General features: G+C 49.3%; 209 protein-coding genes, 8 tRNA genes and 1 pseudogene (1 of these 218 cut by a window edge). 89 read left to right on the top strand and 129 right to left on the bottom strand.

The window, feature by feature from the left end:
- The 3 genes in view from lysX to HMPREF0044_RS05885 are tightly spaced (at most 49 nt apart) and all read left to right on the top strand, a layout consistent with a single transcriptional unit that may run on beyond the window.
- On the top strand, positions 1-2,924 hold the 3' portion of the coding sequence (lysX, locus tag HMPREF0044_RS05895) for a bifunctional lysylphosphatidylglycerol synthetase/lysine--tRNA ligase LysX (RefSeq protein ID WP_006547216.1). Its footprint begins 331 nt before the window's first position; the window shows 2,924 of its 3,255 coding nt (coding positions 332-3,255); the start codon falls outside the window, past its left edge; it ends in the stop codon at positions 2,922-2,924.
- Positions 2,925-2,973: 49 nt separating this feature from the next.
- Positions 2,974-3,663, top strand: coding sequence for a DUF998 domain-containing protein (locus HMPREF0044_RS07955; protein ID WP_158027172.1), 690 nt, complete (start codon positions 2,974-2,976; stop codon positions 3,661-3,663).
- Positions 3,664-3,667: 4 nt separating this feature from the next.
- Positions 3,668-4,504 carry an alpha/beta hydrolase gene (locus tag HMPREF0044_RS05885; RefSeq protein ID WP_040313058.1) on the top strand — a complete coding sequence of 279 codons (837 nt, stop codon included), beginning with the start codon at positions 3,668-3,670 and terminating at the stop codon, positions 4,502-4,504.
- 110 nt (positions 4,505-4,614) lie between these two features.
- Here the strand turns inward: HMPREF0044_RS05885 and HMPREF0044_RS05880 are convergent.
- From HMPREF0044_RS05880 to HMPREF0044_RS07950, 3 genes are all read right to left on the bottom strand, one after another.
- Positions 4,615-4,687, bottom strand: a tRNA-Thr gene (locus tag HMPREF0044_RS05880).
- An 82-nt stretch (positions 4,688-4,769) separates the two neighbouring features.
- Positions 4,770-5,549: a DsbA family protein gene (locus HMPREF0044_RS05875; RefSeq protein WP_006547213.1), complete on the bottom strand. Its 780-nt coding sequence runs from the start codon at positions 5,547-5,549 to the stop codon at positions 4,770-4,772.
- Positions 5,550-5,640: 91 nt separating this feature from the next.
- Positions 5,641-7,413 (bottom strand): serine/threonine-protein kinase, encoded by a 1,773-nt coding sequence (locus HMPREF0044_RS07950; RefSeq protein WP_006547212.1) that lies wholly within the window; start codon positions 7,411-7,413, stop codon positions 5,641-5,643.
- Between the two features lie 232 nt (positions 7,414-7,645).
- On the opposite strand from HMPREF0044_RS07950, the gene HMPREF0044_RS05865 reads away from it, so the two are divergent.
- On the top strand, positions 7,646-8,782 hold the full coding sequence (locus HMPREF0044_RS05865; RefSeq protein ID WP_006547210.1) for an ABC transporter ATP-binding protein: 1,137 nt from the start codon (positions 7,646-7,648) through the stop codon (positions 8,780-8,782).
- Between the two features lie 100 nt (positions 8,783-8,882).
- Here HMPREF0044_RS05865 and HMPREF0044_RS05860 read toward each other — a convergent pair whose 3' ends face one another.
- The 5 genes from HMPREF0044_RS05860 to HMPREF0044_RS05840 form a co-directional block, all read right to left on the bottom strand.
- Positions 8,883-9,671 (bottom strand): glycerophosphoryl diester phosphodiesterase, encoded by a 789-nt coding sequence (locus HMPREF0044_RS05860; RefSeq protein ID WP_006547209.1) that lies wholly within the window; start codon positions 9,669-9,671, stop codon positions 8,883-8,885.
- A 70-nt stretch (positions 9,672-9,741) separates the two neighbouring features.
- The gene (locus tag HMPREF0044_RS05855; RefSeq protein WP_040313149.1) at positions 9,742-10,986 is read right to left on the bottom strand and encodes a DUF4032 domain-containing protein; all 1,245 of its coding nucleotides are present in this window, start codon (positions 10,984-10,986) and stop codon (positions 9,742-9,744) included.
- Between the two features lie 261 nt (positions 10,987-11,247).
- Positions 11,248-13,872: a 5'-nucleotidase C-terminal domain-containing protein gene (locus HMPREF0044_RS05850; protein ID WP_006547207.1), complete on the bottom strand. Its 2,625-nt coding sequence runs from the start codon at positions 13,870-13,872 to the stop codon at positions 11,248-11,250.
- A gap of 119 nt (positions 13,873-13,991) precedes the next feature.
- Entirely contained in the window at positions 13,992-16,220 is a 2,229-nt protein-coding gene (gene gnpA / locus HMPREF0044_RS05845; RefSeq protein ID WP_006547206.1) for a 1,3-beta-galactosyl-N-acetylhexosamine phosphorylase, read from the bottom strand.
- On the bottom strand, positions 16,221-17,030 hold the full coding sequence (locus HMPREF0044_RS05840) for a DeoR/GlpR family DNA-binding transcription regulator (RefSeq protein ID WP_006547205.1): 810 nt from the start codon (positions 17,028-17,030) through the stop codon (positions 16,221-16,223).
- Between the two features lie 226 nt (positions 17,031-17,256).
- Here HMPREF0044_RS05840 and HMPREF0044_RS05835 point away from each other — a divergent pair, with 226 nt between their 5' ends.
- The 4 genes from HMPREF0044_RS05835 to HMPREF0044_RS05820 all read left to right on the top strand — a co-directional run bounded on the left by HMPREF0044_RS05835 (position 17,257) and on the right by HMPREF0044_RS05820 (position 21,044).
- A complete protein-coding gene (locus tag HMPREF0044_RS05835; protein WP_006547204.1) occupies positions 17,257-18,141 on the top strand; it encodes an SIS domain-containing protein in 885 nt (294 codons plus the stop codon).
- Between the two features lie 106 nt (positions 18,142-18,247).
- Entirely contained in the window at positions 18,248-19,240 is a 993-nt protein-coding gene (locus HMPREF0044_RS05830) for an ROK family protein (protein ID WP_006547203.1), read from the top strand.
- Entirely contained in the window at positions 19,240-20,205 is a 966-nt protein-coding gene (locus HMPREF0044_RS05825; RefSeq protein WP_006547202.1) for a 1-phosphofructokinase family hexose kinase, read from the top strand. Before HMPREF0044_RS05830 ends, HMPREF0044_RS05825 begins: the two co-directional genes overlap by 1 nt.
- A complete protein-coding gene (locus HMPREF0044_RS05820) occupies positions 20,205-21,044 on the top strand; it encodes a class II fructose-bisphosphate aldolase (RefSeq protein ID WP_006547201.1) in 840 nt (279 codons plus the stop codon). The genes HMPREF0044_RS05825 and HMPREF0044_RS05820 overlap by 1 nt, the downstream gene beginning before the upstream one ends.
- 629 nt (positions 21,045-21,673) lie before the next feature.
- Here the strand turns inward: HMPREF0044_RS05820 and HMPREF0044_RS05815 are convergent.
- The 5 genes from HMPREF0044_RS05815 to HMPREF0044_RS05795 all read right to left on the bottom strand — a co-directional run bounded on the left by HMPREF0044_RS05815 (position 21,674) and on the right by HMPREF0044_RS05795 (position 27,486).
- Positions 21,674-22,939 (bottom strand): anaerobic sulfatase maturase, encoded by a 1,266-nt coding sequence (locus HMPREF0044_RS05815; protein ID WP_006547199.1) that lies wholly within the window; start codon positions 22,937-22,939, stop codon positions 21,674-21,676.
- Positions 22,940-23,089: 150 nt separating this feature from the next.
- On the bottom strand, positions 23,090-24,343 hold the full coding sequence (locus HMPREF0044_RS07945) for a family 20 glycosylhydrolase (protein ID WP_006547198.1): 1,254 nt from the start codon (positions 24,341-24,343) through the stop codon (positions 23,090-23,092).
- Positions 24,343-25,173 carry a carbohydrate ABC transporter permease gene (locus tag HMPREF0044_RS05805; protein WP_006547197.1) on the bottom strand — a complete coding sequence of 277 codons (831 nt, stop codon included), beginning with the start codon at positions 25,171-25,173 and terminating at the stop codon, positions 24,343-24,345. Before HMPREF0044_RS05805 ends, HMPREF0044_RS07945 begins: the two co-directional genes overlap by 1 nt.
- On the bottom strand, positions 25,173-26,036 hold the full coding sequence (locus HMPREF0044_RS05800; RefSeq protein ID WP_006547196.1) for a carbohydrate ABC transporter permease: 864 nt from the start codon (positions 26,034-26,036) through the stop codon (positions 25,173-25,175). The genes HMPREF0044_RS05805 and HMPREF0044_RS05800 overlap by 1 nt, the downstream gene beginning before the upstream one ends.
- A gap of 163 nt (positions 26,037-26,199) precedes the next feature.
- Entirely contained in the window at positions 26,200-27,486 is a 1,287-nt protein-coding gene (locus tag HMPREF0044_RS05795) for an extracellular solute-binding protein (protein WP_006547195.1), read from the bottom strand.
- 191 nt (positions 27,487-27,677) lie between these two features.
- Between HMPREF0044_RS05795 and HMPREF0044_RS07940 the strand changes: the two genes are divergently transcribed.
- Positions 27,678-28,829: an ROK family transcriptional regulator gene (locus HMPREF0044_RS07940; protein ID WP_006547194.1), complete on the top strand. Its 1,152-nt coding sequence runs from the start codon at positions 27,678-27,680 to the stop codon at positions 28,827-28,829.
- 202 nt (positions 28,830-29,031) lie between these two features.
- Here HMPREF0044_RS07940 and HMPREF0044_RS05785 read toward each other — a convergent pair whose 3' ends face one another.
- The 4 genes from HMPREF0044_RS05785 to HMPREF0044_RS05770 all read right to left on the bottom strand — a co-directional run bounded on the left by HMPREF0044_RS05785 (position 29,032) and on the right by HMPREF0044_RS05770 (position 33,332).
- Positions 29,032-30,543, bottom strand: a complete 1,512-nt coding sequence (locus tag HMPREF0044_RS05785) for a sulfatase family protein (RefSeq protein WP_006547193.1) — start codon at positions 30,541-30,543, stop codon at positions 29,032-29,034.
- A gap of 101 nt (positions 30,544-30,644) precedes the next feature.
- A complete protein-coding gene (locus HMPREF0044_RS05780; RefSeq protein ID WP_006547192.1) occupies positions 30,645-31,664 on the bottom strand; it encodes an aliphatic sulfonate ABC transporter substrate-binding protein in 1,020 nt (339 codons plus the stop codon).
- Between the two features lie 34 nt (positions 31,665-31,698).
- On the bottom strand, positions 31,699-32,514 hold the full coding sequence (locus HMPREF0044_RS05775) for an ABC transporter ATP-binding protein (protein ID WP_006547191.1): 816 nt from the start codon (positions 32,512-32,514) through the stop codon (positions 31,699-31,701).
- A gap of 5 nt (positions 32,515-32,519) precedes the next feature.
- Positions 32,520-33,332: an ABC transporter permease gene (locus HMPREF0044_RS05770; RefSeq protein WP_006547190.1), complete on the bottom strand. Its 813-nt coding sequence runs from the start codon at positions 33,330-33,332 to the stop codon at positions 32,520-32,522.
- A gap of 276 nt (positions 33,333-33,608) precedes the next feature.
- Here HMPREF0044_RS05770 and HMPREF0044_RS05765 point away from each other — a divergent pair, with 276 nt between their 5' ends.
- Complete coding sequence (locus HMPREF0044_RS05765; protein WP_006547189.1) at positions 33,609-34,751, top strand: ROK family protein; 1,143 nt, start codon at positions 33,609-33,611, stop codon at positions 34,749-34,751.
- An 11-nt stretch (positions 34,752-34,762) separates the two neighbouring features.
- On the opposite strand, the gene HMPREF0044_RS05760 is transcribed toward HMPREF0044_RS05765, so the two are convergent.
- The 9 genes from HMPREF0044_RS05760 to HMPREF0044_RS05720 form a co-directional block, all read right to left on the bottom strand.
- Positions 34,763-35,560, bottom strand: coding sequence for a sulfite exporter TauE/SafE family protein (locus tag HMPREF0044_RS05760; RefSeq protein WP_006547188.1), 798 nt, complete (start codon positions 35,558-35,560; stop codon positions 34,763-34,765).
- Between the two features lie 295 nt (positions 35,561-35,855).
- Positions 35,856-36,881, bottom strand: a complete 1,026-nt coding sequence (gene fbaA, locus HMPREF0044_RS05755; RefSeq protein ID WP_040313056.1) for a class II fructose-bisphosphate aldolase — start codon at positions 36,879-36,881, stop codon at positions 35,856-35,858.
- A gap of 177 nt (positions 36,882-37,058) precedes the next feature.
- The gene (locus HMPREF0044_RS05750) at positions 37,059-37,691 is read right to left on the bottom strand and encodes a TrmH family RNA methyltransferase (RefSeq protein WP_006547186.1); all 633 of its coding nucleotides are present in this window, start codon (positions 37,689-37,691) and stop codon (positions 37,059-37,061) included.
- Positions 37,692-37,785: 94 nt separating this feature from the next.
- The gene (locus tag HMPREF0044_RS05745) at positions 37,786-38,112 is read right to left on the bottom strand and encodes a YbjQ family protein (protein WP_006547185.1); all 327 of its coding nucleotides are present in this window, start codon (positions 38,110-38,112) and stop codon (positions 37,786-37,788) included.
- A 134-nt stretch (positions 38,113-38,246) separates the two neighbouring features.
- Positions 38,247-38,504, bottom strand: a complete 258-nt coding sequence (locus HMPREF0044_RS05740) for an HPr family phosphocarrier protein (RefSeq protein ID WP_006547184.1) — start codon at positions 38,502-38,504, stop codon at positions 38,247-38,249.
- 24 nt (positions 38,505-38,528) lie between these two features.
- The gene (locus HMPREF0044_RS05735; RefSeq protein WP_006547183.1) at positions 38,529-38,981 is read right to left on the bottom strand and encodes a PTS sugar transporter subunit IIA; all 453 of its coding nucleotides are present in this window, start codon (positions 38,979-38,981) and stop codon (positions 38,529-38,531) included.
- 2 nt (positions 38,982-38,983) lie between these two features.
- The gene (locus HMPREF0044_RS05730) at positions 38,984-39,214 is read right to left on the bottom strand and encodes a PTS sugar transporter subunit IIB (RefSeq protein ID WP_006547182.1); all 231 of its coding nucleotides are present in this window, start codon (positions 39,212-39,214) and stop codon (positions 38,984-38,986) included.
- Positions 39,215-39,321: 107 nt separating this feature from the next.
- Positions 39,322-39,630, bottom strand: a complete 309-nt coding sequence (locus HMPREF0044_RS05725; RefSeq protein WP_280985072.1) for a PTS sugar transporter subunit IIB — start codon at positions 39,628-39,630, stop codon at positions 39,322-39,324.
- 12 nt (positions 39,631-39,642) lie between these two features.
- The gene (locus HMPREF0044_RS05720; RefSeq protein WP_040313052.1) at positions 39,643-40,362 is read right to left on the bottom strand and encodes a GntR family transcriptional regulator; all 720 of its coding nucleotides are present in this window, start codon (positions 40,360-40,362) and stop codon (positions 39,643-39,645) included.
- A 265-nt stretch (positions 40,363-40,627) separates the two neighbouring features.
- On the opposite strand from HMPREF0044_RS05720, the gene HMPREF0044_RS05715 reads away from it, so the two are divergent.
- The 3 genes from HMPREF0044_RS05715 (at position 40,628) to HMPREF0044_RS05705 (ending at position 44,876) form a co-directional block, all read left to right on the top strand.
- Positions 40,628-41,911 carry a PTS transporter subunit EIIC gene (locus tag HMPREF0044_RS05715; RefSeq protein ID WP_006547179.1) on the top strand — a complete coding sequence of 428 codons (1,284 nt, stop codon included), beginning with the start codon at positions 40,628-40,630 and terminating at the stop codon, positions 41,909-41,911.
- Positions 41,912-42,127: 216 nt separating this feature from the next.
- Positions 42,128-43,786 (top strand): phosphoenolpyruvate--protein phosphotransferase, encoded by a 1,659-nt coding sequence (gene ptsP / locus HMPREF0044_RS05710; RefSeq protein WP_006547177.1) that lies wholly within the window; start codon positions 42,128-42,130, stop codon positions 43,784-43,786.
- Between the two features lie 256 nt (positions 43,787-44,042).
- On the top strand, positions 44,043-44,876 hold the full coding sequence (locus tag HMPREF0044_RS05705; protein ID WP_006547176.1) for an HAD-IIA family hydrolase: 834 nt from the start codon (positions 44,043-44,045) through the stop codon (positions 44,874-44,876).
- Between the two features lie 153 nt (positions 44,877-45,029).
- Here the strand turns inward: HMPREF0044_RS05705 and pyrE are convergent, their stop codons facing one another.
- Both pyrE and HMPREF0044_RS05695 read right to left on the bottom strand, forming a co-directional pair.
- Complete coding sequence (gene pyrE / locus HMPREF0044_RS05700) at positions 45,030-45,596, bottom strand: orotate phosphoribosyltransferase (RefSeq protein ID WP_006547175.1); 567 nt, start codon at positions 45,594-45,596, stop codon at positions 45,030-45,032.
- A 208-nt stretch (positions 45,597-45,804) separates the two neighbouring features.
- Positions 45,805-46,566 (bottom strand): SDR family NAD(P)-dependent oxidoreductase, encoded by a 762-nt coding sequence (locus HMPREF0044_RS05695; protein WP_006547173.1) that lies wholly within the window; start codon positions 46,564-46,566, stop codon positions 45,805-45,807.
- A 130-nt stretch (positions 46,567-46,696) separates the two neighbouring features.
- Here HMPREF0044_RS05695 and HMPREF0044_RS05690 point away from each other — a divergent pair, with 130 nt between their 5' ends.
- The gene (locus tag HMPREF0044_RS05690) at positions 46,697-47,464 is read left to right on the top strand and encodes an exodeoxyribonuclease III (RefSeq protein WP_006547172.1); all 768 of its coding nucleotides are present in this window, start codon (positions 46,697-46,699) and stop codon (positions 47,462-47,464) included.
- 68 nt (positions 47,465-47,532) lie between these two features.
- Entirely contained in the window at positions 47,533-48,345 is an 813-nt protein-coding gene (locus HMPREF0044_RS05685) for a serine hydrolase domain-containing protein (protein WP_006547171.1), read from the top strand.
- Positions 48,346-48,432: 87 nt separating this feature from the next.
- Here the strand turns inward: HMPREF0044_RS05685 and HMPREF0044_RS05680 are convergent, their stop codons facing one another.
- Positions 48,433-51,090, bottom strand: a complete 2,658-nt coding sequence (locus HMPREF0044_RS05680) for an ATP-dependent Clp protease ATP-binding subunit (protein ID WP_006547170.1) — start codon at positions 51,088-51,090, stop codon at positions 48,433-48,435.
- 237 nt (positions 51,091-51,327) lie between these two features.
- Between HMPREF0044_RS05680 and HMPREF0044_RS05675 the strand changes: the two genes are divergently transcribed.
- Positions 51,328-51,864, top strand: coding sequence for a phosphoribosyltransferase (locus HMPREF0044_RS05675; protein WP_006547169.1), 537 nt, complete (start codon positions 51,328-51,330; stop codon positions 51,862-51,864).
- A 31-nt stretch (positions 51,865-51,895) separates the two neighbouring features.
- Here the strand turns inward: HMPREF0044_RS05675 and HMPREF0044_RS05670 are convergent, their stop codons facing one another.
- The 4 genes from HMPREF0044_RS05670 to nrdF form a co-directional block, all read right to left on the bottom strand.
- Complete coding sequence (locus HMPREF0044_RS05670) at positions 51,896-52,735, bottom strand: hypothetical protein (RefSeq protein WP_006547168.1); 840 nt, start codon at positions 52,733-52,735, stop codon at positions 51,896-51,898.
- 31 nt (positions 52,736-52,766) lie between these two features.
- Entirely contained in the window at positions 52,767-53,315 is a 549-nt protein-coding gene (locus HMPREF0044_RS05665; RefSeq protein WP_040313050.1) for a low molecular weight protein-tyrosine-phosphatase, read from the bottom strand.
- Between the two features lie 10 nt (positions 53,316-53,325).
- Positions 53,326-54,333: a polysaccharide biosynthesis protein gene (locus HMPREF0044_RS05660; protein ID WP_006547166.1), complete on the bottom strand. Its 1,008-nt coding sequence runs from the start codon at positions 54,331-54,333 to the stop codon at positions 53,326-53,328.
- A gap of 88 nt (positions 54,334-54,421) precedes the next feature.
- On the bottom strand, positions 54,422-55,390 hold the full coding sequence (nrdF, locus tag HMPREF0044_RS05655) for a class 1b ribonucleoside-diphosphate reductase subunit beta (RefSeq protein ID WP_006547165.1): 969 nt from the start codon (positions 55,388-55,390) through the stop codon (positions 54,422-54,424).
- Positions 55,391-55,641: 251 nt separating this feature from the next.
- Here nrdF and HMPREF0044_RS05650 point away from each other — a divergent pair, with 251 nt between their 5' ends.
- Genes HMPREF0044_RS05650 through HMPREF0044_RS05635 form a run of 4 tightly spaced genes read left to right on the top strand, consistent with a single transcriptional unit; the run spans position 55,642 to position 59,129 of the window.
- Positions 55,642-56,622: a hypothetical protein gene (locus HMPREF0044_RS05650; RefSeq protein ID WP_006547164.1), complete on the top strand. Its 981-nt coding sequence runs from the start codon at positions 55,642-55,644 to the stop codon at positions 56,620-56,622.
- Between the two features lie 21 nt (positions 56,623-56,643).
- Positions 56,644-58,632, top strand: coding sequence for an alpha/beta fold hydrolase (locus tag HMPREF0044_RS05640; protein ID WP_006547163.1), 1,989 nt, complete (start codon positions 56,644-56,646; stop codon positions 58,630-58,632).
- A gap of 10 nt (positions 58,633-58,642) precedes the next feature.
- The gene (locus HMPREF0044_RS08310; RefSeq protein WP_006547162.1) at positions 58,643-58,876 is read left to right on the top strand and encodes a GAF domain-containing protein; all 234 of its coding nucleotides are present in this window, start codon (positions 58,643-58,645) and stop codon (positions 58,874-58,876) included.
- Positions 58,851-59,129 (top strand): hypothetical protein, encoded by a 279-nt coding sequence (locus HMPREF0044_RS05635; protein ID WP_050754367.1) that lies wholly within the window; start codon positions 58,851-58,853, stop codon positions 59,127-59,129. Before HMPREF0044_RS08310 ends, HMPREF0044_RS05635 begins: the two co-directional genes overlap by 26 nt.
- An 89-nt stretch (positions 59,130-59,218) precedes the next feature.
- On the opposite strand, the gene HMPREF0044_RS05630 is transcribed toward HMPREF0044_RS05635, so the two are convergent.
- From HMPREF0044_RS05630 to purD, 8 genes and pseudogenes are all read right to left on the bottom strand, one after another.
- Positions 59,219-61,423, bottom strand: coding sequence for a S9 family peptidase (locus HMPREF0044_RS05630; protein WP_006547160.1), 2,205 nt, complete (start codon positions 61,421-61,423; stop codon positions 59,219-59,221).
- Positions 61,424-61,556: 133 nt separating this feature from the next.
- Positions 61,557-62,420 (bottom strand): hypothetical protein, encoded by an 864-nt coding sequence (locus HMPREF0044_RS05625; RefSeq protein WP_006547159.1) that lies wholly within the window; start codon positions 62,418-62,420, stop codon positions 61,557-61,559.
- A 187-nt stretch (positions 62,421-62,607) separates the two neighbouring features.
- Complete coding sequence (locus HMPREF0044_RS05620) at positions 62,608-63,066, bottom strand: heat shock protein transcriptional repressor HspR (protein ID WP_006547158.1); 459 nt, start codon at positions 63,064-63,066, stop codon at positions 62,608-62,610.
- A 38-nt stretch (positions 63,067-63,104) separates the two neighbouring features.
- Complete coding sequence (locus HMPREF0044_RS05615) at positions 63,105-64,157, bottom strand: DnaJ C-terminal domain-containing protein (protein WP_006547157.1); 1,053 nt, start codon at positions 64,155-64,157, stop codon at positions 63,105-63,107.
- Between the two features lie 26 nt (positions 64,158-64,183).
- Positions 64,184-64,789, bottom strand: a complete 606-nt coding sequence (locus HMPREF0044_RS05610; protein ID WP_006547156.1) for a nucleotide exchange factor GrpE — start codon at positions 64,787-64,789, stop codon at positions 64,184-64,186.
- 88 nt (positions 64,790-64,877) lie between these two features.
- Positions 64,878-66,737, bottom strand: coding sequence for a molecular chaperone DnaK (gene dnaK, locus HMPREF0044_RS05605; protein WP_006547155.1), 1,860 nt, complete (start codon positions 66,735-66,737; stop codon positions 64,878-64,880).
- Positions 66,738-67,069: 332 nt separating this feature from the next.
- The gene (locus tag HMPREF0044_RS08245) at positions 67,070-67,924 is read right to left on the bottom strand and encodes a phosphoribosylaminoimidazolesuccinocarboxamide synthase (protein ID WP_211205092.1); all 855 of its coding nucleotides are present in this window, start codon (positions 67,922-67,924) and stop codon (positions 67,070-67,072) included.
- A gap of 99 nt (positions 67,925-68,023) precedes the next feature.
- Positions 68,024-69,262: pseudogene (purD, locus tag HMPREF0044_RS08240) on the bottom strand (phosphoribosylamine--glycine ligase); the annotation flags it as partial.
- 273 nt (positions 69,263-69,535) lie between these two features.
- Here purD and HMPREF0044_RS05595 point away from each other — a divergent pair.
- Positions 69,536-70,219, top strand: coding sequence for a LysE family translocator (locus HMPREF0044_RS05595; protein WP_006547153.1), 684 nt, complete (start codon positions 69,536-69,538; stop codon positions 70,217-70,219).
- A gap of 95 nt (positions 70,220-70,314) precedes the next feature.
- Here HMPREF0044_RS05595 and HMPREF0044_RS05590 read toward each other — a convergent pair whose 3' ends face one another.
- Positions 70,315-72,816, bottom strand: a complete 2,502-nt coding sequence (locus HMPREF0044_RS05590; RefSeq protein WP_006547152.1) for an ATP-binding cassette domain-containing protein — start codon at positions 72,814-72,816, stop codon at positions 70,315-70,317.
- Positions 72,817-72,966: 150 nt separating this feature from the next.
- Between HMPREF0044_RS05590 and HMPREF0044_RS05585 the strand changes: the two genes are divergently transcribed.
- From HMPREF0044_RS05585 to HMPREF0044_RS05570, 4 genes are all read left to right on the top strand, one after another.
- Positions 72,967-73,395 carry a GNAT family N-acetyltransferase gene (locus HMPREF0044_RS05585; protein WP_006547150.1) on the top strand — a complete coding sequence of 143 codons (429 nt, stop codon included), beginning with the start codon at positions 72,967-72,969 and terminating at the stop codon, positions 73,393-73,395.
- Between the two features lie 140 nt (positions 73,396-73,535).
- Positions 73,536-74,879: a M18 family aminopeptidase gene (locus HMPREF0044_RS05580; RefSeq protein WP_006547149.1), complete on the top strand. Its 1,344-nt coding sequence runs from the start codon at positions 73,536-73,538 to the stop codon at positions 74,877-74,879.
- Positions 74,876-75,166 (top strand): ArsR/SmtB family transcription factor, encoded by a 291-nt coding sequence (locus tag HMPREF0044_RS05575; RefSeq protein WP_006547148.1) that lies wholly within the window; start codon positions 74,876-74,878, stop codon positions 75,164-75,166. The genes HMPREF0044_RS05580 and HMPREF0044_RS05575 overlap by 4 nt, the downstream gene beginning before the upstream one ends.
- Positions 75,167-75,332: 166 nt before the next feature.
- Complete coding sequence (locus tag HMPREF0044_RS05570) at positions 75,333-75,626, top strand: hypothetical protein (protein ID WP_006547147.1); 294 nt, start codon at positions 75,333-75,335, stop codon at positions 75,624-75,626.
- A 94-nt stretch (positions 75,627-75,720) separates the two neighbouring features.
- Here the strand turns inward: HMPREF0044_RS05570 and HMPREF0044_RS05565 are convergent, their stop codons facing one another.
- On the bottom strand, positions 75,721-77,292 hold the full coding sequence (locus HMPREF0044_RS05565; RefSeq protein ID WP_040313048.1) for an aspartate:alanine exchanger family transporter: 1,572 nt from the start codon (positions 77,290-77,292) through the stop codon (positions 75,721-75,723).
- A gap of 98 nt (positions 77,293-77,390) precedes the next feature.
- Here HMPREF0044_RS05565 and HMPREF0044_RS05560 point away from each other — a divergent pair, with 98 nt between their 5' ends.
- On the top strand, positions 77,391-77,780 hold the full coding sequence (locus HMPREF0044_RS05560; RefSeq protein WP_006547145.1) for an RNA-binding S4 domain-containing protein: 390 nt from the start codon (positions 77,391-77,393) through the stop codon (positions 77,778-77,780).
- 60 nt (positions 77,781-77,840) lie between these two features.
- Here the strand turns inward: HMPREF0044_RS05560 and HMPREF0044_RS05555 are convergent, their stop codons facing one another.
- On the bottom strand, positions 77,841-78,521 hold the full coding sequence (locus HMPREF0044_RS05555) for a hypothetical protein (RefSeq protein ID WP_006547144.1): 681 nt from the start codon (positions 78,519-78,521) through the stop codon (positions 77,841-77,843).
- Positions 78,522-78,637: 116 nt separating this feature from the next.
- Between HMPREF0044_RS05555 and HMPREF0044_RS05550 the strand changes: the two genes are divergently transcribed.
- From HMPREF0044_RS05550 to HMPREF0044_RS07930, 4 genes are all read left to right on the top strand, one after another.
- Entirely contained in the window at positions 78,638-79,471 is an 834-nt protein-coding gene (locus tag HMPREF0044_RS05550; protein WP_006547143.1) for an aldo/keto reductase, read from the top strand.
- A gap of 138 nt (positions 79,472-79,609) precedes the next feature.
- Positions 79,610-80,017: an ACT domain-containing protein gene (locus HMPREF0044_RS05545; protein WP_006547142.1), complete on the top strand. Its 408-nt coding sequence runs from the start codon at positions 79,610-79,612 to the stop codon at positions 80,015-80,017.
- Positions 80,018-80,147: 130 nt separating this feature from the next.
- The gene (locus tag HMPREF0044_RS05540; protein ID WP_006547141.1) at positions 80,148-81,461 is read left to right on the top strand and encodes a DUF4921 family protein; all 1,314 of its coding nucleotides are present in this window, start codon (positions 80,148-80,150) and stop codon (positions 81,459-81,461) included.
- Between the two features lie 5 nt (positions 81,462-81,466).
- Positions 81,467-82,126: a phosphatase PAP2 family protein gene (locus tag HMPREF0044_RS07930; protein WP_006547140.1), complete on the top strand. Its 660-nt coding sequence runs from the start codon at positions 81,467-81,469 to the stop codon at positions 82,124-82,126.
- Here the strand turns inward: HMPREF0044_RS07930 and HMPREF0044_RS05530 are convergent.
- Genes HMPREF0044_RS05530 through HMPREF0044_RS05520 form a run of 3 tightly spaced genes read right to left on the bottom strand, consistent with a single transcriptional unit; the run spans position 82,123 to position 84,744 of the window.
- Entirely contained in the window at positions 82,123-83,058 is a 936-nt protein-coding gene (locus HMPREF0044_RS05530; RefSeq protein WP_006547139.1) for a metal ABC transporter permease, read from the bottom strand. The two genes, HMPREF0044_RS07930 and HMPREF0044_RS05530, sit on opposite strands and share 4 nt — an antisense overlap.
- Positions 83,058-83,780 (bottom strand): metal ABC transporter ATP-binding protein, encoded by a 723-nt coding sequence (locus HMPREF0044_RS05525; RefSeq protein ID WP_040313046.1) that lies wholly within the window; start codon positions 83,778-83,780, stop codon positions 83,058-83,060. Before HMPREF0044_RS05525 ends, HMPREF0044_RS05530 begins: the two co-directional genes overlap by 1 nt.
- Positions 83,781-83,808: 28 nt before the next feature.
- Complete coding sequence (locus tag HMPREF0044_RS05520; RefSeq protein ID WP_006547137.1) at positions 83,809-84,744, bottom strand: metal ABC transporter substrate-binding protein; 936 nt, start codon at positions 84,742-84,744, stop codon at positions 83,809-83,811.
- A gap of 326 nt (positions 84,745-85,070) precedes the next feature.
- Between HMPREF0044_RS05520 and HMPREF0044_RS07925 the strand changes: the two genes are divergently transcribed.
- From HMPREF0044_RS07925 to HMPREF0044_RS08305, 3 genes are all read left to right on the top strand, one after another.
- A complete protein-coding gene (locus HMPREF0044_RS07925) occupies positions 85,071-87,803 on the top strand; it encodes a GDSL-type esterase/lipase family protein (protein WP_006547136.1) in 2,733 nt (910 codons plus the stop codon).
- 265 nt (positions 87,804-88,068) lie between these two features.
- Complete coding sequence (fucO, locus tag HMPREF0044_RS05510; protein ID WP_006547135.1) at positions 88,069-89,220, top strand: lactaldehyde reductase; 1,152 nt, start codon at positions 88,069-88,071, stop codon at positions 89,218-89,220.
- A 343-nt stretch (positions 89,221-89,563) separates the two neighbouring features.
- Positions 89,564-90,424, top strand: coding sequence for a tyrosine-type recombinase/integrase (locus tag HMPREF0044_RS08305; RefSeq protein WP_006547134.1), 861 nt, complete (start codon positions 89,564-89,566; stop codon positions 90,422-90,424).
- Between the two features lie 35 nt (positions 90,425-90,459).
- Here the strand turns inward: HMPREF0044_RS08305 and HMPREF0044_RS05500 are convergent, their stop codons facing one another.
- The 20 genes from HMPREF0044_RS05500 to HMPREF0044_RS08205 all read right to left on the bottom strand — a co-directional run bounded on the left by HMPREF0044_RS05500 (position 90,460) and on the right by HMPREF0044_RS08205 (position 104,679).
- Positions 90,460-90,762, bottom strand: coding sequence for a hypothetical protein (locus tag HMPREF0044_RS05500; protein ID WP_006547133.1), 303 nt, complete (start codon positions 90,760-90,762; stop codon positions 90,460-90,462).
- On the bottom strand, positions 90,759-90,986 hold the full coding sequence (locus HMPREF0044_RS05495; protein WP_006547132.1) for a phage holin: 228 nt from the start codon (positions 90,984-90,986) through the stop codon (positions 90,759-90,761). The genes HMPREF0044_RS05500 and HMPREF0044_RS05495 overlap by 4 nt, the downstream gene beginning before the upstream one ends.
- 1 nt (position 90,987) lies before the next feature.
- Complete coding sequence (locus HMPREF0044_RS07920) at positions 90,988-91,812, bottom strand: peptidoglycan recognition protein family protein (protein WP_006547131.1); 825 nt, start codon at positions 91,810-91,812, stop codon at positions 90,988-90,990.
- The gene (locus tag HMPREF0044_RS05485; RefSeq protein ID WP_006547130.1) at positions 91,809-92,216 is read right to left on the bottom strand and encodes a hypothetical protein; all 408 of its coding nucleotides are present in this window, start codon (positions 92,214-92,216) and stop codon (positions 91,809-91,811) included. The genes HMPREF0044_RS07920 and HMPREF0044_RS05485 overlap by 4 nt, the downstream gene beginning before the upstream one ends.
- A 13-nt stretch (positions 92,217-92,229) precedes the next feature.
- Positions 92,230-93,777, bottom strand: a complete 1,548-nt coding sequence (locus HMPREF0044_RS05480) for a hypothetical protein (protein WP_006547129.1) — start codon at positions 93,775-93,777, stop codon at positions 92,230-92,232.
- Positions 93,774-95,795, bottom strand: a complete 2,022-nt coding sequence (locus HMPREF0044_RS07915) for a phage tail protein (RefSeq protein ID WP_006547128.1) — start codon at positions 95,793-95,795, stop codon at positions 93,774-93,776. Before HMPREF0044_RS07915 ends, HMPREF0044_RS05480 begins: the two co-directional genes overlap by 4 nt.
- A gap of 119 nt (positions 95,796-95,914) precedes the next feature.
- On the bottom strand, positions 95,915-96,160 hold the full coding sequence (locus HMPREF0044_RS05470) for a hypothetical protein (protein WP_006547126.1): 246 nt from the start codon (positions 96,158-96,160) through the stop codon (positions 95,915-95,917).
- 1 nt (position 96,161) lies between these two features.
- A complete protein-coding gene (locus tag HMPREF0044_RS05465; RefSeq protein ID WP_006547125.1) occupies positions 96,162-96,557 on the bottom strand; it encodes an HK97 gp10 family phage protein in 396 nt (131 codons plus the stop codon).
- A 3-nt stretch (positions 96,558-96,560) separates the two neighbouring features.
- Complete coding sequence (locus HMPREF0044_RS05460; protein ID WP_006547124.1) at positions 96,561-97,031, bottom strand: hypothetical protein; 471 nt, start codon at positions 97,029-97,031, stop codon at positions 96,561-96,563.
- Positions 97,032-97,035: 4 nt separating this feature from the next.
- A complete protein-coding gene (locus HMPREF0044_RS05455) occupies positions 97,036-97,413 on the bottom strand; it encodes a hypothetical protein (RefSeq protein WP_006547123.1) in 378 nt (125 codons plus the stop codon).
- Positions 97,414-97,728: a hypothetical protein gene (locus HMPREF0044_RS07910; protein WP_006547122.1), complete on the bottom strand. Its 315-nt coding sequence runs from the start codon at positions 97,726-97,728 to the stop codon at positions 97,414-97,416.
- Positions 97,728-99,317 carry an HK97 family phage prohead protease gene (locus HMPREF0044_RS05445; protein ID WP_006547121.1) on the bottom strand — a complete coding sequence of 530 codons (1,590 nt, stop codon included), beginning with the start codon at positions 99,315-99,317 and terminating at the stop codon, positions 97,728-97,730. Before HMPREF0044_RS05445 ends, HMPREF0044_RS07910 begins: the two co-directional genes overlap by 1 nt.
- Positions 99,317-100,432 carry a phage portal protein gene (locus tag HMPREF0044_RS05440; RefSeq protein ID WP_006547120.1) on the bottom strand — a complete coding sequence of 372 codons (1,116 nt, stop codon included), beginning with the start codon at positions 100,430-100,432 and terminating at the stop codon, positions 99,317-99,319. The genes HMPREF0044_RS05445 and HMPREF0044_RS05440 overlap by 1 nt, the downstream gene beginning before the upstream one ends.
- A gap of 249 nt (positions 100,433-100,681) precedes the next feature.
- A complete protein-coding gene (locus HMPREF0044_RS05435; protein WP_006547119.1) occupies positions 100,682-102,088 on the bottom strand; it encodes a terminase large subunit in 1,407 nt (468 codons plus the stop codon).
- Positions 102,085-102,441: a hypothetical protein gene (locus HMPREF0044_RS05430; RefSeq protein ID WP_006547118.1), complete on the bottom strand. Its 357-nt coding sequence runs from the start codon at positions 102,439-102,441 to the stop codon at positions 102,085-102,087. Before HMPREF0044_RS05430 ends, HMPREF0044_RS05435 begins: the two co-directional genes overlap by 4 nt.
- A 99-nt stretch (positions 102,442-102,540) precedes the next feature.
- A complete protein-coding gene (locus HMPREF0044_RS08435) occupies positions 102,541-102,771 on the bottom strand; it encodes an HNH endonuclease (protein WP_211205088.1) in 231 nt (76 codons plus the stop codon).
- Positions 102,772-102,812: 41 nt separating this feature from the next.
- Complete coding sequence (locus HMPREF0044_RS05420) at positions 102,813-103,769, bottom strand: hypothetical protein (RefSeq protein ID WP_006547117.1); 957 nt, start codon at positions 103,767-103,769, stop codon at positions 102,813-102,815.
- Positions 103,770-103,933: 164 nt separating this feature from the next.
- Positions 103,934-104,197 (bottom strand): hypothetical protein, encoded by a 264-nt coding sequence (locus tag HMPREF0044_RS08215; protein ID WP_006547115.1) that lies wholly within the window; start codon positions 104,195-104,197, stop codon positions 103,934-103,936.
- Positions 104,194-104,367 (bottom strand): hypothetical protein, encoded by a 174-nt coding sequence (locus HMPREF0044_RS08210; RefSeq protein WP_158027170.1) that lies wholly within the window; start codon positions 104,365-104,367, stop codon positions 104,194-104,196. Before HMPREF0044_RS08210 ends, HMPREF0044_RS08215 begins: the two co-directional genes overlap by 4 nt.
- 87 nt (positions 104,368-104,454) lie before the next feature.
- Positions 104,455-104,679, bottom strand: coding sequence for a hypothetical protein (locus HMPREF0044_RS08205; protein ID WP_006547113.1), 225 nt, complete (start codon positions 104,677-104,679; stop codon positions 104,455-104,457).
- Between the two features lie 103 nt (positions 104,680-104,782).
- Here HMPREF0044_RS08205 and HMPREF0044_RS08430 point away from each other — a divergent pair, with 103 nt between their 5' ends.
- Positions 104,783-105,136, top strand: coding sequence for a helix-turn-helix domain-containing protein (locus HMPREF0044_RS08430; protein WP_084799344.1), 354 nt, complete (start codon positions 104,783-104,785; stop codon positions 105,134-105,136).
- Here the strand turns inward: HMPREF0044_RS08430 and HMPREF0044_RS05405 are convergent.
- The 6 genes from HMPREF0044_RS05405 to HMPREF0044_RS05380 form a co-directional block, all read right to left on the bottom strand.
- Positions 105,092-105,167, bottom strand: a tRNA-Arg gene (locus tag HMPREF0044_RS05405). The two genes, HMPREF0044_RS08430 and HMPREF0044_RS05405, sit on opposite strands and share 45 nt — an antisense overlap.
- A 150-nt stretch (positions 105,168-105,317) precedes the next feature.
- Positions 105,318-106,202 carry a metal ABC transporter permease gene (locus HMPREF0044_RS05400; protein ID WP_006547112.1) on the bottom strand — a complete coding sequence of 295 codons (885 nt, stop codon included), beginning with the start codon at positions 106,200-106,202 and terminating at the stop codon, positions 105,318-105,320.
- On the bottom strand, positions 106,202-107,254 hold the full coding sequence (locus HMPREF0044_RS05395) for a metal ABC transporter permease (protein WP_006547111.1): 1,053 nt from the start codon (positions 107,252-107,254) through the stop codon (positions 106,202-106,204). The genes HMPREF0044_RS05400 and HMPREF0044_RS05395 overlap by 1 nt, the downstream gene beginning before the upstream one ends.
- Positions 107,251-108,015, bottom strand: a complete 765-nt coding sequence (locus HMPREF0044_RS05390) for a metal ABC transporter ATP-binding protein (protein WP_006547110.1) — start codon at positions 108,013-108,015, stop codon at positions 107,251-107,253. Before HMPREF0044_RS05390 ends, HMPREF0044_RS05395 begins: the two co-directional genes overlap by 4 nt.
- Before the next feature lie 57 nt (positions 108,016-108,072).
- Positions 108,073-109,026 carry a metal ABC transporter substrate-binding protein gene (locus HMPREF0044_RS05385; RefSeq protein WP_006547109.1) on the bottom strand — a complete coding sequence of 318 codons (954 nt, stop codon included), beginning with the start codon at positions 109,024-109,026 and terminating at the stop codon, positions 108,073-108,075.
- A 247-nt stretch (positions 109,027-109,273) separates the two neighbouring features.
- Positions 109,274-109,360: transfer RNA gene (locus HMPREF0044_RS05380), tRNA-Ser, on the bottom strand.
- A 140-nt stretch (positions 109,361-109,500) separates the two neighbouring features.
- Here HMPREF0044_RS05380 and HMPREF0044_RS05375 point away from each other — a divergent pair.
- Positions 109,501-109,590: transfer RNA gene (locus HMPREF0044_RS05375), tRNA-Ser, on the top strand.
- An 88-nt stretch (positions 109,591-109,678) separates the two neighbouring features.
- On the opposite strand, the gene HMPREF0044_RS05370 is transcribed toward HMPREF0044_RS05375, so the two are convergent.
- From HMPREF0044_RS05370 to serS, 6 genes are all read right to left on the bottom strand, one after another.
- Positions 109,679-110,332 carry a GntR family transcriptional regulator gene (locus HMPREF0044_RS05370; protein ID WP_040313042.1) on the bottom strand — a complete coding sequence of 218 codons (654 nt, stop codon included), beginning with the start codon at positions 110,330-110,332 and terminating at the stop codon, positions 109,679-109,681.
- A gap of 84 nt (positions 110,333-110,416) precedes the next feature.
- A complete protein-coding gene (gene pflA / locus HMPREF0044_RS05365; protein WP_006547107.1) occupies positions 110,417-111,307 on the bottom strand; it encodes a pyruvate formate-lyase-activating protein in 891 nt (296 codons plus the stop codon).
- Between the two features lie 56 nt (positions 111,308-111,363).
- Positions 111,364-111,612 carry an autonomous glycyl radical cofactor GrcA2 gene (gene grcA2 / locus HMPREF0044_RS05360; RefSeq protein WP_040313041.1) on the bottom strand — a complete coding sequence of 83 codons (249 nt, stop codon included), beginning with the start codon at positions 111,610-111,612 and terminating at the stop codon, positions 111,364-111,366.
- Positions 111,613-111,703: 91 nt separating this feature from the next.
- A complete protein-coding gene (locus HMPREF0044_RS05355) occupies positions 111,704-113,806 on the bottom strand; it encodes a pyruvate formate lyase family protein (protein ID WP_006547105.1) in 2,103 nt (700 codons plus the stop codon).
- Between the two features lie 113 nt (positions 113,807-113,919).
- On the bottom strand, positions 113,920-114,822 hold the full coding sequence (locus HMPREF0044_RS05350; protein WP_006547104.1) for an HAD-IIB family hydrolase: 903 nt from the start codon (positions 114,820-114,822) through the stop codon (positions 113,920-113,922).
- Positions 114,819-116,081 (bottom strand): serine--tRNA ligase, encoded by a 1,263-nt coding sequence (serS, locus tag HMPREF0044_RS05345; RefSeq protein WP_006547103.1) that lies wholly within the window; start codon positions 116,079-116,081, stop codon positions 114,819-114,821. Before serS ends, HMPREF0044_RS05350 begins: the two co-directional genes overlap by 4 nt.
- A 110-nt stretch (positions 116,082-116,191) precedes the next feature.
- On the opposite strand from serS, the gene HMPREF0044_RS05340 reads away from it, so the two are divergent.
- The 8 genes from HMPREF0044_RS05340 to HMPREF0044_RS05305 all read left to right on the top strand — a co-directional run bounded on the left by HMPREF0044_RS05340 (position 116,192) and on the right by HMPREF0044_RS05305 (position 126,037).
- Positions 116,192-117,220: a diacylglycerol/lipid kinase family protein gene (locus tag HMPREF0044_RS05340; protein WP_006547102.1), complete on the top strand. Its 1,029-nt coding sequence runs from the start codon at positions 116,192-116,194 to the stop codon at positions 117,218-117,220.
- Between the two features lie 75 nt (positions 117,221-117,295).
- Positions 117,296-118,576: a DUF7847 domain-containing protein gene (locus HMPREF0044_RS05335; RefSeq protein ID WP_006547101.1), complete on the top strand. Its 1,281-nt coding sequence runs from the start codon at positions 117,296-117,298 to the stop codon at positions 118,574-118,576.
- A 12-nt stretch (positions 118,577-118,588) separates the two neighbouring features.
- Complete coding sequence (locus tag HMPREF0044_RS05330; protein WP_006547100.1) at positions 118,589-119,284, top strand: DUF4129 domain-containing protein; 696 nt, start codon at positions 118,589-118,591, stop codon at positions 119,282-119,284.
- Complete coding sequence (locus HMPREF0044_RS05325) at positions 119,281-120,516, top strand: DUF4350 domain-containing protein (RefSeq protein WP_006547099.1); 1,236 nt, start codon at positions 119,281-119,283, stop codon at positions 120,514-120,516. Before HMPREF0044_RS05330 ends, HMPREF0044_RS05325 begins: the two co-directional genes overlap by 4 nt.
- Positions 120,509-121,507 carry an AAA family ATPase gene (locus HMPREF0044_RS05320; RefSeq protein WP_006547098.1) on the top strand — a complete coding sequence of 333 codons (999 nt, stop codon included), beginning with the start codon at positions 120,509-120,511 and terminating at the stop codon, positions 121,505-121,507. The genes HMPREF0044_RS05325 and HMPREF0044_RS05320 overlap by 8 nt, the downstream gene beginning before the upstream one ends.
- Complete coding sequence (locus tag HMPREF0044_RS05315) at positions 121,504-122,817, top strand: DUF58 domain-containing protein (protein ID WP_006547097.1); 1,314 nt, start codon at positions 121,504-121,506, stop codon at positions 122,815-122,817. Before HMPREF0044_RS05320 ends, HMPREF0044_RS05315 begins: the two co-directional genes overlap by 4 nt.
- Positions 122,818-122,876: 59 nt before the next feature.
- Positions 122,877-123,680, top strand: coding sequence for an RDD family protein (locus HMPREF0044_RS05310; RefSeq protein WP_006547096.1), 804 nt, complete (start codon positions 122,877-122,879; stop codon positions 123,678-123,680).
- Between the two features lie 32 nt (positions 123,681-123,712).
- Complete coding sequence (locus tag HMPREF0044_RS05305) at positions 123,713-126,037, top strand: hypothetical protein (protein WP_006547095.1); 2,325 nt, start codon at positions 123,713-123,715, stop codon at positions 126,035-126,037.
- A 192-nt stretch (positions 126,038-126,229) separates the two neighbouring features.
- On the opposite strand, the gene HMPREF0044_RS05300 is transcribed toward HMPREF0044_RS05305, so the two are convergent.
- Positions 126,230-127,024, bottom strand: coding sequence for a glycosyltransferase family 2 protein (locus tag HMPREF0044_RS05300; RefSeq protein WP_006547094.1), 795 nt, complete (start codon positions 127,022-127,024; stop codon positions 126,230-126,232).
- A gap of 64 nt (positions 127,025-127,088) precedes the next feature.
- On the bottom strand, positions 127,089-127,973 hold the full coding sequence (locus HMPREF0044_RS05295; protein ID WP_006547093.1) for a DUF5926 family protein: 885 nt from the start codon (positions 127,971-127,973) through the stop codon (positions 127,089-127,091).
- A gap of 191 nt (positions 127,974-128,164) precedes the next feature.
- Between HMPREF0044_RS05295 and pgm the strand changes: the two genes are divergently transcribed.
- The 5 genes from pgm to HMPREF0044_RS05270 all read left to right on the top strand — a co-directional run bounded on the left by pgm (position 128,165) and on the right by HMPREF0044_RS05270 (position 134,192).
- On the top strand, positions 128,165-129,844 hold the full coding sequence (gene pgm / locus HMPREF0044_RS05290) for a phosphoglucomutase (alpha-D-glucose-1,6-bisphosphate-dependent) (protein WP_040313115.1): 1,680 nt from the start codon (positions 128,165-128,167) through the stop codon (positions 129,842-129,844).
- Positions 129,845-130,097: 253 nt separating this feature from the next.
- A complete protein-coding gene (locus tag HMPREF0044_RS05285) occupies positions 130,098-130,517 on the top strand; it encodes a hypothetical protein (RefSeq protein WP_050754365.1) in 420 nt (139 codons plus the stop codon).
- Positions 130,518-130,771: 254 nt separating this feature from the next.
- Positions 130,772-131,977, top strand: coding sequence for an MFS transporter (locus HMPREF0044_RS05280; protein WP_006547090.1), 1,206 nt, complete (start codon positions 130,772-130,774; stop codon positions 131,975-131,977).
- A 54-nt stretch (positions 131,978-132,031) separates the two neighbouring features.
- Positions 132,032-132,913, top strand: a complete 882-nt coding sequence (locus HMPREF0044_RS05275; protein ID WP_006547089.1) for a GRP family sugar transporter — start codon at positions 132,032-132,034, stop codon at positions 132,911-132,913.
- A 43-nt stretch (positions 132,914-132,956) separates the two neighbouring features.
- A complete protein-coding gene (locus HMPREF0044_RS05270; protein WP_006547088.1) occupies positions 132,957-134,192 on the top strand; it encodes an App1 family protein phosphatidate phosphatase in 1,236 nt (411 codons plus the stop codon).
- Here HMPREF0044_RS05270 and HMPREF0044_RS05265 read toward each other — a convergent pair.
- The 5 genes from HMPREF0044_RS05265 to HMPREF0044_RS05245 form a co-directional block, all read right to left on the bottom strand.
- A complete protein-coding gene (locus tag HMPREF0044_RS05265; RefSeq protein WP_006547087.1) occupies positions 134,154-134,519 on the bottom strand; it encodes a hypothetical protein in 366 nt (121 codons plus the stop codon). The genes HMPREF0044_RS05270 and HMPREF0044_RS05265 overlap by 39 nt on opposite strands.
- An 80-nt stretch (positions 134,520-134,599) precedes the next feature.
- A complete protein-coding gene (locus HMPREF0044_RS05260) occupies positions 134,600-135,316 on the bottom strand; it encodes an HNH endonuclease family protein (RefSeq protein ID WP_006547086.1) in 717 nt (238 codons plus the stop codon).
- 92 nt (positions 135,317-135,408) lie between these two features.
- Positions 135,409-136,101 (bottom strand): trimeric intracellular cation channel family protein, encoded by a 693-nt coding sequence (locus HMPREF0044_RS05255; protein WP_006547085.1) that lies wholly within the window; start codon positions 136,099-136,101, stop codon positions 135,409-135,411.
- Positions 136,102-136,232: 131 nt separating this feature from the next.
- Positions 136,233-137,363 (bottom strand): VIT1/CCC1 transporter family protein, encoded by a 1,131-nt coding sequence (locus HMPREF0044_RS05250; protein ID WP_006547084.1) that lies wholly within the window; start codon positions 137,361-137,363, stop codon positions 136,233-136,235.
- 194 nt (positions 137,364-137,557) lie between these two features.
- Positions 137,558-137,857 (bottom strand): YtxH domain-containing protein, encoded by a 300-nt coding sequence (locus HMPREF0044_RS05245; protein WP_006547083.1) that lies wholly within the window; start codon positions 137,855-137,857, stop codon positions 137,558-137,560.
- Positions 137,858-137,991: 134 nt separating this feature from the next.
- On the opposite strand from HMPREF0044_RS05245, the gene HMPREF0044_RS05240 reads away from it, so the two are divergent.
- Complete coding sequence (locus HMPREF0044_RS05240) at positions 137,992-138,759, top strand: alpha/beta hydrolase (protein ID WP_006547082.1); 768 nt, start codon at positions 137,992-137,994, stop codon at positions 138,757-138,759.
- Positions 138,760-138,774: 15 nt separating this feature from the next.
- Here the strand turns inward: HMPREF0044_RS05240 and HMPREF0044_RS07905 are convergent, their stop codons facing one another.
- Positions 138,775-139,248: a PfkB family carbohydrate kinase gene (locus tag HMPREF0044_RS07905; RefSeq protein WP_158027169.1), complete on the bottom strand. Its 474-nt coding sequence runs from the start codon at positions 139,246-139,248 to the stop codon at positions 138,775-138,777.
- Between the two features lie 63 nt (positions 139,249-139,311).
- Positions 139,312-139,803: a carbohydrate kinase family protein gene (locus tag HMPREF0044_RS07900; protein ID WP_006547080.1), complete on the bottom strand. Its 492-nt coding sequence runs from the start codon at positions 139,801-139,803 to the stop codon at positions 139,312-139,314.
- Between the two features lie 52 nt (positions 139,804-139,855).
- Between HMPREF0044_RS07900 and hrpA the strand changes: the two genes are divergently transcribed.
- The 6 genes from hrpA (at position 139,856) to HMPREF0044_RS05205 (ending at position 148,871) form a co-directional block, all read left to right on the top strand.
- Positions 139,856-144,589 carry an ATP-dependent RNA helicase HrpA gene (hrpA, locus tag HMPREF0044_RS05230; RefSeq protein WP_006547079.1) on the top strand — a complete coding sequence of 1,578 codons (4,734 nt, stop codon included), beginning with the start codon at positions 139,856-139,858 and terminating at the stop codon, positions 144,587-144,589.
- 89 nt (positions 144,590-144,678) lie between these two features.
- Positions 144,679-146,430, top strand: coding sequence for an ABC-ATPase domain-containing protein (locus tag HMPREF0044_RS05225; protein ID WP_006547078.1), 1,752 nt, complete (start codon positions 144,679-144,681; stop codon positions 146,428-146,430).
- 10 nt (positions 146,431-146,440) lie between these two features.
- Positions 146,441-146,872, top strand: a complete 432-nt coding sequence (locus HMPREF0044_RS05220) for a hypothetical protein (RefSeq protein ID WP_040313040.1) — start codon at positions 146,441-146,443, stop codon at positions 146,870-146,872.
- Positions 146,869-147,756 (top strand): AzlC family ABC transporter permease, encoded by an 888-nt coding sequence (locus tag HMPREF0044_RS05215; protein WP_006547076.1) that lies wholly within the window; start codon positions 146,869-146,871, stop codon positions 147,754-147,756. The genes HMPREF0044_RS05220 and HMPREF0044_RS05215 overlap by 4 nt, the downstream gene beginning before the upstream one ends.
- Entirely contained in the window at positions 147,756-148,058 is a 303-nt protein-coding gene (locus HMPREF0044_RS05210) for an AzlD domain-containing protein (RefSeq protein ID WP_006547075.1), read from the top strand. Before HMPREF0044_RS05215 ends, HMPREF0044_RS05210 begins: the two co-directional genes overlap by 1 nt.
- 9 nt (positions 148,059-148,067) lie before the next feature.
- Positions 148,068-148,871 carry a formate/nitrite transporter family protein gene (locus HMPREF0044_RS05205; RefSeq protein ID WP_006547074.1) on the top strand — a complete coding sequence of 268 codons (804 nt, stop codon included), beginning with the start codon at positions 148,068-148,070 and terminating at the stop codon, positions 148,869-148,871.
- A gap of 301 nt (positions 148,872-149,172) precedes the next feature.
- On the opposite strand, the gene HMPREF0044_RS05200 is transcribed toward HMPREF0044_RS05205, so the two are convergent.
- From HMPREF0044_RS05200 to HMPREF0044_RS05180, 5 genes are all read right to left on the bottom strand, one after another.
- On the bottom strand, positions 149,173-151,464 hold the full coding sequence (locus tag HMPREF0044_RS05200; RefSeq protein ID WP_006547072.1) for a fibronectin type III domain-containing protein: 2,292 nt from the start codon (positions 151,462-151,464) through the stop codon (positions 149,173-149,175).
- Between the two features lie 404 nt (positions 151,465-151,868).
- Positions 151,869-154,025, bottom strand: coding sequence for a class 1b ribonucleoside-diphosphate reductase subunit alpha (gene nrdE / locus HMPREF0044_RS05195; RefSeq protein WP_006547071.1), 2,157 nt, complete (start codon positions 154,023-154,025; stop codon positions 151,869-151,871).
- Entirely contained in the window at positions 154,010-154,411 is a 402-nt protein-coding gene (nrdI, locus tag HMPREF0044_RS05190; protein WP_006547070.1) for a class Ib ribonucleoside-diphosphate reductase assembly flavoprotein NrdI, read from the bottom strand. Before nrdI ends, nrdE begins: the two co-directional genes overlap by 16 nt.
- Before the next feature lie 93 nt (positions 154,412-154,504).
- Positions 154,505-154,753 carry a glutaredoxin-like protein NrdH gene (nrdH, locus tag HMPREF0044_RS05185; protein WP_040313039.1) on the bottom strand — a complete coding sequence of 83 codons (249 nt, stop codon included), beginning with the start codon at positions 154,751-154,753 and terminating at the stop codon, positions 154,505-154,507.
- A gap of 532 nt (positions 154,754-155,285) precedes the next feature.
- On the bottom strand, positions 155,286-156,899 hold the full coding sequence (locus HMPREF0044_RS05180; RefSeq protein ID WP_006547068.1) for an L-serine ammonia-lyase: 1,614 nt from the start codon (positions 156,897-156,899) through the stop codon (positions 155,286-155,288).
- Positions 156,900-156,979: 80 nt separating this feature from the next.
- On the opposite strand from HMPREF0044_RS05180, the gene mtnN reads away from it, so the two are divergent.
- Complete coding sequence (gene mtnN, locus HMPREF0044_RS05175) at positions 156,980-157,696, top strand: 5'-methylthioadenosine/S-adenosylhomocysteine nucleosidase (protein WP_006547067.1); 717 nt, start codon at positions 156,980-156,982, stop codon at positions 157,694-157,696.
- Here mtnN and HMPREF0044_RS05170 read toward each other — a convergent pair.
- From HMPREF0044_RS05170 to HMPREF0044_RS05155, 4 genes are all read right to left on the bottom strand, one after another.
- Positions 157,679-157,957 (bottom strand): hypothetical protein, encoded by a 279-nt coding sequence (locus HMPREF0044_RS05170; protein ID WP_006547066.1) that lies wholly within the window; start codon positions 157,955-157,957, stop codon positions 157,679-157,681. The genes mtnN and HMPREF0044_RS05170 overlap by 18 nt on opposite strands.
- Positions 157,958-158,013: 56 nt before the next feature.
- The gene (locus HMPREF0044_RS07895; protein ID WP_006547065.1) at positions 158,014-158,760 is read right to left on the bottom strand and encodes a type 1 glutamine amidotransferase; all 747 of its coding nucleotides are present in this window, start codon (positions 158,758-158,760) and stop codon (positions 158,014-158,016) included.
- Between the two features lie 8 nt (positions 158,761-158,768).
- The gene (locus tag HMPREF0044_RS05160; RefSeq protein ID WP_006547064.1) at positions 158,769-160,070 is read right to left on the bottom strand and encodes an MFS transporter; all 1,302 of its coding nucleotides are present in this window, start codon (positions 160,068-160,070) and stop codon (positions 158,769-158,771) included.
- A gap of 239 nt (positions 160,071-160,309) precedes the next feature.
- A tRNA-Leu gene (locus HMPREF0044_RS05155) sits at positions 160,310-160,393 on the bottom strand.
- A gap of 121 nt (positions 160,394-160,514) precedes the next feature.
- On the opposite strand from HMPREF0044_RS05155, the gene HMPREF0044_RS05150 reads away from it, so the two are divergent.
- The 7 genes from HMPREF0044_RS05150 to pknB are packed head-to-tail and all read left to right on the top strand — an operon-like array spanning position 160,515 to position 169,067.
- Complete coding sequence (locus tag HMPREF0044_RS05150) at positions 160,515-161,210, top strand: FHA domain-containing protein (protein ID WP_006547063.1); 696 nt, start codon at positions 160,515-160,517, stop codon at positions 161,208-161,210.
- A 53-nt stretch (positions 161,211-161,263) separates the two neighbouring features.
- Complete coding sequence (locus HMPREF0044_RS05145; RefSeq protein ID WP_006547062.1) at positions 161,264-161,752, top strand: FHA domain-containing protein FhaB/FipA; 489 nt, start codon at positions 161,264-161,266, stop codon at positions 161,750-161,752.
- Positions 161,749-163,041, top strand: a complete 1,293-nt coding sequence (locus tag HMPREF0044_RS05140) for a PP2C family protein-serine/threonine phosphatase (RefSeq protein WP_006547061.1) — start codon at positions 161,749-161,751, stop codon at positions 163,039-163,041. The genes HMPREF0044_RS05145 and HMPREF0044_RS05140 overlap by 4 nt, the downstream gene beginning before the upstream one ends.
- Entirely contained in the window at positions 163,041-164,444 is a 1,404-nt protein-coding gene (locus HMPREF0044_RS05135) for an FtsW/RodA/SpoVE family cell cycle protein (RefSeq protein ID WP_006547060.1), read from the top strand. Before HMPREF0044_RS05140 ends, HMPREF0044_RS05135 begins: the two co-directional genes overlap by 1 nt.
- Positions 164,441-165,904 (top strand): peptidoglycan D,D-transpeptidase FtsI family protein, encoded by a 1,464-nt coding sequence (locus HMPREF0044_RS05130; protein WP_006547059.1) that lies wholly within the window; start codon positions 164,441-164,443, stop codon positions 165,902-165,904. The genes HMPREF0044_RS05135 and HMPREF0044_RS05130 overlap by 4 nt, the downstream gene beginning before the upstream one ends.
- Positions 165,901-167,238, top strand: a complete 1,338-nt coding sequence (locus HMPREF0044_RS05125; protein WP_006547058.1) for a serine/threonine-protein kinase — start codon at positions 165,901-165,903, stop codon at positions 167,236-167,238. Before HMPREF0044_RS05130 ends, HMPREF0044_RS05125 begins: the two co-directional genes overlap by 4 nt.
- Positions 167,232-169,067, top strand: a complete 1,836-nt coding sequence (pknB, locus tag HMPREF0044_RS05120) for a Stk1 family PASTA domain-containing Ser/Thr kinase (protein ID WP_006547057.1) — start codon at positions 167,232-167,234, stop codon at positions 169,065-169,067. The genes HMPREF0044_RS05125 and pknB overlap by 7 nt, the downstream gene beginning before the upstream one ends.
- Positions 169,068-169,131: 64 nt before the next feature.
- On the opposite strand, the gene HMPREF0044_RS05115 is transcribed toward pknB, so the two are convergent.
- Positions 169,132-169,398, bottom strand: a complete 267-nt coding sequence (locus HMPREF0044_RS05115; RefSeq protein ID WP_006547056.1) for a cell division protein CrgA — start codon at positions 169,396-169,398, stop codon at positions 169,132-169,134.
- Between the two features lie 120 nt (positions 169,399-169,518).
- On the opposite strand from HMPREF0044_RS05115, the gene HMPREF0044_RS05110 reads away from it, so the two are divergent.
- From HMPREF0044_RS05110 to HMPREF0044_RS08230, 3 genes are read left to right on the top strand one after another with little or no spacing between them, the layout of a single operon-like run.
- Positions 169,519-170,247 (top strand): DUF881 domain-containing protein, encoded by a 729-nt coding sequence (locus HMPREF0044_RS05110; protein WP_050754363.1) that lies wholly within the window; start codon positions 169,519-169,521, stop codon positions 170,245-170,247.
- Positions 170,228-170,998, top strand: a complete 771-nt coding sequence (locus tag HMPREF0044_RS05105) for a class E sortase (RefSeq protein ID WP_006547054.1) — start codon at positions 170,228-170,230, stop codon at positions 170,996-170,998. The genes HMPREF0044_RS05110 and HMPREF0044_RS05105 overlap by 20 nt, the downstream gene beginning before the upstream one ends.
- A gap of 6 nt (positions 170,999-171,004) precedes the next feature.
- Positions 171,005-171,160, top strand: coding sequence for a hypothetical protein (locus HMPREF0044_RS08230; RefSeq protein ID WP_006547053.1), 156 nt, complete (start codon positions 171,005-171,007; stop codon positions 171,158-171,160).
- Positions 171,161-171,297: 137 nt separating this feature from the next.
- Here the strand turns inward: HMPREF0044_RS08230 and HMPREF0044_RS05095 are convergent, their stop codons facing one another.
- The 3 genes from HMPREF0044_RS05095 to HMPREF0044_RS05085 all read right to left on the bottom strand — a co-directional run bounded on the left by HMPREF0044_RS05095 (position 171,298) and on the right by HMPREF0044_RS05085 (position 174,135).
- Positions 171,298-172,287, bottom strand: coding sequence for a hypothetical protein (locus tag HMPREF0044_RS05095; protein WP_006547052.1), 990 nt, complete (start codon positions 172,285-172,287; stop codon positions 171,298-171,300).
- A gap of 393 nt (positions 172,288-172,680) precedes the next feature.
- A complete protein-coding gene (locus HMPREF0044_RS05090) occupies positions 172,681-173,610 on the bottom strand; it encodes a rhomboid family intramembrane serine protease (protein WP_006547051.1) in 930 nt (309 codons plus the stop codon).
- Between the two features lie 3 nt (positions 173,611-173,613).
- A complete protein-coding gene (locus tag HMPREF0044_RS05085) occupies positions 173,614-174,135 on the bottom strand; it encodes a peptidylprolyl isomerase (RefSeq protein WP_006547050.1) in 522 nt (173 codons plus the stop codon).
- A gap of 186 nt (positions 174,136-174,321) precedes the next feature.
- Here HMPREF0044_RS05085 and HMPREF0044_RS05080 point away from each other — a divergent pair, with 186 nt between their 5' ends.
- Both HMPREF0044_RS05080 and HMPREF0044_RS05075 read left to right on the top strand, forming a co-directional pair.
- The gene (locus HMPREF0044_RS05080; RefSeq protein WP_040313038.1) at positions 174,322-174,927 is read left to right on the top strand and encodes a hypothetical protein; all 606 of its coding nucleotides are present in this window, start codon (positions 174,322-174,324) and stop codon (positions 174,925-174,927) included.
- A gap of 73 nt (positions 174,928-175,000) precedes the next feature.
- Positions 175,001-176,620, top strand: coding sequence for a dienelactone hydrolase family protein (locus tag HMPREF0044_RS05075; RefSeq protein ID WP_040313037.1), 1,620 nt, complete (start codon positions 175,001-175,003; stop codon positions 176,618-176,620).
- 142 nt (positions 176,621-176,762) lie between these two features.
- Here the strand turns inward: HMPREF0044_RS05075 and HMPREF0044_RS05070 are convergent, their stop codons facing one another.
- From HMPREF0044_RS05070 to dnaA, 11 genes are all read right to left on the bottom strand, one after another.
- Positions 176,763-178,013, bottom strand: coding sequence for an FAD-dependent oxidoreductase (locus tag HMPREF0044_RS05070; protein WP_006547047.1), 1,251 nt, complete (start codon positions 178,011-178,013; stop codon positions 176,763-176,765).
- 58 nt (positions 178,014-178,071) lie between these two features.
- Positions 178,072-178,144 (bottom strand) — tRNA-Ala (locus HMPREF0044_RS05065).
- 44 nt (positions 178,145-178,188) lie between these two features.
- Positions 178,189-178,264, bottom strand: a tRNA-Ala gene (locus tag HMPREF0044_RS05060).
- 36 nt (positions 178,265-178,300) lie between these two features.
- A tRNA-Ile gene (locus tag HMPREF0044_RS05055) sits at positions 178,301-178,374 on the bottom strand.
- 105 nt (positions 178,375-178,479) lie between these two features.
- The gene (locus tag HMPREF0044_RS05050; RefSeq protein ID WP_006547046.1) at positions 178,480-178,887 is read right to left on the bottom strand and encodes a DUF3566 domain-containing protein; all 408 of its coding nucleotides are present in this window, start codon (positions 178,885-178,887) and stop codon (positions 178,480-178,482) included.
- On the bottom strand, positions 178,887-181,451 hold the full coding sequence (gene gyrA, locus HMPREF0044_RS05045; protein WP_050754381.1) for a DNA gyrase subunit A: 2,565 nt from the start codon (positions 181,449-181,451) through the stop codon (positions 178,887-178,889). The genes HMPREF0044_RS05050 and gyrA overlap by 1 nt, the downstream gene beginning before the upstream one ends.
- A gap of 100 nt (positions 181,452-181,551) precedes the next feature.
- On the bottom strand, positions 181,552-183,567 hold the full coding sequence (gyrB, locus tag HMPREF0044_RS05040; protein WP_006547044.1) for a DNA topoisomerase (ATP-hydrolyzing) subunit B: 2,016 nt from the start codon (positions 183,565-183,567) through the stop codon (positions 181,552-181,554).
- Between the two features lie 311 nt (positions 183,568-183,878).
- Positions 183,879-184,442, bottom strand: coding sequence for a DciA family protein (locus HMPREF0044_RS05035; RefSeq protein ID WP_006547043.1), 564 nt, complete (start codon positions 184,440-184,442; stop codon positions 183,879-183,881).
- Positions 184,439-185,638, bottom strand: a complete 1,200-nt coding sequence (gene recF, locus HMPREF0044_RS05030) for a DNA replication/repair protein RecF (protein ID WP_006547042.1) — start codon at positions 185,636-185,638, stop codon at positions 184,439-184,441. Before recF ends, HMPREF0044_RS05035 begins: the two co-directional genes overlap by 4 nt.
- A gap of 36 nt (positions 185,639-185,674) precedes the next feature.
- On the bottom strand, positions 185,675-186,808 hold the full coding sequence (dnaN, locus tag HMPREF0044_RS05025) for a DNA polymerase III subunit beta (protein WP_040313036.1): 1,134 nt from the start codon (positions 186,806-186,808) through the stop codon (positions 185,675-185,677).
- Between the two features lie 387 nt (positions 186,809-187,195).
- Positions 187,196-188,590 carry a chromosomal replication initiator protein DnaA gene (dnaA, locus tag HMPREF0044_RS05020; protein WP_006547040.1) on the bottom strand — a complete coding sequence of 465 codons (1,395 nt, stop codon included), beginning with the start codon at positions 188,588-188,590 and terminating at the stop codon, positions 187,196-187,198.
- A 448-nt stretch (positions 188,591-189,038) separates the two neighbouring features.
- Between dnaA and rpmH the strand changes: the two genes are divergently transcribed.
- The 10 genes from rpmH to HMPREF0044_RS04975 all read left to right on the top strand — a co-directional run bounded on the left by rpmH (position 189,039) and on the right by HMPREF0044_RS04975 (position 196,370).
- Positions 189,039-189,176 (top strand): 50S ribosomal protein L34, encoded by a 138-nt coding sequence (rpmH, locus tag HMPREF0044_RS05015; protein ID WP_006547039.1) that lies wholly within the window; start codon positions 189,039-189,041, stop codon positions 189,174-189,176.
- Entirely contained in the window at positions 189,177-189,566 is a 390-nt protein-coding gene (gene rnpA, locus HMPREF0044_RS05010) for a ribonuclease P protein component (protein WP_040313035.1), read from the top strand.
- A gap of 1 nt (position 189,567) precedes the next feature.
- Positions 189,568-189,861 (top strand): membrane protein insertion efficiency factor YidD, encoded by a 294-nt coding sequence (gene yidD, locus HMPREF0044_RS08085; protein ID WP_006547037.1) that lies wholly within the window; start codon positions 189,568-189,570, stop codon positions 189,859-189,861.
- Between the two features lie 11 nt (positions 189,862-189,872).
- Positions 189,873-191,174 (top strand): membrane protein insertase YidC, encoded by a 1,302-nt coding sequence (gene yidC / locus HMPREF0044_RS05005; protein ID WP_006547036.1) that lies wholly within the window; start codon positions 189,873-189,875, stop codon positions 191,172-191,174.
- 39 nt (positions 191,175-191,213) lie between these two features.
- On the top strand, positions 191,214-191,771 hold the full coding sequence (locus HMPREF0044_RS05000) for a Jag family protein (RefSeq protein ID WP_006547035.1): 558 nt from the start codon (positions 191,214-191,216) through the stop codon (positions 191,769-191,771).
- Between the two features lie 6 nt (positions 191,772-191,777).
- Positions 191,778-192,449: a 16S rRNA (guanine(527)-N(7))-methyltransferase RsmG gene (gene rsmG, locus HMPREF0044_RS04995; protein ID WP_006547034.1), complete on the top strand. Its 672-nt coding sequence runs from the start codon at positions 191,778-191,780 to the stop codon at positions 192,447-192,449.
- Positions 192,450-193,099: 650 nt separating this feature from the next.
- The gene (locus HMPREF0044_RS04990; RefSeq protein ID WP_040313034.1) at positions 193,100-193,984 is read left to right on the top strand and encodes a ParA family protein; all 885 of its coding nucleotides are present in this window, start codon (positions 193,100-193,102) and stop codon (positions 193,982-193,984) included.
- Between the two features lie 9 nt (positions 193,985-193,993).
- Positions 193,994-195,175, top strand: coding sequence for a ParB/RepB/Spo0J family partition protein (locus HMPREF0044_RS04985; RefSeq protein ID WP_006547032.1), 1,182 nt, complete (start codon positions 193,994-193,996; stop codon positions 195,173-195,175).
- A gap of 282 nt (positions 195,176-195,457) precedes the next feature.
- Positions 195,458-195,988 (top strand): hypothetical protein, encoded by a 531-nt coding sequence (locus tag HMPREF0044_RS04980; protein ID WP_040313033.1) that lies wholly within the window; start codon positions 195,458-195,460, stop codon positions 195,986-195,988.
- The gene (locus HMPREF0044_RS04975; protein WP_141553852.1) at positions 195,978-196,370 is read left to right on the top strand and encodes a hypothetical protein; all 393 of its coding nucleotides are present in this window, start codon (positions 195,978-195,980) and stop codon (positions 196,368-196,370) included. Before HMPREF0044_RS04980 ends, HMPREF0044_RS04975 begins: the two co-directional genes overlap by 11 nt.
- Before the next feature lie 128 nt (positions 196,371-196,498).
- Here the strand turns inward: HMPREF0044_RS04975 and HMPREF0044_RS04970 are convergent, their stop codons facing one another.
- The 7 genes from HMPREF0044_RS04970 to HMPREF0044_RS04940 form a co-directional block, all read right to left on the bottom strand.
- Positions 196,499-197,452, bottom strand: a complete 954-nt coding sequence (locus HMPREF0044_RS04970; RefSeq protein ID WP_006547029.1) for a D-alanine--D-alanine ligase family protein — start codon at positions 197,450-197,452, stop codon at positions 196,499-196,501.
- Positions 197,453-197,464: 12 nt separating this feature from the next.
- Positions 197,465-198,793 (bottom strand): aminotransferase-like domain-containing protein, encoded by a 1,329-nt coding sequence (locus HMPREF0044_RS04965; protein WP_006547028.1) that lies wholly within the window; start codon positions 198,791-198,793, stop codon positions 197,465-197,467.
- 160 nt (positions 198,794-198,953) lie between these two features.
- Positions 198,954-199,283, bottom strand: a complete 330-nt coding sequence (gene trxA, locus HMPREF0044_RS04960; protein ID WP_006547027.1) for a thioredoxin — start codon at positions 199,281-199,283, stop codon at positions 198,954-198,956.
- Positions 199,284-199,305: 22 nt separating this feature from the next.
- Positions 199,306-200,232, bottom strand: a complete 927-nt coding sequence (trxB, locus tag HMPREF0044_RS04955; protein ID WP_006547026.1) for a thioredoxin-disulfide reductase — start codon at positions 200,230-200,232, stop codon at positions 199,306-199,308.
- An 89-nt stretch (positions 200,233-200,321) separates the two neighbouring features.
- Positions 200,322-203,429, bottom strand: coding sequence for a murein biosynthesis integral membrane protein MurJ (gene murJ / locus HMPREF0044_RS07890; protein WP_006547025.1), 3,108 nt, complete (start codon positions 203,427-203,429; stop codon positions 200,322-200,324).
- Positions 203,422-205,455: a DUF6049 family protein gene (locus HMPREF0044_RS04945; protein WP_006547024.1), complete on the bottom strand. Its 2,034-nt coding sequence runs from the start codon at positions 205,453-205,455 to the stop codon at positions 203,422-203,424. The genes murJ and HMPREF0044_RS04945 overlap by 8 nt, the downstream gene beginning before the upstream one ends.
- The gene (locus HMPREF0044_RS04940; protein WP_006547023.1) at positions 205,452-206,021 is read right to left on the bottom strand and encodes an NUDIX hydrolase; all 570 of its coding nucleotides are present in this window, start codon (positions 206,019-206,021) and stop codon (positions 205,452-205,454) included. Before HMPREF0044_RS04940 ends, HMPREF0044_RS04945 begins: the two co-directional genes overlap by 4 nt.
- Positions 206,022-206,138: 117 nt before the next feature.
- On the opposite strand from HMPREF0044_RS04940, the gene HMPREF0044_RS04935 reads away from it, so the two are divergent.
- The 3 genes from HMPREF0044_RS04935 to HMPREF0044_RS04925 all read left to right on the top strand — a co-directional run bounded on the left by HMPREF0044_RS04935 (position 206,139) and on the right by HMPREF0044_RS04925 (position 211,593).
- On the top strand, positions 206,139-207,608 hold the full coding sequence (locus HMPREF0044_RS04935) for a CCA tRNA nucleotidyltransferase (RefSeq protein WP_006547022.1): 1,470 nt from the start codon (positions 206,139-206,141) through the stop codon (positions 207,606-207,608).
- Between the two features lie 76 nt (positions 207,609-207,684).
- Positions 207,685-209,139, top strand: a complete 1,455-nt coding sequence (gene gndA / locus HMPREF0044_RS04930) for an NADP-dependent phosphogluconate dehydrogenase (RefSeq protein ID WP_006547021.1) — start codon at positions 207,685-207,687, stop codon at positions 209,137-209,139.
- Entirely contained in the window at positions 209,140-211,593 is a 2,454-nt protein-coding gene (locus tag HMPREF0044_RS04925; protein WP_006547020.1) for a transglycosylase domain-containing protein, read from the top strand.
- A gap of 191 nt (positions 211,594-211,784) precedes the next feature.
- Here HMPREF0044_RS04925 and rplI read toward each other — a convergent pair whose 3' ends face one another.
- From rplI to HMPREF0044_RS04900, 5 genes are all read right to left on the bottom strand, one after another.
- Positions 211,785-212,234, bottom strand: coding sequence for a 50S ribosomal protein L9 (gene rplI / locus HMPREF0044_RS04920; RefSeq protein ID WP_006547019.1), 450 nt, complete (start codon positions 212,232-212,234; stop codon positions 211,785-211,787).
- Positions 212,235-212,255: 21 nt separating this feature from the next.
- Positions 212,256-212,495, bottom strand: a complete 240-nt coding sequence (gene rpsR / locus HMPREF0044_RS04915) for a 30S ribosomal protein S18 (RefSeq protein WP_006547018.1) — start codon at positions 212,493-212,495, stop codon at positions 212,256-212,258.
- A 48-nt stretch (positions 212,496-212,543) separates the two neighbouring features.
- Positions 212,544-213,152, bottom strand: a complete 609-nt coding sequence (locus HMPREF0044_RS04910) for a single-stranded DNA-binding protein (RefSeq protein ID WP_006547017.1) — start codon at positions 213,150-213,152, stop codon at positions 212,544-212,546.
- A 35-nt stretch (positions 213,153-213,187) separates the two neighbouring features.
- Positions 213,188-213,475, bottom strand: a complete 288-nt coding sequence (gene rpsF / locus HMPREF0044_RS04905) for a 30S ribosomal protein S6 (RefSeq protein ID WP_006547016.1) — start codon at positions 213,473-213,475, stop codon at positions 213,188-213,190.
- Positions 213,476-213,658: 183 nt separating this feature from the next.
- On the bottom strand, positions 213,659-214,996 hold the full coding sequence (locus tag HMPREF0044_RS04900) for an MATE family efflux transporter (RefSeq protein ID WP_006547015.1): 1,338 nt from the start codon (positions 214,994-214,996) through the stop codon (positions 213,659-213,661).
- A gap of 360 nt (positions 214,997-215,356) precedes the next feature.
- On the opposite strand from HMPREF0044_RS04900, the gene dnaB reads away from it, so the two are divergent.
- From dnaB to HMPREF0044_RS04885, 3 genes are all read left to right on the top strand, one after another.
- A complete protein-coding gene (gene dnaB, locus HMPREF0044_RS04895; RefSeq protein WP_006547014.1) occupies positions 215,357-216,691 on the top strand; it encodes a replicative DNA helicase in 1,335 nt (444 codons plus the stop codon).
- 47 nt (positions 216,692-216,738) lie between these two features.
- Complete coding sequence (thiD, locus tag HMPREF0044_RS04890; RefSeq protein WP_006547013.1) at positions 216,739-217,554, top strand: bifunctional hydroxymethylpyrimidine kinase/phosphomethylpyrimidine kinase; 816 nt, start codon at positions 216,739-216,741, stop codon at positions 217,552-217,554.
- Positions 217,555-217,860: 306 nt separating this feature from the next.
- On the top strand, positions 217,861-218,400 hold the full coding sequence (locus HMPREF0044_RS04885; RefSeq protein ID WP_006547012.1) for an NADPH-dependent FMN reductase: 540 nt from the start codon (positions 217,861-217,863) through the stop codon (positions 218,398-218,400).
- A 66-nt stretch (positions 218,401-218,466) separates the two neighbouring features.
- Here the strand turns inward: HMPREF0044_RS04885 and HMPREF0044_RS04880 are convergent, their stop codons facing one another.
- Positions 218,467-219,246 carry a DUF6994 family protein gene (locus tag HMPREF0044_RS04880; protein WP_006547011.1) on the bottom strand — a complete coding sequence of 260 codons (780 nt, stop codon included), beginning with the start codon at positions 219,244-219,246 and terminating at the stop codon, positions 218,467-218,469.
- Positions 219,247-219,477: 231 nt separating this feature from the next.
- On the opposite strand from HMPREF0044_RS04880, the gene HMPREF0044_RS04875 reads away from it, so the two are divergent.
- Positions 219,478-221,205: a glycerol-3-phosphate dehydrogenase/oxidase gene (locus HMPREF0044_RS04875; RefSeq protein ID WP_040313031.1), complete on the top strand. Its 1,728-nt coding sequence runs from the start codon at positions 219,478-219,480 to the stop codon at positions 221,203-221,205.
- Between the two features lie 141 nt (positions 221,206-221,346).
- Here HMPREF0044_RS04875 and HMPREF0044_RS04870 read toward each other — a convergent pair whose 3' ends face one another.
- Positions 221,347-222,090 carry a GntR family transcriptional regulator gene (locus HMPREF0044_RS04870; RefSeq protein ID WP_006547009.1) on the bottom strand — a complete coding sequence of 248 codons (744 nt, stop codon included), beginning with the start codon at positions 222,088-222,090 and terminating at the stop codon, positions 221,347-221,349.
- Between the two features lie 347 nt (positions 222,091-222,437).
- Here HMPREF0044_RS04870 and lipB point away from each other — a divergent pair, with 347 nt between their 5' ends.
- Complete coding sequence (gene lipB, locus HMPREF0044_RS04865; protein ID WP_006547008.1) at positions 222,438-223,139, top strand: lipoyl(octanoyl) transferase LipB; 702 nt, start codon at positions 222,438-222,440, stop codon at positions 223,137-223,139.
- On the top strand, positions 223,140-224,192 hold the full coding sequence (gene lipA / locus HMPREF0044_RS04860) for a lipoyl synthase (protein ID WP_006547007.1): 1,053 nt from the start codon (positions 223,140-223,142) through the stop codon (positions 224,190-224,192).
- A 108-nt stretch (positions 224,193-224,300) separates the two neighbouring features.
- Here lipA and HMPREF0044_RS04855 read toward each other — a convergent pair whose 3' ends face one another.
- Positions 224,301-225,956, bottom strand: coding sequence for a class I adenylate-forming enzyme family protein (locus HMPREF0044_RS04855; protein ID WP_006547006.1), 1,656 nt, complete (start codon positions 225,954-225,956; stop codon positions 224,301-224,303).
- A 113-nt stretch (positions 225,957-226,069) separates the two neighbouring features.
- Here HMPREF0044_RS04855 and HMPREF0044_RS04850 point away from each other — a divergent pair, with 113 nt between their 5' ends.
- Both HMPREF0044_RS04850 and HMPREF0044_RS04845 read left to right on the top strand, forming a co-directional pair.
- Positions 226,070-226,960 (top strand): hypothetical protein, encoded by an 891-nt coding sequence (locus tag HMPREF0044_RS04850; RefSeq protein ID WP_006547005.1) that lies wholly within the window; start codon positions 226,070-226,072, stop codon positions 226,958-226,960.
- Between the two features lie 150 nt (positions 226,961-227,110).
- Complete coding sequence (locus tag HMPREF0044_RS04845) at positions 227,111-227,860, top strand: CDP-alcohol phosphatidyltransferase family protein (RefSeq protein WP_006547004.1); 750 nt, start codon at positions 227,111-227,113, stop codon at positions 227,858-227,860.
- 82 nt (positions 227,861-227,942) lie between these two features.
- On the opposite strand, the gene HMPREF0044_RS04840 is transcribed toward HMPREF0044_RS04845, so the two are convergent.
- Together HMPREF0044_RS04840 and HMPREF0044_RS04835 are read right to left on the bottom strand one after the other, a co-directional pair.
- Positions 227,943-229,340 (bottom strand): multicopper oxidase domain-containing protein, encoded by a 1,398-nt coding sequence (locus HMPREF0044_RS04840; protein WP_006547003.1) that lies wholly within the window; start codon positions 229,338-229,340, stop codon positions 227,943-227,945.
- On the bottom strand, positions 229,337-230,614 hold the full coding sequence (locus HMPREF0044_RS04835) for a hypothetical protein (protein ID WP_006547002.1): 1,278 nt from the start codon (positions 230,612-230,614) through the stop codon (positions 229,337-229,339). Before HMPREF0044_RS04835 ends, HMPREF0044_RS04840 begins: the two co-directional genes overlap by 4 nt.
- Positions 230,615-230,686: the final 72 nt, after the last annotated feature.

Genomic DNA, 230,686 nt, shown 5'->3' with positions numbered 1-230,686 from the left:
CCGTGGAAACCGCCTATCTGTTACAAGCCATCACCAACTTCACGGTATCCCTCATTTTCTTCACCCTCCTGCTGGTAACTCGCCGCCAATACACCGCACCAATCCGCGGTAAGAGCATCGCCCAAGCAACCTTCATTTTCATTATCGGTATCGTCACGACCCTGCTAGGAAGCCTAATCATTGCCTCCACCATGCTGTACTACTCTGAACACAGCAACGGCGTTACCAGCTTCATCCAACAGTACGTTCTACGTGGCCGCAGCATCGACGAAAACGTTGAAATCGTCATGAACCTGGGTCTGGGCTTAAGCTTCCTCATTGCCTTCTTCTTCCTGGTTCGCACCGTCGTAGTTGACGAGCGGGTAGAACTCTCCCAGGAACTAAAACTGCGACGCCTACTCACTGCCCCAGATTCACACAGTGATTCCCTGGGTTATTTCGCTACTCGCCGTGACAAGGCGGTAGTTTTCAGCCCGAATGAAAAAGCAGCTGTAACTTACCGTCGTATCGGCGGCGTCTGTTTAGCGTCAGGCGACCCAGTTGGCCCCGTCGAACAATGGGATGGTGCTATCCGCGAATTCCTTAAAATCGCGTCTAAGCAGGGCTTAGCACCTGCAGTTGTGGGCGCCTCCGCTGCCGGTGGTAAAGCCTATTCAGCCCAGGGCCTGAAAGTACGCGCGATTGGTGACGAAGCCGTCCTGACCACGGCTCGTTTCAACCTGGATAACCCTAAGCTTCGCCAGGTACGTACTCTAGTTAATCGCCTCCAAAAAGACGGTTACGAAGTCCGTATTCGCCGTCACCAAAACATTTCCGAAGCAGAAATGCAGCGTCTCATTGGATTGGCAGATAAGTGGCGTCAAAATGGTGACGACCGTGGCTTCTCTATGGCGTTAAATCGTTTAAACGATCCTTTAGATGGTCGTTGTGTCTTCGTGGAAGCTTTAGATGCCGATGGGGAAACCCGTGGTTTACTGTCTTTCGTTCCTTGGGGTGCTCACGGTCTGTCACTAGACGTGATGCGTCGCGACACTGAGCACGCTGAAAACGGGGTTACTGAGTTCATGGTGGCATCCCTCATGACTAATGCCGCTGATATTGGGGTAACTGAAGTTTCCTTGAACTTCGCGGTTTTGCGTGAAGTTATTGAAGCTGGTGAAGACGTGGGCGCTACCATCATGGAACGCCTGAAGGTAGCTGTAATTAGCTTGCTTTCTAAGCGTTTCCAGATTGTGCAGCTGTATCGTTCTAACTTGAAGTATGATCCGAAGTGGGTGGGCCGTTACTTCTGCTGGCGTGACTCGGCTGACTTAGCAAATATTGGGGTTGCGGTTGGTTTAGCTGAGGGCCAGATTAGTTTACCTTTCGCTCCGCAGGTTCTTCCACAGCCACTTTATAATCCACGCGACCCAGAAATCGTTGAGTTCCTAGCGGAATCCGTGGCGATTTTGCCAGACCGTAAGGTTTCACAGCAGGTAGCACAGCGTATGACGAAGCGTGCGGATATGCTTACGGGTGGCGCACAGCCGTATCCAGCTTCGTTTACTCGCGACCAGCGGGTGGGCGAGGTTATTTCCGCGTCGCCGGGTACGTCCGTTCGCTGCGCAGGTCGCGTGGTGGCTCGCCGTGACCATGGTGGAGTGATTTTCTTAGACGTTCAGGATTGGACGGGCACTGTACAGCTTCTGGCTTCCGCCGCGCAGGTGGGTGCGGATACTATGCGGATTCTGCGTCGCGACCTGTCGATTGGTGACCACTTGGGATTCTGGGGTGCGGTTGGCACTTCTGCTAACGGTACGTTCTCAGTTTTGCTCGAGGGCGCTCAGATTACCTCTAAGGCACTGCAGCCAATCCCCGCGTTGTGGCAGGGTCTAACTGATGAGCAAATGAAGGTACGTCGTCGCTACCTGGATCTGATTGTGAACCCTGTTGCCCGCGAGCGCGTGCGCGTGCGTTCTCAGGTGATTCAGTCGATTCGTCAGACGCTGCTTGATGATACGTTCTTGGAAGTAGAAACCCCACTGTTGCAAACGATTCACGGTGGTGCGAATGCTCGCCCATTCCGCACTTACATTAACGCTTATAACCTGGATCTTTACCTGCGTATTGCGCCGGAACTGTATTTGAAGCGTCTGATGGTGGGTGGCGCGGACCGTGTGTTTGAAATCGGTCGTAACTTCCGTAATGAGGGCGCTGATGCTACGCATAATCCTGAGTTCACGATGCTAGAGGCCTACCAGGCTTACGGTGACTATAACTCTATGCGTGAGCTTACGCAGCGGATTATCGTTAACGCTGCAAAGACCGCCCTCGGAACCACGGTTATTCGCGGAATGGCATCGGATGGGCAGATTCATGAGGTGGATTTGGCTCAGCCTTGGCGGGTGATTACCGTACATCAGGGTATTGCCGAGGCGTGTGGTCGGGACGTGACTGTGGATACGCCGGTGTCTGAGCTGTTGGAGATTGCGGCGGAGCATGGCTTGGAGGTTGATCCGGGTATTAGCCGTGGTCAGCTGATTTTGGATTTGCATGAGGAATTGGCGGAGCAGCATACGATTGCGCCTACTTTCTACTGCGATTTCCCAACTGAGGTGTCTCCTTTGACTCGTCAGCATCGTGAGGATGAGCGGATTGCTGAGAAGTGGGATTTGATTTGTTTCGGCGCGGAAGTGGCGACGGCTTATTCTGAGCTGGTTGACCCGGTGGTGCAGCGCGAGCGTTTGTTGGCGCAGTCTCTGCTGGCAGCGAATGGTGATCCTGAGGCGATGGAAGTGGATGAGGACTTCTTATTGGCTTTAGAGTACGCGATGCCTCCGTCTGGTGGTATGGGTATGGGTGTAGATCGTCTGGTGATGATGCTGACGCAGACCAGTATTCGCGAGACGATTATTTTCCCTCTGGTTAAGCCTCAGAAGAACTGATTTTAGTTAGGTACGCGCTTTGTTTAAGACTGCTTTTCACCTTAGGTACGTGTTTGTACTTTTAGGCGGGTTTCTGTATATTTCCTGGCCTTTAGGGTGGTTTTGGTATCCGAGTTTTTTCAAAGCACGTACCTTTTATTTATCTGAGTTGGCGTCTCTTTCGCAGCCTACCAGCGGGGTTTTCCGGACTGTGGATTTCCTTTCTGGTTTGTTCGTCCTGCTAGGAGCGGTCCTGGTTTTTTTGAGTTTCCCGAGGGCGTCGCATCAAGGTACGTTCTTGGTGAAAATGCTCTGGGTTGGTGTGGGGCTTTTTGGGTTGGCGACTGTGTTTGACTCGTTTTTCCCAATGAGTTGTTCTCCTACAGCTGAGGCTACTTGTAATCAGGAGTTTTTGGACTTTGCACGGCCTTTCACTGATACGGCGCATGAGTTTAGTTCTAGTTTTGCTCAGCTGGGAATTATTACCGCTTTAGTTTCGGCATGTATTTTGTTTTTCGCGCGTGGGTACGTGCTTACTAATTCCACTGGGTACACGTTTACTCAATTACCTGTGTTTACAAGGGTTTATACGGTTTTCACGTTGGGTACGTCTTTGCTGTTAGCGGCAGCTCCGTTTGTGTCTTTTCTGCCGATTAACGTATTTCAGCCTCTTGGGGTGACTGCTTGGGCATTGTGGGTAGCTTTTTGTTCTCGGTTTTTCTTTCCGGCTGATAAGCACGTACCTGTCGCAGAGGTTTAGTTAAATGAGTAAGCACGTACCTTTAGTTTGTGTGGGTGGTTTGGCCGTTCATACTTGCGACTGGCAGCAGTTCCGGCGGGTTTTTGAAAGAACTCAACCGCAGCGGCCTTTTTTCGTGGTTGAACGTTCAATGTTTGATGATTGTGTATTTGAGGTTATTCCTGCATATATGTGGGAGGCGGAGCTAGCTCACTTATATGCGCATGTTTCGAAGATTGTGAGCGTACACGGTCCGGTTCAGCTTCTGGGCCATTCTATGGGTGGTTTATTGGCTGAGGGTTTCGCACGCCTCTACCCTGGTTTAGTTAAGCACCTGGTGCTTCTGGATACTGCATCACCTGAGCGTTTCCCCACCGTTAAGCATGAGCACGTACCTTTCAGGAAGGAAGTTTCCTGCCTGGGTACGTCCTTATTTTCGAGGGCGGTGATTCACAGCTTTCCCGTTGCAGTTTCTGCCTTAGCTTTAGCCCGGGGTAACTCGTTTACGCAGGCGAAGAATCTGCATAATCTTTACAGCACTGAGAATGCTGTGCGGTACTTCTTTGCTGAATTACAGCAGGAAAAAGTTTGGACTGCTCAGTTAGTTGAGGTTTCTAAAACGCATGCTTTACAAGTGCCGTGTTTAGTTTTAGCAGCTCCGGGAAATTTGAGTGCTTGGTTGCCGTCACAAAAATCGTGGGTACGTGCTCAACGTATTCTTGCTGAAAACTTAGCTTCTGAAACTAAGCACGTACCTGGGGTTGCAAACGGTGAACCCCGGGTTTTCAAGGTGATTGAGCGCGCTACGCATATGGTGATGCTTTCCCAGCCTGCTGCGTTGAATGCAAGCACGTACCTATGAGGCAAAACGAAGAGTTTTAAATAGCGCCCTCGAGAATCTCTAAAATGCAGGCACGTACGTTTAAAGCAAAATGAAGCGCCCCAACCTGATTGGCTGGGGCGCTTAAGCTGAGCCACCTGTCGGACTCGAACCGACGACCGTCCGCTTACAAGGCGGGAGCTCTACCAACTGAGCTAAGGTGGCACTTAAATAAGTGTGCCATTAAAAACTGCTCCTGTCACATACACGTGATGTGTGATAGGTGACAGGAGCAGTTTAAAAGAGGCTACTTAGCCAGTACATCCTTTTCGAAGTTGGCGTAAAGTTCTTCAACAGACTTGCCGTTCAACTTCACAACCTTATTGGAAACCTGGAATTCAGGGGTGCCCAGGCTTTCACGTCCTGCAGGCTTCTGCGCACCCCAGTCTGCGGAGTTAGCGGTAAGGTAGCTTAGGGCGCCCTTGGCGGAAATCTTCTCAACGGTTGCAGCTGGCAGTCCAGCTTCTGTAGCGAGCTTCTTAACTTGTTCTAAGGAGGCTGCTTCGTTTTGGATTACAGAAGCGTCGGAAGCGTCGAACTGCGTCTTGAAGTAAGCCAGCAGAGAGTGGTGTAGTTTAACGAAGTTTTCTGGGCTTTCCGTGTAAGCCAGGTAAGAGGCGTGAGCAGCTACACGGTGCCATGGCATATCTACTACAGTCACTGGGCTGAGAACCAGGTTGTATTTGCCTTCCATAGCGGCCTTAGTTACGGATTCGCCAATGTAGGAGTCTACGTCTGCACAGGCGTGGCAGGAGTAGTCGAAGTATTCGTGTACGGTAGGAAGCCCTGGAGTTTCTTTACCGATACCGTCTTTGGAAACTAGGAAGGAGGTTACTTGGCCTGGTGCGGCTACTTCAGCTTCTTTGTTTTTCGCGCTCCAAACAACCCAGACAGAAGCGATTACGGTGATTGCTACCAGGGCGGAAACAATCGCAATTAGAATATTGCGGGTTTTTGCGTTCTGTTTTGCTTGAGCGGCACGTAGCTGCTCTGCTTTAGCGCGAGTGGAATCCACTTTATTCGCCATTATCTTAGCCTTTCATTGAAAACGATTCTTCTAAAAGTATTCCTTACCGCTGGGGGTTGCGCAATATTACTGGTTGCGTACCACAGTTTGGTTATTGGATTGTGATGCCTGCAAAAATTACGAGTATCAGGTAGGCGATGGGGATTGTTATCGCTGTGATGATGATGAAGCGTAACCACGTCCATGGTATGAGTCCGGTGAGGATGGCGGCAGCGCCTTCACGGATTTCTTTCCCGGTGGGTCCAAGGAGACTGGCGATGACGCTGATTGCGCCTGATAGGTAGAGGGCACCAAGCACGAGGTTCAGGTCTGGTCCCCACCAGATTTCTGGGGTGAGGATGCGGTGTGTGGGGCGTAGCAGGGTTTGTTGGTAGTATTCCATGCCGGGCCAGCCGAGTTTTACGCTGCTTAGATACCAGCCGGCGATTACGGTTACTTGGGTTAAGCCGACGGTGAGGAGTAGCCCGAGGGCGCCTTGTACCAGGTGTAGTGGTAGGCGTAGCCAGGCCAAGGCCCGGTCACGGGTGCGGAGTTGCCCGAATTCGTTTTCTTTGCGGCGTAGCCAGGCGCGGTGTAGTCCAATGAGGGTGAAGAGGAGCAGTAGGCTGGCGGTGGTGATAATTCCGATGATTCCGAGGGCGAATGGTAGAGCTCCCAGAGTGAGGAAGAGCAGTGTCCCTGAGATTAACGGTACGTGTTTGCGTTTGTAGGTTGGTTCTGTTGGTTGTGCCAGTGGGGTTTGTGGTGGATTGCCCAGCATGTTTCCGAGTGGCATTTCTGGATAGTCACCTACATTTGCCTGTGGGTACGTGTTTGGGTTTTGAGGCACGTAATCAGGGTAGGTGTGGGAGTTTTCTAAGGACGTACCTTGGTAGTAGTTTTCTGTGATGGGTAGGATTTCGGTTTCTACCGGGGTTTCCACGGTTACTGGCAAGAGTTCTGTGGGTGCTGGCGTTGTCGGTGCTGGGGTGGGCAAAATCTGGGTTTGTGTTGTGGGAGTTGGTAGTACCTGGGTGTGTTGTTCAGGTGCTGCTAGCACTTGGGTTTGTGGCTCTAAGTTTACTTGGGTGAGTCCGTTTAGGATTTCGGTATAGCTGGGGCGGGGCCCACGTGAGTTTGGCGCAAGCCCAGCTAACAGCCATTCACTTACTGCGGGGTTTAGTCCTGCGGTATCAGCTTGGCCGATGGCTACGCGGGAGAGGATTGTCGGCCAGCTGCCTGTTCCGAAGGGGACGCGTCCGGTGAGCATGTAGAGGAGGGTGGCTGTCCACCCCCACCAGTCTGAGTCGGTGGAGGGGGCTTTACCGGTGATTACTTCTGGGCTGACCCAACCTGGGGTGCCTGAGACTAGCCCGGTGTGGGTGAAGCGGTCGTCGGTTTCTAACTGGGCGATGCCGAAGTCAATGAGGACTGGTCCGTCGGGTCCGAGCAGGATGTTTGAGGGTTTGAAGTCGCGGTGGACGACGTCTTCGGCGTGTACGGCTGTGAGGATTTGCGCTAGGCGCTGGGCGATTTCTAGGGCTTGTGTAAGGTTGTAGGCGCCGTTGCGTTCGATTTCTTCTTTTAGGCTGTGTCCGCGTATCAGTTCGGTAACTACGAACGGGTCGGTGCCGTCTACTTCGAGGTCGCAGACGTAGAGTACGCCAGGGTTGTTGATGCGCGCGAGGATTTGGGCTTCTCTGGCGAGGCGGAGGCGCGCGGTTTCGTCCATGGCGAGGTTGGGGTGCAGCAGTTTTAGCGCGAAGACGTACCCACCGGCGTCGCGGACTTCCCAGACTTGTCCGGTTCCGCCTGTGCCAAGTGGGCGAATTAGGGTGTAGCCGCCTAGTTCGTCGCCTGGCTGTAGTCTTTGTTCTGCGTGCATACTTCCACCCTACCGATTTTCAGGGGATTAGGTTGGGGTGCGCGCGGGTTCTGACGGAAAACGTTAGTGATTTTGTTATCGAATATTCATATTTTTCCGAGGGCGGCTGTGCTAAGATTTCTTTAGTTATTGTGCTTTCAATGATGGAAGCTAATGACTGTGTCAGTGAAGACACTTGACACCTCTCACTACGGATCGTTCGGCACGTACCTGCCGATGGAGGAAATTAAGTATGGCAACCGTAACCTTTGAAAACGCTACCCGTATTTACCCGGGTAACGACACCCCTTCAGTAGACAAGCTGAACCTGGAAATTGCTGACGGCGAATTCTTGGTTCTGGTTGGTCCTTCCGGCTGTGGTAAGTCCACTTCCTTGCGTATGCTGGCAGGTTTGGAAGATGTTAACTCTGGTCGTATTTTGATTGGTGACCGTGACGTTACCGACGTACAACCAAAGAACCGTGACATTGCGATGGTTTTCCAGAACTACGCTCTGTACCCACACATGTCTGTTCGCGACAACATGGGCTTCGCTCTGAAGATTGCTGGTGTTCCAAAGGAAGAAATCAACAAGCGTGTTGAGGAAGCTGCAGCTATCCTCGACTTGACTCAGTATTTGGATCGTAAGCCTAAGGCTCTGTCCGGTGGTCAGCGTCAGCGTGTAGCTATGGGTCGTGCAATCGTTCGTAAGCCACAGGTATTCTTGATGGACGAACCTTTGTCTAACCTGGATGCTAAGCTGCGTGTTCAGACTCGTACTCAGATTGCTGCTCTGCAGCGCGAACTGGGTGTTACCACTGTTTACGTTACCCACGACCAGACTGAAGCTCTGACCATGGGTGACCGTATTGCTGTTCTGAAGGACGGCATTCTGCAGCAGTGCGACAGCCCTCGCGTAATGTACGATCGCCCAGCAAACGAGTTCGTAGCAGGCTTCATTGGTTCCCCGGCTATGAACATGGGCACCTTCGAAGTTCACGAAGATGGCACTGCTACTTTGGGCAAGGCTAAGGTACGCGTTTCTGAAGCTGCTCGTGCTGCTATGGTTCCAGAAGATGGCGGCAAGATGGTCATCGGCTTCCGCCCAGAAGCACTGGAAGTTGTTGAAGCTTCTGAAGATGCTATCCCAGTTAAGCTGACCCTGGTTGAAGAACTGGGTTCTGACTCCTTCATGTACGGTCACCTGGTAGGTGGCGGTTCCCTGGGCTCCGGCACCGATGCTAACCCAGATGATTCTGCTTCTGACCTGATTATCATCCGCACTGCTCCACGTACCGCTCCACCAATCGGTGAGACCGTTTACGTACGCATTAAGGAAGGCGGCCAGCACAACTTCTCTAAGTCCACCGGTATGCGTCTGCCAGACTGAGCTGAGGCTTAGAAGTTAACAGTTCTGACTGTTTAATCTAATAGTTTGGGTGGGAACTTAAATCCTGAAAAGGATTGAGTTCCCACCCAAACTTTTTTATTCAGATTCCGCTAACTGCCCGGTCTGATTCAGGGAAGTCCTGCGCTTTATCGGTAAAGATAGCGTCCACGCCCCATTCAGCTAGTTCAGCTGCACGCGCTGGATCATTAACCGTCCAAACACGTACCTTATAGCCGGCGTCTTTCATCATTTTCACTGCTTCAGCAGTCAACCCCTCATTATCAACGTGCATGGCCTGCAGAGTAGCACCAGTTTCTGGGAACGTAGCTGCAATATCTAGCCACATCTGTACCTGTTCCAACAGCGGTTCATCATGGTTAGTTTCAGTAAGTGCTGCGAAGTTACGTTCGGGCATGGCTTTAGCAGCCATCCAGAGAAGTTCTGGATCGAAACTAGAGATCACTAAGCGACGTTGTGGGTCCAGTTCTCGCAAGGCTACGGCAATGTGCTGGATAAGTTTTTCACGCAGCACGTGACCACCCTGACAAGGCTTAATTTCCAGGTTTGCGTCCAGCTGGGACTTGTTCATTAGTTCAATGACCGACGCCAGTTCTGGGATACGTTCAAAAGTGTAGGTGTCTGAGAACCATTTACCGGCGTCTAACTTACGGATAGCCGAGTAATCCAGATTGTAATATCCACCTTTACCAGTGGTGGTGCGATCAAGACTGTCGTCGTGGATACAGATAAGAGAGCCATCACCGATGATATCCACATCAAATTCGAAGCTTTTCACACCGTAGTCAATGCAGGCTGCGAATGCGGCCATGGTGTTTTCTGGTGCCAGCGAGCTCATACCGCGGTGGGCAATAATGTGTGGGTACGTCATTATTATCCTTTACATGTTTCTTGCACTGTGTGTTTTCTGAACCGCCCTCGGGAGAATCAGGCGATTTAAATTAATCATCCAAAGAGAACGTGCCGGTTGGGTCTAGTTCCAGGTAGCGCGCTTCATCAGGACGCGACGGCAAGACGTTCTCTAGGTAAGATTGGGTGGCTTCGTTCAACGGCACGTCACGGGACTGCTGTTGCGCCAAGTACCAGCGGTGGTCGAGAATCTCATGGAAGATCTGTGCTGGTTCCAGTTTCGCGCGGAAGTGTGGTGGGACTGCACGAATGGTTGGTTCAAACACTTCTGCCAGCCAACGGTGTGCCACAATTTCATCAGCTTCGTGGTTGAGTCCATTAATAGCTCGGTAGGTTTTCAAATCGTTGAGCATCCGGCGGGCTTGGCGTTCTTCCACATCCAGGCCAGTCAAACGCATGATTTGACGATGATGGTGACCGGCGTCCACAACTTTTGGTTGAAGGACAATGCGAGTGCCATCCAGATCAGTGGACATGGTAAGTTCGCCAACGTCGAAGCCCAGTTCGTTAAGGCGTTTAATTTTTGCAGATACTCGCCAGCGTTCACCGTTGTAGAATGTTTCTTCAGCAGTGAGTTCTTCCCAAAGCTGGTGGTAGCGTTCTTCGATACGGTTGCCGATGGTGATTACGTCTACGTCTTCTTCTAGGAGCCCACCTGCTTGTAGGTCCATGAGTTCGCCGATGATGTTTACGCGAGCAACTTCAACGTCGTAGTTGCGTTGCCCTGGGGTTAAGGCTGAGTGAAGTTCACCAGTTTCTGCGTCTACGAGGTAGGCGGAGAAGGCATCCGCATCGCGTCGGAAAAGGGTATTTGAAAGTGAGACGTCGCCCCAGTAAAAACCGAGGAGGTGGAGCCGTACTAATAGCACTGCAAGGGAGTCTATGAGTCGGGTCGCGGTTTCAGGGCGCATTAGTTGGGAGAATACTGCTCGGTATGGGAGAGAGAATTTTAGGTGTTCAGTAACTAGGCAGGGGGTGAGTTCTTCTCCGTCAGGAGTGGTACGTCCGGTGATGACGGCGGTTGGTTGCACGCTGGGTGCGTTTAGTCGGTTCAAGTCACGGAGTAGCTGGTATTCGTGGTAGGCGACGGTTTCGCCGATTTCTTTGACGGCGATGACGCGACCGGATAGGTTCACGAATCGGACTACGTGACGGGAAATGCCACGTGGCAGGGCGGCGAGGACTTCATCTGGCCATTCTTCTAGTGGCGTTTCCCAGGGGAGGTCCAGCAGAGCTGGGTCTAGGGTAGCTGCGGTAATCTGCATCGATTGAGGCATAGTTTTATTTTCGCAAATTCTGCGCAATTTTTCGAGGGCGGTGCGCAATTGTTCCCGACTTTTCTGAAGGTTCATATATACAGCTAGGTACGTGGTTACAAATTTTCACATCGCTACGTGCTTTCGCAGGTGAGTTCATGCCCGATAAATCAAAAAACTCACATGGGAAAGTGTCTTCGCATGTGAGTTTTCAAAAAAGTGTGGGGTTTACGAAGTTTCCTTCGTAAACCCCACACTTAGTTTTATTTATGAGAACTGAACTTAGGCGCGCTTACGTGCTGCTACGAGTACGCCACCGAACAGTGCCAGGCTGAGTGCCAGCAGGCTGAGTGCACCAGAGGTTGCACCGGTGTTTGCTAGCTTCTTTGCCTTCATAGCTGCCTTTACTTCGATTTCAGCCTTTGCAACCTTGTTGGTGCCAACTTCGGTAAGTACGATGTGGTGCTTACCTGGGGTTACGTTTGCTGGAATCTTGAAGTTGAATGGTACCTTGCCGTCTGCAGTTGCTACTACGGTGCCCAGCAAGACCGGCTTGGAGTGGAGTTCTACCATTACCTTTGCGCCTGGGGTGAAGCCGGTGCCTTCACCGGTTACTACGCCACCGGCTACTACGGTGTTCCTCTTCAGTGCTACTGCTGCTGGAGCTGGTGCTTCACCACAGTCTACGGTTACCTTCTGTGCGTTACCTTCAGAAACTACCATGCCAAAGTCAGTGGATACGGTAACTGCTAGTTCCTGCATGCCGTGCATGCCTTCACAGATCATTGCTGCGTCGAGCATTGCGGTTGCGGTGCCGTAACCGTCAGTGGTTACCACGGAATTTTCGTTGTTTGCGTTTGGTTCCACCAGGTCATTGGTAACTGGCACGGTAACGGTTTGTGCACCCACGGTTACCTTTACGTTTTCAGTCTTGCCTGGGCCTTCAGAGAAGGATAGGCCACGCAGTGGCAGTTCGAACTTAGCGTCCTTTGCTACCTTTGCTGCTGGGAGGGTGAGACCAATGCCGCGCTTGAGGTTAGATGCCTTAAGAGCTGGGCCGGTTACTTTCTTCAGGTAGGTGTTGAAGCCATCGCGGTCTAGGACACCGAAGGTCTTTACCTTTAGACCCTTTGCGAAGTAGCCGTCGCCACCTGCCAGAACGAAGGTCATGGAACCTACGTTGTAGGTCTTATCCATTTCCAGTGGCTTGCCGTTGAGCAGTACGGAGGTGATGCGTTCGCCTGCTGGCTTAGTTGCATCATAGGTGTAGGTCAGGTTGGAAGAGGTTCCCAGTCGCAGCATTGGGCGGGAGTTCTGGGAGTTCAGGTCGGTCTTCCACTGATTTTCCAGTGCCATCTTGAACTCTGCACCGGTCATTGGAGCGTAACCGAGTTCGTTGGAGAATGGCAGGGATGCGAAGGTGTCAGCGTAGGTGAGGACACCATTGTTTGGTACCAGGTCAGCACGCAGACCACCTGCGTTTACTACACCAATGTCAACTGGGGTCTTACCGTCAACGGTTACCTGATCGAGGATAGAGTCTGCTACCAGGTTGCCCAGGGTGGATTCGATACCGCGGTTAGAACCTGCGCCTGGCTTTTCTTCGCCTGGCTTAACGAATACGCCACGCTTCCATTCGCCGGTTACGCCAGAAACGATTACTGCCTTACCTGCTTCCTTTGCAGATTCTACTGCCTTAGCAACTTCTGCGCCGGCAGTGGAGTTCATCAAGCAGTCTGCACTTGCGCCAGCAACTACGTCTGTGGCGGAGATGAGGATGGAGTCTGCGGATTCAACCTTCTTGGTGTCGAGGTTGTACTTAATCTTTACCAGACCCAGGTTGTCAGTGTAGGAACCGGAGGCGATACCTGCCAACTTAGGGTTAGCAGATTCCAGCATTTCCTTTGAGTTTTCCTTGTCAAATTCGTATGGGACGTGAGTGTCGCCACCCATGATGACGTCAACTTCAGCTGGCATCAGTGGGTAGTTGTTCTTTACGTCGTCATCGAGCATTGCAACAACCAGGTCAGCTTTACCTTCTGCCTTCAGCTTCTTTGCCAGTTCGCCAATCTTGGCGATTGGGTTGTTGAAAGTTAAGCCCTTAGTTGCGTCTGGGCTGAGCTTGAATGGTACGTCTTCTGCGATTGCACCAATGTAGGCAACCTTTACGCCACCGAGTTCTTTAACTACGTAGTCACCAAGGTATGGCAGGGTTTCGGATCCTGCGACGTAGGTACCCATGCCGTCAACGTTTGCACCCAGGTATGGGAAGCCCACCTTAACGAATTCTGCGGTGTTAGTGCCGTCGATACGCTGCTTGAAAACTTCCTGCCCCATGTCGAGTTCGTGGTTGCCAATAGTGGAGGCCAGAACTGGGAGCTTGTTTAGGGCTGCGATGGTTGGGTTGTCCTTCTGGGAACCGGAGGTGAATGGTGATGCACCAATGTTGTCGCCCAACAGGGTGAAAGAGAAGTTAGGGTTTTCAGCTTGTGCTTTATCCAGGTAGCACTGTACGGCTGCCAGGCCAGCTTCAGTTACTTTACCCTTCTTCTCTACCTTTTCGATGTGTCCGTGGATATCGGTCAGCTTGTAAAGGTCCAGGGTTACTACGTTTGCTGCAGCTGGAGCTGCTGGAGCAGGACTAGCTGGAGTAGTAGTTGCAGCTGGTGCGGCTTCAGTAGAGCCAGTTGTTGGAGCCGGTGCCGCAGCTTCATCTCCAGTAGTTGGCGCAGCAGTTTCCGGAGCACCGGTGGCTGGTGCGGTAGCTTCAGTTGAAGCTACCGGAGCAGCTGCGCTGGTGTCTGGTGCAGTTGGAGTTGCTTCTGTAGCAAAAGCTACGCCTGGGGCAACAACAACTGCTGCAGTTGCTGCAACACTAACTGCAGAGCGCATAAAGTTTTTCTTCATCGAATTTTCTCCCTGTAGGTGGAATACAAAAAGACACTATCAAGATTAGCAAAATGCGGAGAAGGAATATACCAAATTTATCCTTCTCCGCATTTCAAACTGCTAACGATTTAGCTGTTTTAGTGGTTAAACCAAATGCTTCCAAGTGGCTCTAGTTCAACGGTTTCAGTCTTACCAGCAACGTTGTATACCTCGGAAGTGACGGTTTCTAAGGAAGAGTTGTATACGAACACGGAACCGTTTTCATATACTGCTACGTCAATACGAGGATCCGCTGCGTGAGCAGATGCAGCATATACATCTTCAGAGCCAGCTGCCCAGTAGATAGCCTTCTGCAGCAGGCGAGCATTCTGCTGGTTGAATGGCAGTCCCGCGAAGTACACTGCACGCCCATCAGCATAGTCGTGAGCGGCTACTTCAACCGATACGCCGTTCATCTGCAACACCTGCACGTCTGGGGTAACTGGTACCCAGTAGCGAGCTCCGCCAGTAACATCAGCTTCCAGCGCTCCACGTACCTTACCGGCACCTGGACCGCTGATTTGACCGATTCCGGCGCCGCAGCCACAGCCAACTTCCGTGGAAGTAATGAAGTGGTTTGGCTCTAGGTTTGGATAGCGGTCAGTGGACAGTGACCAGGACTGTTCGCGGTCTACACCGAAAATGTCAGACAGCTGGCTGTATGCACCGTTTGCGGATAGTACGGCTGGTTCCCCAACGCCAATCAGACCTCCCCCGCGAGCGACGAAGTCGCGGATTACGGCTTGTAGCTGTGGGTCAGCCCAGTTGCGTCCACCAGAGAAAGCAGTTCCGGCTTCACCTACGTTGAGGACGACATCCACGTTCTCGAGGGCGCCATTCATAGCGTCCTCGAAAGAGAGGAACTGTACGTCGAATGGAAGGCCAGCCAAAGACTCCAAAACGCCTACGTATGGCTGGGTTTGTTCGTATGCCAGGGCGTGTGCCACCATGTGGGTTTGCCAGGTGCGTAGGGATCCCCAGGCGTTGAGGACTGCTACGCGCACTGGGGAGTTCTGCGGGGTCTTACCTTCAGCCGCTTCATAGATGTCGCGGAATTCTTGGCAGATTGCTTCAATGCGGTCTACGAATTCTGGGAATTTGATGGCTAGTGACAGGTAGCCTCCGTAGCCGATGCGGTCCAGTGGTTTACGTACGATTGCGCGTCGGGCTGCCATCCAAGAAACGTTGGCTTCACCTACTGGGTCGCCATTTTCGTTGAATACATCTGGGAAGAAGTATGGCAGGAAACGACCTTCGGTGTACTTTACGTGTGGGATGTCAGAGATCATACGGCAGGTAGCGGCGTTGCCGACGGAGCCTACTACTGCGTCAATGCCGGTGTCTTTGAAGTGTGGGCCGTATGGTTCGGTGCCAATCCAGTTGTCACCTAGGAACATCATGGCTTCTTTACCGGAGGCATGTACTTTGTCGGTAAGTTCGCGCACGCGAGAGGTGACGAAGCGGTGTTGGAAGAGTACCCAGTCTTTGAATGCCTTGGATGGGACGCGGAAGGAGCAGTTGTAGAAGCCTTCGTCAACGAAGTCTTCTGGGGTGATGGCGTAGCCGTATTCTGCTTCGAAAGCGAGGATGGCTTCTGGGGAAACCGAAGCGGTGTAGCCGAACCAGTCGACGAACTTTTCCTTACGCTTGTCGTTAAATACTAGGGTGAAGTGGTAGAAGAAAGTGGTGAAGCGAACTACGTCTACTTCAGTGTGTTCGGATAGCCAGCGGTCCAGTTCAGAGCGTACGCGATCCCAAACTTTGTCTTGACGGACGTTGTAGGGGCGTTCTTTGTGACGCTTTGGATCTTCATCCCAGTTGTTGGTGATGTAGTTGTACATCTGGGTGCCATCCCAGATTTGGCGGGCCAGGAAGTTTACGGTGTAAACGTGTCCGGCGACTGCATTGTTTACGCGTACCAATCCGCCCTCGGTAATTTCCCAGTCAGCAAAGTCTACGATTTCGCCGGTGGTGCGGTCGATTACTTGCCAGAAGCGAGCCAGATCAACTTCGGTGTCTGGTTGGATCTGCTCCCGCAGGTAGCCTTCCATGATGTCGATTTCTACGACGTTGCCGCGTGCTGGAGTGCGTGGGGACATGAGGTAGAGGTGGGTGCTGGTTTCTGGGTTGGCTACAGCCCATTCCTGGTCTCCGCGAGCTGGGAAGTAGGTGGAATATACTTTGGCTGCCAATTCGTCTACCAGGGCTGGTAGTTCAGTGCCGTCTGAGTTTCGGACTGCGTCCGCTCCGAGGCGCTGCATGAGGACTTTGACTTCCTCGTCAATACCAACTTCGATTGGCAGGGTCACGCGACCAGTTGTGGCCATTTAGTTCTCCTCTTTTTTCGGGCCATCTGCGAGGATGACTTCGATTCCTTGAGATTCCAGTTTTTCACGCTGGAGGGCGGGGATTCCGCTGTCCGTAATGAGGGTGGACATGACGGAGAGTGGAGCAATCCGCGCGAACGCGGTTGTTCCAAGTTTGGTGGAGTCGGCGAGTACCACTACTTTTTTCGCGGCTTTCACCAGGGCGGCGTTTACGTCTGCTTCACCTTCATGGTTAGCGTAGAGACCGCTGGTGTAGTCTAAGCCGTTTACGCCTAGGAAGAGGGTGTCTACGGAAATATTTGGAAGGATAAGGGATGAGAGGGGCCCGATGAGTTCGTAGGAGCGGGCACGCACTACCCCTCCGGTGACGACGACGCGCACTCGAGGGCGGACTATGAGGTCGTTGGCGATGTTAATGGAGTTGGTTACTAAGGTAATGCCATTGTCGGCGAAGCGCTCATCAGCGCTGACGTAGACGCCGATTTCGTAGGCGGCGAGGGTGGTGGTGGTTCCACCGTTGAAGCCGATTACTTCGCCGGGTTGGACGAGTTCTGCGGCTGCGCAGGCAATGGCAGCTTTTTGAGCGGTTTGGGTGACGGCGCGGTAGCGGAGCGGTAGTTCGCCGGTGGATGCGTTGGTGGTAGCACCGCCGCGGGTGCGTACGATCAGCTGTTGTTCGGCGAGGGCGTCCAGGTCGCGACGTACGGTAGCGGCGGATACTTCTAGTACTTCGATGGCGTCTTCTACTCGGATGGAGCCGCGTTCAATCACCAGGTCTACTAACTGCGAGAGTCGTTCCTGTCGGGTCATGTTGTCTCCTGCATAGTTACGTTTAGTGCGTAAACTTCTTTATTTACGCTCTTTTACGGCACTGTTTGGGGCTGTGTCTGCATTTTAGTATAAGTTCTTCCGAACTACTACCATCGATTTATTCTGATTGATATACTCTAAGTGTAATCAAAATTTGTCATTTGGTACAGCGGTTATCGAAGGTGTAACCCCCAGAAGACATTTTTCAGTAAATAAGGAAGAAAACATGAGCATTACCAGCGTTGAAATTGCTTCCCAGCCAGAAGTATGGGCACGCGTAGTAGAACTCGCAACTGGCGCAGAACCATTGGCACACGACGGCGAATCCGTAGCAGTAATCGGCTGTGGCACCTCTTGGTTCATCGCTCAGGCATACACTCGCCTGCGCGAAGTACAGGGCAAGGGAGTTTCCGATGCTTTCACCGCAACCGAATTCCCAATCGACCGCGAGTACGATCGTGTCATCTGCCTATCCCGTTCCGGCACCACTACCGAAATCATTGACATCATGAAGCACCTGCACGGTCTGGGTAAGCCAGCTACCCTGATCACCGCAGTGGCTCCTGGCCCAGCAACCGAGTACGCTGCTCGTGAAGTTGTATTGGACTTCGCAGATGAAGAATCCGTTGTGCAGACTCGTTTCGCAACCTCCGCACTGATTTACTTCCGCGCTTCCCTGGGTGAAGACCTCACTCAGGCAATCGCAGACGCTAAGACTGCTGTTGAAGTTGAAATCCCACAGCGTTGGGTTGATGCCACTCAGATTACTTTCCTGGGCACCGGCTGGACTATCGGTATCGCTAACGAAGCTGGCTTGAAGCTGCGTGAAGCAAGCCAATCTTGGACTGAAACCTACCCAGCAATGGAATACCGCCACGGCCCAATCTCCATCGCTGAACCAGGTCGCCTGACTTGGGCTTTCGGTGAGGTTCCAGTTGGTTTGCGTGAACAGACTGAAGCTACTGGCGCAGAATTCGTTCACTCTGACCTGGATCCTTTGGCAGACCTGATTGTGGCTCAACGTGTAGCTGTTGCTCGCGCAGAAGCTAAAGGTCTGAACCCAGACACCCCACGTAACCTGACTCGTTCCGTCATTTTGGACGAACACTGAGTTTCATTGAATCTTTTGGATTAATACGACAATGAGTTAGCGGGTGCGTAACCGGGTTTAGCTGGGTACGTACCCGCTTTCTCTTATTAGTTTTCAAGGAGAATACGTGGCATACGCGATTGGTATTGACGTTGGTGGCACCACTATTAAAGCAGCTATTATCAGCGATACCGGCGTCATTTGCGATACCGCGCAAGTAGATACTCCCCAAGGCACGGTAGAACTAATTTCCGCAGTTGCACAGCTGGTAGCTGATTTCCGAGGACGGGTTGTAGCCGGCTTAGTAAAGGACGGTGACACCACCGTAACTGAACTTATCGACACGGTTGGCTTTGACGTTCCCGGGATCGTAAATGAAACCACCGGTATTGCAGAGTTTTCAGCCAACCTGGGTTGGCGTAATTTCTACGCGAAAGAAATGCTTTCCAAGAAGCTAGGAACCCCAGTTGCTTTTGGTCACGACGTGCGTTCTGGTGCGTTAGCTGAATCTTTCTTGGGCGTGAAGCTTCCGCACTTCTTTTACATTGCGATTGGCACCGGCATTGCTGCCACGCTGATTGTTAATAACCGCATTATGGCTCCACACCCGTGGGCAGGCGAGATTGGGCAGACCCCAGTTTTCCCTCAGTTTCGTGGTGATGAAACAGTGTCGCGCGTAGAGCGTTTCACCTCTACCCTACCAGTTGAGCAGATTGCTTCGGCTTCTGCGATTACCCGTCAGGCGGTGGAGCTTGGTTTAGTTGCTGAATCTGGCGGTGCGGCTGCAGTTTACGCCCTCGCGGATAAACTAAATACGGAAACTGAACTTTCCCCGCAAGAGCTCCACGCTGCCAAGCAGGCTCGTGAAATTATTGATACGGCGGTAGCTACTTTGGCGCACACTACCGCGCATTTCCTGGCTGGTATTGGCCCAATCCCCGTTGTATTAGGTGGGGGTTTAGCAAACCGCGGGCAAGAATTGCTCGATCATTTCCGGGCTGAGCTTGAAACAGCCCTCGGAATCGTTCCGGTTCCTGAAGTCCACCGTGCACAGCTGGGCTCCTGGTCGCAGGTTCAGGGCGCAGCTTTGCGCGCTTTCATTGCGGAAGGACTAGTCTGATGAGCCGAATTTGGACACTTACCCCTAACCCTGCGTTGGATACGACCTACCGGATTCCGCAACTCACTATCGGCATTCCCCATCGCATTAATGATGTTACGGTACGTCCTGGCGGTAAGGGTTTAAATGTTTCTCGCGTGCTGGGACAGTTGGGAGTTGAAACTCACGCTACTGGTTTCGTAGGTGGTGCTAATGGTAGGCGTTTGCTGGAACTTTTAGCTGATTTACCTGTTTCCGATAAGGTACGTGCTTGTTTTATTGAAACTTCTGCGCAGACTCGCCTGTCTATCGCTGTTGTTGATGGTGATTCTGAAGCTACGGTTTTGAATGAGGCTGGGGAAACTCCTACTGATTCTGAGTGGGAAGCTTTGCTGACGTTCTTAGGTACGTCTTTGCAACCTGGTGACTTGTTGGCCAGCTGTGGTTCTTTCCCCGGTGTTTCTTCCCCAGAGTGGATGACACGCTTGGTTGAGACCGTGCATGGTGTGGGGGCTCGTATCCTGGTAGACGCTTCCGGCGCAGTTTTGCATGCAGCGTGCGCAGCGGGGGCGGATTTCGTGAAGCCAAATGATTTGGAGCTGCAAGAAACCACGGGGTGCGATTCAGTTCCCGAGGGCGCTGCCCAGTTACTTTCCGCGGGAGTGAAGGCTGTTATTACTTCCGAGGGCGCTAAGGGTATGAGTGTCCACACTCGCGATGGAGCTTTCCGCGCCAAACCAGCGCAGTTAGTTTCTGGTAACCCCACTGGCGCCGGTGATGCTTCAGTAGCAGCTTGGTGTCACCACTTGGTTGGTTTATTTGCAGGTAAACCAGCAGAGTGGATGCCTTCTGCACAGGATTTGGCTGAGGGCTTGCCTTTAGCAGTAGCTTTATCTGGAGCTGCTGTGGCTTGCCCAGTTGCCGGAGAAGTTAATTTAGATTTATTTGCCACCATGCAACCTAATGTGAAAGTAGAGGAATACTAATGCCACTGGTAGATATTCGTGAAATGGCTGCGCAGGCAGCCGCTGAAAAAGTTGGTTTGGGCGCTTTCAACGTCGTGCTGTTGGAGTTTGCGGCTGCGCAGGTTGATGCAGCAGAGCGCGTTAATCGTCCGATTATCCTGCAGCTATCTCAGAATGCTGTGAAGTACCACGGTGGTCGTCTGGCTCCCCTGGGTAAGGCTTTGCTGGCACTCGCTGAAGAAGCTACAGTTCCAGTTGCAGTTCACTTGGACCACGCGGAGGATGTGGACCTGTGCCGCGCTGCAGTTGATTTGGGCTTCAACTCTGTCATGTACGACGGTTCTCACCTGGATGACGACACTAACCGTGAAACCACCGCTAAGGTTGTGGAGTTCTGCCACGCCGCTGACGTAGCTGTGGAAGCTGAACTGGGTGAAGTGGGCGGTAAGAATGGTGTCCATGACCCATCAGCACGTACCAACCCAGAAGATGCTGCTAAGTTCGTAGCTGACACTGGCGTTGACTTACTAGCAGTGGCTGTGGGTTCTTCTCACGCAATGACTACTCGCGGTGCAGTATTGGACACTGATTTGATTTCCGCTATTCGTGACGCTGTGCCAGTGCCACTGGTTCTGCATGGTTCTTCCGGCGTTTCCGACGAAGGCATGGTAGCTGCAATTAAGGCGGGCATGACGAAGATTAATGTTTCTACTCACCTGAACGTGGGCTTCACTGGCGTAGTTCGTGAGGTTCTGGCAGCTGATGAGAAACTGGTTGATCCTCGAAAGTACATTGGTCCAGGTCGCACTCACGTTACCGACGAAGTAGCTCGCCTGCTGTCCCTGTACGCTTCTAAGTAATCTCTCCACCTGAAGGTACGTGTTTAGGTTTTAGTATTACCCTTTCGTCTTTAACCCTAGGTACGTCCTTATACTTTTGCCCACCAGCAAGCCTAAAACTGCTGGTGGGCAAAAGTAATTAAACCTAGTTCAGTTACCCCTTGAAAACTCTCTCCAACTACCCTCCAGAAACTTATAGTGCCACCTAAGGTTCCTGTAGAAGCGATTCCCCTTTACGGTGACAAGGATAATCCCGCCCTCGGGAATGGAAAATCATCAGATACTTACTATTCCGCGCCTATTTTCCCTGAAAAACTATAATGTTTCGAAGCAAACAAAGTACTGCTCAAAACATTCAGATAGCAAATAAATACTTAGCACCCACAAACATTTCGTAAATAAAAACTAAGTTCTGAACCTCATTAGTTCCGGCATTTCAAAAAGCAATAACATAAAGGCTCTATCTCTCTAATATGACCTTCAAAAATGCCGTGAGATTCTGCAACAAAGCCAAATCGTTACACTGCCTATGGTCCAAAACTCAGCCGGTTTACAATACTAAAGAAAATTAACAGAAATGCCGTAACACCCCTAGAATCCCAGAAACCTAATGCACGGTACTCTTTAATAGCAGAGTGCAAACAAAAACATTACTCCAGGTACCTTGCGCGAAATTCCGGATCTAAAAGTTCCTGCGGAGACCGCCCTCGAGAAAGCAAATTCCCCATCAACTGCACAGCCGGAGCCGCATGACTAAAGAACTCAAAATAACCCTCACACAAATAATTCTGCGGATGATCATCCGGCTGCGCCACAAACCGATCCTTCGGACACCCACCATGGCAGAAAACCCGCACCGGACAAGCCTGACATTTCCGGGACAAAGTCTGTAGTTTCGCCATGCCGAACTCCTGTTGGAAAGGAGACGTCAACATCTGCAAGAAACTATCCCCCTGCATCACGTTGCCAAGCACGTACCCTTCCTCAACATAATGGTCACAAGAGTACACGTCACCATTATGCTCAATCGCCAACGCTGCCCCACACACCGGAGAATGTACACAAACAGTAGGTACGTTCATGATATTTCCCAGCATAGTGTCAAAATGCTGTACGAAAACCCGGCCAATGTCATTTGGCAACCACTCGTCGAAAATATCCTTCATAAACTGACCGAAACCGCCCGGAGAAACCGACCGGTCAGTAACACAATCGCCCTCCTGGCGATACATAATCTGATGTTTACGATTCACCTGCCAACCAGCCTGTGCCAGAGGCAAATACTGTTCAGGTACTCGTTCAACAATCGGAATGAACTGCAGGTACGTGGCTTTTAATTCGTCCCGGAAAAACCTATAAACCTCCGCACCACGCTCTTCATTCGCCGCATGAACGGTACACAGAATATTACGTTCAACCCCATGTTTTTCCAGGTAACGCCAACCGCGCACTACCTGCTCAAAAGAACCGCGACCAGCCTTGTTTACACGAAATTCGTCATGAATATCCTTTGGGCCATCAATAGAAACCCCCAGTAGGAAGTTATTTTCCTTAAAGAAAGCTGCCCATTCATCATCAATAAGTGTTGCGTTAGTTTGCATGGCGTGGAAAACATTTTGTTCCGGACGAGCATGCTTCTTACCTAGCTCAACTGCCAGCCGGTAAAAATCCAGCCCCCGCAGTGTCGGTTCCCCACCCTGCCAAACTAATGTCACGTCACCATCTGCATGACTATTCAAGTAGTTCTTAATGTAGTCTTCTAAGGCTTGCGGGCTCATCATCTGCGAGCCGTGATCATAAAGAAGTTCCTTAGAGAGGAAGAAACAGTACGTGCAGTCTAGATTGCAGGCAGCGCCAGTTGGTTTTGCAACTACGTTAAAAGGCAGATTAGGCATATTCTGCGGTGTTTGTGGCATCTTCGCCTCCTATCTAACCAAACACGTACCTTCTAAAGTATATAAGGTACGTGTTTAGTTTTCCGCACGGCTTAGAACCTGCTTCCCACTAAACACGTACCTTAGTTCGTTTTCCCGAGGGCGCTATTTACTAACTTCCAGAAAGAATTCTCAGAACACGCTGCAAAGTGTCTTATACTCAGCTGCAATTCGCGCTGCAGTCTCCTCTAACTCACTACATTCTGCAGCTCGAGCCTGCAATTTTGGATTCCAAACCCTTTCTGCCACCGCTAGCATCCGGGGGAACAGGTGAGATAGAAGAGCATCCTCGTCAAGAATAAATTCAGACCAAGCTGAAACTTGTATCCCCACACAACGTTCCTCATAAAGCTCTTCCATAGGAGCAGTCAAAATATCTTTCACAGATATTTCTGGGACCATTCCGATTTGCTCAGGGACCTCCGGATCAGTTCGATTCAAATATAAAATCCGGCAATCAGCAAACACGTACTTTTGTGTTGTTTTTTGAATCCGGTTCAAACCATCTTCGCCTTCCCAAGCGAAAACTAATCCATCAAACTCTGGGTTTAGTTCACAGACTTCATCCCAAACGCCCACGGAACGCCCTCGGGAACGCACAATCTGCGTTGCAAAATCCATAAACCAATTCTGCAAGCCAGCCTCATCCGCTAATCCCAAAGCATCAAGATGCTGCCCCATTTCCGGATCAGTTTCCCACTGATGAAGCGCACATTCATCCCCACCGATATGAATGACATGCGAATAAGGGAATAAATCGATCACTCTATTAAGAACCGCAGTGAGGAATTCTAATGCTTCTTCATTTGGCCAGAGTAAGTCATTCGCACCTGGCAAACGCGCTTCCGGTGGCTGTAAATGTGGCCGCCCCCATTTCGGTAGAGGTAAGCCTGCCGGCCTGCCGATAGCTGGGTAGGATTCTATTGCTGCTTTCATATGCCCTGGCAGATCCAACTCAGGCATAATCTCAATATTCAACTGGTGCGCGGTTTCTACTACTTGTTTGATTTCCTCATCCGTATAAAAACCACAACTCCATTTTTCTTCCTGCTGGGCAATCCCCGTTTCAACACTTCCGGCTTTTAAAGAATGATAGTGCTGAAAAGTATTCCTTGGTAAAGTTGCCCCCACCGAAGTTAAAGCAGGGTATGTGGGCACAGAGAAACGCCAACCCGCATCATCAGTTAAATGCCAATGCAACCGATTGAATCCGTAACGATGCATTAAATGGAGTACTTTAACGATCGTGTCAGCTTTAAATACAGTGCGGGCAGAATCAATGAGTACTCCCCTCCATTCTTTTGGCTTCGCCAGCAGACTATTTTCAACTGTTGGACCTACCAGTGGTTCCGGTAGTTTACTCAGCTCGTTTAGAAAAGTTTCCATTATCCTTTAACCGCCCCTGCAACCATGCCTTGGGAAATCCTATTTTGAATCAAGACAAAGATAATGATTACCGGCAATGCAATCAAAGTCGCACCTGCCATCACAGCACCCCAGTCAGTAGCTTTTAGCCCCTGCTGAAAAGACTGAATCCAAATCGGCAAAGTAACTGAAGAATCCTTAGACAAGATAATCAGAGCTAAAGTGTACTCGTTCCAGGCAAACAGAAAACCGAATACGGAAGTAGCGACGATTCCAGGTAGTAAGAGAGGCAATGTAACTACTCTGAAAGCCTTGAATCTTGAACATCCGTCAACCATCGCTGCTTCTTCCAAATCAACTGGAATACCGTCAACGAAACCGCGCATCATCCAGGTAATGAACGGAATAATTGTGCCGATATAAAGGATTGAAAGCCCTGCTACTGAGTTCAATAGCCCCCAGCCGTCCAGCAAACGGTACTGGGAAATAAATAGGGCTTCTGCTGGAATCATCTGCACCACCAAAATAGCAATAATCATTCCAGTGCGACCTTTAAAACGAAATCGCGATAATGCAAGGGCTGCTAAGAGCGCGCAGAGTCCACCAACTAAAACAGTAACGATAGCTACTGTAAGGGAGGAACGTAAAGCGAACCAGAAGTTGTCATTCCCTAAGGCAGTTCGATAGTGATCTAGCGTGAAGTTATGTGGGATTAAATAAGGTGGCCAGGAGAGCAGTTCACGTTCATCTTCAAAAGAGGATTTCACCATCCAGTAAACGGGAACTAGCCAAATTAGAGCTAATACTAGAGCCAGAGAATTCCAACCCAAATTTTTTAATAAGCGTTTCATCAGGCAACATCCCCTTGTCTAAAGAGCAGTTGAAGATACTTTCCAGTTAGCCCCAGGGTAAGGATTAGGATAATCATTGCCAGCGCTGAAGCAACACCATAGTTTCCCTGCGAAATACCAGTTTGGTAAACGTAGGTTCCCAAAAGGTTGGTTTCTTCTTGAATGCCGCCAGCCTGCTGTAAAACGTAGATTTGTGTGAATACTCGTAAATCCCAAATCACTTGAAGTACACCAATAAGTGCGATTACCGGCGAAATCATTGGAAGCATGATTGAAAAGAGTTGTTGCTTTCTACTTGCACCATCGATTGCTGAGGCTTCAAGGATTTCAGGTGGAACTTGCACAAGCGCAGCGTAAACAGTGATAGTTACCAAAGGAATTGACGCCCAAATGATGATTAGGGACGCAATCAAATAGAAACTAATATAGTGGTTTGCTAGCCAGTTGAAGTTCTTGAAGTCTGTAAACCCTAATGAGGTGAGAAAGTAGTTCAATAGGCCTGCGCGGGGGTCAATTAGCCATTGCCAAACGGTTAGTGAGGCTAGTGCGGGCATTGCCCAAACAACGATTAACGTGGTGTTGAAAATCGTTCTTACCGCAGGGTGAATGCGAAGCATGAGAACGGCCATCCCTACTCCAAGGATCATAGTGATAGAAGCCGTCCAGATACAGAATAGAAGCGATTTTAAGAAAACGGTCCAAAAATAGGGGTCGGAAAGAATCTGCTGATAATTTGCAAATCCCACCCAGTCAGGCGCCGCCCCAAATTGTTGTTTTAAACCAAATTCCTGGAACGACATTAAAAATTGTCGGACCAGTGGGTAGCCTAGGGAAACCAGAACTGCAATGATTGCTGGTGCCATGAGTAGCCAAGGGCTTAACAGAGAACCCAACCGCTTTCGACTTAGTTTTACAGGCGCTACTTTTCTCATTTTTAATTTAAGCTTTCAGAATAAATATGCCTGGGAGCTATTGTTCCGCTAGCTCCCAGGCATACTAGAGCTGGTTTTCTGGACTAAGCCGGAACTACTTTGCGTTTAACGCGGTTTCCAGCTTTTCGTTGAAGGCTTTCGCTGTTGCTTCAACGTCTTCACCCTTTGCGATTCGGGTAAAGAAGTCGTTGATTTCTCCATCTCCAACTGCGACGCCCCACTGTGGTGTATTTGGAGTTAGCTTCGAGTTGTTTACAATATCTGCAGCAATTTCACCCAGCGGTCCAGCGATTTCAGATGAGTACTTGGTGTTGCCTGGTACCCAACCATCCTTTGCGAGGAAAGTCTGGAATCCTTCTGAGTAGATTACTTCCATTGCTTTCTTTGCTAGTTCTGGGTGCTGAGAGTTGGTTGCCAGAGCAACATTTGAGCCACCTGCGAAGGATGCGCCTGGTACGCCTTTTTCTGCAGATGGCAGTTTAAAGACTCCGACTTTATTTTCTTTCCAGAGTTTTTCATCTAGCTTGGCACCGATGTTGCCGGTACCAATCAAAATACCAGTCTGGTTTTCATTGAAGTATCGTTCAAATGACTTCTGTCCAGCTTGGGAGTCTAGTGCGAAGGTTGTACCGTTCTTAAATAGGTCTTGGACATCTTTAAGAGCTGCGATTGATTCAGGGGTGGTTACTTTTCCAACCCATTTGCCGTCTTCAAAAGCAGCATAGTCGAATCCGGATGCGAATAGGTAGGATTCAACGCCGTGGACGTCTACTGCTGCCAGGTATAAGCCACCGAAATCTACAACTTTATCTGGGTTAGCGGCCTGTAGTTTAATTGCAGCTTCCTTAAATTCAGCAATGGTTTCGGGAACTTTAATGCCTGCTTTTTCAAATAGGTCGGTGCGATAGAAGACGCCGCGCGCTCCCGCGTACAGTGGGTATGCGTAAATTTTGCCGTCCACTGTGGAGGCCTCTACGAAGGACGGGATTAGGTCTTTACCACCCAGGGTTTCTTTCAAATCAGTGACGTCTGCGAATGCGCCGACGGTAGCGAATGTAGCGGTTTGTGTGTTACCGATTTCTACGATGTCTGGGCTTTCATTCTTGGATGCTAGGGAAGTCTGCAGTTTTGATACGATACCGTCCCACTGCTGTACTTCTACTTTTAGTTCTGAGCCAGGATTCTGTTTTTCAAACTCAGTTTTTAGGTAATTCTGTGCATCTTCGGAAATAGAACCTTCCATAAACCATACGCGCACAGTTCCGGTTTCTCCGGTTTTTTCTGCGTCAGTCTTTTCTGCTGTTCCGTTAAAACCGCAGGCGGTAATGCTGAGGGCGCAGCCAAATGCTAAAAGACCAGTTAGGTAGTGTTTGGTTTTCATGATTTCTCCATCGAAGTCGTCCTACAGTTTCTTCTTTGAACCCTGAGGTGCTGTAGGTTATTTTCATTTAACTACCAACCGGAAAATCTGTCAATAAACTTTACACTTTTTATATTATTGTTACTTTTCCAAGTTTTCATATAAACTAACCAGTAAATATTTTTTACACAAGATCTCAAAGACGTGATTTTATGCCCCTCAGCAACAGTGAACAACGTTTTATTCAAACCCTAATTGAAAACGGCCCCACCTACCGGGCTGACCTCTCACGCATTCTAAACGTCTCAAGAACCACAATTACTAACCTCACACAAACCCTGGAAGCCGCAAATCTGGTAGGCGAAGACTCCACCGCCACACAAAATCTTAAAAAACCTCTAACTTTAACAACTGAACTCGGCATCATTGTTTCCCTTGCCTACCACTTCACAAAAGTTGAAACCACCGTAGGCACCCTTTGTGGAAATATCCTCTACCACCAACTTGAGTCTTACCCATTAGACTTAACCGCACAACAACGACTCTTGCTGGGCGCAACAAAAATTAAAGAAGCTCTTACACAGCTTGCTATTCCTCTCAGCAAACTCCTCGGAATCCATCTAGCAGTAGACACACAAAGCGATAAAACCACCGGTAAAGTTTATAGTTCCGCAGCCTCTAAAAAATGGCATGACGTAAACCCGAAGAAATTCTTCACCCACACGTTTAATGTCCCGGTCTACATCGAAAATACTGCCCGCCTACAAGGTTTAGCAGAAGCCACCTGGGGCGCCGGAACAGGATCAAATAACGTCTACTACGTACATCTATCACACGGCGTAACGGGAGCGCAGATTCTAAACGGTGCAATCATGGCCGGCACACGCGGTGGTGCTGGGGAGCTCGGACACACTGTCTACAGTTGGTCAGGCCCACTCTGTAGTTGCGGCAATCGCGGTTGCTTAATGCAATATGTTTCAATTCCCGCGATTGAAAGAGATGCTTCTTCCACCCTCGGAAAATCAATGAAGTATGCCGAATTTGCGCAGCATTTGAAGGACCGTCTGCCACTCGCCCTGGATATCATGGAACGCGCAATGCAGATTCTCAGCCAGTCCTTGGTAAACATCTGCCACTTACTCGACCCGGAAGTAATCATTCTGGGTGGAGAAATCGTTGAAATAGACTACCCCTTTGCCGAAAAAGTTGAGCTTTATCTGCGTCAACACGCTCTGCCGTTAAGTGGCACCCAAATTATCATTCGCGAACAGCAATTCCACGGTGAAGATGTTGCCTGCGGTAAAGCGGGTATTACTTCCTTACGTCAAACTGAGGAAATTATTCAGCTGGCCCTGAGTAAATAATCCGAAAGCATCCATTCACTGGGTTTGAAACCGAGCTCGTACCTGATTTTATTTTCCGAGGGCGGTCCTTCCAGTGTTTTCGAAAACCAACCACGTACCTAGTTGTAAAACTAAACAGGTACCTATCTGCAAAGTAATAAAAATGTCGCCTGAAGGAAACCTTTGCGGCTCCCTTCAGGCGATTAACTCTTTAGAAAACGGTTTATTCGTCTTCTAAGTCGTCATAGTCGTCGTGGCTGGTGTTACCCAAAGCTACGTCGAAATCAGTCATCGCAGCCATCCACTTTGCGAAAGTAGTATCGCCACGTTCTACCAGCTGTCGGTGCAGGTTCTTTGATAGTTCCGTGCGCACTTCGTGGTAGATAGGTGCGTCATATACGTTGTTCATTTCGTATGGGTCGTGACGCAGGTCGTAAAGCTCGTTCACGGATTCTGGGTTGATTACCAGCTTGTAGTCACGAGTTCGCAGACCACGTTGTTGCAGTGGGAAGTGGTGTCCGTGGAATTCCAAGACGATGTCTTCACGCCAGTCTGGCACTTCCTTACCGCGGGTGAGGTCTACCAGGGAACGTCCGTCTTGCACCTTAGATGCGTCCAGGCCAGCGAGGTCCATGATGGTTGCTGGGACGTCCAAGAGGGAGACGAAGGATTCGTTGGAGCCATGGTGGGAAATGCCTGGGATATGTACCAGCATTGGAATGTTGTAGATATCTTCGTACATTGCTGGACCTTTGTCGTTCATCCGGTGTGCACCGGTGAACTCACCGTGGTCTGCGGTGAAGAAAACGGCGGTTTCATCTGCCAGGCCAAGGCGTTCTACTTCAGCGCGGATCAGACCAATTTCGTGGTCTATCATAGCGACGTAACCCCAGTAGATGGCGATGAGTTTCTTCCATTCATCACTGGTGAATGATGCGGTAGACCAGTAGGTTGCGTAGTTCGACTGGATTGGTGGTTTGCCAACCAGGGTGTCACCGAAGGATGGTGGCAGGGTTACGGTTTCTGGATCAATCAGGTCGAAGTATTCGTCTGGAATCATGTATGGCAGGTGTGGACCATAGTAGTGGAGGTCCAGACAGAATGGTTTACCGTTTTCTTTGTAGTCGGCAGCGTACTGGCGTAGGCGTTCGATTGCGCGTTCGGTGAGGAAGCGTTCGAAGGTTGCTTCGACTGGCTGCTGTAGGCGTCCTGCCAGGGTATGTCCGGGGCGGTTACCTGGGAGAGTGCCGCGGATTGGATCTTTGATTTCTGGTGCTGGGTAGCCTTTTTCTTCCAGCCAAGCGCGGTAAACAGGGTTGTTTACTGGGTTTACGGCACCGATGAAGGAGTCGTCGTCCATGCCGAATTCGTCTGGTAGATGGGTTTCGCCTGCGTGGAACTTACCAACGATACCTACGTTGTAGTTGTTGTCGCGTAGTTCCTGGGTGTAGGTCCAGAAATCTGGGGTGATGTCTGAGGTGTAGACGATGTTCCATTCGTGGTTGGCAGCTACTTTGTGTTTGAAAGGTGCCAGACCGGTGAGCAGGGAGGCGCGAGCTGGGGTGCAGATCGCGGTTGGGGTGTATGCCTGGGTGAAGGCAAAGCCCTGCTGGGAGAGTGCATCAATGTTTGGGGTTTGAGCGTGTGGGTTTCCCAGGGCGCCGATGGTGTCAACGCGGTGCTGGTCGGTTACGATGACCAGGAAGTTTGGGATGCGTGGTGCTGATTCACTCATGGTTCTTCTTTCTTGGGATTAAAGAGTCCAGAGAAAAATTCCGAGGGCGGTCCGGCACGATCTTTTCGCTGGACCGCCCTCGAAGTTTATTTAACTTGGGCTTACTTGCCTGCTGCTTCCTTCAAGAGGTCGATCTTGAAGTAGGTGTTTGGTGCAAGCAGTTCAGATTCCTGTACCTTGCCGTTCTTTACGAAGAACTTGCCCAGGGTGTTGAGCCAGTTTTCAATGGTGCCGTCTTCCCACAGCTTCAACTGGTCTGCGGTGGAGAGGGTTGCGATGTACTTTGCTTCACCCTTGAGTGCTTCTGCGTCCTGGCCGGACAGTGCTGCTACGAGTTCAACAGTCTTGTCACCATTTTCTGCACGGAAGTCCAGTGCTTCGGTGAGTACCATCTGTACGCGCTTAGCGAGTTCTGGGTTTTCTTTGTCCAGGCCCTTACGCATTACGATTGCGGATGGGAATGCCAGCTGGTCTTCGAAGTCCTTGTCTTCTGCCAGTTCAACCAAGTCTGGTACCTGCTTCTTGATGGTGTCTACCATTGGGTACCACAGGCCTGCTGCGTCGATCTGACCAGCGGAGAATGCGGATACTACGGTACCTGGATCCATTGGGACACGTTCGATATCATCAATGGTCATGCCTGCCTTTTCCAGAGCCAGGGTGAGGATGGTGTCACCGGAGGTGCCTTCTGGAACGCCAACCTTCTTGCCCTTCAGGTCCTTAATGTCCTTGATGCCTGGCTGTGCGATAACGCGGTCTGCCTGGGAGGTAGCGATCAAGCAAGCCATGTCTGCCTTACCGGAAGCTGGCAACCAGAATGCACCGTTACCAATGTAGCCGTAGTCGAGGTCCTTGGTACCAAGAGCCTGAATCTGCAGTGGGCCGTTGGTGAAGGTCTTGAGGTTTACGTTCAGGCCGTGCTTTTCCCACAGTCCCTGGTCGTTTGCAATCGCGATGAGTGCAGTACCGTTGAGGTCTGGAATGTAACCGAAGTTTACATCCATTACTTCCATTGGCTTTTCAGCTGCTTTGTCTGCTGGCGCGTCGGTGCCACCACATGCTGCCATGCCCATGGATAGTGCTGCGACTGCAGCGAATGCGGAAAAACGACGTAGTTTCATGGTTTTATTCTCCTTTGAATGTTTTATTCTGTTTTTATCGCTGTGGACCAATTGGACCGTCGTAGGTCTGGTTTGGATCTTGATGGTAAACGGCCTTCCAGATTTTGTTTCGCAGCTCTGCGAATTCTGGGGAGAGGCGCATTTCATCAGTACGTGGGTAAGGCAGGTCGATTGGGATGATGTCGTAGATACGACCTGGCTTGGCTGCCATGACGATGACGCGGTTTGCCAAGAAGACTGCTTCGTCTACGTCGTGGGTAATGAACATTACGGTACGCTTGTCCTGGCTCCATGCATCCAGCAACTGTGACTGTAGCTGCACGCGAGTCAGTGCGTCAAGTGCGCCGAATGGTTCGTCCATCAGCAGGATGGATGGGTTTACTGCGTATGCGCGGGCAATTGCACAACGCTGTTTCATACCACCTGAGAGGGTTTTTGGTAGGGAGTCAGCGAACTGGGTCAGACCTACCATTTCAATGAAGTGTTCAGCAATTTTACGGCGTTCAGCCTTAGAGATGTCTTTGCGGGAACGCAGACCGAATTCTACGTTTTCGCGGACGGTCAGCCATGGGAATAGCGCGTATGCCTGGAAGATTACGCCACGTTCTGGGGATGGACCATCTACTTCTTTGCCATCTACGGTTACGATGCCTTCACTTGGGGTGATTAGTCCTGCTAAGAGGTTCATCATGGTGGACTTACCACAACCGGATGGGCCAACGACGGTGACGAACTCTGATTCGCCTACTTCTAGAGAAACGTTATCTAGGGCTTGGAAGTAGTCTTTGCCTAGGCGGAATACTTTAGAAACGTCTTTGATTACGATCTTTGGAGCTTTTGCTTCAGTCATTTAGATCAGATCCTTTCCTGCCAGCCGGTGAGCTTGTTTTCTGCGAACAGCAGGATGCGGTCCATGAACAAGCCAAATACGCCAATGGTAATCAGGGATACAAAGATGGTTGGCATATCGTAGTAAATCTGTGCGTTCTGCATACGGTAGCCGAGGCCGACGGATGCTGCAATCAGTTCTGCTGCCACCACGGTTGCCCAAGCGGAACCGAGACCGACGCGCATACCTACGAGGATGAATGGGGTGGAGGCGGGAACTACTACCTTTGCGAAAATGCGTCCGTCGCCGGCACCGAGTACGCGGGCTGCGTTGATGAGGGTTTTATCTACGTTAATAACACCCTGGAAGGTGGAGATAACACAGGAAAGGAAAGCTGCCAGGAAGATAACGAAGATTTTTGGCTGTTCACCGATACCCATCAGCACGATTGCCAGTGGGATGATTGCCAGTGGTGGAACCGTACGGAAGAACTGAATCCATGGTTCGAAGATACCGCGGGCTGGAACGTACCAGCCCATCAGGAAGCCAACTGGGATTGCAAGGGCGGTACCCATTGCGAAGCCGGTGAGCACGCGGGCGAGGGATGCCAGGGTATCGGTAATCCAGATGCCGTTTGCGATCATGCCATAGAAACGGTTTGCTACTTCGAGTGGTGTTGGGAGGTTAATGCCGATGGTGGCGAGGATCCACCAGATAGCGATACCTCCAACGACAGAAACAATATTCAGAGTGAGGAGGAGACGCTTCTTGCGAAGTTCTTCCTGCTTTGGATCACGTGCCTGTGAGTCTTTTGCCGATTTAGTAGCGGCTGCGCTCATGGTGATCTCCTTTCCACCAGTGGTGAAGCAAAATGTTGGTTCTTCATTGAATCCAAGCTCGTCTGCGTTGACGAACTAAGTTATGTACTTAGAATAAGAATAATTATTTTGAATTGCACAAAATACAAAAATAAGTTTAGTTGCCTTATTATAAAGCCCGTATTTACAAGAAAAATTCTCTAAATTCTCAAAAAATACATATTATGTATTTTAGAATAAACATAAATAAGGGTTTCTCAGCAGTCACCCAACATAAGTTTTCAGACAGGGTACGTCATGATCCCAAACACGCATACACTCACCTCCAACGACGCCGAATCCACCCTCCGCGAAACCGTCGTCGCCGCCCTACAATCCCATGGTTCTCTTACCCGCAGCGAACTCTGTGACATCACTGGTGAAACTAGAGCAACCATTTCCGCCCTCGTAAATAATCTGCTGAAAACCGACGCAATCCGCATCAGCGAAACCCAAAAAGCCAACGGCCGCGGACGCCCCACACAACGCCTCTCCCTAAATCGAGACTGCGCCCAATACCTGGGAATCGCCATGCAGAAACAACGCGCCTCCGCAACCGTGCACAATATCGTCCACGAACCCCTACTCAGCATCGAAGTACCAAACCCCAACGGCATTATCAGCATCGAAATCCTAGAACGTACCGTGCGTGAACTCTCCGCCAGCGCCCGCACTAACAGACTCAGCCTCCGCAACCTAAAAAGCATTGGCTGCGCATTCCCCGGGCTACTACCCAACCAGCGACTCAGCCTGCCAAGCGCAGACGCCCGCGAACTCGCCTACGCCATAGAAGCTTTCCTAGAAGACTGGTTCGGCTACAAACCCATTATTGAAGGCACCGCACGCACTGCCGCCCTCGCCGAACTCCGCCACCGCCCCGCTGTCACCGACTGCCTCTACTTCCGCGTCTCAGACGGCGTCGCCATGGTACAGGTATCAGCATCCAACCTTGTCACCGGAACCTATCGCCTAGCAGGAGAAATCGGGCATATCACCATCGACCCACACGGCTTCCAATGTTTCTGCGGAAAACGCGGCTGTTTAGAAACAATCATTTCCAACCCAGCGTTATGCCAGCTGGCAGGAACCCAATCAACCTTTGGACTAATGCAGCTATGGGCAGAAGGCAACCCAGAAGTCCGTCGCATGCTAGAAAACGCCATGCGTATCACTGGTGCCGCATTAGCCCACGCAGCGCTTATCACCGACCCTGGCTCAATCATAGTTTCCTGGGCGCTAACCCAGCAGATTCCGGAGCTTTTTGCGATTCTGGAAGAGTCCATTCGTAATGGTCTACTTCCAGCACTACGCCGCACTATTCAGATCGAACCAGCGATTTTGCCTGAAGTTACTGCTTGTTCTCGGGGCGCCGCCTACATGGGAGCATTAGGACAGCGATAATCCCGCAGGGCTTACGAAAGGGTTAGAGCAACTGCAGTCACTACCCCAACAGCCCCGAGCAGAGCGGCAAAAATTAGGGTTAGCATATGTGGCTTTGCCTTTTGGGAAAGCGGTCCCCCAATAAACGAGCCACTCATTGAGCCCGCCATAAACGCAAAGACTACCCACCAGTCAACCACTACTGGCTGCCCCCAGCGTGAAAGCAGACCCGAAGCAGCTGCCAAAATCATGATGAGCAGTGAAGTTCCTGCGGCTTCGCGGATATTAAAACCAAGTACCAGGGTCAGCATGGGAACGACGATGAATCCTCCACCGACACCAAAGAAACCGGTGAGGAATCCCGTAAATAATGCAGCTAGAGCAATAGCTGGTAGTCCGCGGCGGAAGAGTTTTTCTTCTGCTGCGGCGACCAGCCCGGCTTGGGTTTCCTTGTAGCGTTTAGCTTCAAGTAGCCCCTTGCGCAGCATGATGATGCCCATGATGGTAATCATTATGGCGAAGGCCGTTAGCAAAATATCACCAGAGACTTGCCCGGCAACTTTTGCTCCAAGGAAGGACCCAACCATTGAGACGAAGGCGAAAACCAAGCCATCTTTAAAGCGTACGTTGCCTTTACGAATTCGTCCGGGCAGAGCAGTGAGGGCGGTCGCTAATACGATTACGAGCGATCCGGTGGCGGCTCCGTGGGGTGATTGCCCGAGTAAGTAGATCAGAGCGGGGACTGCCAAAATGCCGCCGCCAGCTCCGAGGGCTCCAACAACTATGCCGACGCCAATGCCGACTAAAATCGCGATAATGATTGCTTCCACATTAAAAGTTCTACTCTTGTTAGCTTACTTTCGCAAACAGCCTTTTCTATTCACCTAGGTACGTGCTTCGTTTTCCACTGATTTTCACCTTAGGTACGTGCTGGGATTTTTCCTTGATTTTTCAGGTTTTTCTTAGATATTTCCGAGGGCGTTACAACAAGCATGTACCCAAGGATAAAAGCACGTACCTTGAGGAAACATAAAAATCCGGTCTTTACGCGCTGGAGAACCAGCGGGTAAAGACCGGATTTGAAGTTACGCTACCGAAGTAGGCTAACAGTTATGGCAGATTAAATCACTTAATCTTGGTGCCTGCGGAGCCCAGACGCTCACAAGCTTCAACAACGCGTGCTGCCATGCCCTTTTCTGCAGCTGCGCCCCATGCACGTGGGTCGTACTGCTTCTTGTTGCCAACTTCGCCGTCAATCTTCAGAACGCCTTCGTAGTTGGACAGCATCCAGTCAACAACTGGGCGGGTGAATGCGTACTGGGTGTCGGTGTCAACGTTCATCTTGATAACGCCGTTTGCAACTGCGGTTGCGATTTCTTCTGCGGTGGAGCCGGAGCCACCGTGCATTACCAAGTCGAATGGGCGGTCGCCAGCGCCGAACTTTGCGCCAACTTCTTCCTGAATGGTGCCCAGGAGTTCTGGACGCAGCTTAACAGCACCTGGCTTGTAAACGCCGTGTACGTTACCGAAGGTCAGTGCGGTCAGGTAACGGCCCTTTTCGCCCAGACCCAGAGCTTCAACGGTCTTGATGCCGTCTTCGGTGGAGGTGTAGAGCTTTTCGTTGATTTCAGCCTTTACGCCGTCTTCTTCGCCACCAACAACGCCAATTTCAACTTCCAGGATGGTGCGTGCACGGTGTGCCAGGTCCAGCATTTCCTGTGCGATAACCAGGTTTTCTTCCAATGGAACAGCGGAGCCGTCCCACATGTGGGACTGGAAGAATGGCAGACGACCTGCTTCAACTTCTTCGATTTCCAGAGCCAGCAGTGGCTTAATCCAGGAATCCAGGTTGCCCTTGGAGCAGTGGTCGGTGTGCAGTGCAACGGTTACGTCGTAGTTCTTAGCGATTTCACGAGCGTATGCAGCCATTGCCAAAGAACCAGCTACGCGGTCCTTTACAGTGGAGCCGGACCAGTATTCAGCGCCACCAACAGAAACCTGCAGGATACCGTCGGATTCTGCTTCTGCGAAGCCACGGATTGCTGCGGTCAGAGTCTGAGAAGAGGTAACGTTGATCGCTGGGTAAGCAAACTTGCCTTCCTTAGCGCGGTCGAGCATTTCGTTGTAGACCTCAGGGGTTGCGATTGGCACTTCCCTGCCTCCTTGATCAAATAGGTGATTTTTGACTCTTGAATTGTCCCATACTTGGGAAGGAATTTGGTAGGCAGAATGACCCGTTAATACAAAGTCCGCCATACTTGCACATTTTTTCAAACAAATTTAACGGATAATCAATGCAGCCTTAAGAATATGTAAGCGCTATTAGTACTACGCTCTATGTTGCAACACCCATGCCCACATGGAAATTGCTGCCGCATGCCCAACATTCATAGAACGCGTTGAACCGTACTGAGTGATATGCACAATTTCTTCTGAAATCGCGGCCATTTCAGGGCTTAAGCCAGTGGATTCCTCTCCCATAACCATCACGCAGTTAAGTGGCAGCACTGTTTCTTCTAACGGCACTGAGCGTTCAATATTATCCACCCCAACAATTCGCATGCCGGCTTCTTGCATTGCAGCTTGGAAGGATTCGACATCGGGGTGGTGATGCACCTGCATATAGCGGTCAGTTACCATTGCCCCACGTCGATTCCAGCGGCGCCGCCCAACGATATGCACGTGCCGCACTCCCATCGCGTTTGCGGTGCGTACGATAGAGCCAATATTAAAGTCGTGTCCCAGGTTTTCAATGGCCACTTCTAACCATTTGCCGCGTTCTTTCACAGCATTTAGTTCCGCAACGATTGCTTCCATTTTCCAATAGCGGAAGTGGTCTTCGACATTTCTACGATCCCCGTTTTCTAATAGTTCAAGATCGTAGTGTTCTGCGGTTGGCCAATTTTCGCGTCCCCCTGGCCAAGGGCCAACTCCAACGCCTGGTTCGGAAATAATCTGCATAGTTTCTGCGTCACTCACTCTCTGACAATACCACGGCTGCCCGCAATGAAAAACGCCCCGAAAGTTCAGTTCGAGGCATTTTTCAGAAGTTTTCTTAAGAGAGTGGGCTGAATCGTACTGCGGTGCCGGTTGCTGCCACCATCAGCATGTTGCCTTGCCCCATAGTTTGGAAAGAGTAGCTGAAGCCAACGATACCTTCTGCGCCAATCTGTTGCGCGCGAGCCACCATTTCCTGGTAGGCAGAGTTGCGGGCATTGACTAATTCTTCTTCGTAGCCTGCGGAACGACCACCGAATACGTTGCGAAAACCTGCGCCCAGGTCTTTCAGAGCATTGATGCCGGCGATGGTTTCACCGGTGACGATTCCCAGGTACTGGGTTACTGGGTAGCCTTCGACCTTGTGAGTGGTAGTTACGAGCATGATTCTCCTTAAAGCCTGGTTTCACTTGCGCCAGTTGCAGGTGAAGTTGTCTTAAGTATAGTTTCTGCAGTGATTTTTAGATATAGAAAAACGCCCTCGGGAATTTTTATTTTCCGAGGGCGGTTTCCTAAATGTTATTCAGATTCCAGCTGGGCTTTCAGTTCTGCCAGCAGTTCTTCTGCTCCTTCACCTTCACAAGACAGGGTGACTACGTCTCCTTGCATTGCGCCGAGGGTCATGAGCTGTAGGGTGGATGCGCCATTTACTGGTTCGCTTCCATCCTTGGAGACCAGCACTTCCTTGCCACTCTGGTTGCAAGCGCGAGCGAACATTGCTGCTGGGCGTGCATGTAGACCTTCTAGAGCCTTTACGGTGGCTTCGAGTGATGCCATGGTTAATACCTTTCGGTGTTTTACTCAGGCGTCGTAGTTTGCGACTGCCTGGTTAGCTACGACAGTTTCTCCGGCTGCGACGGTAGTTTCTACTGGATCGAATGTGTCGAGTACGATGACTGGGCAAATAATGGCAAGACCTTTTTCTGCAATGGCTTTGGTATCCCACTTAACCATTACCTGACCGGCTTCTACTTCACTTCCCTGTACTGCCAGTACTTCGAATCCTTCACCGTTGAGTTTCACGGTGTCGATACCGAGGTGAACCAGGACGGAGAGCTTATCTTTTACGACTACGAATGCGTGTGGGTGAACTTTAGCTACAGTACCGCTAATTGGGCTCACTACTTCTACTGCTTCACCTAATTCAGGCTCGACAGCAAAACCTGGACCAATGATGCCTTCTGCAAAGACTGGGTCAGGTACGTCAGCTAGAGTTCGCATCACGCCGTTTAGTGGAGCGGCGATCTGCGTCATAATCACATCAGATCTTTAATGTCTTCAGCGATGGTGTCAGCTTCTGGACCAACAACTACCTGAATAGCGTCGGATGCGCGGACTACGCCGAATGCGCCAGCTGCTTTTAGACCGGCTTCGTCGATTACGCTCTGGTCTGCAACTTCAACGCGCAGGCGGGTAATACATGCTTCCAGATCTTCAATATTGTCTGCGCCACCAAGGGCCTTCAGAATCTGCTCTGCTTGAGTCATGAGGTACTCCTAGGACTTGTTATCGTCACTGATACTTAATACTAGTTGATGGTCTAGACCATTCTAGATTTACTCATTGATAGAGTTTTGTCAATACCTTTTAACTATTAGCCCAGCTGTTCCACAAAGTCGTCTAACAGGATTTCTGCTTCCGGCCCAACAATCACCTGGACTGCTTTTCCAAGTACGGTTGCACCATAGCAAAGTGGCTGACGGAGTTTAGCTACATCCACTTTTGCTGGATCAATAATTTCAAAACGCAGGCGAGTAATACATGGCTCTACGGCTTCAATATTGTCGCTTCCACCCAAAGCTTCGATAAGTTGCTGCACTTGTTCTTTCTTCAACATTTCCTCTCCCTTACTTCTTTTCTTCTCAGGTACGTCTTTGTATTTTTGACTGTTATTCCGCGGTATATAGTTAGTAAGTTATGCTCGCGCGCCGCGATTAACTGTTGCAAATGGCTGGGCAATAGGCACCCACAGTTTGTAGCGGTCACCGCGATAGTAGGACTGCGTCAAACAGATTGGCGTATCTTGTGCGTAAGACCGGCGATTCACTAAAAGACCAGCTGCTCCGAGGGAAACTTCCAGTAACTTTGAGTGTTCCGAATCGAGTACGACGCTTTCAATAACGTCCTCGCCCCAGGAAGGAGAGAACCCGCGTTGATTTAGTTCTGAATAAATTCCTTCTGGCGGTTGTGGGGTAATAAAATCCGGAAGTAAATGGGCTGGTAGATGTGTAGTTTCTACACACATCGGGGTGTCATCAGCAAAACGCAGACGACGAATGTAATAGATGGTCTGATTTTCCTGCAACCCCAGCGAGGTCGCTACGGAAGCGGACGGCATGCGTTCTTCACAGCTAAGCACACGAGTAGCTGGAACCATGCCACGCATTCGCATTTCTTGGGAAAAAGAAGTAATTCGCAGCTGTAAATCAAGTTTTTCGTGGGCTACGAACGTACCTTTACCTTGAATTCGCTCAAGTTTTCCTTCAGCTACTAAATCACCAATAGCTTGGCGCACGGTCATGCGAGAGACGCCAAATTTTTCACAGAGCTCTCGTTCTGACGGAACCTTATCTCCAGGCCGCAGTTCAGTGGCGAAGCTAGTGACTAAGTAGTCGTAAATTGCTTGGTATTTCACGTTTTCTATCATATCTACAGAGGGTACGTGCTTGCGTGTTTTCAGGTATTTTCGGCGTTTTCTGCAAGGACGTACCTTAGGTGCAAGAAATAATCGTGAATATTCTTTCAGAGGTTATGCACGTTCGCTCAGAGCTTTTAATGTTACTTGACTATATTCTCCATCAATACAAAACTGGTTTAAGACTGGTCTAGACAACCATCAGATGAGCTAAGAAGCTCAAAACCAGAAGAAACTTTTCTCTCAAGGAAGTGAGAAACCTCCCATGACAACTACAGGTGCAAAGAAGAAGTCTTCAGCATTCGCACTGCTGCAGCGCTTTGGCCGTTCCCTGATGCTCCCAATCGCATCCCTGCCAGCAGCAGCACTGCTGCTCCGCATCGGCCAGCCAGATATGCTCGGCGCAGACGGCCTGGGCGCACACGCCTCCTGGCTGGTCCCAGTAGCATCCGTTCTCGCAGCAGCTGGTGGCGCACTATTCGAAAACCTCCCAATGCTGTTCGCACTGGGTGTAGCAGTAGGCTTCGCGCGTAAGTCCGACGGCTCCACCGGCCTGGCAGCAGTAATCGGCTACCTGGTAATGACCAACGTCTTCAAGGCACTGGCACCATACTTCGGCGCAGGCGCACCAGGTGAAGAAAAGATCAACTACGGCGTACTCGCAGGTATCGTAATCGGTCTGGTAGCAGCAAAGCTGTACGAAAAGTTCTACCGCGTAAAGCTCCCAACCTACCTGGCATTCTTCGGTGGTCGTCGCTTCGTACCAATCATCACCGCTGCCTCCGCAGTAGTAGTAGCAACCCTGATGTCTTTCTTCTACCCAGTATTCAACAAGGTAGTTAACGTCTGGATCGGTGGCTTCATCATTGACCACGGCTCCAACCCAATCACCGGTTTCATCTTCGGTACCATCAACCGTCTGCTCATCCCATTCGGCCTACACCACCTGCTGAACTCCCTCCCATGGTTCCAGCTGGGCACCTGCGCAAACGCAAACGGCGAAGAACTCCACGGCGACCTCACCTGCTTCCTCTCCGGTACTGCTGAAACCGCAGACTGGACCGGTGGCTTCATGACCGGCTTCTTCCCAATCATGATGTTCGCAATCCCAGCAATCGCACTAGCATTCTGGCGTACTGCAATGCCAGCACGTCGTAAGGCAATCTTCGGCGTAATGTTCTCCCTGGCACTGACCTCCTTCCTGACCGGTGTTACCGAACCAGTTGAATTCGCATTCGCATACGTAGCATTCCCACTGTACGTAGTACACGCACTGCTCACCGGTTCCGCACTGGCACTAACCAACGCACTGGGCATCAAGCACGGCTTCGGCTTCTCCGCAGGCGCATTCGACTACCTGCTGAACTTCACCAAGGCATCCACCCTTTCCGGTGGTGCAGGTCAGGTACTGCTGCTCCTCGGCATCGGCCTGGTTTACGGCGCAATCTACTACTTCATCTTCACTTGGGCAATCAACAAGTTCAACCTGGCAACCCCAGGCCGTGAAGAAGAAGGCGCTGAATCCGACGCAACCGCCGTATTCGAGTGATCCAACCAACCCAGCGAAAAGAGTAGCCCCTAGGTAGTTCCACAACTCCGACGGCAAGAAACAATCAACCGCCCTCGGAAAACCACCCCACGGGAAACTCACCCAGCTGAAGTTGGAAAATCCAAGTAATATGAGAATGCCGGTGGTATTCATCGCGAATATCACCGGCATTTTCTTTAACCAACCCCTGGTCAAAAACACAACTAAAGGACCAACATGACTGCATTCACCGGCACCCCCGTCGTACCAGGCAAAGCCTATGCGAAAGTCCTCTGGGCCAGCCCCCAAATCAACCTAGGTACGTGCTCAACCTTCCTCACCCCACAACAGCACGAAACCGAACTCAAAAACTTCCAAGATGCAGCAATGAAGGTCTCTGACCGACTCTTCGAACGCTCCGCAGAATCCGTCGGAACCCCCTCGGACATCCTCGCCATGGCCGCCACCCTAGCCATTGACCCAGGCCTCGAAGACCGCGTAAAAAACTTCATCTACAACGAAAACCTGCCAGCCACCTTCGCCGCCGACAAAGCCGCCGCCGAATTCGCTGACAGCCTCCGCCTAGCAGGTGGCTACCTCGCAGAACGAACCACCGACCTGCTAGACGTAAAAAACCGCATCATTGCAGCACTACAAGGAAAACCAGAACCCGGGATCCCACCACTACACGAACCAACCATCATCTTCGCAGACGACCTAGCACCAGCAGACACCGCCGGACTAAACCCAGAATTTGTCAAAGGCTTCGTAACCGTACTTGGTGGACCAACCTCACACACCTCCATCATCGCCCGCCAAATGGGAATCCCATGCATCGTCGCAGCCCGTGACCTGCACGAAATCAACGAAGGCACCAACGTACTCATCAATGGCGACACCGGCGACATCTACACTGACCCAGACCCAGAATACGCAGCACAAGAAGTAGCCCAAGACGCTGAACTAAAAGAACGCGCCCGCACCTGGACCGGACCAGCCACACTCAAAGACGGACACTCCGTACAACTCCTAGCAAACGTTCAAGACGGCGCATCCGCAGCAAAAGCAGCTACCCACCCAGTAGAAGGCATAGGTCTGCTCCGCAGCGAACTAGGCTTCCTCTCCACCGCCACCGAACCATCCTTCGAAACCCAAAGAGACTTCTACACCTCAGTATTCAACGAATTCCCAGAAAATAAAGTAGTCGTCCGCACCCTCGATGCAGGCTCAGACAAACCAATCGCCTGGGCTTCCCTCGATGATGAAGAAAACCCAGCACTCGGTGTCCGCGGCATCCGCGCAGACGGAGTACACCCACACATACTGCCAGTACAAATAGCCGCCGTAGCTGCCGCCGCTGAAGGACGCGAAAAAAACACCTGGATAATGGCCCCAATGGTATCCACCGTAGCTGAAGCCCGCTGGTTCGCATCCCTAGTACGCCCTTATGGACTAAAACCAGGTGTAATGATCGAAGTACCCTCCGCAGCGCTAATGATCAACGAAATCTTCGCTGAAGTAGACTTCGTATCAATCGGCACCAACGACCTCACCCAATACGTAATGGCAGCCGACCGCCTGAACTCACACCTAGCAACCTACACCAGCCCCTGGCAACCAGCAGTCCTACGCCTAATCGCACAGGTCACCGCAGCAGGTCGCGCAGCAGGCAAACCAGTAGGCGTCTGCGGTGAAATGGCAGCAGACCCACTACTCGCCTGCGTTCTAGTAGGCCTAGGCGTTGCTTCCCTCTCGGTTGCAGCCCCAACCGTAGGCTTCGTCGGCGTACAACTATCCGACGTAACCATGGAACAATGCGAAGCTGCAGCAGCCGTAGCATTAACCATCACCGACCCAAACGAGCTACGTGAAAAGGTACGCGAAATCCTCAGCTGAGCCAACACATAAAAACTACAACTAAGGTACGTGTTTGCAGAAACCCCTGTATTCTGCAAACACGTACCTTTATGCATTACCCGCGAAAATGCACAAAAGAGCGGCACTTCCCCTATCTAAAGCGCGTGTTCCCACAGAACGCAGAAAGCTCACGAACCTCTGCCATCTACAAACGCGTACGTTAGGATGAAAATAGAAAGTCTTGAAAACCGCCCTCGGGAAACCACCCTGGCAAAACCGGCTTTGAAAGGAAAAAATGAGCATCCCTAAAATTCGTTCCCTAGACGAGCTCCCCCCAGTAACCTCCTGGCTAACTGACATGGACGGCGTACTCGTCCACGAACAGCACCCAATCCCCGGAGCCCAAGAATTCCTAGACACCCTCCGTGAACTAAACCTCCCTTACCTAGTACTCACCAATAACTCAATCTTCACCGCCCGCGACCTCTCAGCCCGCCTAGAAAACTCCGGGCTAACCGTCCCCGAAGAAAACATCTGGACCTCCGCGCTAGCAACCGCAACATTCCTCTCCCAACAGTCCCCTAACTCAACCGCATTCGTAGTCGGCGAAGCAGGACTAATCACCGCCATGCACGAATGTGGGTACATCATGACTGAACACGACCCCGAATTCGTAGTCCTCGGCGAAACCCGCTCCTACGATTTCACTGCCATCACCCACGCCATCCGCCTCATCGAAAAAGGCGCGAAATTCATTGCTACCAACCCTGACGCTACCGGCCCATCACAAGAAGGCACCCTCCCCGCTACCGGCGCAATCGCCGCAATGATTACCGAAGCCACCGGGAAATCCCCATACTTCGTAGGAAAACCAAACTCCATCATGTTCCGCGCAGCACTGAATCGTTTAGACGTACACTCAGAAACCACTGCCATGGTTGGCGACCGCATGAACACTGACGTCCAAGCAGGTATTGAAGCCGGCCTGCGCACTCACCTGGTGCTCACAGGTTCCACTAAGCTTGAAGATATTCAACGCTACCCATACCGTGCCTACCAAGTCCACGACTCAATCGCCGACCTGGTGCCAGTAGTTCGTGAAAACGCGAAAGCCGCCGGACTAATCTAAATTCCGAACATAAGGTACGTGCTTAGTATTTGCACAACGGTACGTGCTCACATTTTTGTGAAGGAACATTCCTAACAACCAACATAAAAGGTACATGCTTACGATTTCAACACGTAAGCACGTACCTTTAGTTATAAAAGTTTTTGCTAAAAATCAGGCTAAACCAATATCGCTCAAACCCAGCGCAAACAAGTACTTATAGCCTGCCACCTCAATACGTTCCTTCGCGCCCGTATCGCGATCAACTACAACGGCTACAGCTTCAATGATTGCGCCAGCAGCTTCCAGCGCAGCCGCAGCTTCCAGCGGAGAACCACCGGTAGTAGAAGTATCTTCCAAAACGATTACGCGACGACCCTCAACAGAAGGACCTTCAATCTGACGCTTCATGCCGTGATCTTTAGCGGCCTTGCGAACAACGAAAGCGTCAGTGGACAGACCACGAGAAGCAGCCGCATGCAAGATTGCGGTAGCAACTGGGTCAGCACCCATAGTTAAACCACCTACCGCGTCGAAATCATCTGGCGCCAGACCATTGTCTTCCAGTAAGTCAAGCATTACGTGGCCAATGAGTGGTGCTGCTTCGTGGTGCAAAGTGGCGCGACGCATGTCGACATAGAAGTCAGATTCCAAACCGGAAGCCAAGGTTACTTTTTCGTGGATTACTGCTAGTTCTTTTACGAGTTCAGCCAAACGGGCTTTGCGTGGATCATTAGTCATAGCTCCAGTTTAGCTAAGGCTTTTACGTTAAGGTACGTGCTTGCGTGTTTTGGAATATTCCTATCCGGATTCGCACAGTTTTCCAAAATATTTATTTCGGATTCCGCTTTCCCGAGGGCGGAAAATAACACCCCACAAAATAAAGGTACGTGTTTGGGTTTTCCCTGATATTTCAAGGGAAAACCCAAACACGTACCCAAGTGTAAAATTAAACGTGCGGTAAACGAGAAGTAACTTCACGCACCAGCCAACGAGGAGCCAACTTCGTCGCCGCAGAAGAAACCTTGTACCGCAAAGATGGAGTAACCAATACGCGCCCTTCACGCACCGCCTGCAAAGCCTGCGACACCACAGTCTCAGCTTTAATCCACACAATAGAATTAACTGTGGAAGCATCAAAGCCAGAACGGTCATGGAAAGCCGTATTCACCATCCCCGGCATCACAGCGGTTGCAGTTACTCCGGTGCCTCGCAAATCCATTGCCAAACCTTCAGTAAATGCTTTAACCCAGGCTTTATGGGCTGAGTAAGTACCCATACCCGTATCTGAGGCCACAGATGAAACGTTTAAAATCGCTCCCCGCCCTCGAGAAACCATGGTTTTCGCAGCCGCATGAGACAGTTCCATCACTGCCGTAACCATCACATCCAACGCGGTCTTTTCAACGGACACCGGGGTTTCCAAGAAAGTCCGGTCCTTACCGTAACCAGCATTATTAACCAACAACCCAACCGGGTGTTCCTCATCAGTCAGACGCGTGCAAACTCGAGCACGGTCCTTAACTTTACCTAAATCAGCTACCAAAACTTCTACGTTAACACCCGTGTAATTGTGGATTTTTTCAGCCAATTGGTTAAGTACGTCTTCGCGACGTGCCACTACCACCAGGTTGTGTCCAGAAGCTGCTAGCTGCCAACAAAATTCTTCACCTAAACCAGAGCTTGCTCCGGTAACTAATGCAGTACCCATAGTTCAAGCCTAAACGCTTAAACTCAAAAGCGCGCGTTTTCACCCCTGTCCCCGCATAATCCATGCAATCTTCAAACAGCATGAAAACACTCATAGGTACGTCATCGTATTTTTAGGGTATTTTGGGACTATGAGACTTGTAACTTGGAATGTGAATTCAGTACGTACCCGCATCGACCGTGTCATTGAAGTCCTGAAGCGTTGGGATGTTGACGTCCTAGCTATGCAGGAGTTGAAGTGTAAGCCAGAACAATTCCCGTTTGAACGTTTTGAAGAAGCTGGCTATCAGGTAGAAATGGTTGGTTTAAACCAGTGGAACGGTGTGGCGATTGCTTCTCGCGTAGGTATTGAAAACGTCCAGGTAAGTTTCCCAGGTCAGCCTGAATATGATGGCGTTGTGGAAGCGCGCGCTCTGGGAGCAGTCTGTAGTGGGGTTGAAATTTGGAGCCTGTATGTTCCGAACGGTCGCGAACTAGACCACCCCCACTATGCTTATAAACTTGAGTGGCTGACGGCGTTGCGTGATTACATGGTTGAAACTATGCATGACCGTAAGGTGGCGTTAGTTGGCGACTGGAATGTGGCTCCATTTGACCATGATGTTTGGGATATTAAGGCATTCGAGGGCGCTACCCACGTGTCTGTGCCTGAGCGTGAGGCTTTCCGCGCGTTTGCTGAAATCGGTATGACTGAAGTGACCCGCGAGCGAGTTGATAACTATACTTACTGGGATTATCAGAAGCTACGTTTCCCTAAGAATGAGGGGATGCGTATTGACTTTGTGTACGCGTCTCCTGCGTTGACTGAGACTGTTACGGCTGCGCATATTGACCGTGATGAGCGGAAGGGTAAAGGCGCTTCTGACCATGTTCCAGTGATTGTGGATTTCGCCGACTAGTTTGTCCGTTAGGTACATGTTCGCATTTTCCGTTTAGGTACGTGTTTGTTTGTTGTGGTGGTGAAGTAATGATTCCAGCTGAACTGACTCCTGATTTTCCTTTTGCTGTAGCGTTTTTTGATGAGACGCAGGTGCGGTTTAGCGCGGGAGATTTGGTAGCTGTTTTCCCGTTTGCTTCAGTCACTAAGCTGTTTGCTTCACGGGCGATTTTGATGGCGGTGGAACGCGGCTTCATTGGGTTGGATGAGGTACGTGCTGTTGGTATTCCCGCTGAAGAGACTTCTCTGCGAGCTCTTTTGTCTCATGTTTCTGGGGTTTCTTTTAGCGGTCCCGAGCGGGTTTCTGTGGTTGGACAAAAACGTACCTACACGAATTATGCGATTGAGGTTGCTGGTGATTGGGTGGCTGAGCGCATGCACGTACCTTTCATGGATTGGCTTGATGAGGCTGTGATTGGTGGACTTTTCTTAGAGGACACTTACGTTGAGGGTTCTTGCGCACATGCTGGCATGGGTTCAGTTCGTGATTTGGTTACTTTTGGCCGCGAGTTGCTTAATCCTCGTTTGATTTCATCAGCGTTGGCTGTGGAAGCACGTACCGTGCAGTGGCCGGGGATTCGTGGGGTTACGCCTGGTTTTGGCTCTTACCCTGATAATACTTGGGGTTTGGGGATGGAGATTCGCAGGGATAAGGAACGCACCTGGTTTCCTTCTCTTTCCGAGGGCGCTACGTTTGGCCACTTCGGCCAGGCTGGATCGTTTTTGTGGGTCGCTCCCGAAAGTAGATTTGGGGCTGCGTTTTTAGGTGCGGAACCAGCTGGTGATTGGCATAAGGCTAACTGGCGTCCGTTGAATGATTGGATGATTAGTAGTTTCAGCTAGTTTATGTGCTTTTTTTGGGGGGTGTGGGTACGTGCTTAGATTATGCACGTACCCACACCCCCCAAAGTGTTATTTTCTATTAGGTTTTTATTTTTCAGTTGTGCCACTGGCAATGAGCTGGAGCTCATTATTGGTCTGGCGGATTTCCACCGTGGTTCCGTCGGTGACTTCTCCACTGAGGATGAGTTTTGCTAGTTTATCTCCGACTTCTCGTTGAACTAACCTGCGTAGCGGGCGAGCTCCGTAAGCTGGGTCGTAGCCGTTTTCGGTTAGCCATTGTTTAGCGCCCTCGGAAATATTTAGGCGAATCCTGCGCACTGCTAAACGGTTGGCGAACTCGCGGATCTGCAGGTCTACGATTTGTGCCAGCTCGTGTTTTTGCAGTGGCTGGAAGGTTATGATTTCGTCCAAGCGGTTTAGGAATTCTGGTTTGAAAACGCTACGTACCACTTGCATGACAGCTTCTTGTTGCTCGCTGCTGATAGTAGTTTCACTTGTATTCTCAGGGTTTTCGCTTAAGGACGTACCTTGAGTTAGGAACTGTGATCCCAAGTTTGAAGTCAGCACAATGATTGCATTTCGGAAGTCTACAACACGCCCCTGCCCGTCAGTGAGGCGTCCGTCGTCCAGCACTTGAAGCAAGATGTTAAAGACTTCCGGATGAGCTTTTTCAACCTCGTCTAAGAGGACTACTGAGTATGGGCGTCGCCGAACTGCTTCAGTTAACTGGCCGCCTTCTTCATATCCCACGTAACCTGGAGGAGCCCCAACTAATCGGGCTACCGCGTGCTTTTCCGAGTACTCTGACATGTCAATCCGCACGATTGCGCGTTCGTCGTCAAAGAGGAAGTCAGCTAGGGATTTAGCTAGTTCCGTTTTACCAACACCGGTTGGTCCGAGGAATAAGAATGACCCTGTGGGACGATTCGGATCGGAAACTCCTGCGCGAGCACGTCGTACCGCGTCTGAGACTGCAATGACTGCAGCTTTTTGTCCGATTAGGCGCTTACCTAGTTCTTCTTCCATTTGCAATAGTTTTTGGGTTTCTCCTTGGAGCATCCGCCCTGTTGGAATACCTGTCCAGGATTCAATTACCTCTGCAATTTCGTGGGGGCCGACTTTATCCGCTACTAGCTGTTTTTCTGCGGACGTACCTTCCTCTGTTGTCACAGTGGCTTTTTGTTCTGCCTGGGAGATTTGCATTTGAATGCCGGGAATTTCACCGTTTTGTAGGCGCCCTGCTTCTTCCCATTTGCCTGCTCTCACTGCTAGTTCCAGTTGTGTTTGTAGCTCGTCTAGCTTAACGCGCAGGTCGCCGACCAGGTTTCGTTCTTGTTTTTCTGCTTCCCATTTCAAAGCAAGTACCTTAAGTTTTTCACTCTTCTCGGCCAGTTCTTGTTTGACTTTTTCAAGCTGTTCTAGGGTACTTGCTTCGGTTGAAGCGCTGTCTTGTAGGTAGGATTCTTCCATTTTTAGTCGGTCGACCTGGCGTTGTAGCGTATCGATTTCAACGGGTGACGAGTCTAGTTCCATGCGTAGGCGGGATGCGGCTTCGTCGATAAGGTCGATTGCTTTGTCGGGGAGTTTTCGCCCGGTAATGTATCGGTCTGACAGTTGTGCGGCTGCTACCAGCGCGCCGTCTGAGATTGTCACCTTGTGGTGTGCTTCGTATTTTGGTGCGATTCCACGCAGGATGGCTACTGTGTCTTCTACGCTTGGTTCTCCTACGAATACCTGTTGGAAACGGCGTTCGAGCGCAGGGTCTTTTTCAATGTTTTCTCGGTATTCATCTAGTGTAGTGGCACCTACCAGACGTAGTTCACCGCGTGCGAGCATTGGCTTCAGCATATTTCCTGCGTCCATTGCGCCTTCGGAACCACCGCCGGCACCAACTACGGTGTGTAGTTCGTCGATGAAGGTGATGATTTCCCCGTCGGCTGCGGTGATTTCAGCGAGGACTGCTTTCAGGCGTTCTTCAAATTCGCCACGGTATTTGGCGCCTGCAACCATGGAGGCCAGATCGAGGGAGATTAGGCGTTTTCCAGCTAGTGAGGAGGGTACGTCTTTAGCTACGATTCGTTGTGCTAATCCTTCTACGACTGCGGTTTTGCCAACTCCGGGTTCGCCGATTAGTACAGGGTTGTTTTTGGTGCGTCGGGATAGCACTTGAATGACGCGGCGAATTTCATCATCGCGCCCGATTACTGGATCTAGTTTTCCGTTTTGTGCAGCTTCGGTTAGGTCTCTGCCGTATTTTTTGAGGGATTCGAAGGTGCCTTCTGGGTCTTGGGTGGTCACTGGTTGTTTCCTTATTTGGGGGAGAATGGTTTCGATTTTTTCTTGGGTTGCGTGCCCGGTTTCTAGGATTCGCGCGGTTTCTGCGCAGACTTGCGGGTTGGCGAGGGCGATGAGTACGTGTTCAGTGGAGATGTAGTCGTCGCCGTGTTTTTGTGTTTGTTGTTCGGCTTCGTTTAGCAGGTTTAGGATGCTTCGCCCGGTTTTTGCGTTTGCGGGATTCGTTCCGTTTAGCGCGGGGAGTTTCACGAGGGCGGTACGTGTTTGGCTTCCGATGAGTTTGAGGTCTGCCCCGCTGGCCTTGAGTAGGCTTACAGCAATGCCTTCTTGGTCTTCAAGTAGCGCGTTGAGGATGTGGAGTGGTTCAACGTTTGGGTTTGCTGCTGCGTTCGCTTGGTTTATGGCGTTGGTTATTGCTTCTTGGACTCTGGTCGTAAATTTGTAGCTCATGTTTTTCTCTTTTCACTTGTAGGTACGTGTTTGTTGAAAACTTGGTTTGGTTTGTTTTCAACTTCAGCAACCTTGAGTGGGATTGACTCAACTTTCTAAGTTAAGTCTACTACGCTCAAGTTTTTGTGTCTCGTCGAAAATCTGCGAACACGTACCCACCGCCCTCGGAACTTTTATAACCCACCTAAAGCGCGGTATTATAAGGAAAACACTCAAACAAGTACCCAGAGGAAAACCATGGCATTCGACGATGGCGCAACTTCAGATAAAGCCCCAATCCGCGAAAATCTTGACTGGCCAACCTTCGGTCAAGCAATGCGCGACGTAACTCAAGAAATCGTAAACACCGGTTGGGTTCCAGATCTTATCGTTGCAATCGCCCGGGGCGGTCTACTACCAGCTGGCGCAATCTCATACGCTATGGGCGTTAAAGCTATCGGCACTATGAATGTAGAGTTCTACACTGACGTCCACGAAACCCTGCCAGAACCTGTACTACTTCCACCACTTATGGATGTCAGCGCTTTAGAAGGCAAAAAAGTCCTGGTCGTAGATGACGTAGCTGATTCCGGCAAAACCCTAAAAATGGTAATGGAACTTATTGCCGAAAAGGGTCTTTCTCTAGATGGTGGAGCTTCCGTTAAAGTCGATGCAAAATGCGCGGTTATCTATAAGAAGCCACAGTCAGTTATCGACCCTGACTTCACGTGGAAAGAAACTGACCTGTGGATTAATTTCCCTTGGTCTTCTCAGCCAGTTATTAAAGCTGAATAATCCACAAAATTAGCGGTTTTAACTACACGCCCTATTTAAACCACGCCTGATAGAGCCCATAGAAATTCATATTTCCCCAAGTGGAGCATTGAGTTCTATGCCCAGCTAACGTGTCAGCAGTTGGTTGATAGGGCGTGTAATTGTATAGTCCCGCTGTAGCTTGGTTCTCAATGTAGATGGTTTTACTACCGCACTCAGGGTTTACGTGAAATTGGATTGCATTATTTTGACCAGCTTTTACTTGGTATTTCCATGGTTCAACACGGTAGCGTTGAAATTGCTGGGCCGCTCCATATATTTGGTTTGCAAAGCCGAAAAACTGTTGATCACAGGCTTCCCCATCCGGGCAACCGTACCCTAAGGCAATCGAGTATCTTTCTTCTTTTAACTGTGAACCAGAGGCGCTTATTAGCCCTTGTTCTTTCTGCAAGGTAACTAACAGAACCTGCGGGCTAATCTGGCAAGCATAGGCTGCTTGGCTAATGATTCCAGCTGCGTCCAAATCTCCCCCTGGCATATCGTACGGGCAGAATCTGGTTGCTTGACGAAAGGGTACGTGCTCGCGATATTCACTCAGGCAAGGCGCTTTTTCCTTATCTGATTCGCATCCATCATTCCAGTCTTTTATGAAGGTACGTACTTGTTCTTCTGACATGGCATCGGCGTTGAAGAATTCTGCATCAGAGATAAGATTTCCTGGATTGAATCCGCTTAAGTCCAAGATTGGGCGCTGCGGGCCAGGCCCATTGGGTTTAGCTATGGTGGCAGGTTCTTTTTGTGCAGAGGCACTGGCGAGCAGCGTGTAGATTCCGACGAATCCAACTGCTGCTAGCAGAATTACTATTAGGGTTTCTTTTAGCCGAGTGCTCATGTTTCTCTGGGTAGATTTCCTTAAAGTTTGGTTATTTGGTTTCTCGGCGTTGTATTTCAGCTAGTAGCGCGGGAATACAACGTTCGATGGTGGCTAGGGTTTCTTCAAAATCTGCTTGAGTCCCATACCAGGGATCAGGTACGTCTTTTACTTTAGTTGGCGCATTTTTCGTTCCCGAGGGCGCTCCCTCAATCTCGCCGTTGATTCCCTGTGGGTCGAAAGCTCGGAACATCATTAAGCGAGGTACGTCTTCACTAAGATTAAAGTTTGTTTGCTTCCGATTCACTAACCGTTCCACAGCTTCAAAATGACGGTACGTCATTGCCAAGATTAAGTCATTTTCTTCTAAATCTCTGCTATTTATTTGGCGTGCAGCATGGTTTGGCAGCACGTATCCAGCGCCTTTTAGTGTCCGTTGTGCGCGATAATCTATCGGATTGCCATGTTCTTCATCTGAAATACCACACGAATCTACGACTGCGTCAACGCCCGCTTTACGAAGGTGTTCTTGTAATACAACTTCTGCCATTACAGATCGGCAAATATTGCCTGTACACACCATCAGTACTTTTACACTCATTGTCTTTCCCTCACTTAATAGCTTCAGAAGTTAACTCATCGAGTTTGCGTCGTTGAGATATCACAAACCAGCAAGTTTGAGTTTCACGCGTTAAGGAATCACCCGTGTCTAAGAGTGTTTCTCGCAGCTTATCTCCAACCCGATTTCCAACAATTTCAATAGGTACGTGCTTATTCTCAGAACTCATTATTTCTCGCGCAAAGTCCGTGATTCTTACCTGCTGCCCCATTTTTAAAACAACAGTTTCCGCATTATTTGCCTGTTCCAGTGAAGCTAAAATTAGTTCACATGCTTCTGCTACTGACATTAAGAACCGGTAGGAATCCTCAGTCGTAACAGTTACCGGCAGCCCATGCTGAATCTGGTATTTAAAAGTCTCACTTACTGAACCTCGTGAGCCCACCACGTTACCAAAACGCACGTTAACGTACCTACGCTTAACCGGCACATCGCTTTCCGATTCGATTAGTTGCGAGAACCGCCCTCGGGAATTTTCTAAACAAGCACATACCTGGTTGTATGAAACAGTTTCGCCTTCCGCGAATGCCAAAGTAAGCTGCTCAGCCAATGCCTTACTTTTTCCCAAAACCGTAGTAGCCTCAGCAGCTTTATCAGTAGAAATATTAATGAACTCTGTAACCCCAACTACGTTAGCTGCCCGTAAAACCGACAACGTACCTAAAACGTTAGTTTTCCACGCTTCTTCCGGAAATCTTTCTAACAGAGGTACGTGTTTAAGCGCCGCTGCATGCACTACGATTTCCGGCTGATAGTTGCGGAATATTTCCATTAAAGTATCTGAATCGCGAATATCCGCCAACACAAACTGGGGATTCTGCAGCAAACCGGTACCCATCATGCGAAGTTCAAGCTGATGCAGATGACTCCCATCACGGTCTAGTAGCACTAAATCTCGGTTTCCCGCAGCATACAGCAAGCACGCTAGTTCGGAACCAATACTGCCACCCGCCCCGGTGATTAACACTCGACGATTAACGTACCCAGCCGCAATGTTCATAATTACCTTAAACACGTACCCTTAATGAATACAGAAAAGTTAAACGGCTGACGCTTTAGAGCAGCCAGCCGTTTAACTCTTAGTTAGCTTAGAAATCCCAGTCTTCGTCCTGAGTATCCTCAATATCACCAATCACGTAAGAGGATCCAGAACCAGAGAAGAAGTCATGGTTCTCATCAGCATTAGGTGACAAAGACGCCAAGATCGCAGGGTTCACATCACAAGATTCAGCTGGGAAGAGCGCTTCATAACCTAGGTTCATCAACGCCTTATTTGCGTTGTAACGCAGGAACTTCTTAACGTCTTCAGTCAGACCCAGTGGATCATAGAGGTCTTCAGTGAACTGCTCTTCATTGTCGTACAGTTCGTAGAGTAAGTCGAAGGTGTAATCTTTAAGCTCTTGCTGGCGTGCTTCGCTAGATTCACGTACACCCAGCTGGTACTTGTAACCAATGTAGTAGCCGTGAACTGCTTCGTCTCGGATAATCAGACGAATCAGGTCTGCGGTGTTGGTGAGCTTCGCGTGAGATGACCAGTACATTGGAGCGTAGAAACCAGAGTAGAAGAGGAAGGATTCCAGCATGGTGGAAGCAACCTTCTTCTTCAACGGGTCATCAGCTACATAGTATGAATTTACAATTTCGGCTTTTCGTTGAACTTGCTCGTTCTCTTCTGACCAGCGGAAAACTTCATTAATTTCCTGGGTTGATAGAAGGGTAGAGAAGATTGAAGAGTAAGATCGTGCATGCACAGATTCCATGAATGCGATATTTGTTAGCACAGCTTCTTCGTGTGGCGTACGTGCGTCAGAAATCAAAGAAATCGCACCAACCGTGCCCTGCAGCGTATCCAAAAGAGTCAGGTTAGTGAAGACCTTGTTGGTCATATCCTGCTCTTCTGGACGCAGAGTGTTCCAGGATGGAATGTCGTTTGACAAAGGAATTTTTTCAGGAAGCCAGAAGTTACCGGTAAGACGATCCCATACTTCCAAGTCTTTATCATCTTCGAGCTTGTTCCAGTTAATGGCCTCGAATACGTGCTTTCCGCGGTCTAACATTTACTCTGCTCCTGTATAAAAGTTAATTCTTAAAATCCAGTATATGCGAGCTCCTTATTTAAGCATAGATTTAACCTTCTCTTGAGAAGAGGTTCACCATCCTTCACCGCTCGGCGAGTCTACTCAAACCTAACCACGTACCCACTGCAGCGAACAGCTCGTGTACACAGGGCATTCTAACACCAGAAGATTTCCACAGAAAACACTACCTACCTCTTTTCCGCCCTCAAAAAAACCCGCTTAATAGGGGCATGATTAATGCATATTCGCTAATAAACCAAGCCCATTTGGCTTATGAAAAACTACTGCAGTTTATTCCAAACCCACCCACTGCTCCCCGCATCGTCTCACGTCACTGGTGTATTCTTTTCATCCCTACCCTCATCTGGGAACGCAATAAATTAATCCACCGAACCCGACTAAATGAAACCATTGGGAACTCTGGTTCTGAAACCTATGCAACGTTAGAAAGCGCAAGTTGCTTATACGAAACTGCAGTTCTACACGAGGATGTAAATATTCAACTCGCTTTCAAAGCTCCCCACCAGCGCCGAAAAACTCATATCGGGCGTTTTATTCGTAATCTCCCGGTGACCACGGTGTTCCGCCACCGCCGAAATTTCCTCCCGAAAGAGGCATTTACCAGGGTTCAAAATATTCCAACACTGACTCCTGAATACCTGATTCTTGAATATTTAGCGCTTGAGGATGCGGAGCGCGCGTTTGTAGGTGCGGACTCGCTAATGCGTATGCTTTGTCAGCCAGACCGCAGGAAACGTAGCGTTGCTGACCAAGCGTGCGCGAAGATTAAGCATCGTTTACGAGCCATCATTACCCGAGGCGATTACCCATATGCGAATAAGCGCATCCTAAAACGTTTAGATTTCGTTACCCCGTGGAGTGAATCTGTAGCGGAAAGCAGGTTTAAGGCACAGTTATTCTTGCAGGGGTTTCCACAGCCTGAGCAGCAAAAGTTTGTAATGGTCGATGGTCAGGTGTTTTTTGTTGATGCAGCTTGGTTAAAGTATGGGATTTTCGCTGAGGTTGATGGGCAGATTAAGTATGCGAAGGCTGACGCGAAGCTGGTTTTAGAAGCGCAGGCACGTCGTGAGGCTTCGCTTTTGAAGATTTTTCGTAAGATTGTGCGTTTCACTTGGGAGGATATTTCCGAGGGAGTTAAATTTAATGTCTTGAAATCATTTTTCCCGCCCGGCATTGTGAAGCCTTACTGAAGTTTGTGCCATGATGAGTGCATGACGATTATTGCTGCTGCAGATGGTTCTGCGTTGAAGAATCCTGGTCCAACTGGTTGGGCGTGGGCGATTGATGAGTCTACTTGGCGTGCCGGCGGGTTCAAGCATGGTACGAATAATATTGGCGAACTGTACGCTGTTTTAGATTTATTGAAGTCTACCGCTCATTTGGATGAGCCTCTGCATATTTTGGCTGATTCAAGGTACGTTATTGATTCCATGACGAAGTGGATTCATGGTTGGAAGCGTAAGGACTGGAAGAAGGCTGATGGATCTCCTGTTTTGAATGTTGAGTTAATTCAGGAAATTGATGCTTTGATGCAAGGGCGTAAAGTTACTTTCGAGTGGGTACGTGGTCACTCTGGGCATGATATGAACGAGTTTGTCGACGAAAAGGCACGTGCTGCAGCTACCGCGTTCCGCGATGGCTACTCCCCCGATGAAGGTCCTGGTTTGTCAGCTAATTTACGTGAAGACATCCAGGTTCCAGCAGCTGATATTCCGGCTACTTCGGCTCCTATTACTAATGAAGGTGCACTACACGCGGAGATTCCTGAATGGGATTTATTTTCATTCACTATTGAGTCTGCTTCTATTGCCGAGCCAGTTTCAACGCAGAAAGGTACGTCGTTGCTTTACCCAGATTTAGCGGACACTACTGAGTCCCACACTGCTTACCGCATACATGGAATGAATGTGGTTGATCATCATATTAACGTTCCTTTAGATCATGCGAATCCACGTGGTCAGCAGATTAGCTTATTCGTCCGGGAAGTTAATGATGGTGAGTTACCTGATTTAACGAAGCCTGCGTTAGTTTTCATGCAGGGTGGACCTGGTGGTCGAGGAGTTCGTCCAGGTGATTATCGTGGTGGCTGGGTTGGTCAGGCATTGAAGAAGTACCGTGTGTTTATTCTGGATCAGCGTGGTACTGGCTTGTCAACGCGTTTAGACGAAGGTACGTTGTCAGCTTTTGGTTCTCCAGTTCAGGCGGCTGCATATCTGAAGCATTTCCGAGCTGATTCGATTGTTCGTGATGCTGAGATTGTCCGCGAGCGTTTGAATGGCGGTAATAAGTGGTCTAGCCTTGGCCAGTCTTATGGTGGTTTCATTAACACCACGTACTTGTCTTTGGCTCCGCAGGCTTTGAATGCGGTTTACTACACTGGTGGTTTGCCTGGTTTAACTAGCATTGATGAGATTTACACGAGGACATACCTTGCTACGGCTAAGCGTAATGAGGTTTACTTTAACCGTTTTAAGCAGGATGAACCTGTGTTACGTGACCTTGTGCAGTATCTTTCCACGCATGAGGAGTTTTTGCCTAATGGTGAGCGCCTGTCAGTTGGCCGTTTACGTATGTTAGGCATGATGCTGGGTGGGGACTCAGGCTTCGACCAGCTTCATTACTTATTTGAGGGCGCTTTCAGCACTATTAATGGCCAGAAACGCTTAAATAAGCAGTTTTTGGACAATGTTTATCGCCAGGTTTCAATGGGAGATTCTCCGTTGTACGCTCTCATGCATGAAACTATTTATGCGGGTGTTTTGGAGTCTCTTAAGGGTATTCCAACTGCTTGGGGTGCGTGGCGGCTGTTGGACAAGGTTGGGTCTGAGATCCCTGCGGGGTTCGCCTCGTCACCTGAGCCACGTGATTTGTCGACTCCGATTTATTTAACAGGTGAGCATATTTATCCTTGGCTGTTTGAGGAAGATTATGCGTTGCGCCCTCTTAAGGAAATAGCTGAGATTTTGGCTATGGACACGGATTGGACGCCTCTGTACGATAAGTCAGTTTTGGCTTCGAATGAGGTTCCGGGGGCGGCGGCAGTATATTTTGAAGATATGTTTGTTCCGACTGAGCTTTCTTTAGAAACTGGTGCTTTGGCTAATATTCGTACTTGGGTTACGAATGAGTATCAGCATGATGGTTTGCGTATGGACGGCGCGAAGATTTTTGAGCGTTTAGAGTTTTTAGCTACGGAATGAGTTTAGTGCATTGAAGAGTTTTTGGAATGGTCTTTCTGACGTTGCGGTACGTGTTCATGATTGGAGCGTTGAGAACCCAAAGGTCGCTTATGTTTTAACTGACGCTGGGGTGGTTTGCACTTGGTACGCGTTGCCTGATTTTTATCGTTCACGTGCCTTGCGTTTTTGGGGTAAGTCAGCGCTTTTAGGTGTTGTGACTGCGAATGATTTGCATATTAATGGAGCCGGTTATCCCGTCTTTTGAGGATGAGTCAGAAGGCGAGGATGCTCAGGTTGCGAAGCTTCCTTTAGCTGCCTTTGCGTTAGGCATTGGGGCAGTTTCTTTGGTGGGAACTGTTTTGTTTGAGAAATTTGTTTTTGGCCGTGGGGAGGCTCGCCGCCGCGCGGGGGTACGTTTTGCACACACGCGCCAGGCGGTTGCTATTGCTGCTTTAAAAGCGGGTGCTTTGTATGCTTTGCCGGATGAAATTTTGTTGGGTGCGTCCTCAGAGGATTAGTTTTCCGAGGCCGTTCAATAAAAACTAACTGTGGGTACGTGGTTGCTGATTTCAGCAACCACGTACCCACAGTTACATTAAGCAAGTACTTATTCTTGAATGCCTAACTGGTCTAGGATGAATGCGGTTGATCGCGCGAATTCATCCCACTTCTTTGAGCGTCCAGAGCCACCGCCGTGACCGGCTACTTCTTCGATTAAACAGATAACTGGGTTGGCGTCTGTAACTTCTGAAACGTCACGTAGGCGCTGTACCCATTTGAGTGGTTCTACGTAGGAGACGCGAATATCGTTGAGGCTGGTTTGTGCAATCATCGTTGGGTATGTGGTTGCTTTAACATTTTCATACGGGGTGTATGCTCGCATTACCTGGTAGATTTCTGGATCTTCTAGGGGGTTTCCCCATTCATCCCATTCTCCTGTTGTGAGTGGTTTTGATGGATCCAGGATGGTAGTTAGGGCATCTACGAATGGTACGTGCGCGTCTACAACCCGGTAGAGTTCTGGCGCTTGGTTAGCGATCCCTCCCATGAGCAGTCCACCTGCGGAGCCACCTTGTGCTGCAAGGCGTCCGGAAGCTACCCAACCGCTGTCTACTAGCCAACGTGAAACGTCTACAAAGTCGTTGAAAGTGTTGGTTTTTACCGCGAACTTACCCTGTTCATACCAGTTTCGTCCCAGTTCCCCACCACCGCGAATATGCGCCATGGCGTAGACTAGCCCACGGTTCAGAAGAGTGATTCGGTTAATGGAGAACCATGGATCCATGCTGGCTTCGTAGGATCCGTAGCCATAAATTAACCCTGGGTTTGTCCTGTCTGCGCACAGGTCTTTACGGTAAACCATGGATACCGGTACTTTCACGCCGTCGCGTGCTTCTACCCATTCCAGGCGGGTTTCGTACTGTGTGGGGTCGAATCCTGGTACTTGTAGTTCTTTGATTACATTGATTTGACCGCCCTCGGAAGAATCCGAAGTGAGCACGTACTCTGCGGTAATAGGTGGTTGCGCGAAAGACTGTACTGTGAAGCGGAAGCTATTTGTGTCCCACTCTGGGTTTGAAGCTGGCTCAATGACGCGCACAGCTTGTGGCCATTCGATTGAGAAACTTTCGTTGTAGAGGGATTTCACAGCAGTTTCATCCAAAGGTACGTCTTCGCCTTGATATGCCTGAGAACGTACCCAGATGCGGATTGCGGTCTGCCCGTTAGCGCGCATAGCGAAGGCTGCAAATTTTTCAAATGCGTAGACTTCCAGCAGGCGTTCGCCTTCAACTAACGTCCAGTTCTCTACCCAAGTTTCTTCTGGGCATAGGGGTTGTTCTAAGGACGTACCTTCGAATTGTTCGATGGAAGGAGTTGGAACTATTGCTAGGGTTTCATCTTCGCTGACCAGGTTATGGTTAATGAGCAGGTGGTTTCCGGCGGGTTCTACGGAATAGCGCAGTCCTTCTTTAGGAGTGGTAAGTTGGCGTGGCGCACGACGCTTACCATCTGCTGGAAATAGCCATATGCGAGTACTCAGAGTCGCGTATGAGCCAATGATTACCCACTGGTTGTCGCGGGACTTGGAAACGTAGATTTCGAATTTTTCGTCTGGTTCTTCAAATACCAGTTCATCTTCCGCGGCATCGGTGCCGATGCGGTGTACCCAGATTTGGTGTGCACGCCAGACGTCGTCTACGCGGGTGTAGTAGAGGTCTTCTCCGACTACTGCCAGGGAGTATCCCACTTGTTTAACAGCGTCATCAATGATTTCTCCGGTTGCGAATTCCATTACACGCAGGTCGTAGAGTTCCCCACCGGTAGTGTCTTCACCCCAGATGAAACGGTTTCCTTCGACGTCGATTACCTGGTTGGCAACTGAGTAGAATTCTTGGCCTTCTGCACACTTAGCTTGGTCCAGAATGATTTCTTCATTTTCGTGGGTGGTTTCCGCATTGACTGTGGGTACGTCATTGCTTTTTACGCGGCATAGGCGTGGGTAGTCGATGCCTTCGAAGGTGCGGGTGAAGTACCAGTAGTTTCCGTGTTTTACGGGTGCGCTAACGTCGGTTTCTTTTGTGAGTGCGCGAATTTCGGCGACGATTTTTTCGCGAATTGGGTGGGTGTGGGCAATTTTTTCTTCTGCCCATTTATTTTCGAGGGCGACTAGTTCTTGTACGGTTGCGTGGTTGGGGTCTCCGTGTTTTGTGTCTAGCCAGTACCAGGGGTCATTTTCGGTGATTCCGTGGTGGGTGCGCAGGTGTTGTCCTTGTTCTGCGATGGGTCCGATTTTGGTGCTTTTGATTTCCACTTTTCCTCAGTTTCCTTGAGCACGTACCTTTATGTTTAAGAATATCAGTGGTGGGTACGTGCTTAGGTTTTCAGACAAAAGTTTGTGCCCGCAGCGATCAGCTACGGGCACAAATCTTTAAGTTAGTTTATTTTCACCAACCGGTTGGGGTCATCATTGCCTTGCGGCGCTTGTTGGTCTTTACCAACATTACGATGCCGACGATTGTGAGTACCAAGCCGATGAAGCCGATGAGCATGGAGATGCCTACACCTGCGAGGGTGTTACCTACTACGGAGTCAGTGATTGCGATTACTACGTCTTGGTCGGTGAGGTTGTCACAGACAATATCGTAGGTGCCTTCTGGAATGCCGTCGGTGGTGAAGCTACCGTCACTCTGGCGGTCGAGTTCAACTACGTTTTCACCGTCAGTGATTCCACAAATTGCTGCTTCAGCGTTTGGGCCAGTGACCTGTAGGTGTACTTGACCATTAGTTCCAACGGTTACAGTGTCGTTACCTAGACCGCCGATGCCTGAGAGTACGCCCACAAATACGGCGATTGGAGCGATGAAGAACATCATTACCAGGCCGATTACCAGCATGGCTACGGACTTACCGCGTCCTGGAAGCTTCTGTCCTGGTGCTGCACCTGGCATTGCCATGCTTCCCTGTGGGAACTGACCTGCCTGGGTGAACTGTCCGTTCTGTGGGTAGTTCGTTGCTGGTGCCTGTGGTGCTGGTGGTACCTGGGTTGCGTTTACACCCTGACCTGCGTATGGTGCCTGGCTGCTTGGGGTCTGCGCACCAGTCTGAGAGTATGCGCCGAACTGTGGCTGCATTGGGGCTGCAGGCTGAGGTGGTACAGCTGGTTGTGCTGGCATTGCAGGTGCTACTGGAGTGGTTGGTACCTGTGCTTCCGGCATCTGTGGAGTAGGTGGCATTGGTGGTACTGGCTGCGCAGGTACTTCTGGCTGGTTTTCGCCAGGTGCCATCTGGAATGGGTTCTGATCAGTCATGATTTTCCTTTTCAAATTGGGGATTATCTCTATAATACCGGTGTTTTCCCCAGTGAGCTAGTGAAATTAAGTGGCATTGGATGCAAACAAGTACCTTGGGTGGGAAATAAAAAATGATCGCGATGAACTCCCTGGGAGAGGAGGCTTCCATCGCGATCGATAACTTAAGTCTAACATAAACTAAACATTATGTTAAACCCATTTGTCGCAAAATTTTCATAGCATTCTCACGACTGATTGGAACTAGCTCATTTCCTGCAGAAACCGGGCGAATTCGTGTTCCTCGACGCAGGCTTGTAACATCTCCAGATGTTGAAGCAGCGAAAACTCGAGTACGTCGATCTTCCAATATTTCTAAACGTGCTTGTAATAGAGCATTCTCAGCACGCAAACGCGTTACCTCATCAGTAGCTTGTTCTAACTTTTCTTCAAGTGTCAGAATCCGCCGAATACCTTCCAGGTTGATTCCCTCATCCTGAGACAGGCGTTGCACTTCACGTAAGCGTGCGACATCACGAGCAGAGTAACGACGACCACGCCCCTTTGTTCGCGCTGGAATCACGATTCCCAGGCGATCATATTGACGCAGAGTTTGCGGGTGCATTCCCGCTAATTCCGCGGCTACTGAAATAACGTAAGTCGTCATTGCTCTCTCAAATCACTAAGCACGTACCTAATATCAGTTTAGTCAAGGGTAGCTTTAAAATCAGCCCGCGGATCCCAGTCTTTTGTGGCTTCCGCATAAGCTTCTAAAGCCGCAATAGCCTCTTTAGAATGCTTCTGCGGGGTGACAACATCTAGTTCAATAAACAAGTCACCGCGCTTACCTTTAACTTCCAACCCCTGTTTACGTACACGCAGGCGATTACCACTAACTGAACCAGCAGGAATCTTCACGGTAATCTGATCACCGCTCAACATCGGCACCGTGATTTTGGCACCCAAAACTGCTTCCGCCAAAGTGATAGGTAGCTTCATCTGCAGGGTTTGCCCAGAAATACTGAATACCGGATGCGGATCAACCATGATGGTGACTACCAGGTCACCAGCTGGACCACCGTTAGTGCCAGGGCGCCCCTTACCGCTTAAGCGGAGTTTCTTACCATCACTTACGCCGGATGGAATCCGCACGGTCATGTTTTTACCATCTACCGCCATTTTTACGGTGGCACCTTCAGCAGCTTCCCGGAATGACATTTTTACCGAGGTCGCAATATCTGAACCTTTCGTTGGAGTCCCGTAAGAACCTCCAAAACCACCCGTTGACCCGCCAAAACCTGGGTTGCCTCCGGCATTCATCCCGCCGAACATGGTGCCTAAGATATCTTCAAAGCTGCCAGTCCCAGTGGAGGCGCTTCCCCGCCGCCCTCCGGAAAAAGCGCCCAGAATATCTTCAAAACTTGCGCCTGAGAATCCTCCAGAAGCCCCGCCGAAGCCAGTACCACCAAATCCGGAACCACCGCGACCGCCGCCGAAACCTCCAAAGCCACCAAACCCGCCCGGCCCCATCGCGCGAATCGCATCATACTGTTTGCGTTGTTCTGCGTCAGAGAGCACAGTGTAGGCTTCACTGATGGCTTTAAAGCGTTCTTCCGCGGCCTTATCACCCGGATTTTGATCCGGATGATTAGCGCGCGCCAGCTTACGGTACGCCTTCTTAATGACGGAATCATCAGCGTCTTTAGAGACTCCTAAAACCTTATAGAAGTCTTTATCTAACCAGTCTTGACCGGCCATGTGTGTTCCTTAAAAAAATACTTAAACTACTGGGGGTTAGCGACAATAACCTTAGCTGGGCGTAACACCGTATCTCCCAGCTGGTAGCCGGACTGAACTACTTGCAGCACGGTTTCTACTTCAACCTCAGCTGGGGTTGCCATTACCGCTTCGTGGAACTGTGGGTCGAATGGGTCGCCAGCTACACCGAAACGCTTGAATGCGTAACGATTTTCTAAAACCTGTTCTAGTTTGGCAGCAATCGAAGCAAATGGTCCGTCAGTCAAGTCACCTGCCTGGCGGGCGGCTTCAATATCGTCGAGGACGCTCAGCATAGCCTCTACCACGTCGGCTTTACCCACTTGTTTTGCGCTTAACTGTTCAGTTTTTGAACGGCGTACGTAGTTGTTGTACTGCTGATCAAGGTTATAGTAGTCAGCGCGAGAACGAGCTAAATCGTCGTTAAGCTGCGCATTTTCCGCGCGCAAAGCTTCCAGCTCAGCTTCTGGAGTGAGTTCTGCTAGTTCAGGTACTTCAACGTCGGCTAGCTGGGCTTCCAAATGCGTTAAGTCTTCGTTGTTTTCTGCTGGTGCAGGGTTCTCTGCCGAGGTTACTGGTTCTTCAGGCAGGTTATTTTCTGGGGTGTTTTCCACGGTTACATCCTATTTTCTGTGTGATTGCACGTGTGGGGGCGGAGTAGTCCGCCCCCACACGTGCCTTTAACGATCAGTTTCTAAGCTGTTACTTAGATTCGTCTTCGTCGATGATTTCCGCGTCAATCACGTCGTCTTCAGACTGAGCGCCCTCGGAAGTATCACCTGCAGCTGCCTGCTGCGCCTGAGATGCTGCGTAAACTTCCTGGCCGATCTTCATGCCGGATTCGTTGAGCTTTTCCAAGCCAGCGCGAACTGCTGCCACGTCGGTACCTGCCAAGGCTTCCTTCAGAGCGTCAACGTCTGCCTTCACAGCGGTGGCGGTTTCGTCAGAAATCTTTTCAGCTTCGTCCTTAAGAACCTTTTCCATTGCGTAAACGGTCTGCTCTGCAGTGTTGCGCAGTTCAGCTTCTTCACGGCGCTGCTTGTCTTCTTCAGCGTGTGCTTCTGCTTCCTTAACCATGCGGTCGATTTCGTCCTTTGCCAGGCCGGATCCACCGGTGATGGTCATGGACTGTTCCTTGCCAGTACCCAGGTCCTTTGCGGATACGTGTACGATACCGTTTGCATCGATGTCGAAGGTAACTTCGATCTGTGGGATGCCGCGTGGTGCTGGGGCAATGCCGGACAGTTCGAAGGTGCCCAGTGGCTTGTTGTCGCGTGCGAACTCGCGTTCACCCTGGAATACCTGGATCAGTACGGATGGCTGGTTGTCTTCTGCGGTAGAGAAGATTTCAGTGGACTTAGTTGGAATCGCGGTGTTGCGGTCAATCAGCTTAGTCATGAAGCCACCCTTGGTTTCGATACCGAGGGACAGTGGGGTGACGTCAATCAAGAGAACGTCCTTACGGTCACCCTGGATAACGCCAGCCTGCAGAGCTGCACCCATTGCTACAACTTCATCTGGGTTAACGGACTTGGATGGTTCCTTACCGCCGGTCAGCTGCTTTACAACTTCGGTAACTGCTGGCATACGGGTGGAGCCACCAACCAGGATTACGTGGTCAATGTCGTTTACGGAAATGCCTGCGTCACGGATTACTGCATGGAATGGAGCCTTGGTACGTTCCAGCAGGTCGGCAGTCATTTCTTCGAACTTTGCGCGGGTGAGGGTTTCATCCAGGTGTACTGGGACGCCATCAACCATGGTTAGGTACTGCAGGGAGATGTTGGTGGAGGTGGAAGAGGAGAGTTCCTTCTTTGCCTGTTCTGCTGCGTCGCGCAGACGCTGCATTGCTACTGGGTCCTTAGACAGGTCGTTACCGGTCTTTGCCTTTACCTGGATTACCAGCCAGTTTACGATTGCGCGGTCCCAGTCGTCGCCGCCCAGGCGGTTGTCACCAGAGGTTGCACGTACTTCGATGGTGGAGAAGGTGGAATCATCTTCGGTGTCCTTGCCGATTTCGAGCAGGGATACGTCGAAGGTACCGCCACCCAGGTCGAATACCAGGATGAGTTCGTCTTCCTTACCCTTTGCCAGGCCGTATGCCAGTGCCGCTGCGGTTGGTTCGTTAACAATACGGGTTACGTTCAAACCGGCGATTGCACCTGCGTCCTTGGTTGCCTGACGTTCAGCGTCGTTGAAGTATGCAGGTACGGTGATTACTGCGTCGGTTACTGGTTCGCCCAGGTATTCTTCGGCGTCACGCTTTAGCTTGGAAAGGATGCGTGCAGAGATTTCTTCTGCGGTGTATTTTTTGTCGTCTACTGCCATGGTCCAGTCAGTGCCCATGTGGCGCTTTACGGACATGATGGTGCGGTCAACGTTAGTGACTGCCTGACGCTTTGCGATTTCGCCGACCAGGACTTCACCGGTCTTGGAGAATGCTACTACGGAAGGGGTGGTGCGCATACCTTCTGCGTTGGCGATGATGGTTGGTTCGCCACCTTCGAGGGTTGCGATTGCTGAGTTGGTGGTACCGAGGTCAATGCCTACTGCACGTCCCATTACTGTCCTCCTATTTTGGGGCATTTTCCGTTTTGCTCGTTATATTTCCGAGGGCGGATTATGAATGCCATTCTTGAGTCTATCCTGCTCAAGTTTTCGTACTTGAGCTTTACATACTCAAGTTTACGCAGTTTAGTTACGCTGTCAATTTATAAATCTAAAAGTTGAGCAGATTACGCTCAACTTTTATTTTCCGCCCTCGAAAACCCTAATATTCCAAGCAAAACTCCCCACCCCCAAAATAAATAAAGGTACGTGCTTGTGTTTTCGCGCAGAAAACCCACGCCAAAACACAAGCACGTACCCTCAACTAAAAATAGTTAATAACTAAATCAAGCCTGGAACACACGCCCCGTCAGCTTCTCAAAAGCCTCCACATAACGAGCCCGAGTCGCCTCCACAACCTCAGCAGGCAAAGCCGGCGGAGTAGACTGACGATCCCAACCAGCCCCATCAGAAACCAACCAGTCACGCACATACTGCTTATCAAAAGAAGGAGTCACCTGACCCTCAACCCACTGATCAGCCGGCCAGAAACGAGAAGAATCCGGAGTCAAAACCTCATCGCCCAAAATCAAACGACCATCAATATGCCCGAACTCAAACTTAGTATCAGCCAAAATAATGCCCCGCTCAGCAGCAATAGCCGCCGCCTTAGAATAAACCTCTAAAGTCGCTGCCCGCAAAGACTCAGCCACCTCAGGCCCAACCATTTCCACAACCCGCTCGAAGGAAACATTCTCATCATGCTCCCCCACCTCAGCCTTAGCCGCGGGAGTAAAAATCGGTTCCGGAAGCACAGAAGCCTCAGTTAAACCAGCTGGCAGGCTCACTCCACAAACTGACTGCGACTCACGGTACTCTTTCAGGCCTGAACCAGTCAGATAACCACGCGCCACACACTCAACCGGATACATAGACAGGCGACGACAAATCATAGCCCGACCCGCAACCACTTCAGGCACATCCAAAGAAACCACATGGTTCTCAACACCTAACTGCTCAAACCACCACGCAGAAAGCTGAGTCAGAATCTTACCCTTATCAGGAATCGGAGTATCCAACACATAGTCATAAGCAGAAATACGGTCCGACGCCACTACCAGCAGCAGGGAATCATCCTCGTCATTAACATACAAGTCACGGACCTTACCCTGAGAAACATGCGTCCAACCAGGCACCTCCACAACCGGATAAGGCCAAACACGTACCTTCGTTTCATTTGCGGAACAGTTGCAACCACAGGCCGGTTCAGGAACAGAGATTTCCCCATTAGCAGCCTTCAATGCAATATCAGCACGGAATTGAGCGCCCTCGAAAGCAATATCCGAAACCGCCGCATACGCCAACTCACGGGCAGCAACCAAATCATCCGCCTGCGCACACACAGTGAAAACACGCCCACCGGAAGTTTCCAAACCAGCAGGATACTCACCGCGAGCGCCCGCCACGACAATCTGCACGTCCTCACGGGCATCTGCCACGTCCACGCCACTAATCGCAGCACCCGTAGTAATCGCGCCCGGGTAACCAGGAGCCGCCATAACAACGCCGACGCCAACCTTGTGAGACCACTGCAAAACAGGTAAATCAGCTAAAGTACCGGTTGCCGCAGCGTAAAGCACGTCAGCCAATGGAGTTTCCAACAATGGCAGGACAATCTGGGTTTCAGGATCACCAAAACGCGCGTTGAACTCAATAACCTGCGTGCCCTTTGCCGTACAAACCAAACCACAGTAGAGCAAACCCACAAACGGAGTTCCGCGACGAGCCATTTCCGTAATTACCGGCTGCGCTACTTCAGCTACAACTTCAGCTACGAATCCGTCTGGAAGCCAAGGAAGCGGCGAATAAGCGCCCATACCACCCGTGTTTGACCCCTGGTCTCCAGCAAAAATACGCTTAAAGTCCTGCGCTGGTTGCAAAGGAACAACCGTCTTACCATCAGAAATGCAGAACAGGGAAACTTCTGGACCAGCCAAGTATTCTTCAAAAACAACTGCGCCACCATCAGCTTCCACACAGGCGTAAGCGTGCGCCAAAGCAGCATCAAAATCTTCAGTAACTACCACGCCTTTACCAGCTGCTAAGCCATCATTTTTAACTACATAGGGCGGGTTGAAAGACTTGATCGCGGCATCAACTTCTGCCTGGGTACGGCAGGTAATCGAGCCCGCAGTTTTCACTCCAGCAGCAGCCATGATTTCTTTAGCGAAAGACTTAGAACCTTCCAGCTGCGCAGCTGCCTGGTCTGGACCGAACACTGGAATACCCGCGGCGCGCACTGCATCGGCTACGCCCGCAATGAGAGGAGCTTCTGGACCAACTACCACCAGATCGACCTGGTTTTCCACAGCCCAAGCAGTAACTGCCTGAGGGTCAGTTTCCTTTAACGCAACATTTACTCCCAATGCTGCGGTTCCGGGATTGCCCGGTGCGCAGTAAAGTTCGTGGTTAACGTTTTTAGTGATTGCACGAGCCAGGGCGTGCTCCCGGCCTCCAGATCCAAGTAGCAGGATTTTCATGAGTGATCTTTCTGGGAACAGTCAGACAGTATGTTCCCTACCGTTGTGCCAGCGGGAACCAGTTTTATTGTCGCATTCTATGGTTTTCTTTTATATCCCTTCCCATTCCTTGGAATGTTTCTACCCGCAGGTACGTCATTGCATTTCATGCGCTCCCGCAGCTTTACAACATTCAGATACGTGCTTATCCTCAGGTTCTTTCTTATAGGTACGTGCTTAGAGTTTTCTCCGGTTTTTAAGCTATTCTGAGAGTGGTTTTCGAAAGGACGTACCTTGCTGACTTTTTCTACGTGGGTTGCTATCCTCACTGCATTCACCGTGGCAGTGATTTCCCCGGGACCTGATTTCCTCACCGTCTTACGCGCTTCCCTTAACTACGGTCGCAAAAATGGGTACGCCACCGCCGCTGGTATTGCTTTCGGCACCAGCCTGTGGATTATTGCCACCATGGCAGGATTAGCTACGCTACTAAACACGTACCCCGCATTAGGTACGTTCACGCGTTTAGGTGGGGCTGCCCTGCTGTTTTATTTTGGGTTACGCATCCTCTGGGGACTTTACCGCAGCGTGTATAACCCCGCGGGTTCAGCAGTGTCGGCAGGTGAAAGTGACCGCCCTCGAGAATCTGCAGATTCTGTTGCGCACCCTAATGGGAATTCCCGCATGCCTGCCTACCGATCCGCTTGGCTGGGCTTTGTCACTACTACCATAGGTAATCCGAAAGCTATTATTTTTTATTCCTCACTTTTTGCTTCCATGTTGCCTGCGCAGATTTATTTTTCCGAGGGCGCTATCTTGGGCCTTACCATGGTGACGATTTCTTTTAATTGGTTTGCCTTGGTAGCTACGGTTGCGTCAAACCCGAAATTTATTGCTGGGTATGAGCGGGTAAAACATCCTGTAGATACCTTACTTGGCGCGCTTTTTGTGGTTTTAGCTATTTTGTTAGTTGTGTGAATCCACAAAAATGTTAAAGGTACGTGCTTAGGTTTTCGCATTCGTTTTTCCTTGTGATTCCGGCGAAAACTCTAAGCACGTACCTTTGTTATTTTTTAGTATTTTTGTATGTATTGTGCGGTTTTTGACTGATCTGCCAGGTTCTTATCCGCATGCATTTGTGACACGGTGCCCGCGTATACAACTTGCCCGCCTTCATGGCCGGCTCCTGGCCCCAGGTCAATCACCCAGTCCGCATGAGCAACTACGTGCAGATTATGCTCTACGACAATCACGGTTTTACCAGAATCGACTAGTTGGTCCAGCAAAGCTAAAAGTTTACGCGTATCAGCCAGATGCAACCCAGTTGACGGTTCATCCAGCACGTAGATTCCACCTTTGTCAGCCATCTGGGATGCTAGTTTTAACCGCTGACGTTCACCCCCTGAAAGTGTGGTCAACGACTGCCCTAAGCTCAAGTATTCTAAACCCACGTCCACCAGTCGCTGTAAGACTTTAGAAACTGCCGGATTTTTTGCTTCTTTCGTGAAAAACTCTAAGGCTTCTTGGGCGGGCATTTCTAATACGTCGGCGATACTTTTACCTTCCAAATGGTATTGCAAGACGCTTTCGTCAAAACGTCGCCCGTCGCAGGATTCGCAGTGGTTTTCCACTGTTTGCATGAATCCTAAGTCCGTGTAGATTACTCCCGCACCTTTACATGTTTCACAGGCACCTTCTGAGTTTGCTGAAAATAGTGCGGGTTTTTGTCCGCTGGCTTTCGCGAAGGCTTTGCGGATTGGGTCAAACACCCCCGTGTAAGTAGCTGGGTTGGAACGTCGTGATCCTTTAATCGCACCTTGGTCAACCATGATTATTTCCGAGGGCGCTGCTCCCGAACTTACCAAAGCGCCGATTAGAGTACTCTTTCCAGAACCGGCTACACCCGTCACAGCTGTTAAAACCCCTAAAGGTACGTCAACGTCGATTCCACGCAGGTTATTCGCTGTAACCCCGCGTAATTCGATTTTTTCACTAAAGGTACGTGCTGAGGTTTTTACTTGTAAAGGCAGGGAAAGCACTTGGCTGGTGACTGATGTTTGCGCGCTGTCAGCCTTTCTTGGGTTTCCATTAGGCAAGGACGTACCCAGCGAAGTTTTTGCGTCGGATACTGCAAGCAACTCTGAGAACGTACCTGCAAACATGATTTCACCACCATGCTTACCAGCCCCAGGACCCATGTCGATAATATGGTCAGCAATCTCAATGACCTCAGGACGGTGTTCAATCACTAACACCGTATTCCCGGCGTCGCGTAACTGCAGCAGAACTCGTTTCATTCGTTCAATGTCATGTGGATGCAAGCCCGCGGTGGGTTCATCAAACACGTACGTCATGTCGGTTAACGCAGACCGCAAGTGTCTAATCATCTTTACTCGCTGTGCTTCACCACCGGAAAGGCTGGATGCAGAACGCGCTAAAGACAGGTATCCTAAGCCGATTTCCACAAAGGAAGACAGTTGCTCGGCAAGATTAGTTAAAAGTAATCCGCCCTCGGAAATAAGCGGAGCCTCAGCCGCAGCTAACGCGATTTCTCCTGCCAACAGTTGTTGCACCCAAGCTAATAAATCGGTTATTTCCAACACGTGTGCTTGAGCGATATTTAGTCCCGCAACTGTGACTGCGCGCGCTGCCGGATTCAAACGCGTACCTTCACATGCGGGACAGGGAGCGAAAGTAACTGCCGTTTCCACGAACTTCCGAATATGCGGTTGCAACCCCTCAATATCTTTGGAAAACATTGACTTTTGGAGCTTCGGAATCAGCCCTTCGTAAGTCATGTTGATGCTTTCGATCTTTACTTTTACAGGCTCGCCGTAAAGGAAGGTCTGCAGCTGTTCCGCGGTAAAAGTCTTAATTGGCTGGTCTGCGGGGAAGAATCCACTGGCAGAGTATAAGCGTACGGCCCAGCCGTCGGCGGTGTATCCCGGTACCGTGATTGCTCCGTCGTTGAGGGATAGTTCAACGTTAAATACTTTAGTTAGGTCAATGTCGTTGACAACGCCCAGTCCTTCGCAGTCGGCGCACATTCCACCATTTACTTCGTAGGTACGTTTTTCGGTTTTCGTATCTTTGCCTTTTTCGACTTTGATGGCGCCGCTGGCTTTGACGTTAGGTACGTTAAAGGAGAACGCGTTGGGGCTGCTCATTTTCAAAGCACGTACCTTGGTGTTGTTTTCTGCGACGACTCCGAATTTTGCCCAGATTAAACGCAGTAAGGTACTTACGTCGGTGACGGTTCCGACGGTGGATCTTGCGTTGGCGCCGAGTTTTTCTTGGCTGACAACAATGGCTGGGGTGAGTCCTCGCAGGTCATCGACGTGTGGGCGGTTGAGATTGCCCATAAATCCTTGAATGAAAGCGGGGTAGGTTTCGTTGATGAGGCGCTGTGATTCTGTGGCGATGGTGTCGAAAACTAATGAGCTTTTACCTGAGCCTGATACTCCGGTGAATACGGTGAGTTTTCGTTTCGGAATTTGTACTTCCAGGTTTTTGAGGTTGTTTTCTTGGGCGCCGATAACGTGAATGAAGTCGTGTGTGGGCAGCTCGGTTGGCATTTTTCTCTTCCTTAAAGGGCGTTTGGTGGGCTTTGTACCACGGCTGGTGTCTTTAGGATTTTCCGAGGGCGCGCCCGCATCAACTCACCATATCAAACAATCCACACTTTAGTATTAAGGTACGTGTTTGGGTTTTGAAAGGAATTTTCAATGTCTGTTGAACTTATTTCCCAGTGTTCTGATGAGCTGGTTGATGCAATGGCGCGTCTGCTGCCTCAGTTGTCTTCTTCTGGTAAGGCACTTTCTGTGGAAGAGACTGCTGCGCTGGTTGAGCAGGATTGTTTGAAACTGTTTGTTTTCCGCACTGATGACGGCGTAATTGAAGGCATGTTGTCTCTGATACTTTTCAAGATTCCTACTGGTCTGCGTGCGTGGATTGAGGATGTGGTGGTTTCTGAGGCTACGCGTGGTCAGGGTGCTGGCCAGAAGCTGGTTGAAGCGGCTACTTCTTACGCCACTGAGGTTGGTGCGCGCACGGTTGATTTAACTTCTCGTCCTACGCGTGAAGCTGCGAACCGTTTGTACCAGCGTTGTGGTTTCGTGAAGCGCGAAACGAATGTTTACCGTTTTTCCCACTGAAACAATTACGTATCTTTAAAAGCTAGATATTTCTATTGGTACGTGTTTAGGTTTTTAAATCCTAAACACGTACCTTTTTTCTTTATTTTCAGGCATTTCTTTAAGCACGTACCTGAGGGTTAGAGCGTAGAATAGTTACTATGAGCGACACTAATATTAATTCTGTAACCCCTGTAACTGATGCTCAGCGTGCACACGTTGCTGACTTTGCTGACTTCATTGTGAATTCTCCATCTTCTTACCATGCTGCGCAGGAGATTTCGCGTCGCCTCTTAGCTAAAGGCTTTACTGAGCTAAAGGAAGCCGATTCTTTCCCAGCTACTCCGGGTGGCTACTTCTTTGTCCGCGACGGCGCGGTAATGGCCTGGTTTATTCCACAGGCTATTGCATCCTCTTCTAAGACTGGCTTCCGTATTTTGGGTTGTCATACTGACTCCCCTGGTTTTAAGTTGAAGCCTTCTGGCTCTTCTTTCACTGCTGACGGCTGGGGGCAGATTGATGTGGAAATGTATGGCGGCTTGCTGCTGAATTCCTGGTTGGATCGCGAAATTGGTTTCGCCGGCCGTTTGGTTGATAAGCAGGGCAATACTCATTTAGTTCAAACTGGCCCAGTGGCTCGGGTTCCTCAGTTGGCGATTCATTTGGATCGTTCTGTTAATGCTGAGGGCGTTAAGCTTGATCCGCAGCAGCATATGCATCCGGTGTGGACTTTCCGTACTGAGGGCTCTGAGGCTCCTTGTATTCTGGACCATTTAGCTGGTTTAGCGGGGCTTGAAGATGCTACTGAGATTGCTGGTTTTGACGTGGTTTCTTACGCTACTGAGAAGCCTAATACTTTCGGTTTTGATCGTGAGTTCTTTGCTGCGGGTCGCCAGGATAATCTTTCTTCTGTGCATGCCGCTTTGTCCGCCCTTGAGAATTTTGTGGATTCGGAAGTTGCCAACGCAACCACTGATATTGCAGTTTTAGCGGCTTTTGATCATGAGGAAGTGGGTTCTTCAACTCGTTCTGGTGCGTCTGGTCCGATTTTGGAGTCTTTGTTGCGTCGTTTGGCTGCGGCTTTGGGTGCGGATGAGCAGGGTTATCACCAGATTTTGGATGCTTCTTCTTGTATTTCTGCTGATGCTGGTCATTTTGTGCATCCGAATTATGCTGGCCATCATGATCCGGCTACGCATCCGGTTCCGGGGCGTGGTCCGATGTTGAAGATTAATGCTAATCAGCGTTATGCGACTGATGCGGTGGGTACTGCTTTGTGGACTCGCGTGTGTGAGCGCGCGGGGATTCCACATCAGGAGTTTGTGTCTAATAATGCGATGCCTTGTGGTTCTACGATTGGTCCTTTGACTTCGACTCGTTTGGGTATTACGACTGTTGATGTTGGTTTGGGCTTGTTGAGCATGCATTCTGCGCGTGAGATGAGCTATGTTGCTGATCATGCTTTGTTGCGTGATGCGGTGGAGGCTTATTGGGAGGGCGCATGAGCGATTACTCTATTGATGAGTTCACTGCGGTTGTAGATCTTTTTAAAGCTTTGGCTTCGCGGAAGCGTTTGGAGATTTTGCGTATTTTGTTTGATTCGCCGAAGTGCGTGCATGAGATTTGTGAGTTGGTTGAGATTTCTCAGCCTTTGGCTTCTCAGCATTTGCGGGTGTTGCGTCAGGCGAAGATTATTGCGTTGGAGTCTCGGGGCCGTGAGAATATTTATTCGATTGCGGATGAGCATGTGCGTCATTTGGTGATTGATGCGATTGAGCATATGAGCGAGTAGTTTTATTCGTTTTTCGAGGGCGGATTTCGAAGGTTCCTTTCGGGATTCGCCCTCTATTTTTACAACTTTCATAAAATTACTTTTATATAACCCATTTTTTATATATACTGGTATCAGAGGCACACAACAGTGCCAACCAAATAAACAACTAGGAGAGGAAAAGAAAATGTCTGAGCACGCAACTCACGAACACGAACACCACCACGGCACGGAATGTGGTCACGTAGCTGTTGAACACGGCGACCACGTAGACTACCTACACGACGGACACGTACACCACGCACACGAAGATCACTACGACGAATGTGATTTCGCGGGCCACGTAGAATCCGAAGGTCACGCTGACCACACTCACGGCACTGACTGCGGTCACGAAGCTGTTGAACACGGCGACCACGTAGACTACCTACACGACGGACACCGTCACGCAGCACACGGTGACCACTACGACGAACACTGATTTCCGATTTAGAATCTAATATTTTGGGTATTGCAGATTATCTGCAATACCCAAAATAATGTTCAAAAACTAAAGACGTACCTTTAGATAAAAATTAGAGTAAGAAGAAAATCAGCGGTACCAACAGAATCTTCACCACAATCGAAGTGGTGAACAATGCCGCGTAAGCAGATTCAATACGCTCATCTGCAACCCGCGCAATTGCTTCTTGCAAAATCGCTGGCTGCCCCATAAAACCCGCTACCCCACCTGCCACACGAGGCGCAGAAAGTTTCATGAACTTACCGGCAATCGCCAGCGCCACAGTGCAAACCAGTACCGTAACTGTAGCTAATAAAGCCGCTTTCCACCCCAAAGAACTCAACACGATTTCTTTGAAGTCTGAGCCCGCTCCCAAACCTAAAGCCGATAGGAAGAACAGCAGCCCCAGCTGGCGGATAGTCAAGTTAGCGGCTTCCGGCAGGCTCCACACCAGCGGTCCAGTACGACGCAACGCCCCTAAAATCATGCCCATCACCAGTGGGCCAGCTGCTGCCCCTAAACTAAAAGAAACACCACCGGGAACCGGCAAGGTCACTAAGCCTAATAACATTCCCAGGACCAGCCCCAATCCCAGAGCCAGCGCATCAACTTCAGAGACCTTCCGCGAAGAATCCCCAAAGTATTCCGTCACCACATCCAGTTCCTTACTTGGAACCACGATGCCGATTCGATCCCCTGGTTGTAGTGCCAACTCATCTTTAGCAAGCAGATCTAAATCGCCACGACGCACGCGTGAAATCATTGCCCCGTATTTGCTTGGCAGGTTCAGCTCCGCAATAGTCTTTCCAGCCACATCTGGGTTTGAAACGGTAATGCGTTCAAAATCCACGTAACGCCGGTCATCTGCAAGGTGAACCGATGACAACGTACCCAGCTGTGAAATGACAGTGTTTACAGATTCCTCGTCGCCAACGACAGTCACCATATCGCCCTCGAGCAAATCTTCACCAGGCAACGCTACACGCGTCCAATCATTACGACGCAAGTAAGAAATACGCACAGACTGGTTCTTCCACAGCTCAATATCACGCATATTAACTGGGTTTTCCACCAGCGCAGTCAAAGCCACCAGCCCGGTGCCCGCCAGGGATGGAGTATCATTTTCTCCCGCCCAAGGACGCGCCACCACAATGGAAGCCGCAATAATGCCCACAACTACACCAAATGGGTACCCTACCGCGTAGCCTGCACCCGCTTGAGAACTCTTAGAAATATTAATTGCCGCATCCAATGCGGGAGCTGCCGTAAGCGACCCCGTGTAAAGACCGGTCGCCAGATTTTTAGGAATGTCCAAAACATAGGCGCCAATCACCGTCACAATCGCACCGATGATGCTAACTACTGCTCCGGCTACAATCAGGTTGGTTTGCTTACGAAGCTGAGTGATGAAAGTAGCCCCGGCAGAAACACCAACAGTGTAGACAAAAAGCGCCAAACCAATGGATTGCAACAGCCCCATGCCTTTACCTAATTCTGGGTACATTCCAGAGAGGAAAAGGCCTACGAATAACGCGCCGGCGGCACCAAACCGCAGGGGTCCAAGTTTAATCTGCCCGATAGCTGCCCCCACGGCAACTACCATGAAGAAGGTTAACAGGGGTTGGTGACTTAGTATTTCATGCACTATTTAAGATTAGTTCACTGGCGTTAAACATGGCGAAAAATGTGGCGTAAATACAATGACGTACCTGGGTTATGCGGGAGTCAGGCTAGAATTGATATATGACTGAAGCTGTACGGGTTGATACCTGGTTATGGAGTGTACGCCAAGTTAAATCTCGTTCGCGAGCTACGGCGGCTTGCCGAGCCGGCCATGTGAAAGTGAATGGCGTAACGGTAAAACCTTCGCAGAAGCTGGCGGTGGGTGACCTGGTGGCATACCGTTTTGAGGGTTTTGACCGAGTTTTAGAAGTAACTGAGTTAATTGCTAAACGCGTGGGCGCCCCACTGGCACAGCAGTGTTACGTTGATCATTCAGCACCGCGCCCGAAGTTTCATGACGTATTGGCTTTGCCGGTGCGTGAGCGCGGGTCGGGTCGACCAACGAAACGGGAGCGACGCGAGTTAGATAGTTTACGAGGGCGGGACACGAACGCTTTCCGTTTAAATTAAAACCCCCTGTAGCAGGTACAAAAATGGCTAGTCACTTTAAAGGTGACTAGCCATTGTGTTTCAGTCTTCGATTCCGGCGGCCTCAAGGGCTGCTGGCCAGGTGCGGTAGACTTCGCGTAGCAGTGCGCCTGATGGTACGCGGGTTTCTTGTTCACGAGCCCAGGTTACGTATCCGGCGTATGAGTAGCTACGATTTTCTAGCTTTCGTTCCTCCACGTACTTTCGAATTGCAGCGTGGTGGTCTTCAGCAGTGAATCGCACGTTAGCGTGTCCGATTTCTACACCTGAAGTTGCCTGCATACCGCAGACATTCATAGCTTCACTCCAACGTCCACCCATGCGGGTAATGATGGTTTGCGAGGTCGGTGGCCAGAGTTGTAGACCACGGGCGGAGCGGAGTTTCAGGTCACGCAGGACTTTAACTCGCTGCGCGTCGTACTTAGTTACTGAGAGGACAACTTCATTGTCAGCTGAGTATTCTTGGGCTGAGCAGGCGGTGGAAACGATTTTTTCTGCCCATTCGCTTGGGTTTTCAACTCCCAGGTTTTCAAGTGTGACAGTTAGTTCTTCCAGTACTTCTGCGGGAGCGTCATGGGGACTCGGAAGGGGGTCTAACTCTAGGCTTCGTGCTACTACGTAGCAAACGGCAAGTTTCAGTAACGTACTGGAAGTAGCGTCACGTTTCTGCATTACGGCTCCCGTTGGTTTGTCCCAATTCATGTAGTCTGCGAGTTTCAGCATTGTTACTTAAAGTATCTAAGTTACTGCGCCAAAACCCGACATTTGCGATTATATAAGTAAATGCCCAAATCACACCATGCATATGCATAATTAATCGCGCCAGGAAGGAAAAACTCATGGCAATCTCAACCGTCACCCTGAATTCTGGGTATATAATCCCACAATTCGGCTTAGGCACTTATAAACTTCCAAAAGAAAATGCCCAAGAAATCGTCCGCGAAGCAGCACTTTTAGGCTACCGCCATTTTGATACCGCCCAGATGTATCAAAACGAAGCGGAAGTAGCAGCGGGTATTCGTGAAAGTGGTATCCCGCGAGAAGAGTTCTTCATTACTTCTAAGCTGTTACCGCAGAATCACCTTGAGGCTGATGCGAAGCATTCTTTCGCTGAATCTTTAGAAAAAATGCAGCTCGACTATATTGACCTTTTCTTAATTCACTGGCCTATGCCTCATCTTTACGATGGGAATTTCCCTGCTACTTGGCGAGTTTTAGAAGAGTTCGTAGCTTCTGGCCGTGCTAAGTCTATTGGTGTTTCTAACTTCATGGAACATCATTTAGAAAAATTAATGCAGGAAACTTCTATTGTTCCAGCGGTAAACCAAATTGAATCTCACCCTTACTTGCAGATGAACGCCCTCCATAATTTCTGTGCTGAGCATGGGATTGCCGTGGAGGCTTGGTCTCCGTTGGCGCGTGGCCAGGTTTTTGATGAGCCGGCTATCACTAGTGCTGCGCAGGCACATGGGAAAACGGCTTCGCAAGTGACGTTGCGTTGGGCTTTGCAACGTGGCGATATTGTGTTCCCGAAGACTGAGTCTGTCTCTCGTTTAGCAGAAAATTTGAACGTTTTTGATTTCACATTATCTGCTGACGAAATTGCTGCTATTAATGCTCTCGATAAGGGAGAGGCCGGTCGCATCGGCCCTCACCCAGATAAACTTGGGTGACATCAGCTGTTTTCGGAATCTCCCCGGGGTTATTTAATCTGTGGGGAGATTCTTTTTCTCCATTAATTCCATATTCAGCATTTATCAAAACTTGAGACATACGTAAGCTCAGGGAGTTTTTCATGTAAATTACTTGCCATGACTGTTAATAATTCCCTAGATTATGCCCTGGCAACAATGAACGTTAAGGCCCAGGGTGTTTACGCTTTTCTTTCTTTAGAAGAGATTCCTGAAGGTGTAGAACCTTTCGCGGTGGTCCGCGAATTTGAAGGCAAAACCGTTGTTATTTCCGAAGATCGAGCGATTGCTGCCGGTTTACCTATTGTGAGCCGCTACGTACGTCTTTCTATTGATACCCCACAGTCTTTAGAGACGATTGGCTTGGCTGCGATGATTGCGCAGAGCTTGGCTGCCCGTTCCATTACTTGCAATATTTTGGCTGGTTTCCACCGTGACCATATTTTTGTGCAGGTAGAGAAAGCTGTTGAGGCGGAAGAGATTCTGAATGGTTTGAAGGAACAGGCGCGCGGCTGGTTGCCTGCCTAGTTTTCTGCTTTCCGAGGGCGTCCATTGGGTGCCCTCGTTTTTGTTTATTCTTGCAGCGTTAAAGCGTTTCTGCCTAATCTACCAACCCTGACTTTCTGCAAATTTAGCTTAACCTTGCTAGGCTAGAACTATGGCAAAGGCGCATTCAGAAAATCAAGCTCTGCTTCGCTGTGCGGATGGCACGGTCAAGCAGAAGAACCTTTTAACTGGCACTGAAGTTTGGACTGTACCTGGTAGAGGTCACCGCCCGTTAAGCGCCCCTAACCAAGATATTTCCCCTATTGACCATTCTCAAGATGGGCATCATTGCGCGTTCTGTTCTGCTCGTTATTTTGAAACTCCCCCTGAGAAGTCTCGGGTAGTTCAGTATGCTGACGGTAGTTGGGAAACCCTTCAGAATGTTCCGGCTTCGCAGCTTTTTAACCAGACTGCACAGTTCCGCCGGATTCCTAACTTGTTTGAGATTGTTTCCTATAACTACTGGAACTTAAACCACGGTCATGTTCCTTCTGCTGAGGAGTCTCAGCGGATGGCTTTATATTTGGCTGATCCGGCAGGTTTTGAACATGTTATGCGTGTTGTGCGTATGCGTTTAGGTGCTTCTGGGGTTTCGACCGAGGAACTGGCAGAGATGACGGATGCTAAGCTACTTCCTCACGCAACGGGTTTCTTCAGTGGTGGTCATGATGTGATTGTCGCAAAGGATCATTACATTCCGGGGGCTGAGAATAAGTCTCAGTTGGCGTCCTCGGGAACCTTATCTGCTGACGCACATTTCCAGTACATGCAGTTCACTGCGGATACGATGCGGGATTTGTATCAGCTCAACGACCATGTTCGATATGTTGCGTGTTTCCAGAATTGGCTTAAACCTGCGGGCGCGTCTTTTGACCACTTACATAAGCAGGCGGTTGCGATTGATGAACTTCCTGTGCAGATTGAAGCTGAGTTAGAACGTTTGCGGATTGACCGAGAAATCTATGATGGCATCATTAATGTGGCTGCCACTCGGAAACTGATTTTGGCTCAGAATGAGCATGCGGTGGCGTTAGCTGGCATTGGTCACCGTTTCCCTTCAGTGGCAATTTGGCCGCTGGGTCCGGCTTATAATCCGTGGGAGGCTACTCCAGAGCAAATGCGCGGGGTTTCAGATTTGGTTCATGCTGTGCATGCGGCGACTGGCGCGGACGTTCCTTGTAATGAGGAGTGGTATCACTGTCCTCCGGATATTAGTTCTTCAATGCGTTGGCGTTTGCTGGTGAAGTGGCGGATTTCCACTTTGGCTGGTTTCGAGGGCGGTACTCGCATCTACTTGAATACGATTAACCCTTGGGAAGTTCGTGAGCATCTGCTCCCTCGCTTGTTTGAACTACGTGAGAGCGGGCATATTGCCAATATGGCGTTGGGTGACGAATGCCGAATTAGTCCAAAGGACTTACGATAGGGTTTATGCAGAATCTTCCGCTTGTTAAGAACTCTTGGCTTTTTGGTTTAGCTGTACCTATTTTAGGTTTACTGGCTCTAATTCCGCTGGGATTATTTTTAGTTGACAGTGAGGTACATCTTTACGAAATTAGCTTTTACCAGCAGTCTTTACATCGCGTCGATTCTGGGTTTATCCACGAGTTTAGCCATTTCGTAGCAGTAGCTTTCGCTCCTTTAGGAGCAGTGTTGATTACTTTAGCTACGGCTGGTTTCATTGCTTGGAAACGCGATAGGCTATTTGCCCTCTATTTCATCTCATTAGCTTTCAGCAGCTGGTTGGGGGCTGCGCTGGTAAAGCCTTTAGTGGCGCGTCCTCGGCCAAATCCACTGGATTTTTCGGTAATTTTTGACCCTGTTGCCAATAGTTTATCTTTCCCCAGTGGGCATACAGCTTTTTCCGTGGGTTTCTTTGCCGCGTTAGTAATTGTGCTGGTTTCTCCAAAGTTTTGGACGCGTGGTTTCATGCTGGTAGCCTGTGGGGTTTTCATTGTGGCCGCAACGCGTGTAATCGTCATAGCTCACTTCCCTACCGACGTGATTGCCGGGGCTTTTGCAGGTACTTTCGGGGTACTGATCTGCGCTTTTTTGTGGCAGCAGATAGTTTTACGGAAAAGTTGCGTTTAACGCCCTAGGGAAATCAAATTCCGCAGCTGAGCGCTGAACCTCCCGGTGCCGATCACTGAACGCACTCCCAGTGGGGAAAGTAAGTAAACGACCAGGAACACCAGGCCATGAACGGCTACCACGGTGGCTCCGGAAGCGGCATTGAACCAGTAAGAAATATAAATTCCCAGAGTTACGGAAAATGCTGATACCAGCGGAGAAATCCATAGCATCCGATTAAAGTTACTGGTGAGCAGGAAAGCTGTAGCTCCAGGAATAATCAGCAGTGCCACAATCAAGATTGCCCCTACTGCCTGCATGGCTACAACCACGGTAATTGCCAAAGCCGTGAGAAGCAGAGCTGCCAGACGTTTAGTGGAAATCCCAATGGCGGCGGCATGAATCGGATCAAAGGCAAATAGGGTTAGGTCTTTGCGTTTCAAAATCACGATAATTCCGGCGATTGGAGCGAGGATAACTACCTGCAGTAAGTCGGCGTGGGTGATGCCCAGCAGGTCGCCGAAAATAATGTGCTGTAAGTCGATGTGGCTGGGGAATACTGAAATAAGTACCAGGCCGAGGGCGAACATAGTTGTGAAAACTACACCAATGGCAGCGTCTTCTTTAATGCGCGAGGTAGAGCGAACTAACGCGATTAGGCCAACGCAGATGAGGGCAGCAATAAATGCGCCGATTGAGAATGGAATCCCGATGATGTAGGCGATTACGATGCCGGGGACAACCGCGTGTGAGAGGGCGTCCCCCATCAGGGACCAGCCGACTAGCACTAGCCAGCATGACAGAATTGCGCACACTACGGCAGCCAGGAGGGTAACCACGTACCCTCGCACCATGAATTGGTGAGTCCAGATTTCAAGAAAAGTATCGTAGGCCCAGCTTTGGGTGAGTAGGCTTGCGTGGGTGCTTTCCAGAATATTCCCGAGGGCGCTCATTACTTCTTCTCCGTAAACGCTTTAACTAGATTTTCAGCGGTGAGAGTTGTGGTTGGTTCACCTTTAGCGATGATTGTGCGATTTAGCAGGGCTACTTCATGTGCGTAGTTCGGGATAGAGTTGATGTCGTGGGTGGATACTAAAAGTGCTGTATTTTGCGCAGCTAGTTCAATTAGTAGTTCTGTGATGGATTGTTCTGAGGTGTAGTCTACGCCGGCGAATGGTTCGTCAAGGAGCATGAGTTTTGCTCCTTGTGAGATGGCGCGGGCTACGAATGCGCGTTTACGTTGTCCACCTGAGAGGGCGCCAATTGGGCGTTTACGCAGGTCTTGTAAGCCAACTGATTCTAAGGCTTGGTCGACGGCTTCGTAATCTGCTGGTTTTGGGCGACGTAGTGGCCCCATGAAGCAGTAGCGTCCCATCATGACTACTTCTTCAATACTGAGGGGGAAGTGATGGTCGATTTCTTCATTTTGGGGCACGTAGCCGACCAGCCCTTGTTTGCGGGCGGTTAAGCTTTCCTGACCACAGAGGCTTATGCACCCTGAGCTGGTCGGCACGATTCCCATGATTGCCTTGAAGAAGGTGGATTTTCCAGAGCCGTTCATGCCGATGAGGGCACAGATTTTCCCGGATTCCAGGGTGAGTGAGGCACCTTGTAGGGCTTCAACTTTCCCGTAGGAAACCCGTACGTCTTCAGCTTTTAGTACTGTGTTATCCAATTTTCTTCCCAAGGTACGTGTTTAGTGTTTATTTGGTTTTTCCGGTTAGGCCTGCCGCGATGCGTTCTGCATCGAACTGTAGCAGTTCTAGGAAGGTTGGGGCTTCACCGTCTGGGCCGGTGAGGGAGTCAACGTAGAGTTCTCCCCCAAATGGTACACCGGTTGATTCTACGATTGGTTGCATCTTATCGCCTACAGTTGATTCGCAGAATACGGCTGGTACCTTGTTGGTTTTTACGAAGTCTTCTACTTCTGCAACTCGTTTGGGGGTGAGCGCGCCTTCAGCGTTTACGCCCCACAGGTATTTTTCAGTTAGACCTGTGTCACGTGCCAGGTAAGAGAAGGCACCTTCGCAAGAAACCAGGGCACGCTGGTTTTCTGGGATGCTGTTAATGGATTCTTTTAGTTTCGCATCCACGTCCGCAAGCTTTGCCTTGTAGTCTGCACCGTTCTTTTCGTAGTCTGCTTTATTTTCTGGGTCTAGTTCCACGAAGGCTTTGACGATGTTGTCAACGTAGGTTTGTGCTGCTGTTGGGGACATCCAGGCGTGTGGGTTTGGTTTGCCTTCGTATTCACCCTCGGCGATTGGGATTGGGGTAATGCCTTCGGTGAGGACTGCAGTTTTAGCATTCGTATTTGCCACGAATTTTTCGAACCAGCGTTCCAGGCCCATGCCGTTGTTGAGGATTAGGTCAACGTCTTCGGCTTTTTTAATATCTGCTGGGGTTGGTTGGTAGTCGTGGATTTCTGCGTCCGGTTCGGTGATGGATTCGACTTCGAGGTGCTCACCGGCGACATTTTGTGCCATGTCGGCTAGCACTGTGAAGGTGGTGAGTACGCGTGGTTTTTCGTTTTCTGCCTGAGTGCTGGTGGAGTTGCCACATGCGGATAGGGAGAGGGCGCTAGTCATTGCTAGTACTGTGAGGGTGAGTGTCATTTTTTTATTTTGCATACCCACAATCATAAACTTCGGCTACCCGAAAACTCTAGTTCAAAAGACCCGCATCGCATATAGGACCTTTCACACTTCCTATAGAATTTCATCTGATTTCATAACATTTCCGCATCAAAATCAGCGACTTTTGATGTTTACATAAGGGGTTTTTAAGATGACAACAAGTCATTAACAGGATATTACTTAACGAAAATCCCGCGTTTCCAATAGGCGAAAACTGCTTACAAATCAAATTTCGAAGAGAAATACCCCAGTTAACAATATTCCTGTTACACAATTGTGCAAAGACTGCGAACGCCCTCTCAATTTTAATGAGCATTTCATATTATGAATCTATGATCCCATTAACGAAGAAGTTAGTGACCTCAGCGGTCGCACTGGCAACTAGCCTATCCCTGTCAGTTCCAGCCCTTGCTGCTGAAGCGCAGGATGAAAAATATGTAACTCTCACCCTCATCGGTGACTCCTACACCGCCGGAAACGGCGCCGGCCTCTACTACGGACCCGAAACTGCCTATCGCAGTATGCGAAACTGGGGGCACTACTACGCTGATCAGCTCAACGCTGCTGGCGTACACACCACCATCCACAACCTGGCTCACTCAGGTGAAGTAACCCAGGGCGTCCTCGATACCCAAATCGATAAGGTGCCAGCTGACTCTGACCTAGTCATGCTCACCATCGGCGGTAACGACATTAAGTTCGAAAACATCATCACCTACTGCTTCGGTGGCTCCTGGCTAAACGCTTCCTACAAGAACTGTGTACCAGCCATGGAAGAAGCTGAAAAGCTCATGCCAACCGTACGTGAGAACACCCTGAAAATTCTGGAACAGCTAAATACTCGCCTGCGCCCAGAAGCCCAAATTGTGCTGGTTGGTTACCCACTTCTTTCCACCAACGTGGAATACGTCTGGTGTGAAAAAACCGGCTGGTTCGGCGGCTGTTCTGGTAAAACCTATGATGCAGCTAAAGGTGTCCGCGACTTCGGTAATAAAGCCACTAAGATGCAACAAGACCTGGTAGATGAGTGGAACAAAACCCCAGGTCACGTAAAAATCACCTACATCCCTACTGAAGCTAAATTCGAAGGCCACGAACCAGATCCAAACTTTAACGGACGCAACCCACAGCGCTGGTTCAATGAACTATTGGAAACTGAAGGCAAGGTAAATCCAGAGAACGGCAAAGTTGAATCCTCTGGCTCTTCCACCACCCTGATGTTCTACCACCCAAATATCACCGGTCATGAAGAAATCGGTAAGCTCGTGCACGCGACTGTTGGCGTTCCCGCTTCTGCGCGCACTGCTCAGAGTTTCCTACGCCCCATCGACCTAACTTTCGTCGTTGAATCCTCAAAGCTCACCCAACCTAAGTTGGCAGAGATTAAAAAGCAGATTCGTCGTATCGCTAAAGAAACTTACGCAGCTTCCGCAAACGGACAAAAAGATGCTCGCTTCAGCTTAGTTTCCTACGTGGTAGCAGAACCGGCAGCTCCGGTAGTTCCTGAATCATCCGAGGACGGCCCAGCAGCCGGCAATACCGAAAACCCAGGTGCAACAACAGCTCCTGAAACAACCGACCCCCCAGCAACCACCCCAGAAACGGGAGCCACCACAGCTTCCACTGAGGCTACGACCACCCCTGCGCCAGTTGCAACAGGTACTGAACGAGTTGCAGAAACTTCCGCGCCAGCCCCTGCAGAAGCTACCGCTCCATCTACTTCTGAAACTCCAGAAGCAGGTGCTCCAGCAGCTCCTGAAGGCGCACCAGCTAAATCTGCCTTCGGCACACTGGAAGAAGTAATCACCGCCCTCGATAATCTGGACACCACCAATGCAACCAACGCAGGTGATTTCTTCACCACTCTCACCGCAGCAGCCGGTAGCACCGAGTGGCGTCCGGAAGCCCGCAAAATCGTAGTTACCATCGGCGATGCAGAACCAACTGCAGACGAAGCAACCGTGGCCACCAATGTGCAGAACGTACTGCTCAAGGCTTTCACTGCCAACACCGCAGAACTAAACCTCATCGACCTAGATACTGACCGCACCACCGGCGTACCAGCCATGTTCACACGAACCGGTGGCCGCATCCAGCTTCTAGGCGACCTGCGCCCACTAATTCTGGAAGCACCAACCGCTCAGCTCGGTCAGATTCCAACCCAGCAAGTAGGCGTAGCTGCCAAGTTCAGCGCCGATGGCTCCCTCTCACCAAACTCCAACCTAGTGTCCTATGAATGGGACTTTAACGGTGATGGAGTATTCGACACTACCACCAACGTACCTACCGCAGAGTACACTTTCACTGCTCCATACACAGGTAACGTCACAGTGAAGGTAACCGACGAAGATGCACAAACTGCCCTGACTTCAATCCAGGTAGCTGTCACCACTGACGGTGACCTGGTTGACGATACCATGGACAACTGTCCACTCGCGCCAAACCAGCAGCAAGAAGACATTGACGGAGACGGCATTGGCGATGCTTGCGACAAGTTCCCACAGGGTGAACCACCTAGCTTGAAGATGGAAAAGCATATTAGCGTTACTGCTGAAGCTAAAACCTTCAACATTTTGGAACGTGTTCCAGGCGCACAGCAGATTGAAATCCGCCAGGACAAGAACCACTCCATTACCCCAGGTTGGAACGTCACCTTAGAAAATGGTGTACTGTCTTACCAAGTTTCTGCTGATGTAGCCGTAGGCTCCAAACAGGTAGTTGTCATCGACATGCTGGTACCAACCATTCCAGCTGGGACAGCTTTGTACAATGACGCTCAGGCGACTAAGTTGGCACCATACTCGATCGTACTTACGCTCATAGCTGGTCCAGCTCCATTCCCAGCAGCAGAACTAGTTCCAGCAATTGAAAAAGTTCCCGCTCTAAAGCTGAATAAAGCGATTAAGAAGCAACCGGTAGCTGTAGTTAAACCAGCAATTAACCAGTCTGATTCTAAGAAGCCTCAGCTGGCTAATACCGGTAACGACGCTGCTCTGCTTAGCCTGGTAGCACTGGGCATGCTGGGCGTTGGTGTGGCATTGCGCCGCAAATCTAGCGAACGTTAATCTCACCTAGTGCAAGTGGGGGCTGCCGAAAGGTAGTCCCCACTTTCATATATGTTCCCCTCAAATTTTAAAATCTCACCTGGCGTTTAACCCTTCTTCACGGGACTTAGTAACCAATCATCTTTTACTCCGACAAACTGTCGTAAAACAAAGCCCATAAAGTTAAAAACCTGTATTGCTTTAAGCAGACTACTGACCTTACTTTTGAAATACGCCTGAGTACATCGACGTATTCTGGTTCATCTCAAAAGAACAGGCAATAACAATGACTTATCGCATGATTTTCAATCAAACCGGCTACTTCGGCCGCGGCGCAATCACTAACATCCCAACCGAAATCGCAAAACGAGGCGTAAAGAAAGCCTTTATCGTAACCGACCCAGCACTAACTCAGAACGGCACGGCAGAACGCATCACCAAACTTCTTGATGAAGCAGGTATCGCATGGGAAATCTTCTCTGACGTAGTACCAAATCCACCTATTGAAAAAGTCCAAGCGGGTCTGGAAATCTTCCGTAACTCAGGTGCGGAAATCTTAATTGGTCTAGGCGGTGGCAGCCCACAGGATACTTGTAAAGCCATCTCTGTGATCTCCACCAACCCTGAGTTTGAAGACGTGCTATCCCTAGAGGGACTTTCCCCAACGAAGAATCCTGGCGTCCCCATCATTGGTGTCCCAACTACCGCTGGTACCGCTTCAGAGACCACTATCAACTACGTAATCACTGATACTGCTAACCAGCGTAAGTTCGTCTGCGTTGACCCACATGACATTCCAGTCGTAGCTGTAGTAGACCCTGACCTGATGGATGGCATGCCACGCGCACTAAAGGTAGCAACTGGTTTGGACGCCCTCACCCACGCTATCGAAGGTTATATTACTCCTGGCGCGTGGGACCTCTCGGATGCCCTCTGTCTACGTTCTATTCAAATGATTGCTAAGAACCTTCGAGCAGCCGCTGACGGCAACCTGGACGCTGTAGAACAAATGGGTCTGGCAGCCTATATTAACGGTATGGCTTACTCTAACGTGGGTCTGGGTCTGGTTCACGGTATGGCACACCCATTGGGTGGCCGCTACAACGCCCCACATGGTCTGGCAAACGGTATCCTGCTGGCTAAGGTAATGGAGTTCAACGCTGAATATACTGGCGAAAAGTACCGCGACATTGCTGCTGCTTTCGGAGTAACTGACGCTTACACCATGCCTTTGGCCGAGGCTCGTAAAGCTGCAGTAGAAGCAGTCGCTCAGCTTACTGTTGATCTAGGCAACCCTACTACTATTTCTGAGATTGGGGTAACTGAAGAAGGTATTGCTGGACTAACTGATGATGCTTACGCAGACGTTTGCACTCCTGGTAACCCACGTCCAGTAACCCGCGACGACATCGAAGCTCTCTACCGCTCACTTATGTAATCTTGCACTATTCATCAAGCGGTTATTTAAAGCATTAGATATATCGCTCTATAAGCTGCGGGAGTATTTTTTTGAAAAAATGCTCCCGCCGGTAGTCAAGTCCTACTTTTGGTTTCGTGCCACGCAATTTCCGAGGGCACTACATTTAACTTTCCGTCGCACGGAAAACCTAACTCACGTGCGACGGAATAAACTTACAGGTAGGAGTTTTTGGGCAAAACAAAACCGCCCGACCGGTGTAAATCACCAAGCGGGCGGTGTAGCGCGCTCGAAGGGACTCGAACCCCCAACCTTCTGGTCTGTGGTCAATACACACTAAAAACTCTATAAACGCATCAAAAATATGCCGTCCATGCTTTACGCTGGCGGCATGACACTACAGAAAACACCAATCCCGACTGTCTGGGTCGCGCCAGTCGATGAATGGCAATCAGCACTAAAGGCGGCCCAGCTATCACCAAATACCATTAAGACGCGGGTAGATAGGTTTAGGCAATTTGCTAGATGGTACGAGGCAGGGCCGGCGGAATGTACCACGAAAACATTAATGGAGTATTCTGCGGCGCACGAATGGTCATGTGAAACGCGCCGAAGCGTCCACGCGACACTGCAGAGCTTTTTTAGGTGGTTTCACGGTGCGGGCTACGCCGATATTGACATTTCCGCCGGTTTACCGAAGGTAAAGCCTTCCTCTCCGAAACCGCGTCCCGCGCCTGATTCCGCCGTTCGATCAGGTTTAGAAAATGGTGGAAACAGAGAATATTTTATATTGTCTTTAGCAGCCTACGTTGGTCTACGGCGAGAAGAAATCGTTAAAGTACACTCGAAAGATATTATTGAGGATATTTTAGGATATTCCTTGCGCGTTCACGGAAAAGGTAATAAAGAAAGAATCGTTCCGCTGCCGGAGCTTTTAGCTAGGCAAGTAATCGCCGAATGTGCGCGCAATGCGGGCTATTTGCTGCCAGGTAATATAGACGGGCATATGTCCGCTAGGTACGCCGGAAAGTTGGCGACACGTTGTCTACCTGGTGACATCACTTTACACATGCTTCGGCATCGGTTCGGGACGGTCGCATACAACCGCTCCAAAGACATCGCAGCGGTGCAAGATATCTTAGGTCACACGAACCCTGCTACAACCAGGCGTTATATTGCTGTTGAAAATAGCCGGTTGCGTGAGGTTGTTTCTTTAGCAGGATAAGAAGGGTAGGGGACGAAATATAGTCCCCTACCCTTCTACTTTGATTCCAAGGCTCTTAAACGCGCCGCGTGGTCTTGGTGAGTAACATTAGCGGCTGATTTGATTTCACCAATTTGATGCCCTAAAGAGCTTAGCTCTTTACGCATTGCGCGTGTAGATGCTCGTAATCCGGTTTGCCGCTTTTCGATTCGGCTAATAGCGTCCTTCATGCTTGAACCATGATTATGCGACACTTCGGCTTTAACGCTTTTAATAGACGTATGATTACGCAACGTACCGATAGCTGTAATCAGAGTAGCAAGAGCAGTCAAAAGCCCTGGCAGATGTTCTAAAGTCATTCTTCCGCCACTTCCGCAGGGGTGTGCAGGTAGGCAGTGCCAGTTGCAAAGATTTGCCCAACTAGAGCTAGCCAAAGAGGCGCAACGCTTTCTTCTAGCACACCATAAACCACCAGCAACGGAACGGTAGCAGTAGCAATTCCGTAAGTCCAACGGCGGAACTTAGGCGTAAATAATGGAGTGATTACGCTGTATTCTTCGCGTTTTTCGGTGTGGCGTCCCATGTTATTCCCCTACTACAGCGTTAGCAATACGAGAGATATCAGCGTCTACAGAATCTCGGTAGCCTGAGCTATTTGATCCAGATTTAGCTGAATCGGCTAGTGCATTCCACATGGAATCGGTAACTTCGACGGCGTTACCGTATTCCTCGGCAAATCGATTTGCCTGCGCTTGACCGGTGAAACGGCAAAAGAAGCCAGAGCCGACCAAGGCATATAAGTGTCCGCTACCAGGTTTATGTGAGCCGGTAGAGTAATCTTTCAAATACACAAATAACATTTTCTTACCTTTCTTTCGTGGTAGGGTGGTTGGTTTTGGTTGGGTTTTAGTAGCTCTCCGGTAGTATTTCAGAGCTAAGTTATAAAGCTCTTTTAATCGTGGGTAATAGCGTCCTGGGCACTCTGTGCCTAGTGCTGGATTCGCGTCCTTATGCCCTTGCAGGGGAACGATGCGACCTATCAAGTCCCAACAGTAAGCAATTGACTGTGCGACGGTCTCGAAATCGTCCTTACTGCAGCGCGGATTACATTCAATGCCGATTGAATGTTCGTTATCTGGGTAAGCGTGCCATGCAATGCGGCTGAAGTCTACGATTTGGTAAACGATTCCCGCTGATACAACAAGGTGTGAAGATACCGGCGCGGGATTGCCGTACCGGTCTTTTGCGTTGGGGTTGCAAAGATGTGCGGTAACGCCTTCGATTCGTAATCCAGCGTCGGGGGGTCCCCAATGATGAATGTCGATATGAGTAATCCAGCTGAGAGGTCGTGTGCCAGAATCGTTAGGCGACGTGATAGAAGTAATCAGCTTGAAAGGATATTTAGTCATAGCTTCACCAATCGGTAACGTAGCTTTTGTAAGGCTCGGGAATCGCCAGATCCAACCTGAATAATACGAATAGTTGTGTGACTGCTCGTGTGAGCAACGTTGATTACTGCGGTGTATCCAGTGGTTGCTTCGGTTTCGTACATGAATCCATAGCCTGGGGGCGGCGTGTATGGGTGATTAACATTCATCGAGCCCGCGTATGTCCCCTGAAAGTTGGTTAATGAGAAACTAGGGAGACTAGAAAGCGTGCCCGTGAGAACGTAACCTTGACCGTTGATGACCAGCTGATTGTCTGCGATTTTCGCGGCGGAATCTTCGAGGGCTTTAATGCGGTTTGCTAGCTCTGTGAAATTTTCGTTTACGTGTTCAGCACGTGCAAGCGCGCCGGGGGTGAATGTATGCATTTATGTTTTCCTTTCAATAGTTGAGAGTGGTTTCCCAAGTGGTGGGGGTTATGGTGTGAGTAATTTCTTTTATCTGCATAGTGTGAATCTCGCCGTTGCGGTGCACGTTGATAATCTGAGCTGGGTCAAGATTTGCGATGGCGGTGTAGGTAGATACTTTCGCTGTGGTGAGATGGAAAGTGTTTGATTGGATCGCCGGGGTCTGAGTAGCTCGTTTAAGTAGCCTGGTTGCGGCGTCTCGTTGTGCGCTCCCCACTAGCGGGGTTAGCAGGTCTACTGATTCGGTTGCGCCAACCCAGGTAGCTACCTGGGTTGGTGCTTCAACGGTTATTACACGGTCGGCTGCTTCCCACCCGTCCAGGGTGCGTACAGCCGTGTGCGTGGTTGATTCAACCGCGGTTACAAGACTTGTAGAGTTCCACGCTTCACTAATCTCCGTGTAATACAGCGCGGGGCGGGTGAGGTGGACGTCTGAAATCGTTACATCCGATACGCTTGGTTGAGATGGGCGTACTAGCACGGTGTTAGATCGGTTTACTGTCCAATACCCGCCGGTTGTTGCAGTCAAAGCGTCGAAATGCGAGGCTAGGCTGGTTTCCCAAACAGTGGGGGCAATTTGCACATCAGACGAGCTAATACTGAACTCAATACCCCGCGCTGACTTTGATAGTCGTTTGGCGCGCGCGGTGAACGATTCCTCGCCATTGCCATGGTCTGCCTTAGCTCCGTAACGCACGGTGTTAGCTAGCGTGGCTACCGCGTCAGCGAAAGTTAGGGTAACAGTTGTTTTCGCTGGATCAGTTGGGTGAGGGTTGATTTGTGCTTCTACTAGATTCCCCGTATACAAGGGCGTTAAAGAATGCTTCAAATAGCAACGCGCCGGCGTACCGATGGATAACCCTAGTGCGCGGGGGTCACACCCCGCGCCTTTGAGTTCCACAGTCATTAACCCCACGATCGCCGAAGTTCCTAGCCGTGTCATGCCCCTAGAAATCGTTACCGCCGTAGCCTGGTTAATGATTGATTGCCAGGTATTGAAATTCGCACCGGAATCGTACCATCGACGCGCGTTCCAATAACTTGTGTTCCAACGCATTGAGCTAGGCGCGGGGGCTTCAACGTTCCATACCACGCGATTCCAACGACTCGTATCCCACTGTAGAGCACTACCGTCCGCGATAGGTGCGTAAACTTCCACAGCTAGGGTGTCATAAGGGCTAATCTCCTGGTCTGCATTCGCTTCAATCTCTAACCGAAGAGTGAGAAGGCTAAGAGATTGTAAGCTAGTAACGGTTAACTCGTTAGCTCCTTCAGGGATAGGGTATGTCGCGTTAAACCACTGTGAAGCTGATACCCCATTATTGCCCATATCGAAGGTAGCGAAAGCGTGGGTAGTCCCTGTACGCGGTTTGACATAAGCGGCGAAAACCAGGTTAGCTTTAACCCCCGCCGGAATAGGAGGTAATGGAATACGTAAGAGATCATCAGTGAAGAAAGTATTACCCTGCCTGGTAGTAAAACCTTTCACACTGTCGAAGCTCAAAGGGACTTGAATACTCATGCTCGTACTCCATTTGTGGCGTGGTAATGCTGTAATGATTGGGCGACGCGCTTACCAACGCTCATTGAAGGTTCTAAGGCGTTTACAGTGATGTTGTAAACCACCGGCACGTGGGTGGTAAGAAGCCCGCCGGCGCGTACCTGGGGCGTTAAAGACACAGTAGCGTCGAGAGTGTCGGTAAACGTGTTAAGAGACTTCTTAACGTCCCCGTACTGGTCTTCAAGTCCCTTAATAAACCCTCCAATAACAAGTTGCCCGGAGCGTCGTAGAATCGTGGCGTCACGGCTAGCCGGCCCTTTCCAGTCTGGAAGCCACGACGTTAGCGTGTTAAGTTTTTCTTTCACGCTTCCAAACATCGAGGTAATACCGTTCAAGAAGCCGTTAATAACGCTTTTGCCCGCGTTCCAAAGCAGACTGTTCAAGTTTCCTAGCGCACTGAGGATACGGCTAGGAATGGAAGTGACAAAGGCGATAACGCTGTTAACCCCCGCAGTCGTGGTATTTTGGAAAGACTGCCACGCCGAAGCGGCTACCGTCCCAAGGATTGTGACGATGGTGCGGATACGGTCGTAGATTTTACCTGGGATAGAAGTAATGTAATCTATCCATTCAAAGAATTTTGCTACCATTGCGTCAACGATTGCTTTAACGGAATCTTTAAGCCATGTCCACGCATCAGATACGGCTTGTATGCCGTCCCAAAACATGGTTTTCGCACTCTCCCAGTATTCCCAAAACTTTGCTACCACCCAGTTCCACCACTCAACCACCTTTTGGCGTGCGTCGTCGTTGGTGGCGAGGAAAGCTACCAACGCGCTAATGAGAGTTGTAACCACTAGCAGAATCGCACCGATAGGATTCGCAGCCATAGCCAGGTTGAATGCGATAACGGCGGCTTTTGCCGTAATAAATACCTTTTGAAGTGCTGAGATGACCTTGACAATCTTAATCCAAGCCAAAATAGCGCCGGTGAAAGACGCAACGGCCGTGGTAAGTGGAATAAGCCATGATTTATTACGCACAATCCATTGACCAAGAGACTTTAGCCGGGGGATAACTTGCGTTAAAGCAGCTTTGAAAGTTTGGAATGCAGGGACTAGAACTGCGCGGGCTTTGTCGGCAAGGTCAATAACCGTTGGTAGAACGTTAATCTTAACGTAATCGATAAACTCTCGTAGGCGGGGCACACCCTCAACTTGCACCCATTCGGCAAATTGCTCTAACCGCGGGATCAAGTACTCTGCAATCTTTGAAGCTAACTCGGTGAGAATAGGTAAGACGGCCGCGCCGGTAACTTCTGCAAAACTGCTGAGCGCGGCTTTTAGTACCTGGCTTTGATGCGCCATAGTATTCTGTTCGCGCGCGAACTTTCCCTGTGCATCGCCAGTCTGTTCATAGATAAGTGCTAGAGTGGCGGCTGCCTGGGCTTCACTGGATAATCCCGCTTTGGTCTTGACAAACCCCATTTCTAAAGCTTTTGCTTCAATCGTGGCTTGCTTCAAGGTGACACCATAACGCTCGATAGGGTTTCGTTCACCCTTCAAGGCTGATGACAAGGCAGCAACGGCGTCTTTAGTCTCGCCGCCGAACATCGCGGCCATATCCGAAGCCAAGACAATGAGGTCATTAGTTTTCGTAGCGGTTTCATCCATGCTGTAACCGGCGTTTTTGAGTTGAGAGCCTATGAGGGTAGCTAACTCCTGGTATGAGTTTTTGGAAAGTCCGACGTTTACGGCGGCTTTATCCGCTAGTTTCTTCATCTTTTCGCCGTGTTCTTTGAACACATCCTCTACCGCACCGGTGGACTGCTCAAGGTCAGCTCCCATGCTAAGCATTTTCGCCCCCACTGCTCCACCAAACGCGCCTAGCGCGCCGGTGGCCACAGCAGCGTACTTACCAACGCTTTTCAGATTGCTGATAAGGCTCGTTAATCCGGTTTCTTGAGATAGGTTTTTAAACGCGCGGCTAAACTTGCGCGTTTCCGCAACTACAGTTACGATGACTTTTTTACCCGCCATTACGCTGATTTAACCTTTCTAAGATAAGCCGAATTTCTTTAAGCGTTAACTGGTTGATTTCACTAGGGGGAATGCCAGCGTCAACAACTAAGATTGGGAAAACAATGTCGCGATAAGCGTCACTCGTTAGCGTTGATGAAACGAAAAGTTTCATCCAGCTGGTTTAGCTGGATTGCGCGCGCGTCTTCTAAAGTGAAGTCTGGGTTTTCCCGTCGTTTGAGCAAGTACACAATGTAGGTAATCGTTGAAAAACGTCCTTTGCCAGTTTCAAACTGTTCACCGATTTCGGTCATGGAAAGGCCGGTGTGGTTTTCAATTTCTTCAACTTCACCAAGAGTGAGTTTGTTTAGTACTTCTTCGTTCATGTTAAAATCCTCGTCTTGCTAGTAGTTCTTCGATACCTTTCGCGTATCCAGCGAAAGTTTTTTCTCTAAGTTGAGTTTCGGCGCGCGATAGCCACAGAGGCATTTCATGGCCGGGTAGCCCGTAGTGTCGCACTCCGGCGTAGGGTAGGCGGTTGCCCCCCACTGTTACCCTTACGGCTAGTTTGCTTCGGCTAGGTTTAATCCCGCGTCGTAGTTTCCCACTTTTAACAGGTGCTAACTGCTGAGCGCGGGAAGCAATCGGCGCAGCTAGCCTTTTGTTGAGCTGGGTTAGGTCTTTAGCGTCAACTCCAACGCGGGCGGCGTCTCTAGACAATGCTCTAATACCAGCGGTTTTAACCCCGCCCGCGGTGAAGTCGAAATCATCTAAAACGCCCATCTTTTAGCCGGCTAGCGCGTCGGTCATATTATGAGTCCCAAGGTTACTTTCGCGGGTTTTCACCGCGAAGTTAGTTAGCTCGAACTCTAGTTCCCAGGTGCTCCCTTTCTCATCGCCTGCTTCACTGGACAAGGTGGGGGGAATATCTGGGGTAATCGTACCGGTGTAGTGTGGCTGGTTTTCCGTGGCTACCTTGTTCCCGTGTGGGGCTAGAATCACGGTTAGGGGCTTACCGATTGACTTTTCGATGAGCTGGTGAAGCGAAGTAGGGTCGGTGGATTGAATCGCTTTAACCTTTAGCATGCGTTTGAACGTTTTACCGCCGGCTGCATGGTCTGCGAAAGTCAGCGCGTCACTATCGTTTTTCTGGGCTGATAGTTCCCAACCGGCGGTATCCGCCCAATAGTCTACCCCGCCAATGGTCAAGCCTAGTGCTTTGCCTAGAATGCGGGTGTGAGTTCTGATAGTTCCCATTGTGTTAGTCTCCTTGCTGGTAGGTTAGTGTTACGTTGAAACGTGCTACAGTGCGGGGTTTTTCGTCTGCACCGGTAATAGTTGAGTACCCTTCACAAGTGATTTCCATGGTTTCCCAAAGTGCGGCCATGATTTTCCCCGTGAGGACATCTGCGCGTTTCACTTGCTCCACGGGATCTAAACTAGCTTTTGGAAAAGCTAGTAGTTCGTAGTGAACGTTAACCCCGTAAACTTGTTCAGACGATTCAATAAAAGGGCTGTTTTCCCCGATGAACACGTATTCGTCGAAACTGTTTTTAGGGGGTGTGGTACGCGGATTTAGTCCCGCGTTGGTTAACGCAGTGACTAATGCTTGCCTGGTTTCTTTTGCTACGTTCTCCATCTAGGAAACCGCCAAAGGCAAATAAGGTTTTAAGATACTACGTACCGCGTTAAGTGGGTCGCGGGCGATACGGTAGGTTATCCCCCCGTCCACATCAGTAAAAGACTTGATGCCGTTTGGAGCGCCCCGCCTGTGCCAGAGTTCCGCGGCGGCTTCAACTACCACGCGTTGCAACACGGTTTCAGGCACGGTGTTACCCGCTACGTAGTTGTTAACCATTTCCAGGGCTTCACTGCAACAGTCCATTAGGTACGTGTCTACGCTGGTTTCCAGGTAGGCGGCTAGTTTAATAGCCGCCGTTTCTAGGCTTATCATCAGGCTTTAACCTTTAGCGGAATTAAGCCATCTGAATACTCTAACACTGGTGCATCGTAGTAGTAGACTGCGAACGCCTCGGTAAGATTGGTAATATCACCCTCAGATAGGTTAACTACCGGGCTTGCGTAGTATTTAATAGCCTTTGAGGAATCAACGAAAGCGCCTAGGACTTTATCCCCGAAGTAGTTAGCGGTGTCAGCTCGGAAATCTGGAATAATCCGGATAAAGATATTAGCTTCCAGGTTCTTAATGTTAGCTTCACCTACACGGTTAACGCCCGCGTCCTGCACGCTTACCAGGGGTGCGCCGGTGGTGTCTTTCCAGCTAGTCAATACCTTAAAGGTCGGTAAATCGACAATGAGGGTATCAGGTGATAACCCTACTGCTCGCATTTTCACATTTGCGTCAATAACTAGGTCTTTGAACTCGTCCCACGTTAAAGCGCCTAGATTGCCTTTAGTGGTTAGGGCTTTAGCTGTGTTATCGGTAATCGACTGCTTTAGGAAAGCGGTCATACCCGCGGCGGAATGATTCGCGGCTGCGACTGCCAGGGCTTCCATATTGGTTGAAAGCACGTTAACCGCGCTGCGTTCAATAGCAGTACGGGTTAGGAAAGTACCGCCCGCATGCATTTTAATGGTCGCGGTAGCGGTTTCGGTTTCCAGCTTATTGAACGGTACTTTACCACCCTCGGTGTAGTTTTCAACCGTGATAGCGTTGGTCCTCACACGTAGGTATTCGATTGTGTTACCGGTTTCTGGCAAAGGTAGGCGGGGGAAAATAGCGGCTAAAGGGTTGCCCTGGTTGATGATTTCAACCAGGTTCTTGATAGCTGTTGGCATCAGGTTAAATGAAGCGTCATCAGTGGACTTTTGCGGGGTTGCGTTGCGGGTATTGAGTGCGTTAACTGCGGTATCATCACGTTCTACCACTACCGCCTTTAGCAGTTCACCCATAGAGCGGTTTTCCACCGTTGGTGCGGTAGCGGTGTTGGTGGCCATTGTTGCCAGTTCGCGCCCAAACTGATTTAGTTCTGCTCGTACTTCTGCGAGTTCAGCAGCTACCTTATCGTTGGTGTTTTCCATAACTGGGTTTTCCTTTCGGTTTATTGGGGTGGTTTCGTTTAATTTTTCTCGAACTTGCTTCACTTCTGCGTCGTCGTACGCGGGGAATGGTACGACTGAGATTTCTCGTAGGGTGATTCGCGTTTGAGTGCGTAAGTTGTCGCCGGCTTCGTCATAGTTATCGGTGAATTCGTTTTCGATGAATGCGATGGATAAGCCGGAAATTGCGCCGTCACGTAATAGGGTGAGGGTTTCTTCCCCTAATGGCGTGTTACTGATTGTTGCGCGCATGGCTAGCCCCTCGTTGGTATCCCAGGTTTCAACCACTGTTCCAATAGGGTTACGGTGGTCTCGGAAAAGGGGGAGAGTTCCTGCGGGTAGGGTGACTGCCCCGCGCGCAATTTGTTCGCTCCACCCGCTGAAAATCTTGGTTGGTGTGTCGTATGGGACTGCTAAACCAGTGATTTCTCGGGTTTCAGAGTTGATTTGTTTTGCGCGTAGCTCGTATGCATGGCGTTGCATTATTCTTTTTCTCCTAGTTTGGTTAGGGCGTGTGCTGGTAGTCCCTCAATCTCAACGGCCGCGTACTCGGGTGTATAGATTCCGGCGTTAATAGCTAGGGTGTGGGTTTCCATGCGCTTTTTCGCGTCAGGGCGGAGAACAGCGTCGTAGTTAAACCGCGTTACCATTCCGCGGGGTAGTAGCTTGCTTAACGCGTTTTCAATCTCAGAAAGATATAGAGATACCGTCCATTGCATGAAGCTTGTATTACCGTCCTGCAAGTTCTGGTACGTCATGCTAGAGCCGTCTAAGGCAATACCCATTAGGTGCGGTGGTACACCGAAAAGCATGGCTATTTGTGCATCAGAGTATTTTTGTGATTCTAAGAATTGAGCGTCAGCTGGGCTAATGGTTACAGGGCTGTAGGTGATTCCATCACCTAGGACGGCCACGCCGTTTAGGGTTGAGTTACTTTCATTCCAAGCGTCTTTAGCAGCTTTAGCGGTTTCTGCGTTAATGGGTTGATTGGTGGTTAGGATACCGGTTGGTATTCCCCCGCGCTCGAAGATGTGCGCGCCGGCATCTGCGATTTGATGTGCGCGTTCTAGGGTTTTACGGGCGAAACCGATAGCAGATAAGCCGGCGGGTTGCCCTGGCATGTGCATAAACCGCGCGTGTGCTAGGTCGTTAGCGCGGTATGCTTTTCCGTCGTATTCCGTCCACCGTACCCCGTTAATTGAGTTAAGTCGGGGTGTGCATTCGTTAGGGTTTAGTACTCGGATACCGGTTAGCTCGCCGTACTTGTTCCTAATAGCTAAAGCGTAGGCGTTTCCGGTGAAAATCATGCTCCCCATTAGGTCGGCGATTAGGTCGCGCTGGGTGTCGTAGTCCCACGGGCGCGCTAAAGCCGTTGGCATGCTTTCGCCGGTTAGCTGTTGACCGTTGCGCCATGCGTCTAGGCTTAGTTGTTGAGCAGCGGTTTGCAAGATTGAAGCAGCGCGAAAAACAGCGGGTAATCCTTGGTAGCCTGTTTCGGCACGCGCTGGAATACGCATGGGGGTGGGCGTGTAATCAACTACTTCTACACGGGGCGCGGCATTGCGTTTTTCCAGTCCGATTAGCTTCATGAACTTCATGACTGGGATATTATAATTTTTACCACGTTTCTCCCCTCGCCCCGGCGTGTCACGGCCTACGGTATCGGCGGGGTTGCTTGTTCGCGCGCCGGTATTGTCTTTCGATTTCGATTAGTTCCCGGTGTTGAGCTACGACACGGTTAAACGCGGTGAGACTGGTTAAACAGTCTGATCTCCAACCGCAACGACAAACGGCTAGATAGGTCTTTTCGGAAACATCAAGGCGTATGTAATGGTGTTTTTCGTACATTAGAAGATTCCTAGCGGGGTTTGAGCAGCGGCGCGGTAAACCGCTAAAGCGGTTGCCCTAACGGTATCGATAGCCCCGGTAGAGTGTTTCACGCTGAAAGCCAAAGTGTTACTGATTGGCATAGCTACCAGGGCGGGTAACTGCTCCAAGACCGGTAGCGCGTTATCGTGGGTGATTTCACCGCTTTTAACCCGGTCTATCAGCGCCTGGCATGCGGTGGCATATTCTCTGGCGCTCAAGGTTTTAACTCTAATGCTGTGGCGTTCTAAAAGGTCTTGGATAATGGTTCTGTTAGTCCCCGAATCGTCTGCGGTTATGCGCGTGTATCCGCGTTGGTAGAGTTCAGCTAGTTTAGGGCGTAGCCACGCCGTGCCGGGTGCTGAGTACATTAGGCTAGTGTGGATGCCTGCGGGGTCTTTCCAAGCGGCCGCAATGCTAGCGCCGTCCCCGTCCTTGGATACGTCAAACGCTATTTCAACGGTTGAGGGTGAAGCGGGTGGCGCGGGGTGTCCATCGTTAAGGCGCTCCCAGATTTCCAAGGGTATTACTGCGATACCCCCGGTGGTTTCCTCATCAAGGTTTAAGATTCCGCGTTTCCAGCTGGCTAGAGTTGATGATTCTGCTAGTTTCAAGATTTTTTTCTCATCTTGGGTGTGTCCTAAAGCGGGGTGGAAGCTAATGGCTTGGGGGCTGTATGGGTTTTCCCGTACTGCGTCAGGGTCAGCGCTCCACTCGAAGTAAGCGACGCTGGCCATAGGATCAGTAACGGCTTGCCGTCCTTGTTGAATCAACCGGTTAAGGTACGCGCTGTTGCCCGTTCCTTTGGTGGATACTACAATCATCTGGCTATCTAGGATAGTGAGCTGGGTAGGGTTGATAGCGGCTTCTAACGCTAGCCCGCTAGCTTCATCAAAAGCCCAGGCTTCATCAATAGTGACCATGTGTAAGCTATCGCCGTGGACGCTTTTAGGGGTGGGCGCAAAAGGGCTGATATAGCTACCCCTGCGTAGGTATTCGATACGTTCGCTCCCCTGGGCTTCGCGTACTTTGAAAGAATCATGTTTTTTTTCTACGTCTAGCGCTGTGATGATCTGTTTCCACCGTTTACGCGCATCTTTACCGGTCTGCGCAGTCATTAAAATCTCGTGACTGTTGTAAGCTAGCATTCTATCTACTGCTAGGGCGCGTAGTAACGCGGTCTTACCCGCCTGCCTTGGAACACTGACTATTACGGTGGGGTATTTCCAAGCTCCCGGTGTGTTCGGGTCAATCTGAGTAACTACATTAGCTACCTGCTGTTGCCAAGGCATTAGGGGCGTCCCTAGGTATTCTGCGACTGCTGCAACGCGCCGGCCAAAATGTGGAATACCTGGGATAAGCTGAGTTGCGTATTTAGCGGTTGTCATTGGTCTACCTCGGAGAGTGCTTCACGGGTAAGGGCTTGCAATGTCTGGTCTAGAGCGTCTAGGTCGGTGTTTCCGCTAGTGCGTATTTTCGGTAACTGCTCTAACGTCTCCATGTACTGCTTGAACATGTTGGCGGTGGCAACGCTAACCTTTACGGCTGCAAGTCCCTTATCAAGTCCCCGCGCGGTTGCTAATAGTGCTGGTTTCTTAGCTTGTTCTAATGCTCCCATTAGCCCCGCCGTCTCCAAATCAGCGAATAGCTTAACGGCGGCGGTTTCCAACTCTCCCGGGGTATCATCTACTGGGGGTTCTGGGTCTGTTTCAATCTCGAAAAGTGGCATATCAGTAAACATCAGTGAGTCTTAGGCTGGTTCAAGCCATTTTAAGGGGGTGCGGGGGGAAAACTTTGGGGTGGGGCGGGGATGAAGCCGGGACATAATCAGAAAAACGGGCTACTGCCAAGCATTAGACTGCCAAGCACGGCGCGCGGGGCGTTTGATTGGCTTGTTCCCTCGACTAGCGTTACATCCCATATGAGCGGGGCGGAGATTGTCTAATGTGTGTGTTCCACCAAGCGACTGAGGTATGAGGTGGTCAGCGCTCATGTATTCCGGTGTCCTAGGTCTAGCGTCTGGGTCAATCGGTAGCCCGCACAGGTGGCATTGCCAGCCGTAGGTAGCCATTACCAACCGGAGTATTTTACTAGACGTGTCTCCGTGCCATTTCATCGTTCTACCCCCAACTGTTCTGCGTACCATTGGTTGAAACTAGGCACTTTACCTTTACGGAGATCGCTAGCGTAGGCAACAGCTCTCTTAGCTCCTGATAGCTCTGGATAGTAGTAGTTCATAAACTGTTCATGAGCTAGGTCTTCTGCAGTAGCTTGCATGGGCTGTTCTAATCTTTCTGCTTCACGTTCAGCCTTGCGGAGTAAACCATCGTATTCAGCCATTTCATCAGTAGACAGTGAAGATAGCCTGCATTCAGGACAGGTCACAATAATCTTGGGGTCTGCTGTGCCAAAGTGCGGACAACGATCAGTCCAATTCTTAGGTCGAGGTACAGGATAATCAATCATTTCATTACCTTTCGTCGGAGGAACTTTTACACCGGCGGAGGTCGGTGCATAGACCTCCACCTTTAGGTGAGGTGGGTTAGCATTCAGTGCCGGTAACTCTTTGACTTTTCCGCGGAATACCGTGTTTTTACGAAGCTGAGAAAGCCTCACAGCGAACTCGGCAGAGCGTCGCATGAAGCGAACGCGCCGGTTAGCTCGCGCGTCACGTACCAGTTGAGCTAAGGCTTTCTTGTTTACTCGGAAGTAAGATGGCTGTCGGTTTCCACGCAGAATGCCACCACGCTTCCAACTGAGAAGCCCAAGCTCTTCTAACTCGGTCAGGCAATGGCGGGTCCATCGTTCCGACAAGCCAGCAGCATCGGCAATCTGGAAAGCCGTAGAAAAGCCTTCACCTGAACGATGGTCAAGCTTTGCAGTCAGAGCGTGCAGGATAGTGCGAAGCCCTTGCCATTTGCGACCAGAAAGCTCACCCCAACCGGCAGAGGACAACGCAGTAATCAAGTCAGGAAGTTTCCAATACGCTGTGACCCTCTTCTGAGCTGGAGCGGGTTTAATATCTGGTACTGCCTGACTAAGCTGGCGTAAAACTTCTTCAGTGTTCATCCTTACCAGCCCTTAGAAATTCCAGAATGTACACAACGCTCGTAAACCATAACAACGCAAAAAGCAGAGTATGAGTTAGCAGAGAATGCTTTACAAACAACAGGATTGGAGCAGTGCAAACAAGCGTCACTGCAAACATGATGAACTTGAAAAACAAGAGTTCGTTAGAGATTTTCACGATTAAACTCCCGTGCGATTTGTTCGCAACAGTTGTTAACCGTGCGATTCTGAGAAAACGGACACTGAGGAGCAAGGATCTCGATTAAGTTGGAAGCCATCTCACGAACCTGAACGATAGCAGCAAGCTGGCACGGGCGAATAGTACGATTAGTTGTTGCAGATTGATAAAGGACGTCCAGGCTGTCGAAAATCTCTGTAGCCTGCTCAATCTCGTATACATGATTCACCATGTCACTATGAACACTCATTTTCCAGCACCTCTCAAAGCATCCTGTAAATAATGAATATGGAGACGTGTAGCTTCGTTATGACGAGCTAGAGCGTCTAAACGATTGCGAATATCAAAAATTCGTTCATTAGACTGAGATAGAGCCTTTTCGACTGCTTCTAACTGCTGAATCATTTCTTGCTTACTCATTGCGAGTGGCATCCTCTGGATAACGAGAAAAAGGTGAATAAGAAGCGTAAAAAGCTTCCGCGAGTAACTTCATGGCTTCTTTCCAAGTCATTCAGCCGACTCCATCACATCTACAGAGGTAACAAGTTCGATTACGCCAAGAGCAGTAAGGCGATCGAGGTCGTTCATGTTCCAATAACGACGTGAATAAATTTTGCTGTTTAAGCCTGCGAGGCTTAAACCTAACTTCATTGCCATTTGGGCGCGGGTCAACTTAAAGCGAGTTATATGTGAAAGAACTGCTGTTGAAATAACTTTCTGCGTGTATGACATATGACAAAGTTTATTTCGTTTTGTGATAATCCAACACGCAACACGCCGTGTTAAGTTTTTCAAAAAGCTTTTATTCTATGTCATTTTGACGTAAACTTTTACTATGAAAACATTTTCTATCACACCTGAACTAACAGAAATTCCAGATTTAGCTGCCGTTGTGGCTTCAAATATTCGCGCTTTTGCGGCGCGCTTAAATTGGAGTCAGTCAGATTTGGCACGCGCACTTGGAATGAAACAACCTACCGTGTCTCAAAAATGGAATGAAATGCGCGCCTGGAAGCTGGAGGAATTGGGCTACGTTGCCCATGTACTTAATGTAACAGTTGCGGAACTAGTTACACCACCCGCCGGGTATGACCGGTGGTACAACAAAAACCGCCCGACCGGTGAGATTCACCAAGCGGGCGGGTGGCGCGCTCGAAGGGACTCGAACCCCCAACCTTCTGATCCGTAGTCAGATGCTCTATCCATTGAGCTACGAGCGCTTGCGTCATCAGCTGACTATATAAGTTTAATACCCCAACTCCTGAAACACAAAATCGATAGAGTGTATCCCTGACCACATTTATGAACGCCCTCGGGAAAAGAAACGGGGGACGCACCGAACGTGCATCCCCCGCCCCAAACAAACAGAACTAAGCCTGCAATGCCAACAGTGCCTGACGCCCCTTAAAACGCGCCAAACATTTCGTTCCCATGAACACAGCTAAGAAAACAACGCCATCCACTACTGCCATCATTGCAGAAGTAGCTAAGTCAAACTCAAAAGCCACCCAGAAGCCCGTCAAAGACGTCAACGCAGCAATCAGCAAACTCAACCCAATCATCTGCGGTAAAGTCTTTGACACCAGCAACGCCGTAGCCGGTGGAACTACCATCAACGCCACCACCAAAATGGCGCCAGCCGTATTAAAAGCCACTACCACGGTCATCGACACCAGTAGCATCAAACCGTACTCTACAAGACGCACTGGGAACCCCATGGTACGCGCCAGCATCGGATCAAAAGTTGCTAGCTTCAAAACACGGTAAGTAACCCCAATGTAAAGAGCGTTCAAGGCAAAAACAAACAGCAGCACCCACATAGTCCGAGGACCAAAATCCAGGTTGTTATGAATCAGGTGCTCGGCTTCCAACGCCATCAAGTTGATATCACCGGTCAAAACCGTGTCTTCACAGATGTGGACGTTAGAAAGAATCGTTGACAGTAAGATAATGCCGATTGCGAAAAGAACTGGGAAAATCAGACCCTGGTTCGCGTCCCCCGCAATTAAACCAGTGTTACGGAGTTTTTCTGCACCAATAACTACCAGCATACCTAGCGCTGAAGCGATTACGATCATGATGGGTGAGCTGGTAGTACCTGAAAGAAGCGCACCAATCACGATACCGGGAAGTACCGCGTGGGACATGGCATCAATCAGCATTGACTGGTGACGCAATACCAGGAAGGTGCCTGGTAGTGCACAGGTGATACCGGTGATAACTGCCAGCAGTGCAACAGAAACAACGAATGACATTAGTTGCCCTCTACTTCCTGGCCAGTGCGTGCAAAGTCTGGCTGGTTATTTAATGCGCGAGCTTCTTCATAAGTGATCTCTCCGCGTGCGATTGCAGCGAGTTCGCGGGCTTTCGCGCGACGCATCACTGAGCGACGTAGCATGGAACGTTCTGGCGCGAAAGTGATGGATAGCAGGAAGATTACGAAGAGAATGATTACCACGATTGGGCCGGTTGGCACTTTGCCCATATTTACAGAGAGGAATGATCCGAGGGCGCCCGATACACCTCCAATTAGCGCAGCTAATGCCACCATGCTGGAAAGTCGTTTCGTCCACTGGCGTGCAGCAGCTGCTGGCATAATCGCGAAGGCAATCATCAAGATTAAGCCAACTGCTTTTACGCCTATGACGATAGCGATGGTTGCTGCGCCCATGAGCAACGGGGTGAGGATACGTGGGCTGAAGCCAAGCTGGGTAGCTAGGACCGGGTCAAAGGTGAATACTTTGAACTCTTTCCATAGCAGCACCATAACTAATAGTGCCCCCCCACCGAAGAGACCGATGGTGTAAAGATCTGATTCAAGGAGGGTGGCTGCGTTACCAAACATGTACTTATCGATACCGCCGCGCCCCTGCAAGCTAGAGTGGGTGATTTGGCGCATGAGTACCATGCCCACGCCGTAGAAGAGGGATAGACAGATTGCCATGGCAGCGTCGATACTGACACGAGAATCGGCTGTTACCCAGTTTGCCACTAGCACTGCAATGGTTGCGGAAATGACTGCTCCGATGGTGAGTACCAGCATGGAGCGCCCTTCGATACCTAGCACAGTGGTAGCTACGATGAAGGCGAACATTACACCGGCGATTGCGCTGTGTCCGATCACGTCGCTAATGAGGGATTGCTTGCGTAGATACAGGAAGCACCCTAACGCACCTGAGGTTAGGCCAATCAGCGTGGTACCAATCAGCATGGTGCGGAAAGTGTAGTTAGTCAGGAATTCGACGATGCCGATTCCTTCGCTGGTGGCTACTAAGTCACCTAGCAGAGTTAGGACGGCGAGGTTCACGCTGTGACCTCTTTACCGTGTGGGTTTTCTCCACTGAGGTCGATTTGGTCGAAGCCGTAGGCATGGTGAATATTCTTTGCGGTGAAGGCTTCTGCCAGTGGACCGGTTGCGACTACCTGACCGTTCTTTAGCAGGGTCGCCCAGGTGCAGAAATTCTTTACGGTTGCCAGGTCGTGGTGAACAATTAGGATGGTTTTTCCCGCATTTTTTAGTTCCGCGAGGGCGTTGACGATAGCCTTTTCAGAAGCTGCATCAACTCCTGCGAAGGGTTCATCCATAATGAAAAGGTCTGGATCTTGAGCCAGAATACGTGCCATGAAGGTACGTTGCTTCTGTCCACCTGAAAGTTGGCTGATTTGGCGGTCAGCGAGGTCAGTAATCCCCACGGTTTCCATAGCTTTTGCAACTAGGGCTTTTTCAGTTGCCCCGCCTCGCTTTAGCCAGCCGAGTTTTCCGTAGGTTCCCATGGTGACTACGTCGGCTACGGTGGTGGGGAAGTCCCAGTCTACTTCTGCGCTTTGTGGCATGTAGCCAACACGTTTGCGTGCTTTGTTGAGGCTCTCTCCAAAGAATTTGGTTTCACCTGCTAGGGGTGGAACTAGTCCCAAAGCTGCTTTGATGAGGGTGGATTTACCCGCGCCATTTGCACCGAGGATGGCCATGACTTCCCCGGCGGGTAGGTGCATGGTTACATCGTGTAATACGATGCGATCGTGGTAGGCGGCAGTTAAGTTGTTAATGCTTAGTGGGTGCTGATCCATTTTGGTCTTCCTAATTGCAGGTTTGGGACTAGTCCCGTTGACTGACTTACGCCGGTGTTACTTAGCGGTCAAGGCTTCTACGATTGCCTTGGTGTTGTATTCGAATACGCCCAAGTAGGTGTCTACTGGAGCGGCTTCACCGAGGGAGTCTGCGTAGAGTTCCTTATCAGAGATTTCAACTTCCCAGCCCTTGGACTTAACGGCTTCCTTGAGGTGCTTGATAGCTTCTGGGTTTGCCAGGTTGTCCTGGAAGATAGTTGGAACCTTCTTGTCTGCAATCAGGGTTGCTAGTTCGTCTAGGTCTGCAGCGGTAATCTGTGCTTCAGAGGAAACGAAGTCGGTTGCGTGGATTTCAATGCCGAAGGTCTTACCCAGGTAGTTGAAGGCGTCGTGACCAGTGATGAGAACGCGACGTTCTGCTGGGATTTTGTCGAGTTCTACCTTAGCTGCTGCTTTGGCTTCGTCGATCATCTTGTTGTACTTGTCAGCGTTTTCCATGTAGACCTTTGCGTTTGCAGAGTCGATTTCAGCAATCTTTTCTGCAGATGCGGTTACTACGTGCTTCCAGTTGTCTGGGGAGTTCCAGACGTGTGGGTCATGGCCTTCAATCTTGCCATCTTCTTCCCATGGGAGCAGGTCTGCTTCTGGGATAGCTTCGCCAGCTGCTACCTGCTTATCGCCGAGCTTTTCTAGCTGGTCACGCATCTGGTGTTCCATGTCGTGGCTGGTCCACAATACTACGTCTGCGTCATTAAGCTTTTCGATGTCTTGGGTGGTGAGTGGCTGGGTGTGTGGGTCACCACCTGGTCCAACGAGGACGGTGATTTCTGCGTCTGGGGCAATATTCTTGGCTGCGTCGCCAAGGTAACCAGTGGTCGCTACGATGGTTAGTTTGCCGTCTTCTTTAGCTTCTTCGGTTTTGATGGTAGTTGCACATGCGCTCAGAGATAGAGCGAAAAGAGTTGCACATGCGGTAATTGCGGTTGCTTTAAGGGTCTTAGCGTTACGCATTGTATTTCATCTTTCTACTTATTCGTATGCATTTCTTAAATACATCCCCTTAAAGGTTAGTAGGAAAGGCTACCCTAAGCAAAGTTAATTGGCGGTTTTCCAGGTAAAACTTAATGACAACCGTTCAGTAAAAAGGTTTTGGGTCTTTTGTCGCAAATTATTGTAACTTTCCTGTTACCTAATACCTCATAAGACGGTATTACATAAATAAAAAATATCCCGATACTTGAAAAAGTATCGGGATCAGCGGAGATGATGGGATTTGAACCCACGAGGGGCGAACGCCCCAACCTCCTTAGCAGGGAGGCGCACTAGGCCACTATGCGACATCTCCAGTTATAGAGTACCTGGTTAATCACTAGATTGCCAAACAGAATCCGCAAAATCCCGAATTTCTAACTGTTTCTCAAGTGCGAACATTTTACTCTGCTGATTTTTTCCGATAGAATACAAGAGCTTAGTTAACTAAGTTTTGGAGAGTTGACAGAGCGGCCGAATGTGACGGTCTTGAAAACCGTTGTGTCTTTACGGGCACCATGGGTTCAAATCCCATACTCTCCGCCACTTTTCCCGGTATTTCACTGAAATACCGGGTTTTGTTTACCCTATAAAATTTTTAGCCACCGCAAAAGCGGTGGCTAAAACACTATCTTTAAGCAGATGCCCCTACGGCTGCCTCGCCAAAGGTTTCTGCCATAATCTCATTGTGCTCAATGAAAACGGCATAGAACTCATCGCGCTTCCCATCTGCTAACGCGTCGTAGATGCGCTGGTGGGTTTCAAAGTTTTCTTCCACCACTACTTCTTTAGGCAAATGCCAGGTCATTAGGAATTCAGTTTGTTCACAAAGCTGCACCAAGTAAGGGGAGCAGGTAGCGTTTCGAATTAACTTATGAAACTCAACGCACATATCGTAAGCCTCGGTATAGCGTTGTTTCTCAATAAAATCTCGTGTTTTAATGAGATTTTCCTGCAGTACTGCCAGCAGTTCAGGAGAGCGATTATCGAATACTCGACGCATTACCAGAGCATCTAAAGCATTCAATACTTCTAAGAATTTATCGTGTTCGTTTTTACAAACTTCAATCACACACAAGCCTGCATCCGGCTTGTCAAAAACTAGACCTTCTTTGCGAAGCATCAGTAATGCTTCGCGAACAGGTACGCGAGATACTTCTAGTGCTTCCGCTAAATTTCGCTCAATGAGTCGTTCGCCGGGCGCAAGCTCACGGTTATGAATCATTGCTTTAATACGAAGATACACGGAATGTGCCAGGGAGTTGGATCTGTTCTGAGAGACTAACATGCTACCTGCTCGATGGAAAATGTACTCTACATATTAACTATACATATCAAATTGTAAAAACGATATAGTTTTCCATACGAAATTTCAGAAAACAAGTAGCCCTCTGGAACGGAAGATTTCCCTTGCAGCTTCTGCTGCTTCCTTGCTTGGTGGCTGCACGTCACTGAGTTCATATTCCATTCCCAGTTCCGCCCATTTATCGCGAGCCATCTGATGAAATGGAAGCACTTCGACACGTTCTACACTCTCCCAGGAAGCTACAATGTCAGCTACCGCATTAACATTTTCTTCAGAGTCGGTTAACCCCGGCACCAGGACGAAGCGAATCCAAATACGCTTGTTCATGTCTGCTAGACGGCGACCGAATTTAAGGGTTGGCTCCAGCTGGCGTCCGGTAGTTTTTTCATAAACATCAGGCAGACCGCTCTTAACATCGAGCAGTACCAGGTCAACATTTTCTAACAGTTCGTCAGATGCGTGTGCACCAAGGAATCCAGAAGTATCAATAGCGGTGTGGATTCCTCGTTCTTTTGCAGCTTTGAGTAGTTTCAACAAGAATGCCGGCTGCATGAGCGGCTCTCCGCCAGAAAAGGTTACCCCTCCGTTTGATGCCTTAAAAACGGGAGCATAGCGTTCCATACGCTTAATTAGTTCATCCGCATATACTGCCGTACCGTCACGCATCTTCATAGTGTCCGGGTTATGACAGTAGAGGCAACGCAGTGGACATCCGGCGAGGAACGTGGTCATACGAGTGCCTGGTCCATCCACTGCAGTTACCAGTTCCCAAGAGTGCATAGAGCCGATTTCGCCGGCGCGCACTGCCATGAGGTGTTCATGGTGGCTAAGCTCTCCAGCACCGTCAATACCGGCCAGACCGGCACCTTTAACGCGGGGAACTTCATAATCTAAAGGATCGGGACGATACTCCCCTGTTGAGCCGTCTCCGTTGTAGGAAGCGTTTTCAAGAGTCATTATCGTCCCGATCCTTTATTTAGATTATTTTAGTTTGTCAGTTTTGAAACTGAATCTCACATACCATCGTGGAAGGTGCGGGAGATTACGTCCAGCTGCTGTTCGCGGGTGAGGCGTACGAAGTTTACTGCGTAGCCGGATACGCGTACGGTCAGCTGTGGGTACTTTTCTGGGTTTTCCATTGCATCAACCAGGGTGTCCTTGTTCAGAACGTTGATGTTTGCGTGGTACAGGCCCTTTACGCCACCGGTAGCAGCGCGGCTTGCCTTCATGGATGCCAGGCGATCTTCGAAAGAGGTTGCCATTTTGTTTCTCCTAATTTTAGGTGGTTTGGGGATTTTCCCGAGGGCGATTCGGGGAAATCCCATTTTGTTTGGTAGAAAGCCTGAGAGTTTCTCAGCCCTTCTTGATGAATCCAGCATCCATGATGCCGACTAGGTTAGTAATCTGTTCGTCCAGGTTACGACCCAAGGAGGATGGAACGATGGTGTTGGTCAGGGAGATGCCGTCGAGTGCATCGTTGTAGTCCAACTTACCTACGGACAGCATGGAAGCCAGCATGCCGTGGGTATCGTAGCCGTTTTCTGGGTTTGCACCTGGTGCGAATGGGGTACCTGCGCGGTGGCCAGATGGGAAGGAACCAGTTGCCTTACCGTAAACCACGTTAGAGGTAATGGTCAGTACGGACTGAGTTGGGATCGCGTCACGGTACATTGGGATGGACTTGATCTTAGACATTACGGTGTGAACGATAGTTGCTGCAATGTCGTCAGCTGCGTCATCGTCGTTACCGTAGACTGGGAACTCACCTTCGGTTACGTAGTCAACAATCAGACCGGTTTCGTCACGTACAGGAGTTACCTTTGCGTACTTGATTGCAGACAGGGAGTCAGCCACGATGGACAGACCTGCGATACCACAACCCATGGTGCGAATGATTTCGGAATCATGCAGCGCCATTTCCATGGATTCGTATGCGTAACGGTCGTGGCAGTAGTGAATGATGTTGAGTGCTTCAACATAGGTGCCTACTACCCAGTCCAGCATTTCTTCGTACTTTTCCCAAACTTCGTCGAAGTCCAGTGGGCCGTCACCCTTGATTGGTTCGTAGCCCTTTACGACCTGCTTACCGGACATTTCGTCACGACCACCGTTGATGGCGTAGAGCAGTGCCTTTGCAGCATTTACGCGTGCGCCGAAGAACTGCATCTGCTTACCAATCTGCATTGGGGATACGCAGCAGGCGATTGCAGCGTCGTCGCCCCACTGGCAACGAATCTGTTCGTCAGCTTCGTACTGTACAGAAGAAGTTTCGATGGAAATACGTGCACAGAAACGCTTGTAGCCTTCTGGCAGTTTTTCGGACCAGAATAGGGTGATATTTGGTTCTGGTGCTGGGCCAAGGTTTACCAGGGTCTGTAGCAGACGGAAGGAGGTCTTGGTTACCAGGGAACGACCGTCTTCACCGAAGCCACCGTCGGACCAGGTTGCCCAGTATGGGTCGCCAGAGAAGATTGCATCGTAGTCGATGGTGCGCAGGAAGCGGATGATACGCAGCTTGATTACCAGTGCGTCGATGATTTCCTGTGCGCCTTCTTCGTTCAGGATGCCGCGCTTGAAGTCACGTTCGAAGTAGATGTCGAAGAAGCCGGACAGACGACCGATGGACATTGCTGCGCCGTCCTGGGACTTAACAGATGCCAGGTAGCCGAAGTAGGTCCACTGTACTGCTTCCTGAGCAGTGTTTGCTGGGCGGGAAATGTCAAAGCCGTAGCGTGCTGCCATGGACTTGAGCTTCTTCAGAGCCTTAATCTGCTCTGAGTGTTCTTCACGGTAGCGTGCCCAGTGTTCTGAGAATGGCTGATTTGCGTAGCGATCCTTGTCGCGTTCCTTCAGCTCAATCAGGCGGTCTACACCGTAGAGTGCTACACGGCGGTAGTCACCGATGATGCGGCCACGACCGTAGGCGTCTGGCAGACCGGTGATGATGTGGGAAGAACGTGCCGCACGAATACGTGGGGTGTAGATGTCGAATACTGCGTCGTTGTGGGTCTTGCGGTATTCGGTGAAGATCTTCTTTACATCTGGGTTTGGTTCTTTACCTGCTTCGCGAATAGCGGTTTCAACCATACGCCAGCCACCGTTTGGCATCATTGCGCGCTTCAGTGGAACGTCGGTCTGCAGACCAACTACTACGTCATCATCTTCTGAAATGTAGCCTGCTGGGAATGCGTCAACGTCTGCTGGGGTGTCAGTGTCTACGTCGTAAACGCGCTTCTGGCGTTCTACGGAGAGGTAGTCCTTTTCCAGGGTCTTCCAGACGCGCAGGGTCTTTTCAGTTGGGCCAGAGAGGAAGGATTCGTCGCCTTCGTATGGCAGGTAGTTCAGCTGAATGAATTCGCGTACGTCGATTTCGGAAGTCCAGTTGCCGGTTACAAAACCTTCCCAGCATTCCTTTTCGACGTCGGTCAGTTCACGCTCGTTCTGATTCGTGGTCACGTATATCTCCTTTGGGTCTACGTTCGATTAACCCGACATTTAAATTCTATGCTCTTCGCAATCTTTCACTAACTGAATTCAAGTGTGTGGGTGTATCTCACAATCTGTGTTTTTCAGAGTTTGTAATGACGGATTAGGGCTTCTAAAACGGCTCCGGCACCGTCATATTCGACGGGTCCGGTGATGGCTTGGGCGGCTTGCTTTACTTCGTCACGCGCGTCCCCCATGGCAACTCCGAAGTGTGCCCATTTAAGCATTTCGATGTCATTGGTACCATCCCCTACGGCAATGGTTGAATGTGCACAAATCCTTAGTTTCTTGCGCATTTCTTCCAGTCGCCAGGCTTTCGAAATACCTTTTTTAATGACGTCCATCCAGGCGGTCCAGCCGACGGCGATCTGGTATTCAGAGAGGTCTAGGAGACTCATTTGGGCATCGAATTCGTCGCGTTCCACGTGTGGTTTACGGACGATAATTTTGCTTACGAGGGCGTTGCGCAGAATGTCAATTTCAGCGGTGTGCCACTCTCCAATGAGCTCCCCTTCCGGGAATGGTTTAAAGACTAAAGTCCCAGAATTTTCACCCTCAATAGCTATCAATGCATCCGGGTGGCGCTCCAAGACAAGATCTATAACCGGAGCGGCTGCAAATAATTCCGCATCCACTACTTCAACGCCCTCGGGAAGCACCCGCAAAAGCAACGCCCCATTGGACGCCACCACCCAACCAGTGGGAATCCTTAGCTCCTCTAAAAACGGCAACACCGCGTTATAGCCTCTGCCGGTCGCAATCATAATCTGCGCACCAGCTTCGCTTAACTTCCGCATCCGCGAGCGCACCACCTCAGTTACGCCATGTTCAGTTAATAACGTACCGTCGATATCTAAAGCCACCAGCAGTTCCGCTGCGGTTGCTGGCAAATCAGTTGGCAAAGCATGGAGAGACGCCTCCACCTGCGTCTCAAACTCAATGAAAGGAAGGGACGTGGGTGGAGGCGTCAGGAAAGATTTTTTCACGCAGTTGGCTCCAGCTTTTCAACGCCACCTAAGTATGGGCGCAGGGCGACTGGAACATTTACGGAACCGTCCTCGTTCTGGTGGTTTTCCAGGAACGCAACCAGCCAACGGGTGGTAGCCAAAGTACCGTTCAAGGTAGCCACGATGCGAGTATCACCGTCTACACGTTCACGAATGTTCAGGCGACGAGCCTGGAAAGTGGTGCAGTTCGAAGTGGAGGTAACTTCCATCCAACGATTCTGGGTTGGCAACCAAGCTTCACAGTCAAACTTACGGGCAGCGGAAGTACCCAAATCACCAGCTGCAGTGTCGATAACACGGTACGGGAGTTCCATCTTCTGCAGCATTTCTTCTTCCCAAGCAAGGAAGCGAGCGTGTTCCGCTTCAGCTTCTTCAACTGGGCAGAAGGAGAACATTTCTACCTTATTGAACTGGTGAACGCGGATAATGCCACGAGTATCCTTACCTGCAGAACCAGCTTCACGACGGTAACAGGTGGACCAACCTAGGTAACGAGCTGGTTCGCCGTTGAGTTCTAGGATTTCGTCCTTGTGGTAGCCAGCCAAAGCAACTTCGGAAGTACCCGTCAGGTAAAGGTCATCTGCTGGCAGGTAGTAGATTTCGTCAGAGTGTTCGTTGAGGAAGCCGGTGCCGCCCATGATTTCTGGGGTTACCAGAGTTGGGGTGGTAAGCGGAGTGAAACCGTACTTCAAACCCTGGTCCAGTGCCATGGTCAGCAGGGCGAGTTCCAGGCGAGCGCCAATGCCGGACAGGTAGTAGAAGCGGGAGCCAGATACCTTTGCGCCACGCTTCATGTCGATTGCTTTCAGGCCTTCTGCAAGTGCCAGGTGATCCTGTGGTTCGAAGTCGAATTCGCGTGGGGTACCTTCGTGGCGAAGTACTACGTATGCGTCTTCACCGCCGGTTGGCACACCGTCTACGATTACGTTTGGAATCCGGCGAGCAAGTTCATCTGCCTTTGCGCCTGCTTCGGTAGCGCGTGCTTCCAGTTCCTTAACTTCCTTAGCTAGTTCCTGTGCCTGCGTGAGGATAGCTTCACGGTCTTCTTTCGCTGCCTTTCCGATAGAGCGAGAGATTTCCTTTTGTTCTGCACGCTTTTGTTCAAACTCGGTCAGAGTCTTACGACGCAAAGCGTCTGCGGCTAGGATTTCATCAACAAGAGCTGGGTCTGCACCACGTGCAATCTGCGACTGGCGAGCTGGTTCTGGGTTTTCGCGAAGAGCCTTAATATCAATCATGCTTCTAGATTACTCCTTTTCCTTAAAGTTCCGTCACTTGCATTTTACTTTTTGAACAGCCAGCTTTTTCAAAAAGATTTTGGAATCCGCCCTCGGTAAAATTGGGAACCATGAGTATTCCCCGCCCTGCTGTGCACATTATTTATAACCCGGTAAAGGTGAAACAGTTTTATAAACTACGTCGCCTGGTAACTTTACGGGCGCGAGAAATCGGCGCAAGTGAACCAGTTTGGTGGGAAACCACACCAGAAAATCCTGGCACTGAACAGGCAGCTAAAGCCGCCGCGCAAGGAGCTTCCCTGGTTGTAGTAGTTGGAGGGGACGGCACCGTACGAGCCGTGGCAGCTGGTTTAGCACATACGGAAGTTCCGTTGGGAATTTTGCCGTTAGGAACTGGGAATCTACTTGCACGTAACCTTAATATTCCGACGGATAATCTGTTAGACGCAGTGGACTTGGCATTTTTTGGCCAGCAGCGGCGCTTCGATATTTCTTGGTTACGGGTTTCTAAAGTTGGGGAACCTTCCTCTCTTCCTCCCGAGGGCGGCCTGCTACCAACTTGGCATAAAGAGAATTTGTTAAAACGCGGTATTCAACCTGCCCACCCGCAGGAATATGCTTTCATGGCGATTGCCGGGCAGGGGTGGGACGCGCAGCTAATGGCAGATACTTCTACTACTTTGAAGCAACACATGGGGTGGGGGGCTTACGTGGTGGCGGGTGCACAAGCCTTACGCGCTCCGCAGATTCGCACTAACCTGCGTTTAGATTTTAAGACTCGTTTATCAGTACAAGGTCGCTCCGTACTTTTTGCAAACTGCTCCACTTTAATCGCTGGACTTCTTTTAGTACCCCAGGCAAAACTTGATGACGGGTTACTGGATGTCACCGTTTTAAGTGCGAAAAAAGGTTTAATCGGGTGGTTGAACCTGTTTACCAAAATTGCTGCCCAAGGTGCGGGGATTAGGCAAGAAACCTTACCTGGAACAACTGGGGAATTAGAGTTTTTACAGGCTAAACGAGCACATTCCTCTGTTTCCATGCCTCAGCCAGTGCAGGTGGATGGGGATGCGATTGGAAGCGCCAAGGTGATTGATGTTCGCGTCGACAAACAAGCACTGGTAATCCGGCATGGTTAAGCCCGAAATAATCCCTAGTTTTTGTATGTCTCTTGCTATTCTTAAACTAATACAATTTTCTAAGGAGCTTCCCGAATGAGTAACGAATACAATCCTTATCAGCCTACTAATCCTGATATGCCAACCTCCCCTGCTGGCTGGGACGGGAACGCCCCTCAGCAAACTCCGGCTCCACAGCAGCCAACTTACGGCCAGCAACCCGGTTATGCACAGCAACCTGGATATGGTTACCCACAGCAAGGCACCCAACCACAACAGCCAGCCTATGGCCAACCAGGCTATGGCGTACCTGGATATGGTCAGCCAGCTTACGGTCAGCCTACCGGCTACCCACAGCAAACTGCTGGATACGGCTACCAGGATGCTAACTATCAGGCAGGTTACGCTACTAGCGCAAACTTCACTTGGGCAAATGCTAAGCCAGGTATCGTTCCTATCCGCCCACTGCAGTTAGGTGATGTCTTTAGTGGCGCAGTCTCTCTTCTTCGTTACAACCCGAAGACCATTCTGGGCTTAACCGCGGTTGTCGCTGGCCTCGGCGCACTCATCAGTGTTTTCTTTATACTAGCCACCGGCAGTCTTTTAAATATTAACGATTTCGCTACCGACAGTGACTTAGTACCAAGTGCACTATTTTCTAGCCTTGGTTCCACCAGCTATTTCTCTTCCCTATTACTAGGTTTACTTGCTGGCCCACTAGCAGTCGCTACTCTAGCGGCCGTACGCGGTCAGAAACCAAGTATTTCTGAACTCTGGCAGATGGTGAAACCAAACTTCGGTAAGTTCATTCTTACCTCGCTTCTGGTTGGCTTCATCTACGTTCTGCTCCTAGTGGTAGCTCTGGTAGCAGTCTTTGGAGTTTCCTTCTTACTGCTTGGAAGTAGCTCTACTGAAAGCGACGCTTTCACTTCAATTTTCGTGCTATTCCTGCTCGCACTCCTAATTGTGGGACCACTTTACCTGGTGCTTTCCATCAAACTGTTCTTCTCTACCCCAGCAACAGTTATCCAGGGTCTTTCTCCAATCTCTGCTCTTTCTTATTCCTGGAATCTCAGCAAGGGTTACTTCTGGCGTCTACTGGGGATGTCCTTACTGTTCAGCTTGACCCTGGGAATGGCAACCAGCATGCTTTCCTTCCCACTTTCAGCCATCCTTAATCTTCCAGTATTCTTCTTTGCGACTGAACCAACTACCGCTCTCCTTTTCGCTTCCGTAGCAGGCATTTTGTCTTCCTCTATCATTCAGATCATCACCCTGCCACTGACCACAGGTTTCAACACCTTACTCTACGTGGATATGCGTATCCGCAAGGAAGGCTACGATATCGAACTGCTCTCTTCCGGACAGCTCGGCTGAACTTAAACCAATATGCATAGCACGCTAACTAACCAGATTCTGCAATCTGCTCAGCCTGACCCTGAGCAGATTCAGAGCGACCTGTGGTGGGAGATGCTCAAACCAGAGTATTTACTTAAATACGACTGGATGCGCTACATTCTCAACCTCATCCTGCGCCCCCTCAAGGGGCTAGGGGGGACTTCCACTTCAACTATTAGTGCCTTACTGTGGGTGCTACTGGGAGTTATCATCATCTTCATCGGCTGGTGGGCATGGCGGACTTGGCGCCCTCGGAAGAAAATTTCTGCAGACACCACTGAAGAATTGCTGATTGACCCCTCAATCAGTCCGCAGGAATACTATCAGCAAGCCCTCGCCCTGCGAGAAACCGACCCAGATGAAGCTGTGAAACACGCTTTCCGCTGTTCCGTTGCGATTCTGGACCGCGCTGAAGTTATTACTGTTACCCCCGGTCGCACCGCTGGTGAAGTAGCTATCCTCATGCGACGCAACTTCCCAGATCTCAGCGAAACTATTAACGCCTCCGCTACCGCTTTCAACACTGCCGCCTACTCTTTAGAGCCAGCTCCACGCATCAACGTCAATGACGTGAACACCGTGTTGATTCTGGCAGACGCCTTACGTACTCGCGTGGAATCTAAAGCCACCGGCGCTAACGTTGCCCCAGTAGCAACCCCAACTCCGCAGTGGGAGGTGAGCCTATGAGCCAGAATGAAACCATGGGAAAGCCACTCGGGAAAACTTTCTTCCAACATTTACGTTCCTCACGGACTTGGCTCCTACTAATGCTTTTCGCACTAACAGCCATGGTAATTTCCGGATTGCTGCGTTCCACTGCCGGTGGTGGCGCTTTCAATCCTGCCTCTTCAGCACCAGACGGGTACAAGGCATTTACAACCATCCTGAAAAAACATGTTGATGAAGTAAATATTTACAATGACCCATATAATCTGCCTGGTGCCGACGCAGACACTACAGTTGTAGTGATTGATTCCTCCTGGCTATATGACGACGCCTACTATAAGGTGATTAAACATGCCTCAAACGCTAAACGTCTGGTCGTAATCTCCGGAGACACCATTAGCTACGAATCCTTAGGATTACATACTGCCACAGCTCCCGGCATTGAAGATGACACCGTCATCGTAAAGCGCGGCAAATGTAAGTCTGAACTTTTTGGGAAAGTTAAGGAAGTATCCTATCCTGCACGGGTTTTTGATAAAGGCCTAAAACGTCCTCCTTCCCAGTGTTTCCTCTATCACGGGGAATCAGCCATCGGTATTTGGCAAGGTGGCACCACCGAGTTTGCACTCTCTGATAAACCAGCACTCAACTACCCAGAACTAGTCGGCATTGCCGACCCTAGCTGGTTCTCAAACTACTATGTTGCTTACCGACAAAACGGTGCATTAGGTATTTCGCTACTTAGCCAAACTAAAAAAGTAGACCTAATTTACGTTGATCAAGACCACTTCAACGCCACTGACGAAACCAGCAATGAAAAACTAACTGAAAAAACCGAATCCTTATTCCCAGAGTGGACTGTTCACGTAGTTTACCTACTAGCAGCCGCATTCCTCTTCGTTATTTTCTATAAACGCCGCCGTTTCGGACGACTAGCTTATGAGCGACTTCCAATTACCGTGAAATCCTCTGAAACTATTCAATCTTTAGGTCGCCTCTATGAAGCTAACCAAGCTACTGAACGAAGCGCATCCCTGCTTCGTCTAGAAGCTCTTAAACAGCTGAAACGTAAACTCTACCTACCTGCAAATACCAGTGATGCTGAACTAGTTCGCCTAGTTGCCGCCCGCACTGGTCGCACCCCAGCAGAAGTACAACTCATTCTGCTGCAACCATTCCAAGGTTCCACTAATGAACTCGCATCCCTGTCTAACCAACTTGATGCCCTAATCCAGGAGGTCGCAAATGACTGACGCACCACTCACTCAACCGGTAGCTGTAGACAGCACCGCTTCTGTAGAAGCCCGTAACGCCCTGTTGCGCGTCCAAGCAGAAGTTGCGAAAGCAGTGGTTGGCCAGAACGTTGCCGTTACCGGTCTTATCATCGGCCTGCTATCCCAAGGGCACGTATTACTTGAAGGCGTACCGGGGACTGCTAAAACCCTGCTGGTACGTTCCCTCGCTAAGGCACTGTCAATCGACACTAAACGCGTGCAGTTCACCCCAGACCTGATGCCTGGTGACGTAACCGGTTCCCTCATGTATGACCGTTCCGAAGCTGAATTTAAATTCCGTCCCGGCCCAGTCTTCACCAACCTGCTGCTGGCAGACGAAATTAACCGTACTCCTCCTAAAACTCAGGCATCCCTGCTGGAAGCAATGGCTGAACGCCAGGTAACTGTCGATGGTGAAGCCAAGAAGCTACCATCCCCATTCATGGTGGCAGCTACCCAAAACCCGATTGAACAAGAAGGCACCTACCCGCTTCCTGAAGCACAGCTGGACCGTTTCTTGCTGAAACTAAACCTAGATTTGCCAGCACGAAATGAAGAAATCGAAATCGTTACCCGTCACGCAGCTGGCTTCGACGCTTCTAACCTAGATGCTGCCGGCCTGGTTCCAGTAGCTACCGCAGCTGATATTGAAGCCGGTATCGCCGCTGTTAAGCAGGTAGCAGTCAGCCCTATTGTCGCCGGTTACATCGTTGATATTGCTAACGCGACTCGCCAGTCCCCATCTCTTTCCCAGGGTATGTCTCCACGTGCAGCGGTAGCTTTACTTGCAACCTCTCGTGCTTGGGCTTGGTTATCTGGTCGCGACTTCGTCACCCCCGATGACGTAAAGATGCTGGTTAAGCCAACCATTGCCCACCGCCTAGCACTACGTCCAGAAGCTGAACTGGAAGGCGTAAACATCGAAAATGTCCTGACCAGCGCATTAGACTCCGTTCCGGTACCACGATGATTATTAACTGGCGTACCGCAGTGGTAGTCCTCTTAGGACTACCACTGGTGATTTGGAAACCCTACACTCCGGTAGTAGGTTTTTGGGTGCTATTCGTACTGGCACTAGTACTCCTCGACGTCGCCCTGGCACCAAACATTCGCAAACTGCAAGTAAACCGCCTGCAGCCACGCAGTGTTCGCGCCCTACAACCCACCGAGTCAGTAATAGAAATTACCAGTGCCAAAAATATGCAGATTCAAGTTCGTGACGCCTGGCAGCCAAGCGCTCAAGCTGGCTACCCCCAACTCACGAAACCCTTTGGAAACCGCCACAAGGTAAAGCTCACTGCTGGTGAAACCCTGCGTATTACTACTCCGCTACTACCCTCCCGCCGCGGGAAACTTAAAGCTGACCACATTACAGTACGTGCTTGGGGACCACTGCAACTTGCTGGCCGGCAAGTTTCCTATGAAAGTGAAGCAGTTTTAGACGCTTTACCAGCTTTCCCCAGCATGAAACAGTTGCCCCGCGCCCTCGCGAAACTCCAAATTGCGGAAGGGCAAGCACTGGCCAAGCAACGCGGGCAAGGCACCGAATTCGACTCCCTGCGCGAATGGGTCGACGGCGACGACGTACGCTCCATCGACTGGCGAGCCACCGCCCGCCACAGCGAATCCATCATCGTGCGCACCTGGCGTCCCGAACGCGACCGCCACATTCTCATGTTCCTCGACACCTCCCGCGTATCTGCCGTGCGCCTAGCTGACGTAACCCGCCTCGATGCGCAAATGGACGCAGCCCTGCTACTCGCTGGTGTCTGCGCGAAAGCCAACGACCACATTTCCCTAGTCGCTGGATCCCAGGACGTACGCGCAAAATGTGTACGCCCCCAACGCAACCAAGTACTAGGTGCCATGTCGAAAACTATGACTGGTTTGGAAGCAGAAATCATTGAAGCCGACTGGACTAAATTAGCCCACTCAATCAACGATTTCGGCAACAAACTATCCCTAGTAGTCATCTTCACGCCAGTTGAACCCCACGTTCTGGAAGCCACCCTGCTTCCCGTTCTGGCAACCCTGCGTAAGCACACCAAAATCCTTATCGCGTCTGTAACAGACCCAGAATTAGCTCACCTACATGAGCGTAAGGAAACTACCCGCGATGTTTACACTGCAGCCGCTGCTATTTCAGTAAACGAAAAACATGACCGAGCTCTGGCAGGTCTACAAGCAGCCGGAATTTCCGTAGTAGAAGGAACTCCCGATAAGCTCCCCATGCAAGTGGTGGACCACTATCTGCTACTGAAATCCCAAGCAGAACTATAAAGACATAACGGGACTGTCGATACAGCAGAACTTTAAATACCTACGGAATAGGAATCTTCATGGAAAACCAAAGCTACCTGGTTGCCGATGACATCATCGTCGGCGAAGGTGTCGCCCTGGACGTGCCCACTGCCGGCGCGTTCGTCCGCATCGTCTCTGGAGCAATCGATTCCTTCGTCACTGTAGTTTTAATGGTTGCGCTACTATACTCGTTTAGCGAGTACATCTTCTTCAGCAACGAAGCAATCGCCAGAATCGTTTCCATTCTTCTGGTAGTTTCCGTTTTCATAGCTATGCCTACTTTGATTGAAACCTTCTCCCATGGTAAATCCCTAGGGAAGCTCATTATGGGTATCCGCGTAGTCCGTACCGATCACGGAGTAATTTCCTTCCGCCATGCTTTCACCCGCGCTATGGTAGGTTTCTTTGAAACTTGGATTACCGCTGGCGTGCTTTCCACTTGCGCGGTTCTGCTAACCAAACAGGGGCGTCGCTTCGGCGACCTCGCAGCCGGCACCCTCGTGGTTAAAGAACGTATTCCACTGCAAAAACACACGGCACTGATTATGCCTCCCGGCATGGAACAATGGGCTGCGAAAACAGATATCGGTTCCATTCCCGCCTCACTCGCATTAAGCGCCCGCCAGTTCCTGCTACGTGCTGATAAGCTCAGTCCCCAAGCTCGGGCTGAAGTGGGGCGCCGTCTGGCAGCTCAACTACAAGACTTCGTATACCCACTACCTGATCCTATCCCGCACCCAGAAATTTTCATTGCGACGGTACTTGCAGAGCGTTCTCGCCGAGCCATTAGACGTAATGAAGTAAACGCTAAGATTTCTAAGGCTTTACTGCGCCAAGACTGAAATCCCACCCCGTCTGCGCTAAACTTACCAGCATGACAAGTGGGCTGTTTTTTACAAGCACGTACCTTCGGGTAAAAGCATTATTTCAGAAAGTTCCAGCAGTTTTTACTGCCCTGCTACTTACTCTACTAGTAAGTTTCATTCCCTGGCAAAGCGGTGCAGCGGCGCCCTCGGAAAACCCTAATTCTGCAGACGCACCTGCGCAAGCTGCCACTGCCAGCGACCCAGTTTTCTTCATCGGCACTTCCGGTCTGGCACTTTCTGACGTAGACTTCACCAACCCAACCATTCAAAAAGGATTGGCGAAAACTGGTATTGCAAATACGCTGAACCGGTCATCCCACTACCTGACTTGCCCGATTGAAGGTTGGATGCAGTTAACGGCCGGCGGTGACGTAATCGACAACTATGGTCGCGCGCTTTCCGCTAAATACCCAGCAGCTTGTGCTCCCACAACTGTCACGCAGCTACACGTTAATGAGAATCACCCGGGTGAAGCTCGCGTAAATAACTTCCCTTTCCGTATAGCAACCGTCGCCTGGCCAGAAACCCCCGTTTTCCCAGCTGACACGGTGGGAATTGGCGAGGGCGCTGCCGTGGCACTCGCCGACCAAAATGGTGAGGTACCGCTTTGGTATGCTCGCCCAACCAAACTCAGCTCCCTGTCTGAAATTGTTGAAAATGCTTCCGGCACTATTTTGCTTGACCTGGGGAACCTCACTGCAGAAAAGGGTACGGAAAGCCACCGGTTACAAAAGGAAGTTATCAACCAGCGTTTAGCGGAAGCCCTGGAGCTTTTTGATGAATATGGGCGCACCACAAAAGACGGTAAAACACGGCGCCTGGTTGTAGCTTCTTTAGGTGATGCTTGGCGTTCCACCCAGCTACAGTTTTTTGCGACAGACACTTTCACTAAAGGTACGTCTTTAGGTTCCGGCGCATCCCCCCAGGCCACTGAGACGTTTTCTGGTCCAGGGGTAATCCGTTCTGAAACTACTCGTGCTGATGGTTTCACCACGATTGCGAATACCCGCGATACTTTACAGGCTGTAAATCCTTCTCTGCTACTGCTGCCCACAGATTCATTAGAATCTGCAGTTGCGCAGGCAACCGAGTTTGAAAACCACGCGCTTCTAGCACGCCTGACCCTACCTACCTGGTACACTCTGTATGGCATTATTGTGGCTTTCGGCGTGATTGCTTTCATCATGCATTTCCTGCGACGCCCAGCTGCTCTGGATGCAGGAATGGTAGAAGGTGAACGTGACTGGCGGGGACCTAACTACGTGTGGCGTAACCTTGCGTGGTTTAACACTTTTGCTTTCGCGTTAATCCCAGCGGCACTGGTACAAAACTTCATTCCGTGGTGGACGTTACCGATTGGTGATTCCACCGTATTTGCTCACCTGGTGGCACTGGGCTTAACCGTTCTTTTGGCGGGTATTTTCACCTATTTAGCTCGTTCTACGCCTTACCCAATCGCTATGCTCAGCGCGTTAGCGTTGGTTGTTTTAGCGGGGGATATTGTGGCTGGTTCAGAGCATCAGCGTAATGGTTTCATGGGGTCGTTGGTGCTGACTTCTCGCCGTTTCTACGGTATTTCTAACCGCACGTACCTGATTTTAGTTGTCGCCGGCTTGCTGATGACCTTGCCTTGGATTGCGACTTATTTTGAAAAACTTCAGCGTAAATATGCTGCTTGGGGGGTAGCTGCTGCTGGCCTGTTGGTACTGGCAGTAGACGCCGTCCCACAGTGGGGGGCTGACTTCGGTGGTCCTCCGGGAATTATCGCTGGATTCGGTATCGCGGCTTTACTGGTCGCGGGTGTGAAGTTGCGTTGGTGGCATGGCCTGGTGTGGGTTGTGTTGTCAGTTTCCGCTATGGGTGCGGCTGGTTTATTAGACGCGTCCACTTCAAAGGGCGAGTCCTCACATATTGGTAAGTTCTGGGCGACTTTAGGCACACCAGAGAGTTTCGCGTTGATTGCCGGTAAGATTCGTGACGTTTTGCGTTCTTTCACGGGGCGTTTGTCGGTTACTTTAACGATTATCGCGGTGCTGGTTTTAGCAGTTTTACTGCTACTTGTTTTGCGTCGTTTGCAGCAGACTCATGGGATTCACCGGCAGGTTTTGTTGGATTCTATTTCCACTCCCGGTTTCTTAGCGGTGGCGCTGGGTATGCTGGTTGGGGTTGGTGTGGCGGTGCCGATTAATGATTCGGGTGCGCTCATGCTTAAGGAAGGCATTGTGATGGCTTTGCCGGCATTAGCGGCGATTATGAGCGACAGGTTGCTAGCGTTGCGGTCTGGTGGGGATTCTTCCGGTGAGGATGTGGTTCTTTCCGAGGGCGGTCACTAAAAGCTAAAAGTCATATGCGAAGGGGTCTTCGCATATGACTTTTTACAGAAACCAGCTCTAAACTCACATGGGAACCTGGGTTCGCATGTGAGTTTGAGAGGCCAAGCTTATATAAAAGTTCCCCCGGCGAAGTATTTCGCCGGGGGAACTTAATTTCTAAAGACCGCCCTCGGGAATCTTTAGAATACGCGGTTACTCTGCCAAGGAATATGGCTTGCCAGGCGCCTGATCTGCAGACGCGCGTTTAATGGCCTCTGCGGAAACCCGCGAGCGCTTCAGGCGACGACGCATGGCTGCTACCCACACGTCTTTATACTGGTCAGCGCGGTGTAGGTTGCCGACCAGGTCGTTACCAGTTGCCCGGTGGGTGAAATCGCAGGGGACTTCTTGAATGGTGAAGCCGTTTTGCAGCAGGTCAATGGTCATGCCAACTTCCACGCCCCAGCCTTCTGCGAATGGCATGGCTTTATCCAGGGCTTCGCGGGTGAGGCAGCGCTGTCCGGAAAGTGGCGCCTGGGGTTTCCAGCCTGTGGTTTTGAAGATGGCTTTGCGGGCTAGATTCATTACGAATCCTCGACCACCGGCGCCACGCTGTTGCGGCAGGGTTGCGATTACACAGTCCGCTACCCCGCTTTGAAGGGTTTCTACCAGGGCGGTAGCTTCTACTGCGGTGTCTCCCAAGTCTGCGTCGAGGAAGAGGATGTTGCGTGGCAGTCCTCCTTCGATGTCTCGCATGGCGGCGACTTTCACGCCGGTTTCCATGGCTGAGGCTTTGCCGCGCGAGACGGAGTGGCGGACTACCACGGCTCCGGCTTGGCGCGCGTATTCTTGGGTGTTGTCGTCAGAGCCGTCGTCTACGACGATGAGCAGGTCTACGCCGGGCAGGGCACGGCAGGCGCGCACGGTGTTAGCGATAGAACGTGCTTCGTTGTGGGCGGGGATGACTACCGCAGTTTTGTTTTGGCGGCGCTGGGTTGAGGTTTCCATGTTTAACCTGGTTTCGGTTTAGTACGCTTTTGAGGTTTAACGTAGCTGATTGTGGCTGCGTGTTTTAACGTAGGGATACCTGGCGGGATACCAGACCTGCGCGGATGCGGCGTTCGTCTTCAGACAGTGGGGTCTTTTCCTGCAGGGCTGCTGCCAGTTCCTTTTCCAGTGCGTTTACGGCGTCGGTGAGGTCTTCTGCTGCTACTTCACCTGGGAATTCGAATACTGGGATGGACAGGCCGGCTGCGCGGAAGGCACCGATGAAGCGGGAGTCGTGTCCCAGGGTGAGTTTTTCTTTCGCTGCGATGCGTGCGAGGGCTGAGAATAGGAGGGTTTCGTCTTCGTCGCGGATCCAGCGGACAAAGATTTTGTTCATGTCGTGCCAGTAGGTGTACTGGGTGCCTGGGATTGCCTTGGTTGGGATGAGTTCGGATGCGGATTCTTCGATGGCTTTTTGTACTTCTTCGGATTCGGCGGAGCCTGGTACAAGCCAATAGGCGAGGTCTTCGTGGATTTCCATTTCGCCCCAGGTTTCTACGATGTCGCCGATGCGTGGGCCGGCTACGCGGACGTCTACGCTAATTACGGCTGGCTGTGCTTCGCCGGCTGCTACGCGTTTTGCGTGGTCCAGTGCGGCTTCTACAGCGACGCCGAGGTCGTGGGAGTTGTCGCCGGTGCGGGAGCGGGTTTGCAGGGCGACTAGCACTTCACCGTCGGCGCGCACCATGGCGGTGGCCGCGTCTGGGAGGACGGTTACGAAGGTGATTTCACGGTTTTCGTAGTCTTTGTTGAGGGTGGCGCGCAAGGTGGCTGCTGGGATGATTTCGCGCATGGCGATGAGTTCCCGTTCAATGCTGAGGCCTTCGAATGGGCGGGCTACGTGTGGGATTACTGGCAGGGCTGGCTTTACTGGGCCGTTTACTTTCTTGCGACGGGAGGCTTTACCCATTTTCGGCTTCTTTCTTCTGTTCCGCTTCGCATTTTTTCACGAGGGCGGTTTTTAACGTGTTTTCTTTACTGGCTTATGCCGGTAAGTGGTTTCGCCTTATTTTATCGGGTTTTGTTGAGGTTTACACAGACACGTACTTTAAGTTCGTTGAGTTCTATGACAAATCGTGTGGAAACTGGGAAGATAGTGTTATGCATGAACGAGCGGGCACTGTTGCCAAACCAGAAGATTTAATTAATGTTGAAGAGCTTCTAAACGCTTACTACGATTTAGAGCCTGATGTAAATATTCCTGACCAGCGGGTGGTTTTCGGTACTTCCGGTCACCGCGGTAGCTCTTTGGATTATGCGTTTAATGAGGCGCATATTGTGGCTACTACGGCTGCGATTGTTGAGTATCGTGCTTCTCAGGGTTTTGATGGGCCTTTGTTCATTGGTCGGGATACTCATGCTTTGTCTGAACCAGCTTGGCGTTCTGCCATTGAGGTTTTGGTTGCGGCGGGCGTTGATGTGTATGTGGATTCTCGGAATTCTTATACTCCTACTCCAGCGGTTTCTCACGCTATTTTGAAGGCTAATGGGGCGGGCACTCCTACGGGTATGCGTTTATCTGGCTCTGGTTTAGCTGATGGTATTGTGGTGACTCCTTCCCATAATCCTCCTCGTGATGGTGGTTTTAAGTACAATCCGCCTCATGGTGGTCCGGCTGATTCTGACGCTACTAGCATAATTGCGGCCCGGGCGAATGAGATTTTGGCTTCCGGCTGGTCTCAGGTACCTCGTTATAAGGGTGCTGACTTGCTGGATCAGCCTAAGGTACATCGTTACGATTTCCGCACTAACTATGTCAAAGACTTGATCAACATTATTGATATGGACGCTATCCGCAATGCGGGTGTCCGGATTGGTGCTGATCCGCTGGGTGGCGCTTCTGTTGATTATTGGGCTGCGATTGGTGAGCATTACGGCTTGGATTTAACTGTGGTTAATCCAAAGGTTGATCCTACGTGGCGTTTCATGACTTTGGACTGGGACGGCAAGATTCGTATGGACTGTTCTTCCCCGAATGCGATGGCTTCTTTGCGTAAGCTGATGACGCCGGATGCTTCTGGTAAGACTCCTTACGATGTGGCTCATGGTAATGATGCTGACTCTGACCGTCATGGCATTGTCACTGCGGATGGTTTGTTGAATCCTAACCACTATTTGGCTGTGGCGATTGAGTACTTGTTCCATCACCGTCCTAAGTGGCGTTCTGACTGCGCGGTTGGGAAGACTTTGGTGTCTTCGGCTTTGATTGACCGTGTGGTAGCTGATTTGGGTCGTGAACTGGTGGAAGTTCCAGTTGGTTTTAAGTACTTCGTGCCAGGCTTAGTTGCGGGTACAGTTGGTTTCGGCGGTGAAGAGTCTGCGGGTGCTTCTTTCTTGCGCAAGGACGGAACTGTCTGGACGACTGATAAGGACGGTATCATTTTGTGCCTGTTGGCTGCGGAAATGATTGCTGTTACCGGTAAGACTCCTTCCCAGTTGCATCGTGAGCAGGTGGAGCGCTACGGTGCTTCTGCGTACGCACGTATTGATAATGCAGCGTCTAAGGAAGAGAAGGCGAAGTTAGCTAAGCTTTCTGCTGCTGATGTGACCGCTACTGAGTTGGCTGGTGAGGAAATCACCGCTCGGTTGGTGGAGGCTCCTGGTAATGGGGCTGCGATTGGTGGTTTGAAGGTTTGCACCCAGAATGCTTGGTTTGCGGCGCGTCCTTCTGGCACTGAGGATGTTTATAAGATTTACGCTGAAAGCTTCTTAGGTGCTGAGCATCTGAAGCTGGTGCAGGAACAGGCTAAGGTAGTTGTTTCTGACGCTTTGAATGCGTAGTTATTTTCATTCGAAAGGGTGGTGTAAGTTGAAAACTAACACCACCCTTTCTGCATGCTATTTCCTTTTTTGTAGCTGAGTCGCTTTATTTCGGAAGCTGTAAACGATGATTTATCCGGTGCAATTTAGTATTGAGCCTTATCCGACTAATTTTATTCCTAGCCCTAAACTGCAACGTCATTTACGTAAGTTAAGTAAGAACCCTCGTGGCTATCATAGGTTTTCGCACCGAATAGTTTTTACTACTTTGGGTGTGGCTGCCACGGTTTTAAGTCTGCTTGGACTTTTGTGGTACCACATTGGGGCTGATGAAACTAAGGTTTGGATTAAGTTTGGCCGCGTCTTTTATCGAGAAATTAAGTTCAGTGAGCTTACGGCTTTGAAACTGGTCGTTAATCGTCTGAAACTTTATGCAGGAAAGACTATTATCAATATTGAGCCCGGTCGTTTCAACTATTCGGTAGTTTATTACGGTTTGCTTAAAGAACTGCAGACGCGTCGGTTTGAGTTGCCTAACAATACACAGCCAAATGATCCGAATTGGGAAGAAGATGCACAGTATTGGCGTAACCTGTTAGCTGAGCGTATTTTCGTGAATCACTCTGAGTTTTTCAGGGGTAATCCTGTGGAACTTGCGTATTTGAACTCACTGATTTGCCCACCGGGATTATAGCGGTACCTGTTGAACACTTAACCTATACGATATAAAAACCATTTCTTCCAGATTTGCTTTCTAAACATATACATCGTAACTGTCTCTAATAGTGCAGACACCTGGGGTCTCTTTTTGGAATGCGCGTACGCAAAACCTAGAATATCTTAGCTACACCATTACGCGAAAAACTACACATTAAAAACAACGCTGCACTGGCATAACTCACACCCACAGAACTGCTAATTGCCGGCAACCACCGATAGAATTCAACTGTGCTGAAAAACTACTCTGAAATCCTGTCCATCCCCGGAGCCTGGCAATTCTCTGTCGCCGGACTCATCGCGCGTTTCCCCATGTCGATTGTGGGTATCTCCCAAATCCTCATGATCACCGCGCTCTACGACTCATACACTCTGGCAGGTCAGGTTAGTGCATCCAGCATCATTGCCTACGCTATTTTTGCGCCTTTCCTAGCTAAACTCGTAGACCGCTACGGGCAAGCGAAAGTCATGGGACCAGCACTCACCATCTGCGTGAGCTCCCTGGGGGCACTTATTTTTTCCGCCCTCATGCACGCTAACCCCCTGTGGCTCTACCTATTCACTTCTCTGGCGGGCGCTTCATCTGGTTCTCTTGGCGCATTAGTGCGCTCCCGCTGGACACAAGTAGTGCAAACCCCCGCGCAAATGCACACCGCCTACGCAATGGAATCCACTATCGACGAATTCGTTTTCGTCGTTGGCCCAGTCCTCGCCACCGTTTTAACAACCGGAGTCAGCCCCATTGCCGGCCTGGCACTTGCCATCAGCTTCATCGTGATTGGGGGCAGCTGGTTCCTCTCACAAAAAGCCACTGAACCACCAGTTTCTGCCGACCACGTTGAGGGTCCCCAGCCACAAGTCATCATGCAACCAGTAATTATTGCCCTGGGCGCAGTCTACATGTGCGCAGGTGCTTTATTTGGCTCCATCGACGTATCCGTAGTTGCCTTCGCAGAAGAGCTTGGAAATGTCTCAACCTCAGGCGTACTGCTGGGGATTTTTGCGGGGGGATCCATGGTGGCTGGCCTGCTCTACGGTTCTCGTTCCTGGCGTTTCCCCCTGTGGAAACTCTTCGTAGGCGGGGTTTTAGCCCTGGCAGTAGGCGCTACCCTCATCACCCTGGCGACTTCTAACCTCACCATGGGGTTAATCATGTTCATCACGGGCTTCTCTATTTCCCCCACCATGATTAACGTGAATACGATGGTGCAGCGCACGGTGTCAGAGCGTCAGCTTACTGAAGGGCTCACTTGGATGTCCACATTCATGAACATCGGTGTGTCTTTAGGGGCGGCCTTAGCTGGTCGTTTCGTTGATGCTGTGGGCGCTACCGGCGGTTTTAACGTCACTGTAGTGGCAGCTTGGACGATGGTGGCGATTACTTTGCTGGCCATCCCTGTTTTACGTAAGGCTTCTTTGGCAACGGACGTTGTCTAAGCATGTTTTAATTTACTTATATTCCATTCAACACTGGCTTCTTAAGGAATCATTTTGTACATTCTCATCGGTCTGTTCCCATCCTTAATGTTTGGCACCATGAACTTGCTGGTTGGCAAGATTGGTGGGAATCCTCGTCAGCAGAACTTTGGTTTGGCTTTGGGTGCGGGTACGCTTTCGCTTCTGCTGGTTCCTTTCATTGATAACCAGTGGAGTGTGCAGGCTTTCCTGCTGGGCTTTTTTGGCGCGATTTTTTGGTCTTTTGGGCAGATTTTTATGCTGCAGGCGTTTAAGTATCAAGGGGTTTCTCGTTCCATGCCCGTGATTGTGGGCGTGCAGCTGGTTCAAAACGCACTGATTGGCGTTTTGCTGTTGGGCGAGTGGCAGGCAACTTTGGCTTTCACTTTGGGGATTTCAGCTTTGGCGATGATTATCACTGGCATTTACGCTACTTCTTATCACGAGGGCGCTTCCCCAAAGTCACCGGAATATAATCTGCGTAAAGGCATGTTTTTTGCGATTATTTCTGGCGTTTTCTACGCTATTTACCCACCAATGTTCCAGTACTTTAAGCTGAACCCGAATGACGCTTTGGGCCCAATGGGGATTGGTATTTTATTCTCAGGCGTTGTTTTCACCCTGTACTTGTCGAAGGCTTACCCGCAGCCGTTATTCACTAAGAAGCTCGGTTATTTGGTTGGTCCGGGCTGTATGTGGGCTTTGGGTAACTTAACTTTGTTGATTTCTTCTTCTAAGTTGGGTGTGGCTACTGGTTTCACTTTGTCACAGCTGGGCGTTGTGATTTCCACTTTGGGTGGCATTTTCTTACTGGGTGAAAAGCGCACTAAGAAGGAAATGGTCTTTGTTTTGGTGGGCGTCACGTTAGTTGTGGGTGGCGGTATTTTGTTGGGCGTGGCTAAGAGCTACGATATTTAGCCTATAATTTAAGGTACTTGTTTACTGTTCCAGGTAGGTTTTGATGGTTGTTTTAACTGCGGTTACTCAGTTTGGGGATTTCTTTAACTCTGCGGTGGCGACTCTGCTACGCGATTTGGGTTGGCGTCCTGAGATGATTGGGTACGGCGGTTTTGGCTCCACTTCTGAGGCTCGTGTGATTGCCCGCGCGTTGATGTCACCTACTCCTTTTGAGGAACGTTTTGAAGCTTGGGCCCGTCATGCGGGGGTTCCAACTATTCACGATGTAGCTGAGGTTGCGGCTTCAGTGAATTTGCCTGTTGCTCCGGTTTTGATGGATGCGATTGGTGAGAATTACCGTGAGTCTGCTGAAGAGCCTACGTCTGCGCAGTCGCGTGGGGAACGTGGTTGGCGTCAGTTTGTTGATGCGCAGATTCCGTTCCAACCTGTATTAGTTACTTTAGGTAAGGCGCGTAAGGTTCTTAACGCGGACCGCGGTGGCTACGTCGATATCGTGTTGACTGATCATGGTTTAGAGCCGGGTTGGCAGGTAGCTACTATTCAGGCTTTGGATGCGGTTGCGGTGAAGCGTGGGGATAAGCGCGTGAGGGCGTCTCGCCCAATGTTAGTGCCGGTGCGTATTGTCGCTGATTCTGAGGCTTTCGGCGTAGTTTCTGACGTTGATGATACTGTTATGGTTTCGTGGTTGCCGCGTCCTGTGGTGGCAGCTAAGAATGCTTTTATTACTTATGTTTCTGACCGTCAGGCTGTGCCGGGGATGAGTAAGTTTTTACAGTTCTTATCTCATTCTCACGCGTCTCAGCAGGCGACTGATAAGCTACTTCCCCCTACCGTGTATCTTTCTACGGGGGCTTGGAATGTGGCACCCAGTTTGCGTCGTTTCTTAACGCGTGGTTTATTCCCGGTGGGTACGCCGTTGATGACTGATTGGGGCCCTTCGCAGACTGGTTGGTTCCGTTCCGGTCCAAAACATAAGCGTAAAGAATTGCGTCGTTTAGCGCAGATGTTCCCGCAGGTGAAGTGGTTTTTAGTTGGTGATGATGGCCAGCATGATCCGCAAATTTACGCAGAGTTTGCACAGGAATACCCAGAGCATGTGGCGGGTATTATGATTCGTACGCTCACGCCGGCTGAACTGTTATTGTCCGCAGGTAAGGCCACTGCTCTGGGCGCTCTGTCTCCAATTTTCCAAGGAGTCCCTGATTCTATCCCCGTTTTCGTGGGGCACGATGGTTTTGATTTAGCTCGACAGGCCCGCGTGGCTGGCCTGTTTCGCTGATTCAGCTTCTGCTTTCTCGTCAGCTTCACTTTTAACAGGTGCAAAAATCAAGACTGAAAAGATTACGGCGAAGGGGATTTGCACGATTGAAGTGAGTTCAAAGTAGGCTAAAAAACTCATTAGGAATGTTATTACCCCTGCAATAAACCGCAGCAGCATTGGCATTCCGCGTGTTTTTGGGTCTTTTAAAGTAGTTGGGCTATAGAACAATAAGGCGAATATGACTGGGGTCAGCATATAGCGTATCCAACGTTCTATTCCGTATGGGGAGGCGATGGCTAAACCGAATACGATTAGCATTGCGATAATACGACGCAACAGGTCCATTTTCTTCCTTCACTTCAAAGTAGGTTAGTTTTATTCTATTCCTCTGGTTCTTTCACTTCATTTCGATGTAAAAATTTTATCTAACCTGTGGCTGGACAGTTTGCCAGTACGTTCACGAAGGTTTCTTTTTCGCTGCTGATGATGCTGAGTTGCCACTTGGCTTTTACTTTGATTTGGCGGGCTACGTAGGCGCAGTGGTATTCCTCTTGCGGTGGCAGCCATTGGTCCGCCCTCGAGCGTCCTTTGTCTTCATTTACGTATCCGACTACTGCCAGCAGATTTTCGGGGTCGTTCGCGAAGGCTTCGCGTTTTGCCAGGTCCCATTTGTAGGCGCCGGATCGCCAGGCGTCCCCTAAAGCTACTACGTGGTCGATTTGGACTATTTCAGAGGTTTGCGGGCCGCGTATGAAGGCTACTTTTTCGCCGGTGTAGGGGTCTTCTAGGAGGCCTTGTTTGACTACGCAGTTTGAGCCGCGTCGGTATTGTTTTTCGATTAGGTCGCGACCCAGAATGTCGTTGCGGGTGTCGCAGCCGTTTCCGTCGACGTCTGCCCAGGATTCTCCGAATTCGTTGCGTTGGTATTCGGGTGCGCGTTCTGTCCGAGGGCGGATTTCTAACTGTTGGAGTGCAGTTTTCGCTGTCGATGCGGGAATGTCTGCCAGTTGGTTTTGTCCGGTGAGAGTGCGGAGTAGGTCAGGTTTTAGGGTGAAGAGGAGCCAGAGGAAGAGTATGCCGATGATTAGGTAGATGATGAGGTCGGCGGGTTTACTGGTTTTTCTTGGTTCTGGCTGTTTCACAGTTTTAAGTGTGCCTAATCCACCGCAAATAGTCGAGTTATCCACAATTGTCTGTGGAAATCTTGTGCAAAACTGTGGATATTGTGGATAACTTACTTCTTGTTGTTAATTCCCTTGGGGAAACGCGACTTAAAACTCCGCAAATCCAAAGTCCAATCCGGATTAGTAGGCAACTGCCACTGACGCCAATGCGCTACCACCGTAAAAGATGCCCCCACAACCGTTGCCACAAGCATCCCCAACATCGGCAGGTTCATGTAGAAGAAACCCACCATTACCAAAGCAGACACAACCGCCGGAGTTGCGTAAAGATTATTGCCTCCGAAAACCATTGGAACACTACCTGCCGACACGTCGCGAATCATACCGCCACCCACAGCAGTCATCACCCCCAGTAAGAGTGCTGGCATAACGCCAAACCCTAAATTCAACGTCTTAATCGCCCCAGTTGCTGCCCAAGTACCTAAAACCGTACCGTCCGCTACTAAAATCATGCGCACAGACCACTTTGAGTCAAACTTCCACAGGAAAGCAATAAATGCGCCCAGCAAAGCGGTAACCAGGTAGTAAGGGTCAGTGATTGCTACCGGTGGACCAGCTTGTAGCATCAGGTCACGAACAATGCCGCCCCCCAGTGCCGACATGATTGCTAAAACGGCGAAACCCACGGCATCGAAACGCTTCTGCCGAGCCAAGCGACCACCAATAATGCCGTTTAAGAAAACGCCAGTCAGGTCAATAACCCGAAACAAGTCGGGCAGGCTCTCATTTAATGAATCCAACATGGGTTACTCCGTGGAAGTCCCGGACGTGTGGTTTAAGCGAACACGTACCTTAGTGTGGAAAAGCGGTCCAAGGATTATTCTACGAAAAAGGTAGTGGGGATTTCTGCTACTTTCGCCCCGGTGAGAAAGCTTTAAACCGTGACGCTTCCGAAAACCCATCCCAGGAAATACGTTACCGCTGCCGCACCATAGCCAATTGTCAGCTGGCGTACTCCTCGCCAAAATGGTGGTTTACCGGAAAGAATCCCGACTACCCCACCGATGAACATAAGAGCTATGCCAACTACCAGTGCTGAAGCTAGTACGCCGGGTAGTCCTGAAAGACCAAAGAGGAATGGTAGTAGCGGCAGTAAAGCGCCAGTTGCAAAGAAAATGAATGAGGATACGGCCGCACTTACTGCCGTACCAACCGAAAGATGCTCATCAGAGTTACGCCCCTGATATTGGGCACCCATCATGGACATACGAGTTACCAGTGGCCCCGTGGAAGTGTCATTAGCGGGACGGCTCATGGCTGCGAATAACATTTGCGCGTGTGCGGCAGCTTGCTCCGGAGAATCTCCGCGAGCGCGGAAAACGAGTTCCAGCTCATTCGCGTGCAAGTCGAGTTTCGTCAGTGCTCGGTGGACTTCAGGAGCTGGGTCAGAGGCTTCTAAAAGGTCACGTTGAGAGGCCACTGAGATATATTCGCCAGCGCCCATTGAAAGGGCTCCAGCTAGTAGGCCGGCAATCCCCGTGGCAATCACCATCAGGTTAGAAGTACCAGTTGCGGCGATACCCAGAATCAACGCTAGGTTGGAAACTAAACCGTCGTTTGCTCCGAATACTGCAGCGCGGAATGTGCCGGACATATTTTCTCGCGAACGTGCAGCGAGGGCGCGGACAACTTCTTCGTGAATGTGTTCATCTGCTGCCATTTCTGCGGTAGCGTCAGAGTCTTCATCGTATTCGTTACGCTGTTCAGCTCGTTGTGCCAGGGCAAGCACGAAGATTGACCCGAAGGATTTTGCTAAGAGCGCCAGAATTTGCGATCCCCAGGAAGGTTTTGGAGGTGGGTAAGCGTGTTCTCCCAACAGTTCCAGCCAGTATTCCTCGTGGCGTTTTTCTGCTTGGGCTAAACCGTTGAGGATTTCTGCTTCTTCACCGCTTCGTTTTGCGGCGAGTTCCCGGTAGGTGGCGCCTTCCATGCGTTCTTCCGCTAGGTAGCGTCGCCAACGCTTGATTTGTTCCGCAGTTGGAGCTGGATTCGAGTCTTTAGTCATAGGTCTAGCCTAGTCGATATTTTTTTCGATTCCACTAGGGAGTCCGCAAGGCGTTCTTCGGGTGTGCGAAACCCATTTTCATATGAAGAAATAGGCGGTGTTTTACACTCACCCATTTAAGTTGCGTTGCGGAGGCAGATAAATTTCCGAGGGCGCTCAAATGAAACGCCCTCGGGAAATAAAAACTCAAAATGCTACTTCGTGTCCATGTGGACTTCAATAACTTCCGCGTCAACGTACTCATAGCGAGGCTCAGACTGACCGAAAACGCGTTCTTTCACAATGGAAACTACCTTATCAGTCGCAGCTTCACCGCCACGACGGACTGCTTCGGAAACTTTCTCAGCAGCAGCATCTAATGGGCCGGCAACTACCTTATTCTGACGTACTTTGCTGGCAGCTTCCTTAATCTGTTCGTAGCGTTCTCGGCCGGCGCGAGTGCCCAGCAGGTAACCTAAACCTGCGCCAACGACGATACCGAATTTAGTACCCATACTTGCTCCTTAAATAGTCTTTCCTCTTTGAGTTTAACGCAGGAAAATGGGGATTGCAGGGGAAAATTTGGGAATTATCCACAGATTCTGAATGAGGTAAAGAAAAAACCAAGTAAATCACGTAGGCTTAAAGGGTGAGCGAAATTACTATCCCCACCCCACGTGGGATCAACCTGGCTGGAACCTTCGTCAACCCTGTTGACGCTAAAGATCGTGCCGTGATTTTCTCTCACTCTTTCCTCGCTGACCGTCACTCTGGTGAACACTTTGACCGTTTAGCTGCCGCTTACCGGGCCGCTGGTTTCGCCACTTTAGAGTTTGACTACTCTGGGTGTGGTACTTCCGATAATGACGTCATCACTTTGAAACATCAGATTGAAGATCTGCATTCCGCATCCTCTTGGTTAGCGGAGCAAGGCTTCACCCGCCAACTTTTGCACGCCCACAGTTTTGGGACTCTTCCTGCTTTGAAAGCTTGTCCAGAACCAGTGGAAACCATGGTTTTAACTTCCCTAGTAGCAGGTCCACTGACCATTCCGTGGGATTTAATCCTTGATTCTTCACAGCTGGACGACTTAGAAAAGCTTGGGCACGCGCAGATTCCTGACGATACTTGTCCGGCGCGTGAACACTTTGTGATTTCTCGGCAGACTCTGTTGGATTTGTCGCTGAATAAAACTGAAGACTTATTCGCGAACGTACAGGTTCCTCTGCTAATCATCCACGATATGGATGACGAAGTGCGTGGCCTGATTGAACTCACCCAAGAGGCTTTCCCGCTATTACGCGATGGTTCGCACGTGGAGATTACTCGCGATTATAGTTTCGGTTTAGGCGAGGGGGCAGAATTCTTGCGCTCATTGTCAGTGGAGTGGGCTAATCGGTTGATTCCCACTCGTTGAGTTCAATAGTCAGATTTAAGCTCCCAAGCTTTTCAGCCAAGTGCGGGTTCCAAATGACTGAACTGACTTGGCTGCAATTGCGGTAGCAAAACGAATTACTTCTACAACCTGTACAGCGTTTAGTTCATTAGTGTGGTTCCACAGCTGAGCACACCCCCAGGCAAAAGCGCCGTGGAAGATATCCCCCGCACCCAGCGTACACACGGTTTTCACACTAGGTACGTCAACGCTTCCCGTGACCCCATCCCACCAGTAGCGCACACTTTCCTCTCCGTTCGTCTGCACTACTTTTGTAATTCCAAAACCTTTAAGGAACTCTACAGTATCTGCAACATCAGTTGCTAAAGGCGCTTTGAAGTCCGCAGAAATTACTGCCACATCAATAAAAGGCAAGATGGTAGGTAGCCACGGCTTCCAAGATCCCCCATCCAAAATCCGCAGATAATTGGGTTTTTCCTCAATCTGAGAAAAAGGGTCATCTGCTAACAAATCACAGTTAACGCCAAAATCTATTGCACTGCTTTTTTCGTTTAAATCTAGGGGAAGCACTGCTTATGCCAGAGCATAGTTATGCCCATCGACTAAGACGACACAAACTTCCTCATTACAATTACTTACCCCAGAAACCGCTTTTTCAACATCCAGCGGTAAGCGAGAATTAGTAGAAGCTAAAGTGCGAGACCCATTTTCGAAGTTTACGAAAATAGTTGAAACTGCTGGTGCAAGATTTTCTTCCTCTTTTGCTGATACGTCAGTACAATCAACTATTTCAAGACCCTGCCGACACAGGTCCGCGCGGATAATTTCTGAAGACGTACCCAACCCTAAAGCAGAAACCAACAGTGGTTGCGCAGGCTTAAACTCGGCTTCCCCCACCCGCACTTGCAAAGCCTGCAAAGCAGCAAAAGTAACCGCCGCATTAGTAGCCGGACCACCCGCACAAATCAGTTGCTCCAGTGAAGTAACCTTCTGGTTTTCCGCAACCGCAGTTGCTACCAGCTGCGCCACATCTAAAGTCGTAATACCCACAAAAACACCACGCATAACCCCAGTATCGCATCCCAAGAGCCCAATAGTAATGCCGTAAAATAAAGGAGTGGCAGAGAAACAACAAACACGTACCTTTAACAAAAAACGTCGGCACTACACTAACCGCCCTCGAGAATTTAAATTCTCAAAGGAAGTATTAGCTGCCCGCGCAACCTCCCTGCCAGTCATCGACTTCCCCGAAAACCTCCCGGTAAGTGCACGCAAAGACGAAATCGCCAACGCCATTAAAAACCACCAGGTAGTAATCGTCTCCGGCGAAACCGGCTCAGGTAAAACCACGCAGCTACCAAAAATCTGCCTGCAACTAGGACGCGGCATTGCCAAGCTAATCGGCCACACCCAGCCACGCCGCCTCGCCGCCCGCGCAGTCGCCACCCGCATTGCAGAAGAACTCAACTCCACCGTCGGCGGTGAAGGCATCGTCGGCTACCAAGTTCGCTTCACCGACCAAGTCAGCTCAGCCACCCTGGTAAAGCTCATGACTGACGGTATTCTGCTAGCAGAAATCCAAAACGACCCCCTGCTAAACCGCTACGACACGCTCATTATCGACGAAGCCCACGAACGTTCCCTAAACATCGACTTCCTACTGGGATTCATCAAACAACTACTTCCCAAACGCCCTGACCTGAAAGTCATCATTACCTCTGCAACCATTGACTCTGCACGTTTTGCTCAACATTTTGCCGACGCTCACGGTAATCCAGCTCCGGTAATCACCGTATCTGGACGCACCTACCCAGTCGAGGTACGTTATCGTCCACTTTCCCCCGCTGAACCACCTGCGGCAGACACCGCAGAAACAGATGAAGAATCTTTCAAAAACCTGGTTTTAGAAGATCCTGACGCTGATTTAGCCTTAAACGGCTACGGTTACGGCCAAGACATCGACTATTTAAGCGCAATTTGTGCAGCCACAGACGAACTTTGCGCCGAGCCATTAGGGAATGCCGAAAACCCAGACCGTGACATCCTCATCTTCCTTCCCGGTGAACGCGACATTCGTGACACCACCAACGCCCTGCGTGACCACCTGGGTACGCGGTTCCTAAAAGCCGGTGAAGCTAGCGGAAAATCTCCTTTAGACGCGATTGAAGTAGTTCCCCTGTACTCGCGTCTTTCCGCTGCCGAACAACAGCTGATTTTTGCACCCCACCCGCGCAGGCGCATAGTTTTAGCTACCAATGTCGCCGAAACTTCCCTTACCGTGCCAGGCATTAAATACGTGATTGACCCCGGTTTAGCACGTATTTCACGCTACTCTAACCGCACTAAAGTTCAGCGCCTACCCATTGAACCAATCTCACAAGCCAGTGCCAACCAACGCAGTGGCCGCTGTGGGCGAGTTTCTGACGGCGTAGCGATTCGCCTATATTCGCAAAAAGATTTCCAAAACCGCCCTCGGTTCACAGAACCTGAAATCCTGCGTACTTCCCTGGCCTCAGTCATCCTCCAAATGGCTGCCCTGGGACTTGGTTTAGTAGAAAAATTCCCATTCCTGGATGCCCCCGCACCAAAATCCATTAAAGATGGGGTCGCGCTACTAGCCGAAATTGGTGCTATCACGGTTTCTAAACAGGAACTACGTTTAACAAAAATTGGACGCGACCTGGCGAAACTACCTATCGACCCACGTTTAGGACGCATGCTACTAGAAGCCGATAAGCTAGGCTGCAGTTCTGAAGTTCTAGTTATCGTAGCTGCGCTATCTATGCAGGATGTCCGCGAGCGCCCCGAAGCCTACCAGCAGGATGCGGATGCTGCGCATGCGCGTTTCTTAGATCCGACTTCTGATTTCATTACCTACTTAAACCTGTGGCGTTACCTGCGGGTATGTGACCGCGAGCTGTCTAACTCGGCTTTGCGTCGCCTATGTAAGAAAGAGTTCTTACACTACCTGCGTTTCCGCGAGTGGGAGGACGTAGTTTCTCAGCTGGTAGATTTAGCGAAGCCTTTACGGTTGTCTTTAGAGCCGCTGTCACTGCCAGCTAAGTCTGATTTGGCGCGCGCCCGGCAGATGAGTGGTGCGCAAGATGGGACTGTGCAGGCGGTTTTAGATTTCACTGAAGGTACGTCTTCACGTAATGCGGATTCGATTCACCAGGCACTGCTGGTTGGTTTGCTTTCTAACTTGGGGGCTTGGAATCAGCAGAAGTCTGATTATGAGGGCGCACGCGGGTCGCGTTTCACGGTGTGGCCGGGTTCTGGTTTGGCGCGTAAGCACTATGACTGGGTGATGGCTGCTGAACTGGTAGAGACTTCGCGTTTGTTTGCGCGTACGGTAGCGCGGATTAAGCCAGAGTGGGTAGAGCGCATTGCCCCTGATTTGGTGAAGCGAGTTTATTCTGAACCTTTCTGGGCGGCTTCCCGGGGGGCTGCTTTGGTGCGTGAAAAGACCATGTTGTATGGTTTAACCCTCACTGCTGACCGGGAGGTTCTGCTGGGTGGTTTACCGGCAGATATTAAGCTGGATCGTTGCGCGTCTGCTGGGTTTACGATTGGTGCGCGCGCGGGTGCTTCTGCGGATGGTTTGCAGGGAATGACGCCGGCTGAGTTGGCGCGGGATATGTTTATTCGCCATGCGCTGGTGGAGAATCAGTGGCGCGCGGATTATGCTTTCATTCGCGATAATCAGCGTTTGTTGGATTCCATTCGCGCGGATGAACATCGTTTCCGCACGGGTGGGGTGATTTCTGATGACGCGATTTTTGCTTTCTTTGATGAGCGGGTGCCAGCTTCTGTAGTTTCAGCGACGCATTTTGATGGCTGGTGGCGTAGGCAGCGGAATAAGCGCGTTCTGTTGCTGAGTCGTGAGGCTTTGTTACCGGGTGAGTTTTCTTCTTCGGCAGCGGATTTTCCTGCTGTTTGGCGCCAGGGCGAGTTCGAGTTGCCGTTGCACTATGAGTTTAATCCGGGTTCTGAACGTGATGGTGTGAGCGTGCGGATTCCGTTGGCTTTACTTCCTCGAGTGCAAGATCAGGGGTTTGCTTGGCTGGTTCCGGGCATGTTGGAAGAGTTGCTGACTGGGGTGATTCGCGCGTTGCCAAAGCAGTTGCGTCAGCAGTTGGTGCCAGCGCCGGATGTGGCTAGTAAGTGCGCGGCTTGGTTGCGTACGCAGGTTTGGCATGCGAATGGTCTTCCTGATGCTGGTTCCGATTCTGTTTCCGAGGGCGATGCATCTGATCTTTCTGCGCCACCTGCGGATGTTAATGCGGTGGATCCATTGTCGTTGGAAGCGTCTTTGTCTCGTTTAGCAGCGTGGGGTGCAAAGACTGGTGCGGTTAAATCCACGCAGGGTACGTCTTTAGTTAACGCGGGGGCTGCGGCATCTAAAAACCCGGGTGCTTCTGCAGCTTCAACGCTGGGTACGTCATTGGCGAAACCTGCAGAAAATCAAGAAAATTCAGTGGTTAAACCGGCTGAACCTGTGATTCCTGGGGTGAGTGGAAGCATTGACGTACCTGAGTTTTTCGCTAGTTTCACGCAGGCTGCGAAAGTCCTTAAAGGCGTTGACGTACCTAATGAGCTGTGGGATGAGATTGAACTACCCCCACACTTACGTTTCACTTTCGTAGTAGTTGACGAAAAAGGTAAGGAACTGCTGGCTTCGAAAGAACTTGCGTGGCTGCAAAAAGAGTTGGCGCAGCGTAGTCAAACTGCCGTGCGTTCTGCTATGCGCTCTGCCCTTACCTCAGCTTTAGAAGCAACTGAAGGTACGTCTTCACCTAAGGGAAGAGGTAAAGACCGCCCTCGGAAAAAGAATCTGCCCGGCGTAACTGCCCCCAACGTGGGTACCGCAGCCAACGCGCCTACTCCGAAAAACGCGGCCCAAACGCAGTTATTTAAGGAAACCACTGGGCTAACCGACTGGCCGGCACTAGGCACTGCCGACGATGCCCTGCCAAAAGATATTGAAGCCACCACCGCGCAAGGACTGATGGTACGTGCTTTCCCAGCGCTCCACACTGACACCGCGGAGTCTTATGCAAACAACAAAGGTACGTCTTTGCATTTCAGTGCGGGCACAAAGATTTACGCGACCCTGCATGAGGCTGACGCTGCCCATCAGGCAGGGCTAGTGCAGCTAGTGTTAGCTAAAACTGCCCTCACGCAAACTCGTATTACTACGCGGTGGAGTGGGAAAGAATCCCTACTACTTGCCGCCTCACCGTATGCGAATACCACGGCACTGGTAGCCGCTGCGCAAACCGCGGCAGTAAACGCGTTGCTTAACGATTATGCGATGCATCCAGCGTTGATTCGTTCCCGCAGTAGCTTCAATGAACTCTGCGCGTGGGTAAAACCACGTTTAGAGGATAAGGTTTATGAACTGTTGAAGTACCTAATCAACGCTTTAGCAGCCTCAGCAGATTTAGAAACCACGGTACGTGCTCACGGTACGCAGTCCATGCTACAAGTTAATGCTGCTGTGAAAGCTCACGCACAATCACTGTTAAATGACGGGTTCTTCACTCAGATTCCACCCCTGTGGATTCCCCACGTTGCCCGCTTCATTAAAGCAGATGAACTACGCGTGAAAAAGGCAGCTCAATCAGCGCAAGCACTAGCGAAAGACGCTAACTTACAGCGCGATTTAGCTGAATTAGAACATACTCTGCTACAGCGTCAGGCGGGCACTGGTTTAAATGATGCTGCGCGTCTGACGCAGCTACGCGAAGCACAGTGGCTGTTGGAAGAACTGCGGGTTTCCTACTTTGCGCAAGAGTTGGGGACTTCGCAGAAGGTTTCTGCGAAGCGACTGTGGAATCTTTTGGGATAACCCCGGGTTTGCACTTGGCAACTACCGTTCACAAGTGCAAATGCGTCGAGTAAGGTCGATATACTTAGAGGCGGATAGGAAGGCCAGTTATGCACCAGGAATTCACGCGAGTCACCGGAAATGACCGCGACCTCATTGACCGTTTTTACCGTTTAGATGGACGTAACTACGGGGCTTATAAGTCTGTAACTGGCGATTATGATTACGGGCCGTTCACTTTACACATTGACCGCGTGCAGTCTGACCCGTTTGCTTCCCCCTCTGCCCTGCGAGCCACCAGCACCCCACAGGCTCTGGGAATCCCCGAGGACCTGTTAGACTTTAACGCTAAACGCATTGCGGTAGCTGACTTTTTAGCCCGCGAATTCGCGCAAATGATTAAAGACGTACCTGAGTTACGGATTGCGAAATGCGGTCAAGAAATTTTAGAGCGCTCTTACGTACAGGTTTCTAAAACCTTAGTCGAGGTACGTTTCCAGTGTCAGTTCCCCGCGCGGGGTCGCACAATTTTGGGTCGTGAAATGGCGCGTTTAGCGGATGTGGAGATTCCTTACGCGGTAATGGATTCTTTAGATTTCCGCGATGACGATAACGCTGAAAATACCGCCCTCGGGAAAAATAATCCTCGCCTAACTGCCCTGCGCACCCACGTGGAAACCTACTTGGATTATCTTGCCTTGCAAGAGGTCTTGACGGGGAATGAGTGGGTGGCTTTTGTGGCTGATCAGTCGCTTTTGGCGCGTCGTTCCGGGGTTTCTGATTTACCTTTGACGAATGCTGTGCCGTTTGTTTCTCCAGATTCTTTGCGTGCTTCGGTTTCTTTGCCATACGCGGGCACCGTCCAGGGCATGGCGATTCCGGCGGGTATCACTTTGATTGCGGGTGGCGGCTACCATGGTAAGTCTACGCTTTTGAATGCCCTCCAACGCGCTGTTTATGCGCATATTCTAGGTGATGGTCGGGAGTTGGTGGCGACCCGATCACAGGCTATGAAGATTCGCGCGGCTGATGGGCGGGCGGTAACGAGCGTGGATATTTCTGCGTTTATTGCTAACTTGCCAGCTGGAACGGATACGGCGCGGTTTTCCACTGAGAATGCGTCGGGTTCCACTTCGCAGGCGGCAGCGATTATGGAGGCTCTGGAGGGCGGCGCGGATACTCTGTTAATTGATGAGGACACTTCTGCTACGAACTTGTTGATTCGGGATGCTCGGATGCGGAGTTTGATTAAGTCTGAGCCGATTACTCCGTTTGTGGATCGGATCCGCGCGTTAAGCGCCCAAGGGGTTTCAACAATTCTGGTTATGGGTGGCTCTGGGGATTATTTAGATGTCGCTGACCTGGTTTTGTTGATGGAGGATTACCGTTGTTTGGATGCCACTCAGCAAGCTAAGGAAGTTGCTGGGCTGATGACGCGGGAACGTTTTGATGAGCAGGAGTTCCCAGCGTTTTTGCAGCGTCATCCGCATCCTCTGCCGGCTCCGAAAGGTAAGTCTAAGACTAAGTCTCGGGGGACTGAGCAGATTACTTTGGATCGTCATGATATTGATGTGTCTGACGTGGAGCAGATTGTGGATCCTGGGCAGGCTGAGGCGATTGCTTGGGCTTTGCGCGGGTTGTTGGATCCTGCACGGCCGTCTGGTTTTAAGCAGGGGTTGTCTTTGCGTGAGACTGTGGATGCATTGGATGAGGCTTTGAATCGTCATGGTTTAAGTGCTTTGGGTGGTCCTGAGCGTCCGGCTTTCTGGGTACGTCCTCGTAAGATTGATGTGGTGGCAGCTTTAAATCGTTTGCGTGCGTTGCAGGTTGCGGCTGGTAATTCGTTAGTTTTCGTTAAGTAGAGTTAGGTACGTGTTCATGGGATCTGTTCCTCATCCGGTTTCTTTTCCGCGTGCAGATGATGGTTTTGGCTTCGCTTGGAATTGGGAAGGGCAGCGTTTTACGCCGGTTTATGAGGCGCGGGTTAAGTATATTTTCAACGCAATTTCATTGTTTCCGGATTGGACTGCGGCGATTGAGTTTGAGGGTTCCGAGGACGGCGAGGTGATTGTCGCCTACCATAATGAGTTGGGTTTTTGGCGGTATTTGATTCCGATTGAGGATCCTTCTACTCATGAGTGGGTGGATGAGATGATTGCTAAGGATAAGGCTTTCGGGGTTACTTGTGAGGGTCCGGATACTGAGGCTACGGTTTTCATTCAGGGAATGCCTTATCCGCGGGATGGTTTAATGGCGTATTTGGATGAGTTCTTTAAGGAAGCGTTGCAGGTGCACGAACAGTGAAAACAGCGTCTGCTTTGAAGTTATTTTTAACCGGTTTACGGATTAGCATTCCGATTGCTTTAGGTTATTTCACGGTGTCTATTGCACTGGGTATTTTCTGGGTGCGGAATGGTTTTTCGCCTTTGCTTTCAGGGGTTGCGTCTTTTACGACGATGTCTTCGACGGGTCAGTTTGCTGGGGTAACGTTGTTTGCGCAGCATTCTGGCGCGTTAGAGATTATTGCGACTACTCTGCTGGTGAATTCTCGTTACTTGTTGATGAGTATGTCGATGAGTATGAAGTTACCGCCGGGTACGGGCTTATTTAAACGCTTATTTGTTGCCGCGGGGGTTTCGGATGAGTTGTTTGCTTTGCATTCTTCTAAGCCGCAGCTGGTTTTACCGTTTTTCTTCGGCACTATGGTGTTGCCGATTGTTGGTTGGACTACGGGTACTTGGGTGGGCGCGTATGCGGGTGAGGTGATTCCTCCGGATTTGCAGGTGGTTGCAAATATTTTGTTATTCGCCATGTTTGTGGCGATTATTTTGCCTCCTGCGAAGGATTACGCGCCGATTTTGTTTACGATTTTGTTGGCTTCAGGGTTGTCGGTTTTACTTTGGTGGGCGCCTTGGACTGCACATTTGGAGTTTGGTTGGCGTTTGATTGGTTCGGCGGTTTTGTCGGCTGCGTTGCTGGCTTGGTTTTTTCCCGAGGGCGCTTCTGGGAAGCATTCTGGTGAGGAGTTGAAGCCTTCTCGCTGGTTGGCGCATGGTAAGGCAAAGTTGGCTGGGATTCGTCGCGTACAGCTTATTCCGCGTATTTTCCCTTGGTATGCTCCAGAAAAGTATGGTGACGTACCTTTGGCTGGTTTAGCTGATGAGACGGTTTCAGAGGGTGGTAAGTGATGGATTTGATCAGTGCAGTGGTGTTGATGGCTGTGGTCACTTACTCTATGCGCGCGTTGCCGATGTTGCTTTTCCGTAAGCCGGTGGAGAATGAGCGTTTGCAGGCTTTCTTCACTTATATTCCGTACGCGGTGTTGGCTTCTATGGTTGTGCCGGGTATGTTTTTGGCGACTTCGTCAATTTTTTCGGCGGTGGTTGGTTTCGCTGTGGCGGTTATTTTGGCGTGGCGTACTGAGAATTTGCCGCTGGTGGTCTTTGGAGCGGGACTTGCGGTATGGGCTTGGGAGTTTTTCTTAATCTAAACTGGATTCATGCTTAATTTTCATGAATCTCTGGCTGCTCAGATGGAGTCTGGGCATCATAAGGCGTTTGGCCCTAATCGTCGTTTAGCTTTTGCTGTTGCCACCATGTTGGGTGGTGCTTTTATTGGTATCGCTGACATTTTGATGTTTGCGGCTGCTGGCCCGTTTTATGTGGCTGAAAGCCCGGTAGCGCCTTTGCTGTCTGGTTTGGTTTTCGGCTTGGGTTTGGTGTTGGTTATTTTTGCGGGTGGCGAGTTAGCTACTTCTGCGATGATGGCTTTGCCTCAGGCTGTGGCTGGTAGGCAGGTTACTTGGGTGCGCGCGGTGGTTGTGCTGGCGTTGATTTTGCTGGGTAACTTGGTGGGCTCTATTGTGTTGGCGGCGATTGTGTCTGGTTCTGGTGTTTTCGCTGATGGCACTGCAGCGGGTGGCATGCTTGAGGGTTTGGTTGCTGCTAAGGCTCATAAGACTGATTTGCAGCTGTTCTTGCGTGGCATTATGTGTAACGTTTTAGTGTGTTTGGCTATTTGGTCTCAGGCGCGTACTTCTAATGACGTGGCTAAGATTATTCTTATGGGTTGGTGTATGTTCGCTTTCGTGACTTCTGGTTTTGAGCACGTGGTTGCGAATATGACGACTTTCTCTTTGGGCTTGTTCATGGGGGTTCCAGAGGCTACTTTGCTGGAGGCTTTGCGTAACTGGCTGATTGTGGGTGCTGGCAATATTGTGGGTGGCGCCTTGTTTGTGGGTGGTTCTTACTTGCTGGTGGCTGGTCCGGTTAAGGATGCGGCGGCTTTGGTTAAGCGTCACTGATTTTTAGTTTCTTTTTCCGAGGGCGGATTTCGACTGTTGCAGTATTTTTATACTGTTAGTGTTGGGGTCTGCCCTCGGTATTTTTGTGTTTTTGCGCGCGAACTTAAGTTCCCGCGTTTTGCCTGCGTGGGAATCGCAACTCGCACGTTTTGCCTGCGCGCGAACTCGCGTTCCGATGTGAGTTTTAGGCTATTGCGAAGTAAAAACTCATATGGCAACGGCGTTTCCCATGTGAGTTTTGCAGTTGGGTAAATAAAAGTGGCCGGCTCTATGCGAGCCGACCACTTTATGTTAGTTTTTCTCAGCTAAGACGCTTACGAGAACGCAGTGCCAACAGGCCACCGCCTAGCAAGGTGATACTTGCCAACAGTAGCGCTGCTGAATCTGCACCGGTGTTAGGCAAAGTACCCTTTGACTGTGGTCCTGGATTGCCTGACGCCTGTGGTGCTGGATTTGCAAGGGCTGGAGCAGGCTGGGTTGGAGCCGGAGCTGGCTTCTGTGGGGCTGGAGTAAGCTGGCTTGGTACTGGATTTGCAGGAGCTGGAGTAACAGCCTTTGCAACGACCTTCCAAGGAAGCTCAATCAGCTTAGGAGTCAGGGTGCCTACCTGAGTGAACTTCAGAGTATGGTCACCAGCTACCAGCAGAGCTGCAGTTTCAGTATTAATCTTCAAAACAGCTTTACCGCCCATGACGGTTACAGTACCCAGGGAAACAGGGTCAGAGTGTAGTACTACGCTCCATGAGGAGCCTTCTTCAACTCCGGTGAAATCCAGGTCAAGGGTGATTTCTTCACCTTCGGTGAAAGAGGAAACCGGAGTGCCGGCCGCAGAAACTGCTACCTTAACAGCTGGGTCAACCACTGGAGGCTGAGGCTGTGCAGGGGTTTCAGGCTGTTCTGGAGTGCCTGGCTGAGTGCCTGGGTTTTCAGGCTGAGTACCGGGGGTGCCTGGCTGGGTACCCGGAGTCTCTGGCTGGTTGCCTGGGATTTCTGGTTTTGGAGTTACTGGGTCAGTTGGCTTTGGTGCTGAAGCTTCAGCCTGCTTCAGAGTCAGGTTAACCTGCTTATCCAGGTCACGTTCTACCAGAGAAAGTGCGTGTGCAGCCATGGTGCCAACGAAGTACTGCTTACCTGGCTTAAACTTACCTGCTGGCACGGTGATAGTGGTAGTAAAGTTACCGTCCTTGATATTTCCTGGCATTACCCAGTCAGCTACGAGGAACTGGTTGATACGTTTTGGATCTGGGTTCTTACCTGGCGTCCATACGGATGGTTCGGTGACAACCACGTAAACGCCCTTGTCAGCAGCTGGTCCGGTGTAGCCGGTACCGGTTACCTTGAAGGTGTTGTCCTTAGCTGGATCAATATCGGTGGTTGGGGTGACGCTAAGTTCAGTTGCCTTAATTTCTTTTGGCACACCGATTACGAATGGTTCTGATTCGGCTACTTCAGATTGAAGCTTGCCGTGGATCAGCTTCAGCTGTGCCTTAAATACGCCTGCTGGAAGCTTATCGAGTTTCCAGTTAGTGTTGAGACCACGAGCATCGAACTGTTCAAAGTGGCTCTTGAAATCTGCTCCACATGCCTGGACGCAGAGGATTCGTACCAAGTAGACAGAGTGTTCTGGTTCGTAACCGGTCTGGGTCCAGCTAACGGTTGCGAAACGGTGGTCTGCAGATTCAAATACGCCGAAGCCTTCCTTGTCGATCTGCATGCGGAAGGCATCCTGGTTGGCTGGAATGACTACTGGGGCGGAGAGTTCAGTCCATGGTCCCCAACCACCCTTGTTTTCTGCACGTACCTTAACCTGGTAGCTTACGCCAGGCTTGAGTCCTTTGAAGTTAGCGAATTCTGGGGCGTCGCTAGTCATGTCTGCTTTGGCGTCTACGGTGGAGCCGTCTGAACCTACGAGCTGAATGTCGTAGTTGGTGATTGGCTTACCGTTTTCAGGTTCAAACCAGTAGGATTCGATACCGGTTGAGTCTTTTACTGCTAGGCGAGCAGAGAGACCCACTGGTACGCTTGGTACTGCAACCTTTGGGGCTTCTTCACTTCCGCCTGAACCTTCAGAACCTGGTTCTCCACCGCCTGGGGTACCGGTACCTGGTTGAGCTGGGTTAGGGGTACCTGGGTTTACTGGCGCGGTTTCTTCAGTGAGCTTAAAGTAGTCGGAAAGTACGGAAGAACCGGTGATAATGTCGATGTCCCAAGAGTCCATTGGGGCTACGGTTACGTAGTAATCAACGTTGGTCTGCAAGGTGGCAGTGTTTACGTTGACTGGGCCGTTGAAGTGGTAGCTTGCCAGGACTGGTCGGTTTCCTTGGTATACGGCAACGCGGTAGTTTCCACGGTGGGAGGCAGCACGTTCCCAGTTGACGGTAATCTGCTTACCGACTACTTCGACGGTGACATTTTTAGCTGCCTGTGGGTGAGCTGAAGGCTGAGTGCTGACTGCAGCGAAGGTGCTGGTTTCTCCATTGGTTTCTGTCGCGAATACTGGGGTTGCCATGCTAAAGAGCAATGCACCCGCAGTTGCGGTTACCAGACCGCTGCGCAGCAGGTTTTGGCTATTTTTGCGTAGCCGCATCTTCATTGATTAACTCCTTGATTATAGAGAGGCCCATTTTGGGCACACCGAAGTTAGGATAACCTCAGTAATTAAATTAAAATTAAATCTCTTTAATTGCAAGGAAAACCATAATTTAACAAATAAAATGTTTTCTTTATGGCGTCGCGTCATATAACTTCCGTGAATAGTTTTTCGAGTGCGGCATTTTAAACACTCCGCGTCTTTAAAATCTTCAACTACATACCTTCTAAACGCCCTTGAAAATAAACTAAAAATCCACCCACGCCACTTTCGTGACACAGTGTCGCCACTAAAATGGCATGAAAAATCACTCCCCCACAGAGCCTCAAAATCAGAAAACAATGCTGACAATAAAAAATAACCGACCCCCGTAGAGGCCGGTTATTGCAATTAAAACTACTTAAAAATCAGAGCATACATGACACACAGTCATCAACCTGAGTGCCCTGCAACGCCATCTGACGAATACGCATGTAGTACATAGTCTTAATACCCTTACGCCATGCGTAAATATAAGACTTATTCAGGTCACGAGTAGAAACCGTATCCGGGTAGAACAGCGTCAAAGACAGACCCTGATCAACGTGCTGAGTAGCTACCGCGTACGTATCAATAATCTTTTCTGGACCAATTTCGTAAGCATCCTGGTAGTATTCCAGGTTTTCGTTCGTCATGTAAGGAGCCGGGTAGTAAACTCGACCAATCTTACCTTCCTTACGAATTTCAATCTTAGAAACGATTGGGTGAATGGAAGAAGTAGAGTAGTTAATGTAAGAAATCGAACCAGTTGGTGGAATCGCCTGTAGGTTCTGATGGTACATACCGTTTTCACGTACTTCTGCCGCCAGGTCCTTCCAGTCCTGTGGAGTAGGCAAGTAAATGGTGGAACCAGCGAAGATTTCCTTCACACGGTCAGTGGTTGGCACCCATTCACCTTCGATGTACTTAGTAAAGTATTCGCCAGTGTAGTACTTAGATTCTTCGAATCCGTGGAAGCTTTCCCCACGTTCCTTAGCAATCTTAGTGGAAGCCTTAATCGCCTGGTAGGTAACCGCGTAGAAGTACATGTTAGTGAAGTCCAAGGCTTCTTCGGAGCCATAGAAAATGCGTTCGCGAGCCAAGAAGCCGTGCAGATTCATCTGCCCTAAACCAATCGCGTGGGACATGCGGTTACCACGTTCAATGGAAGGCGCAGAAGAAATGTTAGACAAATCGGATACAGCGGTTAGACCACGAATCGCAGTTTCCACAGTCAGTGCGAAGTCTGGGGAATCAACTGCCTTAGCAATATTAAGGGAACCCAGGTTACAAGAAATATCCTTACCCACGTGTGAGAAGGTGAGGTCTTCATTGTAGGTAGAGGCTTCGGAAACCTGCAGAATTTCAGAGCAGAGGTTAGACATGGTGATGCGTCCCTTAATTGGGTTTTCGCGGTTCACAGTGTCTTCAAAAACAATGTATGGGTAGCCAGATTCAAACTGGATTTCCGCAATAGTCTGGAAGAAACGGCGAGCGTTAATCTTCTTCTTGCGGATACGGCCATCCTCAACCATTTCACGGTACTTCTCAGTTACGGAAATTTCGGTAAATGGTACGCCGTAAACACGTTCTACGTCGTATGGAGAGAACAGGTACATGTCCTCATTGTTCTTCGCCAACTCAAAAGTAATGTCTGGGATAACTACACCCAGGGACAGGGACTTAATACGAATCTTTTCGTCAGCGTTTTCACGCTTCGTGTCTAAGAACTTCATGATGTCTGGGTGGTGAGCGTGCAGGTAAACTGCACCTGCACCCTGGCGGGCACCCAGCTGGTTGGCGTAAGAGAAAGCGTCTTCCAGAAGCTTCATTACTGGCACAATGCCAGAGGACTGGTTTTCAATGCGCTTAATTGGGGCGCCAGCTTCACGCAGGTTAGATAAGGATAATGCTACGCCGCCGCCACGCTTAGACAACTGCAACGCAGAGTTAATGCCACGAGCAATGGATTCCATATTGTCTTCAACACGAAGCAGGAAGCAAGAAACTAGTTCACCGCGAGCGCGTTTGCCGGCGTTGAGGAAGGTTGGGGTAGCTGGCTGGAAGCGACCGGCCAGGATTTCATCTACCAGGTATTCTGCGACTTCCTTGTTTCCGCGCGCCAGGTAGAGGGCCACCATGGAAACTCGGTCTTCGAAGCGTTCTAGGTAGCGCTTACCGTCGAAGGTTTTCAGGGTGTAGGAGGTGTAGTACTTAAAGGCTCCCAGGAAGGTTGGGAAGCGGAATTTCTTTGCGTAAGCGCGCTTGAAGAGGGACTTGATGAAATCGAAGTCGTATTGATCGAGAACTTCTTCTTCGTAGTACCCTTCGCTAACCAGGTAGTTTAGTTTTTCTTCTAGGTTATGGAAGAAAACGGTGTTCTGATTAACGTGCTGCAAGAAATACTGGCGGGCAGCTTTCTTATCGGCATCGAACTGAATCTTGCCTTCTTTGTCATATAGGTTCAGTTGGGCGTTCAGTGCGTGGTAGTCCAGATCCGGTGATGGAGCAGTTTCCAGGCCGGTATCGGTCAGATTTTCTGCCAAAATTTCCTCAGTCCTTCTTGCACTTTAGTCACGTCTTCTGGCGTGCCTAAAAGTTCGTACTTGTACATATGCGGAACTTTCAGTTTAGCCGAGATGATATCGCCGGCTAAGCAGAACGCAGTTCCGAAGTTGGTATTCCCTGATGAGATAACGCCAACACAATGATTGCGGTTGGCTTCTACGTTGAGGAATTTAATTACCTGTTTAGGGACGGCTCCTTTAGTGGTTCCGCCGCCGTAGGTGGGCGTGATGAGCACGTATGGTTCGTGCACGCGCAATTCTTCCTCTCGAGGGCGCAGAGGAATACGTTCCGCGTCGAATCCGAGTTTCTCTACGAATCGTTTGGTGTTTTCTGTTGCCGATGAGAAATAGACTACGTGTACCATGAGTGCTTCTTTGCTGGGGGGGTTACATACTTTAACGGAGTCCACGCCTAAAAGTCGTGTCCTCCGTTAAAGTAGGTGGTTCTGTTGAACCAATTAGCCGTTTACGACCATTGCTTCTGCCTGTACCAGCTGCTTAATGAGGTCTGGGCGGTAACCGGACCAGTGCTGGTCACCTGCCATGACGACTGGGGCCTGTACGTACCCCAGGCTCTTTACGAATTCCAGAGCTTCAAGGTCGAGGCTCATGTCGATTACTTCGAAGTCGAGGTTCTGCTTGGTCAGAGCTCGTTTAGTAGCGTCACACTGCACGCACATTGGCTTGCTGTAAACGATAATTGCCATCGGAGCCTTCCTTTCTGTTGTAAGACTTACCGATAGCTTCAGGTTAATCTCAGGGTCTGACATTATTTTCTGACTAAGGGTGAGTCTGCGCTTTTGAAGAAACTTACACCGTTGTGTTTATTAATTTTCTTCTCTTGTTTTCACTACCTCAATAAACACTACACCTAGTGGTTAGATTCTGCCAGTACCACAAAATGGCGTGTTTCCACGTTGATAATCTGTTTTATGTGGACGAAATTTTGTGCATCCTTGAAATAGTGCGGATGCCTCCCAGTTATTCAAGTGGATAACGCGTTTACACACCTTGTGGATTTGTGGATAAGATAACGAAAATAAATTCCCAAGCACCCCCACTCGGGCGTGTCACAATCCGCCCTCGGAAAATCACTTCGCAACGAGCCTTCGCATATGAGTTTTAACGAAAACCCCGCGACAACTCATATGCGAACGCGCGCCCCCCATGTGACAAAAGGCAGTAAACAACCAAAATAATCACATCGGAACGCGCGTTCACATATGCGGAAATAAAAACTCAGCACTCCACAACATTCACGGCCAAACCGCCCGCAGAAGTCTCCTTGTACTTAGAGTGCATATCCACACCAGTCTGACGCATCGTCTCAATCGCCGCATCCAAAGAAACCGTATGACGACCATCCCCCCACAACGCCATACGCGCCGCGTTAATAGACTTAACCGCTGCAATCGCATTACGTTCAATACAAGGAATCTGCACCAAACCGCCAATCGGATCACAAGTCAGACCCAAAGAGTGTTCCATCGCAATCTCCGCAGCATTCTCAACTTGTGCAGGAGTACCCCCCAAAGCAGATGCCAAACCCGCAGCTGCCATTGCTGAAGCCGAACCAACCTCACCCTGGCAACCCACTTCCGCACCCGCAATCGAAGCATTCGTCTTAATAATCGCGCCAATCGCCGTCGAAGCCAGTAAGAAATTCCGCACCGAACCCACAGGATCAGCCTTACCTTCGGGACAGAAATTCACCAGATAGCCAATTACCGCAGGAATAACCCCCGCCGCCCCGTTCGTAGGAGCAGTAACTACCCGGTGGCCAGCAGCGTTCTCCTCATTAACTGCCAAAGCATAAAGGTTAACGAACTCCATCGCACGCAGCGGATCATTTTCACAACCCACCCAAGCACCTGGACCACAAGGATTCTCAACTGCCTCCTCCACAGTTTCACCCTGGCGACCGCCCAACGCCTTAAACAAGCCCGCGGCACGACGAGACACCAGCAAACCACCAGGCAAAACACCCTCAGTATGGCAACCAGCTTCAATACACTCAGCCATCGTCTGGTGAATCAAATCCAGGTACGCATCCACCTCATCTTCATCCCGAGAAGCCACCTCATTAGCACGCACCAAATCAGCAATCGTTAAATCATGCTCCTTGCACAACTCCAACAGCTGATTCGCATTAGCAAACGGGTAAGGAGCCGGCTGAGTATAAGCCTCAGCCGCCGCTGGAGCAGCCAATGCCACTACATCCGGGTTAGCTGGATCAACAGAACGATCTTCCATCACGAATCCGCCACCCACAGAATAATAGGTGCGCGCAAAATCAGAGAGCTTCACTTCACCGCCCTCGGAAATAAGTGCCAAACGCGCCGTAATCGTCAAACCATTCACATGGTAAGGAAGCACCGCAAAAGGCTTAAACTGCATATCCGTCGCATGATCAAAAGCCACCTGCAACCCACCTGGGAAACACACGGTTTTTTCTTCCAAAACGCGCTCTAAAATCCCCGCCACAATCGGACCCGGCACAGTATCCGGCTGATAGCCCTCTAATCCCAGCAAAACCGCGCGGTCAGTCGAATGTCCACGCCCAGTCGCCCCCAGGGAACCAAAAAGCTCCACAGTCAGGTTGGAAATCTGCGCCACACCAGAATCCAGCTGCTGACCAAACTCATCCAAAAGAGAAGTCACAAAAGCTAAACCCGCGCGCATCGGACCCACAGTGTGCGAAGAAGACGGGCCAATACCGATACGGAACATATCAAAAACAGAAAGCGGACGAGCAACTTCCTCAGCTAAAACGTGACCGGCAATCAAACCAGCTGCCGAAGCTCCTTCAGTAGCCTCAATCAAAACTTCACTACCCGGCGTATTCACGTCCACCGCCTACCTTCCTAAAATCCGCTAATATTTCACTGATAAGTATTTACCAACCTATAGGCTCTATCCTAATCGAGGCACCCATGCATATGCTTTCCAACGCACCTCATTCCCCTACCATCGTTATCGCTACGGCTATGGAAGTAGAGGCAAAGCCATTTTTAGAAGCAATGCAGGTGAAGGAAACTTTAGAAATCGCTAACCAGGTTTTTTACCACGGGTCATGGATGGGACAAGAGATTCTGTTAGTGCAAACCGGCATTGGGTTAGTTAACGGAGCTGCCGCGGCAACTCGTGTACACCTACTGTTAGACTCACAGGTGCGTGCTTATATTTGCGCCGGCACCTGCGGTGGTTTAGCACAACAAGTGAATGTACGCGATGTGATTGTGGGTACCTCATTTGTCTACTCACGCGCAGACGCCACAGCTTTCGGCTACGAACCAGGTCAAGTCCCAGGCATGCCCGCTGTCTACCACGCTGACACTTCCTTAATCGAAGCATTACGCCTCCCAACAGAAGAAAACATAGTCAAGTCTGGGGCAATGGCTTCTTCTGACGCATTCGTAACCGCTAACAATGTTGAGGACACCCGCGAGCGTTTCCCACAGGTTTTGGGCGTAGACATGGAAAGTACTGCGGCAGCCCAGGTCTGCCACTTAGCGTCCGTACCTTTTATTAGCGTCCGCGGGGTATCTGATCTGTGTGGTCCAGCTGCCGGTCAGGATTTCCACATTGGTGCTGACGAGGCAGCGCAGGCTTCCTTCATGGCAGTTGAACGTTTAGTTGCCGGAATCTAAGTTTTTACCAACCAGGTGCAAAACAACACCTAGGGCTGTGAAAACGGCACCCGCTACCGGCGGTAAAGCGAATGTTAGGGCTGTAAAAATAAGGTCCGTCAGCATGTGTAGCCAATCCAGTCCGGGGTTACCTGAAAACAGGTAAGGAATCTGGATGGATCCAATAGTGACTAAGAATCCGCCCAGTAGGATTACTAGACCAACGATTAGCAGGTACTTTCCGAAAAGGCTAATAGTTTTCTTTAGGGTTGCTTCGCTCATTTTTCTCACCTCACTGTGAAAAGGGTTGCCTATAGAAATGGGCTACGAAGTTACCCTTACTCTACTAGCCAAGACGCCAGTTTTCTAGAGGTTTCTGCAATTAGCGCCTGCTTTTTTGAATAATCCTCCAGGTACGTGTTTAAGTTTTCGGGTTCGCTCTCTTTAAACCAGCTGTAGAGCACCTGCTCATTTACTTCCGGGTGGAACTGCACGGTTAAATAGTTTTCGCCGTAGCTTAGGGCTTGTACCCCGTTTTTGTTTTCGGCAATCACAGTTGCTTGCGCGGGTACTTTCCCTACGCGGTCGTTATGGTCTGCAAACACGTACCTGGGGTGATTGAGGATTTCTGAGAGTTCATGCGGGCGCCATTGAATCTGGATGATTGATTTTTCTGCGGGCTGCAGCGCCCCGACTTCGACGCTTCCGCCGAACGCTACGGCAGCTAGCTGGTGCCCCAAGCAGATTCCCAGAGTTTTCCCCGCGGATTCAGTTTCGCTAGTTGGTTTTGCAAGCTTGTCTTCCGCAGTTACCCATTTTTCCCGAGGGCGCCTTACTAAAAGTTCCCGTACTGCTTTCAACCACGGATATTCAGTGTCAGCGTAGGCATTCATGCTGCCGCCTAAGACCACTAAACTATCTGTAGTTTTGACTTTACTGAGGGCATTAGAAAAGCACGTACCGTCTAGTTCCCAAGCTCTAATGAGATTCACTTGGGTGCCCTCGGAAATTAAATAATCTGCCAGGTAACCCGCTGGAATATGCTCTAAATGCTGGATTATGTGAACGGTACGTGCTTGTCCCATGCAGTTAATTATGCAGCTTCTTTAAGCGCGTGGCGACGATTCAAAACCACCAGCCACAGGGAAAGTAGCGCACCCACGATGCCAACGGCAGCCATGGAAATGAAAATCAGCTTGAAGCCAGTTTCTGGAGAATCCTTGTACGCGTCTAAGATAGAGCCGTTCAAGGTGGTTGCCCAGAGAATGCAAGCGAAAGCCATGAACGAGTTAACCGACATGGCTGAACCCATGATTGAGTTAGGCAGGTTTAGTTCCGCCACGGGAGCTTGCTGAATACCTTTTGCCATCATGGTGAAGAATACGAAGACGGAAATCATTCCCAAAGCCAGGTACATGTTGCCACCCTGCTTCGTAACTGCTGCCAGTCCTAAGAGGAAGGCAGCGCCTACGGAAAGGGTGACTGCCAGGGTTTTCGCAGAGGATTTGAAAACCTTGTCGGCGACAATGCCGCCCACCAGGCCACCACCCAGACCAAGGATAATAGCGTTGATGGTGGCGTAAAGGGCAGCGGCTTCAGTGTCCATGCCGTAGACGCGAACAAAGAATGGAGTGGTGTAAACCAAGGTGGTGTAAACCCAGTAAACGGTCATGCCGGCAAAACCTGCCAGCCAGACACGTGGAATTTTCAGGGTTTTAATTAGGCCCTGCAGGGCTTCTTTGTTGCTGGTTTCAACTACTTCTGCGTCAGCAGAGACGTTACCGTCTTCCTTAGGGTCGGCTGGTACGAAACGGTTGATGAGCAGAATCATTGGAATGGTCAGCAGAGCGTAGATCATCATGCCGGTTTTGAATGCCAGCATAGAGCCGTGGAATAGGGCCATCACACCAATCATGATGCCGTTAAGGGTGGCTTCACCGCCGGCGCGGAATGCGGTGAGAGTGCCCAGGCCGAAGCCTTTGTTTTCTTTTGAGGAGAAGAGGACGACGCCTTTTACTACGGCTGGCCAGAAGATTGCGTCGAGTACGCCCCAGGTGAAGGTGATGGCCAGCATGATTGGGAAGGCTGGTTTCAGACCGATCATTACGAGGGCGGTGACGCAGCGGTAAGCGAGGCCCGCCATGAGAATGGTGCGGGCGTTGAAGCGGTTGTTTACCCAGCCGGCAGGGATGTAGAAGAATACGGCGACACCGAGCATGGTGAAGAGTAAACCGAATTGGGTGTCGGTGAGTCCGTAGTATTCTACGAGGCGTTGGTAGAAGGGGATTTTGAAGGATTCGAATGCTGAGTAGACAATCTGTCCTGAGAATACGACTGTCAGGAATGCGGCTACCTGTTCGCGGCTGTGGAAGCCGTTGCGCTTAAAGAAGCCCATGGAAACTCCTTTGTTACCTGTGTAGTGGGAAGATTTACGTTCTTTGACGTGAATATCGCCTTATAGTTTAACTTTTCTTCCACACTGTCAGATTAATTTTGCAAACGCCTGAGCAAACGTGCAGTTTTAAGTTTTTAACTTTGGCGGGTGTTTGCGCCAAAAGATTACTGCCCGGCAGGACACATCGTCACAGGGTAAACAAAAAACCTCAGAACCGAACTTCTGAGGTTTTCACCTTGTGCGCGAGGGGGGAGTCGAACCCCCATGCCCGCAAGGGCACACGGACCTGAACCGTGCGCGTCTACCTATTCCGCCACCCGCGCAAGACTTATTTAGTTTATCTGGAAAAAATGCGTTATGCAAATTAGGATTCGACTTACCTAAGGTAGACTTAATTAGTAGACCAGATTTTATTGATTTTAAGCGTTTTCGAAAGGAGTCTTGATGAGTTTTCTGCGTCGGTTCGAAGCCGCTGTTGAAAAGGGAGTTCAGGGGACTTTCGCGAAAGTTTTTCGTAGCAGCCTAAAACCTGTAGATATCACCTCTGCAGTACGTAAGGCTATGGAACAAGACGTCCAAGAATTCTCACGCGATCACGTAGTGGCACCAAACCACTTCACTGTACGAGTTTCTAATACGGACTTTAAGAGCTTACAGGAAATTGGATTAGACGTTTTAAGCGCTGAAATTGAAGCTACTGCTACTCGCTATGCAGCTGAAAATGACTATTCTTTATTAGGGCCAGTTTCAGTTGATTTTGAACTGGGGGCAGATGAGCTAACTGGGCATCTAGAGGTAGATACACAGTTAGAACGAGGTGCCGTAGCACCCGCCACTAGTCAGGTAGCTTCCGAATATCATCCAATTATCGATATCGATGGGCAACGTTGGTTATTAACTGAACCAGTCACTGTTATTGGTCGAGGAACCGATGCAGACATCACTATCGCTGATGCGGGCATTTCTCGTAAACACCTGGAACTCCGCAAAACTCCTGATGGGGTAATTGCCACCGATTTAGGCTCCACTAACGGTCTTTACGTTGAGGGTCATAAGGTCGATGCCGCTACTTTAGTAGATGGTAATCAACTGGTAATTGGTCGCACCCGGATTCTCTTCTGGACTTCCGAATCAGAGTAATTTCAGATTTGCCTGATAATTTAGATGTAATCGATTTTTCAAGGACTTTAATAATGGCTTCAGATCTTGCGTTCACGGTTTTCCGTTTCGCCTACCTGTTTTTACTCTGGGCTGTAGTCCTTGGTGCCATTTGGGTTCTGCAACGCGATATTTTCGGAACAGTGGTCACCCCACGCGGTAAAGTCCGTGAGCGCCGTGACGTACAAAAACAAAAACGAGCTTCTCGCCGTCTTGCTAAACATCAACCAACGATGACGAAACTGTTGATTACCAGTGGCCCGCTGATTGGGACTTCGATTGAGTTAGTTAATAATGAAGTTGTGATTGGACGCTCCCCTGCATCTACTTTGGTTTTAGATGATTCCTACGCTTCTTCTCGCCATGCTCGAATTTTCAAAGATGGCGATTACTGGTTTATTGAGGATTTGGGTTCCACTAACGGCACTTACGTTGATGATGAACGAATCAGCGGAGTTCAGCCTTTTGCGGTTAATCAGATTTTGCGTATCGGGCAGTCTACTTTCGAGTTGGTGAATCAATGACTGTAGATTTCAGTTTTGCGGCTCGCTCTGATGTGGGTTTGCTACGTAAAAGTAACCAGGATTCCGGCTACGCGGGTCCTAACTTGCTGGTTTTAGCTGATGGTGTAGGTGGTTCCGCAGGAGGCGATTTAGCTTCTTCGATTGTGGTTGGCCACTTAGCTGCTTTAGATACGATTACGCATCCGGCTGAAGATATGTTGTCTTTGTTGCGTAAGGCTTTGTCTGATACGCGGACGGAGTTACTGGAACGCGCAGCGGCGGATCCGAAGCTAGCTGGAATGGGCACTACTTGTATTGCTTTGATGCGTTCTGGTAATAAATTGGCAATGGTTCACGTGGGTGATTCGCGAGCTTATCTGCTTCGTGATGGAGTTTTAACGCAGGTTACTACTGACCATTCTTTTGTGCAGTATTTAGTAGATACTGGTCAGATTACTGAGGAAGAAGCTGAGCATCACGCACAACGTAACGTGGTTTTGCGAGTACTTTCTTCAACAGATATTGACGGTACTCCAGATGAATCTGTGCGTGAGGCAATTCCGGGGGATCGTTGGCTACTGTGTTCTGATGGTTTATCTGGCGTGGTTTCTGCGGATACGATTTCAACTATGCTGCAGGAGTTTAAGGATCCAGGCGAGTGCGCTGACGTGCTGGTTGAGTTAGCTTTACGTGGGGGCGGGCCGGATAACATCACGGTAGTGGTTGCTGACGTGGTGCCGGATGGTTCTTTGGTGGAGCAGACTCCGCAGATTGTGGGCGCAGTGGCAGTTGATAGGAAGCGCCCTACGCGAGGTTCTGATGGGGCAGCTGGCAAGGCTGCGTCGGTTGCGAATCCACAGGCTGTTACCACGGAGTTTTTCGAGGGCGATTTAACTGATCCGCCTGTGCCCAAACGTACGTGGCTGACCCCGTTTATTCTTTTTTTGCTTACCGCAATGCTTGGTTTAGGTGCTTGGGCTGGTTATGCTTGGTCTCAACAGCAGTACTATGCGTTACTTAAAGACAATAAGATCGTTATTTATCAGGGGATTCCACAGTCTATTGGTCCTTTAGAGCTATCTCACCCGATTGAGATTTCTAAGGTGGATCCGAATTTGTTACGCCCGGTTGAGCGTGATCGTTTGAAGGAGCCGGTACGTCGTAGCTCGCGGGAGGCTATTAATTCTTACTTGCAGACTTTGTTGAGCCACCAGACTTATACTAAGTTGCCAGCAGATGATAATAAGTCTACTGACCCGCAGGAGCCTATTCCTGCTAAGCCTGATTCCTCTAATACTGGGGGTAATTGATGGCGACTGTAACGGTATCTGCAGGGCGTTCTAAGCCTTTCTTTGATTATTTACTGCTTGTAGCTGCTTTAGCTTTAGGTGTGGGCGGTTATGTTATTACCTCTATTAACCGTACTGGTACGGTACCTCCTAATATTGGGGTTCATATTGCAATTCTGCTGGTTTTAGGTGTGGTTGCTGAGGTTGGTGTACATTATTTTGCTCCGCACGCTGACCCTGTTATTTTGCCTTTAGCTGTGGGATTAACAGGGATTGGCTTAGCGATGATTTACCGTTTAGACCAGTCTTATGCGATTACGGGTGAGCTTCAGACTGGAGTTAAGCAGTTAATCATGGTGGGGATTGGCCTGGTAGCTGCCGCAGTGATTTTGATTGCGGTGCGTGATCATCGGGTTTTACGTAAGTTTACGTTCACCGCCATGTTTATTTCTTTGGTGCTATTACTGCTACCTTTTGTCCCGGGTTTAGGCAAGGCAAATTATGGGGCACAGATTTGGATTAGTATCGGTTCTTTTTCTTTGCAACCAGCTGAGTTTGTGAAACTCACTCTTGCGATTTTCTTTGCTGGGTACTTGGTTACTAACCGTGATTCTTTAGCTGTGGGTGGCCCAAAGCTTTGGGGTATTCGTTTACCTCGTTTACGTGACTTGGGCCCAATATCTGTTGTTTGGGTAGTTTCTGTAGCTATTTTGGTAATGCAACGTGACTTGGGTACGTCTTTGCTTTACTTCGGTTTATTTGTGGCTATGATTTACGTGGCGACTAACCGAACTTCTTGGATTGTGCTGGGGGGTTTACTTTTCATTCCAACTGCAGTGATTGCTGCTAAGCTGTTTTCTCACGTGGGTCGACGGGTAACTATTTGGCTGAATGCTTTTGACCCTGAGATTTATGATGCGGTGGGTGGTTCTCACCAGGTTGTCCAGGGTCAGTTCGGCATGGCTTCAGGGGGTCTTTTCGGCACTGGGTGGGGTTTGGGTTATCCAAATCTGGTTCCTTTCGCTCAGTCTGACTTCATTTTGGCTTCTTTAGCCGAAGAACTTGGTTTAACTGGTTTAATGGCTATTTTGATGATGTACCTAGTGTTGATTGAGCGCGGTTTCCGCACGGCAATTGGTGTCCGTGATGGTTTCGGTAAGCTCTTAGCAGTTGGTATTAGTTTCTCTTTAGCTTTACAGCTGTTCGTCGTTTTAGGTGGTATCACACGTTTAATTCCACTGACTGGTTTGACTGCGCCTTTCTTAGCGCAGGGCGGTTCGTCAATGGTCTCTTCTTGGATTGCGATTGCTTTACTGTTGCGTATTTCAGATGCTGCTCGCCGCCCTACCGCGGTGAATATGTTGGATTCTGTCCCAACTGGTTCGGGTAAGGTTTCTGTCCGCACGGCTGGGGGTGTTGCATGAACCCTCAGATTCGTCGTCTTTTCTTACTATCATTCTCTATGGTTATTTCTCTGCTGTTGGCTTCCACATACCTGCAGTTTTGGGTCGCACCAGAGTTGAATGCTGACGGACGTAATACGCGTGCTTTCTTACATGCTGCGGAACAAGATCGTGGTCCGATTATTGTGGGCGGTGAAGCTATTGCAGAATCTGTGCAGGTTCCAGATTCTCGTCGTTTTGAACGTAACTACCCGCAGGGTCGCCTCTATGCAACTGTAACCGGTTGGTTCTCTGCGTCCTTAAATAGTGCTACTCGTTTAGAGTCTGCTTCTAGTCAGGTTTTAACGGGCGAGTCTCCTTCCCTGTGGACGCAACGGATTGGTAACTTACTTACCGGTAAACAGCGTCAAGGTGGCGGTATTGAACTTACTTTAGTTCCCGCAGTGCAGGAAGCTGCCGCACAGGCTCTGCTGGGTCAAAAGGGCGCTGTTGTGGCTTTAAACCCGAAGACTGGGGAAATTCTGGCATTGTATTCTTCTCCTACTTATGATCCAAATAGCTTATCTATGTTGGATGCGGAAGTAGCTTTACAGAATGCTAAGCATTTAGAAAATGACCCGGATAGACCTTTAAATAATCGTGCTTTAGATGGTGGTTCTTATGCTCCCGGCTCTGTATTTAAGATTGTTACTACGGCGGCGATGCTTGAAAACGGGGTAAAACCTGATACTCGTTTGAATGGTCCAGCTGATATTCAACTACCGGGTTCTACTACGCGAGTTCCAAACTTCTCTGGAACTGTATGTGGTGCTGGTAATCCTACGTTAGCTGAGGCTTTTGCGATTTCTTGTAATACTCCGTTTATTGACCAGACTTTGCAGATGCAGCCTGACCAGTTGCAGGATAAAGCAAAGGCGTTTGGTTTCGGTCAGTCTTTTGATATTCCACTTTTTGCTTCTGAATCTAATTTCCCTGCTACTGCTGACCCTGCGCAGCTGGGGTTGGCTTCTATTGGTCAGGGTCAGGTAACGGCTTCCCCTTTGCAGATGGCTATGGTGGGCGCAGCGGTCGCTAATGACGGGGTTTTAATGAAGCCTTATTTAATTCGCTCCATTTTGAGTGCTGACTTAGTGCCGGTTGAGCAAACTTCTCCGGAGGTTTTTTCTAATCCGATTTCTGCTGAAACGGCGTCAGCGTTGAAGGGCTTGATGATTAATACTGTTAACCAACCTTTTGGAACTGGGAATGGCTTGTCGCTACCGAATGTGCAGGTTGCTGCTAAGACGGGTACTGCTGAGACGGGTGTAGAGGGCTTTTCTAACGGTTGGATTACTGCTTTTGCTCCGGCTGATAACCCACAAATTGTTGTGGCTGTTTTAGTTGAGGGTGATACTGAGAAACCGATTCGGTACGGTTCTGTTGATGGCGCTCCGATTGCAAGGCGGGTCATTGAAGCAGCATTGGCGGGTGGTCAGAAGTGACAACTAATCATGCTGGTAAGGTGATTGGCGGGCGTTATACTCTGATTGGCCAGTTGGCTACTGGGGGTATGGGAGAGGTTTGGTCTGCTCGTGACCAGGTTACTGCCCGTAAGGTAGCTGTTAAGGTTTTGAAGTCTGAGTTGGCGGGCCAAGAGGCATTTTTAACGCGTCTGCGAATTGAAGCTCAAAATGCGATGCAAATTAACCATCCAAATTTAGCTGCGGTGTTGGATCATGGTGAGCTTAATGGCGTGGGTTGGATTGTGATGGAGTTGGTTACGGGCCGTCCTTTCAACGAGTATTTAACAGGTGGGCATCGCATTCCGGTCTCTGAGTTGATTCCAGTATTGATTCAGACTGCGCAGGCTTTGCAGGCAGCGAAGCTTAAGGATGTGGTGCACCGCGATATTAAGCCTTCGAATATTTTGATTACTTCCGAGGGCGTGGTGAAGCTAACTGATTTTGGTATTTCGACTACTCCTAATCAGGTGGCTTTAACTGATGTGGGCATGGTGATGGGGACAGCTCAGTATTTGTCTCCTGAGCAGGCGATGGGTGAGTCTGCTACGCATTTGTCTGACTTGTATTCTTTGGGCGTAATTGCTTATGAGGCGTTGGCTGGTAGGCGTCCGTTTACAGGGAAAACTCAGGTGGACATTGCATTTGCGCATGTTAATGAGCCGGTTCCTGATTTACCTGCGGATATTCCTACACAGTTGCGGCGGATTGTTTTAAAGATGTTGCGTAAGAATCCGAAGGATCGTCCGGCGGATTGTGGCGTGGTGATTAAGGATTTGACGAAGCTGGCGAAATCTTTGGGAGTTTCGGTAGCGCCTCGTCCTCTTACGCTTCCTTCCGAGGGCGCTGAGCGGCAACGTACCGGTAGGTTAGCTACTCGCCGTGGTCAGGAGGTTCCGGGTCGCCGCCGGAAGTTGCCTACTCGTCCTGGTACTTCTGTGGGGACGTCCACGAATAATACGCCCGAAACTAGAGCTATGCGGACTCGTCGTACTCATTCTGCTCGACAGAATCCTGAGTTAAGGTACTTGTTTAGCCCGTATGGTCCAATTTATGGGAAGCGGGCAAAAACTAGGTCTGAGGGGCCGTGGCGCCATAGTGCGGTTGAGCCAAGCATGTCCGTATGGGAGATGTTGGGGTTAACTTTCGCGGTGTTCTTGATTTGTTTTACCCTACTTTTTGCTTATGCGAAGTTCCAGTCGCTTGCGGCGGGTTCTTTCCAACCGATTTTTGAAGCATTCGGGTTATTGGACCCGGCTTCACAGAATTTGTCCGTTTCTTTGGATAACACCCCTTCGGAGGTTCAAAAATGGTAAGTTCACAGCCTACTCTGCTGGGTGGACGCTATGAGGTGCGCACGCTGATTGGGCGTGGTGGCATGGCTCAGGTTCATCTGGGGTTTGATACTCGCCTTTCACGGATTGTGGCGATTAAGATGCTGCGCACGGACTTAGCTCAGGATGCTATTTTCCAAACGCGTTTCCGGCGTGAGGCGCAGGCTGCTGCTTCTTTGAACCACCCGAATATTGTGGCAGTGTATGACACTAGTGAAGAAAACCTGCAGTTGCCGGATGGTTCTGTAGTTTCAGTGCCTTACATTGTGATGGAGTACGTGGAGGGACACACTGTCCGTGACTTGTTGGTGGGTGGAACTCCGGTACCGATTGATGAGGCAGTAGAGATTATTTCTGGTGTGCTTTCTGCTTTGGAATATTCTCATACGCAGGGTTTTGTTCATCGTGATATTAAGCCGGGTAACATTATGTTGACTAATACCGGCAAGGTTAAGGTTATGGACTTCGGTATTGCCCGCGCCATGGCTGATTCGCAGGCAACGATGACGCAGACTAATGCCGTGGTCGGTACGGCTCAGTATTTGTCTCCCGAGCAGGCTCGTGCAGAGGTTGTAGATGCGCGTTCTGATCTTTATTCCACTGGTTGTGTATTGTTTGAGTTGCTGACTGGACGCCCTCCTTTTAAGGGTGATTCTGCGGTGGCTGTGGCTTATCAGCATGTTTCTGAGATGCCACCGACCCCGTCGTCGGTAACGCATGATATTCCTGATGCGATTGACCGGGTAGTTTTAAAGTCTTTGGCTAAGAATAAGCAGGATCGTTATTCTTCGGCGGCGCAAATGCGTCTGGATTTGGAACGAGCTTTAGCTGGTTCTGCGATTGCAGCTCCAAGCGTGGCTTCTTGGGAGGCTTCTACCGTAACGCTGGCAGCTATGCAACCGACTCAGACTTTGATAGCTGCGAATGCGAGTGTTTCTGATACCGCTACTGACTTACCAGCGGTACCTGGTAAACGTGTTGGTGCAGAAAAGAAGAAGTCTAATCTGTGGCTGTGGCTGACCCTTGCGTTTGTGACTATAGTTTTGGCTGGTGTGGGGTTGTGGTGGGCTTTAGGTAGCTCTGCTGCGAATAAGCCTACTGAGGAGCTAGTGGAAGTTCCTGCTGGCATTATTAATGTTGATTTCGCTGACGCTCGGCGGGCTTTAGCTAAGGCTGGTTTGGAAGGCGTGCAGGGTGAGAAGGTTGCCAGTGATGATGTTGAAGAGGGGAAGGTAATTTCTGCCGATCCTGAACCGGGCACTAAGGTTAAGAAGAAATCTAAGGTACATTTGCAGATTTCTAGTGGCCCGGCTTCCCTGGTGGTTCCGAACATTAAGGGTATGAGCCAAGACCAGGCACGCGAAGTGCTTAAGTCCGTAGGTTTGAAGATTGGTGAAGTTGATCGTTTGGACGAGTTGGGCGAACCAAAGGATCGTATTTTGAAGTCTGATCCTGAAATTGGTGCAACGGTCACTAAGGGTAGTTCCATTAACATTTTCATTGCTTCTGGTAACGTCCAGGTTCCTGGCGACCTTGTTGGTAAGTCACTTGAAGAGGTCCGCGGCACTTTGGAGGCTTTGGATTTGAAAGTAGTTGAAAGGCAGGTTGAGACTAATGATCAGCCTGTCGGAACGGTTTTAGCAGTTAGCCCTCAGGGGGTTTTACCTACGCGCACTTCAGTAACGGTAGATGTGGCTGTAGCTAAACCTGAGCCTGCTCCTGCACCTGAAAAGGATAATACTAATCCTGATAGGTCAGAAAATCCTGTTGATGCCCCCGCTGACCCAGATAAAACCAAACCTGGTAACTAGGCCGGTTAGTTAGAAAGAAGCGCCCTCGGGAAAATTCCCGAGGGCGCTTTTTAAAACTTTATTTTCAGCGCCAACGTAAGGTCATGGCAAAACCAATTAGCATTAGCCCCATACCTACTGCCATGTTCCAGTGGCCGATGCCTGGAATTGGGTACTGTGCGCCGGACATGTAGTAAACCACCATTACCAGCAGACCTAAGCAAAGCAAGGTTACGAATACTGGTGCCCACCAGGATGGAGATAGTGGAATCTCATCAACCCATGATGGAGTGATGTCAGTATCTGCATGTACCTCGCGGTGGTTCTTCTTACGTTTTTTAGAAACAGGCACTTAAATTACCTTTCTATACTAAGGATTTTCAGTGTTCCACTTGAAACCCATCAGCTTACAATCAATACTTAATTTTAGGGTATCAGTAAAACTCTAATCTATGGAGAGGTGGCTCTAAGAGTGAGCAATCACAAACGTGAAACTGGTTTTAATCTGCGGTCTGCGGTGATCCAGTTCAGCGTTTTGTGTGCCAGTGGCTTGCTCTTTGTAACTACTGCGAATTCTAATACTGCTTCCCAGCCCGGTCGCCATGATGTTGATTTACCAACTTTAGTGCGCCATAAGGAAGGCGAAATCGACGTTTTAGCTAAAGAAGTTTCTGATTATGAGGAAGAAGTTAAACAGCTAACTGCAGAAACTAATCGACTAAATAATGGGTTGGTTTTAAATCCGCCGGTGGGTTTTCAAGGTCCGGGGATTAGCGTTGCTTTATCTGATGCGCCTTATACTGAGTCTTTACCGCAGGGGGCTTCTGCCGATGACTTGGTGATTCACCAGGGAGATATTGAGTCTGTTTTTAACGCTATGTGGGCGGGTGGCGCTGAGGTTGTCGGGATTCAAGGGATTGAAGTTAAGCCTGATACTATGGTGCGTTGCGTTGGCAACGTCATTAACATTAATGGCGAGTTGCATTCTCCTCCGTTTGTGATTACGGCGATTGGGAACCCGCAAAAACTGTTAAATTCTTTGGATAAAGATGATTCTATTAGAGTTTTCCAACAATATGTGAATAGATATCATTTAGGTTTCCAAGTCCAAGAGTCTTCGGATATTGTTATTAAGAGATTTAAAACGAAAACTGATTATGACTTCGTGAAAGTGTTAAATAATGACTCCACGCCACGCTGATACCGGTCGTCGCACCGGTGGCAGACATAAGAAAAAGAAACCGCCGTTGTTCGCCCAGTTTATCGGTGTGATTGGGGAAATTCTGATTACGATTTCCTTGATTTTGGGCTTATTTGTTTTCTGGCAGATTGTGTGGACTTCCTGGGAAGTTAGCGCGGTTGCAGATAAGGCGATTGCGGAGTTTGAGAAGGATGCTAAACCTTTGCCTCGGGTTGGTAATAAGTTAAAGATTGGTGAGCCTCGTACTGATGCGCCACCGGTTAGCGAAAAGGGTGTTTACGGCGAAAATCTGGGCACTTTGTATGTTCCTTCCTGGAATAAGGAGATTCCGATTGCCGAGGGTACTGGCTTAGATATTATTAACGCTGCAAAGGCGGGTCACTATTCGGATACTCAGCAGTTGGGCGATTTGGGTAACTTTGCTGTGGCTGCGCACCGTTTGTCTTATGGTAATGCTTTCCAGAATGTGCATAAGTTAAAGAAGGGTGACCGCGTAGTTGCGGCTACGAAGGATAACTTCTTGGTCTATGAGGTGGATAGTTGGGAGATTGTGAATCCAACTGATGTTGAGGTTTTAGAGCCGGTGCCTTGGAAGTTGGGTGAGCAGCCTACGGAGCGTTTGCTGACGTTAACGACTTGTGATCCTATTTGGGGTAATACGCATCGTTATATTGTGTACACCAAGTTTGTTCACTGGGTTCCTCGTGAGAGTGGTATCCCGAAGGAACTTTCCAACATGATTAAGGAATGATTGAGAATGTACGGTTGGATTTTTCGACACTTGCCAGGACCAACTTGGTTTAAAGTTATTGAGTCTATTGTTTTGATTGGTTTAGTAGCTTACGCGTTGCTGACTTGGGGTTTTCCTTGGGCGCAGGATTATTTTGGTTTGAGTGAATCAACTGTTTCCTAGGGCGGTGTTTAAAGCTACTTATTTTATTTTGAGCACTGGTTTGCCCATGTAGGTGGGTAGTGCTGGTTTAGCTTAGCGTATAGGGTTGGGGCGCACGAATGAAGATTCGTGCGCCCCAACCTTTTTGATTTTATTTGTTATGGTGCGTGAGAGGACTTGCAGTTGGCTTTTGCGTGTTCTGCGGCGCTTCCTGCGTCCCACCCGTAGCTCTTACGGTATTCGAAGGTGTCACCACCGCAGTCTTCGCCGTACCAGACAATGTCCACGTCAACGGTCGGAGCTGAGGCAGGCTTGTCGGTTTTTTCTTTCTCTTCCTTTTCCTTCTCAGCTTTTTCTTTTTCTTCTTTTTCCTTCTCAGGATCGGTGGTTTGCAGTGGTTTCACGTAACTTGCTAAGGCTTTTTCAATCTGTCCGGCAGTATCGTTAGCTGAGGTGATTAACGCGCTGTCAGCTTCTATTTTTGTGAGGCGTTCTTCTAACTTACTAATGTCGTCGGTTTTTTGTGAGTATTCAGCAATCTTTCCCTCAATTTGGGTGATTACCGCCTGCGCTTGGGCAACCAGTTTTTTACCGAATTCTGAAGTGGCGAAGGCTTCCATATGTTTGCCACGTTCTAATGCGCCAGCAATAGTGATTTTAGCGGCTCGTAATTGTTCGAGTTTTTTGTCTACGGTTAGGTCTAGAGTTCGTACTTGGTAGTCCTGGAGGGACTGTTCTAAGTTGGTGATTGCGTTGTCGAGTTCTTTAATGCCTATGGTATTGGATTCGATGAGAGCTTTTAATTGACGATGATCTTCGGTAGTTTTACAGGCTGGAATTTCAGTCTCATATTTACTGATGGCTGCTTGTACTTCTTCTACGCCGTGTTTTCCGGTGCTGAAAGTGGTGAATCCAGCAGCGTGTTTGGTTTCTTCCAAGCCCGCAATGAAAGTTTCTGCGGTTTCTTTAGAGTTCGCAAACTCTGTGTTGAGGGATTCTAGTTCTTTGGTGAGGGATCCGCAGTCTTCTCTATTTTCAGCGGTGGCGTAGTAGTAGCCGATTCCCCCGGTGATGAGAACCAGGATAACTGCGATGCCGGTAGCTATTAGGGCCCGCGCTTCGGCAGTTAGAGTCTTTAACCAGTTCACAGCTCTGCTTTCGTTGATGTTAAACGTCGTAGTTTCTGAAATTTATTTTACTGGTAGTTAGCGGTAAATGGTCAAAATTTTCAGTTTCGCCATTTGTCCTCACTACTCCCCACTCCTGTGGATAAGTGTAAATAACTTTTCCCCGTATACAGCCATTCTGTGAATTATCCACAGGTTTTCCCACAATTTGAGGAAACTACATCCATGTAGTTTTCCCCAAGCTGTGGACAGGAATGTGTATAACTGTGGATATACAGTTTCCTTCACAGGTATGTTTTTGGACAATTCTTCATACGATAAGTCGAATGAATACAAAAATCCCACCACTTAAACGCACGAAAAAGCGCCTACCTTAACTCAAAGTTAAGCTAGGCGCCCTCGGGAAAATAAAAACTAAATCCCCGCAACCAGCAGCCAATAAACCGCAGTAATCGCTGCCACTAGCAAAATAAAAGTCACCGCCACCACCAAATGCGTGCGACGCGAAACTTCCGACGCTAACCAGCCGGGCCGAGGCAAAGCAAAACGCAACAATGCTAAGGACATTAACGCTCCCACGATCATGCCGCCCAAATGCCCTTGCCACGACACATTAGAAATAGTGAACCCTAAAGCCAAATTAACAGCCAGCAAAATACCCATAGCACGCGCATCCATGCCACTTTTTCGCTGCACCACATAAACCGCTGCGAATAAGCCGAAAATTGCCCCTGAAGCACCCACCGTCACATGGTAAAAGGAATCTAACGAAACCATTGCCCATAGCAAAACTGCCAAAGAACCACCCAAACCAGATGCTACATACAGCGCTAAATAACGATAAGTACCCAGTACTCTCTCTAAGGAATTTCCCACTAAATACAGTGAATACATGTTCAAAGCTAAATGAATCAAACCACCATGTACCAGCATGACCGTGAGGAAACGCCACGGCTCCTTATAACCTAAAATCGGGTTAAAGAACAAGAAGTTTCCCACCGCTGGAATCAACATAGCTAATAGTGACGTTGCCACCGTAATAGCGATAATTACGTTAGTGACAGAGTAACCTAACTTTGCAAAAACCTTATTTTTAGCAGTTTTTACGGCTGCCGCTGGCTGAGGCGCCTGGGTTTTACCACCACTGTAAATCTTCAGTGGTTTACTGACTTCTCCCGCACATTCAGCGCAGATAGTAGATACTTCCGTGGGAATAGTACAGCTTAAACAAGTGTCACGTTGGCAGCGTTTACATTTGGAAATCGCCTGCTCTCGTGGGTGACGATAGCAGGCGATCCATTCGTAGTTTTCTTGACGCTGCCCAAATACAGGCTGGTCGCTCAAATTTTAGTCCTCAATCTCCACGGACAACATAGCTACGTCTTCCAGTGGACGGTCATTTGCGCCGGTACGCACATTAGCGATTTCATCGACAACACGCTTAGAGTCTTCATCGATTACCTTACCGAAGATGGTATGGTTGCCGTTCAGCCATGGGGTGGCTGCCACAGTAATAAAGAACTGAGAGCCGTTGGTGCCCTTGCCCATGCGCTTACCAGCATTTGCCATGGCCAGCAGGTATGGTTCGTCAAACTTCAGCTCTGGGTGGATTTCATCGTCAAAGTTGTATCCTGGACCACCGATACCTAAGCCCAGTGGGTCGCCACCTTGAATCATGAAGCCTGGGATAACACGGTGGAAAATAACGCCGTCATAGAGTGGTTCGTTCATGGTTTCACCGGTTGCAGGGTGAACCCATTCCCGGTTTCCACGAGCTAGATCAACGAAGTTCTTTACAGTTACTGGTGCATGTTCTGGGAATAGCTCCAGGCGAATTACGCCGAGCGTGGTTTCAATAGTAGCTTTCATGCTCCTAATTCTTACATAGTTTCGCTATTTAGGCAGTTTTTGTCAGGGTTTTCCCTGAATTGTGTGGAATTTTAGCCAGTTATACTGCAGATTATGGCTTTTCCAGGCAAAATAGAAAGGGATAGATACTTTTCTGCAAGCGTACTTTTCCGAGGGCGTTTTGCAGAACTAAGGGAAGGAAAGAAAATGGCTGTTGACAAAGACAAGTTGCAGCGCGATCTGGATGCTCTGGGTGAAGCTGCAATGCGTCGCGGTGAAGAACTAGCTGTTAAAGCTACTCAGTTAGCAGAGCAGGGTCTGGAATGGGCTACTCCAAGGGCACAGAAGCTTTACGAAGATGGTGTAGCTCTGGCTGCTCCAAAGATTGAAGAAGCTGCCATTAAGGTACGTCCTTACCTCGATAACGTACATGACAAGGTAGTGGAAGATTATTTGCCACGTATCGAAGAAGCTGCCCGTGAAGCACAGCGTGCACTGGCTGAAGAAGGTTCTTTAACTGAACGTGTTTCTAAGGCTACTGAAGTAGCTACTGAAACCCTCACTACCGCTGTTCCTAAGAAGCGTCGTTTCCGCGCTGGTCGCGTAGCTCTGTGGACTTTGGGTGGCGCTGCGGTTGCTGGTGCTGGTTACCTGGCTTGGCGCCGTTCCCAGCCAATCGATGATCCTTGGGCAGAAGAATACTGGGCTGATTTAGATACAGATGCTGACTTTGAAGAATTCGAAGTTGAAGAAGCTGAAGTTCCAGTAGAGGAAATGGAAGCTTTGGAAGCTGAAGAAGACGAAGAAAAGTAATTTTTCTGTAATTATTTTCAGTGTGGTTGGTATGGTTTGGAACTATACCAACCACACTTATTTTGGAGGGTTTATGTCTAACTTTAAGCGTCATTTAGCACTAAGTTTATCTACTTTACTATTAGCTGCGTCTCTTGCAGCCTGTTCTCCTTCTGCTCCAAATGCCGAAACTTTCGAACCTGATCAAAACATCGTGAAAATAGGAGAAGCAGCAGACGGACCTCACGCTGCTAAAGATCGTAAATTAGCTAAACGTGTAGTCTCTGAGAATGCAACTGGCACAGTTTCCATTGTTGAAATTGATTTCGGAAATACATCCGTCGGTGATTTTTCTGCACCTGCACGTGGTTTACTCGTCGCACCTAAAAACTTTGACGGTAAATCCCCCTTAGTTGTACTAAGCCATCTGCGTGCTCCTAACTGTTCTGAAAATACTTTCGCTTATCCCTGCCCCGCTAAAACCACTGAGTATCGTTTTGATCGTGGTATGACGTATTTTGCTGAAACACTTGCAGAAACCGGCTACACCGTAATCATTCCCGACCTGGGTGGAGTTTATATTGGTTGGGATATTAAAGCTCCGTATGATCAACATGAAATGTGGAAGGATATAGTCTCTAAATTTGTTTCTAACTTAAAATCTGATGTAGCTGGGCAGACAAATACCTTTGGTCTGAAAACTCTTCCTACTCCAGATTTATCTAATGTTGGTCTATTCTTACATTCTCGTTCCGGTGCTGCAGTAATACCTGCAGCAGAAGTGTTCGGCAAAGGTAATATAAAGGGAATTTTTGCTTATGGCCCTTCATATGACACTCAAGAATTAGAAAACATCTCACCCGCTCCACAAGATATTCCTTATTTAGCTGTAGTAGGTGAAAGTGATGCAGATGTCGGCCCATCAGCAAACCTGTGGATTAGCCATTATCTACCGCAGAAACGAAAACACACTATTTCCGTAGTAGCAGTTCCAGGTTTTGGCCATATGTTAATCAACCAGGAAGCTGAAAAATATCAGATTGACGACCGCATTGGGTGTGATGAAGCTGATTGCCCTGATGCTACTGCACATCAAAAACTCGTCAAAGAAATCGGTTTAGAATGGTTTAATGCAACTCTACGTGGTAAAGAAACCAACCTTCCCTTAGATAAAGTTGAAGCTCTGCCTGACTCTGTTGCTGGTTTACCAGCACGTTGGCTAGCCGCTACGCCGAATGCTTTGCGCAGTCTCTCCCCCACAGATTTCAAGCCTGCTAAAGACGGTTCTGCAACTATTTGTGTGCACACTGACCCAATGAACCCTAATAAGCCTGAAAATGCTTGTCCTATGCCGGAGCTCGGCATTGTTTTGGGTCTTACGGAAGTTAATTATTTCACTGAAGCAGTTGCTGAGACCTCCGTTAAAGGCGCACACGGAATGGCTCTACATGTCTCTCCTACTGGTAGCTATGGGGATGCGGGCACCGGCTTAGATATCACGCTGACTTTGGACAATGGTAAAGAAGAAAAACTACGTGTTTCACCACAGCATCCGGCGTTAATAAATCGAGAAACCGACACGGATAACGGAACCTACCAGTTAGGAACTATTCGCTTAACTTTACCTGCTTCAGTTACTGACGCAACAATCACGCGAATTCACTTAAAAACCGATAACCATCCAGTACAGTTACGCACAGTAGATTTCTTCTAAATTAGGAAGAAACTACTGTTAAGCTAACAAAACAGTTTGTACTGTAGACACATAATGGGTGAGGTAGCTATAACTGCTACCCCACCCATTTAAGTTCAACGAACCGCCCTCGGAAAATACTTCCCTTGTAAACGCTTCTATTTCAGACCAACAACGCGTTAAAAACTTCTGAGGTAGCTGGGTGAGTATAAATCCCCTCCCCAACTTCTGTGGCTGTGATCTGATGCTTTATAGCTAATGCCACCATGTTAATGAGTTCCTGCGAATCCACACAAAATAGTGTTGCACCCAAAATTTGATCTGTATCCGCATCCACAATAAACTTAGCTAACCCCTCAGCTTTTCCAAGAATTTTTGGTCTCGGCAAGATAGGAATATCAACAATATTTGCTTTACGCACAGAAATATTATGCTTTTGTGCAGCTTCTTCTTCTGCCATACCAACAGTTGCTAGTGGGGGATCAATGAAAGTACAAGTCGGAATCACCCGATTTGCAGTAGTACGCTCCTGTTTTCCCCAACGATGATCCATTACGACGCGGTGGTCATCAAACGAAATATAAGTAAACTGAGGACCACCGTTCACATCACCACAAGCATAAATACCAGGAACATTCGTCTCACAATACTCATTCACTGTGATGCCGCGTTCAGTATATTCAATACCTGCTTTTTCTAACTCTAAATCAGCTATCGCAGGGCGCCGACCAGTCGCCATAAGCACAACTTCTTCTTTAAGTTTCGCAGCATCAGCGACACGTTGGTCAATAAATTTTATTCCCTGCGATTCCAAATGTGTACGCACAGACTCAGCAATATCTAAGTCAAAACGCGGAAGCAAACGACCTTCACCCTTGTAAACGGTTACTTTAGTTCCAAACTGATTAAACATCGTAGCGAACTCTAATCCAATCGGCCCAGCCCCAACGATTGCAAGTGAAGCAGGGGTGGATTCAAGCTGCTGAATTGAAGTGGAATCATGGATTTTACCTGTCACTTCAATCCCTGACGTAGCACCCGTATTAATAATGATTGTATCTGCCGTAATTTCCACAAACTCACCAACAACAACGGTTTTCTGCTCTTTAAAACGCGCTGATCCGGTAATTACTAAAGCTCCTTTACCCTCAACTAGGTTTTTATTAGCTGCGTTTAGTTTTGCAATAAATGCATTTCGGCCCGCTTTTGCATCCACAAATGGCAGGTTTTTAGCACTTTGAGTAAGTAGGTACTTGGTTGGTACACATCCGATATTTATACAAGTACCACCAAACATCATTGGGTCACTCTCTACTACCGCTACTCTGTCGCCAGCAACAGCACGCTTCATTGCAATAGTTTTTCCTGCTTTACCAAATCCTATAACAAGTAAATCAAGCTTTAACTTTTCCATGTATTTTCCTTTTGTGACAATAAAAATCGCTCACGTTATCACGTGAGCGGTCTTTTAGTGGAGCTAACGGGACTCGAACCCGTAACCCCCTGCTTGCAAAGCAGGTGCGCTACCAATTGCGCCATAGCCCCTATTCAGTTATTTGATTAACCGAAGCCTTTGGAAAACTCAGTCATGGTGGAGCTAACGGGACTCGAACCCGTAACCCCCTGCTTGCAAAGCAGGTGCGCTACCAATTGCGCCATAGCCCCAAAGGCTTGTTCCGTTTGATTTCTCTACTGGAACTGTGGGCCTAGCTGGACTCGAACCAGCGACCTCTTCCTTATCAGGGAAGCGCTCTAACCGACTGAGCTATAGGCCCTCCGTGCGTTTCGCACTATAAAAGTCTAACTGACTAAACCATAAAATACCAAATACACAAAAGTGAGGTACAGCACTATAGGTGTTTACGCAGTTAGCCCAAAGATTACTCGTCCATCAAAGTGACGCGCACGCCCCCCACCAGGGTTGCAACCAAGTTATAAATTAACGCAATCAACATGGAAAGCGCCGTCAGCAAGACAATATTTGCTACCCCCACCAAAGTTGCCATAGACATTACCTGCGGCAAATGTAGGTAGTTCAACAAACTTACGAATGAATCTGCTCCAATACGGGTGAGAAACTCTTCCACCGCACCGAAAACATGCATAGCATCAAGCATCAACCAAATGACTAACACCACAACATCTAGAATGATTGCTCCAGCTACAGAAAGCAAGAAACCGATTTTTGCAACGCTCCACAAATCCAAGCGCGCCACAGCCAAGGTTAGCTGACGTGGAACATCATCGCCAATACCTTCAACTTCCAAGGTCTTACCTAGCTTTGCCATTACTTACCCTCCTGCTCAGCAGCTTCTAATGCTGGAACTTCAGCGGTTTCAGGTCCAGATTCTTCGCTTTTATTTTCTGCCTCTTCAGCATCATCTAAACTAGTTTCCAAGTTGCGGGCAACAGCAATAATCCTGTCCCCTTCATTTGGTCGAGCGAAAGTAACGCCCTGGGTGGTGCGTCCGGTCCGAGAAATCTCTGCAACTGGAATACGGACAATGTTGCCTGATTCCATAATTACCAGCACTTCGTCTTCTTCGTGGACTTTTAGAGCTCCAACTAAGCCACCACGATCTTCAACTAAGTTAGCGACCTTAACACCTAAGCCACCACGACCACGCACCGGGTAAGTATCAATAGCAGAACGCTTTGCAAAACCGCCCTCGGTAACTACCAGCAGGTCAGAATCGTGTTCAATAACCTCCATGGTTAGCAATGCATCATCCTCACGGAAACGCATCCCGCGTACACCAGAAGTAGAACGACCCATCGGACGAACTGCCTCATCAGTACAGTTGAAACGCAGAGACTGTCCACCACATGAAACCAGAATCAGATCATCTTCAGCATTTACCAAAGCTGCAGAAACCAATTCATCCACCTGACCGTCTTCAGTTTCACGCAGATTGATAGCAATCAAACCACCTGAACGTGGAGAATTATAGTCAGCCAAAGCCGTCTTCTTTACCAAACCAGACTTCGTAGCCAACACCAGATACTGTGCCTGCTCGTAATCACGAATAGCTAGTACCTGTGAAATAGCTTCATCTGGTTGGAATGCCAACAGGTTAGCTACATGCTGACCACGGGAATCACGACCGCCCTCGGGAATCTCATATCCTTTCGCACGGTAAACACGACCCAGATTCGTGAAGAACAACAACCAGTGATGGGTTGTGGTTACGAAGAAGTGCTCTACAACGTCATCCTGACGCAACTTCGCTCCACGCACACCCTTACCACCACGGTGCTGTGCCTTGTAGTTATCCACGCGGGTACGCTTAGCGTAACCATCGCGAGTAATAGTAACAACTACTTCCTCTTCCGGAATCAAATCTTCATCCGTCATTTCGCCGTTGAAAGGCACAATTGCAGTACGACGTTCATCGCCGAAACGCTCTACGATTTCTGCCAGTTCTTCACCGACAATCGCACGCTGACGAGCAGGAGTTGCAATAATGTCTTCCAGGTCACGAACCTTTTCAACCAGTTGCGCATGCTCATCCAGAATCTTTTGACGTTCCAAAGCTGCCAGACGACGCAACTGCATTGCCAAAATAGCATCTGCCTGAACTTCATCAATCTTCAACAGATCCATCAAACCAACGCGAGCATCCTCTACCGTTGGGGAACGGCGGATTAAAGCAATCACTTCATCCAGTGCATCTAAAGCCTTCAGATAGCCTTCCAAAATGTGGAGGCGTTCCTTTGCTTTCTCCAAACGGAACTGAGTGCGGCGGATAATAACTTCAACCTGGTGCTTCACCCAATAATGGACAAAACCATCTAACGACAAGGTACGTGGCACACCATCGACCAGTGCCAGCATATTCGCTGGGAAGGAAGACTGTAGATCAGTTCGCTTATAGAGGTTGTTGAGAACTACCTTAGCTACAGCGTCGCGTTTAAGTACAATCACCAAACGCTGACCGGAACGATCAGAAGTTTCGTCACGAATATCAGCAATACCTGCCAATGCTCCATCTTTAACAAGCTGAGCAATTTTTAAAGCCAAGTTATCTGGGTTCACCTGGTATGGGAATTCGGTGACTACCAGGCACTGACGGTTCTGAATTTCTTCGATATTGACTACTGCGCGCTGAATAATAGAACCGCGACCGGTACGGTAGACCTGCTCAATCGCGGTCTTACCTAAAATTGTCGCACCTGTTGGGAAATCAGGACCTTTAACAATGCCAATAAGGGCGTTCAATAGCTCTTCACGGCTTGCTTCCGGATGGTCAAGATACCACTGGACACCTTCGGCTACTTCACGAAGGTTATGTGGTGGAATACGGGTAGCCATACCCACAGCAATACCTTCGGAACCATTCACCAGCAGGTTAGGAAAACGTGCTGGAAGTACTACTGGCTCCTGGTCACGACCATCGTAATTATCTACGAAATCAACGGTATTTTCGTCAATGTCGCGTACCATTTCCATGGCAAGTGGAGCCATTTTACATTCGGTGTAACGAGGTGCCGCTGGACCCAAGTTACCGGGAGAGCCGAAATTTCCCTGACCAGCAATCAATGGGTAACGCAAAGACCATGGTTGCACTAAACGTGCTAAGGCGTCATACACAGCAGTATCACCGTGTGGGTGGAACTTTGCCAATACGTCCCCAACGACACGCATACACTTATAAAAGCCTGCGTTTGGGCGGAAACCACCGTCGTACATTGCGTAAAGAATACGGCGGTGAACTGGCTTCAAGCCGTCTCTTACTTCCGGTAACGCACGTCCCACAATAACGGACATGGCGTATGCCAGATAGGAGTTCTGCATTTCTGCTTCAATGTCAACGTAGTTAATACGTCCAGCTTCAGCTTCAGCAGCTACCAAGGTAGTTTCCGCTACCTCTACGGTTGGGTTTTCTGGGTTCTTCTTATCTTCGCTCACGTTACTATCTATCTCTTCACATCAAGTCAGTTGCTTTTTGGCGTTATACGTCAAGGAAGCGAACGTCCTGGGCATTTCGTTGAATGAAGGAACGACGTGATTCAACATCGTCACCCATCAGGATTGAGAAGATTTCATCTGCTGTAGCAGCTTCGGCAATTTCAATCTTCTTGAGAGTACGCTTACTTGGATCCATAGTGGTTTCCCAAAGTTCCTGGGCGTTCATTTCACCTAGACCCTTGTAGCGTTGTACGCCACCTTCTTTTGGAAGTCGACGACCTTCGGCTTTGCCTTTTGCTAAGGCAGCGTCACGTTCTGCGTCTGAGTAGACGAATTCGTGTTGCGCGTTTGTCCACTTAAGGCGGTACAGTGGCGGCTGTGCCAAGTAAACATGGCCAGCTTCAACGATTGGACGCATGTAGCGGAATAACAGGGTCATCAACAATGTAGTGATGTGCTGACCATCAACGTCAGCATCTGCCATGAGAACGATTTTTCCGTAGCGGAGTTTGGAAATATCGAATTCGTCACCAATGCCAGTACCGAATGCAGAGATAAGAGCCCGGATTTCCTGGCTATCGAGAGCACGATCTAAACGGGCTTTTTCTACGTTGAGGATTTTACCTCGCAGTGGCAGGATTGCCTGGTGTTCAGGGTCGCGACCCATAACTGCGGAACCACCCGCAGAGTCACCTTCGACAATATAGATTTCGCACTTAGCTGCGTCACGTGATGAACAGTCACGTAGCTTGCCTGGCATGGAAGCAGATTCCAAGACTCCTTTTCGGCGAGTTGCTTCGCGTGCTTTACGGGCTGCTAGGCGCGCTTCCTGAGCTGAAAGAGCCTTAATAATGACAGCTTTAGCTTCAGCTGGGTGGGAGTCCAACCAGTCACCAAACTGAGAGTAAACTTGTTGCTGAACAAAGGTACGCGCTTCAGTGTTGCCAAGTTTTGTCTTTGTCTGACCTTCGAACTGTGGTTCGGTGAGTTTGACAGAGATTACTGCAGTAAGGCCTTCGCGAATATCGTCACCTGAGAGGTTGTCGTGCTTATCCTTGAGGATGCCTTTTTCGCGTGCGTACTTGTTAATTACTGAGGTCAGAGCTGCACGGAAACCTTCTTCGTGAGTACCGCCTTCAGTAGTAGAGATTGTGTTTGCGTAGGTGAAAACGGACTCTGAGTAGGCTTTAGTCCACTGCATTGCAATTTCAACTGAGAGGGCTTCTGCATCGTGTTCAAACGCAATGATGTCGTCGTGGATGGTTTCTGACTTCTTGGTGGAGTTAATAAACTTCACGTAGTCGTAAAGTCCCTGATCATATTGGTAGGTTACGGTCAGGGGTACTTTTACAGCATTTTCGTCTGTGTCTTCTCCGGCGATTTCGTCCCCATCATCAACTGCGGTGGCGCGTTCATCAGTGAGGGAGATACGTAATCCCTTATTCAGGAATGCCATCTGTTGGAAACGCTTACGTAGGGTTTCGAAAGAGAATTCTACGGTTTCAAAGATTTCTGGGTCGGGGTAGAAGGTTTGAGAGGTACCGGTTTCTTCGGTTTCTTCTCCGCGGACTAGTTCGGTGAGTGGTTTACCGCCGTTGCCGAAGGATTGACGCCAAACGTAGCCTTGGCGGCGAATTTCAGTATCTACACGCTTTGAGAGGGCGTTTACAACGGAAATGCCAACACCATGCAGACCACCTGATACTGCGTAGCCGCCACCGCCGAATTTACCGCCGGCATGCAAAATAGTCATTACAACTTCAACGGTTGGCTTTCCTTCGGTTGGGTGAATGTCTACAGGAATACCACGTCCGTTATCGACTACGGTTACGGCGCCGTCTTCGCGGATGGTCACTTCGATGTGGTCACAATAGCCTGCCAGGGCTTCGTCTACTGCATTGTCGACGACTTCATATACCAGGTGGTGCAGACCGCGTTCACCGGTTGATCCGATGTACATACCTGGTCGTTTACGGACTGCTTCCAGGCCTTCTAGGACAGTAATGTCGCTTGCACCGTATGAACTGGTGTCAGTTCCAGCGGTTTGTTCTTCAGCCAAGCTGGCCCCCTTATCCTACGGGGTGAACCTGCGTTCACATTCACTTACTTTTCGCTTTTTTCGAGGGCGAAAAATTGCACAATAATCCTTAATTATTCTACCATTTTCTAAGGAATTCTGATCCTCTGAAAACCGTTTATCCACGGTTTTTAGAAAGGTAGTTTGTGAATTTCAGATTTTTCCTGTGGATAACTTAGAAATAAACCAAGTTTTAAATACTAAAAGCCTTAAAAGTCAAGATTTTTTACCCTGTGGATAACTAACTTCAAAAGAGTAAATAAGAACTGTATTCCTCGCCACATTCTGCGTCTTTACCGCTGATTATCCCCAGAACGTCGCGCTGTAGCTTCGGGACCTAAAACAATCACTTGATTAACTACCCCATGACCTACAAATTTCATAATCTCTGCTTCTAAATGTGGAAGTAATAAACGAAATTGCGCTGCCCACACTTGAGAGGCTGTTCCTAAACGCAAAGTACCCGTTTTTTTATCAAAACTCTCTACCCAACAGTGTTGAGTATTTTCTGTTCCAATTACGTCCGCCCAGTTATCTCCCAGAGCAGCTAAACTTAAATTAGTTTTCCATCCATGGGCTACCACCATACGTTCCATAACTGTTTCCAGTTTCTTCGGACCCTGCTGGGGATTATATAAATCTGCCGAAGCTATTCCAGGTTGATTTTTCCATTTTAAAGATCCCAGATGGGAATCATCTAAGTCAGTTTTAGGTTCTTGTAATTCTGCTGCTGCGGGTTCTGCAGATTTTTTTGAACTACGTTTGATACTTGCTACGGTTGGGTAATGTCCTTGACTACGAGCAGCTCTCTGCTGGCGTTCTAATGCTCGTAAAACAAATTCTTCCGCAGAGCTCATAAACTTCCTCGCTCACACACTGATCCAGTGTCTTTTGCAAAATTTACACTCAGTACATCTGCTTCAATTTCAGTAGGAATATCCCCTGCCACCGCAGCAGTAATAATTACTTGTTCAGCTCCAGAAATAGCTTCAAGCAAAGCTTTACGACGCTTTCCATCAAGCTCTGAAAATACATCATCCAGAATTAAAATAGGGGTTTCAACTGCTCCTAAATAGTCTTCTGAACAAAGAATTTCAAAACATCCTAAGCGCAGCGCTAAAGCAACTGACCAACTTTCTCCGTGGGAGGCAAAACCTTTTACAGGAAGCTCATCTAGCCAAAGATCTAAATCATCTCGGTGAGGCCCTAATAAATTTACACCTCGTATTACTTCCGCAGAACGTAAGGATTCTAAAACCTGTTTCATTAATACTTGATAGGCTTCAATATCATCTGTAGCTAGCTTATTAACGTCAACTTCCCCACTGTACTCTGCAAGAGAATTTACATATTCTAACCTGAGTTCTTTTACGCCATTAGCCACAATTTTATGTGCTTCATTAGCGGGTTTAGTTAGCATTTTCAGTAATTTTAGACGTAAGGATATTAGCTGGCTGGCATAGTTAATCAAAGGTTGATCCCAAATTTCTAACATCGCGTAATCTGGTTTCATTCCCGCACGTAAACTTTTACCTAATTGTTTTAATAAGGAAGCTCTTTGTTTTAAAACTTTTTCATAGTCGGCTTTTACCACACCGTATGAGGGCCACAGTTGTGTTGCTATAGAGTCAAGGAAGTGTCGTCGCCCCGCGGGATCTCCTTTTACTAAGTTTAGATCTTCAGGTGCGAATACAATTACTTTAATTTCACCTAAGAGATCACGGGGTTTTGCAGGTGCACGATTTAAGCGCGCACGATTAGCTTTACCTTTAACAATTTCTATTTCTAAAATTCGTTCACGTTGCGCTTTATGTAATTTGGCGCGAATTACTGCAGCGGCAGGTGGATTTTCTCCATTTTGTGGATATCTCACGAGGGCGGTATCTGCATTAACTCGGTGTGACGATAAATGTGCTAAATAAGCAATTGCTTCAATTACGTTAGTTTTTCCTTGGCCGTTATAACCTAATAAAACAGTAATCCCAGGTTTTAGTTCAATGAGTGTTTCTTTATATGAGCGAAAATCATTTAACGCTAAATGCGAAACGTACATTATTAAAAACCTGGGATTAGTAAGTTTTTAGTAGTTTTAGACACCAAAACGAATTGGCATCAACAGGTAACGGAAGGCTAGATCATCTTCAGCCAGTGGTTCATTCTGTCCGGTTAGTACTGCAGGTTTAGCTGCATCAGTAAATGAGAACCGTACAAATTGCGTGTTTAATGCGGATAACCCGGCTTGTAAGTATTGAGGGTTGAAGGCAGTACGAATGTCTTCACCTTGAAGCTGAGCGTGAATAGTTTCATTTGCTTGTGCGTTATCATCTTGACCAGCTTCCAAAACTACTTGACCAGCTGAAAATCCTAGACGCACTGAAGTTTTTTGTTCTGCAACCAAAGAAACACGCTTTACTGCTTCAAGTAGTTCATTACGGTTTACTAAAGCTGTAGTTGCAGTGGTTTCTGGGAATAAACGACGTACTGGTGGGTATTCACCATCCATTAATGTAGAGGTAGTGTGGCGAGTACCCGCACGGAAACCAATTAGCGATTGTCCAGTTGTTTCAGTAGTTGAGAATGCAATTTCTACGCTTCCAGCAGAAGTCATAGATTTTGCTACATCATTAAGCGTTTTTGCTTTAACTAGCATTGAGGTAGAGATGCCTGGTTCAGCTGGTTCCCATTTGAAGGTACGCATTGCTAAACGATAACGGTCGGTAGCTAACAAAGTAATGGTATCGTCTTCGATTTCCATTCGAATACCAGTTAAAAGTGGAATGGTTTCGTCAGTTGCTGCTGCTACAGATACCTGAGTAATAGTTTGTGCAAAGAGTTGTGCGTCAATTTTACCCTTTACTTCTGGTACTGCTGGCAGTGTCGGATAATCTTCAACGTTCATTGTTGCTAGTGAGAAACGAGCTGATCCACAGGATACATTTAACTTTGATCCATCGAGGCTACATTCTACGTCTTTATTTGGTAAGGACTTTGAAATAGATGCTAGAAGACGGCCAGAAACGAGAATATCTCCGGGTTGTTCTACAGTTGCTTCTACCTCTGAATGTGCAGAAATTTCATAGTCAAATGAGGAAAGGCTAAGTGTACCGTTATCAGCTTTAATACGGATTCCAGCTAAAATTGGACTGGATGGGCGTGAAGGAACAGTCCGAGCAGTCCAAGTTACAGCTTCAGAAAGGACATCGCGCGCCACAGTGAACTTCACAGTCCGTCTCCGTTTCTAGTTTGAAAATAATAAAATACTAGCTGTTTAACTTTACGACATTTGCGTGTATTTATCTATCTGTTCGAAAAAATCTGTTAATAGAGATAGATTTTGCTGCAGGTAGTTGTGGATAGTTTTGTGCGCGAGTTTTGTAATTAATAATTTTTCGTCGTAGTCGTAGGGGCTGTTAATTCCGGGGATAAGTCGTTTTTTGCTAGTAGCTTGTGTGTTTTAGGTTGTGTATTGAATGTGTAAAAACTTGTGTGTTGTAAAAGGTGGGTGTGAAAAACGTAATTTTCACACCCACCTAATTCACAGATGCTATGTAGTTATAAAGAGGTTATGCACCGATTTTAAAACTTATCCACAGTTTTCTGTGTATAACTCTTAATTATCGCGAGCTTGACGCTTAATTCGGCTAGTCAGTTCAGTTACGTGATTATAGATTTCGCGTTTTAAGTTTATTTCTTTAGAAATCTTGCGATAAGCGTGCATCACAGTAGTATGGTCACGTCCACCGAAAGCCTGTCCAATTTTGGGTAGAGATAAATCAGTTAGTTCTCTACATAGGTACATAGCAATTTGACGAGCTTCCACTAATGTTTTTGTTCGATCTGCAGAACAGAGGTGTTCGATAGTTACATCCTGATAGTATTCAGCAATTTGGCCCATGATGAGTGAGATAGTAATTTCTGAGTCACCTGGATCAGAAATAATATCTTTTAGGACTACTTCTGCTAGAGAACGAGTTACTTCTTGTTTAGTTAAATTTGCGTATGCGGTAACACGAATTAAAGCACCCTCGAGTTCGCGAATGTTGGAGGAAATTCGTGATGCTATATATTCCAAAACCTCATTGTCTACATCTAGATTTTCGGCAATAGTTTTCTTACGTAAAATCGCGATACGAGTTTCTAATTCTGGTGGCTTAATATCTACAGTCAAACCCATTTCGAAGCGTGAACGTAAACGATCTTCCAAACCAGATAGCATTTTTGGTGGTACATCAGAGGTGATGATTACTTGTTTTTCAGCGTTATAGAGAGTGTTGAAGGTGTGGAAGAATTCTTCCACGGTTTGTTCTTTACCTTGGATGAACTGAATATCATCGATTAGTAGAATATCAATTTCACGGTAGCGACGTTGGAAGTCTTCGGCGCGGCCGGTACGAATGGAGTTAATAAAGTCGTTGGTGAATTCTTCTGAGGACACGTACCTGACTTTTAGATGTGGGGCAAGTTCAAGCGCGTAGTTACCAATAGCTTGAATCAAGTGGGTTTTACCCAGACCGGAATCACCGTAGATAAAGAGTGGATTATAGACTTTACCCGGTTGTTCGGCTGTTTGTGCAGCCGCTGCGTTTGCGAAACGGTTGGAGGAACCAATTACGAAGGTATCGAAAACGTATTTTGGATTCAGGCGGGAATCAAAAGCAACCGGAGTGGCTTCTGGGGCGCTTACGTTTGCGATTATTGATTCCGATTCGTGGGAGGCTTCTTCTTCGAGGGCGGTTTGTAAACGGCTTTCGAGTTCAGGGTCGATGGTAATTGCAATACGAACGTCACGTCCCATGGAGAAAGACAGCAGGGGGTTAAGCATGTTTTGACGAGTTTCGATGTAATTTTTAGCGAACTCATTTGGAACTGCTATTAGTATGGTTCCTTCAATGTCTCCTAATACTTGTGTTTGAGAAACAATTGATTTCAGGGCTGGTCCGGCGTCTTCGGGGTTGAGTGCGGAAACGGCTTTTTCCCAGGCTTCTTTGAGGCTGTAACCTTCCACTGTTTTTCTCCTGCATTTACTAACGTGAGTTTAGACACGTAGCTTTAGAATTTATTGGCAAATACTCTTAATATTTTTACACTAAAAAATCGAAGTTATCCACATCCTGGGGATAATTCTGTGGATAAGAGGATAAATAACTACATGAATGTAGTTATCAGTATTTATAAGCTAATTCTCGATGTATACAGCCTTGGGAAAAGTGGAAAAAATTGTGGATAAATTTTTCGAATTCACAGACTAGTCCACATCCTGTGAATACTTTTAAAACCGTTAGAAACACGCAGTATCCCTGGCGTTTCACATTGACTATAAAGCCCGCTGGCACTAAAGTTTTTATTCGTATGTGTGTATTTTTTACACACTGAGACCATTATTCGTTTAAAACGAATTTCAGACAGTGGGTATAACCCCTCGGGGAAATACCCTCCCTACTAGGAGGAAAATCGTGTCTAAGCGCACTTTCCAGCCAAACAACCGTCGTCGGTCCAAGACCCACGGCTTCCGTCTACGTATGCGTACCCGCGCTGGCCGAGCAATCATTGCTAACCGCCGTCGTAAGGGCCGCGCAAAGCTCTCTGCCTGAGTGTTATCACCTGATAACCGCCTAAAGGAGCCCGACCTTTTCCGCTTGGCAATGCGTCGTGGCGTCCACGCAGGCAACCATGCGCTGGTAGCGCACGCAGTAACCGGCGAGGATTTCCCAAAAGAATCCCTCGTCGGTTTCGTCGTACCTAAGAAGGTATTTAAGCGTGCGAACCAGCGCAATTTAGCGAAACGACGCCTCCGCCACCTAATGCGCGACCGCGTGGAACAACTACCCGCTCATACGCTACTAGTAATCCGCGTGCTACCCGGGGCACAGACGGCAGATTATTCCGAATTACAACACAGTCTAGATAAAGCCCTTACCCGCGTCATCGCTAAACTCAACCCCGAGTCTTTAGAACCAATCCAGCCATTAGAAGTCAATTAGCATGAACATTTTGACGAAACTACTGACTGCTCCCATCCGGTTCTACCAACTCTACATTTCCCCAGCATTCCCACCCCGCTGCCGCTACTATCCCAGCTGTTCAACCTACGCAGTTGAAGCCATCAAAGTCCATGGACCTATAAAAGGCTTAATTTTGGGAACCTATCGGTTGCTTCGTTGCAACCCCTGGTCCCTTGGAGGTGTGGATCATGTGCCCGACGTGGGAAAATGGAAACCAAAGCCGTATGTACGGCCCACCGATGAAGACGTGGACACTACGTCCACCGACGAATAAGGAGCTTGCCCGTGTGGTTTGATACTCTGCTCTATCCGTTTAAGTGGTTTGTTGCCGTGATTATGGTCGGTATCCACAAGATGCTAGTCATGCTTGGCATGAACGACGGACCAGGTTTCGCCTGGGTACTGTCCATCATCGGCTTAACCATGATTGTACGTACCCTCTTGATTCCACTGTTCTTTAGGCAGATTAAAGCCGCCCGCGGCATGCAACTTGTACAGCCTGAACTAAAGAAACTTCAGGAAAAGTACAAGGACCGTAAGGACCAGGCAAGCAAGCAGAAGATGAGCGAAGAAATGATGGCGCTCTACCGTGAACACGGTACTTCACCATTCGCTTCCTGTATGCCAATCCTCATGCAGATGCCAATTTTCTTCGCACTCTTCCGCGTATTGGCATCGACTGCCACCCTCGCTGAAGGCAAGTATCCAGGTGGCTCTATTGGTCCACTGAATGAAAAGCTTGCACAGGATATTGAAGACTCCAACCTCTTTGGTGCCTTCCTATCTGACACTTTCGTAACCGCATCAGGTTCCGCTCGCGTAGTTCTCGTTGTTTTGATTCTGCTCATGATGGGCTCTCAGTTCTTCACTATGCGTCAGCTAACCATGAAGAACATGCCGGAATCCGCTAAGGATCCAAACAACCCAATGATGCGCTCCCAGATCATCATGATGTACCTGATGCCACTCATGATTGGCGCCTCCGGCTTCTACTTCCAAACCGGTGTACTGGTTTACTGGTTTACCACCAACATGTGGACCATGGGTCAGCAGTTCTGGACCATCGAACGCATGCCAACCATGGGTTCCGAATCCTACACTAAGCTTCTCAACAAGCGCCGCAACGCCTACACCGAAGCAATCCGACCACTCTTCGAAGAATACGACACTGCAGTACGCGCCCTCGGAAGCGGAGAATCCCAGCGCAAACAGGAACTTGCCGACCAACTGCTTTCCAAGCTCAAGTCCAAGGTAAGCAAGTTCAAGGTACCTACCAAGTTCCCCGAAACAGTACCAGCAGACCGTCAGATTGCCGCCTACCGCGAACTCGCCTTCTCTGAATGGCAGGTAATCCCAGACGAACACTGGGTAAAGCGTTTCATCCCACGCCCAACCTCTAGCGAAACCCGCGTGCAGCCACAGCGACTGACTAAGGCACAGCGTCAAGCTAATGCAGAAGCATCCGAAAACGCTCCGTCCAAGGCAGAAAAGCTAGCTCAAGAAGTAGCTGCAAAGTCTGCAGAAGAACTTGAAAAAGCGCGTGAAGCACGCCGTGCTGCAAAGCGTGCCGCTAAGAAGAAAAACTAAGTTTAAACCCGAATAACTCCCCAAGTTAGTGAGATAAAAATGGCTGAAGAAACCAACAAAGACCGTGTTGCCCAGCTCGTTGAAGAAGGCGACATTGCAGCTGACTACCTGGAAGAATTCCTGGACATTGTAAACCTCGGTGGCGATATTGTCCTCGACGTTGAAAATGACCGCGCTCTGGTAGACATCGTTGAAGAAGATGGTGCTGGTGACCTCGAACGCCTGGTTGGCGAAGATGGTCGCGTTCTTGACGCGCTGCAAGAACTTACCCGTCTGGCAGTACAAGCTCGTACCGGCGACCGTTCCCGCCTGATGCTTGATATCGCTGGCTTCCGCGCTGACCGTCGTCGCGAACTCACCGAGATCGCTGAAGAAGCTATCATTCGCGTACGTACCTACGGCGAACCAGTAATGCTCGAATCCATGAACCCATTCGAACGTAAGGTCTGCCACGACGTTATAGCCGCAGCTGGTTTGGCATCTGAATCCGAGGGTCTGGAACCAAACCGTTGCGTAGTTGTCCTTCCAGAGGTTGTTGATTCTGCAGCTGCTGGCCTGGATGTAGATCTTGAAGACGACTTCGAAGACCAGGAGTGAGCCTCGGTGACGGACGTTAACAACGCCCAACTTCCGGCAGAAACCGTGGTAGTTGAGGAACCGAATCAGGCCGCGATTGAACTTTTCGACCTTTCATATTCCGCTATGTCGCACTTTGCGCAGATGCTGGTTGACGAGGGCGAATTGCGCGGTCTAATTGGTCCGCGAGAACTACCTCGGTTGTGGTCACGCCATCTGGTTAATAGTGCTGCGATTGTAGAGTTCATTCCTCAGCGTGCCCAGATGCTCGATGTTGGTTCAGGCGCTGGTTTCCCAGGAATGGTGGCGGCCATTATGCGTCCCGATGTGGATGTGCATTTAGTTGAGCCAATGCTACGTCGTGTGGAGTGGCTAGAGGATGTTGTTGCTGAGCTGGGTTTGGATAACGTTACCGTCCACCACAAGCGTGCTGAAGAGCTACACGGGCAGGGTAAGGCTGACGTAGTCACTTCCCGCGCTGTGGCTAACCTAAAGAAACTCATGCCTATCTGCATGCCTCTGGTGCGTTCTGGAGGCTCTCTGGTGGCTCTGAAGGGTCGTAAGGCAGCTGATGAGGTTGCAGAGGCGCAGAGACTGTTTAAGAAGTTCCATGTCGCTAAAGCGGTAGTGCATGAGGTTTCTTCCGTGATGGAAGACGAATCCACTATGGTTGTGGAAATTAAAACCTTCCGACGCTAACTTGTTTTTCTGTAACTAATGTCCCCGCAGTTTTAGTACTGCGGGGATATTTTGTAACTACACGGCAGTTGGTGTTGCCGTGCGACAGGATAGTTTTTGATTACCTGAGCGTAGCAGTCAATAATCACCACTTATGGTGCGATGCAAGTACCGAATAGCGAAAAGGCACGCGCGAACGCTTGTTCCAGCGCAGGAACAATATGGGTACTTCTTTCCTCGCGCTTAAGTGACGGAAAGGGCGGCTAGGTGCGCTGGGTAGGCGAATTAGTTTAAGCGTGAAGTGTAGCCTTTTGCCCGGTGAGCAGATCAATATACTCAAGTGGAGTGCGTAGCGCTGTGTCAGGTGGTCTGTGGACGCGTTTAAGAGGGGGAGTGCTGGGTCCGGCGGGTACGTGGATAGGTTTAACAGGGGCGTGGAGTGCTGGGTGCGGTGGGTCGGGCGTTGAGCCGAAGCCAAAGGCGCACGGCTCATGGGCGAACTCAGCGGTCCACACCCCATCATTGATACAATATCTGAATCTCGTTTATCTAGTTCATTAAGCAAAACACGTACCTTTAATGTTTCACGTGAAACATTTCCTAAATCTTTTTCTAATGATGTTTCTGTCAGCGGTTACGTCTAAACTTATATAAGAGTGAAAGGAAGAAATGTGGCCACCTCAAAGACCCCTTTAGCTGATGAGCTCTCAGCCACCGCGAAGCTGCGTGCTGAGCTTGATTCTGCGGTATTTGCTAAGCCTTCCCGTCCTGTAGTCCTGGCAGTTGCCAATCAAAAGGGTGGGGTGGGTAAGACTACTTCAACTGTGAATGTTGCTGTGGCATTGGCGCAAGGTGGCCTGAATGTACTGGTTATTGACTCTGATCCACAGGGGAACTGTTCTACAGCTCTTGGTATTGAGCACCATACGGGGATTGACTCTACTTACGAGGCTTTAATCGGTGAAAAGACCTTGGCGGAAGTAACCTTGCCTTGCGCAGAAGCCCCGACTTTACGTGTCTGTCCAGCCACGATTGACCTATCTGGCGCAGAGCTTGATTTGAGTGCGAAAGAACGCCGTGAGTTTGTGCTGGCTACCGCTTTGGAAGAATACTTTGCTTCCTACCCTGAAACTCATGTTGTATTGATTGACTGCCCGCCAAGCCTCGGGCTTCTGACCATTAACGCTTTTGCTGCTGCTGATCAAGTTTTTGTTCCAATCCAGGCTGAATATTATGCACTGGAGGGTCTGGGCATGTTGCTGAACACGATTAATAAGATTCGTGACTTTTTGAATCCAAAGTTAGAGATCGGTTCAATCCTGCTCACTATGTTTGATAAGCGCACTAACTTGGCAACCGAGGTCGGTAAGGAAATCTATCAGTATTTCCCACAGCAGCTTTTGGGGACAGCCATCCCTCGTTCTGTGAAACTTTCTGAAGCTCCTAGCTTTGGTACTTCAATTTTCTCTCATGATCCGCGGGGAATTGCTGCATTAAGTTATAAGAAGGCCGCTTTAGAACTGGCTGACCGTTTAGCAACAGCGACTGCGAACTAAGGACTGGAAATGGCACGTAAAGCACTGGGACGCGGCTTAGGATCGTTAATCCCTACCCAAGAATCAGATGTTCCACGTGAAACATCACTGGCTCCTGAAAGTGCCATGGATGTTTTTTTCCCACGCCATGCAGCTACGGGGGATAGCGTTAACCGTAGTACTCACGCGTCAGTGACTGCAGATCTTCTGAAGCCACCGGCACGTAACCGTGCTAAGGCTAAGTCTGAGGCGGGCAAGAAGAAGACTGTTGATGTAAGCGTAACCGGACAGCCGCAGTCAAACCCTGAGGTTGTAGATTTAGTGCCGGTTCCTGGAGCGCGCATGGCGTATTTACGTGTTGCAGAAATTGCTCCAAACTTAGACCAGCCACGTGAACAATTCGACCCTGAGTTACTTACTGAGCTATCAGAATCGATTAAAGAAATCGGCGTTCTGCAACCAATTGTAGTTCGGGAAGTTGTAAAAAATTCTGCGCGTTTTAAAGCTCTTACTGAGGCTCGTAAAGCTACTGATGACGGCAACGAAAATGCCGAAATTAAGTACGAATTAATCATGGGTGAGCGCCGTTTACGCGCTTCAAAACTCGCTGGATTGACTGAAATTCCAGCAATTATTCGCGATACGCAAGATGATGACATGCTTCGCGATGCACTGTTGGAAAACTTGCATCGTGCACAGCTAAATCCTATTGAAGAGGCAGCTGCATATCAGCAACTTTTAGAAGAATTTGGTTGTACGCAGGAGGAGCTTTCTAAACGTATTAAGCGCTCTCGCCCGCAGATTTCTAATACTATGCGTCTGCTGAAGCTACCACATGCAGTTCAGCTCTTAGTGATGGAAAACCTACTAAGTATGGGGCACGCGCGTGCATTGTTGAGTCTTGAGGATTCTGCACTTATAGAGACTGTTGCACACCGTATTATTGATGAAGGTCTTTCGGTGCGTGCAACAGAAGAGTTGGTTGCAAAGGGTGGTAAGGCTACTGCTAATGCAAAGGCTTCGAAAGACGTGCGCCCACTTTCTATTCAAGGCACTTTTATTCAAGAGCGCCTCAGTGATTTGTTGGGTGCAAAGGTAACGGTTGATCAGCGTAAACGAACCGGCAAGATTGTTGTTGAGTTCGGAGGTGCAGATGATCTTGAGCGTATTGCAGCTTTGGTTTCAGTTTTGAAGCTTGGTGGACACCAGTAAGAGGGGTTAAGGCGATTCGCTCTAACGCCTCACAGTATAGATTTGCTCCCGCGAGTTTCAAATTCGCGGGAGCAAATTTCTAGCCTCGTGGCTCTCACAGAATTTGTTGTAGCCATCGTTTTGCGTGTTGCGGATTTTGAAACCTTTAACTAATAGAAGAGTTGAGTCTTAGTTTCTGCATGTTCAAGGTTCTTAAAAGCGACAGAAGGATAGTTTGTTGTTATTCTGAGGCTAAAGACTATGCACACGATGTTTCACGTGAAACATTTGAGGGGGAAAGCCATGGCTGAAGTAAACGAAGATGAGTTAACGGAACACTTTTCTGGTCGAAGAAAAGGTTTTAAGATACTCAATGTTGTCTTGGGTGGCGCTTTAGTGGGTACGCTACTAGTCGGCGGAGTAAGTATGGCGCGATACTACTTGCAGCCATATGAACGATACACAGTCGAAGCTAGTGATTTTAAAGTACAACCCTCAACTGAAATAGAAGCAGCAGAATTAGTAGCACAGGTAATGCCTGCAGGTTTTGAATGGACCGAAGGTTACCGTTTATGTCCATATGATGACGGTAGGCATGCGCCAAAATTCGTAAAAAATATAGCCGATAAAGCGGTTACAATCCCATACTCCGATAATGCGAATGCCCTGATTTTAAGGGCGAAAGTCGGTAAAGATGTCGTTTTGTATGCAATGCGTGCGGAAGTAGATTTTTGCGATTTAGATACTAATGCTAAGAATAGTTTTAGAGCGGATACCCTGGTTAGCGTGCGCAGTGAAAACTCGGCTAAACTGATTGTTGACTTTGAAAAATAGCAGTGAAGCTGGTTTGACTATGAGTATTGGGTTGGGTGTTTTAGTAGTCCTGGCCGGTTGTTATGCCTTGGTTTTAGGGTATATCGGTAAGCAGGGGCAGGAAGTAGAGTTGTCGCACCTACATCCGTTAGGAATTCGTTCTGCGATTGTTAGAGATTCTGAGAAGAACTGGCGTATCGCTCATTTTTCCGTACATGCTGTTTACTACGCGCAAGCAGGTATTAACGTCATTGCCGTGCTTGGTATGTTGGGAATACTCTTTTATGGATACACTACGGTATTCGGAGTGAGCTTAGCGGTTGGCTTGTGGCTGGTGCTTAATCTTGTGTTTACGGCCTTGCGTTACCACTTGGCAGCGAAGAGTATTGCTGAATATATCTAAGTGTAGTGAGCCGTTCTGACAAGAATAATGTCGGTTAAGAACTGGTTAGGCTAGTCCTAAATAGATCGAGTAATATAAGTTTTGCCCCGATGTTTCACGTGAAACATCGGGGCAAAACTTTGATAAAACTACTTATCAGAAACCGCGAAAGCAGCGATTTCGCCCAGAATATCGCGGAAAGAACCGGCTGCTTCAGCGGCCTGCGGGAAGAGAGAAGTGTCTGTCATGCCCGGTGCAACGTTAACGTCAATCAGGTAAATCTGTCCATCTTCGCCCAAGATTAAGTCAACGCGGGAAAGGTGGCGCAGCCCCAGAAGTTCGTGAACTTCCAAAGCTACACGCTGCACCTCGGCGGTCTCATCAGCAGTTAACCGGGCAGGCGCGAAGAACTGTGAGCGCCCCGTATTATAACGAGCGTCGTAGTCATAGCGACCGTCGTCAGTGACAATTTCAACCGGAGGCAAGGCATAAAGCTCATCAAGGTCAACGACGGAAACAGCAATTTCACGTCCAGGAATAAACTGTTCAACCATAACGGTGTCACCATATGCGAACGCATCAACCATTGCTGAACGTAGTTCATCCTCAGAAGAAACTTTAGAAAGGCCCAAAGCGGAGCCACCGTCAGCAGGTTTAACAATCAAAGGGAAAGACAGATTATCTTTACTTTGCAAAATTGCCTGCAAAACTGCCGGAGCGCCCACCTGACGGAAAAGCGATTGAGTGAGAGAAATCCACGCAGGGGTAGTAATACCCTCAATCGTTGCCAAAGACTTCGCAGTAGGCTTAGAAGACGCCAATACGCAGGCATGAGCACGTGAACCTACATAAGGGAATCCAACAAGTTCCAAAAGGTCCTGAATAGAACCATCTTCACCTACAGAACCATGAATCAGTGGCCAAACTACATCAGGTTCAAATTCTGCCACTGTTGGCAGGAACTGAGAGTTAAGGTCACATACTTCGACGGTATGCCCTAGCTGGCGAAGCAGGTTAGCTACACGACGACCTGAACGTAATGAGACATCACGTTCATGGGTTAACCCTCCAGCAACAACCAGAATTTTCATCTTATCAGCCATATTAACTTCCCCTTAGATTTGGTCTGGTCCAGGCACTGAAACAGCGTTAGAAGGCAACTGAGTACGGATATTCGTGCCAAACATATCAACTAGTTCCTTCTCAGCAGAAACAACCTGAGAAAGACGGCGGACGCCCTCGCGAATATCCTCTGGAGTAGGGTAGCAGAAGGACAGACGCAGGTGATTGCCACCTCGGCCATCCGCGTAAAACGCAGTACCCGAAACATAAGCTACCAAGTTCTTAACCGCACGAGGCAACATAGACTTAGCATCCAAGCCCTCAGGTAAAGTTACCCAAGTGTAGAAGCCACCCTCAGGCTTAGTCCAAGTACAATCCGGCATAAGCTCGTCTAGAGACTCAAGCATTGCCTCTTTACGCTCACGGTACATACCGCGGTAGGTCTGTACTTGAGAGAACCAGTCAAAGTTAGACAGATAGCTTTCAATCGTCATCTGACCCACCATAGAAGGTGACAAAATTGCCGACTCAGAAGCCAAAATCAGCTTGTCGCGAATCGCGTGAGGAGCCAGCGCCCAACCAATGCGATACCCAGGAGCAAACATCTTAGAGAAGGACCCCAGGTAAATAACACCCTCAGGATTAAGTGCATGCATTGCCTGCAGAGGTTCAGCCTTAAAGCCCAGCAGACCATAAGGGTTGTCTTCCACAATCAAAATCTGCTCACGCTTACAAATCTCCACAATCTGTGGGCGGCGCTCCGCAGAAAGTGTAACCCCGCCAGGGTTGTGGAAGTTAGGAATTGTGTAAAGGAACTTAATGGTACGACCGCTAGCGCGTACCTCACGAATCTTTTCTTCCAATGCTTCTGGAACCAGGCCATCATGATCCATATCCACGTGGACAACTTCGCCTTGGTAGGCACGGAAAGTACCCAACGCGCCCACATAGGAAGGACCTTCAGCTAAAACGACGTCCCCAGGATCAAGGAAGATTTCGGAAACCAAGTCCAGAGCCTGCTGTGAACCAGTGGTAATAACGACGTTATCAGGGTCACCCTTAATGTGTTCGTAAGCCATAACGTCGACAATGCGTTGGCGCAGAGGTTCCCAGCCCTGGCCGGAACCATACTGCATGGCCTGAGCACCGTGGTTGCGGATCAGCCGTGCAGCGGATTCAGCGAGCTCTTCTAACGGTAAGTCTTTAATATTTGGCATGCCACCCGCCAGGGAAACAACCTCAGGGCGAGACACCACAGCGAAAAGCGCGCGAATTTCAGACGAACGTAGACCATGCGCTCGCGCAGCGTACGCGTTGAACCAAGGATCAAGTCGGGTCCCCGTAGGGATATCGCGCAAACTGCTGCCATCATTCATAGTCATTAAACGCTTTCACTAGGTTGTGTAAGTAGCCTAATTCTGCCATGAAATCACACAGATATTAAGTTTAGAACCAGGAAATGGGCAAGAAAAATAAAAATTGCTCGAGGGCGCTGCATAAAATCCTTAGATTAAATGCAACGCCCTCGGGAAAGAAAACTAATCAGGCACCCAAAAGTGGGGAAATTTCGCCAATCAACTTGTCCTTAGTGCGACCACCCACAATGGTCTTTACAGACTCGCCCAAGGTGAACAGGTGCATGGTAGGAATAGAAATAATGCCGTACTTTGCAGCCAACGCAGGTTCCTCATCTACGTTCACCTTCAAAACAACCAGCTTGCCATCTAGTTCAGCAGCAACCTCATCTAAGATGGGGGCGAGCTGACGGCATGGGCCACACCAAGGAGCCCAAAAATCAACCAGTACAGGCAGTTCAGACTGCAGTACCTTAGCAGCGAACTCGCCAGTTGTTACGGGGAATGCTTTAGACATAATAAGCCTTTCAATAAATAAGTTAAGCCTCTAAGAAATTCTGCGCGTCAAGAGCTGCTCGACAGCCTGAAGCTGCAGCAGTAATTGCCTGGCGGTAGGTGAAATCAACTACGTCACCACAGGCAAAAACCCCTGGAAGAGATGTGCGGGTACTTGGATCATCGACCTTAATGTAGCCGTTATCGCGTAGTTCAAGCTGGCCTTTAACTAAATCGGTACGTGGGTCATGGCCAATCGCTACAAATAGGCCGCTAGCTTCAATCATGCGTTCTTCGCCAGTAACAGTGTCACGTAAAGTTACAGAGCGCAAATTACCTTCACCCTGGATATCAACAACCTCAGAGTTGAAAGCAAAGTTAATTTTAGGGTTGTTCATGGCGCGGTCAGCCATAACCTTAGAAGCACGAAGTTCATTACGACGATGAACAACACATACAGAAGAACCGAAACGAGCAAGGAAGTTAGCTTCCTCCATTGCGGAGTCGCCCCCACCAACAACTACAATAGGCTTATCGCGGAAGAAGAAACCATCACAGGTTGCACAGTAGGAAACGCCACGGCCAGCGAAAGTTTCTTCGCCTTCCAAGCCAAGTACGCGATGTTGCGAACCAGTAGCAATGATAACTGCCTTTGCTTGGAAAGTTTCCTCCTCAGTGGTGACGGTCTTAACGTCGCCTTCCAAAGACATTTCGATAGCGTCATCAAAGATTACGGTAGCGCCGAATTTTTCTGCTTGCTCTTGCATTTTTACCATTAGGTCAGGACCCATGATGCCTTCTGGGAAACCCGGGAAATTTTCAACTTCGGTGGTGGTCATCAAAGCACCGCCAGCGGAAAGTGCACCCGCAATCACCACAGGTTTTAAGCCAGCGCGCGCAGTGTAGATTGCTGCAGTGTAACCGGCTGGGCCAGAACCCACGATTACAACGTCATGAAGCTGAGTAGTCATCGACGTGCCTTTCTGAGGAAGTGAATAATACCTGATAAAACTCTAACAACCATTCGTATGCTTTTATTTCCAGAACCGGAAATAGTAGCTTATTTGATACTCAAATCACGAAGTTTGATGCGGAAAACACCAGTATTGTCTTTTGGTAGCTGGCGGAAGTTCAATCCCACGTAAGTACCGGCAGTGCCCTCAGGTAAAGCAATATTTGTAGTTGCATCCATTTGCGCACTCGACAATACGGGGTTGTTAAATAACTTTGCTGCGTCATCGCCAACGTGCACATCAACTGCACCACCTTTCATTAGGCCAGTGAAGTTAATTTCCTTAACCTGGGCGGGTTCTTTTAGCTTCAGCAGCAGGCGAATCGTGTCATTAGCGGGCAGTTCAGCAACCGCGAAATAACGAGTTACCCAAATAGTATCCGCATTGCCATCGTAAATAACTTGGGTATCTTCAAATATGTCGCCACCATCATTTTGCCAAGAGATAACTTCTGCAGATTCGATTACTACCGGCGCAGTTGGTAATACAGGAGCTTCTGGCTGTTTCGGTTCGTCCGCAGGTTTTTGCTCTGCAGGTTTAACCTGCTTTACAGTAGCTGGCTGCTGTTTAGTTTCAGAACCATCCAGGAATGAACTCTTCGGCATTAAACCCAGAGTTGCTAAAGCAAAAACGAAGGCAATGAAAGTAAATACCGCAAAAAGCATAATGGTTGGCTTAGTAGGGTCAACTTTCTTACCTGCCTGTAGGGTATCAACAGTTTCCTTAGCGAATTCGAAAGACTGGGAAATAGTGCGTGTCCCCTTATGCAGGGTTTCCACCATAATTCCGTTCCTTACAGAAATTTCCGAGGGCGTTTCCTGAGCACTATCCGTATTTCGTGCAGATTTTAAAACAGAAGAAGCCGAAGAACGTAAACGAGTGAGCTGCGGAGCTAAGAAAGCCCCCACAGAAGCCTTCAAAGAGTTAGCTTCACTAACACTCTCAACCTCAGGTTCATCCTCTGGAACTATCACGGGACGCGCATCCGGTAACGGGGATACCTCATCAAAATGCTCAAAACGAGGGCGTGGAGGTAACTTATGAGATTTAACTGTAGTCGAAACTAGCGCAGAATCAACAACCGCAACTGGTTCTGAAACTCTTGAATTCTCAAGCTCAACCAGTGAGTCAAACTCATCAGCAAACTTACCTGTATTCTCTAACACCACCCCAGAAGCATGCTTCAACGGAGCAGGCTGGCAAATCAACGAAAACTTATACAACTGATCCAAAATCAGCTGACCCCAACCAGGCACAGTCTTAGCTGTTACATGTTCAAGCAAAATATCATCCAGCTGCGGTAGTTTAGGCAAAGTAGCCGTCTGGAAATTAGACAGCATTGCTAAACGGTCATTAAACCAAACTGGAGCATCAGGGTCAGCGCCCTCGGCAAAAAAATCAGGTTCTGCAACGAAATCAGCCTCATCTGCCACGCCACCCGGTAACACAGCCGTTGGAATCTTATCTGCTAAACGCTTTAAAACAGGAATCCGCTTACCTAAAGTTTGTAATACACTTTCAAAACCACGACGCTCAAAAACAGCCATCAGCAGTAAATAAACTAAAGTGACAACGACAACTACCAGCACACCACGCCAAGCAGCTCCCAGGAACTTCACCAAATAACGCTCACCTGGAGCGAAAGGCCCCACCAGATGCAAAGCACCCACAGCCACTAAACCAGAAACAATAGAAATCCCCGAATAAATTAAAGTATCGCGAATAACCAAACCACGACGCACCCCAGGCAGACGCCTACTAACCAAATGTAAGCTAATACCCGCCTGACCTAAACGGCTCAACGCTTCCGCAGCTAAAACCGTAATCACCCACAGGTAACCCGGCAGATTCGCTTTCAGAATCCATGAAACCGCCACAAAAACTAAAGTCGGAGCTAAAACCGCGTAAAATACTGGGCGACCATCTTCAAACGCAAAGAAAACTCGTTGAGCAAACATAACAATCGCTGCAGAAGCCAGACCCGGTAACATCATCACCAAAGCCAACGCTGTATAAGAAATCTCTACGCGCGTCGCATTCGCAGCTAAAGCCTGGAAAATCGGGATAGCACCCGCACCTAAAATCGCGGCACTCCACAAATTCAGAATCGTTGTAGTACGCACCCCAAAGTGGAAATCAGCCGCTACAGACTTCATACGACCATCAGTAACAGCCGAAGCAAGCCGCGTAAAAATCGCAATCGACAACGAAGTAGCAATAATTGACTGCGGCATCATATAAATCATGTAAGTGAAGTTAATCGCCGTAATTGAAGGGGCGAACTGACCTGTAATTTCACGCCAATTATTTGCAGCCGCACCAATATTCATAGTCGACAAAACCGAAACCTGGTTCACCAACAAAACCGCGAAAACCCAGCCAGTCACCTTAGAAGCCGAACGCAAGCCAGCGCCACGGAACTTAAAATCAGGACGAATATGAATACCCGCGCGACGCAAAGGCGGAATCAAAATCAACGCCTGAACAATCACACCTAAAGTTGCCGGACCAGCCAACAAAGCCGTGCGAGAAGCATTCCAAACCGTTGGATCATTAACGTCAGTAGCAGCACCGTAAACCAAAATGAAAACGATTAAACCCGCAATACCAATGACGTTATTGATTACCGGAGCCCACGTGTATGGTCCAAACACTCCGCGCGCATTCAGGGTTTCCCCCAGCAGGTTATATAAGCCATAGAAGAAAATCTGCGGCAAACACCAAACAGAGAAAACTACCGCCAACGACTTCCATGCTGGCGCCATCTCAGCAGCAAAAATGTTTACCAGCACGGAAGCACCCAGCAGCATGATGATAGTAATGCCAAAAAGAGTTAAGCCTGCCAAGGTAATCAGACGATTAACGTAATCTGATCCAGAAGTAGTCTTAAAAGCGCGCACAATCTGGGGTACTAAAATGGCATCTAATACGCCAGCAGCCAACAGGTTATAAACCATATTGGGCATATTATTAGCTACCTGGAATGCGTCATTTGCAGCTAACGCTCCGATAGCAACAAGCAGCAAACTCCAACGCACGAACCCGAGGATACGTGACAGTAACGTGCCCGCAGCCATAACTGCAGACGAACGAGCAACAGAAGATTTAAGCGGGTCCCCTAGTGGAGCTTTAGCTTTAGCAGTTGCATCACTCATGGTTACCCTCATTCAAATCTTCAACAGTTTCAGCTTGCGTAACTTCATTTAAATACGTTGGACGCATGCGACGCCCGTTCCTAATCGTACGAATCGTGCCAGCCACAAATAAAACCGCTAAAAAGATTGAGAAAATCAAAGTCCCGGTAGATTCCCAGTCGGCCCGCACACGCACAGTAAACCGTGTGCGTTGGTCAATCACTGTGCCTGCTGAGTTTGAAATGACCGCGTGGACTACGACGTCACCAGACCCAATTGCCTTAACAGGAAACTCAATCTGCTGTTCAGACTTCGCTGGAACGTTCACACTAACACGCTTAGTTACCTGTAGTCGCGGGTCGGAGGGAAATAGTTCAACCGTGATATTCGCATCCGCATCAGCAGTATTAACAACGCGTAAAGGCAGGTTTGCAGAACGATCTAAAAGATTAATAGTTGCCGGCTTAGCTACCGAAATAGCATCCGCTAACTTCATAGCTCGCTTCGTGAAACCGCCAGTAATACGAGCTTGTAAATCCTCGCCGGTACCCACATAGTTACTGCACAAGTAAACCAACGAATGTTCATAATCATTTTTCAAATCAGGCTGTGCATTAAAGGTTTCCGAAAGCGGCAAAGCCGAGTTAAAAGACTCTGTCAGAGTATTTACTTCAGGTTGCAAATAACTGAAAGCCTGCGGATTATTCTCAGCCGGCAGGGTCCGCAGGGGAATTTCCGCTGGCAAATCTGCGGGGCCATAAAACTCTTTCGCAGTCTTAACCCAACGGTTTTGCAACAGCGCCTGCAATTTCAAAACCTGCGTTTCAGACAGATTATTAGCTGGAAGTAAAGTCGCGAAAGAACGAGGCTCAAACGGGCGCTCGCGGGTAATAATTGCTGAAATACTGCGTAAAAGCTGCGTCTGATCCAGTTGGTCAGCAGCAGTTTTCGCATTCTTAGCAAATAGCTGGTTAAGCTGCGGGTGTGTAGATACTAAAAGTGAAGCATCTGCGGATTTTTGCGTTAAAAGCTGACCCTGAGCATTAAATGCGGAAAGAGTAGAAGGCTGGAATGTGTAGTCATCGGGATTTTCTAAAGCTAAAGCTCGTCCCACAACAGTATGCCCCACCCAATCCTGTAAAAGAGCCTGAGTGGGTTGGGCATTAACTACCGCAACATCGGCACGAACCTTAATGCCGCTGTTCCGGACAGATTCAAGCTGCCCGTCCAAACCCAGAGGAGAACCAGCGAACTGCTGCAAAGCAGCTAGATTTGCATAGCCTTCTGGAAGCGCAATAACTTCAGAAGCCCCGGTTGAAAGCGCGGATTGGATTTCTGGAAGATTCAAAAAATTCGTTGGTACAGCTAAAGAAGCACCCGGCAGTTCAGCTACTTTCGTTACCCACTGCCACTGTTTCGTATCCGCAGGTTCTGAAACTGGATTATAGTTTTTTAACTTAACTACAGCCGGAACTGGAACCACCGCATGAATGCGCGTAGGCTCTAACTCAATCCCAGAATCCCACACCAAAATAGAACGATCTGATGCGAAAGTTTCTGCCGTATCAGCAATAACTTCTATACCACGCGGACCCCACTCTAAAGCATCTCCTAAAGGAAGTTGATTAGTGGGGACTTCAATTGTGAAAGGCGTTTCTTGGTTAGCGGTAACGTTGTGTAAGGCAGTCGTGGTAATCCACTGACCCCCGAAATTTTCACCCTCTAAATAATCCGTTAGAAATTTTTCATTCAACGGAGTATTAGCTCGCATCCGCAGAGTTAAGTTCAAAGTCTTAACCTCAGACTTAGAAGAAACTGTTCCCTTAACAATTAACTTTTCTTCTTTAGTGAGCACTCGAGGAGCTAAATCATTAATCTGTACCTGTAGTTCAGCAGCCACAGAAGTCTCTGCCGCAACAGTGGAAATACTGTTAAAAACTGGGGTTGAACCCGTGAACGTAGCGGCACTTAGCAGAGTGAAAAGAGATAGCTTAGTTAAAGCTCTATTCCAAGGAGTTTTGGAAAGAGAAGAGAATCCGTTGCTCATGCATAATCACCGTACCGGTCATCAACTTCATAAGAATCCGGGTACAGCATTTGCATAGCAATGCCCACGACGCGACGTTCATTCGGGTACGCCAAAATATTCGCGACATCTTTAAGTGGATACCAGGCAGCATCTTCAGCTTCATGGTCAGGATCATTTTCTACCGTGATTTCGCCACTTACGTATTCCAGCAGGTAGTGGAAAACCACTTTATGAACGCGGCGATCTAAAGATGAGAACCAATAGTCAATATCTGCCAATGGCACCACAATCTTGCCGGTAATGCCGGTTTCTTCCGCAATTTCGCGGACAGCTGCCGTTTGAGCTGACTCATTTGGTTCAATATGCCCTTTAGGTAGGCACCATTCAATCTTGCCAGCACGATTACGCCTAGCGATGACGGCAACCAGAGGGCGACCGCCCTCGATTTTTAAAACCAAACCACCCGCAGAACGTTCGTCTACTACCGGGTATTGGCGGGTTTGGGTGCGAGCAGACAACACCGCGGGGTGGCGGCGTGGAGGGCGAGGAATCGCCATCTTAGTGTCTTTATCGCTAGGGTGCATACTACTACTCTAAGTCTTTAAGCGTGGTATATGCGGAATTCGACAACTTCGTGGCACTCTTAAATAGTGTGAAATGAGCCTAAACCAGGTTCGCGTTCGATAATCAGGAGCCATCTTTTGAGCTTGCAAGAAGTCACTTTAGGCGTTGGATGCTTGGATTCGCAACGTCTTTTAGCCAATGCGAAGAAAACCTTTGCGAAACTACCTAAAGAAATTATTGATTTAGGTCACGTTTTCGCTGAGGCTGGTTACGAACTCGCCCTTGTCGGAGGGCCCGTCCGTGATGCCTTCCTTTCACTTACGCCACACGACTTCGACCTCACTACCAACGCTCGCCCAGATACCACAGAAGGCCTCCTTGAAAAATGGGGGGCAGCTACCTGGGCAGTTGGTAAAGCCTTCGGCACTATCGGAGGGCGGAAGAACCAACTCACCGTCGAAATCACCACCTACCGCACAGAAGCCTACGAAGTAGGCTCACGTAAACCAGTCGTAGAATACGGAGACACCCTCGAAGGTGACCTTACCCGACGGGACTTCACCGTAAACGCCTGTGCAATCACTCTTCCAGACCTAAAACTGGTAGACCCCCACAACGGGTTACAAGACTTAGCTAATGGCGTGCTTCGCACACCCGTCTCAGCTACGCAATCCTTTGACGATGACCCACTTCGTATCATGCGGGCAGCACGATTCGCCGCTCAACTCGGAATCGACGTTTCCGAAGACGTCATCGCCGCCATGGAAGAACAAGCTCACCGCTTGGAAATCGTCTCTGCAGAACGAATCCGCGCTGAACTTGAACGACTAATTATCAGCCCCTACCCACGCCGAGGACTGGAACTCATGGTGTACACAGGTGTCTGTGACATCGTACTACCCGAATTCTCAGCTCTGCGAGAAACTGTAGACGAACACAACCGCCACAAAGACGTTTACGAACATACGCTTACTGTTTTAGACCGCGCAATCGCCCTTGAAACAGACGCTGACGGCCCAGTTCCCGGACCGGACTTTACACTCCGATTCGCCGCCCTCATGCACGACATTGGCAAACCCGCCACCCGCAAATTTGAAGCCGACGGAACCGTCTCATTCCACCACCACGACTACGTGGGGGCAAAAATGACGCGCAAACGCATGAAAGCCCTAAAGTTCGATAAACAAACCACCGAAGACGTCTCAGAACTGGTCAAACTGCACCTACGGTTCCACGGATACGGCGACCAAAGTTGGACCGACTCAGCGGTACGACGCTACGTAGCTGACGCCGGACACCTCTTGGAATACCTACACCGCATCACCAAAGCAGACTGTACCACCCGTAACCGACGTAAAGCCCTGTACCTAGAAACCGCCTACGCAGACTTAGAAAAACGCATTTCTGAACTAAAAGCACAAGAAGAACTAGACTCCATTCGTCCAGATCTTGACGGTAGCGAAATCATGGAGCTACTAGGACTAACCCCCGGTCCAGAAGTTGGCAAAGCCTACAAGTACCTACTGGAACTACGCATGGAACACGGGCCACTTGGAAAAGAAAAAGCTGCTGAGCTACTTAAAGTTTGGTGGAATATCCCGCAATAAAGGCTCTTCGCTGGAAACCTCCCACTAATTCAACGAAAATAAAAATAAGTACTAATTAGTTGAACAGGGAGACAGCATGTCTTTTAACTCTCCACAGCCAGCAACCGCCGACATCGGCGTTTACGGAATGGGCGTCATGGGCTCAAATCTGGCCCGCAACCTGGCCCGCAACGGATACCGCACTGCCGTAGGTAACCGCAGTGTCGAACGCACCGCAGACTTCATGGGCAAACACGGAGAAGAAGCAGTATTCGTGCCATCCCACAACATGGCTGAATTCATTAGCTCCCTGGAACCTCCGCGTGTTGGCATCATCATGGTACAAGCCGGAGCGGCTACTGACGCCGTCATGGAAAGCATGGCAGAACACATGGAAGCTGGCGACATTATCGTGGACTGCGGTAACTCCCTATTCAGCGACACCGTACGCCGTGAAGCCTGGTGCAGCGCTCGCGGACTACACTTTGTAGGCGCCGGCGTTTCTGGCGGTGAAGAAGGCGCACTGTGGGGACCATCCATCATGCCAGGCGGCACCCCAGAATCTTACGATCGACTAGGCCCCATGTTCGAAGCGATTTCAGCAAAGGTAGATGGGGAACCATGCTGTACCCACGTAGGTACAGACGGTGCCGGACATTTCGTGAAAATGGTTCACAACGGTATTGAATACGCCGACATGCAGGTAATCGCCGAAGCATACGACCTGTTGAAGCAACGCTTAGGTCTATCTGCAGGTGAAATTGCAGAAATCTTCGCAGCCTGGAATGAAACTGAACTTGGCTCCTACCTGATTGAAATTACCGCAGAAGTATTACGTCAGGTAGATGCAGAAACCGGAACTCCGCTGGTAGACCTTATCGTAGACCGCGCCTCCCAGAAAGGCACTGGTAAATGGACTGTACAGAACGCTCTTGACCTAGCAGTACCAGTAACTGCAATTGCAGAAGCAACCATGGCACGCGGCGCATCTTCAGCCACAGAACAACGCCAAGCAGCACGAACCTTCGCCGGGCACACAGCAAATGACGAAATAACAAATAAAGAGGCATTTATTGAAGACGTTCGCCAGGCACTATATGCTTCAAAGATAGTTGCATACTCGCAGGGTTTTGACCAGATTACAGAAGCTGCTAAAACCTACGGTTGGGACATTAACCGCGCTAACGTGGCACGCATCTGGCGTGGAGGCTGCATTATTCGCGCAGTATTCCTCGGAGACATTACTGAAGCATATGAGCGAAACTCAGAACTACCTCTCCTTATGGCAGATGAGAATTTCGCTGCAAAAATTGACGCTGCAGTGCCAGCATGGCGTCGAGTAGTAGCAGATGCCGTATTACACGGCGTACCAACCCCAGTATTTTCATCTTCACTTGTTTACTTTGATATGCTTCGCGCAAAGCGCCTACCAGCTGCGTTAATTCAAGGACAACGTGACTTCTTTGGCGCACACACCTACCAGCGCACTGACAAGGAAGGTACCTTCCATACCTTCTGGGCAGAACCAGGACGGCCAGAAGAAGAGGCATAAATGAATGACTCGCATAAGCCATCAGGACTACCTTCACGGAAAGAACTCCAACACCAACGCCGTGAAGCAGAGCTTCTAGCTACCCAAGCGGAAAGCTCCATTCCGCAGGTAGCTCACGAAGTTAACCCAAAATCTGAGCCCCAAAAATCCGCTGACCCACAAGCGTCAGGGACTCAGCGAGTCAGCTTATTTAGCCAAATCAAAGCCGAAAACACAGACTCGGCAAGTACACACTCATCACGTGTGAGAGCGGTCTCAGCAGTTGCAACTACGGTCGCGACAGAAGCCGAAAACGCCGAAATTCCGAGGAGGAATAACATGGCAGCCAAAGGCAAAAAAAGGAAACTGAAAGCCAGCTTAGGGAAACGCATTTTCAAAGGCTTCGCGTTTACTACACTACTTGGAATCATCTTAGGCATCGCCGGGTTTTCTATCGCTTACGCCATGATTAAACTGCCTGCACCAGGGGAATTCGCCCTCGCGCAAAACACCACTGTGTACTATGCAGACGGCGAAACCGAAATGGGAACTTTCGGTGAACTAAACAGAAAAATTATTGACGCCAAGCAACTGCCAGAATACGTGGGACAAGCTGTTGTTGCCTCTGAAGACCGCTCATTTTTCACCAACTCAGGTATCGACCTTTTCGGTATTGCCCGAGCAGCCGTAAATAACCTGCGTGGCGGGCCCCTGCAAGGTGGCTCAACCCTGTCACAGCAGTACGTGGAACGTTACTACCTAGACACCACCACCGGCTACGTCGGCAAAATGAAAGAAGCGATTCTGGCACTTAAGATTAACCGCCAGCAGTCCAAGGAAGAAATCCTCGGAAACTACCTCAACACCATCTACTTTGGACGCGGAGCCTACGGCATTGAAGCTGCCGCCCAAGAATACTTCGGGCACTCAGCAACTGAACTTACCCTCTCAGAATCTGCCATGCTAGCCGGGATTATTCCAGCGCCATCAGCTTGGGATCCAGCAGTATCCCCAGATATCGCGAAAAAGCGTTTTGAACGTGTCCTCAACCTAATGGTAGAGGACGGCTGGATCACGGAAGCAGAACGTAGCGAAGCGACTTTCCCAGAAGTGATTGAACCACAAGTTTCTGCTTCATTCAGCGGAACAAACGGCTACCTCATGCAGCAGATTCGTACGGAACTAGTAAAAAAAGCTGGTTTCACCGAAGAACAAATCAACACCGGTGGTTACAAGATTATTTCAACCATCGATAAAGAGATTCAGAATAACGCGTTGCAAGCAGTCGCACAGATTCCTTCTGGTCACGCTGAGAACCTGCGCGTTGCACTATCAGCGGTAGATCCAAATACTGGTGAAATTGTTGCCGAATATGCGGGAGCTGACTACCAAAAATTGCAGTCAAATGCTGTGACCCAAGACTACGCAATGGCTGGTTCTACTATGAAACCCCTGGGTCTCATGGGATACATAGCAGCGGGCGGTACTATTAACGATGTTTACAACGGTAACAGTGGCGTAGAGATTAAGGATTCTCGCACCGGAGTGGTCGCACCCAAACTACGTAACTTTGGGAATGTTTCCTATGGGTATATTAACTTGCGTTATGCTACTGCAAAGTCTGCAAACAGTCCGTTTGTGTATATGAATGATGCGATGGGCCCAGAAAAGACTGTGGAAGCAGCAAAACGTTTGGGACTTTCAGATGACGTGGTAGGTTTTGAAGATAACCTGAATAACATTCTGGGCTCTGCTGCCGTACACAACATTGATTTAACTCGTGCTTACGCAACCTTTGCTAATGGTGGTGTACGTATTGATCCACACATTGTGCGTCAGGTTAAAGACGGTGCAGACGATGTTATTTACACTGCAGATACGAAGGGTGAACGCGTTTACAGCACTGAGGAGGTTTCTGAAATCTTCCCAGCACTGCGTGACGTAGTGCAATTTGGCTCTGGTTTCAATGCGAACGTATTAGGTCGCCCAGTAGCAGGTAAGACAGGTACGTCCGAAGAAAACCGCTCCGCACAGTTCGTAGCTTTCATTCCACAGCTGGTAACTACGGTTTCGTTCTATCAGGTGGGTCCAAATGGGGAAACTGAAACTATTACTCCGTGGAATGGGTTAGATCAGGTGACTGGTTCATCGATTCCTGGTCAAGTTTGGGCTAACTTCATGATTCCAACTGTAGAGAAGTACCCATACGCTGACTTCGACTGGTTTAAGCAACAGTACCGTCAATCTAAGTTCAAGAAACAGTACGTGCCACCAGTGGAGAAGGAAGAAAAGCCTGCTGAGCCTTCTCCGGAGCCTCAGAAACCAGCTGAAATAGTGAAGGAAGAAGACGAGCCGGCACAGCCAAAAGACCCTGCACAGCCTGAACAACCTGTGCAGCCAGATCCTGCTCCTGGTACCGGTTCTAATGATGGCGCTACGCCAGTACCTGTAGACCCGAATAAAGATAAACAGTAGCTTTAAACTACTGAGGGGCTCTATCCTAATCGGATAGAGCCCCTTTCTTTCTCTTATACACGTCCGAACTTAAGTGCCTATGTTTTACCTGTGTGGAAGCGTAAATCGCGCGCAGGAAAGGAAAGACAAAGAGAGGGGTGGTTGCGAACCTAAGTTCGCAACCACCCCTCAAAAGAAGCTTTAAAAAGCTATTATTCCGCTACAACGTTAACGTTTAGGCGAGCAGAAACCTCTGGGTGGAGGTTAGCGAAAACAACAACAGAACCAGTGTTCTTGATTGCGTTTTCGATAACTACCTTACGGCGGTCCAGCTTAACGCCGGTAGTAGCTTCAACAGCTGCTGCAACGTCAGCAGAGGACAGTGCACCGTACAGGTTGCCAGTTGCAGATGCGCGCTTAGCAACAGTGTACTTAGCAGCTTCTAGCTGATCACGAACTGCACGAGCATCTTCGATGCTTTCGATAGCCTTCTTGCGATGCAGAGCTACAGCAGCGTCAATCTGCTTTTGGGCGCCAGCGGTCCAGCGTTCAGCCAGGCGACGCGGAACCAGGTAGTTACGTGCGTAACCGTCCTTAACTACAACAACGTCACCTGCGGAGCCGAGGTTAGGGACATCGTGGGTCAAAATAAGCTTTGCCATTATTCAGTCTCCTTCTAAAACTCAGCGACCGGAGCTGGAGTAAGGGAGCAGAGCCATTTCGCGGGCATTCTTAACTGCCTTAGCGATACGACGCTGGTCCTGTACGGATACGCCAGTTACGCGACGAGCGCGAATCTTACCACGGTCAGAAATGAACTTACGTAGCAGAGCAGTATCCTTGTAGTCAATGTTTTCGATCTTAGCCGTGCGAAGAGGATTAGCCTTCTTCTTCAATGGCTTGCGAAGTTGTGGCTTCGCCATGGTGTCTCCTAAAAAGAATAGGTAACTTTAAAAGTTAGTCACAGTTGATTAGAACGGTGGTTCGTCGTCAAAAGAGCTGCCGCCACCTGTAGACCAAGGGTCAGCAGCGGAACCACCTGGAGCAGCACTGAAGCTAGGAGCCCCTGCTGGCGTACCATAACCACCGGCATTACCGTATGGTGCTGGAGTAGCAAAAGAGTCAGCTTCTGGCTGATTGAAACCGCCCTGGTTAAAACCGGAAGGGCTGCCCTGATTGAAACCGCCCTGAGTACCCTGGGCACCACCAAAGTTAGATGGGGTGCGGGTTACCTGAGCGCGCGCGTAACGCAGGGAAGGACCAATTTCATCTACCTGCAGTTCCACGGAAGTACGTTGTGAACCATCACGCCCTTCGTATGAACGTTGAATCAGGCGACCCTGAACTACAACGCGCATACCTTTAGACAGAGAATCAGCAACGTTTTCTGCGAACTCACGCCAAACGGAGCAACGCATGAATAATGCGTCCCCGTCTTTCCATTGACCGGAAGCCCGATCAAAAGTGCGTGGGGTTGATGCGACGGTGAAGTTAGCTACTGGGGAGCCAGACGGCGTGTAACGCAGTTCTGGATCAGCAGTTAGATTACCAACAATCGTAACGATCGTATCTCCAGCCATCTTTGTTCCTTACGTTTCTATAGGGTGAAATAATTTCAGGCTTCGTTGCGCAGCAACTTGGTACGCATAACGGATTCGTTAAGCGTAAGCTGACGGTTGATTTCCAGTGCTACGTCTGGGGTGGTGTTCATGTGAACCAGCACGTAAATACCTTCAGACTGCTTCTGGATTTCGTATGCCAGGCGGCGCTTGCCCCATACGTCAACATTCTCAACGGTGCCACCATTCTGGGTTACCAGAGTCAGTAGCTTTTCCATTGAGGGAGCGACGGTGCGTTCATCAACGGTAGGATTGAAGATCACCATTAATTCGTATGCACGCATTATTCCCCACCTCCTTTGGACTAAATCGGTCACGGACGGTCCGTGACAGGAGGGATATGCGAATGATTAAACTCTTTCATCTAAAAGAGCCCAATCAAATAACAATCTTACGGGGTTTAAGGTTATTTTGCTAGTGAAATTCAGAGCGATTTACGGCACTATAAGACTATCACCGGAGTTAGTTTAAGTGTGCATCCAAGTATCTTGACGCGCCCTCCAGAAAAGCGAAAATGCCCGACCTCCCATAAAGAAAATCCCAAATAAAATCCAAATTATTACGAGGGCGGTTTGCTGAAACTCAGTGGTAAGCGGTCCGCCGCCAACGTAAGCGCGGTCGAAAACCAGTAAGGCAGGTAGGTAAATCGTCATAACCGCGGTTGAAGCTACGGCTAGGTAACGGTTGTCACCTGCGCCAATGAGAATACCGTCGAGGACGAAAACGTATCCGGCTAACAGGTAAAAGGGCGCGGATGCCCATAACCCGGCAGTCGTAATGGACGCTAGTGCTGTTTCGGAAGTAAAAATAAGGGGTATAAGTGGGGCGAAGGTAGCGACTAAAATGCCTAAGAGTGTACCGGCTGCCCAGCCCCAATGCGCCAGAATTTGTAGCAGTGAGCGAGTGTTTGCCAGATTATTTGCGCCTAAGCTGCGACCCACTAAAGCTTGGGCGGCGATAGCTAAAGCATCTAACGCAAAAGCAGTGAAGTTCCAGACGGTGGTAACAATTTGATTGCCGGCTACTGCGAAGTCACCAGCTTGAGTGAGAGTAACAACAGTGAAGAACAGGCATACACGCATCGCGAGAGTGCGAATAATAAGGGGTGCTCCAGTTAGGCTTGCAGTGAAAATACCTGAAAAATCGGGTAGGAAAGAAATCTGTGCGGCGTGGGCAGTGGTAATGATTTTGGTTGCGAGAACGATCCCCATCATGAGTTCAGTCAGAGAAGTGCCGATTGCAGAGCCTGCGACTCCAAACTGAAAGACGAAGATTAAAAGGTAGTTAACGGCCGTGTTAAAGACTGCACCAAAGCTAGCTACGAGAAGTGGCGTGCGGGTATCTAAGAGACCGCGGAGGGTGCCGGTTGAAGCTAAGGAAAGTAGCATGCCGATCAGCCCGGGGGTGGCATAGGTTAAGTAGGCGTGGGCATGGGGGTAGGTTTCTGGGGAAGTACCCATCCAGCGGATGAGCGTGGTGGCAGTAAGTAGGAGGAACAGGGTCGCGATGACTCCGATGAGAATGGCGAGCCAGAGGGCGTCTACCCCAGCTTTTAGACCGGATTTAGTGTTTCCTGCACCAAAGTGTTTCGCGGTAATGGAAGTGGTGGAGTAGGCGAGGAAGATGAAGAGTCCGAATAGGGTGGTGAGGATAGTTGAGCCTATAGAAAGTCCGGCGAGGGGGTGGGTGCCTAAGTGTCCTACCATGGCGGCATCGATGGTGGTAAACAGGGGGTGTGCAATGAGGGTTGCTAATGCGGGTATTGCGAGGTTGAGGATGTCGTGGTGAATATTTTTGGCTCTCATAGAGGTTTAAAGTTCTGATTTAAGGTTTTGGTTTTAAGGGTAAAGTTATCCACGAAATTCACAGATTATTTTTTATCCACAGGTTGTGAATGAAATTGTGGGTAAGTATTGAGGTTTTTTGTGGGTTTGCGGAGCTGTGAGTGAGGGCAACTCACAGCGACTATACACAAGTTATCCACAAAATTCACAGGTTATCCCCTGGTTATCCACAAGTATACCGGGGTTTGTCCACATTGAAGGTTGGATAACTACTGCAAAGTACAGTAACTAGGCGGTATTCTGCATAAAGATAGACGAATCCTAGCAGTACAAGAAAAGCTGTGGATAACTGCTGTTACTTCATAGAAAGTACGGAAATAGATGGCTGAAAACAACACATTTGATCGCATTCCACCTCAGGATTTAGAAGCAGAACAGTCAGTTCTGGGTTCGATGATGCTTTCGAAGAAAGCTATCGATGAAGTAGCTGAAATCCTAAGGTCACATGACTATTACCTTCCTAAACATGAACTCATTCACGACACCATTATGGAGCTTCATGCAGAAGGTGAACCTGCCGACGCCATCACTGTAGCTGATTCTTTACAACAAAATGGGAAGCTCGGTACTGTGGGCGGACGCGACTATCTTTATAGCCTGATTTCTTCTGTCCCCACAGCAGCAAGCGCTAACTTTTATGCTCGGATTGTTTCTGAACGCGCGGTATTGCGTCGCCTGGTAGATGCAGGTACTCGCGTTGTGCAGTTGGGCTACACTACCGACGGATCCGAAGTAGATGAAGTTGTCGATAAAGCTCAGGCTGAGATTATGGCGGTAGCTGAGAACCGTAATCACAATGATTACGTGGCCTTGAGTGAGCTTACTGAATCTTTGGTGCAGGAACTGGAAGATATTGAAGCTAACCAGGGTCCTTCAAAGGGTGTGCCCACTGGGTTGATTGATTTAGATAACTTAACTACTGGGTTACAACCGGGGCAGATGATTATTGTCGCGGCACGTCCGGCCATGGGGAAGTCCACTTTGGCAATGAATTTTCTGCGTTCAGCAGCGATTGCTCATAAGTTACCTTCTGTGATTTTTAGTTTGGAAATGTCGCGTTCTGAAATTGCAATGCGCTTATTAGCAGCTGAAACGGGTGTTTCTTTTGGGAATATGCGACGGGGAAAGTTAAGTGGTCAAGACTGGTCGCGTATTACCAGTTCCCTAGGGCGTCTTTCTGAGTCTCCGTTATATATTGATGACTCTCCGAATATGGCTATGAATGAAATTCGTTCTAAATGTCGTCGCCTGAAACAGCAGGGGGGGTTAGGGCTGATTGTGATTGATTATTTACAGTTGATGACGTCAAGTAAAAAAGTTGAATCCCGTCAGCAGGAAGTTTCTGAATTCTCACGTAACCTAAAGTTGTTGGCAAAGGAACTAGAAGTTCCAGTAGTAGCGGTAGCGCAGTTGAACCGTGGTCCGGAACAACGTACTGATAAGAAACCAATGATTGCTGATTTGCGTGAATCTGGCTCTTTGGAACAGGACGCCGATGTTATTATGCTACTGCATCGCCCAGATTACTATGACAAAGAGGACCGACCGGGCGAAGCCGATATTATTGTGGCTAAGCATCGTAACGGTGAAGTTGCTGTACTCCCAGTTACTTTCCAAGGGCATTTGGCGCGGTTTAGCGATATGGCGCGACAGTAAATGAGTTAATCTTATAGCAGTACATCCTGATATTTTTGGAGTGAATTATGACTAATGAAAAACGTCCCCCAGTTGCTTTGGTTGTTGCTGGTTCTGAATCCACTGGTGGTGCTGGTATTCAAGCGGATCTAAAAACTTTCCATCAGCAGGGCGTATACGGCATGGGATCTTTAACTTGTATCGTTTCTTTTGACCCACAAAACAATTGGAATCATCGGTTTGTTCCAGTTGATTCGCAGGTCATTAAAGAGCAGGTGGAAGCTGCGGTGGCCTGCCATGATGTTGATACCGTAAAAATTGGTATGCTCGGTACGGTTCCAACCATTGAAGCGGTTGCTGAATCCTTGCAACAGCAGGAGTGGAAGAACATTGTGCTTGACCCCGTGTTGATTTGTAAAGGCCAAGAAGCTGGGGCAGCTTACGACGTTGATCAAGCTCTAAAAGCCAAAGTTTTACCTTTAGCTACGGTTGTCACTCCGAACCTTTTTGAAACTGAGGCACTTTCAGGTATTAAAGTTGAGACTGAGGATGACCTGATTGAGGCTGCTAAACGTATTGGTGAGCTTGGCCCACGTTATGTGATCGCTAAAGGTGGTGTGGAACTACCTGGTGATGAGGCGGTTGATATCTTGTGGGATGGTGAAAAGGTTACTCGTTTTGCACGTCCTAAAGTTGGTCAGGAACGTGTTGGTGGTGCGGGCTGTACTTTGGCAGCTGCTATTACCGCTGAGCTGGCTAAGGGAGCAGCAATTGAGGATGCGGTTGCTACCGCGAAGGATATTGTAACTGCTGGTATCGAAGGACGCTTAGAAACCCATCACCCGCACGCTACCCTGTGGCAGCAAGCGGTTGTAGAACACTGACTTAGCTTAGGAATACTTGCGGGATCTATCGGCACTGACTACTTTCTTCTTGCCTAAACTGTGATTTTTAACCACGATTTGCACACTAACTGCGACTTTCATTTCGATAAGGGTCGCAGTTAGTGTAATTGTTTAGCATCTAAATCAAATAAAAGTGTTGGTAAAGACCTGAAGTTGATTACGTAATCACTTGATAAGTTGAGTGATTGATGCCTCTTTTTCGCTTTCCAGTAGCGCGTATACCAATTGCTTACTAGACTTGGTTATGAAAAATGACCAACGCTAAAAAATAAGGAGAAAAGTGTTATGAAGATCGGTATCGTTCTTGGCACCATCCGTAAGGGCCGTAACGGTGAAACCCTGGCTAAGTGGCTGCTCGAACAGGGCGCACAGCGTGAAACCGGTTTCGAATACGAACTGATTGACCTGGCTGACTTCGCACTGCCAGTACTTGACAGCGAAGGCATCCCAATGGCTCTGGAAAAGAACTACGAAGATGAAGTTGTTCGCGCATGGTCCGCTAAGGTTGATGCTTGCGACGCATTTGTATTCGTTACCCCAGAATACAACCACTCTGTTCCAGGTGCATTCAAGAACGCTTTTGACCACTTGGCACCTGAATGGGCTGGCAAGCCAATCGCATTCGCAGGTTACTCTTGGTCCGGTGGTAAGCTGGCTGTTTCCGCATGGCGTCAGGTTGTTGACACCCTGCAGATGAAGCAGGTTGAACAGGCACTTGAATTCAACCTGGGTACCGAATGGGTTGAAGGTGCTTACCAGCCAGCTGCAGGCCAGGTAGAAAACGTGGCTGCAGTTCTGGATGCTTTGGAAGCTCTGACTAAGTGATTTAGTCATTACTTAACTGGTGCGAGCCGCCCTTTGTGGGTGGCTCGCATTTTATTTTAGGGTGGTTTACGCTTCGTTTAGTTGGCTTGCTCGCGCTTCGATAGTTGCGGATGCGAGTTGAAATAACGCGTTAAATTGGGTGAGTGTAGCGTTTAGGTTCTTATCAGTAATGATCACGTTTACGGGTCGTCTCAGTAGTTTCCAAAATATGCTTTGTGAATCAGGAGCGATTTGAACTTCCGTGTAGGCTTTCAGGTAGTTTGTTTCGACGAAGGCGTCAAAGTTTGCAAATAAGTCAAAGTATGATTGGTTTTGTTCCCAGGCGCATTGCGGGTCAGAGTGGTTGTGTTGCGTGTAGTATCGTTGGATTTCTTTGAAAAATAGGTCGGGGAAATCGTGGTATGGTGCTTTTCCTTTAGTTTGGTTTAAAGATGGTGAGCTTAGTATAGGTAGGGGCATGAAGTTTGCTAGGCAGTGTGTGCGTTGACGAAAGATTGTCATATGTGCCAGTAGTTGCGCTATTTCTTCTGTGTGGTTGTGGAAATGGGTGGGATGGTTCTCAAAGAGTTGGCTGACTCTTCTGATTCTGTCATCGTGATAGGCAGGCATGGGGGAATGGACGGGTTCTCCTTTTCCCCATAGATAGTTTTCGAGGGCGCGAATTAAAGCCCCTCCGCTGGTCTTGAAGCTTAGGATGGTTTCCCCGCTGAAACGGATGGGGGTTTTAGTGGCGGTTAAGTCTGGCCAGTAGTGTTGGTAAAAATATTCGTTTAGTTCCCAGTCGTCGCAGTGCTTGTTTCCGTTTGGGGTGGGAATGGGGGTTAGTAGTTCTGTTTGGGTGAACATGGTTTTCTTCCTGTGTTTTATTTCAGTATATTACTCAAGATGATAACTATGGTTTCGCGGAAAACGATAGAGAAAACCTAAAAATTACGTGCGACCATCGTTGCGTATTTAGCTCACGAAACTGCACGTATGCCCCAGAGATTGCACGAAAGTTCAAAACCGGGTTTAGTTAAACTAACAGGTCTAGTAAAAAATCAGACTAAAGACCCGGAAACGAACAAAGGAGTTACCATGAGTCAAGCAGTAATGAATGCGCAAACTCGCCAAAATGCCCTTGAAGAAATGACTAAAGGCGTTGATTTGTTAGTGATTGGCGGTGGCGTAACTGGAGCTGGAATCGCTTATGACGCTGCACTAAGAGGGCTTAAAACCGGTATCGTTGAAGCTCAAGACTGGTCGTCTGGAACTTCATCACGTTCCTCCAAACTCGTCCACGGTGGGCTGCGGTACCTCTACCAGATGGATTTTAAGTTAGTGCACGAAGCTCTTACAGAACGTGGTCTTTTATTAGAAACTACCGCACCTCACTTGGTAAAGAAAATGCCATTGCTCTGGCCGTTTAAACAGCCAGTTATTGAACGTGCTTACTCAACTGCAGGTGTGGGTCTTTATGACGTAATGGCGCAGATAGCACATCGTGGTTCAGTGCCAATTCAAAAACATTACAGTAAACAGGGAGCGTTGGAACTTGTTCCGGACTTACGTCAGGATGCCCTCATTGGCGCAATGGTCTACTATGATGCTCGCGTTGATGACTCTCGATTGGTACTAAATCTGGTGCGTTCTGCAGTGGAATACGGTGCGCGTGCGGCGAATCGTACTCAAGTAATTGCCATGAATAAGGAAAATGGTCGGATTGTTTCAGCGACACTTAAAGACCTTGAAACCGGCGCGGAATACGTTGTTCCTACTAAACAAATCATTAACGCAACCGGTGTTTGGACGGAAGAAACCGAAAAACTCGGGGGAACAGAAGGCGGGTTGAAAGTATTGGCTTCAAAGGGTATTCATATTGTCGTTCCAAAAGATCGTATTAATGGAAAAGTCGGTATGTTTGCTCGTACTGAAAAGTCTGTGCTCTTTATTATTCCTTGGAAGCGTTACTGGATTATCGGAACTACTGACACGAAGTATGTGGAAGATTTCCGCCACCCAGTTGCTAACGCTACTGATGTTGATTACATCCTGGATCAGGCTAACCAGGTTCTGGCGAATCCTTTGACACGCGATGACATTATCGGTTATTACGCGGGATTGCGTCCTCTGTTACAACCGGGCACAAAAGATGGGGATTCTACAAAGTCCACTAAGGTTTCGCGTGAACATACGGTTACGGAAGCAGTGCCGGGGCTGATTATTATTGCGGGTGGTAAGCTAACTACCTATCGGGCTATGGCTGAAGATGCAGTTAACTTCGCATTGGGTAGGGACGAAGTAAAACGTCGTCCTTCACTTACTAAGACCACGCCACTACGTGGTGCTGTGGGCTATCATGCTCTGTGGAATCAGCGTGCGGAATTGGCAGCTAAGTCTGGTTTAAGTGTTGATCATATTGAAGATATGCTGGACCGTTACGGAGACGATATTCACTTGTTGTTGGATTCTATTGATGCTGATCCTGGTTTAGCGGGCGAGTTAGTGGGCGCACCAGAATACTTGCGTGCAGAAATTGCTTTCGGGGTTACTCACGAGGGCGCATTGCATATCGAAGACGTAATGTGTCATCGTACGCGTTTGACTTATGAACACCGTGATCGCGGTTTGTCGGCCCTGCCGGAAATCGCTGATCTTATGGCGGAGTTGCTGAGCTGGGATGATGCTAAAAAACAGGCTGAGATGGCTGCTTATCAGGCTCGCTGTGAAGCTGAGGAAGCTGCTTTATTGATTTCTGAAGAGGCTGAAGCGCAGGCGGTTCGTGGGCGCCACGGAGATGTTACGCCGTTGGAAAGCGTAGGCTAAATTCAGGTGGGAATCCTCATTCGTGTATGAGTTGTTGAATTTATACTCATGAAATTCATATCCCAATGAGTGGTTGCCTATAAGTTTTAAAAAAGTTGTGCCCCCATAAACTTTATGGGGGCACAACTTTTAGTATGTTACTTAGTTAGTGAAAACGGTGAATCGGAAACTGTAGAGTTCTGGGTTGTAAACGTGGTTACCCAGTTCAACTACGCGTCCTTCCTTAGTGAAGGCAATGCGATCCATGGTTAACACAGGTGAGCCAACTGCAACTTTTAGCATTTCTGCTTCTTCTTCGGTAGCAGGGCGAGTACCGATAGTTTGATTTGCAGATGCCACTTTAATATCCCGTGGGGCGAAGCATTCGTATAGTCCTTTTTCGTGCAGTTCCCCCCAGGAAGGAGCGATATCTAGTGGCAGATAGTTACGTAGAATCGCAAGTGGACGGTCGTCAATGCTACGAATGCGAATCACGTGCAAAGTGCCTTCGCCAGGATTTATGCCCAGGTCTTTAGCGACTTCATCGCTGGAGGGGACTACCTGGTAGGAGGTTACACGTGTTGACGGAGTGTAGCCAGCTTCAACTAAGTCATGGTTAAGCGAACTAAGCTCGACGGGACGGTGAATCTGAGATGGCGCTACGCGAGTGCCGATACCTCGGCGACGAACTAGTAAGCCACGGTTCACGAGTTCCTGAAGGGCACGACGTAAGGTTGGTCGGGAGACGTCTAGTCGCTTCGCCATGGAGATTTCGTCTTCCACTAGCTGTCCCGGGGATACCAAACCTTGTGCGATTGCGTCTTCGAACGGGTCTACAATCTGTTGGTAGAGCGGAATAGTTGAGTCTCGGTCGATGTTGACCTCAAGCTGGAAGGGGGTCTCCATGTAAGTCTATCTCCTGTTTTGTTAATAGAGCAGAACTCTACGCTATTAGTAATACAAAAGTATTTGATGGTGCGTTATTTGTTAATATGGAGAGAAGGGATTGTGAACGCAAAACTTGCAAACGCAATAAACCTCATAAAACTATTTATGTAAACCAGATATCAAGTTAACCTGTATATATTAAAATATCGTACTTTCCCTATAAATACAAACGAAAATCTAGAACTTACTTCCGGGCTACGTCAATATAAACGAAGTTAATAGATGTCACGAATGTGACAGAATCTGCATGCCCTGCATACAATCCCGCTAGGAAATATTTCCGATACCTAGATAAACTTAAATCTGTGCGACAACTAAACCTACTTTCTAACGGGTACACACCCTATCTAGAAGGCGACCGTATCCAACGTGAAACTTTCCAAAAAGTCAGAGACAGAGAAGTCGACGACACCCTAATAATCGTAGAATTTGAACCCACATACACTGCGGGTCGACGCACAAAACCAGAAGATATACTAAACACCGACCTTCCCGTAATTGAAGTAGACCGGGGAGGATCAGTTACCTGGCACGGGCCAGGACAACTTGTAATCTACCCAATTGTGCGACTCGGTGAACCAGTAGATCGCATTAAATACATACGAGCCGTAGAAGCAGCCGTAGTGGAAGCTATTCGCGATACCTGGAACCTACCAGTAGAAATCATCGAAGGACGCGCGGGAGTATGGATGCGTAACCCCGACCGTAAAATCTGCGCACTGGGACTCAAAGTAGCCCAAAATACAACCATGCACGGGCTAGCACTAAATCTCTACCCCAACTTTGACAACGCTTTCACAGGAATTATTCCCTGCGGACTCAATGACGCCGGAGTCACTTCACTCCAACAAGAAGGCATTACCACCACACTTCAAGAAGCTGCTGACGCACTCGTAAAAAAACTCAACGAACACCTCCGCCCACTCCTATGGGCAACCGTCGGTGACCAGCTAGACGCATCAGCGCAAATCCAGCAAACCCCCAGCCAGACTGGAAAGGAAGCCTAAATGTCCACGCTACCACAACCAGAAGGCCGCAAACTCCTACGTATCGAAGCTCGTAACCAGCAGGTACCACGTGAAGAACACCCAGACTGGTTAAAAACCCGTGTCTCAAACGGACCAAACTACCAAGAAATGCGTGGGCTAGTAAAACGCGGCTCCCTTAACACAGTCTGCGCCGAAGCAAACTGTCCAAACATCTACGAGTGTTGGGAAGATCGCGAAGCATCCTTCCTAATCGGAGGCGCAATATGCACCCGACGCTGCGCATTCTGCGATATCGCAACCGGGCGTCCCGAAGGATACGACCAAGACGAACCACGCCGCCTTGCAGAATCCGTACAAGAACTCGGTTTACGATACGTAACCATTACCGGCGTAGCTAGAGACGACCTACCAGACGGAGCTTCCTGGCTATACGCGCAATCCACCCGTGAAATTCACGCACGCATGCCCGGAACTGGTGTAGAACTACTGGTAGATGACTTTAAAGGCGATATAAACGCGCTACAAGAAGTCTTCGACTCCGGCCCTCAGGTATTCGCACATAATATAGAAACTGTGCCGCGCCTAATGAAAATAATTCGCCCAGCATTCCGCTACGAACGTTCCTTAGCAGCTATCCGAGCAGCGAAAGATGCTGGCATCGTCACCAAGTCCAACTTAATCTTAGGGCTCGGCGAAACCCGTGAAGAAATCGAACAAACCATGCGAGATCTGCTGGAAGCAGGTTGCGACATACTTACCATCACACAGTACCTACGCCCCTCCCCGCTACACCACCCAATCGATCGTTGGGTAAAACCACAGGAATTTATTGAACTACGTGACCTCGCGTATGAACTGGGATTCCCCGCATGTATGTCTGGCCCATTAGTACGCTCATCATACCGCTCCGGCAAACTCTGGGTTGAAGTTATGCAAAAATTCGGTCGTGAAATCCCCCCACAGTTCAACGAGTTAGTAGCCTTCGCCTCTCAGGGAGCAGCCCATCAAGAAGCTGAAGCAGTACAAGCACGTCTAGATGCACGCGCGGCACTGACAAATAAAAAAGCCTGACGCGTCCAACACTAAAAAGTCATATGCGAACACAACCTCGCATATGACTTTTTAAATTTATAACCTACTACATCACAAGCGAAAGCTCGTACTCAAATGTGCTCAAAATCAGCTAGAGAATAAATCTTGCAGCCCCAGCTTAGACACCTTCCCATTTGAAGACACAGGAAAAGACTCCACAACACGAATAGCCCGAGGCAACTTATAGCGTGCCAAATACTGACCCGCATAGTCACGTACCAAAGCCAACACCTCAGAATCAGAAAATGAGTTTAAAGCAACGCCCTCCGGAAAATCTAAATTTGGAAGCAAAACCGCCGCCACCGCCTGACCCCACTCGTCATCAGCTATCCCCACAACCTGCGCGTCACGCACACCCGGCATAGTCCGCAAAACCTCCGCAACAGGCTCAGGTAAAACCTTTTCACCACCCGTCATAACAGTGTCCGAAGCTCGCGCAACAAACTGAATCACACCATTACCATCCACAAAACCCAAATCGCCCGTCAGCAACCAACCATCTATAAAAGAACTCTCACTCAAACCCTCATCCTGCCAGTATCCACGCGTAACCGACGGACCCGCACACACCAACATACCGACAATGCCAGACGGAACACCCACTAAAACCCCAGCTTCTGCCTGCTCAATATCAACAACGCGAACCTGCGTAAAAGGAAAAGGAACCCCCACACCATTCAAAGACAAAGATGCCATTCCCGGAGTTAAACACGTACCCGACGCGGACTGCTCAGTCATCCCCCACACGTTATAAGGAAACCACCCCACCTCATGCATTTTCTGAGCAACAGGTAAAGGCAACGGGGAACCACCAATAAGTGGGCGCGAAAAACTTGATAAATCGCGCATATTAAACGCGGAACTACTCAGTAAACGCTGATAAATCGTAGGTACTCCGAACATCATCTGCACACGGAAACGCTCAAACACTGCGAGTACGGTTTCGGCATTAAAACCTTCAATCACCACTACCGTGCCGCCACTGTACGCTAAATCTAAGGTAGTGCCATTAAAACCACCAATATGCGATAGTGGCGCAACTACTGCTTCTACGCAATCAGAAGAGTACTCAAAAACCTCCCGGAAATTACGGCAGCCCCACCAGAGGTTCGCATGGGTTAAAGCCACCCCTTTCGGATGGCTGGTTGTGCCAGAAGTATAAATAATCGTGCCCAGCACATCTTCATTACAATTAGGGAGATTATTTCCGAGGGCGGGCTCCCTTGATGTAACTAAGCTCGGTAAAACACTCAGTGAAATAACTTTAAAAGCATTCTTAATATTTGTCTGCAGCAAACGTGATTCTTGCGCAGGACCAGCAAAAACCAATTTAGGGGCACAGTCATTTAGAACCACATTTAGCTCATCTGGCTGATAATGCTGGTCTAAAGGCACTGAAATTGCCTTCACACCAGCGCACGCAAAATGGATTAGCAGATGCCAAATAGTGTTAGGACCATAAATAGCAACTCTATCTCCGGTGGAAACCCCATGTTCTTTCAGTAAAGTCACAAGCCGCAACGCTAAATCATAGGACTGGGTTACCGTTGTTTGTTCAGTGATTAATAAATCCTGAGGAAACTGCGAGTCAAGCTTACCTTCAAAAATCGAAGTATGAGGATGAGCTACTCCAACTAAATGTAGATTATTAGGTTTGCGCATAGCCGCTGAACCTAATAGGTTTAATGGGGAAAAATCTAGCGCAATAGGATTCAAAGTGTCATAAGGTAGTGGGTGCTCCATAAAATTATTATGCCCTAATGTTAGTTGTTTGAGTTTTGCTGCTAACTTGCCTTCTCTGACACTTCCAGTGGTTACGTTAAGAAAATAAATGAGAACCAGCTAAAGTTATAAGAGTGAATTTGCTTATTGACGTGTCTTTTGGGGAAAACTACGTATTCACTCCTGATGCTGTAAGAGAAGCTGCTGGCGTGGACCGGCTCAGCGACCTGCGTAACCGGCATATTCGAGAACTTCCAGCTGTTGAGAACCTACATACACCAGCAATTCGTAACGCGTTGATTTATATTCTGCGTGACTCTGTACGTAAACGTGAAAAATTATGGCTACTCCCGATGGCCGCAGAAGCATATGCGGAATGGGTAGATTGGTTAGATGGAGAAGTTATCGAAAAACTAGGCCCTGAGCAGGAAGCTCAAGGGCAAATTATTGCTCCCTATGGGATTTCTCCGCTTAAACTAGTAAGTTTTTTAGCAAATCGTAAAAATCCTGATGACTTAGATTTTTTGCGTAAATCCCTACATGATATTGATGGGCTTCATCTCACTGCTGGCGTATATCGGCAAGTTGTGAATGCAGGGGTACGTGTTATCGAACGCTCAAAATTTGTACGCGTAGCGACCACGCCTAAATTTATTGCCTACGCAGTGGTGTTAATTTATTCCGCCCTGCGCGCGTTACCTGTAACGTTCGTTAAAGAATTTGAAGGGTCTCTGGCAGTGCTATGGGCGATCGACTTAGGCACAGCAATTCCGTACACTTGGGGGATCATCACGATGGTAACGGCAAAACGGCTTTGGCTTCGTCTGGTTGGTATTGTCGTCACCGTTGTAACTTTTATAGCGCCTTACCTTTACTTTGGTTCGCATGGAAACAACTATCCGTTACACGTAATTGCGATAGTTACGGTCCTTATCTTAGTGACATTTGGTTGGGAAACCTACCGTGTGAAGGCGGATAAGTATGTGGAAACAGTCTTAACTTCACCGCCAGATTTAATGATTTAAAACGAAAGTTTCTTTGAGATAGCGCACGTATTGTTGGGGAAACTAGGTAAATCCCATATGCTAAGGAAGTAGGTTGGTTAAAATAAGGTTTTCAAGTGCATTCAGCATTTTAAAAAACTGGTTTAGCCAGAACATGATGGAGAATATACTTTGACTACTAAAAAGGATGCTGTCCAAAAGCAGCTAAACTGGCCATTGCATAGATATGTAGCTGCCTGGTTTGTGCACGGCTTCACTATGACTGGATTACTATGGGCGCTGCTAGCAGTTTTGGCGCTTTATAACCAGGAATACAAGATGATGTGGCTGTGGCTGGGGATTGCGTTAGTGGTCGATGCAGCTGATGGCCCAATGGCTCGTAAAGCTAAAGTTACTGAAGTTGTGCCATGGTTTTCAGGCACAATGATGGATAACGTAGTAGATTACCTCACTTGGACTTTCATTCCAGCAGTATTTATGGCGCAAGTATTGCCGTTGGGACCTTCTATCCTGCCAATTATTGCCGCCTGTATGGTGCTGATGTCCTCAATGTTCTGCTACGCAAATAATCTGATGAAGTCTGCTGACTGGTATTTTGTGGGGTTCCCTGCTGCTTGGAATATTGTGGCAATCATTCTATGGGTGTTTGACTTCGGGGTTTACACGAACTGGGCTGTAATCGTGATATTTACAGTATTGGCAGTTGTCCCATGGAAGTGGGTACATCCTTTCCGCGTGAAGCAGTATCGTGCTTTTAACGCTGCGGCTGCTGTGGTCTGGGTGCCCGCAACCGCACTGCTGGTTTATTTCCAGCCAGTTACTCCGCTGTGGGTAACTATTCCCTGGTTAGTTGCAGGTTTATGGATTCTTGCAGCTTCTGCAATCCGTACTTGGCGAGGTCGTCCAGACCGCCTAAAATAGCAACCCTTATTTAACGCTTGCTTGCATGAAAAACTGGGTTTTCATGCAAGCAAACGTTTTTATGATCCTGCAGGTATTAAAACTACTTCGCGTGAAATAACCCCACGGCACCTTGCTCAGCGCGAACCATTGAATGATCTACGAAAGCGTAGCTACCAGACTCAGGTAGAGTAAACTCAACGAAACCACCCTGCGCAGCACTTAAAGCTAGCGTCTGCGAACCATTCCCATGAGTGCCCGTCACTGGGTCAATACCATCTTTAAGTAAGTACCTACCTTCAGCCCAAGTGGAATCGAACTGGGAACCCACTACGTGGAAAGAAGTTCCAAGATTCGGGCCAGCAGCTAGAATCCAAACACGTACCCTACTGCCAACAGTTACTTCAAGTGGTTTTACCCGATACTGGTAGGGAACTCCATTGAAAGCCATCAAATCAGGTCGCACCGCCTGAAGTTTTTCAACAGAAACCGGTGAATCTTCAGACGGTAAATAAACCTCAGACTGCACCATCACATACTCATAGTCCACAGCAGTCAAATCTTCAGGATCAACAATTACCGCCCCATACATGCCTGCTGCAATATGCATCGACATGGGCGTAGTAGAACAGTGGTATAACCAGATTCCTGCTCTTTGTGCAGTGAACTCGTAAACCAGTTCTTCGCCTGGCTGAATCGAACGCATAGGCTTATCTGGTGCTAAAAATGAAGCATGGAAGTCAATAGAATGAGCCATTGATCCTGCATTTTTTAAAGTCACTATGAACTTGTCGCCAATTTTGCCTCGCAAAGTTGGGCCAACGGGACCACCGTTGAAAGTCCAGATGGGGCGCATAACATCAGCACCAATAGGAATCTTCTTTTCCGTAACTGTAAGAGTTACCCGATGGGTTAGTGGCCTACCTGATGTTTGAACTTTCACTGGGGGAAGAACCGGATCAACATAAACATTAGATGGATTTTGTAAAAACGCCTGCATTCCTGGGATCTTCCAAGCAGTTTCATTGCTGTGATTCTGATGGTGAGGAGTTGCAGTGTGAGGGGAAGAGTTTAGTGTATCGCCCTCGGGAATAATCTGTATTTCCATGCCAGCTTGTCGGTGCCCAGCAACTGAACACCAAGCTTTCAGTGGGGCAGAAACTACTCCTAAATCGAGAATCGCAGATTCGCCAGTTTTCAAAAGTGGAGTTTTCACGCCCGTTTCCGCGACCAAATCATGTGCCATAGTGTCATGATTCGTGAAGGAAATCTTTACCGCAACGCTTGCAGGCACTTTCAACACGTTGGGTGAGAAAGTCATATTTCGCGCAGAAATTTCAAAAACCATGGGTGGGTGCGTAGCAGAAATTTCCGAGGGCGTTTTGTTTAAACTCCCCGTCAGCAGGAACAAAATGGCGACCATTGTGAAAGCTGTGACTGTTGCTAGGGCTTGAGTGAGGTTGAAAGCTCGTTTTTGGTGAGGCTGGGTTTCCATGTTCATTTTCCGTTCGCTAGTAAGTTAGGGCGATTTTCAGGAGTCGGCACAGGAGTAAACTCTGCTGGTCTGGAGCGTAACTGCCGTAACACCAGGTAATTGAGGAAAAGTAGATTTCCCAAAAGGAATACCCAACCTAATTCCCAGGCAGCGGTGTAAGAGGGGAGGAAGAAACTGAACGCTAGATTCAGGTTTGGGAATAATACTCGCAATTCCGTATGTTGATCCAGCTTACGGTAGGTGTCTTTAAGGGCTGGGCCTAGTCCAATAATCATGGGTAGTAGGTAGGCCAGTGATCCGAGGAGGATTTGTGCTACACCGACCATCAACAGGGGTAGTAGTGATGTTATTTCTAAGCGCAGTTGGAAGGGGTTGTTGAAGATAGCCAGGTAGGTGAGTCCGATAGCTCCTGCCACTAGCCAGAATGCGCCAAAAAGCAGGGTTTGGGTGGGGTATCCCCAGTGGGCGCCTTGTTTTAACGGTAGGACCGCGACTATGGTGAGAGTGAGGAATAGGCTGGTGAGAATAAGTGTGCCGGCGATTAGAAGGTGTTTGTTTAGGTAGAAAGTGCCTGCGAGTAGGGTAGTTACTCCGAAAATTGTGGGTAGGAATCCGTGGGTTAGTACTGCGCGTGCTTGGGGGATTACTTTGGTGCGACTGGTGGTCGGTAGCAGGGTGCCGAGGGTTGTGAAGATAGTTATTCCAACGAAAGATATGATATTTGCGGCAACGTGGGTGAGTAGTAGCGCGTCGCGATTTTTTAGGGAGATAGCGTTAAGGTTCTCAAGTCCCAGAAATAGTCCGAGAGTTATGCCGGTCAGTAAAATAGCAGTGGCAAGCGCATAGTAGCGCACTACACCGGATAGTGGGCTTTGGAAAGAGGCAGTGTGAATGGCGTGCAAAAGCGATCCGAGTAGCCAGGTGAAGCTGGCAATGATGAGTGCGTATCCGGCGATTAAGAGATAGATATTTCCGAGGGTGAAGCTGGCAACTAATAGTAGGGTTCCGGTGTTGTGGGTGAGTAAACGGTATGTGGGTTGTTGCGATTGGAAGTTTGAGTAACGTAAGAGTGTTATTGCGAAGTGCCAGATCCACACGAGTATGGAGGAGGTAATGACTCCTAGGGTGAATATATGTATGGTGAGCCACCATATTTGTTGACCGAATATGATAGTTGCGGTTGCGGGGAAAAGTTTGGTGAAGCCAGTGGTGATGAGGGTGAGCGAAACCCAGGTGGCTAGAGTGATTCTGTAGATTCGGTAGACTGGGGATTTACGCATTTTTAGATCCTTTCTTTATAAGTAAACCAGAGGTTAGTAGGTGACTTATAGGGATAAAGGAGCGGACTCATC

Origin of the sequence: Gleimia coleocanis DSM 15436, assembly GCF_000159015.1 — a bacterium.
GTDB classification, from domain to species: domain Bacteria; phylum Actinomycetota; class Actinomycetes; order Actinomycetales; family Actinomycetaceae; genus Gleimia; species Gleimia coleocanis.
This window is presented reverse-complemented; position numbering and strand designations above follow the sequence as displayed.

Coding starts and splice junctions, on each gene's coding strand:
- HMPREF0044_RS05270 (WP_006547088.1), top strand. CDS start 132,957: ATGGTTGTTTTAACTGCGGTTACTCAGTTTGGGGATTTCTTTAACTCT.
- ptsP (WP_006547177.1), top strand. CDS start 42,128: ATGACTGCATTCACCGGCACCCCCGTCGTACCAGGCAAAGCCTATGCG.
- nrdH (WP_040313039.1), bottom strand. CDS start 154,753: ATGGCAATTATCGTTTACAGCAAGCCAATGTGCGTGCAGTGTGACGCT.
- HMPREF0044_RS04855 (WP_006547006.1), bottom strand. CDS start 225,956: ATGGAGCACCCACTACCTTATGACACTTTGAATCCTATTGCGCTAGAT.
- trxB (WP_006547026.1), bottom strand. CDS start 200,232: ATGACTACTCAGCTTCATGACGTTGTAATCGTGGGTTCTGGCCCAGCC.
- nrdI (WP_006547070.1), bottom strand. CDS start 154,411: ATGGTACACGTAGTCTATTTCTCATCGGCAACAGAAAACACCAAACGA.
- HMPREF0044_RS05840 (WP_006547205.1), bottom strand. CDS start 17,030: ATGACCCGACAGGAACGACTCTCGCAGTTAGTAGACCTGGTGATTGAA.
- HMPREF0044_RS05570 (WP_006547147.1), top strand. CDS start 75,333: ATGTCTGAGCACGCAACTCACGAACACGAACACCACCACGGCACGGAA.
- HMPREF0044_RS08305 (WP_006547134.1), top strand. CDS start 89,564: ATGCCGTCCATGCTTTACGCTGGCGGCATGACACTACAGAAAACACCA.
- HMPREF0044_RS04870 (WP_006547009.1), bottom strand. CDS start 222,090: ATGGAGACCCCCTTCCAGCTTGAGGTCAACATCGACCGAGACTCAACT.
- HMPREF0044_RS05835 (WP_006547204.1), top strand. CDS start 17,257: ATGAGCATTACCAGCGTTGAAATTGCTTCCCAGCCAGAAGTATGGGCA.
- mtnN (WP_006547067.1), top strand. CDS start 156,980: ATGCATATGCTTTCCAACGCACCTCATTCCCCTACCATCGTTATCGCT.
- HMPREF0044_RS05580 (WP_006547149.1), top strand. CDS start 73,536: ATGAGCGACACTAATATTAATTCTGTAACCCCTGTAACTGATGCTCAG.
- HMPREF0044_RS05205 (WP_006547074.1), top strand. CDS start 148,068: ATGCTTAATTTTCATGAATCTCTGGCTGCTCAGATGGAGTCTGGGCAT.
- HMPREF0044_RS07900 (WP_006547080.1), bottom strand. CDS start 139,803: ATGCGTGGTGTTTTTGTGGGTATTACGACTTTAGATGTGGCGCAGCTG.
- nrdF (WP_006547165.1), bottom strand. CDS start 55,390: ATGTTAGACCGCGGAAAGCACGTATTCGAGGCCATTAACTGGAACAAG.
- HMPREF0044_RS05310 (WP_006547096.1), top strand. CDS start 122,877: ATGGAAAACCAAAGCTACCTGGTTGCCGATGACATCATCGTCGGCGAA.
- HMPREF0044_RS05585 (WP_006547150.1), top strand. CDS start 72,967: ATGTCTGTTGAACTTATTTCCCAGTGTTCTGATGAGCTGGTTGATGCA.
- pyrE (WP_006547175.1), bottom strand. CDS start 45,596: ATGACTAATGATCCACGCAAAGCCCGTTTGGCTGAACTCGTAAAAGAA.
- HMPREF0044_RS05670 (WP_006547168.1), bottom strand. CDS start 52,735: ATGAGCACTCGGCTAAAAGAAACCCTAATAGTAATTCTGCTAGCAGCA.
- HMPREF0044_RS05325 (WP_006547099.1), top strand. CDS start 119,281: ATGAGCCAGAATGAAACCATGGGAAAGCCACTCGGGAAAACTTTCTTC.
- HMPREF0044_RS05560 (WP_006547145.1), top strand. CDS start 77,391: ATGACTGAAGCTGTACGGGTTGATACCTGGTTATGGAGTGTACGCCAA.
- HMPREF0044_RS04945 (WP_006547024.1), bottom strand. CDS start 205,455: ATGAGCAACGGATTCTCTTCTCTTTCCAAAACTCCTTGGAATAGAGCT.
- HMPREF0044_RS05470 (WP_006547126.1), bottom strand. CDS start 96,160: ATGAACGAAGAAGTACTAAACAAACTCACTCTTGGTGAAGTTGAAGAA.
- HMPREF0044_RS04985 (WP_006547032.1), top strand. CDS start 193,994: ATGGCACGTAAAGCACTGGGACGCGGCTTAGGATCGTTAATCCCTACC.
- HMPREF0044_RS04980 (WP_040313033.1), top strand. CDS start 195,458: ATGGCTGAAGTAAACGAAGATGAGTTAACGGAACACTTTTCTGGTCGA.
- HMPREF0044_RS05865 (WP_006547210.1), top strand. CDS start 7,646: ATGGCAACCGTAACCTTTGAAAACGCTACCCGTATTTACCCGGGTAAC.
- HMPREF0044_RS05315 (WP_006547097.1), top strand. CDS start 121,504: ATGATTATTAACTGGCGTACCGCAGTGGTAGTCCTCTTAGGACTACCA.
- HMPREF0044_RS05200 (WP_006547072.1), bottom strand. CDS start 151,464: ATGAAGATGCGGCTACGCAAAAATAGCCAAAACCTGCTGCGCAGCGGT.
- rpsR (WP_006547018.1), bottom strand. CDS start 212,495: ATGGCGAAGCCACAACTTCGCAAGCCATTGAAGAAGAAGGCTAATCCT.
- HMPREF0044_RS04910 (WP_006547017.1), bottom strand. CDS start 213,152: ATGGCTGGAGATACGATCGTTACGATTGTTGGTAATCTAACTGCTGAT.
- HMPREF0044_RS05255 (WP_006547085.1), bottom strand. CDS start 136,101: ATGTTGGATTCATTAAATGAGAGCCTGCCCGACTTGTTTCGGGTTATT.
- HMPREF0044_RS05485 (WP_006547130.1), bottom strand. CDS start 92,216: ATGCATACATTCACCCCCGGCGCGCTTGCACGTGCTGAACACGTAAAC.
- HMPREF0044_RS05085 (WP_006547050.1), bottom strand. CDS start 174,135: ATGAAAGCTACTATTGAAACCACGCTCGGCGTAATTCGCCTGGAGCTA.
- HMPREF0044_RS05075 (WP_040313037.1), top strand. CDS start 175,001: ATGTCTAACTTTAAGCGTCATTTAGCACTAAGTTTATCTACTTTACTA.
- HMPREF0044_RS04940 (WP_006547023.1), bottom strand. CDS start 206,021: ATGCACCCTAGCGATAAAGACACTAAGATGGCGATTCCTCGCCCTCCA.
- HMPREF0044_RS05780 (WP_006547192.1), bottom strand. CDS start 31,664: ATGAAACTACGTCGTTTTTCCGCATTCGCTGCAGTCGCAGCACTATCC.
- HMPREF0044_RS05550 (WP_006547143.1), top strand. CDS start 78,638: ATGGCAATCTCAACCGTCACCCTGAATTCTGGGTATATAATCCCACAA.
- HMPREF0044_RS05555 (WP_006547144.1), bottom strand. CDS start 78,521: ATGCTGAAACTCGCAGACTACATGAATTGGGACAAACCAACGGGAGCC.
- HMPREF0044_RS05575 (WP_006547148.1), top strand. CDS start 74,876: ATGAGCGATTACTCTATTGATGAGTTCACTGCGGTTGTAGATCTTTTT.
- HMPREF0044_RS05390 (WP_006547110.1), bottom strand. CDS start 108,015: ATGGATCAGCACCCACTAAGCATTAACAACTTAACTGCCGCCTACCAC.
- HMPREF0044_RS07915 (WP_006547128.1), bottom strand. CDS start 95,795: ATGGCGGGTAAAAAAGTCATCGTAACTGTAGTTGCGGAAACGCGCAAG.
- pknB (WP_006547057.1), top strand. CDS start 167,232: ATGGTAAGTTCACAGCCTACTCTGCTGGGTGGACGCTATGAGGTGCGC.
- HMPREF0044_RS05750 (WP_006547186.1), bottom strand. CDS start 37,691: ATGCAGATTATTTCCGAACCAGGCGTTGGAGTTGGCCCTTGGCCAGGG.
- HMPREF0044_RS04900 (WP_006547015.1), bottom strand. CDS start 214,996: ATGAGAGCCAAAAATATTCACCACGACATCCTCAACCTCGCAATACCC.
- HMPREF0044_RS05695 (WP_006547173.1), bottom strand. CDS start 46,566: ATGGGTACTGCATTAGTTACCGGAGCAAGCTCTGGTTTAGGTGAAGAA.
- HMPREF0044_RS07920 (WP_006547131.1), bottom strand. CDS start 91,812: ATGACTAAATATCCTTTCAAGCTGATTACTTCTATCACGTCGCCTAAC.
- HMPREF0044_RS05805 (WP_006547197.1), bottom strand. CDS start 25,173: ATGAAACGCTTATTAAAAAATTTGGGTTGGAATTCTCTGGCTCTAGTA.
- serS (WP_006547103.1), bottom strand. CDS start 116,081: ATGATTGATATTAAGGCTCTTCGCGAAAACCCAGAACCAGCTCGCCAG.
- HMPREF0044_RS08430 (WP_084799344.1), top strand. CDS start 104,783: ATGAAAACATTTTCTATCACACCTGAACTAACAGAAATTCCAGATTTA.
- HMPREF0044_RS05735 (WP_006547183.1), bottom strand. CDS start 38,981: ATGACGCAGATCGCCGCTCCACTAAACGGCGTGATGCGAACTCTAGCT.
- HMPREF0044_RS05740 (WP_006547184.1), bottom strand. CDS start 38,504: ATGGCATCACTCGAAGCCACCGTAAAGGCTCTAGAAGGTCTACATGCA.
- HMPREF0044_RS07950 (WP_006547212.1), bottom strand. CDS start 7,413: ATGCACGCAGAACAAAGACTACAGCCAGGCGACGAACTAGGCGGCTAC.
- HMPREF0044_RS07895 (WP_006547065.1), bottom strand. CDS start 158,760: ATGGGACAAGCACGTACCGTTCACATAATCCAGCATTTAGAGCATATT.
- HMPREF0044_RS04840 (WP_006547003.1), bottom strand. CDS start 229,340: ATGAACATGGAAACCCAGCCTCACCAAAAACGAGCTTTCAACCTCACT.
- HMPREF0044_RS05860 (WP_006547209.1), bottom strand. CDS start 9,671: ATGACGTACCCACACATTATTGCCCACCGCGGTATGAGCTCGCTGGCA.
- rplI (WP_006547019.1), bottom strand. CDS start 212,234: ATGGCAAAGCTTATTTTGACCCACGATGTCCCTAACCTCGGCTCCGCA.
- HMPREF0044_RS05050 (WP_006547046.1), bottom strand. CDS start 178,887: ATGGCAAAGCTAGGTAAGACCTTGGAAGTTGAAGGTATTGGCGATGAT.
- HMPREF0044_RS07940 (WP_006547194.1), top strand. CDS start 27,678: ATGCCCCTCAGCAACAGTGAACAACGTTTTATTCAAACCCTAATTGAA.
- HMPREF0044_RS05400 (WP_006547112.1), bottom strand. CDS start 106,202: ATGTCATTCGTTGTTTCTGTTGCACTGCTGGCAGTTATCACCGGTATC.
- HMPREF0044_RS04880 (WP_006547011.1), bottom strand. CDS start 219,246: ATGTTCACCCAAACAGAACTACTAACCCCCATTCCCACCCCAAACGGA.
- HMPREF0044_RS05875 (WP_006547213.1), bottom strand. CDS start 5,549: ATGGCGAATAAAGTGGATTCCACTCGCGCTAAAGCAGAGCAGCTACGT.
- HMPREF0044_RS05305 (WP_006547095.1), top strand. CDS start 123,713: ATGACAAGTGGGCTGTTTTTTACAAGCACGTACCTTCGGGTAAAAGCA.
- HMPREF0044_RS05850 (WP_006547207.1), bottom strand. CDS start 13,872: ATGAAGAAAAACTTTATGCGCTCTGCAGTTAGTGTTGCAGCAACTGCA.
- HMPREF0044_RS05150 (WP_006547063.1), top strand. CDS start 160,515: ATGAGTTTTCTGCGTCGGTTCGAAGCCGCTGTTGAAAAGGGAGTTCAG.
- HMPREF0044_RS05130 (WP_006547059.1), top strand. CDS start 164,441: ATGAACCCTCAGATTCGTCGTCTTTTCTTACTATCATTCTCTATGGTT.
- HMPREF0044_RS05225 (WP_006547078.1), top strand. CDS start 144,679: ATGCACCAGGAATTCACGCGAGTCACCGGAAATGACCGCGACCTCATT.
- HMPREF0044_RS05440 (WP_006547120.1), bottom strand. CDS start 100,432: ATGAAGTTCATGAAGCTAATCGGACTGGAAAAACGCAATGCCGCGCCC.
- HMPREF0044_RS05245 (WP_006547083.1), bottom strand. CDS start 137,857: ATGGGTACTAAATTCGGTATCGTCGTTGGCGCAGGTTTAGGTTACCTG.
- HMPREF0044_RS05715 (WP_006547179.1), top strand. CDS start 40,628: ATGACAACTACAGGTGCAAAGAAGAAGTCTTCAGCATTCGCACTGCTG.
- HMPREF0044_RS05250 (WP_006547084.1), bottom strand. CDS start 137,363: ATGACTAAAGACTCGAATCCAGCTCCAACTGCGGAACAAATCAAGCGT.
- HMPREF0044_RS05335 (WP_006547101.1), top strand. CDS start 117,296: ATGAGTAACGAATACAATCCTTATCAGCCTACTAATCCTGATATGCCA.
- grcA2 (WP_040313041.1), bottom strand. CDS start 111,612: ATGGCAACCTCTTTCGAAGATCGCCTGGCATCCATGAAGGCAAGCCGC.
- HMPREF0044_RS05530 (WP_006547139.1), bottom strand. CDS start 83,058: ATGAGCGCCCTCGGGAATATTCTGGAAAGCACCCACGCAAGCCTACTC.
- HMPREF0044_RS05465 (WP_006547125.1), bottom strand. CDS start 96,557: ATGGGCGTTTTAGATGATTTCGACTTCACCGCGGGCGGGGTTAAAACC.
- dnaB (WP_006547014.1), top strand. CDS start 215,357: ATGGCTGAAAACAACACATTTGATCGCATTCCACCTCAGGATTTAGAA.
- HMPREF0044_RS05170 (WP_006547066.1), bottom strand. CDS start 157,957: ATGAGCGAAGCAACCCTAAAGAAAACTATTAGCCTTTTCGGAAAGTAC.
- HMPREF0044_RS05685 (WP_006547171.1), top strand. CDS start 47,533: ATGATTCCAGCTGAACTGACTCCTGATTTTCCTTTTGCTGTAGCGTTT.
- HMPREF0044_RS07945 (WP_006547198.1), bottom strand. CDS start 24,343: ATGGAAACTTTTCTAAACGAGCTGAGTAAACTACCGGAACCACTGGTA.
- HMPREF0044_RS05520 (WP_006547137.1), bottom strand. CDS start 84,744: ATGATTGTGGGTATGCAAAATAAAAAAATGACACTCACCCTCACAGTA.
- HMPREF0044_RS08205 (WP_006547113.1), bottom strand. CDS start 104,679: ATGTCATACACGCAGAAAGTTATTTCAACAGCAGTTCTTTCACATATA.
- HMPREF0044_RS05680 (WP_006547170.1), bottom strand. CDS start 51,090: ATGAGCTACAAATTTACGACCAGAGTCCAAGAAGCAATAACCAACGCC.
- HMPREF0044_RS05815 (WP_006547199.1), bottom strand. CDS start 22,939: ATGCCACAAACACCGCAGAATATGCCTAATCTGCCTTTTAACGTAGTT.
- HMPREF0044_RS05625 (WP_006547159.1), bottom strand. CDS start 62,420: ATGACTGATCAGAACCCATTCCAGATGGCACCTGGCGAAAACCAGCCA.
- HMPREF0044_RS05435 (WP_006547119.1), bottom strand. CDS start 102,088: ATGACAACCGCTAAATACGCAACTCAGCTTATCCCAGGTATTCCACAT.
- HMPREF0044_RS05775 (WP_006547191.1), bottom strand. CDS start 32,514: ATGACTGAAGCAAAAGCTCCAAAGATCGTAATCAAAGACGTTTCTAAA.
- gndA (WP_006547021.1), top strand. CDS start 207,685: ATGTCTTTTAACTCTCCACAGCCAGCAACCGCCGACATCGGCGTTTAC.
- HMPREF0044_RS04875 (WP_040313031.1), top strand. CDS start 219,478: ATGAGTCAAGCAGTAATGAATGCGCAAACTCGCCAAAATGCCCTTGAA.
- murJ (WP_006547025.1), bottom strand. CDS start 203,429: ATGAGTGATGCAACTGCTAAAGCTAAAGCTCCACTAGGGGACCCGCTT.
- HMPREF0044_RS04970 (WP_006547029.1), bottom strand. CDS start 197,452: ATGGCTGATAAGATGAAAATTCTGGTTGTTGCTGGAGGGTTAACCCAT.
- HMPREF0044_RS05690 (WP_006547172.1), top strand. CDS start 46,697: ATGAGACTTGTAACTTGGAATGTGAATTCAGTACGTACCCGCATCGAC.
- HMPREF0044_RS05785 (WP_006547193.1), bottom strand. CDS start 30,543: ATGAGTGAATCAGCACCACGCATCCCAAACTTCCTGGTCATCGTAACC.
- HMPREF0044_RS05370 (WP_040313042.1), bottom strand. CDS start 110,332: ATGTTAGTCTCTCAGAACAGATCCAACTCCCTGGCACATTCCGTGTAT.
- HMPREF0044_RS07910 (WP_006547122.1), bottom strand. CDS start 97,728: ATGATAAGCCTAGAAACGGCGGCTATTAAACTAGCCGCCTACCTGGAA.
- HMPREF0044_RS05640 (WP_006547163.1), top strand. CDS start 56,644: ATGACGATTATTGCTGCTGCAGATGGTTCTGCGTTGAAGAATCCTGGT.
- HMPREF0044_RS05295 (WP_006547093.1), bottom strand. CDS start 127,973: ATGGGTAAAGCCTCCCGTCGCAAGAAAGTAAACGGCCCAGTAAAGCCA.
- HMPREF0044_RS05615 (WP_006547157.1), bottom strand. CDS start 64,157: ATGGCCGGTCAAGACTGGTTAGATAAAGACTTCTATAAGGTTTTAGGA.
- HMPREF0044_RS05445 (WP_006547121.1), bottom strand. CDS start 99,317: ATGCAACGCCATGCATACGAGCTACGCGCAAAACAAATCAACTCTGAA.
- HMPREF0044_RS05635 (WP_050754367.1), top strand. CDS start 58,851: ATGGAGCCGGTTATCCCGTCTTTTGAGGATGAGTCAGAAGGCGAGGAT.
- HMPREF0044_RS05140 (WP_006547061.1), top strand. CDS start 161,749: ATGACTGTAGATTTCAGTTTTGCGGCTCGCTCTGATGTGGGTTTGCTA.
- HMPREF0044_RS05320 (WP_006547098.1), top strand. CDS start 120,509: ATGACTGACGCACCACTCACTCAACCGGTAGCTGTAGACAGCACCGCT.
- HMPREF0044_RS05340 (WP_006547102.1), top strand. CDS start 116,192: ATGAGTATTCCCCGCCCTGCTGTGCACATTATTTATAACCCGGTAAAG.
- HMPREF0044_RS05855 (WP_040313149.1), bottom strand. CDS start 10,986: ATGCCTCAATCGATGCAGATTACCGCAGCTACCCTAGACCCAGCTCTG.
- HMPREF0044_RS05665 (WP_040313050.1), bottom strand. CDS start 53,315: ATGAGTGTAAAAGTACTGATGGTGTGTACAGGCAATATTTGCCGATCT.
- HMPREF0044_RS05160 (WP_006547064.1), bottom strand. CDS start 160,070: ATGGGCTTCTTTAAGCGCAACGGCTTCCACAGCCGCGAACAGGTAGCC.
- HMPREF0044_RS05105 (WP_006547054.1), top strand. CDS start 170,228: ATGACTCCACGCCACGCTGATACCGGTCGTCGCACCGGTGGCAGACAT.
- HMPREF0044_RS05590 (WP_006547152.1), bottom strand. CDS start 72,816: ATGCCAACCGAGCTGCCCACACACGACTTCATTCACGTTATCGGCGCC.
- HMPREF0044_RS05460 (WP_006547124.1), bottom strand. CDS start 97,031: ATGGGAACTATCAGAACTCACACCCGCATTCTAGGCAAAGCACTAGGC.
- HMPREF0044_RS08210 (WP_158027170.1), bottom strand. CDS start 104,367: ATGAGTAAGCAAGAAATGATTCAGCAGTTAGAAGCAGTCGAAAAGGCT.
- HMPREF0044_RS05765 (WP_006547189.1), top strand. CDS start 33,609: ATGATCCCAAACACGCATACACTCACCTCCAACGACGCCGAATCCACC.
- HMPREF0044_RS05135 (WP_006547060.1), top strand. CDS start 163,041: ATGGCGACTGTAACGGTATCTGCAGGGCGTTCTAAGCCTTTCTTTGAT.
- gnpA (WP_006547206.1), bottom strand. CDS start 16,220: ATGGCCACAACTGGTCGCGTGACCCTGCCAATCGAAGTTGGTATTGAC.
- HMPREF0044_RS05420 (WP_006547117.1), bottom strand. CDS start 103,769: ATGAACACTGAAGAAGTTTTACGCCAGCTTAGTCAGGCAGTACCAGAT.
- HMPREF0044_RS05330 (WP_006547100.1), top strand. CDS start 118,589: ATGCATAGCACGCTAACTAACCAGATTCTGCAATCTGCTCAGCCTGAC.
- HMPREF0044_RS05650 (WP_006547164.1), top strand. CDS start 55,642: ATGATTAATGCATATTCGCTAATAAACCAAGCCCATTTGGCTTATGAA.
- dnaK (WP_006547155.1), bottom strand. CDS start 66,737: ATGGGACGTGCAGTAGGCATTGACCTCGGTACCACCAACTCAGCAATC.
- lipA (WP_006547007.1), top strand. CDS start 223,140: ATGTCCACGCTACCACAACCAGAAGGCCGCAAACTCCTACGTATCGAA.
- HMPREF0044_RS05495 (WP_006547132.1), bottom strand. CDS start 90,986: ATGGGACGCCACACCGAAAAACGCGAAGAATACAGCGTAATCACTCCA.
- HMPREF0044_RS05885 (WP_040313058.1), top strand. CDS start 3,668: ATGAGTAAGCACGTACCTTTAGTTTGTGTGGGTGGTTTGGCCGTTCAT.
- HMPREF0044_RS05825 (WP_006547202.1), top strand. CDS start 19,240: ATGAGCCGAATTTGGACACTTACCCCTAACCCTGCGTTGGATACGACC.
- HMPREF0044_RS05210 (WP_006547075.1), top strand. CDS start 147,756: ATGGATTTGATCAGTGCAGTGGTGTTGATGGCTGTGGTCACTTACTCT.
- recF (WP_006547042.1), bottom strand. CDS start 185,638: ATGTACGTTTCGCATTTAGCGTTAAATGATTTTCGCTCATATAAAGAA.
- HMPREF0044_RS05480 (WP_006547129.1), bottom strand. CDS start 93,777: ATGAGTATTCAAGTCCCTTTGAGCTTCGACAGTGTGAAAGGTTTTACT.
- HMPREF0044_RS04965 (WP_006547028.1), bottom strand. CDS start 198,793: ATGACTATGAATGATGGCAGCAGTTTGCGCGATATCCCTACGGGGACC.
- HMPREF0044_RS05545 (WP_006547142.1), top strand. CDS start 79,610: ATGACTGTTAATAATTCCCTAGATTATGCCCTGGCAACAATGAACGTT.
- HMPREF0044_RS05080 (WP_040313038.1), top strand. CDS start 174,322: ATGGCTGTTGACAAAGACAAGTTGCAGCGCGATCTGGATGCTCTGGGT.
- thiD (WP_006547013.1), top strand. CDS start 216,739: ATGACTAATGAAAAACGTCCCCCAGTTGCTTTGGTTGTTGCTGGTTCT.
- HMPREF0044_RS05000 (WP_006547035.1), top strand. CDS start 191,214: ATGGCTGAAGAAACCAACAAAGACCGTGTTGCCCAGCTCGTTGAAGAA.
- HMPREF0044_RS05675 (WP_006547169.1), top strand. CDS start 51,328: ATGGCATTCGACGATGGCGCAACTTCAGATAAAGCCCCAATCCGCGAA.
- HMPREF0044_RS05820 (WP_006547201.1), top strand. CDS start 20,205: ATGCCACTGGTAGATATTCGTGAAATGGCTGCGCAGGCAGCCGCTGAA.
- HMPREF0044_RS05795 (WP_006547195.1), bottom strand. CDS start 27,486: ATGAAAACCAAACACTACCTAACTGGTCTTTTAGCATTTGGCTGCGCC.
- HMPREF0044_RS04885 (WP_006547012.1), top strand. CDS start 217,861: ATGAAGATCGGTATCGTTCTTGGCACCATCCGTAAGGGCCGTAACGGT.
- HMPREF0044_RS05660 (WP_006547166.1), bottom strand. CDS start 54,333: ATGAACATTGCGGCTGGGTACGTTAATCGTCGAGTGTTAATCACCGGG.
- HMPREF0044_RS05455 (WP_006547123.1), bottom strand. CDS start 97,413: ATGGAGAACGTAGCAAAAGAAACCAGGCAAGCATTAGTCACTGCGTTA.
- HMPREF0044_RS05265 (WP_006547087.1), bottom strand. CDS start 134,519: ATGGACCTGTTGCGTCGTATTATCGCAATGCTAATCGTATTCGGTTTA.
- pflA (WP_006547107.1), bottom strand. CDS start 111,307: ATGACTCTTGAAAACGCTTCCTACAACGGAGACGGCTCAACAGGGGAG.
- HMPREF0044_RS04925 (WP_006547020.1), top strand. CDS start 209,140: ATGAATGACTCGCATAAGCCATCAGGACTACCTTCACGGAAAGAACTC.
- HMPREF0044_RS05705 (WP_006547176.1), top strand. CDS start 44,043: ATGAGCATCCCTAAAATTCGTTCCCTAGACGAGCTCCCCCCAGTAACC.
- trxA (WP_006547027.1), bottom strand. CDS start 199,283: ATGTCTAAAGCATTCCCCGTAACAACTGGCGAGTTCGCTGCTAAGGTA.
- HMPREF0044_RS08435 (WP_211205088.1), bottom strand. CDS start 102,771: ATGGCTACCTACGGCTGGCAATGCCACCTGTGCGGGCTACCGATTGAC.
- pgm (WP_040313115.1), top strand. CDS start 128,165: ATGCATGAACGAGCGGGCACTGTTGCCAAACCAGAAGATTTAATTAAT.
- HMPREF0044_RS07930 (WP_006547140.1), top strand. CDS start 81,467: ATGCAGAATCTTCCGCTTGTTAAGAACTCTTGGCTTTTTGGTTTAGCT.
- HMPREF0044_RS05035 (WP_006547043.1), bottom strand. CDS start 184,442: ATGAGCTCTGCGGAAGAATTTGTTTTACGAGCATTAGAACGCCAGCAG.
- HMPREF0044_RS08230 (WP_006547053.1), top strand. CDS start 171,005: ATGTACGGTTGGATTTTTCGACACTTGCCAGGACCAACTTGGTTTAAA.
- HMPREF0044_RS05500 (WP_006547133.1), bottom strand. CDS start 90,762: ATGACTTTAGAACATCTGCCAGGGCTTTTGACTGCTCTTGCTACTCTG.
- HMPREF0044_RS05070 (WP_006547047.1), bottom strand. CDS start 178,013: ATGGAAAAGTTAAAGCTTGATTTACTTGTTATAGGATTTGGTAAAGCA.
- HMPREF0044_RS05745 (WP_006547185.1), bottom strand. CDS start 38,112: ATGCTCGTAACTACCACTCACAAGGTCGAAGGCTACCCAGTAACCCAG.
- HMPREF0044_RS05540 (WP_006547141.1), top strand. CDS start 80,148: ATGGCAAAGGCGCATTCAGAAAATCAAGCTCTGCTTCGCTGTGCGGAT.
- HMPREF0044_RS05770 (WP_006547190.1), bottom strand. CDS start 33,332: ATGAGCGCAGCCGCTACTAAATCGGCAAAAGACTCACAGGCACGTGAT.
- HMPREF0044_RS05385 (WP_006547109.1), bottom strand. CDS start 109,026: ATGCGTAACGCTAAGACCCTTAAAGCAACCGCAATTACCGCATGTGCA.
- HMPREF0044_RS05430 (WP_006547118.1), bottom strand. CDS start 102,441: ATGTTTACTGATATGCCACTTTTCGAGATTGAAACAGACCCAGAACCC.
- rpsF (WP_006547016.1), bottom strand. CDS start 213,475: ATGCGTGCATACGAATTAATGGTGATCTTCAATCCTACCGTTGATGAA.
- HMPREF0044_RS05620 (WP_006547158.1), bottom strand. CDS start 63,066: ATGACGACTTACGTTATTTCAGTAGCCGCGGAATTAGCGGGAATGCAC.
- HMPREF0044_RS05800 (WP_006547196.1), bottom strand. CDS start 26,036: ATGGCACCAGCAATCATTGCAGTTCTGGTTTCCCTAGGCTACCCACTG.
- HMPREF0044_RS07925 (WP_006547136.1), top strand. CDS start 85,071: ATGATCCCATTAACGAAGAAGTTAGTGACCTCAGCGGTCGCACTGGCA.
- HMPREF0044_RS05730 (WP_006547182.1), bottom strand. CDS start 39,214: ATGACTCAAGCAGAGCAGATTCTGAAGGCCCTTGGTGGCGCAGACAAT.
- HMPREF0044_RS05300 (WP_006547094.1), bottom strand. CDS start 127,024: ATGGAAACCTCAACCCAGCGCCGCCAAAACAAAACTGCGGTAGTCATC.
- yidD (WP_006547037.1), top strand. CDS start 189,568: ATGAACATTTTGACGAAACTACTGACTGCTCCCATCCGGTTCTACCAA.
- HMPREF0044_RS05145 (WP_006547062.1), top strand. CDS start 161,264: ATGGCTTCAGATCTTGCGTTCACGGTTTTCCGTTTCGCCTACCTGTTT.
- HMPREF0044_RS04835 (WP_006547002.1), bottom strand. CDS start 230,614: ATGCGTAAATCCCCAGTCTACCGAATCTACAGAATCACTCTAGCCACC.
- fucO (WP_006547135.1), top strand. CDS start 88,069: ATGACTTATCGCATGATTTTCAATCAAACCGGCTACTTCGGCCGCGGC.
- HMPREF0044_RS08215 (WP_006547115.1), bottom strand. CDS start 104,197: ATGAGTGTTCATAGTGACATGGTGAATCATGTATACGAGATTGAGCAG.